The following is a 230,686-nucleotide window of genomic DNA, read 5'->3' as shown; positions in this document are numbered from 1 at the left end:
GTGTACGAGTAAAGGAACTGATAATTCAGCTTCTACGAAAAATGAAGCAAGGACAAGTAAAGTAATTAAAATTGCTTCTGAATCCCCTCTTTCTGGTGGATCAGCTGCGTTTGGAGAAGCCCTTAAGCTTGGAACGCAGCTTGCAGTAGATAAACAAAAAGAAGAGTTTAAAAAACTAGGTTTTGAATTACAATTTGTTCCGCAAGATGATCAAGGTGACCCGAAAAAAGGGGTTGCTAATGCTCAGTCTGTCGCAGCTGATAAAGATGTATTAGGTGTTGTCGGACATTTAATGTCAGGTGTATCTATTGCCGCTTCTGAAACATACGAGAAAGCAAATCTTGTTATGGTATCGCCATCGAGTACGGCAGTTGAATTAACAGAACGTGGATTAAAGACTGTTGCACGCCTTGTTGCAAGAGATGATTTCCAAGGTCCAGCGGCAGCAAAATATGCGCTTGAAACAGTAAAGGCAAAAAATGTTTTTGTAATTCAAGATAAAACAGCATACGGTACAGGATTAGCCGATGCATTTAAAAAAGAAGCAGAAAAGCTAGGAGCAAAAATTGTCGGTTATGAAGGGATTACAGTTGGTGAGAAAGATTTTAGTGGTGTGCTAAACCAAGTTGTCGCGAAAAAGCCAGATCTTGTGTATTTTGGCGGTATGTATTCAGAAGGATCTGTTTTAGTAAAACAAGCACGTGAAAAAGGGGTTACAGCACCAATTATGGGCGGTGACGGTATTGATTCTCCGACGATGGCAGAAGTTGCAAAAGATGGGTTAAAAGATACGTATTATACAACAGTAGCGACAGCACCAACAGCAACAGATAAAGGGAAAGTATTTGTAACAGAATATAAAGAGAAGTTTAAAAAAGATGTGGAAGCATATTCTGCATATGGATATGATTCAGCTGGCGTTATTTTACAAGGAATTAAAGATGCTATTAAGAAAAATGATGGAAAGTATCCAACACGTGAACAAGTACGTGATGCAGTTCGTGCTATTAAAGAATACGATGGTGTTATTACGAAAGTAGCTTTCGATGAAAAAGGTGATAACAAATTTGCGAAGGTTTACATTTATAAGTATGAAGGTGCGAAATATCCAGGAACGCAAGAAGGAGAGGTAAGTAAATAAGGAAAAAACCCGGCCGAGGCCGGGTTTTTAGTTTGGATTAGAAAGTCCATAGAAAAACATTGTGAGGATTTCTTTTGTTTGCTGTTCGCGATGTTCACCAACTAAGTGTGCAACGAATTGATCACTCATTTTAGAAAACGTATTGATATATAACAAAATCATTTCTTTTGAAAGATCTGGATTAATTTCTTTTTTCTGCTGTGCTTCTTCAATAAAGTGAAGAAAAAGGGGAAGCGCTTTTTCCATTTGATATGTAAATAGAAAATTACGCAATTCTTCATCTGTTTGCATTGCTTGTTCAATCATTTCAGGATGTAAACGAGTCACACTTTGTAATTTTCGAGTCATAATACGATGTATTTTTTCTTGAAAAGATAAGTCGCTCGTGAACAGTTCTTCATAATAATGAACTTCTTGAATGGTAAACTCTTGAATGAGTTCACGAAATAAAGCATCTTTACTTCCAAAATGATTATATATTGTAACTTGTGAAACCTTCGCTTGTTTTGCAATATCTTCAATTTTTACTTCTTTATATCCATATTTAAAAAACAATTCTAATGCAGCTGCTTTAATAGCCTGCTTTTTCTTTTTTTTCACCTTTTCAAAACCGTTCATATGAATCACCTCCACTTAAATATACAAGATGATAAGAAAGGAAACAATATTTTTGAAATATAGACTTTATTAAATTTCAAAAAATATTGATTCTCTTATAACGGAGGAGTATAATAATTTTGAAATATAAAATGTTTAATATTTCAAAAAATGAGGTGGAATCATGTTAATCGTTCAAAATGTCACGAAAAAATTTTCAAATGGAAAAGGCTTATTCGATATTTCATTTCAAGTAAAAGAAGGCGAAGTATTTGGTTATTTAGGACCAAACGGATCAGGAAAATCAACAACAATTCGTAATTTAATGGGATTTATACAACCTACTTCTGGAGCAGCGACGATGTTCGGATTGGATTGCTGGAAGGATGCGGCTGAAATTCAAAAAAGGGTTGGATATTTACCAGGAGAGATTTCTTTTATAGAAGGAATGAATGGATTGGGATTTCTGCAACTTATGCAAGGAATGCGTGGTATGAAAAGTAATGGTCGACGTGATGAATTAATTGAGCGCTTCCAGTTTGACGTGAAAACGCCCATTCGAAAAATGTCTAAAGGAATGAAGCAAAAAGTAGGGATTGTAGCAGCCTTTATGCATGATCCGGAAGTACTCATTTTAGATGAACCGACTTCAGGATTAGATCCGCTTATGCAACAGTTATTTGTTGATCTTATATTAGAAGAGAAACAAAAAGGAAAAACAATTTTTATGTCGTCTCATATTTTTACAGAAATCGAACGGACATGTGATCGGGTAGGGATTATTAAAGACGGGAAGTTACTGACAGTAGAAAATATTCATGATTTGAGAGCGAAACAAAGGCAAGTTATTGATGTGACAGTATCTTCACAAGAACAATTGCAAGCATTACAGAAAACGATACTACAAATTGATAGTGTGCAAGGGAATACAGCCTCGATTATTGTACAGGGAAATTATAATGAGCTTCTTCAAACATTAGCGCAGCACGATGTAATTGGTTTTCAGATGAGAACAATGGATTTAGAAAATATCTTTATGCATTACTATGATGAGGAAGGAGCGAATCGGTTATGAGTAAAGCGTTACTTGTTGCTAGTTTAAAAGCAAATGCCAAAATGATTTTGAACTATGCTGTCGGTTCAGTTCTTTATTTATGGTTACTAATTTGGATCTTTCCATCATTCTCATCTGTAAAGGGATTAGATGAAATACTGAAAGCGATGCCTCAAGGGGTATTAAAAGCAGTGGGATTCGAAAAAGGGATTGAACAATTGAATGATTTTTTAGCTGGAGAATATTATGGTTTAATCTTTGTTTTATTGTTGATGATATATAGTATTTTAGCATCAACACAACTAGTTGCTCATCTAGTTGATAGAGGATCAATGGCTTATTTATTATCTACTTCTGTTTCACGTACAAAGGTAATTTTGACACAAGCATCTGTCTTAATCATAGGGTTATTTACGATCGTTATAGCTACTTATCTTGGCGGTTTAGTCGGGGCAGAATGGCTAATTGAAAAGGTATCTCTTGATCAAGTATTATTTTTTAAACTCAATCTTCTTGGTGGACTTGTATTTCTTGTAATTTGTGCATATTCATTTTTCTTTTCCTGTTTATTTGATGATGAAAAGAAAGCACTAAGCATTTCTACAGGTATAACAGTATTGTTTTATGGACTTGATATGTTAGGGAAATTGAGTGATAAATTGGACTGGATGAGAAAGTTATCTATATTTAACTTGTATCGACCGCAAGAAATTGTTGATGGAAGCTATAATATATGGCCGTCAAGTATTGGTTTACTTGCAGCATCTTTTCTTCTTTTTATAGCGGCTATTATGCTGTTTAAGAGAAGAGACTTGCCTTTATAAAGATGCAATACACTTTATGTAAACATTATAAAAAATACAAACAACCTTATTTCACTATTTAACTGAGATAAGGTTGTTTTTTGATCTTTTCTTCTTGTAATAATTACTTAATTTTCAAGAAAATATTTGATTCTGAAAAAGATTAATTAAAATAATATATTCACGTGGAAAAACCGTCATAAATTTAGGTGGGAGAGAGTATGTGGCTATGTATAGCGACAGCTTACATATTGAAACATCAAAATAGGTTTATTTAGTGTAAGAAAGAATAAGAAGATTGCTATTGTTGTGAGTAGTAAAGATGAATTTGTCTGATAAAACATGAGAAAGTTTTTTCGGCAATACGAAAGGAATATAGGAAAGTGCTAAATAGAAGATATATAAAAAAATACAACAGCACTCAAATGATTGTCTTATATTAGTTTAACAAAGTAGTAATAAATAAAAGAGTTATAGTATTCCGTATCTTGAAGGGGGAGGGGATGCCATTTTCTTAGTTTATTTCATAGAATGATTAAAAATATTACTGTATTAAAATAATTTTTTATTTTCTAAATAATAGCACTTTAAAAAATTCAGAAAATTAGTAGAATATTAATTGGTAGTAATTTTCTGATAAATATATAGAAACATAGAGTTATCGGAAAATTTTTTTAGTTAGTATTGTACATAAAAATTAGGGAGGGTATAAAATGAAAAAGATGAAAAAAATCACAGCTGTAGTAGCACCAGTATTAGCGATGAGTATGGCACTAACAGCATGTTCTGGGGCAGGGGACAAAAAAGCAAGTACAGAACCAAAAAATGGGGACAAACAAACAGAAGGTAAGTTAGCGGCAAAACAAGTATTAAACTTAGTGGAAGCAAATGAAATTCCTACAATGGATGTTTCAAAATCATCAAATACAGTTTCTTCCCTTATGTTAGGGAATACGATGGAAGGTTTATATCGTCTGGATAAAGATAATAAGCCTACTCCAGGTGTCGCAGAATCTTATAAAAAGAGTGATGATGGTAAAAAATATACATTTAAACTTCGTAAAGACGCAAAATGGTCAAATGGTGATCCTGTAACAGCGAAAGATTTCGTATTTGCGTGGCAACGTCTGTTAGACCCAAAATCGGCTGCTGAATATGCATTCATTATGTATGATGTAAAAAATGCAAAAGCGATTAACGAAGGGAAATCACCAGTTGACTCTTTAGGTGTAAAAGCAGTAGATGATTACACATTAGAAGTAGAATTAGATAATCCTGTTCCGTATTTTCTTGGCTTAACAGCATTTACATCTTTCTTACCATTAAATGAGAAAGTTGTAAAAGAAAATGGAGATAAATATGGTCTAGAGGCTGATAAGATGGTCTATAATGGACCATTTAAAATGACAGAATGGAAGCATGAGCAAGGCTGGAAAGTAGTGAAAAACGATCACTACTGGGATAAAGCAAATGTTAAGTTAGATGAAATCAATTGGAGTGTTGTAAAAGAACAATCTACTCGTGTGAACTTATATGAAAGCGGCCAACTTGATCGCGTCGATTTAACAGCTGAATATGTTGATAAATATAAAGCAAAAAAAGATGAATTTGGAACGCAGTTAGAACCAGCAACATTCTTCTTACGTTTAAATCAAAAGCGTAACGGTCAAGATACAGTACTTAAGAATAAGAAAGCTCGTGAAGCAATTGCAATGGCCTTTGATAAAAAAGCATTAACAAATGTTATCTTAAATGATGGTTCTAAACCAGTAGACGCTCTTATTCCAGAAAAGTTTGCTGCTGGCCCAGATGGAAAAGATTACCGTGAAACATTTAAATCTACAGGTGTAAAAACTGATGTAAAGAAAGCGAAACAGCTTTGGGAAGAAGCGAAAAAAGAATTGGGTAAAGAAGAAGTAGCAATTGAGTTCTTAAACTATGATACGGATAGTGCAAAGAAAATTGGTGAGTACATAAAAGAACAGCTTGAGAAAAACTTACCAGGTTTAAAAGTCAATATTAAACTTCAGCCGTTCAAGCAAAAATTAAAATTAGAAACAGCACAAGATTATGATATGTCTTATGCGGGCTGGAACCCAGATTATGCGGATCCAATGACATTCTTAGATATGTTCCAAACAGGAAATCCACAAAACGAAATGAGCTATTCAAATGCGAACTATGACGACATCATTAAGAAATCTCAAGGTGAATGGCTAACAGATCCGAAAAAACGTTGGGAAGAAATGGCGAAAGCTGAAAAAATCCTACTTGAGGATGAAACAGCAATCGTACCGATGTTTCAAAGCTCAAAGGCATTTTTACAACGTCCAACTGTACACAATATTTATAAGCACAATGTTGGTAGCAGATTCAGCTACAAATGGGCATATATCACTGAAAAAGAAGGTAAATAATTATTTGAAAAGAGGAGGTGCGATATCGTATCCTCTTTTCGCTGTGCACATTTTGAAGCGTGATGAATACATACGCAGTACACTAAATGGAAGTTCTACTTTATTTCATAGAATGATCATATATTACTGTAATGAAATGATTTTAAGACTTTTAATAATGAGAAAGTTTTGTTAGAAATACAAGAGTACAAAATGAAAATATCACAAAGAGGATATGTATAAGAATTCGATATTTTGTAAATAATTGGTTTGTGTGTTTTTTTTAAAATAGTAATAAAATAAAAGAACCTAAGCATCCATATAGTAAAGGGATGCCTTTTTTCTTGAGTTGTTTTACAGAATGATTATAAATATTACTGTAAAAAAATAATTTTTTAAATTTTTTTAATAATAACACTTTACAAAATCTAAAAAATTAGTAGAATATTAATTAATAGAAATTTTCTGATAACTATATAGAAACATAAAATTATCAAAAAGTTTCTCACAAGTAGTATCGTACATAAAATTAGGGAGGGTACAAAATGAAAAAGATTAAAAAAATCACAGCTGTAGTAGCGCCAGTGCTGGCGATGAGCATGGCTTTAACAGCGTGTTCAGGGTCAGGGGACAAAAAAGCAAGCACAGAGCCAAAAAATGATGAGAAACAAACAGAAGGTAAGTTAGCATCCAAACAAGTGTTAAACTTACTAGAAACGCAAGAAATTCCGTCTATGGACTCTTCTAAAGCAACAGACCAAGTATCTTTCCTTGCGTTAAACAACGTAATGGAAGGATTATATCGCCTGGATAAAGACCAAAAACCAACTCCAGGTATGGCTGAATCATTTAAAAAGAGCGATGACGGTAAAACATATACATTCAAGCTTCGTAAAGATGCGAAGTGGTCAAATGGCGATCCTGTAACAGCGAAAGATTTCGTATTTGCATGGCAACGTTTATTAGATCCAAAAACGGCTGCTGAATACGCATTTATTATGTATGATGTGAAAAATGCACAGGCAATCAACGAAGGGAAAGCACCAGTTGATTCTTTAGGTGTAAAGGCTGTTGATGATTATACATTAGAAGTACAATTAGACAACCCAGTTCCATACTTCGTTGAATTAACAACATTTGGTTCTTTCTATCCATTAAATGAAAAAGTTGTAAAAGAAAAAGGCGATAAGTACGGCCTAGAAGCAGACAGCATAGTATACAATGGTCCATTCGCTATGACAGAATGGAAACACGAACAAGGTTGGAAGCTGAAGAAAAACGATCAATATTGGGATAAGAAATCAGTTAAGTTAGAAGAAATCAACTTTAGTGTTGTAAAAGAGTTATCTACTCGTGTTAACTTATATGAAAGTGGTCAAGCTGATCGTGTTACTTTGGCTGCTGAATATGTTGATAAATATAAATCGAAGAAAGATGAATTTGGAAGCTATTTAGAGCCGTCTACATTCTTCTTGCGCCTAAATGAAAAACGTCTGAAGCAACAAGATACACCGCTTCAGAACAAAAAACTTCGTCAAGCAATTGCAAAAGCATACGATAAGAAAGCGTTGGCGAATGTAATCTTAAATGATGGTTCCCAACCAGCTGACTATCTTGTACCAGCTAATTTCGTAAAAGGTCCAGATGATAAAGATTTCCGTAAAATGAATGGAGATGTAAAAGCTGTAACGTATGATGCGAAAGAAGCGAAAAAACTTTGGGATGAAGCGAAGAAAGAGTTAGGTAAAGACGAAGTAACACTTGAATTATTGAACTACGATACTGATAATGCGAAGAAAATTGGTGAGTACTTAAAAGAGCAATTAGAGAAAAACTTACCAGGCTTAAAAATCAACTTGAAAAATCAACCATTTAAGCAAAAATTAAAACTAGAAACAGATCAAGACTTTGATATCTCTTACGCTGGTTGGGGTCCTGACTATGCAGATCCAATGACATACATTGATATGTTTGAAACAACAAACTCTCATAACCAAATGAGCTACTCAAATAAAGAGTATGATGACATTGTTCAAAAAGGTAAAACAACATTGTTAACGCAAGAGAAAACTCGTTGGGAACAACTTGGAAAAGCTGAGAAGATGTTACTTGATGATGCTGCAATTGCACCGCTGTACCAACGCGGAACTTCTTACTTACAACGTCCAACTGTACACAACATTATCAAGCATAATGTTGGTGGTGATTTCAGCTACAAATGGGCATATATCACTGAAAAAGACAGTAAATAATTATTTGAAAAGAGGATGCGGTGACGTATCCTCTTTCTTTATGTGCACATTTTGAAGTGTGATGAATACATATGCAGTACGAAATAAAGTGCAACATTCATGAATAAATGTTGCACTTTATGATAGTTAACCCCACGAATTGGGTCTTTACGGGCAAGAATCTTCTATCGATAGCTCTTTTTTTAATATGCCCGTTACATGTGAGATAGAAGGAGATGGATATGAAACAATATTCTTATTTAGATTTCCTAGCAGCGTTTGGTATTGGCAGTGCACATCCAGGAGGTTTTGCGCTTACAAAGCAATTGTTAGCGCAGCTTTCATTAGACCAGCATACAAAATTATTAGAGATTGGATGTGGAACGGGTAAGACAGCTTCTTATATTGTGAAACAATATGGCTCAATTGTAAGTGCAGTTGAAATGGATCAAACGATGGTTGAAAAAGCAAAGAAGAGATGGAATAAGGATGGAGTGAATATTGAACTCATTGCAGGAAAAGCAGAGAAACTGCCGTTTCATGATGAACTGTTTCATATTGTATTAGGAGAATCCGTTCTTGCGTTTACAAATAAAAGAAAAGCGATAAATGAATGTTATCGTGTATTACAATATGGCGGGGCGCTGCTTGTTATTGAATTGGTAATTGAGCATCATTTACCAGTACATGAGGAAAAAAATATAGTAACTTTATATGGAATGGAGGAGTTATTAACAGAGCAAGAATGGGTTATACTCTTTAAACAAGCAAATTTTAAAACGGTACGTGTACTTGGAGGCGGAACCATTGCAGCAACAATTTCTGCACCTGTAGAAGAACAAGAATGGGATATATCAGATTTTATTTCACAAGATCTGTATTACGCATGGATTGCGCATGAACAAATTGTACATCAATACAAGCATATATTAGGACACCGGATTTTTATTTGCCAAAAATAAAGTGGAATTTTTGATTAATGTTGAAGTTCATTCCCCGTAAAAGTCCGATTAAGCGGGCTTTTACGAGGAATGAAAAAACGCTGATAGAAATTTCACTTTATTAAAAAAAGCCAACGATAACGTTGGCTTTTCTTTAAATGAAAAATAAAGCAGCTAATGAAATACCGAAAATAAATCCAAGACCAAGTTCAACGGCTCCAAATCCACCAAATCCTCCACCAAATCCACATCTACAGTCATCAAATCCACATCTATCACATCCACGAGATCTACGAGATCTACCAGATCTACAGTCATCAAATCCACATCCACAATGGTTACATCCACCTAAACCACCACAGAAATCACAGCCGAAGCCACCAAATCCGAACCCGTGGTCAAATCGCTTGCGATGAACGGGTTCAATCCATACTGATTCACCTGTTAGATCAACAATTCTTCCAATATGGATCTTGCCTTTATGATCTTCAATACGTACGACTCGTCCATAATATCGCCGGCATGTATGATAATGTTTATGAGAACTCATATAATTTTGCTCCTTTCTCTTTCCAATATTACGATATGATAAAGGGACAGGAGTGGCTTGTACGTTTGTCTATTCCATCATAATTGCCGTGAAAAACGGGAATGATAAGGAAGGACTGTTTTCTAGTAATGAAAAATGTTACTCCCTGTTAGGGTGAGATAAAAAGGAGCGGAAAAAATGAATCATTCAGATACATTTCAAACGTATGAAATGTCATGGGATGCATTAACGGATGCACTTCGAAAAGAGATGACACGTCAAGTAGGAGCTGATATTATTGATACCATTGTATGTGATTTACAAGATGGATTCGAAGTGTATACATACATACAAGGAGATCTTGCATTTGAGTATAAGGAAGCACTTGAACGAAAATATGGCACAGATAGCAAATTTCCAAACATATTAACAGTATTACTATTGGCGGATATCTACAATGTAAAAGAAAGTAACATTCGTCTTCATGCTGATCACAAAGAAAATCCAGTTGTAGAAGTATACGTAAAACAATGAGAGTGCTTGTAGATTGCACTCTCATTTTTGTTATAATAAAAGATAGAAAATTAAGAAAAAGGTGAAAGTATGAAGCGAGTGCGGTTACGTGAACTAGGAGTCAAAATTGGAAAATATGATGTAGGAAAATGGAATGCCATTACTGATGTTGAAAGTGTCTTAGTGTGTCATGTTACTTTGAAGGAAGAAATGCATATTCGTACAGGTGTCACGGCGATTTTACCGCATGATGGAAATATATTTCGTGAAAAAGTATTTGCTAGTTCTTATGTTATTAATGGCTTTGGAAAAACGATTGGAACGATTCAAATACAAGAACTAGGTGTACTTGAAAGTCCGATTATGTTGACCAATACATTTGGAGTTGCTCCGGTATTAGAAGGAACATTACGATATATGCTAGAGCAGAATGAAGAAATTGGTGATACAACTGGAACTGTAAATATTGTTGTTGGAGAGTGTAATGATGGATATTTACATGACATTCGAAAGCTTTATGTAAGACCAAAGCACGCAATTGAGGCCATTACAAATGCAAAAAATGGTCTAGTAGAAGAAGGGTGTGTGGGAGCCGGTACAGGAATGGCTTGTTTTGGATATAAAGGCGGAATTGGTACAAGTTCACGCAAAATAACCTTTACAAAAGAAACGTATACAGTGGGGGGGTTAGTTGTTACGAATTTTGGGAGAAAAGAAGATTTATATATTCGAAATGAGAGCGAGGAAACTATGCCAGATGGCTCTATCATGATTGTTATCGCAACTGATGCACCATTAAGTGATAGACAATTACAGCGCATAGCAAAGCGAGCGACTTTTGGACTTGCAAAGGCAGGTTCTTACGGAGCACATGGGAGTGGAGATATCGTTATTGCCTTTTCAACAGCAAATCGTATTTCTCATACGTCTACTACTGAATTATTACAATATCAATTTTTACGTGAAGATGGAGAAGAAATTTCTCACATATTTGCGATGGCAATTGAAGCTGTAGAAGAGGCAATATGGAATGCTTTATGTATGGCGGAAACGATGGAAGGGAGAGAGAAAAGAAAATTAGAGGCTATATTCTATGAAAATCTAAAAGATATATTTTAGTTTAAAATAATTTAATTATGTAAACTAAAATGAGTTATAGAGTGGAGCTCTATTTATTACTATTACATATAAACTCCAAAGTATAGATGTCAGTTTTTTCATTAATATATAGAAACAAATATAAATTAAACCGAAAAGTGACATATTGTAATAGCATAGGAAGTTGAAGTGTACTTCAATGAGAAGTGGCAGAAATATAGGATGAGAAAGAAATTTATGATGGAATTTAAAAGAAAATAAAAAACTGCATAGTATCGTTTTTTATTAAATTAAGTTTACATAATAATATTATATACCTGTTCGTTTTTCGAAATACAAGTCATATCTTGTATTTCTTCTCATAAGTTTAAACATAGGAATTTGTCTACAAAGGTGGCGAAGCTTCAACATGTATATTCGAATCATAGCCACATCTATTTTGTTTTTACTACTCATATGTATTAGTCCTTGTTCTAGTTTAGCGAAAGGAGAAGAAGCGAGACAGCGCGTTGTTTCACTTGTATATGATGATTCTGGTAGTATGCGTAATAATGATCGTTGGAAATATGCAAATTATGCATTGCAAAGTTTGATTGCATTGTTAGATGAAAAAGATACGTTTTCCTATGTTCCAATGAGTCATCCATCGCAAGATATAGCAGTTTCGTTGGAGAATAGTAAGCGGCAAGGGGAGATTGAAAAAATTCAAGCATGGAATGAGAGTGCTAATACACCTTTTCAATCGGTGGAAACAGCTATCCAATCTATTAAGAGGCAAGTTCAAGTGAATGCGAATCGTGAATTTTGGCTTATTATTCTAACAGATGGAGCGTTTAATGAGCTAGAAAAACAAGATGATAGTGGAAAAAAAAGGATTTCAGAAACGCTCAGTACTTTTAAAAAAGAAATGGAAGCAAAAAACATTTCGTTACATGCAGTATTAATTACAATGGAAGAAAATTTAGGGGTGCAAGAATATGCGCAAATGAACGTCTTTAAAGATATTTGGAAACAACAGATGAATGGAATCGTGTTCCCTACAAGTGGAGAAGATGGTGTTGTCCACAGTGTCAACCAAGCGGCTGCCTTAATAGCAAATCGTGATCCGTTTTCAACAGTAGAAGAAGCGGTGAAAACAAATATAATAAAAAACAAGATTGAAATTACAACACCATTTCCGTTAAAACGAATTACACTTGTTAGTCAATCTTCTCAGAACATACCGTATCATGTCCAAAATATACAAGGGTTGCTTAATTTACAATCGAGATTTTCGATTCAAGCACCAGCGGGAATCGGATTATATGGTGGAATTACACATATAATACCTAAAAATAATGCTGTAATGGAACCGGGGAAATATATAGTAGAAATTGATCAAGCAGTGACAAAGGAAAATATGAAAGCACTGGTAGAACCAGCATTAGATTATACCGTTTCTGTATATGAAAAAGGAAAGGAGCAGAAAAAAGAGACAGAACAAATCTATGAAGATCAAACAGCAATTATAGAAGCAAAACCAACAAATGTACCGGTGGATGCCTCATATTTTACTGCTCAAATAGAAATAAATAATCAAATGCATTCGATGCAATGGGATGGGAAACGAAAAGCCTTCTACTACGAAACAAAGATAGGGAAAGATGCGGTACATGGAAATGTGTACATGAATATAAAAGGTTTTTATCGCCAAACGAAAGAATTTCGTATTCAATCTGTTCCAAAACCAAAACTATCATTAAAAGTAGTTACAACGAATTATAAAGAAAAAGTTACAAATTTAGAACATAGCGCACCATTTATTATACAGCCACTGTTAAATGAAGAATCAATGCCAGAAGCAGAAGTAAGGGAATTGTTGAAAACAGCTACTATTACATTTCATAAATCTATCAACTATGAGTTAAAGCAAAATAGAAATCAAATATATGTATATCCTCGTCCTTATTACTCCAACACATTTAATTTTACAGATACCGGCATCATAGAAGCTACCATCACATTACGAGATTCACAATCGCAAAAAGTTAGTAAACAAATTTCGTTGTCTATTATTGACGTTCCTTTTTTAGAGCGTTATGCGACCATTTTTCAGTTCGTTTTACCATTTAGTATCATCTTATTCATTATTGTAACTCTTATCATTGGGTGGATAGTTCGTCCTCGTTTTCATAGAAAAGCGCTTATGTATTATGAATGGGATCAATCTATTGCGGAAGATTGGTTATATAAATCTGAACCAGAATCACTGCGAACGAAATGGTGGAATCATTATTTTGGTATTCCATTTCGAGCGGAGCGGAAAACAGTGCAGTCTGTTACGTTAATTGCAAAAAAAGGATCAAAATCTATATTTGTTACGAAAGATTCTCAAGTACCAGGCATGGTAATTGATGGTATGTTTCTAACAGATGAAGAAGTAGGACGCGAGCATAAAACGTTATATCCGAACGAAATGGTTGTTATTGATCGCGGCTATGGAAAAGAAGTATACAGATATGAATGTGAATAAATAGGAAGGTGGTTCACATGGATTTTCAAGTACCAACAATTTTAATTGGACTTGGCGGAATTGGAAGTACAGTTACACATGATATTTACCGGAAACTTCCGAAGGAACGGCGTAAAAAAGTAGCGATGCACGTATTTGATACAGATATTAATACGTTAAGTCACTTTCAGCATATTCGTAAATTTGTGACACAAACGAGCTCCAGTAAAACACCGCGGGAATATATGGCAGAAGATCCAACGATTCCAGATTGGTTTCCGATTGACCCGACTGTACTAGATAAACCATTAACGGAAGGCGCTGGTCAACTTCGGGTTATTTCTCGATTGGCACTTCGCGCAGCGATGAAGGAAGATAAATTAACAACTTTTTGGCAAGAAATTGAGAAGATTTTCCCCGTAACAAGTGATACAACGGAATATGGTGTGCGCGTTATTATTGTTACGTCATTAGCTGGTGGCACAGGTTCTGGTATGTTTCTACAAATTGCTCTATATTTACGAGAAATGCTTCGAAAAAAGTTGCAACATCATAACATTTTAATTCGCGGTGCTTTTTTACTTCCTGATGTTCTCGTTAAAACGCGTACAATAAGCGGCAAAGAATTTGAATCAGTGCAGGCAAACGGATATGCATCATTAAAAGAATTACATGCAATTACTTTAGGATCTACAGGAGAATTATCACGTCGTGGGGGCGTTACAATTGAGCTAGAATATCGTCCTGATCAAGTGGATGAAGATGGACGCACAAATCATACCATTATGCAGCATCATTTACCATATAATTATTGCTTCTTATATGATTATGAAAATTTACATGGTCATCATTTGCATAGTTTGTCTGATTATATGGAACAAATGACAAATACAATTTATTTACAATTATTTAGTCCGATGTCAACGAGTCATTTTGCACAAGAAGATAATCAAATTCAACAACTTGCTGATTCAAATGGTAAAGCTCGTTATTGCGGAGCAGGAGCTGCAAAACTTATTTATCCATACGAAAATGTTCTTCGTTATTGCGCTTTAAAGTGGGCGGTACAAGGATTAGATGAATCATGGCTTCATTTAGATCGACTTTTTCAAGATAAGAAAAATCGGTATGAACAAGACGTTCGCCGCGGCATGCAGCGTGAAAAGCCTGAGCGGGGGAAAAGTTTTTTAGAAGATTTAGAGCATTTGGCGACTCGTCCAGAACAGGCACATGTATTTTATAAGCAAATGTATTATGAAACGCGTGAAGGAGCAGAAGGCGGAAAGATTGGTGTATCAAAATCAAAATTATTTTTAGAAGCAGTAGAAAATTATGTGCAGCGTACGGTACAAAAGGATGAAGAGTTAAATCGATTGCAGCGAGAGTGTAAAATTTCAGCTGCAAAGCTGAAAATTGCTGAACAAATGAAAGGTGAAGTGGCACGAGTAGACCATGCTGTGCGTTTATATGCGTATGCGATACCAAGTCGTGTGCATGAGCATGTAACAACGTTGATATATGATATGATTGAAGCTGATCGATTTACACCGAGCGGCTCAGAGGGACAGTCATATCAGTTGAATACATGGTTTTTAAAGAAAACAGATCCTGTTCACCCTGTGGCTGCACGCTACATGTTATACGAAATTCGTAAATTGTTAACCGAAAAAATGAATCGCCTACATGAAAATAATGAACAAAAGCGCAGTCTTATCCAAAATTATGATAAAAAGTTTAATGTAAGTAATATTGAAGGAACGGTAACAGCCGTTAGACGTGTTGAATTGGCGCAGCAGCAAAATTGGTTTGGAAAAATATTTCATAATGACCAGCGGACATTTCGAAAAGAATTTCAAGATATTATAACTCAATATATACACAAATTAAATGAATATCGAAAAGAAATGTTACTAGAGCTTGTATATCAATCTTTATATCAAGCTGTAGAGAAAATGATTCAATATTGGCAGCGTTTCTTTGATAATTTACAAGAAACTCGTGAAAATTTATTATTAGACATTCAAAAACGTAGTAAAGAATTTGAAGGGAAAACAAATCCAACAAATGTATATGTATTAGCAGATGAGCGAATGCAGGAAGAGATGTGGAAGGATATTCATCACCATGTAAACAATGGTGTGCTGCCAAAAGAGATATCTGCTGAAATTTATATGAGTTTATATCGTGAATATTGCAGAGGAGCACAAGCAGAGGAAGGGCAATCACAAAAAGTAGAAGATTTTTATCGGAAACATATTTTGACATATTGTGAGCAGGAATTACAAGATCGCTACCGAGATAAATTAGAATTAAATATTATTGATGCATTGCGGAAAGAAGCGGCTATTCAAAAGCGTGATATGACAGAGTATGTAAGTGAAAAAATTGAAGATTTGCTGCATCTAGCAAGCCCATTTATACCGAAAGTTGCGCATCATCGTGAATTGCAATATTGGGGTATTCATCCGCTCGTTCATCAAGGATTAAATGAAGAAACGTTACAAGAGATGTTCCAGGAAAAGGAAACGGTTGATGCAGCCTTTTCACCGTATGAAATTGTATGTTACCGTGCGCATTATGGATTGTCGCTGCAAGATTTTCCGAAATTATCGTCTGGACATATTGCAAATGGTTATGTGAATGAGAAGGGAGATTACTTTCAGTCTTATTATCGCCGCGTAAATAAATTAAACGTTCGTAAATCGAATTTAACACCGCATCTTGATAAGTATTGGCACTTACCTGCTTTTATGCCTGACTTAAATGCTACACAAACAAAACTGGATTATGATAAGTGTAATCGTGCTTTATTGTACGCATATATATATCGTTGGATTAGTCTTGCCGCTGTGGACGGTCAGTTTGTTTACCAATATAACGGAGTAGGGCGAAGTTCTCTTATTCAATCCATGGGGAAAAATGTAACAAATGAAGGATATAAATTGCATCGTGCACTGCTTCATAACCCATTTATATATGAAAATATCATTTCTCGTTTTGAAGAGGAACAAGAAAAAGCATTGCAGCACGGAGGACATTTATATACACATTCCTTTCTGTTAGGTGCGCAAGATATAAAATGGCTCCGAAAAGAACATGTTCACAATATTTTAGATGTTATCTTGATGTACGATAAGGAAGCAAAATATGATCCGACATTAGAAGAAACATCTGACGAATTGTTACGATTACTTGTTAATGAAATTGAACAATATTTTAAAGCTTATTACGGGACCGGAGCGGAAACAGCAGCAAAAAAAGAAGCGACTTTATTTGTAAAGCAACTATGGAATCGCTCATATGCAAAAGAATTTGTGGATCCAAACAGTGCACCGTATAAGAAATGGTTACATCTTCTTAACGTTCAAATAGAAGAGGAAGATACTAATGCGAATGTTTAGGAAAAGATAGGGAATCCTTAACTTTGGAATTTATTATTTGGAAAAGAGGGATTCTCATGCCATTTCTTGGAAGTGTATATCAAGTGTTTGGCTTATATTCAGAAATTTATCATGCGATGATTTGTATGGAGGGAAAAGATAGTCAACCTATTGATGAATGTATGAATCGAGATGAAAAAGAAACTGTAGAAAAACGATAAAGAACATGCAGTAAATTACTGCATGTTCTTTTCGTTTTCTTATAGTTTTACAACATTCTTAGATTTTGACCTCTGTTAACTTGTTTGAATGCAAATTACTGTAACATTACTATCATTTGGTACTTCTTACATTCAAATCCTTTTTCACTATTAAACCATTTTCCTGTCTTGATTGTTTTCATATAAAAACCTTTTAAAATATTACTAAAGATGTGTTTCCTATTTATATGAACCGAGCAAATATAAGCATATATTTAAATCTGTTATCATTTTTACGTTAAAATGGAAGATAAGAACAGTAAATGTTCATTATCGTTTTTGAAACCTCAAAACAACGAAAGCCCTACCTCTCTTTCGTCCTTACGGCTCCGATGACCGTGCCAGTATGAATCGGGATATCCAAAAACAATGCTTGGATAAATGAATCTCATCGTATACTTAGAAGTATGAGAATAAAAAGTGGTGAGAATAATTCATTTAGAGGAAAAAGAATTTTTTCTTAGAGGGTAATGTTTCTATAATCAAATCGTATTTGTAATCATATCATATTGAGGTACATAAAGCAAAAAAAAACAAAATAGATGTTAGGCTATTTTGTCGTTTTAGGTATTTTATATAATTTAAAATCAAGTTCAAAACGGTTTTAGAAGGATTTCTTTACCTAACCGACTTTCGTATTTAACAAATCAATTGCCTGATTTTCAGTAATTCCTTTAATTAAACTTAATTCACTAATTAAAATTTTTTGTGCGTTGTCTAACATTTGTTTTTCACTTGCATTAAGCGCCCTTACTTTATTTCTACGTATTAAGTCGCGAACTACTTCAGCACCTTCTTGTATTTCACCCGTCTTCATTTTCTCCATATTTTGGGTATATCTTTGCTTCCATGAGAGTGAATCATCTGATTCACCGTACTGAAAAATAAGTAATACATTTTCTAATGTAAGCATATCAGCAATTAATCGTATACGTGATTGTATCATTTTTTTCATCGGAATCATTACTTCCATATTACTAATAGGTATTCTTATTACATAATATTTTTGTTTTTCTCCTAGGATTTCTTTTTCTTCTATGGCTTTAATCACACCTGCTCCGTGCATTGGATAAACAATTTTATCGCCAATTTGAAACAAATAATCCACCTCCATATGGTAACCTTTTTAAGTTTATCATATATAAGATGATAAGTAAAATTATTTATATTATCACAAAAATATTATCATAGTCAATATTTTTTGTTTGATTAGGTAAAATCATTGTTACATATGTATAAAACTAAAAAATTAAATGAGTGTATAATAAATTGAGCCTCCTATCAGTGGGGGCTTACTGCCCGTTAATGCAGGATAAATAATTGATTGAAAAAATGTATGAAAGAGGTTTAATAATATGCTGAAATGGGGTTATTTTGTAATTATTAATGTTCTCGCTTTTATGATGATGGGACTAGATAAAAGAAAAGCAAAGAAGAAACAGTGGCGCACGCCGGAGAGTACGTTGTTTTTGGTTGCTGCAGCAGGGGGAGGAATTGGAGCTTGGATTGGGATGTATGTGTTTCATCATAAAACACATAAAAATAAGTTTGTGTTTGGTATTCCATTTCTTGCGGCTGCGGGGGTGTATATCTTTTGGATATTATAGTTAGGCGGTCCGTGTAAAAAAGTTATGTAGCGGAAAATTGTAAAAAGGTAGAAGGACAATTTATAATGAAGAAAAAAGAAAAGAGGGGAGTCAAATGGAAGCGCAAAAAAAGGGAATCATATATGCAACAAGTGCATATATGATGTGGGGAATTCTGCCGCTTTATTGGAAATTGGTAGATGAGGTTCGTGCAGAAGAAATTTTAGCTCATCGGATCGTTTGGGCATTCGCTTTTATGTTACTTGTTTTAGTGATTTGCAAACGTTTTGGTCAATTTATGAATGAGCTTGTGCAATTTTTTAAACGTCCTAAATTATTCATGTCATTAACTGCTGCTTCTATATTAATTAGCGGGAACTGGTTTGTGTACATATGGGCTGTTAATCATAATCATGTCATCGAAGCAAGTCTAGGTTATTATATTAATCCGCTTGTTAGCATTTTACTTGGCACGCTCGTTTTAAAAGAAAAACTCAATTTTTGGCAATATGTTGCCGTAGGGTTAGCGGCATTTGGGGTTGCAATTTTAACAGTTCGCTATGGATCCATTCCGTGGATTGCGATTTCGTTGGCATGTACATTTGGCTTATATGGTTTATCAAAGAAATTATTAGATTATGATTCAATGATTGGGCTCACGATGGAAACGATGATTGTAATGCCGATTGCTCTTATATATTTAGGGATGTTAGGTGTTCAAGGAATTGGTTCGTTTGGATCAGTTTCAATTACGTCGACGTTACTTTTAGCTGGTGCTGGTATTGTTACTGCATTACCGCTTTTATATTTTGCAAAAGGTACAAAGCTTATTCCGTTATCAATGGTCGGATTTTTGCAATATATTGCACCCACAATTAGTCTTGTATTAGGAATTTTCGTCTTTCATGAACATTTTACAGGGACTCATATGATAGCATTTTTCTTTATTTGGATTGCGTTATTTACATTTTCGATAGCGAAAACGAAATTTATGTTAAATAAGCAGCCAAAATTTATAAAAAATAAATCTGCAAAAGTTTCGTAAAACGGCATAGTATTATGTATGCCGTTTTCTTTATAATGTAAGTAAGGATATTCCATTATAAGCGGTGAGGTGCAAATTATGGAAACAATTTTACATAACAATCCATTAATGTCTGCAGTGATTGCTTGGTTTTTAGCACAACTTACAAAAGTTATAATCACTTTAGTAAAAAAGAGAGAATTTGATTTTGCACAGTTTTTTGCTTCTGGTGGAATGCCGAGTTCTCACTCTTCTACTGTGACAGCATTAGCAATAGCAATTGGGATTGAAGAAGGAATTACGAGCTCTGTATTTGCAATCGCGACGATTTTTGCGATTATTGTCATGTATGACGCATCCGGAGTGAGGCTTGCTGTAAGTAAACAAGCCAAAATTTTAAATGACTTTTTTCATGGGAGACAAACGGAGTATAAAAAATTGAATGAACTTGTCGGTCATACGCCATATCAAGTCGTTGTCGGGGCAATTTTAGGAATTGTTGTTGCGATTTGGTATTGTTCGTAAGCAAAGTGAAGAATGAACTTCACTTTGCTTTTTTGTTTTACACATATTTACGTATGTTATTGAATATTGTATATGGATTCAATAAAGAGGGGGGACATCTATGCTGCTGTATGAAAAAGTAAAACAGGAAATGGAGAGACAAGTTACAGCATTACGTACGATGCAGCAAAGAGATGGAACATGGCGTTTTTGTTTTGAAGGATCCCCGTTAACCGATTGTCATATGATTCTATTATTACGTATGTTGCGAAGAGAAAAAGAAATAGAGCCATTTGTGACAAGACTTATTTCTTTACAAGCAAATGAAGGGACATGGAAATTGTATGAAGATGAGCTGAATGGAAATCTTTCTGCTACAATTCAAGTGTATGCTGCATTGTTAGCTTCTAAGAAATTTAAGAAAGAAGATCATATGATGCGTCGTGCAGAACAATTTATTCTTGAACAAGGTGGCATTACAAGCGCTCACTTTATGACGAAGTTTATGTTAGCCTTACATGGGCAATACGGTTACCCTGCATTGTTTCATTTTCCCATGCCTTTTTTCTTTTTACCAGATCATTCCCCGTTTAGTATGTATGAATTGAGTAATACTGCACGTATTCATTTCGTTCCTACGCTCATTTGTATGAATAAGAAATTTGTAATAGAAGAAAATATGATTCCTAATCTTAATTACATAGCGGGTGCGAATAAATCAAGTTGGTTTCATAATAAACGCTCTTCTGTTCTGCAAACAATTTTATCAGAAGGGAAAAAGCTCATTTCTTATCCTTATTCTCTTCATCAAAAAGGATATAAAGCAGCGGAACGTTTTATGCTAGAACGTATAGAAGGAAATGGAACACTTTACACATACGCTAGCGCTAGTTTTTATATGATTTACGCTCTCCTTGCTCTCGGTCATTCTATACATTCTCCTATTATTGAGAAAGCTGTATCAGGGATACAGTCGTACATATGGAATACAAAAAATGGTGCCCATTTGCAAAACACACCTTCAACAGTGTGGGATACTGCTCTTTTAAGTTATGCTTTGCAAGAAGCAAATGTGTCAGAAGATGATGCGATGATTGAACGTGCAAATCGTTATTTATTAAAGAAGCAGCATACTTCTTATGGGGATTGGCATGTTCATGCACCTTCTTTACCTCCTGGCGGATGGGGATTTACTGATACGAATACCATTGTGCCAGATTGTGATGATACAACAGCGGCGCTACGTTCACTTACTTACATTGCGAAGAAAGATAGGAAAGTAGAACAAGCTTGGAATAAAGGGATACAGTGGATTCTTGGAATGCAGAATAAAGATGGAGGATGGGGAGCGTTTGAGAAGGATGTTGATAAGCATATGTTTGCGCATGTTCCTCTCGATAGTGCAGAAGATATGATTCTTGATCCGTCTACAGCAGATTTAACAGGGAGGATACTTGAGTTTTTTGGAACTTATGCGCCAAATAAAATAAGTGCAAATGATTTACACCGGGCAATGCAATGGCTCCTCCGTACTCAAGAGCAAAATGGTTCTTGGTATGGAAAATGGGGAGTTTGTTACATATATGGTACATGGGCTGCTGTAACAGGTCTGCGTGCAAACGGATTGCCAGCAAATCATCCAACGTTAGAAAAAGCAGCGCGGTGGTTAGAAACGATTCAACATCGTGATGGAGGCTGGGGAGAATCGTGTAGGAGTAGTAAAGAAAAGCGGTTTATTTCAATACCTTTTAGTACACCTTCTCAAACGGCATGGGCTTTAGATGCCCTAATCGCTGTACATGATACAGAAACAGCATGTATTCAAAAGGGAATCAATTATTTGTTAGAGCATTCTTTAGAACATATTGAATATCCGACTGGAGCAGGATTGCCTGGGGAATTTTATATTCGTTATCATAGTTATCATCGCTTATTTCCCTTACTTACCTTTGCGCATTATGTGAAAAAATATAAAAAATAAACCGAGAATATGTCCTCGGTTTATTTTTTGTTTGGTTGGTGTTTTTGACGTGCATCTGCAGCATCTGCACGAGCTTGAGCTTCTAAGTCATCTTGGTCAGCGAGTTCTTGAGAAAACTCAACATCAATGCCATCAGATACTTTGTTTTGCTGTAAATTCTTATTTTTCATCTCACACAATCTCCTTGTGTTTTGCTAAGTTGCAATTATAGTGTGACACAAATAGACTTTTTTATGCAAAAAAGGAGAATGAAATATATAAGACGAAATATATAGAAAATACATAGAAAAAGTGAGGGAGAAAGATGAATTTTTTAGAGGGGAAAACAGCTGTTGTTACAGGTGCAGCACAAGGGATTGGAAAAGAAATTGCACGTGTATTTGGCGCGTTAGGAGCGAAAGTATTACTTAGCGATATGAATCAAGAAGCTTTAAACGGTGCGACAACACAATTGTTACAAGAAGGATATGATGTAAGGGCGTATGTTTGTGATGTAAGCAGCCATACGGATGCAAAATCGCTAATTGAGTATGCGATTCAAACATACGGTGCATTGCATATTTTAGTAAATAATGCTGGAATTACACGAGATGCAATGTTGCATAAAATGGAAAAAACAGCATGGGAGCAAGTATTGCAAGTAAATGTAACGGGTGTATTTAACTGTATGCAACCAGCACTTTTGTATATGCGTAAACAACAATATGGACGTATTATTAATATTTCTTCAATTAGCTGGCAAGGAAATATCGGCCAAGCAAACTATGCGGCTGCTAAAGCAGGTGTAATTGGGCTTACAAAAACAGCATCAAAAGAAGCAGCTGGATTTGGTGTTACATGTAATGCAATTTGTCCTGGATTTATGGATACCGATATGACGCAAGCCATACCGGATAAAGTAAAGGAAAAGATGATTGCAGCCATTCCAGCGGGGCGAATCGGGGCACCGCAAGATATTGCACATGCAGCTGCCTTTCTAGCATCAGATTTTGCTTCTTACATTACTGGAGAAGTACTAAATGTAAGTGGTGGGTTACAAGTATAAAAAGGAGTAAGGCATAGAGCAGGGAAAATGTCTTGCTACCCTTTTAGCTTAATTGTTGCTTTGAAATAAAGTTTGATCAAAAGTATCTCGTAAACACGTATTTTACAGTAAATGAAAAGGGTTCATTTTGGATATAGTTTGGTCAAAATGAATCCTTTCTTTTAAATAATCTTTCAGTTTTGTAAAAAAGTTTAATCAAAACTCATTTCGATTTCTTTGAGTTAAGAGATAAAGCATCTTATCTTTTTTATACATGTCGTAACTTTATTCAAAACTTTGCGTCTTTTTCACAAACATCGTAACTCTATTTCAAATTCATAGTTATGAAAAAGGAAAAAAGTCCTTTACTAAGTAATAAAGATTTTTACTGAAAAAGAACACTATTCCTTTATCAAAATTTTATCAATTTAATAACAATGTTAAATAAAAAATAAACCTTATGAACTTTATGTGGATACTGAAGGTATTTTCTCTTGAAAAGCTTCTCTATAAATGAGGGCATTTGTGGTACAAAAAAGGATAGAACATACAGAATTATTCTGCTTGTATCTATCCTCTTCTTTTTTTCATATATAATGTGTAACATTATATATTTGCTCTTGGTGAAACAAAGATTGATTCAAATTTCTTGAATCTAAATAGAACAATTGGTAAGACCTTTTTTAGTTTAAGTTAATCCAAACGCTTTTTACTTCTGTATAGTTATTTAACGCATAAGAACCCATTTCACGCCCAAGACCTGACTGTTTATAACCTCCAAACGGAGAGGCCGCATCAAAGACGTTATAACAGTTTACCCACACTGTTCCAGCTCTTAATTTACTTGCAACATAATGCGCATTCTTCAAATTTTCTGTCCACAAACCAGCAGCTAATCCATATGCTGATTTGTTAGCACGTTCAATAACTTCATCAATGTCATCAAATGGCATTGCAGCAACGACAGGACCAAAAATTTCTTCTTTCGCAATTGTCATTTCATCTTGTACAGCTGCGAAAATTGTTGGAGCAACATAATAACCTTGTTCGTAAGGTTTAGTTCCACCAACTAATATTTCTGCTCCCTCATTTTTTCCTTTTTCAATATAGCCCATTACTCGATTTTGTTGTTCTTCTGATACAAGGGGACCAATATTTGTTTGTGGATCTAATCCAGATCCTTGCGTTAAGCTCTTTGAGTATAAGGCAAGATCTGCAACAACATTATCATACATTTTCTTTGGAATGAACAAGCGAGATCCAGCACAACATACTTGTCCTTGGTTAAACATAACGCCAGAAAGTGCTGCTGGAATTGCACGTGATAAATCAGCATCGGGTAAAATAATATTTGGTGATTTACCACCAAGCTCTAATGTTACGCGTTTTAATGATTGGGATGCTTCTTTCATAATGTGTTTTCCAACTTCAGTTGAGCCTGTAAAAGCAATTTTATCAATGAGAGGATGACTAACAAGAGCTTGACCAGCTGTTTCACCATATCCTGGTACAATGTTAATAACACCTTTTGGGAATTCAGCTTCTTCTATCAGTTCAGCTAAATATAATGCGGAAAGAGGAGTTTGTTCTGCTGGTTTTAGTACGACGGTACATCCAGTTGCTAGTGCTGCACCCAACTTCCACATCGCCATTAAAAGCGGGAAGTTCCATGGGATAATTTGACCCACAACACCAACGGGTTCATGGCGTGTATAATTAAAATAATCTCCTGAAACAGGAATTGTTTGACCGACTAATTTTGTTGCCCATCCGGCATAATAACGCATATGTTCAATTGCAAGAGGAATATCTGCAGTTGTTGTTTCTTGAATTGGTTTTCCGTTATCAAGTGTTTCAAGCTGTGCAAGCTCATCTTTATGTTTTTCCATTAAATCAGCAAGCTTGTACATGCAGCGGCTGCGCTCGGCTCCGCTCATACGTGACCATGGTCCTTCATCAAATGCTTGGCGTGCCGCTATGACTGCTTTATGGATATCTTCACGACCGCCTTCATATACAACAGCTAACGTATCGCCAGTTGCTGGATTTGGTGTTTTAAATGTCTTTCCGGAAGCGCTTTCAATGAAAGCTCCATTTACATATAGTTTCTTTGTTCCTTGTAAAAATTTCTCTACTTTTTCATGGAGATTCACAGCTAGTTGACTCATTGTATAACCCCCTTAAGAATATATAATGTAAATGCAGCAAAATACTGCATTTATTCCAAAGAAAAGAGGAGTTGCGGGATAAAATGAAACTTCCATCAATGTTTTTTCTTCATTTCCCACTGATGGTTAGTCCAATCAATTGAGCTCTTACGGACAGTTATCTCCCATCTATCTTTTTTGCTCTCTCAAAATCCCGAGAGAGCAGTTTTACTGACCGTTAGTGCGGGATAAACTAGGTGAAGGACATCCAATTTCAATCGTAACTTAAAAAATCAGAAATTTCAATCTTATTTATATTAAAATTGTTAAAAATATGTAATTTTGTAATGTAAGTCTAATATGATTCACAAGAGATATTCATTTTGCTTTTTTTTTATAGGAAAAACGATACAAACAATGGTACAATAATACATCGTGAAAGGAGGAGAAAGAAATGAATCAACATCATGATGATCCGCGTTTTCGCATCGCACATCGTGAAGCGTGGATCGGAGTTGGACTTGCTGTTATCAACTTTCTAATATGGTACGGTTTCGCATATGGATTAGGTAGTGGCAATCCCAAAGAATATACATATATACTAGGGTTTCCGGCCTGGTTCTTTTATAGTTGTATAGTAGGGTTTATTGTAATGGTTTTACTTATTGTATTTGTTGTCCGTTTCGTATTTCAAGATGTTTCGTTTGATGAGGAAGAAAAGAGTGAGGAATGAAAATGAACTGGTATGTAATTATTCCAATGATGTTATCTTTTGTTGTTGTGTTTTTAATTGGTGTATATGCGGCGAGACGTGTTCAAACGACCGCGCATAACAAATTTTTGCAAGAGTATTTTCTAGGCGGGCGCGAACTTGGTGGATTGTTATTAGCAATGACGATGATTGCGACGTATGGTAGCGCAAGTAGCTTTATCGGCGGGCCTGGAATTGCATACAATATGGGGCTTGGCTGGGTATTGTTGTCGGCTATTCAAGTTGTAACGGGTTACATTGTACTAACTGTACTTGGAAAGAAATTTGCGATTACTGCAAGAAAAATGGAAGCTATTACGTTAATTGATTACTTGAAAGGAAGATACAACAATAAAGCTGTTGTTATTTTATCAGCATTATGTATTATTATTTTCTTGTTTTCGGCAACTGTTGCACAGTGGGTTGGCGGCGGAAGATTAATTGAATCGTTAACAGGTCTTTCTTATACAACGTCTTTATTTCTTTTTACATTTTTTGTACTTGTTTATGTTTTGATTGGCGGATTTCGTGCTGTTGCGCTTTCAGATACAATATTAGGTCTTATTATGCTGCTCGGTACAACAATTATTTTAATTGGTACAATTATTGCGGGCGGTGGTATTTCGAATATTATGCACGAGCTTGTACAGATTAATCCCAATTTAGTTACGCCATTTGGCGCAGATGGGAGTTTAACAAAGGTATATGTGTCTTCGTTTTGGATTTTGATTGGTGTTGGAGTGGTAGGTTTGCCGCAAATTAGTGTACGTGCCATGTCTTATAAAAATTCAAAAGCGATGCATCAAGCTTTAATTATTGGGACTGTTGTCGTCGGTACAATTATGATTGGTATGCATCTAACGGGTGTATTTGCCCGTGTTGTTTTACCAGGAGTGAGTGTGCCTGATAAAGTAATGCCATTGCTTGCGATGAAAGTATTGCCCCCTTGGCTTGCTGGTATTTTCTTAGCAGCTCCAATGGCGGCTATTATGTCGACAGTTAACTCATTGTTATTGCTTGTGAGTTCTTCCATTATTAAAGATATTTATGTAAATTACATAAACGAAAATGCTGCTGCTCAAACAGTAAAAAGAGGAACGCTATGGATTACAGCAATTGTTGGATTACTTGTTTATGCTGCAGCGATTAAACCGCCTGATTTCTTAATTTGGTTAAATTTATTTTCCTTTGGTGGTTTAGAGGCAGCGTTCCTTTGGCCGCTTGTGCTTGGGTTGTATTGGAGAAGGGGAAATGCTGCCGGAGCCCTTGCTTCTATTGTTGTTGGAGTTGGCTCTTATATGGGATTTCATTTGCTGCTTCCTAATCCTCTTGGTGTTCATACGGTTGTATTTCCGGTTTGTTTAGCATTTATTGCTTATATTATAGGAAGCACGTTGTTTTCACGTAAGTTGCAGCAACAAATTTAAAGTCTTTATATAAAAAGAGCAAGAGTTGTCTCTTATCAAGAACTAAATTAAAAAAATCTCGATTCATAAAGGACAATACATATTTTATATAACTAATATGTATTGTCCTTTTTATTAAATTAAAGCATCCGCTAGCTGAATAATAAATTCAGAAATTATCCTTTGATTTCAATTACAGTAACCCCTTCAATTTTTACATCAAAAGTTATAGTAACAAGACCTACTGATGGATTATGTGGAACCGTATAAGTGTCATATTAGATTTTCACTATAAAATCAAATTGAGAAAATCCATCTGTTATTCGTGTAACCTCAAATATTTCTGCATTTCATAATCCATTACTACGATTTGGATATTTTTTATTAATCACTTCTCGGGCATAAGGATCTAACATTATTAAAAAAGTATCATAAAAATCAGTATGTTTTTTTGTTTAAGATCTTTTTCGTATCGGATAAAAAATCGTTTGCTTTTTACTTCTGTACATTTTTTTTCGTTCATATAGTAATAGCAGTTGATAGGATGGAGTTGAATGCTTTGAAAAAAGTACTGTTTCTTGGAGATCCTGGTATTGATGATTCGTTAGCAATCATGTATGGGTTATTACACCCTGATATTGATATTGTTGGTGTTGTAACAGGATATGGCAACGTTACTCAAGAGCAGGCGACAAATAATGCTGCTTATTTATTGCACATAGCTGGAAGAGAAGATATTCCAGTTATTAATGGGGCAAAAATTCCTTTATCAGGAGAATTTATAACATACTATCCAGAAATACATGGACAGGAGGGATTAGGACCTATTCGTCCACCAGAAACGATTAAAGCGAATGTGGAACCATTTTGTGAAATATTTGAGATTATTAAAAGATACAAGGGAGAACTTATTATTGTTGATGCGGGGCGTTCAACAAGCTTAGCAACGGCTTTTATTTTAGAGAAAGAATTGATGAAAAGCGTAAAAGAGTATTACATAATGGGCGGGGCATTTCTTGTTCCAGGTAATGTTACCTCTGTTGCAGAAGCAAATTTTCACGGAGATGCGATTGCTTCAAATTTAGTAATGCAATATGCTAAGAATGTTTCGTTAATTCCGCTGAACGTAACAAATGAAGCAGTCATTACTCCTGATACTGTTACATATATTACAAAGAATGCAAAAACAAATTTTAATAAATTAATCGAACCAATTTTTAATTATTACTATAAAGCCTATAAAAAATTAAATCCGCACATAGCTGGAAGTCCAATTCATGATGTTGTAACAATGATGGCTGTTGTTAATCCTTCCTTGATAGAATATGTATATCGTCGTGTTCAAGTTGATGTTGATGGTCTTGCAAAAGGTGAAAGTATTGCCGACTTTAGACCGCAGCCAAAAGCAGAAGCGATGAATAAATGGGTCAGAATTGGCTGGGAATTACATTATAAAAAATTTCTTGAAGATTTTATTCGAGTTATGACGTAGACAGTATACAAGTTATAATAGAGGCGATCTGTTAATAGATTGCCTCTATTGTTTTGCATATGAATAATATATTATAATAGATTACAAGACGAAATTTAGGAGAGGAATTCCATTTGAGGACAATTGGGTTATGTATAGGAATACTTTGTTTATTCGTATTTATTATCTCGGGTAATTTTTTTGTGAAAAAAGCATGGAGTTCAAATAATGATGATGCACAATATGTTGCATCATTTGTAGAAGAAAATAAAAATCAAAAAAACAGCGCATTGCTAGTGAAGCGAAATGATAAATTGGTGTATTCTATAAACCCTAATGTTGTATTACCTGTAGCGAGTACGATGAAGCTCATTGTAGCGTTGGAGTTTACAAAACAAGTAGGGGAAGGGAAAATTGATCCAAATGAGCTTGTGTCGATAGACGATATAAATCGTTATTACGTTCCAAATACGGATGGCGGTGCTCATGAGAAATGGCAAAATGTTTTAATGAAAAAAGGGCTTTTAGAAGAAAATGTAGTTACTTTAGAACAAGTAGCAAGAGGAATGATGAAATTTAGCTCAAATGCAAATACAGAGTATTTAATGGATCGCCTTGGTATAGAGAATATTAATGGAAATATAAATAAGTTGAGATTACCATCACATCAGCCATTATTCCCAATTGTTTCATCCTTGTATATTCCGGGCTATTTATACAAGGAATTACATGTTCCAAAGCAACAATTAGCACATACTTTAAGAACGATGCCGCAAGAAGAATATTGTCGTTATGCGATGCTAATACATGAGCGTTTAAAACAAAAAGGTCCGCAGCTGCAAAATGAAATTCCGCTTTTCTTAGGAGAAAAGTACGAGAAAATTTGGTCAGATAGACTTCCGGCTGCTTCTGCAAATGACTATATGATTTTATTAGAGAAAGTAAACCATCAAAAAGGTTTTACAAAAGAGGAAGAAAAAGAATGGTCACAACTTGTAGAGTCAGATATGGAAGGGAAAAAGTATCGTCAACATTTTCGACATGCAGGTCAAAAAAATGGGTATACACCATGGTCTTTATCTAAAGCTGTATATGCAACAGACAAACGTGGAAACTGCACAGAAATTGTCTTTTTGGCAAATAATATAAATGAGGAAGACAGTGCTGAATTACGTAAGCATTTATCAAATTTACATTTTCAGATATTACAAAACGATAAATATAAAGCAACTGTTATTAAGTAAAACCGATGTATATACATCGGTTTTTTCCTTTGGATAAACACATTTTTTTAGTAGCTGGGTATGATGATTAATAATCAATAAGCGAGGGGAGTTATTTAAAATGCGGGAGGGAAGCGAGGAGTTTTTACAGCGAGAAGGTGTAGTCTTTCCAGGGAGAACATATGCTGATTGTATACTACAACATATATTCTGTTTTCAAAAGAATTATTTATTGGATGACATGTTTCATATTCATCATGCACATGTCATTATGTTGCTAGAAGAAGGATTGCTAAAAAAACAAAATGCTAAGCAAATTGTAGCAGCGGTAGAAAAAGTAAAAACTGTCCCATTAGACGAGCTAGTATACAGAAAGGAGTATGAAGATCTCTTTTTTCTAGTTGAGCATTTGATTCAACAAGAAGCAGACAGTGATGTGGTTAGCAATATGCACATTGGGCGAAGTCGAAATGATATGGGAGTAGCGATGTATCGTATGAGTTTACGACGTTATCTTCTGCAATACATCGAGCATTTTATGCTACTGCAAGAGAGTATGCTAGAGCGAGCTAAGGAACATATGGAAACGATTATGCCGGCATATACACATACACAACCAGCTCAGCCAACAACGTTTGGTCATTATCTGCTTGCTATTTATGATGTGATGCAACGTGATACGGAGCGTTTATGGACCGCTTATCATGCTGTAAATCAATCTCCCTTAGGAGCGGCAGCGCTTGCGACCACAAGTTTTCCAATTAATCGAAAGCGTGTTGCGGATCTTCTAGGTTTTTCGAAGGTAATTGAAAATTCATACGACGCAATTGCAAGTACAGATTATTTATTAGAAGCAAGCAGCGCGCTTATGATGACGATGACAAATACAAGCAGATGGCTCCAAGATTTTTTATTATTAGCTACGAAAGAGTATAACGGTATTACAGTTGCAAATCCTTATGTACAAATTAGTAGTATTATGCCGCAAAAACGCAATCCAGTATCAATTGAGCATGCAAGGTCTCTTGCAAGTAGTGCTTGGGGAGAAGCATTTACTGTTTTTCAAATGATTCATAATACACCGTTTGGAGATATTGTCGATACAGAAGATGATTTACAGCCCCATTTATATGAAGGATTTGAGAAAGCGATTCGAGTTATTTGTGTAATGAATGCGGTAGTGCGCACGATGACAATTGAAAAGGAAATATTACAAGGTCGTGCAAAAAAGCATGCGATTACCATAACTGAGTTAGCTGATACACTAACCCGGCAGTATGATATTCCATTTCGCCGTGCTCATTATACAGCAAGTTATATAGCTAAACTTTCGGAAGAACAGAAAAAAGATTTACACGAACTAAATATTGTCGATGTTAATATGCATTTACAAAAGGAATTACAGGTTGTATTAACAAAAGAAGAGTGGAATGAAATCATTTCACCGCATTCGTTTGTTGCAAAGCGAACTGTATACGGTGGACCGAGTTTACAACAAATGCAGCGAATGATTAAAGAGAGAAAAGAGAATCGTTCAAAGCAGGAAGAGCGGCTAGAGAACGTGAAGAAACAACTTGCTGAAGCTGAAGAACAAGTTAATAAACTTGTTGCAACTATCCTTCATTTATAAAATAAAAGAAGGATTTAACTTGTAAATCGCCAATATATCACTATAGATTAGGAAAGAAAGAAGAGATTATAGTGATACAACTAAATGTATATACGAATTTTGTACAATTTAAAAATGATATTCTTCCTTTTTTAGAAGCATATGAACAAGAGAATAATTTAATATTGGGTGTGTTACGGTCTTCGCAGCTTCCCTTATTTATGGCAACGGCTACAAAAGGGGAAGAGCTTGTATTCGTTATGCTTCAAACGCATCATCAGCAAGCCATTGTAGCAAAGTCTGCGCCTTTAGAAAAGGATGAAATAAGAGAAATTGCACAGCAACTAGCAATTGCATATGCTGATGTGCCCGGATTAATTGGAGAAAAACAGATGGTAGAATGTTTAGCAGAACAACTCGCGGATTTTCAAAATAAATCGATTCAAATCAAAATGAAGCAAGGGGTATACGGGTTAAAGCAGGTAATGAAAAAAGCCGAAAATAATGGGGTTTTCCGTCGAATAGAATTAAAAGAACAAGATCTAATTGAAGATTGGGTATACTGCTTTTGTGAAGAAGTAAATTTATCAATTACAAAGGAAGAAGCAGTGCATACTGCCGCTGAATTAATTGAAAGTCAGCGTTTATTCGGGTGGGAAGTAGAAGGACAATTAGTTTCAATGGCAGCTGTTACAAGACCAACAAAGCATAATATCACAATAAATTTTGTATATACTCCAAAGGCAGAACGTAAAAAAGGTTATGCTTTAAACTGTGTATCAGTACTCAGTCAATATATGTTAGACAATGGGTATGCAACGACTTCATTATATACTGATCTAGCTAATCCTACATCTAACAAAATCTATCAAGAAATTGGTTATGAACTAATTATGGAGTCAATTCTATTATTTTTAAAATCTAAACAATAGAAAAACTCGCTATTAGCGAGTTTTTTATTGTTCATCAATGCGTACAACGCCACCTTGTTGAAAATTATCTGTTTCTAATAAGTTAATAACGGCTTTTGCTACATAATTTGGTGAAAGTAAATGGTCATCTTCTTTCAAAGCTAAGAAACGGTCTACATGAATAAAGTCTTCTTTTGATGTTTCTCTTATTTCGGTTTGCATCTCTGTATCTACAACACCTGGCGCAAAAGAAATAATTTTTACAGGATAGCCCTTATCAGTTTCTTCTGCTGCAACACATTTTGTAAACATATTAATACCAGCTTTGGCGGTGCAGTATGCTCCCCAGCCAAAGTATGGTTTTTGTCCGGCGCCAGAAGAGATGTTAATGATTCGTTTGTCCACATTCCAGTCTTTCGTATGCTTCATAAAGGCTGAAGAAAGTAACATAGGAGCTACTAAATTTACATGGACATTTGCAATTAATTGTTCACTTTCTGACCGCTCAACTGGTTTCATTGGTGCTAACATACCAGCGTTATTAATAAGGTGAATAGAAGATGCCGTTTTTACATCGATGTTTGAAAAAATATTTTCCATCAATGCTTCAATTTGATGAACCTCTTGTAGATCAAACGAATAAAAATCAAATGGAATATGAAGGTATTTTGCTTTTTCGATAAGTTGTTCGTTTTGTTTACGTGATATAGAAATGAGTTTCGTTCCTTGTTGTAATAATTGTGTAGCAATTGCTTCACCTAATCCCCGAGAAGTTCCTGTTAATATTACATAACGCATATATTTAAAGCTCCTTTCACTATATATGTAATAGTATAAGATATTCCTTTTTAATAAGCGAAACTAAACTGAACGAAATGAATGCGTCTACATACAATAAAGTAATGCATGATTTCGAGGAGGAGTAGGTATGTACTATGTAATCCCTAATTCGTATAATCAACTATACCGGGTATATGAGGGAATGTATAACCAAGTGTCACAAGCTATTTTAGAAGCTATTAAAGGCGAAGCTGCTGCGATTGATTTTTATAGTCGGCTTGTAAACGAAGCACCAAATGCGAGACATAAAAAAGATATTTTACATGCATTGGAAGACGAAAAAGTACATTTACAACAATTTATACAATTGTATACAACACTAACTGGACAGCAACCAACGTATCAAGTAGTGCAAACTCAATATTCTTCTTATAAAGAAGGGTTAGAACGTGCTTATGAAGATGAACTGGAAGCGTATGAAGATTACCGAAATGCTTATTTATTAACGCAAAACTTAGCAGTTCGAGATGTTTTCTTTCGGGCGATGACAGACGAAATAGAGCATGCTATACGCTTTGGTTTTTTATTATCTTCTCTATCCTAACTTAAGGATACTAGACAATTTTGTCTAGTTTTTTTATGATCAATGAATGACATTTCTGGAAGAAACAAAAATACATAAAATGGGTTTATCCCGCTATCTGCAAGCAGTAAGCCTCCCATCTCAAGATTGGGAGAGAAGCGAGGAAGATAGGTGGAGGGTGAAAAAATCACTGATGAACGTTTCACTTCATACGATCAAGTATTTGAGATGATCCAATCTAGTAAGAAAATGTTAGTTATATGGAGGTGCTATAAGGATGCGAGACCGAAGTGCAGCAATTATTGTAGAAGAAGGAAAATTAGCTCTTATAAAACGCATTTGGGATGAAGAGGTATATTACGTCTTTCCTGGAGGCGGAATTGAGGAAGGAGAAACTACTGAAGAAGCGATAATTAGGGAAGTGTATGAAGAACTTGGCTTACATGTACAGCTCCAAAAACTTGCAACAACAGTTAAGTACAACGGAACACAATATTTTTACGAAGCAATAATTGTTGGTGGTACATTTGGCAACGGACAAGGTGAGGAATATGTGAAAAATGATAGGAAACGAGGCGAATATATTCCGATATGGGTCTCGGTAAAGGACTTATTAAACATAAATATTAAACCGTTAGAAGTAGGGGAATATGTGTATGAACTATATGAAGATTCGCAATTAATAGATATTAATAAAAAGGATTGACAGTGCCTTCTGATTTCAGTATTGTATTCAAGTATGTGTTTAAATCAGGAGGTTTTTATGGAAAAGCAAACTACACATCATGTGAAAATGACAACAGCAGATCCGTCTGCACTTGGATTATTTGGACTTGCAATGGTTACACTTGTTGCGTCCTCGCAAAAACTTGGCTTTACAAGTGGTGTTTCATTTGTATTGCCATGGGCAATCTTTTTAGGAGGTTTTGCTCAATTATTTGCATGCATTAACGATGCAAAGCACAATAATACATTTGGTACAACAGCGTTTGGTGGATTTGCATTGTTCTGGTTTGGTGTTGGTACTTCATGGTTAATTCAACTTGGAGTATTTGGCGAAAAACTAGCAGCAACTGTGGATCCAAAGCAACTTGGAGTAGCATTTGTTGGTTACTTAATTTTTAGCTTATTTATGACAATTGGCGCAATGGAAACACATAAAGTATTATTTATGATTTTTGTACTTATTGATTTCTTATTTATTGGTCTTTCATTTAGTACTTTAGGTGTTATGCCACATGCGATGCATAAATTAGCAGCAATTTCTGAAATGCTTATTTCACTGTTTTCATTCTATGGATCAGCAGCTGCAGTATTAAATACGCACTTCGGAAAAGTTGTATTACCTGTTGGTAAGCCATTTGGTATCTTCAAAAAATAAACCACAACAGTATAAATGAAACAGAAAAAAGCAACTAAGTATCTGTAAGATACTTAGTTGCTTTTTGTTTCGCTAGAAGCAACAGTAGATGTTCCCATAATTTGTGCAATTTTTGTATTGTCTGCTGCGTGACCGTCAATTGTTACATCCACTTTTTGATTTTCATTGGCAGTTACAACCCAACAGTTTGGGAGATAACGAGACTTATGAGATAAAGTGGAAGGAATGTTTAATATATCTCCTAGAGCATACATAGTTGCAGAAGAACCACCATCCATAGCCATCGCATTTACAGCTCCCTTGTCATATAAAAGGTCCTGACAATCTTTTAAAGAAGCGCCAATGCTGTGAGGTTGTCTACCATCTACGATAAGAAACATGATCGTGCCATCTTTCTTTTGAGCCATAATGCTTCGCGGACCATATCCCCAGCCTCCGTCATTTGTAAGCATTTTTTCGCCATTTACGATAAGTTGGGGCATAAAACCAGCTGCAGAAACAACATTTTTATTCTGTAATTGCTGTGCAGAGTAATTACCTGTTATCATTTGCCCATATTTTGTTAAACCAGTAATAAGAGTCGGTGAACTTATATCTTTTGGTGTATGGATAACTTGTCCGTTCGCGATAACAATACCTAGGCCGACTTTACCGCCCCCATGTCCCGTTTCATCTGCAAATCCGCTAGCATTTACTGCAGCAAGTGCGTGATTTCGCTTTGCCATCACGTAAATTTTTTCACCAACATCTTTACCTTCTGTACCTTGTTGCGTTACAAGTTTTACATTAAAAGGATTACTAATTGTCATAAGCTTACCTTCGAAATAGTGATCCGCATACTTTTCTTGAACGGTTTCGATTTTCACATGAAGCGGCATATGTTTTTTCTCTTCCAATTGTTTTTTTGAAAGCTTCTGCAAACCAAGAGATTCGCTATTTAGCCATTTTGGATTATTAATGGAATTTGAAATATCATCCAGTTCTTGTTGTGATAAGAAAGTGAACTTTGCTAAATCACGGTGTTGTGAGGTTAGAATACTTTCCGCAGCAATTACACGTAATTTATGTCCATAGGGAGTACCAAACAAAATACCAGCACCAATTAAAATGAAAGCAAGTAATAAAATGGAGGATATTTTTATTGCTCTTTTGAGATATTTTTTCATTTCGTGAACTCCTCTTATATAATTCATTATTTAGTCTTATGTGTAGCAAGCCGTTTTTTATTTGATTTGTAGACTAATATACAATATTATGATACGAGTAATTTGACAAGAGGTAAATATGAATGTAAATCGCTAAATCATGATGAAAACAGTCAGATAAATAATGAATGAATGAGTGAATGAAAAAAGTGAACGTTGAAGCTTTAGTAACAAGAATGCACATTATGTGGTGGGAGGGCAAGAGAAAAGAAATCCAAGCTAATTCAATAGAAAAAATAAAGAAATGAAAGATGTTAGTCAACCAACTACTGAGGTTATAAAAAAACATGGAATAAAAGTTTGCTTTTATTCTAATAAAGGTGTATAGTGGTGTTAAACCATTTTACTTTTAATACCATAGAGATTTAAATAAGCTGTAACTTAAGAGGGGATAGCAATGTTAAATCTTCTCTGGGTTGCAGTTTTTTTAATGTCTAATTATTATTTGTAAAGTGGTTGAAAATGGACATGTACATGAAGGTACATAATTTAGGAGGATTTTTTCATGCAAAACGGTAAAGTAAAATGGTTTAACGCTGACAAAGGTTTCGGTTTCATCGAAGTTGAAGGTGGAGAAGACGTATTCGTTCACTTCTCAGCTATCCAAGGCGAAGGCTTCAAGACTTTAGAAGAAGGCCAAGAAGTTACTTTCGAAGTTGAACAAGGTAACCGTGGACCACAAGCTACTAACGTAGTAAAAAAATAATTGAATTAAAATGAAAGAGAAGGGAACTCCCTTCTCTTTTTTTGTATCTTAAAATAGAATAGCTGCAATATTGTTTTTTAATACATATTAGAGATTGGGGATATAATGTTAAGAAGAGATAAGGAAGAGGTATGTAGTATGTATGAACCAAAATATTATATTGTATTTGATATTGAGCGGAATTTTAGACCTTACCAATCAGATGCTCCAACGGAAATTGTTGATATTGGAGCTATCAAGATTGAAGCAAGTACAATGAGCATTATCGAGTTTTTCTCTTCGTTAGTGAAACCATCGGCATCTCTATCTCGTCATACAACCAAATTAACAGGAATTACAAAGCAAGATGTAAAAGGTGTAGAAAAATTCCCTAAGGTAATTGAGCGATTTCGGGAGTTTGTTGGAGAAGATTATATGTTTGTAACGTGGGGGAAAGAGGATTATGGATTTCTCACGGAAGATTGTGTACGACACAATGTGGAATGTCCTGATCTTGAGAAAGAAAGAAGATTTGATTTACAGAGGTTTGTCTTTCATGCATATGAAGGATTATTTCTAAATCCACCAAGTTTGAAACTTGCAGTGGAACAATTGGCTTTAGAATGGGAAGGAAAACAACACCGTGCCTTTTCGGATGCTAAGAACACCGCGAATATATTTCTCACCGCAGCTAAACAAAAGGATATTCATAAACAATATAAGAAAAGCTTAGAACTCATACTCGTAAAAAATGGCTCTTTAACAGATAAGGGTAAAAAGAAAATGAAGAGATGGGTATTTAAAGAAGTAAAGAAAAATGGATATTCCCACCTTACATGGGATACATTCATAAATAGCAAGACATGGGAGAATGTATCTGATCAATATTATTTCGATCATACGACCTTACGGCTGTTACAAAATTACTTTCATACTGCTTTGAGGAAAGCTAAACAGCAACTTCAAGTATTGGCTGCAATGAATAATAATGATCAAGGGAATAAAACACACTAAAAATTATAAGAAGAACGTGGATTCTGAAATAGTATTCCTGTGAAGGGGACAGCAAAAAGAAATGATATTATGGTTTGTTATGAAAGGAATTGTTTATCCCGTAAATGCGGGATAAACATACACATTAAGACAAAAACTCTAATTCTATATATTCAAATAATACTTATTTTTTTATATCGATACAAAGGAATAGAAACGTGGATTTGTGAAGATAACAATTCCTATTTTTAGATTCAATAATGAAAAGTTGCTTCTTATTGAATCTAAAAATAACCCACAAACGATAAGTTGTAAACTTCCTATTTTCTTAATATGAATGATCCTTTTCATTTGTTACTTTATTGTTTTTTAATATATTTTAGGATTTTAAAATAATATCTACTAAAAAATATATGAATTGAATTAATTTATAAAAATATATATTAGTTTAGGTTACATATGTAAGGGATAAATCATAGAATGTGAGATGATATATAATTTTTCAAAATTATAATGAAGGGGCAATAAAATGAAATCATACTTTAAAAAAAGAAGAATAAGTAGAGGGGATGTGGAAAAATGTAAGCTCATTGGGAATGGGAGAGATGGAGAAGTATATGAATTAACCTATGATAAATGCGTGAAAATGTTTTATCAGGAAGAAACTCAAAAAAAAGAGTTGAAAGCTTTGATAATTGGACAATCATCACCTATTATTCCACGGCTTTATGAGTATGGAGAAAACTATATTGTTATGGAGTATATACATGGTATTTCTCTTGCCGGTTACTTAAAAAAAGAACAAAAAATGACAGAAGAATTAACTAAGAAAATCTTAATGATGCTGAATGAGTTAAAAAAGATAGGATTTACTAGATGGGATGCAGAGGTGAGACATGTTTTAATAAATGAAAAGGGTCAACTAAAAGTCATTGACCATAAAAGGGCTTTTACTGCAAATATTCAGGTTCCAGTTAAGTTATTAAAAGGGCTTGAAAAATTTGGACTAGCACAGGATTTTTTGAATCATGTGAAGAATATGCAGCCTTCTCTTTATGATAAATGGATGTAATATCGATAAAAAACGAGGCGTCTTGGAAGTAATACTTTTTAATGTTAAAACCACTGAACGCTTGTTTTTCAGAATTTATAGGCAATAAGGCTTCTTCCCTCAAGATCGAGAGGAAAATGGCAGGATTTCTATATCATGTAAGACGGAAATACACATGTAAACCTCAATAGATTATACAGCTGGAGTATTTATTATTAGTAATAAATAAAAGCAGGTTTTCCGCTAATGACGGTTTCTTTTTGCGGTATCAATCATAAATTAAGAAGTACAAGGAGTGAGAATACTAATGAAAGAACGTATTTTAGTCATTGGCGCACATCCTGACGATGAGTTATTAGGATCTGGCGGAACTTTAAAAAGATTAGTAGATGAAGGGCATCACGTAGTTTCAATTATTACTGCTCTAGGAAGAAAAGAGGAAGCTCATCACATACAGCAACTAGGCCGATGTGCAAATAAAGCGATAGGTATTGAAGAAGTGATATTTCTCCAGAATGCTAATTTAGAATTAGAGTTAATTCCATTACATCAATTAACGAAAGAAATAGAAAAACTTATACAGGTTTATAAACCAAACAAAATCTTCACTCATCATTATGGAGACCTCAATATTGATCATCATATTACTTTTCAAGCGGTTTTGACTGCGACTCGACCTTTACCAAACCAACAACCGATAGAATTGATTACATTTGAAACCGTTTCCTCTAGTGAGTGGAATATCCACACGAATGATAAATCTTTCAAGCCTAATTATTTTGTCAACATTACAGATCAAATAGATTCAAAGATTGCTGCGCTTAAACACTATGATGTAGAAATGAGAGATTTTCCTCATCCACGTTCATACGAAGGAATTCAATACTTAGGAAGAGTTAGGGGAATGACAATTGGTGTACCATACGCCGAAGCGTTCGAAGTGATAAGGAGGGTTTGGAAATGAAAATGAAGCTTGAGTTTCCATATCCATATGTAGTCAAAACAATGGATGAATATTTTGGGATTCGTTCATACTCATCACAAAAAAAGAAGAGTACAAAGCAAGAACGTTATAAAAATACAGAAGCAAAGATGTCTAAAAAGAAAAATCTATCTATATTAATCGCTACGTTTTGGGACTATCCTCATACCGGTGGATTATCTAATTATATTACAGCACTAAGTGAAGGTTTAAGAAAACAGGGCCATCACGTCGACATTGTCTCACCTAACCAATTTTCCCAAAGCCGAGTAGAAAACGTGCGTGAAGCAGTTGTTCCACAATTAAAAAAGTTTTTAAAAACTCGTTATGAAAATTATAATAGTACAATTGTCAGGAACCTCAAAAATATGTATACCTTCGAAAAAATGCTGCTTGAAAATATCAAAATTAAAAAATATGATATCCTCCATGCGCAAGACTTGTTTACAGCAAATATATTAGGAAGAATTAATGAATATTACGGAAAAAAATTACTATTTACACCTCATGGGATGTTTACTTTTAACCGACTTAAATTTGGCTTATTTCAAAAAGGTTCGCTAGAAGAAGCCTATCATACAGTATTGGAAAGAAAGGCGATTGAATTTGCTAATCACCTTATTATTCTCAGTGATTCATTTCGTGAGCCATTAATGAAGTTGGGGGCAAAACAAGAGAACATGACAACTGTACTGACAGGTATTGATTATCCTGATAAGTATCGTGCAAAAAATACATCAGAGCATAAAAAACTCGTTATTACATGTGTGGCTAGATTAGGTCCAAGAAAAGGGCATGATGTATTACTTGACGCTCTTTCGCAGATGGGAAGTAAATATACTAATAACGTTAAATTGCTCATTGTCGGAGATGGTGAGATGAGAGATAAGTTAGAAGAGAAAGTTGATGATTTGAATCTTTCCATGGTGGAATTTTTAGGACAAAGGAATGATGTGTCAGACATTTTAAGTAAAAGCGATATTTTTGTACTTCCAACTTTAAATGATAGCCTACCTATTTCTATTATTGAGGCCATGCATAGTGGAGTTTGTGTCATTTCGACGCCATCGGGAGGTATACCTGAACTGGTTAAACATTCTAAGACGGGCATCCTTGTCGATGCAGGAGATGCAAAAAAATTGGCACGCGCATTAAAATTCGTTATTGAAAATGAGCAAGCACGAGAGCAGCTTGGTAAAAATGCAAGAACGTTCGCTAAGAAGCATTTAACTAGAGAGACAATGGTAGCAAATATCGAAAAAATCTACAAAAGTATTTAGGTGGGGAAGGATTCTATGAATCATGAACATGCAGCAGTTGTACTGGATTTAAGTGCCAACGGAATCGGAATTATTAGAAGCTTAGCGAGAAAAGGAATTAGCGTGTATGCATTTGATGTAGAGAAACCTTATAAAATAGGAAAGTCACGCCTCGCTTCATGTGGAATATGCCCAAGCCCTTTATATGAAGAAAAGAAATTGCTCATTTTTTTAATTAACTTGGCTAAAGAATTTAAACTGAAACCCGTTTTGTATACAGGTGCAGATGATTATGTGGTATTCATTTCAAAATATCGAATGGAGCTGTCTAAATACTATTTATTTTTGTTTCCTGAGCATTCATTGATTGAAGAAACGCTAAATAAATATAAAATGTATGAACTCGCAGTCAAACATAATATTCCATGCCCGAAAACGTATGTGATTGAGAAGGGAGAACAATTGGAAGAAGCGATACTGAGCCTCGATTTCCCTTGTATATTAAAGCCGATTTTAGGACATGAATTTCGAAAAAAGATAAACAAGAAGGCTATTCTCATACAAAATCCAGACCAACTTAGAAATGAGTATAAATCGTATCGACAGTATGGAAAACTCATTCTGCAGGAAATTATTCCTGGCGATAATCAATGTTTTTATAAAGTTGCCACATTTTATGACGATAACATGGAGTTACTAGCGTTATTTTCTTTACAAAAGAATCATCAATTCCCAGCAGAATTTGGAACAGGGGCTCACATCGTTAGTAAACAAGTCCCAGAATTAGTGGATATATGCTTACCTTTTTTCGAAAGTATTAACCTTAAAGGGATCGCTATGGCAGAGTTTAAAAAGGACCCTCGCGATGGTGTTTATAAGTTTATCGAAATAAACCCTCGTTTTTGGTTAACGCATAGTTTAACAGGACCTGCTGGCATCGATTTTGTTTACATGTATTATTTATATTTAACTAAGCAAAATCCAGCGCCAAGACTCCAACAAATAGACGGTATCAAATGGATCTATCTTGTACGGTATTATTTAACATTCCGCCATAAGAAAAAAAGAGATGAAATGACGTTGAAGGACTTTTATAAAGGATTGCGAGGCAAAAAAGAGTTTGCTTTGTTTGCGTGGGATGATCCAATGCCATTCATTAGAAGTACATGGTCGCATTTGAAAAACGCCTGGAAACGAAAGCGAAAGGAATGAAAACATTTGTACGAGGCAAAAACATTATCTTATCATTTTGAAAAAATGAAAGTTGCAGAAAAACTCTCTTATTCAATGGATAAGAGAGTTGTAATCGATCCTGATAAAATGGAGTGTCTAAAATCAACAAGAAGAAGCAGTATATACAAATTATCTCTTCAAACAAAAGTTGGTTACTATCCTATCATTTTAAAAATATATAATTCAGCAGATTACAAAAATGAAGTAGAGATTAATATATATGATAGAGCTTATCCTATATTAAAAGAATTTCTTCCTGAAATATATCTCATTGAACAAAATGGAAATGAAACATGGATATTCATGGAATTTGTGCGCCAAGTACGCGGTCAGATCACCTTCTCCCCGAAACATTTTGACTACATTATCCCCACTGTTGCCAAGCTTCATGCACACACATTTGAAGACAAGGTTAAAAAACATAAAGATGTTTGGGAATCTTGGCTCCCTATTTATGAATCAAGCCGCATGAGGAGCGATCGAGCTAAATACATTAGAAAGACAATTGATTTTCTCGATGATGCGATGAAAGACGACCGGTTAAGGGAGGTTATTAAACCTCATTATAAATCGCTAATAAAACTATGTAATAAGGGACCAGATTTTTTTCCGGAACTATTTGAAAATGGTTCATCGATAACACATGGTGATCTTCATATGCAAAATATATGCAGTAACAATATGACATTAAATGCACCATGGAATATCCAGTTTATCGATTGGGAATCAACTAAATATGCTCCAGTCTGGTTTGATATGGTTGTTCTAGTTGAAATATTATTAGGTTTCAGAAAAGATTGGCAGAGCAATGCAGAAGAAATTCGCACACATTGTGTGGAATTTTATGCAAAAGAAATGAAAAAGTATGGTATTACATTTAAAAATGCTCCAATTGATCTTTATAAAATGGCATATTTGCAGAGAACATTAGAAAAGGGACTGCATACCCAGCTACGAAGAATATTCGATAACCGCGGCGGTGAGTTATTGCCGTATCACCTTGAAAAAATTTCAACCTGGGGAAAAGAATTAGGTTTATAGCATATATAAAACTTTCACCATCAGCTGAGTTAGGAGGAGATACTTCTGAATACAACAAAGGAAGAGCGAAATGAACTTATTTATCCTTTCCATGCGAGTCTGCTAAAAATCATGGATGAATACTATCAAATAGATAGTAAAAAAAATTATAGAATCAAACCGTTTCAGACATTTGGGGTCAAAAAAGATAGTATACCAAGTAAAATAAAAAAATTAAAAATTCTTTATGTAACATTTTTTAGATATCCAAATACAGGGGGATTATCAAACTATATTACTTCCTTGAAAACAGGTTTTGAAAAATATGGTCATGACGTAGATGTTATCTCTCCTACTCAAATGACATCAGTTCATCTAGAACAAGATATTCCGCAAGCTGCTGAACATGCAAGGGATTTTATGTTACAACGATATGGTACATCTAATGAAAAAATTATAAAAAACACGAGCTTTTTGAACGTGTTTAAGTCTTTTTTAAGAGAAAGAAGTCTAGAACAATATGATGTGTTTCATGCAGAAGATTTATTCGCTGTCTTTTTATTAGGACAACTAAATTTAGAATATAAAAAACCTCTTTTTTTTACACCACATGGGCATTTTACAAGAAGTCGATTAAAATTCGATAAAATAACAAAAGGATCAATTGAAGAAGCGTATTTTAGTGAAATTGAAAAACAGGGAATAAGAGCCTCAGATCAAATTATAACGATCAGTAATTCCTTTCATTCTCCTTTAGAAGAATATGGGGCAAAGACAGAACAATTGATTACTGTTCATACAGGTATACATTTTCATCTACCTTCTATATCTAAAGAGAAGTGTAATGATAATGTTGTAATTTCCTGTGTTTCCCGTCTTTCTCCTCGAAAAGGTCATGATATTTTTTTGAAAGCGCTCTCGCGAATTCGACAAGATTTGTCTAATGTAGAGGTGTGGATTGTTGGTGATGGTGTTATGAGAGAAAGATTAGAAAACCAAGTGCTACAACTTGGTCTCGACAATATTAAGTTCTTTGGCAGAAGAACAGATATACCAGAAATTCTTTCTTCTTCTGAAATCTATGTTTTACCTACCATTAACGACAATTTTCCAATTTCAGTTATTGAAGCTATGCTTTCTCGTCAAGCTATTATCACAACAAATTGTGGTGGTATACCAGAAATGATCCAAAACGGAAAAACAGGGATCATTTGTGACCCAGGAAATGTGCAACAACTTTCCAATGCTCTTAAATTGCTTTTAACGAATAAGAGTCTTCGTGAAACTTTAGGAAGAGAGGCTCAGGCCTATTCACAACAACATCTTACGCAAGATGTGATGGTCTCAAAGATAGAAAAAATCTATCAATCATTTATGAGTGATATGTAAAACCTGTATACAATGTCTTCGTGCAAGGAATGGTGAGTCTATGTATACCCTAAATGAAAAAACGAAAGTATACATTAATATTAAGTGTACACTTTACTTCCCTATAAGAGCCTAGTATCATTAAAGGCGGAAAATAATGATTATTCAAATTATAAGAAGAGGGATATTAATTAATATTTTTAGGGGGACGTAGCCCATGCCCGTCAAGCTAAGATTTTTAATTACCCCCATAACAAAAATTTTATGCCACTGATAATGGGACTTATGTAAATTAAACGAAAAGGTTCGGAAAAATTCCGTACCTTTTTATTTTTTCTTCCTCCAGTTGTTATTTAATCCTTGACTTAGAGTTGAGTCGAAGTAGTAGCATGTAAAGAAAGGAGGAAATGAAAATGTATAGTATATCAGAAGTGGCTACAAAAACAGGATTCACGGCTCATACTTTGCGCTATTATGAAAAGATTGGTCTATTGTCTTCTCCATTAAGAAAGGGTGGGAAAAGAAGATATACAGAAGGTGAAATTAGATTACTTAAATTCATGAAAATGTTAAAGCAAACAGGAATGTCTTTAGAAGATATCCAAGAATTTCTAAAGGATGGATGTCTTCTAGAAAATATTGATTCTAATGACATCCAGTTAAAAAAGATTCAAATCCGAGTAGATATTTTAAAGAAACACCTACTCCTTTTAGAAGAGCAGAAACAAGAGATTGAAACGGTTATGAATGTGGCGAAGGTGAAATTAGAGACATATGAAACGATGATTGGAGGCTTAAAAGGTGAAGAGTAAGATATATCTTATGTTAATAGGTTTTGCTGTATTTACAGGGGCTACTTTCAACCTGGCTAAGTATTCTGTTCACTATTTCTCAGCTGTGAGTGCTGCAGCATGGCGATTTGGTATAGCTGCATTAGTTATGGTACTTATCTTGGGATTTCAAAAACAAATAAAGATAAGAATCATTAAGACCCATTGGAAAATGTATACCTTACTTGGTATTATAGGCATCTTTGGATTCAACACTTTTTTCTTTTTAGGGATGAAGTATACTTCGCCTTTAAATGGGGCATTGATTATGGGAACTAATCCTTTAGTAACTGCACTTTTTGCATATTTTATTTTAAAAAATCCGATTACAAAACAGCAAATGCTTGGCATGGCTTTTGCTTTAGTAGGTGTTATTTTGGTGCTCACTCAAGGTTCATTAGAAATTATTCGAACTTTATCTTTTTCTAAAGGTGATTTACTGATCTTAGCAGGGAATATATGTTGGGCTTTATACGGTGTATTAGGAAGAAAATATTTAAATGGTAGTTCTTCAATGGAGACAACCACCTATACGATGGTAATTGGGTCTCTTTGTCTTACGATACTAACGGTCTTTTTACCAAGTCCTCACCCTTTATCTTACGTTACGTTTTCAGCTTGGGGTGCTATTTTATTCATGGCCCTATTTACGAGCGTATTAGGCTACCTTTGGTGGAATAAAGGTATGGCCACTATTGGTGCAAGTAACACGTCTTTATTTTTCAACTTAGTTCCAGTAGTCACGATGATTCTTTCTGTTATAACTGGTGCTACTATTTCATTACCTCAAATAGTAGGTACATATTTAGTTATTTTAGGAGTTCTAACAGCTTCTGGATTCTTACGTTTGAAAAGAAAACAAAAAGTTTCAGCTTCATTATAAGAATAAATTTGATAAAGACTATATATGGGTAGCACCACATCACTATCAGGCTAAGGTTTTACACTACCCATAAAGCAAAAAAGACGTTATCCTTTCCTATGATTCTATAGAAAGAATAGCGTATTTTTTCATTTTAAGGGAATTTTGTTTTGTTAGCTTTATAGCGACGCCTCGTATTTTTCCATGAAATTAATTTTATGGCATGGAAGTTATCCATCGTTTTATATCATTTAACACATAAAAGGGGACGTGCTTGGGTTGCATATAGTCTTGAACGGTTTTGTTTTCTCCCGCTATTGTATATCCGTGATTAAGGTCTGGATACAGTTTAAATGTTGCATTTGTAGTATTTTGCAACGCTGACCGCCATTTTTCTAAGTGAGAACTAGGAACTTGAAAATCTGCTCCTCCTTGCATGACAAGCAAGGGTATATTTAGGGTTCTTACAACTGAACTTGGCCTATAATCTTTTATACTATACCACCAATGGGCATTTGGAGGTAAAACGAATTGCTCCGGTGGGTGGCTTGGATCAAAATCTGGTTGGTTAAGCAATTGTAACTGACTTCGGTAAAATTCCATTTCTCCCTCTGATATCATTCCTCCTGAATCTTCTTCAAAATAGGACTCGATCTCCGTAATAGAAGGGTTAGGGGACGAAAGAATGATTCCACCTGCAAAACTACCGGGGGGAGCTTTACTTATAATTTGTGGAACCATCAATCCTCCTCTACTGTGTCCCGCAACAAATATGCTATTTTTATTAATAAATGGCATGGATTTTAGAAGTTGCAAAGATGCTAAAGCATCCTCTACAAATTCTTCTTGCACTGAGTATGTTCGGTAAGTATGTATATAATGTTCGCGTGTCTTTTTCTCGTATCGAAGAACAGCTACCCTTTGACTAGCTAAACCTAGGGCTATATCTTTAAATGGTTTTAAGGCGAATATAGAGGAGTCTCTATCTAATTCTCCATCTCCTTGAACAAGTATGACAACAGGGAAGGGACCTTTTCCTTTTGGAATTGTTAGTGTTCCAGGTACAGCGTCCTTTTCGCTTCCAATCGTCACTTCCTTTTCAACGTAGACATCAGGATTTACATAACTAGGTAACTGGTACTCTTGCTTAGAATATAGGAAATTAACATAAAAGTCATCGACCTTCCCTCTCTTATCAAATTTCACTTCTATTGGTATGGTAGACTGTTGATTTTGAAATGTTAAAGTGACTGTACAATGCACGTTATTACGAGAAAAATTTGATTGTACGATCTGATAAGAAGATAGGTTCTTCATGAACGAAATGATGGAATTAGGAATATCTTTTTCAGTGAATGTATTATTTGTGTATTGTAGGGCTTTTTCTAAATTTCCCGTCTGTAATAGATATACAAACTTCTTGGCATTCTCCTTCAAGAGTGTGTCGTTTACGGTAACTACTTCTCCAATCTTTAGAGTAGGCTCTGCGTATACACTATCAATAGTCCAAGGTACTATTGATAGCATTACAGTTGTAGCAGTTGTAACACGTAATAATGTCTTCATATACTTTCATTCCTCCTTATACATTATTCAATTGAACTGTAGTGTTTGTTGTACTAGATCGTATATTATTTTAGAAGAATATGGTTAAAGAAAACATGTACTTGTCTTACAAATTAAGCTTGTATTCTTACAAAATTGTCACCTTCCATAAGGGGTACTACTCCATCGCCAACAAGCTGAAAAGAACAAGTTACCTCAAAATGAAAAAATAAGCCAAATTCTCATAAATAATTGTAAAAAGGTAAAATTTTCGTTATGGAGGGTTCTCAAAATCTTAGCTTGATGGGCATGGGGTCCCGTCCATATTTTAACGAAAACATATGTTAAGTAAATTTCGACACGAAAAAACGTTGATTTTACTACTCTAAGGGGTCCTGACGTCAAAACGCTGATATCGTACGCTAATACATTTTTTTGAATATAAAAACCCGATTTTCCTATCCTAAGGAGAATCGGGTCCAATTACTAATAGGTATTTGCCATGATGTACAACAGCAACAAATTTTATTATGGTTTTTGTACTAGACGGAGCATCTTATTATTGTATTTGTAAGTTTAGATTGATTTTTATATAACCAAAGAAACATAGCTTTGTTAATCTCAAATATGGTCGGATAGTTAACAAAATAAGCCATAAATATAGTTTGTATAGCCAGCATTATTTTTGGTATGGATTGGATCTCAAGTTCATTTAAAGGGTTTAATTTGTTATAAAAACACTGTAAATAAACAGGTTATGGATACATACTACTAGTTCTCATAAAACCACTTATCGATATTCCATATATCTCGAAATCTATAAAGTTGGATTACCTGTAGTAATTCTCTTATTGTTTCCAAATACAAGAAGTGTAATAATGGGAACATGTAATAATAAAGGAGAGAAATTTATGCTCGATATTCAACAAATTAAAGAGATTATTCCGCATCGTTATCCTTTTTTACTGATAGATCATATTATTGAAGTAGAAGAAGGAAAACGCGCAGTTGGAATCAAAAATGTTACAACTAACGAAGAATTTTTTAACGGTCACTTTCCTGACTATCCAGTTATGCCAGGTGTCTTAATTGTAGAAGCTTTAGCACAAGTAAGTGCAGTTATTATGCTCATAAAAGAAGAAAACCGTGGAAAGATTGGTCTTTTTGCTGGTATTGATAATTGCCGATTCAAAAAACAAGTTCGGCCTGGTGATCAGCTACGTTTAGAAGTAGTGATGACACGTGTTCGTGGTTTAATTGCCAAAGCACATGCTATTGCTACAATAGATGATGAAATTGTTTGTGAAGCAGACGTGACATTTGCTCTTTTCGATAATAAAAAAGCCTAGAGACTTGTTAGGGGTCACACGACCGAAAAAAGAAAATTGTACGTTAAGGAATATTTTTACATATTGTTAAGAAATAAAAAACACAGGGATAATGATTTTCCCTGTGTTTTTTATTTCTTCTTTATTCCATTTTTTCGTAATGGATGTAAGTTTTCAAAATTCACTTTTTGATTTAAATTCCAAATATAATCACCAGTAAGTGCAATATGTTCCCAGCCTAATGGAGAGATGTGTTGAATATATTCCTCTGGAATATGAATGCCATTATTCCGCAATGTTTCAATTGCACGAGAGATATAAGGGGGCTCAGGTGTTTTTTCCACCGAGCTCCTAATGGGGTTATATGGTAATAAAATATAATACATCAATAAATTTCGAATATTTTTTTTGAAATTTACAGGCTTGTAGGATATATCATTGATATATATATATGCGATAGAATAAAAGGCTTATTGAAACTTACATTTCCTCATGAATTCTACATGAAAGAACTTTTAAAAAAATATTTATAACTTGAATTCTTTAGTATTATTCTCACTAGGATGTTATAAGAATAGCTATTCCCTTTCTTTATTACCCTTTTTTGAAGTTTAATTGATTGATTTTTTGGAAAAAATTCTTAAAATTCCCATTTATAAATTGACTGTATACCTTTTTAGGATTAGAATCATTTATGGATAATTATTATCCATAAATGATTCTGTTTTAAGGATGGTTAATTTATGCGCATAAAATCTGGAATGGAACAAGCTGTTTATACTTTACTTTTGTTAACAAGAGTACCTGACCGTAATACTCTAACTTCCGAAGCAATAAGTGAACGTTTAGATGTATCCCCATCTTATTTGAAGAAGTTAATGAGATTACTGGTACAGGCCGGGTTAGTAGAATCAATAACAGGAACGAAAGGAGGATTTTCATTAGCAAGATCTCCAAAAGAGATTACTTTGTATGATATTTTCCAAGCAGTCGAAGGAAGAGGCGCTTTTTTTCAGGGAAAAGGCATGGCTCTGTCTGTTTTTGATTCAAAAGAAACTCATCCTCAAGAAGACTGTGTTTTAGCAAGGGTTATGAAAAAAGTAGAGGATAAGTGGGCTCAAGCTATGAGTGAAGAAACATTAACAACATTAATGGAGCAGATCGAAGAATTTTATGATGTAGAAAAAGTAGACGAGTGGATACGTGAGAAGACGTTGATGAACTAAAGTTTTCATAACACCGAATTATCACTTATTTCTACAGGTATACCATAATTTCTTTTAAAGGATTGTGAATTCTAATGCAATCCAAACGAAGCAAGAATAACAATTCTATTGAATTTATGTTATAAGCATTAGGATTATTATATTAAATTAAAAATTCCAAAATGTATCACTGCTTTATCGTGTAAATCTCTTAATAGAATGGGTTATGTACATACATAATCCATTCTATTCCCCTTACACTTTAATTGACCTTGTGTAATAAAATTTTTATAACTGAAAGAACGTAACTGAATGGAGGGTTTGATTAGAAATGAAATTACAACGTGCTGACAATATAAACATGGAAGCATCTAAGGTTGAAGTGCAACCATCCACTAGCATTTGGAAACTTGTTATCCTGGCAATGGGATTCGTAATGGCAACCCTTGATACAACGGTAGTAAATGTCGCAATTGCAGATATTCAAAGCTCTCTTGAAATTAACCTTACTGGAATTACGTGGGTTGTAGATGGCTACATTCTAACATTTGCTTCTTTTTTACTTGCGGGAGGTTCACTAGCCAATCGCTATGGTGCAAAAAATATTTATATACTTGGTTTAGGTTTCTTTGTATTTGCATCACTATTATGTGCTACAGCACAGACCGCAAATATTCTTATAGCAGCTCGCCTTCTTCAAGGTGCTGGAGCAGCATTATTTATGCCAAGTTCTCTTAGTCTACTTGCACTTTCTTATACAGATGAGAAACAAAGAGTCAAAATGTTTGGTATCTGGGCAGCCATAGTCTCTACATCTGCCGGCATAGGTCCTTTTGTTGGTGGGGTTCTAGTAAATTTGGCTGGATGGCAGAGTATCTTTATTATTAATCTTCCGATTGGTATTATTGCCCTATTTTTTACTTACAAGATTATTTCTCAGTCACCTCGCGTACAGAGTGAACTAAACCTTATTAGTCATGTTTTAGGCATTATTACATTAGCTGGTTTGTGTTTTACCCTAATTGAAGGTCCTTCAATGGGTTGGTTCTCTCTTCCAATTGTTAGTTCAGTCATTATAGCACTTTTAACTGCAATTCTTTTTGTTGTAAGAGAACGTAAGACAAAAAACCAAATAATTCCAAGTCAGTTATTTAAGAATCCCCCTTTCTCTGCGGCAAATATGGTAGGTTTTTTGCTTAACTTCTCTCTTTTTGGTGGCGTCTTTATGCTGAGTCTATTCTTACAAGAAGCTCGTGGTTCAAGTCCTTTTATAGCAGGATTACAGTTATTACCTATGATGGCGGTTTTCGTGGTAGGTAACCTTTTATTTGCTAAAGTAGCTACCCGTTTAGGTTCAAGACTACCTATGCTCGTGGCTTTATTTACAGCAGGAATTGGCTCATTGTTATTGGTGATCTTTATTTCGCCATCTATGCCATATTGGTTATTAGCAGTAATTTTCTCAATAATCAATTTAGGAGTAGGTGTAACCGTTCCAGCAATGACTGCAACGGTTATGCAAGCAGCAGGACCATCTCATGCAAATATGGCTGGAGCTACATTAAATGCAAATCGACAAATTGGTGCCTTAGTTGGTGTAGCAGTTATGGGAGTTATCATTCACTTATCAAGAGGCTGGTATAGTAGTGCAAGTAATACATTCATAACTATGACTATCGCTTATTTAACAGCAGCATTTTTAGTGTGGCGTTTCATTCGATCAGAAACTAAATCATAATTCAATAACCGTATCATAGTACATGTGTTAATTATTACTGACTAAAATTTTAAATTATAGAGATAGACAAAAACAGTATAAAGAGTCGAAATATTATCAATGTAAATAAAAAACTAAATTTTTATTTACATTTTTCTTCTAATTAAGCCAAATAAGGTTTAATTAGGGGTCACACGACCGAAAAAAGAAAATTGTATGTTAAGGAATATTTTTATATAAAAAGACGATTCTTTTCTATATTAAAGAGTCGTCTTTTCATCTTTTTTCAATTCTCTTAATTTCCGATATAAAGCAGCTTGACTTACACCTGTGATGGCACAAATTTCTTTAATTGTTTTCTTTGTTTGTTGGCGTAATTCAATCGCATGGTTCATACCAGCATGTTGTTCTGTATATTTTTTTACTCTACCTCGATACACTCTTTTTTGTTTTGCAAGTTTGATTCCAGCAATTTGTTTTTCCTTAATCATTTCTCGATCTAATTCACGAAATGCTGACAGGGGTACCGTCAGCATTTCGTAAAAAACCCACGCTAAGCAAAAAAACTAGCCTCTACAAAAGAAGCTAGTTGACGTAAAATTCGTTCTCGGAAGTTAGTTAATGAAGAGCGAAATTGTAAAGAATATGTTAAGGTCTGTTCTTTTCTCTTGTTATATAAGTATTTGATTATATACTTATAAATGAGAAAGAAGACGTATCTATATTGGCGTAATAACGTTTATCTGATCTGAAGATGAAGTTGATCTGTAATCAGTAGTAGATATAAGACCTTTCGTTGAATATATAAGTAAATAATTATGTAATTACACAAGGAGGTGCTTATATGCAAAAAACATTTGTAGATATGGAGCGAACGGCACAAGTGTTGAAATTGCTTGGAGATAAAACACGTTTAACCATCGTTGCGATTTTAAAACAACGAGAGTGTTGTGTATGTGAATTTCTTGAAGTATTTGACATGAGTCAGCCTTCTATTAGTCAGCATCTTCGTAAATTAAAGGATGCGGGATTAGTGAAAGAAAGACGGAAAGGCCAATGGATTTATTATTCCCTAAACTCACAAAGTGATTTGTATGCACTGATTGAAGATATTTTAGAACATGTACCAGATCAGCATGATAAGATACAGGTCATGCAGAATTGCGCTTCAAATACATGTTGTAATGAATAGATAGTGTGAATACGGGGGAGCTCATGCATGAAGAAGAAACTAACCGCAGAATTTTTAGGAACATACTTTTTAGTTTTTGCTGGAACCGGAGCCATTGTGATCAATCAAATCACACAGAGTTTAACACATGTTGGAATTGCGTTAACCTTCGGACTTGTCGTGACTGCACTTATTTACACATTTGGACATATCTCGGGTGCGCATTTTAACCCAGCTGTCACGATTGGATTTTTCTTACTTGGGGATACAAGCAAGCGGGATGCTATATCGTATATTATTGTTCAACTGTTGGGTGCGATACTGGCAAGTATGACGATGCTCTTGTTATTTGGAAATGTCGCCAAGTTAGGCGCAACATTACCAAGAGGAACAGAGATTCAATCGTTTGGTTTGGAATTTATTCTTACCTTCTTTCTAATGATGATCATTTTAGGATCGGCTGTTCATGGAAAAGCGATTCAGTCATTCGCCGGACTTGCAATTGGCTCTACGGTTGGACTGGAAGCCATGTTTGGTGGACCGATAAGCGGTGTATCCATGAATCCTGCACGTTCCATTGGACCGGCAATCATATCAGGTCACATGGAACATCTTTGGATTTATATTGTTGCTACCATATTAGGTGCGATTGCAGCGACTTTCGTTTATAAGTTTATGCATGAGGAACAATAATACATTACGTACTAAAGGAGACATGACAGATGGAAAAGCAAACAATCTACTTTTTATGCACAGGAAACTCTTGCCGTAGTCAAATGGCAGAAGGGTGGGCGAAGAAGCATTTAGGTGACAAGTGGAATGTATATTCTGCAGGTATCGAAGCACATGGTGTAAATCCTAATGCGATTAAATCCATGGAGGAAGTTGATATTGATATTACAAACCAAACTTCTGATGTCATCAATCGTGACATTTTAAATAATGCAGACTTGGTGGTAACTCTTTGCGGTCATGCAAATGATGTTTGCCCAACAACACCTTCGCATGTAAACCGTGTTCATTGGGGCTTTGATGACCCGGCAGGGAAAGAGTGGTCTGAATTACAACGTGTTCGTGATGAAATTGGGGCACGTATTAAAGAATTTGCTGAAACAGGTAAATAAGCGATAGAAAAGGACTTTTCGTACGTTGAAAGGTCTTTTTCTTTTGCATACCGTATACATTATAAGTTTACATAACCTATCATTATCATCAGTAACCAAATCTCAGAAAGCCATTCATACCAAGATTTTGCCACCTTTCTGTTCCCTTCTCTGTATGCAAGGTATCATACATTACTGTCACAATAGCCGCGCAATCTGCATGAAATCCTGCATACCTTTAGCGTATACTTTCGTTAAAATGTTGGTGGTACGCCTTTTAGAATTTATTTACTCAACTTTCTCACCAATAAAATAAGTGCTAATCGTTGATTGTATTGAATTTTAAGTAAATCTATTATGTTGCTTGACATGGTTAAATGCTATAATAGTAAATTATGGATAAAGGATATGCCTTATATATTTATAGAGGTGATGAATTATGCTTAATAAGCCGAGTGATTATATTGAAGCTGGTTTGAAGCTGGAGTTGGAAGAAGATTTAAAATACTTATTTAATTCAACAGCTGATATAAAGATGGTACCAAAGGGTACAATTGTTTTAAGGCAGGGGCAAAGAGTTTCTTCACTGTATTATATTCATAAAGGAATTATGAGAGGCTATTATATAGATGCTGCAGGGAATGATGTGACAAAATGTTTTGCAGCTGAAACGGAATTTGCCTGTGCAGAGGGTTTATTAAGAGTTGAAGAAGCTAGATTTAGTGTAGAAAGCCTGCAAGACAGCATTTGTGTAGTTATTCCGTATAATGCCATAGACCAAGGTATGAAGAAAACTAATCAAATGAAGGTTATATTCGCTAATTATATACAGAAGATTCTTGTTGGTATGCTAAATCGAGAACAGGCGTTACTTATGAAAGATGCACTGGAAAGGTACATGGAGTTTAAAAGAGAGTATTCTTCTTTAGAAAGTAGAATAAATCAATCATATATTGCTTCTTATATTGGAATTAGAGCAAGCTCACTTAGTAGAATTAAGAGAAGTATGAAAATAGAATAAATGTTTTTAGGAAACATCAAATAAAAGTATTTGGTGTTTTTTTATTGCAATTTACATATGTCAATTACAACAGGCTATTATCGCATTATGATAACTGGTGTAATCACTGATTTAGGAGGATTTATTTATGAAGAAAATTTCCTTGGTAACAGGTGCAAATGGTCATTTGGGTAACAACTTGGTAAGGGAATTAATAAAAAGAGGAGAAACTGTTAGAGCAAGTGTACGAGATTTAAATGACAAAGAACCATTTATAGGCCTTGATTGTGAGATCGTCTACGCCGATTTGAGGGATAAAGACTCACTTCATAAAGCACTTGATGGAGTGAATACCTTATATCAAGTAGCTGCTGTATTTAAACATTGGGCACAAGATCCTGAAAAAGAGATAATTATTCCTAATGTTGAGGCAACTCAAAATATAATGGAGGCTGCTAAAGAAGCAAATGTAAGAAAAATAGTATATGTAAGCTCCGTAGCAGCATTGTCATTGGACAAGACAAACTTAAAGGGTAAAATTGATGAAACTACATGGCTTGAAAACAGTCATGGAAATGCATACTTTGATTCAAAAGCACGAGCTGAAAGAACAGCTTGGGAGCTGGCAGAAAAATATGATTTGGATATGGTTAGCGTTCTTCCTGGTGCAATGATTGGTGGAGAGTTTTTAAAGAAAACTCCAACCATACTGGGCTTCGATAGTATTCTTTTAGGAAAGATGAAAGTTAACTATATAAGTGAAATGACGCCAATAGATGTAACTGATGTTGTGAAAGGTATGATTGCTGCAGCGGAAAAAGGTGTAAGGGGTACAAGATATATCTTGGCGAATGAAGAGCCTGTAACTTCAGATGATATCATTAAAATTGCAAAAAAATTTATTCCTAATCTTGAGATACCACAAAAATATACTAAAGAACAGTTGTTAAATTTAGCTGATAAATTTGAATTTGAAGCAAAGGAAAAGAATACTCAGCCATCACTACTTAGAAGTCAAGTAGAATTATATTATGGTGGAATAAATAGACACTATGACCTTACTACATCAAGACAGGATTTGAATTTTAAGCCTAAGTTGGGTGAAGTGGCATTAGAAGAGTATTTTAAACGGGTTTTTGCTAGCCTAAGAAAAAAATCCTTATAAGGGTGTTTTTCCGGGTCTGGTGTAACTTTTGAAATTATTAAGCAACTGTTAATGAACATATAGCAAATTGAAAAGGGAATGTGGAGGTAATCTACGTTCTCTTTTTTCGTTTTTGAGGTGTTTACTTTTCTTAAGTTGATAGGCATGTATGGCGATACCTAATATCATATGATTGAAGTTATGTTACAATAATATATGGATAAATATGGTAAATTATGTGAAAATAAGTTATAATTACTTTTGTATGTATTAATCCTCATATAAAAAATAAGTGAATTTATGATTAAAAAACAAGCAATTGCACAACAGATAAAAATCAATGGTTTGTTCTTCGAAATCTACCGCACCACAGGGATACATCCATTGCGATTTTACCTTGATATACGTTCCATTGACTCTCCAGGAGTCATTTGTTTACTTGAGATGACCACGTATTCATTTTCCGAATTCAGGATCATACAAGTGAGAGTTCAAATAAAAAGGGGAATTGAAATGAAAAAATTCATGATAGCTCTGACATCTTTGTTCACTGCTTCAGCATTCTCAGTGTCTATAGCTTCAGCCGCATCAGATGTATACGATAACTTTGAAGAATTGTCGACGCATTACCAAAAAGGTATAGATTATACCATCGAAACCCAAGATATACCAAGTTCTGATGCAATCATTCTAGCAATTCACGGTGGAGCGATCGAATCTGGAACTGACCAAATAGCAAAAAAAGTTGCTCTAGGTGATTACAGTTACTACATATTTAATGCTAAAAAATATGTAGACTCTAATTACGATGGGCGAAATGATTTGCATCTAACTTCTACCCATTATGACGACCCAATAGCTTTGAAAATGGTAGCACAAAAGAACAAAGTTGTTTCTATTCATGGTGCGGAAGGAACAGAAAAACTAGTTTACATGGGCGGACTTGATGAAGAATTAAAGACGAAGATTTCGAATAAATTATCCAGCGCAGGTTTCAGTATTGGAACTACACCTGACAATCTCGCGGGGACCAACCCGGAGAATATCGTAAATAAGGGTAAAACTTTAAAAGGTGCACAATTGGAGCTCACCACTGCTTTGCGTACCGAACTTAAGAATGATAATTCTAAGATGGAGAAATTTAGTAATGCTATTCGATCAGCAATAGCCGAGTAAAAGTGATAGTGATTTCCGTACAATTTAAGCTTTTGTAATTTCGTAGAAATGATGGAAGAGCAGGGACAATCTATCCCTCATAGGATCATTATACGATGGATACATCAGTATAGTTCTGAATTGGACAAGCGGATACGTCGTCAATTAAAGAAAGTTAATGATTCTTGGTGAGTTGATGAAACATATATCAAGGTAAAATCGCAATGGTTGTATTTCTATCGTACGATAAATTCCAAAGGTAATATAATTGATTTGGTTCTGGTGCAAAAATGTTAGTTAGAAACATAGAGTAACAACTTTCTCTTCATTTCGGGGTACTTTAAAATCTTAAGTTGATGGGTATGTGACGTGATCTCATTGCTATCAAGCTAATATTTTGAAGTATCCCTAAAATGAAAATTTCCTTTTTCTACAGTTAGTTATTTGGAGAGTCAGCTCTTTTTTCGTTTTTGGGGTGTTTACTTTTCTTAATTTGATGGGCATAGAGTACCGCCACATCGCCATCAAATTAGCAGGGGACGATACCTGGATTAAAGCATAGATATACTGTTTTATCACTCCATTCCCGTTGTTCTCCACCAATTAGAAGTGGCCGTCTGCGATGCTTCTTTCGTTTTCCTTTTTCACACGGAAACAGTCTTTCTCCTTATGAAACGTCTGTCTGCCAAATAAACGACGAACAGAGACAACAAGCCGACACTGATCGGTATGCCGAACGCTTCGTACGAAAATGGCGCTCCTTCAAGCTTAAGCTGGCTTGTGGCACGGTACTCGAGCCGCTTGGCGGCGAATTTCGCCGTCCAGATATCTTCCTGCTTCGCCAAATCTTCAAACGCAGGCTCCATCGCGAAACGCTCCGGCGCATCGCTGTTCAGGTAAAGCTGCTCAGCCTTTCCGCCGTTCTCTTTCCAGTTTCGGATATCGCCCGCAGCGCGCGTCTTAACGTCCGGCCCCACAAAAATCATTTTGTCGAGTTTCGGAGCATCCGCTATTTGATATCGGGCGATCAGATTCAGACCGTGCCGGGTAACGACCGCCTCGCGTTTGCTAGATATCGTCAATGTTGTCGTCGTGCCAGAAGCCCCGTACGTGTCAAAAGCCGAGGATAACATCAGCTCGTCGGCTCCGTCATACAGCAGGACCCCGTTCTTTTTCTTGCTCCATTGAAATGCATTGTTCAAAACATAGACGATATCACTCAATCCAGCCGTGAAAGGCTCCATTTGCGGATGTTGAACAAAATCATAGGAAGGATAATTCATTTCCTTTGCGACTTTCTCCGCTGCCGGCTCTCCCATTTGCCGGGATATGACGTACAGCGTGGCATCGATGCCCGAAGTCAGGCCGGCCGAGGAGACTATGTTGCCGTCAGGCACGTAACGCTGCCCCCTTTTCCAGGTAATCTCGGTATATTTCTTTTCCAATCTGTCGATATCTCCCCAATGCGTTGCCGCAGATTTCCCGTTCAGCAGGTCGGTATCCGCCAAATTTTCCGCGCCATTGCAGATGGACAACAAGGTCGTTTCCTTGCCGGAGTGTTTCCTTATCCAATCGCGGACAGGCTTGTATTTCGCCTTATCCAAAATCGGCATGAAAGGGATCACGATTATATCCGGACCTTTGCCCGTCAATTTGTCCAACTCGTCGAAAGTGTAATGCGGTAAGACATCAAGGCCGCCCGTCAACGATTTGATATTTTTATTGGGAGCTGCCGCAAACACATTGTACGAGTTCGTCATGGAGAACATTTCGTATGGTACGAGAAAATCGAACACCTCGGTCACTTCATTTGCCAAAATAACGGCCACTGTCGGCTTTTTCGAATCATAGGCAGGAGCTCGGATGCTTTGTAAAGAAGCAGGAACCGGCTTATCGTAAACCGACATAACCTCCTGCATCGTGCTCATGAAACCGATTGCTCCGGTTCCTCCCACAAACAGAACGAAGACGCACATATACACGATGAAACGCCATACTTTTTTCAATTGCCTTCTCTCCCTTGATTTTTTCTAGTTAAGTATTAATTATTATTTAACTTCTTAATGCAAGTATAATGAGAGAAGGTAAATTAATACAATCGTCCGAAGACTATATTTTTCTCGGGCTAAGGTCCAGGTAAAGGACTTTTTTCGCGAACAGCAGTCGAATGCTTCTTTTATAATCATATAGAACGGCTTCCACCTGTTGAATCCCAACCGGATGTCGACGAAACTATTGATAATAGACTTGGATCTGGAAGTGTATCTTCAGGGTTTAGACTCAGAAACCAGTTGTAAGCAAGATTCACCTGAGCTTTTTCAATAATCCGTTCGTCTGATAGATTGTAGAGTGTTTGGAGAAATAAGGGCCAAAAGAAAGGTTCCGGTTCTTTTGCGGGTGTTCCAAAATGTTTACAGTAGCTCTCTGCCAACAGTTCATTTAAAAAGTCAAAACTGATAGAATGCTTCATACAACATCGTACAGGGAACTGTACATAGATAATTCGCTCTGTCTTTCCACTAACACCATACCCTCTCCCTATCTTCTTGTTGGTTTCAGTTTAGACAAAAATAGGGAGTGCCCTCATCTAAAGATGGGGCTACTTTTCTAATCCCATTTTTTAAGTGGGTTTCCTTGGTAAAAGACGGCTTTATGGTTATGCCTATAGGGGTCACCATACATGCCCATCAACTTAAGAAAACAAATCCACCCCAAAACGAAAAAATGAGCTTTTTTATTACAAGTTAGGACAAAATCTCGTTCTGGGGGAGTTGTATTTTCTTAGCTTGATAGCGATGTGGTAAGATCCCGTTTACGGCAAATAAAAATTACTGATAACATCAATTGGTATTTTTAGGTACATGCCATTAGTTAAAATTTACATTTTTTAAAGATATTAATAATTTTACTATGATTTGCATTTTCAATAAGCATTCAACCCCTTTTAAGAATTTGATATTATGAAATTGAGCAATCTCGATCATCCTTTTCGTCCTCTCATATGAAGTAAGTTTAGTTACTATCATAAGATGAGATTAATAGGATTGGAAATCAGGTGACTCCTTTTTTGTGTAATCAAATCGTATAAAAATGGCTCAAAACTAACTTATCAAAAAAATCGGGATTTTGAGATATTTATAGTAAGTATTGGTCAATTGGGAAAGGGAGCTGTAAATGCAGAATAATGTTAGCCGTAGTAGGAAACTCTCGTTTAAAATATCTAGTATGTATATGTTATTTAGTATTTTCTGGATTTGTATAACTGATTGGACATTAATAAAGTTTAATACGTATGGTGTTGTTTGGATAAGTATTGGAAAAGGATGTCTTTTTGTTATTGCAACGGGATTTTTATTATATAAATTAATTCAAAGAAATATTAAAGATATTGAGGATCGGGAGCAGCAGTTAAATAGCCTTATTAAAAATAATATGGATGCAATAATACGTTTGGATTTAAATGGAAATTTTATATCTGTTAATGATGTAACCGAGAAAATAACGGGATATGGTGAAGAAGAGCTAACAAAAATGTCTTTTAAAGATCTTATAAACAAAGAAGATTTGTATAAAGTTCAAGAGCACTTTTTAGAAATAGGAAAAGGTAAGTCTTCAATGATAGAGTGTAGGTGTATGATCAAAAGCGGACATTGTATACTAGTAAGTATGAAGAGTGTACCTATCTTAATAGAGGATAAAATGGTAGGCATTTTTGTAATTATTAGAGATATTACAGAATTAAAAGATAAAGAGGAACTTATAAGGAAATCTGAAAAGCTTTCGATTGTAGGTGAATTAGCTGCAGCTGTAGCACATGAAATTCGAAACCCCTTAACATCTATAAAAGGCTTTCTCCAATTACTTCAATATAAGGATTCAGAAGATAAAGAGAAACATTATTATAACATTATGTTATCAGAAATCGAGCGTATCAATTTCATTGTTAGTGAATTTTTAGTACTTTCCAAGCCTCAAGTTACTACCTATCAGAATGAAAATATCACATCTTTATTATTAGATGTAATAACTTTGCTTGAGACAATCGCCAATGTTAAAAATATAGAGGTCATGAAAGAGTTTGAACCGAACATTATTTTGGTCAAATGTGAAAGAAATCAAATAAAGCAAGTTTTTATAAATATTTTTAAAAATGCAATAGAAGCTGTTCCGAATAATGGTAAAGTCTATATTAAGGTTATACAATTAAAAAAAGATAGCGTACGTATTCGTTTTATTGATAATGGGCCTGGCATCCCAAATAACTTAATATCTAAGTTGGGTGAACCCTTTTATACAACAAAGGAAAATGGGACCGGTTTGGGTTTAATGGTTAGTTATAAGATTATCAAAGATCATCGAGGAAGTATAAATATAAAAAGTGAAATGAATAAGGGAACAACAGTTGATATTATACTTCCAGTTTCCATAGGTGAATGAATTTTCTCAGATTAGTTCTAGAATACGCTGAGAGATGTAGAAAAAATTGATTCTAGAGTCAAAAAATATAAAATAGCTATCAATTAGATTAAAGTGAACCTTATTAGTGGGACATGAAAAAACACTGAAGTGACCCAATGAAATAAGACAAGGAAAAAACACTTCCGTATATTCGTATTTAATTTAAATGCGAATATACGGAGGTGTTTCTTTTGTGGGAACGAGAAAATCTTATTCAGAAGAAATTAAATGGAAAACAATCGAGCTGAAAAAACAAGGGTACACAAACAAAGAAATTATGGATCAATTAGGAATTAAAAATAAAGCACAAATTAAAACTTGGATGAACTGGTAGTGTAAAAACCAGACGTACCGTTTTCAACAGCCAGTAGGAAAACAATATTCTTATGGGAAGGGATTTCAAGAATTAAGTGAAATAGTACAACTACAGTTGAATAATAAATAATTGAAACCCAAATTACTTGTATAGGGAAAGTATCTGGAAATCTAAAGGCGTTGAAACCCATTCTAGTCGTTCAGCTATGGAATGAAGTGAAACATAAAATGAAAGCAAAAGAATTGTGTAAAGTGTTAGAATTACCGCGCTTGATATTTTACCGTTAGATAAGAATGGTACAGGGCTCTAAAAATAAAATTGAGGAGATAATTAAGAGAGTTTGTCTACGTCATAAGCTCTGTTATGGATATCGAAGAATTACAGCCACCCTTAGAAAAATGAGGATTTGTATCAATCATAAAAAGGTATTACGCATTATGAAACACTATCGCTTATTATCAAGGGGGTTTATTATTCTGTATTAATGATCCCGACTGGATTCGAACCAGCGACCTCCACTCTGTCAAGGTGGCGCTCAATTGGTATTTAATCCTAGGAATAAAAGAATATTGAAGGGATAGCCAAAATCTATACGAATCATTCCTTGTTTGCCTTTAAATTTTCTGCTGCCAGAAAAAATTTCTCGTTGCGTGTAGTTAGTTTATCAATCGTAGCTAAATATTGGGCTAAGGATAGGATGATGAGAACTATACTAAGTAGAGCCTGTAGTATGTGTGTAATACTCCAAATCAAAGTAGGATAAGAGGTAAACGAAAAGTTAAAGTTTGAAATTGAGATGCTATATAATACAAAAGTTTGCTTATGCTATGGTAATTGGAAGACGTACGTATGTATTTCCCTTGTAAATAAAAAAGACTACGAATAATAAATTTATCCATAGTCTTTTATTATTTTTATATTATTGCAAAATAGTATGAGTATCTGAATATCAATGATTAATTGAATGGAAACCTTATAGTACAAACAATAGGGTCGTATTATTTAATTCTTTTTGGTCACAAACGTACTCAAATCACAACTTCCTCGCAATCCGCTCTACAACTTTCTCCAACTCATCAGGTTTCAAAAACTCAACAGGGGAGAACCCTTTTTCAAACGTAAGCGAATCCGCCTCAATCATCAGTACATATTTATCATTAACTTTCGCAATATGAATCTGGTCTCCAAAATCTGCAAGTAATGCTTTCACAGAAATATGGTCTGCTTTTAGCTTTAATTCTATCTCAGGGGTATGCTCTACAATTTGTGCGGTTGCTTCCATTACTTCTTCTGTTGTGAAATGCTCCATAATTTCACGCTTTGGACTCGCTGCCCATACTTCCATTGCTTGGTCGAATTGTTCCCGTTCTTCTGTACCTTCTTCAAAGACGTCTTCAATTTGGTCGTATACCATATCCATAACTTGTGTTTTCATAATTTCTGGCATGGAACGCTCGTATTCGACGAATTTTAAGAAGTCTTCGAAGTAGCGGGCGTGTGATGCTTGGTGGATTTTTAGTTCGCCATCTTCCACGATGCCTTCTTCTGGCATGTATGGGTATTGAATCGACTTCATGTTTTTCGTTGTGATTGCCATTTCGACGTTTCGGATTAGTGTTGCTTCATCAGAGATAGAAGCGACTTTTGGCTCGAAGTCACATTTCATCACAAAGACGAACGGATCGTCGAAGTATTTGCGAAGCTTTGCTTGAGCAACGAGAAATACACCGCCCCGTACAGCGCTTGTATCAATATATGTATAAACGAGCGGTTCGTTTACATCCTTGAATGTTTCTTTCGTTTCTGCAAAGCGGATGCGGTTAAATAGGTTGTAGTTCGGATTTGAATCTAGTTCATGTCCAACTTCAACGATAAAGCGGCCGATTTTTGTTGGTACTTGTTCGCTTTTGGGATGACGGTCTACTTTTCGTTTTGAGATTTTTAATAATTCACCGTCTAGAAAGTCTTTTAGCGGACTGTCTTCGTATTCTTCTGTATCTAACGTTTGAAAATGCTTATAGCGTTTATCTGCCTGTTCACCTTGTCCGTCTACTTGTACGACGTAAAAGGAGAGAAAATTGATTTCAAAATCCATGATTATCACCTTGTTTCGTTTCGTTAACTCTTTTCAGTATAGAGATGGAGAAAACATTCGTCAATTTAAGAAGGAGAGGGGAGGTCCTTTCTTTCTTAGTTTTTTGTTTTACATGTTAAAATTCATTTTCGTATGCTGTAAATGGAAGGTTTAATTTGTTTTCAACAACGCGTAGACGTTGAATTAGTCTATGTAAGCGGCGTGATTGACGTTCTATAACTTGTTGAAGTTGGTTTACTTCTCTAGCGCATTTACACGGCCGCCACTACCTGGAAATAAGGTGGAGGGCTTACTGTCTGCGAATAGCGGGATAAATTAGTTGAACCCATCATACTGTATATACGGGAGAGGATGGTCGACATGGCGGAAACCCATTATGACAGGGTACCTTTTCCCTCCGTATGGCTATTATAACGTTTTTCCTTAAAATGAGTCGTTATTCATTAGAAATATACGTACTATTAATATAGTAAAATATTGATGGATAAAAATTGTCTCCAATGCGTTCATTGGTATATAATGGATAGAAAAGGTGGATAAAATTTTTAACAAAGTTAAAGATTTTTTTAGTAAATATATGTAGACATTTAAGAAAGAAAAGAGTAATTTAAAGTATGACAGAAATGTAATGATAATGTAATAAAAGTAATATTGTGAAATAATGTGATCATACATAGACTTGTTTGAATTGGAAATAGAAAAAGATAGAGAATAAAAGGAGAGAGTAGATTGTTACATAAGGTTCGAGGTTTGATGTTAGGAGCACTATGTATAAGTGTAGTTAGTGGGTGTAGTCCGAAGGCTAGCGAGGTTACATTAGTGAGTGGTGCAAGTGGGAATGTTGCACAAGCTAAAGAAGAAGTAAATAAAAGTATAAGTTTAGTAGATGGAAGAAGTGGAAAAGAAGTAAAAAAAATCGATTTAGCAAGTTTAGGCTATTTTGAAGATGAGAAGAAATTTAAAAAGGAAGTTACTAAGGTTGTTAGCGAAATTGGAAAGAGTATTGATACAAAGATGGTTCCTTCTCGTATGACAAGTGATGGTAAATGGATAGAGGGAAAACCCTCTTATGAATTAATGGAAAAAGAATTAATCGATCAATTGACGAATGTAGGGTTGTGGGATTCTTCTTATCAGCTGCCGATTGTAGAGAAAAAGCCTGTAGCAACACCAGAAGATGGAAGTGGCAACGGAGCAGTTTTAGGGAGATATGAAACGAATTTAGGAGGTTCTACGGGAGGTAGAATAGAAAATATTCGTTTGTCTGCAAGCACTGTCAATGGAGTTGTATTAGGAAAGGGAGATAGATTTTCCTTTAATGCTTTAGTAGGTGATACAACACCTGATAAAGGGTACCAATTAGGAAAAGAGATTGTAGATGGTAAATTAGTAGATGGATATGGCGGTGGTGTATGTCAAACTTCTTCTACGCTGTTTAATGCTGCAGATCAAGCAGGATTAACAATGGTAGAGAGATCAACACATTCCAAACAAGTAGGCTATGTACCTAAAGGCAGAGATGCAACGATTGCGTATCCTTATTTAGATTTAGTATTTGAAAATCAAAATGATACCCCAGTTAAGCTTGTGATGTATATAGAAGGTCAAAAATTGATCGCAGAGATACGTGCTGTAAGATAAAGTGAAACTTCCCTCAGTGGGGGGCATCCTTCACTAACTAATGGAAAGTTCTCACCAATCGGGCGCATGCCAGCAGTTATCCGACACCTATCTTCTTCGGATTCCTCACAATCTTGAGGTGGGGAGGGGCTTATTGCCCGCGAATAGCGGGATAAATGTAGTACTTCATTCCTTTAAAAGGTGTGAGTCGAAGGGATTGGAATAAAGAAAAATAGCGGATTGTAATGAATAACCAAAAAAGGTGCTTCTTATGTAAGCACCTTTTTTGGTTATGTAATTTATTGATGTTTTGTATAGTGTAATAGGTTCTTTAGAAATGAGAATATCAACAAAACGTTTATGGTTCACACTCGCAGAATCACATAGGTGGCCTAATATTTCCTTTTTAGACCATTTAGATGGATTAGGTTTATCATCCACATGAGAAAGAGAGTCAAACTTAGTAGGTACACTACAAACAATACTCTCTAATTCAGACGCTAATGTAGGCATGGGAGTTCCTCCTGTTTAAAGATTTTCATATGAATATATCGTTACTTCATATGTTATAGTTCAATCCAATATCTTTTTATAACATTCCCATCTTCTTCGATATAGTTTGAATCAGGTATGCCGCCATTTTTAATAATGGTTTTTTCAGAACCGACATTACTCTCATCACAGACAACAAGAGCTTTTTGAATGCCTAATCCTTTCGTTTTTTCTAATGCTAAAGCTAACAGAGTAGTAGCGTATCCTTTTTGTCTTTCAGAAGGGCGAATACCATAACCAATATGTCCGCCACAATTCAATAATTTTTCTGTTAATTGGTGGCGGATATTCACAGCACCAACAATTTTTTTATTTTCTGTAACCAACCAATAAGTGGAATCGGGTACCCAGCCCTCGGGGATATTTTCACCTTTCTCTGAATCTAGTAGAAACTGAATCATTCCATGAAAGTCTGAAGGGTCTTTACTAATGACCCATGGTACCATATCCTCGCCGCTATCTTTCCATTCTTGATAGAAATCTAAGTATTCGTTTTGTAATGTAAGTGTAGGTTTTACTAATGTAACATTCATTTTCATACCCCTTTTATAAAGAATATTTACAATATTAACATAAATATATTACTATTTATATTATGAATTTTTAAGGATGCCAGTTTCCTTTTTGTTTTTTTTTACATATTTAGATAATTATTTTTTACTGCAATGAATAGTGAGAGAATTATAGAGTATATCAAAAACGGAGAATCGAAAGAGGTATATGATCAATTTTGCAGTATATCATTACTAGGTTGGTCTATATTGCACATATGTTGAATCCAGAATTCATTATTATTGGAGGCAGAATGACTGAATTAGGTGAGACGTTTTTAAACAAATTCAAGAGCGATACCACCAAGCAGTGATGAGCATATTCTAAGGAAAAACTTACGGAGTTACATAACGATACTGGGGTGTATGGAGCTTGTTAATTGACATTGGAGCGATGGAAGAAAAAATAAATGTGAAATCAAAGTAATAATTGAAAAAGGTTTTCATAGAAAACAGAATACTCCTTTCACAAAAACAGCCGTCTTCATTAAAAAATGATGATGGCTGTTTTTGTTTGTTAAATTTTATCCCTCACTAATGGGGAGTAAGACCGTGATTGGTTTAACTGACCATCAGTGGGGGATCAAGAAAACCTTATTGATGGAAGTTTCACTTTATCGAAATGATCCTTTGAGATAGGTAATTTTGTATTTTTTGATTTTGTAATTTAAATTTTGTCTTGGAATTCCTAATTGTTCACTTGCTTTGGTAATATTTCCTTGAGATTCATGTATTGCCTGTTCAATCATGATCCGTTCAAGATGCTCAATTTGTTCGGGCAGGCTTTTGAAAAGAATTGAATGCTCTTGAACGGATGGTTGATTGACTTGTTGAATCATTTTGTTTTTAAAAGTAGGAGAAAGATGTTCAAATGAAATGGCGTTTTCATCGTAAATCAAGTTTAAAGCTCCCTCCAGCGAATGCTCCAATTGTCTAACATTACCTGGCCATTGATAGTTCATGAAAAATTGATAAACATCTTCATCGACCTCTGTGACGTTAACGCCTAAGGAAGTAGAATGTTTGTTGATGAAATACTCTATTAAAGTAGGTATATCTTCTTTTCTATTTCGTAAGGGAGGAATTACAATATTTACTACCGCTAACCGATAATAAAGATCTTCTCGCAGCTTCCCATTGGCTATAGCCTCAAGAGGATCTTCATTAATTGTAGTAATAACTCGTACATCGATATCTAAAACCTTAGATGAACCTAAGCGTTGAAGTTTTCTTTCTTGTAAAACACGAAGTAACTTTGCTTGAAGGTTCGTTCCCATAGAATTAATTTCATCAAGCAATAAAGTTCCTCCGTGAGCTTCTTCAAATAGTCCTGCTCTATCTGTTGCTCCGGTAAAGCTCCCTACACTTGTTCCAAATAACAATCCTTCAAGCAATGACTCAGGTAATGCTGCGCAATTTTGGGCTATAAAGGGCTTGTTTTTCCGGGGGCTTTCATTATGAATGCTTTGAGCAAATAATTCTTTTCCCGTACCAGTTTCACCGAAGATCAAGACGTTTGAATTAGACCGTGCAGCTCTTCTTGCTTGTTCAACCGTCTGTCTCAATTGTTTGCTAGAAAATATAATGTTATCAAATTGGAATCTTGTATTGTTTTTTCGAGCTAACATAGAATCGGAAGGAGCAGAACTTCCTTTTGTTTGTTGTTGTAATTGAAAAATGGTTTCAGTTAATTGTTTTTGCTTTGTAATATCAGTTGCAATTTCTAAAGCTCCCACTTTTTTATTCCCTAGAAATAAAGGAACGGTTTTTGAAAGAGTTGTGACCGATTTTCCATTGGTAGTAAAATGATTTTCTCGATGGCTGAGTGTCTTCCCTGTGTTCAAAGCCGTAAGAAGAGTACTGGAATTTTCCTCCATTGGCCATATATCTAATATTCTTTTATTTCGTACCGATGCAGGTTCAACCGTATCAATTTCTCCCATTTTTCGATTGTAAAATATAATTTTTCCTTGTTGATCAATTGCCGTGATTCCTTCTTCAAGTTGATCTAATATTACTTCGTATAAATGCCTTGTTTCATTCATTTGTTGAAGTTGATATTGCAATTGCTGAATCTGGGTATTGTCTTTGAGATTAAGAAGGTAGTAGACAGTTTCAGAATCGATTTGGATAACTGAAGTATTTACAATTAACTGCCGGGTACCAAGAGAAAGTGTGATGCCTGTTTTATCTTTTTTGAATTGAAAACTTTTTTTCAATTCCTCAGAAGGGAATATTTCATGGATAGAAGTTCCGATTATGTTACTTGGACTTGATGAAAATAAACGTGCGGCAGATCGGTTTAAAGAATGGATTTCCCCTTGTTCACCAGTGAGAATCATACAATCAAAACTGGAATTCCAAACCTTATGTAAGGGAAGAAAGGAAAAATCAGTCATTGCGTTCACCACCTTTATAAATATTCAATAGAATAGAGAAATTATAAATAATCCGAATATTTATAATTATACCAAAAAGTGATAATCTGATTCTTATAAATTTTTTGTTGGTGGTCATAGAAAAATATTTTTCTATGAATATTTTTCATTTGGAGAATATTTTTCATATTTTTATTTTAAAAATTCTGATAAATATTGATATAATTAGTATCTTTTATTTGGCATGAATGTTGCATAGAGAATAATTAAAAAATTAGAGGAGGTTATTTATGAATAAAGTATCTTTACAACATATTCATGCTATTGATGTACATGCGCATCCTTTTGTCGCTAATCAAGAACCTTACACAGTAGAGGAGTTCGTTAGGAAACTATCTTTATCTGTTATACCTACCCGTGCGACAAACAACTATATGCAAAATAAGAATCAACCTTTTCCGGGAATTAATATGTGGGTTCAGATTTTGATTCAACGACTTGCAAAATATTTTTCATGTGAGCCTAACCTGGTGGAAGTAGTAAATAACAGAAATAAATATGCTGGTGATTTTAGGAGATATACAAGGAATTTGTTTCAGGACGCTAAGATTACTGGAGTTGTAACTGATTTTGGATATCCAATGCCAATGTTAAATAAAGATGAGTTTGCAGATCTGTGTGGGTCAAAAATATGGGAAATTCATAGAATTGAACCTGTTATGGTTCATTTATGCAAAGAATGTGATCGTTTTGAGGAATTTAGTGAAAGGTACCGTCTAGATTTAAGACAAGCTTTACAGAAATCTGATGTTATTGGTTTAAAATCGATTATTGCGTATAGAAGTGGACTGGAAATTTCAGAGATGAATGAACAGATGGCTCGGGATCAATACGGAGAATTTCAAATGAACGACCGAGCAGAAGTGAAAGCTTTTCGTGACTATTGCCTTCATATTGCGATGGAAGAATGTACAACTGCAGATAAGGTTATGCATATCCATACTGGTATTGGAGATGGAGAAGTTGTTTTGCCGAAAGCGAGTCCGAGTTTTTTAATAAACATGCTTAGGGATAAAAAATACATCGATACGAAGGTTCACCTTGTTCATGGGGGATATCCCTGGGTAGAGGAAGCGGCTTTTATTGTAAGTATTCTCCCAAATGTTTATATGGATATTTCGCTGCAAAATCCTTTCGCAGGTCATGGAGTTGAACGAATCCTTTCTCAAGTGTTTGAATTTGCTCCTTTCGATAAGGTCATGTATGGGTCAGATGCTTTTACTGTGCCTGAAATGAATTGGTTTGGAGTGCATTTATTTAAGGAATGTTTTGAGAACGTTTTAAATAATTGGGTTGATTCTGATTATATGAATGTAGAGACAGCCCAATGGATTGGCGAAATGGTTTTGTTTAGAAATTTTGAAAGGGTTTATAAAAAGAATCTGCAATTGAATATTTGATAGAAGGAGGAGCTAGAGATGTCAATCGAACAATTCGGTTATAAACAGGAATTGAAAAGGACATTAACGTTTTGGGATCTTGTATTTTATGGGCTGATTTTTTTGGTTCCTATTGCTCCATTTGGTGTGTTTGGCTATATCTCTGACACTTCGAAGGGGATGGTGGCCTTAACTTATATCATTGGTATGATTGGAATGGTTTTTACGGCCCTGAGCTATGCTAAAATGTCCCAAGCTTTTCCGATGGCAGGTTCCGTTTACACCTATGCACAAAGAGGGATTAATGAGTATGTTGGTTTTCTTGCTGGTTGGGGAATCTTGCTAGATTACATTCTTGTACCTGCTTTAACTTATGTTGTCAGCGCAGTTTCATTAGCGGGAATGGTTCCAGAAGTGCCGGTTTGGTTTTGGTTGGTTCTCTTTATTTCCTTTAATACCTTCATTAATATTCGCGGGGTAGAATTTACCGCAAAAGCAAATAAAATTATTTTGGTTTTACAATTTATGGTTTTAACTATTTTTCTAATATTCGGGCTGGTTGCTTTATATAAAGGAGTAGGCGGTACTAGTCTAACAATCAAGCCTATATATGATTCCAGCAAGTTTAATCTACACATGGTTATGGGGGCAGTTTCAATAGCAGTGCTATCCTTTTTAGGTTTCGATGCTATTTCCACACTTTCCGAAGAAGTAAAAGGGGGTAACAAAATTGTAGGTAGAGCTACAGTACTTACTTTGTTGATTGCAGGCGTATTGTTTATATCTCAAACATGGGTCGCAAGTGATCTTATCCGCGGATTAAAAATTGAAAATTTAGATACAGCTTTCTATCAAGCAGCTGAATTGGCTGGGGGGAGCTGGCTGAAAAATTTGACACTCATTGCGACAGTGTTTTCTTGGGGAATTGCCAGCGCACTTGCATCTCAGGCAGCCATCTCCCGACTTCTTTATTCCATGGGGCGTGACCGTAAACTACCTTCTGTATTCGCAAAAGTTCATCCGAAATTTCAAACACCATATATTAGTACTTTTCTAGTCGCTATTGTTTCTTTTTCTGTAGGAATGGCGTTTGAAAATAGCATTGGGATGTTAACGAATATTGTTAATTTTGGAGCGTTGATCGGTTTTCTTATATTGCATATTTCAGTAATTAATCATTATATCATTCGCCAAAAATCAAAAAAATTTATTCAACACCTTGTATTTCCTCTTTTTGGGTTAATTATCATTGGTTATGTAGTGTATGGAATGGATCGGCTTGCGATTGAAATCGGATCTGTTTGGCTTCTTATAGGGGCCGTATATATGTTTGTGCTTCAAAAAGTGAAAGCAGGGAAGATAGAAATTAAAAAAGGGGGTTCTGAACACATTGAAAACCATTGAAAAACAAGACATAGAATTGAGTGAGGAAATAACGGAACAATTGACTTGTATTCGAAGACATATCCACCAGTATCCGGAACTTTCCTTTCAGGAATACGCTACGTGCGAGTATATCATTTCATGCTTGCAAGAATGGAAGATTCCGTACAAAAAAGTTGGAGAAACAGGGATTGTCGTTGATATTATCGGAGAAATGGGAGAGGGATTGCACATTGGGGTACGAGCAGATATTGATGCGTTGCCGATTGAAGAAAAAACGGGCCTTTCCTTTTCTTCTCAAAATTATGGAGTCATGCATGCTTGCGGGCATGATGGTCACACCGCTATTTTATTAGGAACAGTCTATCAGTTATTTCAATTCAAACATAGATTTAGTGGACGAGTACGTTGTATTTTTCAACCTGGTGAAGAAGCAGATGGCGCAGCAGAAGAAATGATACAAAAAGGAGTATTGGAAAATCCTGCGATCGATGAAATGATTGCTCTTCATTTATGGCCCCATTTACCATTTGGAACGGTCGGTATCAAGGACGGTGCTATTACAGCTTCCTGTGATAATTTCGTGATTGAAATAGTGGGAAAAGGAGGGCATAGCGCACGTCCGCACCAAGGTATTGACGCTATTGCCATTAGCGCTAATGTTCTTCAGGCTCTTTCTCTTCTTGTTACGAAAAGCCATAATCCTATCGAGCCTGTAGTGATTCATGTCGGGAAAATTCAAGGCGGGACGGCAAGTAATGTAGTTGCGGATCAGGTAGTCCTAGAAGGAACAACAAGAACCATAACTATGGAAACGAGACAGAAGATAAAATCACAAATTATTCAACTGGTTAAAGGTATAGTGAATTCATATGGAGCCAAAGCCAATGTTACATATACATATAGCCATCCGCCGGTGATAAATGACGAAGTATTAACTCATAGCATCGAAGAAGGAATAAAGGAATTATTAGGTGCGAATTCAGTTTATGTATTGAAAGATCCCTCAATGGGTGCAGATGACTTTGGTGCATTTGCTGTAAAGGTTCCGAGTACCTATTTCCGATTAGGTATTAGACAAACAGATCAGCCCTGTTATGATTTACATCATCCTGAGTTTCAATTTGATGATCAGATTATTTCGGTGGGCGTTAAGATCTTTACTTATAGTGTACTAAGAAGATTACTAAAAGGGGGGCAATCAACATGTTAACAAAAGAAAATGTTTTAAAAATCGTCGAACAAGAAAATATTGAATTTATTCGAGTGGAATTTTTAGACTATGCTGGCATGACGAGAGGAAGAACAATCCGTGCTTCTCAGCTTAACAGCGCAATGGAAAAAGGAATTAACTTTAGTACAGCAATTATGAGTTTCGATTGTTTTGATGAATATATTCCCAACCCTACGTATGGAGCAAACGATGGAGATTTCTTTGCGGTACCTGATCCAAGTACTTTCGCTATCCTTCCTTATCGGAAAAATACAGCAAGAATGCTTTGTGATTTAGTTGATGAAAACGGAGAACCATGGGAGGGATGTCCGAGAAGCGCATTGAAACGTCTGCTTTCGGAAGCAGAAACACTCTTAGGCGGAAACATGTACATGGCATTTGAACAGGAAGCCTATTTACTGAAAGAAGTAGATGGAAAACTAGAGCCAGCAGATAAAAGCCATTGTTTTTCTACAGATGGTATAGACATTCAAGAAGATTTTGTTCAAGATTTTGTTTATTCCTTGGAAAAGATGGGTGTTCAAACAGAACAAGTTTCCAGCGAGTATGGTCCTGGGCAATTAGAGATAAATTTGAAATACGCTCCTGCTTTGAAAGCGGCGGATGATCAAGTAACATTTATGCATTTATTTAAACAGATTGCTAGGGATAAGGGGATGATAGGCACATTAATGCCTAAACCGTTCCAACACTTACCGGGAAATGGACTGCATGTTCATATTAGTATATTTGATAAAATTGGTGAGAACATCTTCCAAGATACCACAGATTCAAGAGGGTTAGATATGTCTGAAAAAGCCTATCATTTTATAGGTGGACTTTTAAAACATGGAGCATCTCTAATTGCAATCGGCGCCCCTAGCATTAATTCGTATAAACGGATGCAGTCCGGATCTTGGGCACCAGCCCACATCTGTTACGGAGCCAGAAATCGCTCAGTACTAGTAAGAATTCCTGACAAAGCAAGAGCAAGAAGATTTGAATTTCGGGGTGCTGATGGAACGTGCAATCCATATTTGCTTGCGGCTTGTTTAGTAGCTTCGGGTCTTCATGGGATTCAAAACAGAATGGATCCAGGTGAACCGATGGATGTAGATATAAGTAAATTAGATGATATTGAATTAAAAGAAAGAGGAATTTCTTGGGGTCCGAGAAACTTAAATCAAGCAGTAGACTATTTAGCAGAAGACACAATCTTGGCCGAAACTATTGGAAGGTCAATCTGGGAGGAATTTATTAAAATAAAAAGATCAGAATGGGATAAATATATTAGACAAGTAAGTGATTGGGAATTAAGACTATTCTCTTCCAGGTTCTAAATAAAAGGATGCGGTTGAGAAGGGAATCTGTAAATACTTGAATCATTATAAAAAAGTTGTTCTTATATTGATTCTCACAATCTCAAAAGTGCGGGCGTATCCTCAAAAAATAGTAAATATACTATGAGATAAGGTTTCTACCTTATCTTTTTTTATCCCGCTATTCGCGGGCAGTAAGACCCCCACCTCAGGATTGAGAGAGAAGCGAGGAAGATAAGTGGGAGCTAAACTGTCTGTAAAAGCCCGATTGGGATGAAGAAAACCCCCACTGATTAAAGTTTCACTTTATGTGTTAAAGAGTGGATTATTTACAAAAAGAGGGATAATAGGATATCTTGTCGAATGAATTTTCGTAAAATAATGAATTAATAAAAGATGGTGTAGTTGGCTGGTGGTTAAAAATATTTTTGGTTAAAACAAATGAGTTACGTTATATATGAAAAGGGGGAATGATGAATTGGTTCATCAGATGGAAATAGAAGAAGTGAAAAGAATTGACGAAGATATTGAGGGGCTTTCAGAGCTTTTGAGAGTAGTAGTAGATGACGGGGCATCAATAGGCTTTTTACCGCCAATGAAACAAGATGAGGCGATAAAGTATTGGGAAACCGTGTTAAGTCCTGAAGTTATACTATTTATTGCAAGGATCAACAATGAAGTAGCAGGCAGCGTACAATTGCATTTAAGTACGAAGCAAAATGGGAGTCACCGAGCTGAAATTGGAAAGTTAATGACACATCCTACATTCAGACGCAATGGAATTGGACGTGCCCTTATGCAAAAAGTAGAAGAAAGGGCAAATCAAGAAAATAGATCTTTGTTAGTATTAGATACAAGAGAAGGAGATCCTTCCAATAAACTATATGTATCATTAGGATTTGTTGAAGCGGGGAAGATTCCATGCTATGCCGAATCGGCAAACGGAGAATTACATACAACGGTTTTTTATTATAAATGTATTTAGTAACTTTTAAAGCAGACTATTAAGCTAATTGATGTACTAGTTGAAGTAGGAACGCAAACCGTTCAAACCTTTTTATAAAACAACTATCCAATTTAACATGGAAAGAGCTTGTTGTTGATTTGGAAAAAATTTGATGATTTATTTACACAGAAAGGAACATTGGGTATGAAAAAGTCAAGAGGCGCTAAAGATTTAATAGATAGTTTAATACCAATGGGAATGATTTTTGGTTGTGCTATCGGTGTAATTTTTGGCATGTTTTTCAAACCAAACTTTCTAGTATTTACAGTTAGTTTAGGAACTGGAATAGGCTATTTATTTGGAGTTATTGCTTCTGGAATTTATAGTAAGAAAGGGAAATCATAGTTTGAGAATATGAATACCGGTGTAATTATTGCGGGGATAAGGTCTGTTATCATTATTGGTAGAAAAATTTCTGAGCTGGAAAAAGGGAAGTAAGGGGCTTAAAAAACAATTGTTTACGGTATAAAAATAGTGCTATTACTAAGAGGGATTTTTTACTTTCCCTTAGGATAGCACTACACTACATTCGTTAAACTTTTGGTGCAATCTTTAACAAAACTTTTTAAATGTAGTGTAGTGCTTTGAGAAAAAAGAAAAATCTTTAAACAAAAGAAATTCCTACTTTTGAAAATAGTGGGGATTTTTTGCATTTATACAGACTTAGGGAAATGAATAAAAAATCATTGTTAATTCTAGGAAAGCTAGTACAAGTAGAAATGGTCACCATGTTGACATGTTTTGTGAGATATAGTATTTTATATTTGTAAACATGGTGACTAATATGAGGGGGAGCTAAATATGAATATTAACTTTTTAATGAAAGAACTACATTTTATGCAGCAAAGTTACGCGACTTTGTTTTCGGTTGTCAATAAGGTTCAAACGCGGGGGGACGAATATATGGAGATATTAACTGCCCGACAACATATGGCTCTGATTGCTATTGCACATTTGCCAATTGAAAGAACTACACTTATTAATATCGCTAAAAAGCTAGGTACAACAAAACAGACCACTAACAAGTTGATTACAAGCCTTGTGAAAAAAGGTTATGTTAAAACTGTGCCGAGTAAAATAGATAAACGCTCTATCAATATTGAGATTACTCCCGAAGGAAAAAAAGCTTTAATTGTTTGTTCGGAAAAGTCCACCTATTTTTTAGCGGATATGTTTCACGATTTCACGACTGACGAAATTGAAACATTTTGGAGATTATTACAAAAGCTCTATCGATTCGACGGCGAAGAACAAGACGGTTTTGAAGAAAATGCAAATTTCAAAGTTGATGAGCAGAAACAGTTGAACTCCTATCAAGAAAAAATCTTGGCTGAGTTTTCAAAACGCCGATATGGGGGTGCGGATTGTGAATGAATCTTATATTAGTAATACGCTTCATCAGAAAGCAAAAGATATTAAGAATAAGGTTAAAGAAAAGATCTATTATGTTAAGAATACAGTCCAGCAATCTATTTCTCAGGCCAACTATAAATTTCACCGCAATAAGAAACGAAACTGGATTGGCAATTGTGTATCAATTTCCATTGCGCTACTTATCATAGCTGTTTCTTGGCTAACCGCAACAAATTGGCTATTTTGGATAGGTGTAGTAAGCATTTTAAGTAATGCCTTATTGCTCATTATTAGCCTTATCAAAAAATAATCTAAGAAAGCAATACATATTATAAATACTATTATTTCAACTTATCATGAATAATAGATTTTGAAATATTTCCTGTATTATATAAAAATATTGAGAAAATCTTACTTTCATTAGGTTTATAGAAATTAGAAAGGTAAAATATTATCTCCTATAGAATTATTCGTACGTTCGAAATAATTTTAAAATTGGAGAGTGATAGTTTTGTTGAAAAAAGTTGTCGCGGTTGCAACGGCAATTCCGTTGGTTTTTGGTATTATGTCCACTGCTTCTGCGGTAGAGGAAACACAAGTAAAGGTACAGGCAGTTTCGCCTCAAGTACAGGCAACCGAATATTTAAAAGCGAACGCTGCTCAATATTCTTTAAAGGCAGATTTATCAGATTTGCAATATGTTTCTACGACAGATACACAGGTGGCATCTTATGTTAGATTTCAACAAACAGTAAATGGATCTCCTGTGTTTTCTAGACAAGTAACAGTCACACTCAACAAAGGAGGACAAGGTGTACTGGCAGTTTCAGATTACCTTCCTGTACAGAGTGTTAAGCAAATTTAGCAAAAGCTGAGTGAAAAGGAAGCAGAAGGTAAATCTACTCAGTATATTGAAGCTGATGATACAAATGTATGGGCTCCGACTACACGTGAGTTTGGGTATTTAATCGAAGAAGGTGTGGCAATTCCGGTGTACCGGATTGTTATCCACTCTCATAAGCCGTTCGGTGCGTGGGAAACATTTATTGATGCGGAAAACGGAAAGCTGCTTAAGAAAAAAGACTTAAACCGAAAAGTAGATGGACAAGGAAAAGTGTTCCTGCCAAATCCTGTAGTAACGAGCGGAAGTTTGGCTGGATTAGCTGATAATAATGATGCAGACTCGGCTGCTTTGAATAATCAACTCAAAACAGTTACTTTAAAAGGCCTCAATGGATCAGGATATTTAATTGGTGATTATGTAACAATTGCGTCGAAAGTAAAAACGTATTCCGCTTCTCTTCAATATAATTACACACGTTCAAATGATAGATTTGAAGATGTTATGGCATATTATCACATTGATACTCTGCAGCGATATATACAACAACTGGGCTTTAATAATATTAACAACCGTTCTATTAAAGCAAATGTAAATACATCTACAGCCGATAACTCTTTTTATTCTCCTACGACTAAGGCGCTGACATTCGGTTCCGGCGGAGTTGATGATGCGGAAGATGCAGGAGTCATTGCTCATGAATACGGTCATTCCATTCAAGATAATCAAGTTGCTGGATTTGGGAATTCTTCGGAAGGCGGAGCCATGGGAGAAGGCTTTGGAGATTTCTTGGGAGCTACTTATGAAGATGCTGTATCAAATACAGATTACGGAAAAGCGTGCATCGGAGAATGGGATTCAACTTCTTATTCAAATACGAACCCGACTTGCCTTCGTAGATTGGACAATAATAAAGTGTATCCGAAAGATATTGTAAATGAAGTTCATGCAGACGGCGAAATTTGGTCGCAAGGTGAGTATGATATGGCGCAAGCTTTTGGACGCGATATTGCGACAAAAATCATTTTGCAATCGCATTGGTCCCTTACTCCTAACGCTACGTTCCGTGATGGCGCGAGAGCAATTAAACAAGCGGATGCTCTTCTTTACGGAGGCCAGCACGGTGCGGAAATTGATCGTATTTGGACGGCGCGAGGCATCAGTACGAATTAGGAATTGTCAGGAGTGTTTTGTCTAATTCGGTAATATTGTTTTCAGTGAAGCAAAATATTTGTAATTAATATAGGGCACATTCGAAGAGAAGATGAGACAACGATGTATACTTGTCATAGTGATACGTATGAGCAGCTGCTGACAAATATAAAGGGAATTTGACTGAAATTCTAGAAGATAAAAGGATATCGACATTTGTTGATATCTTTTTTAATTTTGTTGAATTGGAAAAATATCGGATAAATGTATTGACAAAAAACAAAAGTGTAACTAGTATAGTTACATCTTGTTTGTTATTCTATATTCTTATTTAGTAGAGTAAATAAAAAGGAGGTTATATGATTGCAAACAGAATTACAAATGAAAGTACAAGTCGCAAAAGATAAACGAATCATTTTAGCGATCATTCTTGGAAGTCTATCTGCGATTGGTCCACTTTCTATTGATATGTATCTTCCAGCTTTTCCAGCTTTAACAGACGATTTGCACGCAACAAGCGCACTTACGCAGTTAAGTTTAACGGCATGTTTGTTAGGAATTGCGTTAGGCCAATTGTGGGTTGGTGCATGGAGTGACCGGCAAGGGAGGAAAAAACCGATTGTAATTGGTCTTGTTATTTATGCGGTTGCATCCTTCTTATGTGCGTTGACACCGTCTGTATGGTTGCTCATTGTATTACGCTTTATTCAAGGTGCAGCCGGTTCAGCAGGAATTGTACTTTCTCGTGCTATTGTGAGGGATTTGTACACGGGATCTGAGCTCACAAAATTCTTTTCTGCTTTAATGCTGGTAAACGGAGCGGCTCCAATTTTCGCGCCTATTATGGGCGGACAAATTTTAAACTTTGCTTCTTGGCACTGGGTGTTTATTGTATTAGGTGTATTAAGTGGACTTATGTTATTAAGTGTTATTTTTATCTTGCCAGAAACGTTACATGAAGAGAAAAGAACAGCAGGCGGATGGGGAGAGAGTTTATCTCATTATAAACGATTATTAAAAGATCGCGTCTTTATGGGATACGCACTTTCTCAGGGGTTTATCACAGCTGCAATGTTTGCTTATATTTCAGGATCACCATTTGTTATTCAAAATATTTTTGGTGCTTCGCCGCAATTATATAGTTTATTTTTTGCGATTAACGGGTTTGGTATTATTATTGCATCCCAAGTTACAGGGCGTTTGGCAGGGAAAATGAAAGAACGTACTTTATTGGTAGCTGGACTTCTTTTTGCATTGCTAGGAGGCATCACTCTTCTTCTTATTATTTTGCTGGTACCTTCTTTAATAGGAGTGTTAATCTGCTTCTTTATTATTGTTTCTAGCGTAGGGATTGTTGGGACAACTGGATTTACGTTAGCGATGCAGAATCAGCAGAAAGCAGCAGGAAGCGCCGCAGCTTTATTAGGACTTTTACCTTTTATATCCGGCGCTGTAGTAGCACCTTTAGTTGGTATTCAAGGAGAACAGACAGCTGTACCGATGGGAATTACAGTTGTTTGTTGTCATATCGGTGCGATGCTTAGCTTTATTCTTTTAACAAAACGAACAAATAATTAAAAAGTTCATTTCGATATTATTATGCATCGTAATGTTTACGTTATAAAGCAGCACAGTTTCTGTGTTGCTTTTGTTTTAATGCTAGCGTAAGAACATGGATAAATAGCAGTTAATTCCCTTCTCATGAGAACTAAGGTAAAATATAAGAAGGAGGATTTTATATAGAATCCTCCTTTATACATAGATAGAGGTGAAAAAAGATGATGCTGCAAGAGATGGCACTTCGTATATTGGTAGCTATATTGGCAGGAGCACTGATTGGAACAGAACGCCAGTGGCTTCATCGTATGGCAGGGCTAAGAACGAATGCTTTAGTTTCATTAGGAGCATGCTTGTTTGTTTTATTGTCAGTTATTGTGACAGGGGAATCTAGTCCAACACGGATTGCAGCTCAAGTTGTTAGTGGAATTGGTTTTTTAGGCGGAGGCGTGATTATTCGGGATGGCTTTAGTATTCGTGGTCTGAATACTGCTGCAACATTATGGTGTTCTGCAGCTGTTGGGACTCTTGTCGGAGCAGGCTTTCTAAAAGTAGCTATACTAGGAGCGTTTGGAGTTTTATTAGCTAATATTTTCCTTCGTCCAGTTGCGTTATTTATGAATAAAAAATCAACTGATCAAATGCCAGAGAAAATGAATTATGTGTTATCTGCAACGTGCTCTTATAAAGACGAAGTGCATATTAGGTTGTTGCTAATACAAATGCTAAATACAGAAGCAATAGAATTAAGAGAACTACATAGTGAAGAGATTGAAGAAGGTAAAAAAATCATGATTCGAGCAGCTTTACATTGCGATGCTAAGAAAACAGCTGTAATTGAAAAAGTGGTGAATGGTCTTAGCTTAGAATTGGGTGTTACAGCTGCTGGATGGAAATCTATTTCTGGACAAGAGGTTGATTAATAGCTTTTTTTATAAAATGAAAAAATAAATTTGGTACATGTCAAAGGTCAAATATTTAAAATGGAAACGCAATCATGAAAGGATGAATCAACATAGGTACTATGTTGATTCATTTTTTATTTAAACTTCATTTGAAATATTTAGATTATTCTGTATAATGTAAAACAAAACTTTTTAAATTCTACAGTGAGGCGGTCAAAGATATGAAGAATGTGAAAGAAATGATTAAAATTGAAGATATTCTCGTTGCGTATAATACGTTAAAAGATGTGATTCGAAATACATCTTTAGAGCGAGATCCTATTTTATCAGAGAAATATCAATGTAACGTATATTTAAAACGAGAGGACTTACAAGTTGTTCGTTCTTTTAAAATACGCGGTGCCTATAACTGTATTAGCAATTTACCGATGGAAGAGTTAAAAAAAGGCGTTGTATGCGCTAGTGCGGGTAATCATGCACAAGGTGTAGCTTATACATGTCATAAATTACAAATTCCAGCAAAAATTTTTATGCCAAATACAACACCAAGTCAAAAAGTATCACAAGTGCGCTTTTTTGGCGGAGATTACGTAGAGGTGATGCTGCAAGGGGATACGTTTGATAGCTCTTATGGAGAAGCTGTGAAATATTGTGAAGAGCAGGGATTAACGTTTATTCATCCGTTTGATGATCCAAATGTGATTGCAGGACAAGGGACGATTGGTGTAGAAATTCTACATGATACGGATTGTACGATTGATTACATGTTTATGGGAATTGGCGGAGGAGGCTTAGCAGCTGGAGTTGGAACATACATAAAAGGGATTAGTCCTTTAACGAAAATTATTGGGGTTGAACCAGAAGGTGCTGCCTCTATGAAAGAGGCGTTTGCACAAGGAGAGGTTGTTACGCTGCCGCATATTGATTCGTTTGTAGATGGAACAGCAGTTAAACAAGTTGGTCATCTTACATATGAGATTTGTAAACGTATATTAGATGATATTGTTGCTGTACCAGAAGGGAAAGTATGTACGACATTGCTTGAACTTTATAATAAAAATGCGATTGTTGCAGAGCCGTCTGGTGCCTTGCCGATTGCCGCGCTTGATTTATATAAAGATGAAATTCGTGGAAAGACAGTTGTTTGTATTGTGAGCGGTGGTAATAACGATATTGGTCGGATGCAGGAAACGAAAGAGAGATCGTTAATTTATGAAGGACTAAAGCACTATTTTATTATTAATTTTCCGCAGCGTCCCCGTGCCTTGCGTGAGTTTTTAGATAACATTCTCGGGCCTAATGATGATATCACTCGTTTTGAGTATACGAAGAAGAACAATAAAGATAATGGTCCAGCTCTAGTTGGAATCGAACTACAACAAAAAGAAGATTATGAGCCTCTTATTAGACGAATGGAGGAACAGGGAGTACGTTATATGGAAATCAATCACAATCCAACATTATTCAATTTATTGATTTAAAAGGGGTATTGAAAATGAATTTAGAAAAAAAGAAGTCAGCTGAAGAGGAAATAGGAGAATTGAAAGAACTTGTGAAAGAATTGCATGGCTCCATCCATCAACTGCAAGCAGAAGTGCAGCAACTGCGGCATGAAAGACCAGTTGTACAAATGAAAAAGGGAATTGAATGGACACCAACAATGATTGGTCAAGTTGGAGGTATAATTATAGGGGCTCTTGCAGTTATAGGTATCTTTTGGTGAAAAAGAAAGGTTTGCAGCTTATGCTGCAAACCTTTCTACATTAAATAGCGTAAATAAATATATGCGTGTGATAAAAGCAGTGCAACAATGGTTAATGGCAACCCGATTTTTAAGAATTCCATGTAAGAGAAGCCGTATCCTTCACGCTTTGCAATTCCTGCTACAACGACATTGGCAGAGGCACCAATTAGCGTACCGTTTCCTCCTAAGCAAGCTCCAAGAGATAACGCCCACCAAAGTACCTCAATTTGCGGAGAATCCGCTGAAAGTCCAAGTCCGCTTGCTAAGTTTTGAATAAGCGGAATCATTGTTGCTACAAACGGAATGTTATCAATTGTGGCAGAAGCAGCACCAGATACCCATAAAATTAAGATGGATGCATAGCCAATATCTCCGTTTGTTACATCCAATACTTTCTTTGCAAGTGAGGAAATAAGTCCAATATCAACAAGTGCACCGACAAGAACGAATAAACCTGCAAAGAAGAAAATTGTTACCCATTCAATATGAGCAAATACATTTTCTATTTCGTGTTCTTTTACACCGATTAGCATTAAAAGGACAGCACCAGTCATCGCAATTACAGCAGCATCAACATGAATAATAGAATGAAGGATGAATCCAAGTATTGTTAATCCTAAAATAGATAAGGACTTAACAAGCAAGCTGCGATCACGAATGTAGTCTTTTTCATTTAAAGACATTAGTTTCTGAATTTGTTCGTCTGTTGTTTTTAATTTGTTGCGATACATAACATATAAAATAAGTAATGTAACGACAGCAATAATAGCAACAATCGGTGCTAAATTCAGTAAAAACGCATTAAAATCAAGATGCTTATTTGCAGATCCAATCATAATGTTTGGAGGATCTCCAATAAGTGTCGCTGTTCCGCCGATGTTAGAGAATAATACTTCTGAAATTAAATACGGAACAGGAGGTACCTTTAAAATACGTGTAATCGATAATGTAACAGGTACAACTAATAAAACAGTTGTTACATTATCTAAAAAGGCAGAACCAACTGCGGTTAAAAGGGATAGGAGCAGTAAAATTTGAATTGGTTTTCCGCCGGCTGCTTTTGCGGCTTTAATAGCCACATATTCAAAGACACCGGATTGACTTGTAATATGTACAAGAATCATCATCCCAATTAATAGAGTAATGGTTTCCCATTGAATATGTGTAGTAAAGGCAGTATGTAGATCTACAATTCCCATAATCACCATAATGGCAGCACCAAGCAAAGCAATGACAGCACGGTTAATTTTTTCTGAGATAATAAAGCCATATGTTACTAAAAATACAGCAATGGCAAAGTAATATTGCCAGTTTGCAACTTCATGTGCTGAATGTTCCAATGTGTTCACCTTCTTTATTAAGTATCTATACATGTTGGTGTATAAAATTGTCGAAATATATCCCTCTGCATAAATTTTATTGTAGCAAATTCGCATACAGAAAGAAATGGATATACAGAATAGATCAAATATATATAATTTCACATACCATATTGAATTTAAAAAATAAAAAAGCAAAAAAGTAGGCAAAGTAACCATTGTCCTCTATTATAAGAGATAGCAATTTACATTGTTTTTTCGTAAACTGATTAAAAGAGGTGAAATCCGATGGAAATAATTACAGATACTTCTGTCGTGCAAAACGAAATTGAACGTTTTCTAAATAACGATGTATACCTTCATTTAGAAACGACGAACGGCGCATATGCTTCGCATATAAATGAAAAAGCGATGACAGTTGGGGCATTTGTGCGTAATGCAGTAATTCGTTTTGAACGCGGTAAAATCACGGGAACGAATCCATACCGTATTGGTTTGAAAATGGAGCATGGCTGGGTATATGCAGAAGGTGTGACGCATTGGGAAAAAGATGAAAAAAATCGTCTTTTATTAGCAGGTCATGATGAAAAAGGGCGTCTAGCAGTTGCGCTGCAATTAAGTTTAACGCCATTTGCATAAGGAGTGGAGATTATGGAAAGACACGTACTTGTAGTATTTCCGCATCCAGATGATGAATCATTTGCAGCGGGAGGAACAATTCGTCAATATCGAAATAATGGAGTACCTGTTACGTATGCTTGCGGAACACTTGGGCAAATGGGACGTAATATGGGGAAAAATGTATTTGCAAATCGTGAAACGATTCCAAGCATTCGAAAGCAGGAATTAGAAGAAGCTTGCCAGGCAATGGGCATCGAAGACTTACGTTTACTTGGTTTCCATGATAAAACATTAGAATTTGAAGATGTTGACTTTGTAGCGGATAAAATTGAAGAAGTGATTCGTGATGTGAATCCTTCTCTAATCATTACATTCTACCCAGAGCACGGTGTACATCCAGATCATAATGCATTTGGACGCGCGGCTGTTCGTGCGGTAGAACGTATGCCAAAAGAAAAACGTCCAGTTATTCATGCAGTGGCGATTACGAAAAATCGTGAAGAAGTATTAGGTAAGCCAGATGTAATTAACGATATAAGCGACGTATTAGAGCAAAAATTAGCGGCGCTTCGTGCACATCGTTCACAAACAGAAGCGATGTTGGAAGAAATGGAAGCAAAGCTAAAAAAACAAGATCCAGCGACATTAAAGTGGTTACAGAGTGAACAATTTTGGACGTATAAATGGGAATCGTAAGCTAGAAAAGTAAATTTTTCAGCTTATGAAACAAAAACGAGATGCCATAATTATGGCATCTCGTTTTTGTTAGATAGGCACATCTATCTAATCCCTTTCATACAATACAAGCGAATTGTAGAAAGAGGAGGTAATAATTATGGATGATTATTCATATGAAGATGTGCATGGAGATTTTCGAAATGGTTATGAGTTGAGCGGAGAAGTGGTTTCTAGTGTTGATCCGTATGTTGTGCAAACGTTACAAATGATTGTTGGAAAAAATGTTGTTGTGGATACAATGCGTGGTAGCGTACATGGCATATTAAGAGCTGTTAAACCAGATCATATTGTAATTGAAGAAAAGGAGACACCTTTCTTTATTCGGATGCAGCAAATTGTTTGGGTAATGCCGGAATGATCATGTGCATGAAACAACCTTAATCCCTCATACATCAGTAATGATGGCAATGATGAAGATAAGGGGGATTCATGCTGATGTTTAAACGAATTGATAAATTAATTATTCCACTCCCCGATCCGAAGTATGCTGATGCAAATGCAGCAGCTGCGGTGCAAGAATTGCTAGGTGGTCGCTTTGGTGAGATGTCCACACTAAATAACTATATGTTTCAATCTTTTAACTTTCGCGGGAAGAAGAAATTAAAGCCATTTTATGATTTAATTTCCAATATAACAACGGAAGAATTTGCACATGTTGAATTGATTTCAATTGCAATTAACCTTTGTTTAACTGGAACAACGCATGCCGGAGATCCTGATATTGGATCAATGAAAGCTGCGAAAGATAAACGTAATGTACAGCACTTTATTTCAACAGCACAAACAACTCTTGTTGGTGACTCGATGGGAAAAGCATGGAATGGAGATTATGTATTTAATAGTGGGAATTTAATACTAGACTTATTGCATAACTTTTTCCTAGAATGCGGAGCACGGACAAACAAAATGCGTGTTTATGAAATGACAGATCATCCAACAGCGAAAGAAGCCATTGGATATTTACTTGTCCGCGGCGGCGTTCATGTTTTGGCAAATGCTAAAGCGTTAGAAGTAGCAACAGGTGTGGATGTGACAAAAATGCTCCCAATTCCAAACTTATCTAACAAAGCATACGATGCGGCAAAACGCTTTGAAGATCAAGGTGCCCACTTAAGACTGTACCGTTTTAGTGATAATGATTACACAGATTTAAATAAAATTTGGAAAGGAAAGCATCCGGAAGATGGGCAACCGCTTCAAGTTGTTGATGGTCCTCCTCAAGGTGCGCCAATGCTAGACTTAGATGAATTACCAGAAGAATTTGCTCCAGGGATATCGCAGGAAGATTTCTTTGAAATTGCGAGAAGGTTACAGAGGTCAGCTGGGTTATAGGGGGGGAGGATTTGGAAAGGGATAAAAATACTCGTTACTAGTAGAGGGGAAATTAATATGCTTTATTTTGAATGAAAAAGCTGATGCGAATTGGTTTTTTCATTTTTTTGTATTTGTTGATTTTTACCGAATTAAAAATATCTATGAAGTCATTTGAGAAGTGAAAATTATGAGTGTATCGGAAGACGGTGTATACCGGAAAGTGAGGTTCATCACATTTTAAGATTAAACATGTAACAAACTATAGACATACATCCTCATGCTGCATCATATAAATTTGATAGCGTCTATACAAATCATAGAAGTTATTTCAAAGTAAGTTTATATAACGAGAGGGGACAATAAATGAATAAAACGCTTTCTACAAAACTAGTTGTTGCAATTGGAATCGGTTCAGCAATATACGGTGTATTAGGATTATGGGGATTTTCCATTGCGCCGAATACTTTTATTAAACCAGCGCTTGCTTTATTAACGATTTTCGGTGCTATCTTTGGACCAATTGCAGCTTTATTAATTGGACTAATTGGTCATACAATCACAGATGCCATTGCTGGCTGGGGCATTTGGTGGGGCTGGGTGTTAAGCTCAGGAATTATAGGTTTATTTATGGGATTTGTCCAAAAGCGCGCTACATTTAGTGTGAAAAATGGGACGTACAGTAAAGGAGATATTATCTACCTTTCTAGTACAGGTGTAATTGGTATTCTTTTAGGGATCATATTTGCGGGTGCATTTGACATTTTCATTATGGGTGAACCGTTCGATAAAATTGCTATTCAAGTAGGCGGTGCGATTATCGCAGATGTTCTCGTATTTTTCATCCTCGGCTTACCAATTGTGTTAGGACTTGTGAAAGCGAATAAAAAGAATACACAATTAAAGATTGAGAAGTAGGGATATACATATGAAACCGATTATTTCTTTTGAAGAATTCACATTTCAATATAAAAGCGTAGCTGAACCAACGATACAGGACATTACGTTTCAGATTTATCCTGGTGAAAAAGTGTTAATCGCTGGTCGAAGCGGATCAGGAAAATCTACATTAGCTCATTGTATTAATGGGCTCATTCCTTTTTCTTATGAAGGGACAAGTACAGGAGAGCTTTCAGTGTGTGGTATAGACCCTAGGCATACGAGTATATTCGAGTTAAGTCAACGTGTTGGAACGATTCTGCAAGACCAAGATTCCCAATTTATCGGATTAACAGTTGAAGAAGACGTTGCGTTTGCAATGGAAAATGATTGTACGGAGCAAGAGGAAATAAAACAAATTGTGAAACGTTCACTTAAAGAAGTAGACATGATCAAGTTCCATTCACATAGCCCTCACGATTTATCAGGGGGACAAAAACAATCCGTTTCGCTAGCAGGCATACTAGCTACAAATGCTGAGATCTTGCTATTTGATGAACCTTTAGCGAATTTAGATTCTGTAAGCAGTCAAAAAGCAATCCAACTTATGAAGAAGATTCATAGACAAACGAATAAAACGATCATCATTATTGAGCATCGCATTGAAGAAATGCTCGATCTCGATTTAGATAAAATTATTCTTTTGGAAAATGGCCGTATCATCGCAATCGAAGCACCGAGTAATCTATTACATACAAATGTTTTACAAAAAGCGGGGCTGAGGGAGCCTGTATATATAGAAGCATTAAAAACATTGAAATATCCATTCTCGAATGAAGAGATTTATCCAATAGAAAATATTAATTCTCATACATTACATGAAACGTTATCAAAATGGATGTTACAAAACTCAATACATACAGCAATATCTAAAAAAGAATGTATATGTAAAATAGAAAATGTAACGTTTACATATCCAAATAGAAATTTTTCATTGAAGGATGTATCTATGTCTATATACAAAGGAGAAGTACTCGCTCTTTTAGGAAATAACGGTGCTGGAAAATCAACATTTGCTCATATCATGACGGGAATGAAAAAAAACCATCAAGGTAAGATTTTTATAGAAGGAACTAATATTACAACATGGTCAATCCGAAAGCGGGGAGAGGTCATCGCTTATGTGATGCAAAATCCTAATCACATGATTACACAAGCAACTGTTTGGGAAGAAGCTGCATTTGCCGTAAAACTGAAGAATGCTTCAGAAGAAATGCAGAAAAAAGTAAAAAATGCATTACAAATTTGTGGTTTATATCCATTTCGAAATTGGCCGGTACAAGCATTAAGTTATGGACAAAAAAAGCGTTTAACGATAGCCTCGATTCTTGTTACAAATCCCAAACTTATTATTTTAGACGAACCAACTGCAGGACAAGATTATTTTCATTACAAAGAGTTTATGATGTTTATACGAAAATTAGCAAAACGTGGAATGGCTTTTTTATTCATTACACATGACATGAATTTAGCGCTAGAATACGCAAATCGAGCGATTGTACTGCATAACGGAGAAATCATTGCTGATGATGCAGTAACTACCGTGTTGGCAAACGAGCGTATTTTAAAGCAGGCAAACCTCCGTGAGAGCTCACTTACTAGCTTAGCGAAACATGGGAATATGCCAATTCCGCAGCTATTTGTTCAATCTTATATGGAAGCGAGGAGGAGGGATCATTCATGAGTAAGATGGGAACAATATATACAGAAGGCAAATCGTGTTTCCATCGTATGGATGGTGCTGTAAAACTAATTTTATTTATTATATGGATGATTCTCACATTCTTATTTTTTGATTTTCGTATTTTATTATGCTTATTTCTAATCGGCTGCATATTGCTAGGCATCGCAAAAATTCCAATGCGCAGCATATTGATTATTTTTAGTGTTATTTTCACATTTAGTATTCTGAATTCCGTCATGATTTTACTCATTACTCCAACACATGGATCGGAGCTAACCGGTACATATACTTCATTTCTCCATATTGGCTATGCGACTATTACACTGGAAACTCTTTTTTATGCAATAACACTATCATTAAAATATTTTACCTTATTGCCGTTTACACTTATTTTTATTTACACAACACATCCGAGTCAATTTGCAAGCAGCTTAAACAAAATTGGACTGCCTTATAAAATTGCCTATGCGATTAATATTGCACTGCGCTACATTCCGAATATACAAACGGAATACGAACTCATTAAACATGCACAGGAAGCAAAGGGAATTCCATTTCATAAAGGAGAAGCATCCCTTTTTCAACGCATTAATAATCGAATGACGATTTTTTGGCCGCTTGTAATACATTCATTGGATCGAATTGATACTGTTTCGAATGCTATGGATTTACGCGGTTTTGGAAAAAAGGAGAAGCGGACTTGGTACTATAGGACGGAAATGCAGCCTCTTGATTATATGGCACTTCTTATTGGGATATGCACTCTGATTATTGCTATCTATTTGAAACTCACAATTTTTAATTCGTTTTGGTATCCTTTATGAACATTAAATGAATATTTGATGGCTTGCTCCTTTTAAGTTTCCCTTTTTAAAGAATGAATCGAGTCTATTCATGCATTCTTTACTTTGCTTTTAGTATAATTGATATAGCTATCAGTAGGAGGAATTTCAAAAGGGGGAGTTGTTTTTGAAAAGAGTTAACGTGGTTTCTGCCTTCATTCAGGATGACGATGGTAATATATTAATAGTTAAAAACATAAAGGGTGATTCTTTTTATTGGAGTCTTCCAGGCGGGGCAGTAGAAGGGGAAGAAACTTTAGAACAGGCTGTAATCCGTGAAGTAAAAGAAGAAACAGGATTTAATATTGTTGTTACTGGATTGAGTTCCGTTAGAGAAGTGTTCTTCGAAGAACGAGGTCATCATGCTTTAATCATTACTTTTCATACAAAAATCATTGATGGAGAAATAAACATCAATGACCCTGATCATGATATTGTTGAAGTAAGATGGGCAAATAGTGAAACAGTAAAGGAAATAATGCCTTCCTTATTTGAGAGGCTAAAAATAAATTCTGATTCTAATAAAACATTAGCTTTTTATGCATTTGAAGGTACCCAATAAAATCGAGAAAAGGTTAGCATACATAGGGACTTTGTGATAAACACAAGAGAATCGTTCCTTTTGATTGGTTTGGCTGTGGTGACTTGATTATATCAGAAAAATACGATTTATATACAAAGAAAGAGGCTGACAAAAAGTTTCACTTTTGGAACAGCCTCTTTAACTATATAAAGGGGAGTGGAACCTATTTTACACCAACTGCATCATAAGACTGCTTCACAGCCGTCACTTCTGCAGAGTTTGCGCCGTATAAATCAGCTGCTGCTTGTACTAAGGCAGCGCGTGCTTGACTAAAAGTTGCAGATTGAGTTAAGTATAGTGTATTTGCACGATAGTAAATTGCGCCTACTTTATCTTTACCAATACCATTCACCGTTACACCATAGTGTGTACCGCCATTTGCTAATAAGTAAGCAGCTTTATTGATAATACTACTATTTGTATGAACGCCGCCATTATCGCTTGTTCCTGTATAACGTTTAGAATAATGATCTGGGTCACCATATTTTGTTGGATCGCTCATAGAACGAAGCGCATCTCCAGCTTTACCAGGCGTATAAATATCCTCTCCAACTTCCCAATCTGGGTTACGGTTATCATAGTATTCTATTAATGTTCCAAAAATATCGGAGATTGCTTCATTTAACGCACCAGACTCATTTTGATAAATAAGGTTTGAACTATATTCTGTAACGGCATGTGTTAACTCATGACCGACAACATCGATTCCTCCAGAAAATGCAATAAATGTAGTTCCATCTCCATCACCATACACCATTTGTGATCCATTCCAGAAGGCATTGTTATAATTTTTTCCATAGTGAACCGTAGATTTTAATGCTGCACCAGCATCGTTATAAGAATTGCGGTTAAACGTTTTTTTATAATAATCATATGTTACACCAGCATAGTAGTGCGCATCTACTGCCGCTGCATCACGAGTAGCATTAAAGAGGTTATCTGTATCTGCCCATAACGTTCCTGGAAGAGTCGTACGATTTTTTCCATCGTATGTGTAAATCGCCGCACCGCGTGTATTATCTTGTAAATAATAGCTAGATCCAGATAATGTTGTATTAATAGACTTTGTATCACCTAATACCCCTTTACCCGTGCCAATTTTATTTGTTCCCGTTACAGGTTTAGCGGTAGCCCCAGCTGCAGGTTCAACTGGTGCCTTACTTTCATTCGCTGCAGTATGGATTGTATTATATTTATTTAAAACTTTACCGCTATCAGCTTCAATGAAATAATAATAGTTTCCTGGCTCTGGATCTAAGAAATTCAATTTTACAACATATGCATATGTTGTTTCCGCACCATTTTGATATACATGTAAGTCCGCAGATGGCTCTACTTCATACTTTGGAGTGAATCCTAGGTCTTGTTGTGCAATTGCAATCGCCTTTTTTTCTTCAATTTTATTTTTGTTTTTCAACTTCTCTTTCTTATCTAAATCAGGCATAACTGTGCCTGATACAACCTTTAATACACCATCTTTTCCAACGTGAGCTACTTGAGTAGATCCCCATACTGGTACACCTTCATACATTTGCTGTAAACGGACAACTGTTGCTTCTCCAACAGGATCTTTTATAACCTTTTGTACTTTAAAAGATTCTTCTGCACTTTTCTCGCCTAGTTTATAATCTTTTTTAGAAGCATTTAAATAATCAAATACAACAGATTCTGCCTTCTTTCCTGATGCACTTGTTAGATTACCTGATACAAACTCTGGGGATTGTACTGTCTCGTTGTATTTCTTTGTGGAAAGTACGTTCTTTGAATCCGCAAATACAGAGCTTGTCCCTCCAAACGTTGTCACTGCCATTCCAGCCGCTAACACAAACGCTAGACTTTTTTTCTTCATTATTTTTTTCCCCCTAACCAAAATTTTGAAAAAAGAGAACAGATTAATAGTAGCATTAAGTTTTTGGTAATAAAATAACGAAAATTCAAATAATTTATTTCTCAAGTTTTCTAGAATTTTGATGAACAATTTAAAAAAAGAAAAGCCGACTCGAAAAGTCGTTTTTCAACAACATTTGATTCAGCTTCTTTACTGTTTAAGTATCTATTAAGCTGGACTGGCTATCTGAAACTCTTACAACAGTACATTTATTCAAAGTTTCAAAAGTTTTTAAAAATTGTTTTTTGATTTGTTCTGTAAAGGAGCCATTTGAAGTTAATAATAATTTACTCATTGTAAATCCTCTCATCTTTCCAAGCTATTTTTTACCTCATAATGTTTTTGAAACCGAAAGTGATGGGAAACCTGCACGACTCCACAACCATAAGGGTGTATGAACGTCGATGGGAGCGAGCCCACTGCCAGTTAGTGCTTTTTCCCATGCTTTTGCTACAGTTTGACGATCTTCATTTGTCCCGTTTAAAACTTCTGAAGAACATAATCCCAATTTTACGCTAGCTTTTAAGATGTGTGTATCTGGAGCTACTGTGATAAGTTCACGAGATTTTCATTCAATTGCTGCATAAGTCTCCAGGATATATAGCCAGTAATTGAAGATTTTTGGACCAGAGAGATAGGGGAATTCTGATTTTCGTGTTTTTTGTATGATGTTTTTTAAGGGCAAAATATCAAATTGAACAGATTTAATTAATCCTAAGACATCACCTTTAGGAGACGACTGAACGATTCCTCTAGAGACGCGCTTCCAAATTTCTGGGTGACGATTAGGTTGTAAAGCAACTCGGTAATGAAGCAACACATGACGTAAATCTTCTAAGTCTTTATTGGATACAACGTGCGGATTAAAAATCCATCGAGAATTATCATCAAGATAAGCCTGTGCAATTGATTGCCATAACGTATATGAATTCCTTTGATAATTTAAAGACATTCCAAGCGTCAATACGTTTGGTAATTCGTCTTCAGGAACAATGCCAATGAGGGCATCTTCAGGCATTACTTCACCTCCAAGAAGTCCTTCGGCATGCATTTGTATGAGTAAATTCACATTTTGTAAAAAAGATTTATGTATCATTATTTTCCTCCGTCCAAGGGGTTAAAACTAGTTTTCTCTTTGCTTTTCGGATTAATTGAACATTAGAATACTATATAGTGTGTTAAATGGGAATATTCGACAGTACCTATAATGTTCCTTCATTGAATAGAAAAATTTTGTCGAATTTGACAAGAGAATGGAAGAAATGAGTAAGGACTAAGTGGGAATCTTTGGATGCTGTGTAGAATATTCCAAAATGATCTTACCTTTTTAGTTGAAGGAGATGTTCAAATGGAAGTAACAATTCGTCCTATTCAGATACAAGATGCTAGTGCAATTCATCGGATTTGTATACAAGATGAGGTTTTACCATATATGGTTTTTATGCCAAGTATGCGAGTAGATGCTATGGAAAATAGAATTCGTAATTTAGGGCCCAATCAATTTGAATTTGTTGCGGAGCTCGATGGTAATGTCGTTGGATTTGTAGGTTTAACACAAGGACAAGGCCGAAGATCACATTCGGGAGATATATTTATTGGTGTAGATAGCGAATATCATAAGAAGGGAATTGGGAAAGCATTACTTACAAAAATTCTCGATCTTACAGATAATTGGCTAATGCTTGAAAGAGTGGAACTTGGCGTTCTTACAACAAATCCTGGCGCACAAGCGCTGTATGAAAAGTTTGGGTTTATGGAAGAGGGGCTAAAGAAGGGGAATTTAAAAGCAAACGGTAAATTTATTGATGAAATTATGATGAGTCGTCTTCGTCCAAATGGTCTACTAATACAAGCTTGATTATTGTAATAAAAAATAATTTCAATGGTTTCAAATCATTTTCATGAACATATGATATGAATTGTTAACGAATGGTAAAAGATTTTCTAATGGTAATCAGAGAGATTTTTTGTAAAATTATTTCTTGATAATTATACAGAATTATTATAAAGTATTGATAATTAAATTATATTGTCTGAAAGTGTTGAAAGGAATTAGTAACAGGTGTTTTTCTTTTAGAGAGTCGGTGGTTGGTGTAAACCGATAGAAAAAGCTTGTGAATCCGTCCTTGAGCGAAATGTGGAACGCTTCAAATGTGAAGTTAGTAATCGTTTCCGGCTAAAAGTCGTTAATGTTTTAAGTGGAAAGTATATATTTTCTATGCTTTCAACTAGGGTGGCAACGCGGGTTAACTCTCGTCCCTTTTATAGGGACGGGAGTTTTTTGTGTTTTACTTAGTAAAAATTCCTTACTTTAAAATTTAACGGGAATGAAGAGGATGACAGTTAGGATGGATCTTTATTAAAGGAGAGATAAAACATGTTAGATGTAAAAGTATTACGTGCAAATTTTGAAGAAGTAAAGAAAAAATTAATCACTCGCGGCGGAGAGTTTCTTGAATTAGATAAGTTTGAGGAATTAGATCATAAGCGCCGCGAATTGTTAGTAGAAGTAGAAGAATTAAAAAGTAAACGTAATGAAGTGTCTGAGCTTATTTCTAAGTTAAAGCGTGAAAAGCAAAATGCTAATGAACTTATTATTAAGATGCGTGAAGTAGGCGATAAGATTAAAACATTAGATGATGAGTTACGTAATGTCGAAGAAGCGTTGAATTCTATATTATTGGCATTACCAAATATTCCGAATGAAACAGTACCTGTGGGAGCATCAGAGGATGATAATGTTGAAATGCGTAAGTGGGGAGAAATAAAAGAATTTTCATTTGAAGCAAAACCGCATTGGGAAGTTGCTGATAAATTAGGGCTATTAGATTTTGAGCGAGCAGCAAAAGTAACAGGTAGCCGCTTTGTATATTACAACGGGTTAGGGGCTCGTTTAGAACGAGCGGTAGCTAACTTTATGTTAGATTTACATGTTGAAGAACATGGATATACGGAAGTGATTCCTCCGTTTATCGTAAATAGCGATAGTTTATTAGGTACAGGACAATTTCCAAAGTTTAAGGAAGATGTATTCACATTAGAAGATACAGATTACTCTTTAATTCCAACCGCAGAAGTGCCGTTAGCTAACTATTATCGTGATGAGATTTTAAACGGCGAAGAATTACCAATTAACTTTACTGCTCATACTCCATGTTTCCGTTCTGAGGCTGGTAGTGCAGGACGTGATACAAGAGGATTGATTCGCCAGCATCAATTCAGCAAAGTTGAAATGGTCAAATATACAAAGCCAGAAGAATCATACGATGAGTTAGAAAATTTAACAGCAAATGCTGAAAAAGTACTACAATTGTTACAATTACCTTATCGAGTAATCACATTATGTACAGCTGATATGGCATTTCCAGCTGCAAAAACATATGACATTGAAGTATGGTTACCAAGCTACGAGACATATCGTGAAATTTCTTCTTGCTCAAACTGTGAAGATTTCCAAGCTCGTCGTGCAGGTATTCGTTTTCGCCGTACACAAGGTGCAAAACCAGAGTTTGTGCATACGTTAAATGGTTCTGGATTAGCGGTAGGGCGCACAGTAGCAGCTATTTTAGAGAATTACCAACAAGAAGATGGATCAGTTGTGATTCCGGAAGTATTACGTTCATACATGGGTGGAAAAGAAGTTATTAAATAAGAAGGAGTAAGCTTCGGATGAAAATAACAGAAACAAGCCTCAATAGGCTTGTTTCTTATTTTGAACAGATATATCTGTTCGATCCATGATTAAATTATATGTGAGTCCCATTAATACTAATAGACCTCCAACGATTTTACCAATCGATAGTTCATGTGAATTGAAAAAGTCAATGACAATTCCCATACCTAATTGACCAATAAAAATGAGTAATGTCAAATAAAAGGAAGATATTTTAGGGATAATATAGTTTGATAATCCAATTACTACAACACCTACTAAACCACCTAAATAAGCGATAAAGGGTATGGATTGCAATGTTGTGTAGGACATGTTAAAAGATTCATTACTAAAAATTAAAAATAATAAAGAAAAAGCGAGGCCAGTAATATAGTTGAAAAAAGTCCCTTGGAAAATTCCGATTTGTGTTGCTAAGTTTGCGTTAATTACCCTTGCGATTACAACGGAACATCCAGCTAAAATGGCAATACATATATATAACATCATTTCTCCTCCATTAAAAAATATTCATGACAACAATTCCAGAAGCAATAAGTAGTAAGCCGACCATTTTCTTTTTTTCAAACTTCGCAATTTTCATTCCTAATAACCCAAAATGATCGATGACAATAGAAGTAATCGATTGACCGAGTAAGCCTAAAGCGATTGTTAAGGATACACCGAGTGCTGAAAAGCTAATATTGGTAAATAGTACAGTGAATACCCCGATAGCTCCTGCGCTATATAAGTAGAGCGGAATTCCTTTATGAATCTTAATTTTAAATTTACCCACTAGTAAAATAATAATAACCGCAATTAATCCAACAGTATGAATAAGAACACTGGCGTTATAATTTCCTATAACTTCTGCTAAGATGCCGTTTAGTGGAATCATAAGTGCGATGAATGCACCAATAAGTGCAGAAAGCAATTTGTACATAGCATTTCCCCCTTGCATTTTTAAGTTTAATTTAACATGATTGGATTATCGGGTATTATGACATATGTCATAGTGAAGAGGGGATTTGGGAATTTATGAAAAAAATATATGATCCGAAGAAGTTAGAAGAGTATATTCAAAAGAATAATATTGAAGATTTTTTTAGTCATGATATAAAATCTGTGATGGAACTGTTGTTATTTAAAAAGAATGAATACATATGTAGAGAAAATGAACCGCTTCATTACCTTTACTTCTTTGTAGAAGGAAAAGCAAAGGTATATACGACTTTAAGTAACGGTAAATCTTTATTATTAACTTTTTATAATGGGTTTGAAGTAATGGGAGATGTAGAATTGGTTCGTTCTCAAAAAACCTTTTCAAATGTTCAAGTAATAGAGGACTCATATTGCATTGGAATTCCACTGGGGAAAATTAGAACGCGCTTGCTTCATGATGCAACTTTTTTAAGTTTTATTTGTGATTCTTTAGCCCATAAACTTGCTAGACTTGCTCAAAATAGCTCCATTAATTTACTTTATCCACTGGAGAGTCGATTAGCGAGTTACATTCTTGCGACAGGTGAAAGGGTTAGGGATGAAGAAAAAACAATGATATTTCAAGGGAATTTAACGGAAATATCAGAGTTGTTAGGAACAAGTTATCGACATTTACTACGGACATTAAATATTCTTTGTGATAAAGGTGCGTTAGAAAAGAAAGGGAGTTATTTTGAAGTAATAGACGAGTCTTTACTGCAAGAATTGGCGGCGGATGTTTATAAACAACATTAAATATATGTTTGTAAGGAAAGCAGTGAGTAGAGTAAGGTGATTTTACTAATGGTGAAAATACGATAAAAAATGAAATAAGCTCGATCTTCCTTAACGTACGGGAGATTGGCTTTTTTCTTGTCAAAATATGCTTAGCGTACAGTGGTCATGTAATTTTAAGAATAATGGAAGAATATATAGAAAATGCTATATAAATGGGAAGTTTGATCAACTTAGGGGGGACAACCTTGTTCAATCGGATAGTAAAAGCTGTACCTAATTTATTTACGCTCGGAAATTTATTGTGCGGTGTTTTTTCAATTACCTTGAATATGAGTGGCTTTTGGGAAATAGCCTCCATTTTTATTTTCTTTTCGGCTGTATTAGATCTTCTTGATGGAAGGATAGCAAGAAAATTAAAAGTGAATAGTGAGTTTGGCGTAGAATTGGATTCCTTAGCGGATATTGTTAGTTTCGGAGTTGCTCCTGCACTTCTATTTCACTCGATAGCAGCACCATCTATTTTAACTTCTTTGGCATTTATCCTTTTCCCAACGATGGGTGCCTTAAGATTAGCTAAATTTAGTGTGAAACCAACCATTGGATATTTTAAGGGATTACCTATTCCAGCTGCTGGATTACCATTGGCTGGTATGGGATTTTTTTCATATAGTAATGCATGGATTACCTTAATCCTCGCTCTTTTAATGGTAAGTCCAATTAGGTTTAAAAAACTTTAATTTTGGTTTTGCCCCATTACCATCAAGACTTTATGGAATATCGTTTATCATATCTGGCGATTTATCCCCCAGCTCAAGCGCAAAGCGGAGGTGGGGGATGAATCGCTTTTTTGTTTTTTAAAGTGTATAAATAGAAACGTATGTTCTTTTCGGTATGCAAAATAAGAAAAGAGTGTGTCCAATGAAAAAAAGCATACTTTTCAATTCGTATCTATAGTTATTTACTCAATTCCTCTTCCTCTAAGTACCTTGAGAATGTAATCTTCCAGATACATCGGTTCCAAAGCAGAGTGAACTCGATTTTACTCTCCATAAAACTACTCTGTTTTAGCTACATACTTTCTTCCAGATTATAATACATTGATTAAAGGTGTACTATACGACATAAAGGTTAAGCATATCCTGCATGAATGATTTGACATTAGCTTGACAACCTTATTACAATTTTTTGTTCTTTTAAGAAATTTGAGCACCAGAAAATTCTTAAATGATAAGGACGTGATAGGGATGAGCGGAGAAAAGAAATCGAATCGATGGGAAAGGGAACCCGAACTGACTGGACGTATCGTTATACCAGGTGATTCGGAATATAATGCGGCCCGACAGGAATTCAACACCTTTTTCAATAAGTTTCCTCTGGTTATCGTCTTTGCCCAAAATACTCAGGACGTGTCCAATGCTGTAAGTTGGGCACGTTATCGAGATGTACCAATCCGTGTACGCTCCGGCCGTCATAGTTACGAGGGTTTGTCGGTCGTTGACGCCGGTATAGTGATCGATGTTAGTGAGATGAACCGGGTAGATATTGATTGCAAGCGCGGTACTGTTACTGTGCAGACTGGATTACGGGATTTTGCTTTATATGAGACTCTCGGAGACGAGGGGCTAATGGTACCGGGGGGACTCTGTGCTACCACAGGTATTGCAGGTCTCACTTTGGGCGGCGGTCAGAGCATCGTAGCACGGTCGCTCGGCCTAACTTGTGACAATTTGCTTGAGCTGGAGATGGTCAACGCCAACGGCCGAGTGCTCCGCGCTAATGCCGATCACAACTCCGATCTGTTCTGGGCCTCGCGCGGAGGCGGTGGCGGAAATTTTGGTATCTGCACTTCCTTTCGCTTTCGCACACATCGAATTGATAAGGTCGCCTACGCTAACATCAGCTGGGATCTACGATACCTAGAGCCGGTGCTGCGAACCTGGCAAGACTATACAGCTTCTGACGCTGACGAAAGACTCACTCCTCTTCTCACGATAGCTTCAGGCTTGCAGTCGATTCTACTCATGCAAGGGGTGTTTCTCGGTTCGGTTAAAAGGCTTCGCAAATTGCTGCAACCACTTCTTCAAGTTGGCTCACCACAAGAGGTGTTCATCGAAGAGATTCCTTGGCTTGAAGCGGTGGAACGAATAGCAGTTACCCAGCCGGTATCTCCTGAGCCATTCAAGAGTGTAGGTCCTTTCGTCGAACGTTTGCTTCCAGATGAAGCGATCGACATAATTCGGCGCTTTATTAGCGATCCTCCCACTTCTTCGGTAGCCGTCTTGTTCCACGGCCTGGGTGGAGCTGTAGCCAAGGTGCCGAGCAAGAACACAGCATATTTCTATCGCAAAGCACTATCAAACATGTCAATATATTCCACATGGGATACACCTGATGGGGCTGCTGCAGGCATCCGATGGGTAGAAGACTTCCGTAAGGCGATGCTTCCATTTACTCGAGGGGTGTACGTCAATACACCGGACCTCTCAATTGAGAAATGGCCCGAAGCTTACTACGGCAGCAACTTCAAACAGTTGACTCAAGTGAAGGCCAAATACGATCCGGAAAATATTTTCAAATTTCCTCAGAGCATTCCGCCAGCTAATAAATAGAGTACTAGAGAAGAGCTCCTCCTAATTTTAAAAACATTCGTGTTGAAAGAGAGGATGAGGTTATAGACCTGTACTAAAGTATTTCAATTGAATTTATTCGAAATGTTTACCTATACTTTTATCCCGTATTAACAGGCAGTAAGACCCCGTCTCAAAATAAAGATAGGTAGGGGATAACTGCCAGTAAAAGCCCGATTGGACGGGCTTTTCATCGGTGTGCGATGAGAAAAATCCCCCTTGATGGAAGTTTTACTTTATACATTGTCACAAATGAACGTTATGACAATGCATTGATAGTTTTGGTGGTAGTGAGTTTCCTAAATGGAACTAGTATGGTTGGTTAATAAGAGATAAAAGAAGGATTCTATATTTTATTTATAGAACGGCTGTGAGAGAATGTAAGAGCTGAAAGTTAACATAATATAATTATGTTAATAAATAAACCGATAAACATTTAAACAGGGAGAATGACAATTGAAGTATATTGAGTTTGGAATCGGGAATAAGTGGCTTGTTAGGACAGAAATAGAATATGAGGATGGAACTGAGACAGAGCAGCGTGGTATTGTGAAGCCGATTCATTTTGAATCTGCGTATATGAGGTGTTGGATAGGAAAAAGTTGTTTCATTGTAGATACAAAAGAAGGTTTTAAGAAATTAAGAAAGAACCGTAATGAATTCAAATTCATTTTTGGAATTGTAAGTAGGAGATAAGTAGAAAATAAGAGGCATCAAAAGTGTATGGTATGTAACCTTTTGATGCCTCTTATTTTATCTGTGTCCTTGTTTTCTTGCTTCTGAAAATCCATAGTATGCACAAGCGCCATTTTGAGAAAGATCTTTTACTTCAAATCCACATTTTTTATAAAAATCAAAGTTATTTGCTGAAGTATTTGCAAACCAATCACCGTGAGGTAATTTTTGTAAGCATAACTCTATGAGCTTTTTTCCGATACCTTGTCCTCTATAGTCACTTTTTACGACTACGTCCATAATCATAGCAGCCATAATTTGGTCTGAGATGACTCGTATCATCGCAATCATTTCCTCATGATCCCATACTGTAAAAGCCCAAGTAGAGTTTTCGAATATTAAAGTGAAACGTTCATCTTGCCATGTAGGGGGATGATTTCCAACCCAGCCAGCATCCTGAAACAAACTCTTCACAGCAGAAGCTGGTATTCCTTTCGTTCCTTCGCGAATAATGAGTCCGTTATGATAAATGTACATATATACTGCCTCCTTTTATCGTTTATTTCGTTATGAATCAGCAACTTCCTGCATGGTTGATTAATGAAAAGGGCTGCTGATGACAAAAAGATACAATCGAAAATTAAGGTAGAACAATAAAAAGTTAGCTTATGTGAGATTGCTAGGCTTTCGAATCAGTACAAATAACATTTCGCTTATCACACCTATTCCAATGCCTATCGTATAAGCTAATAAGTCGCTCCATAAAAAGCCATAACCTAATATCAATCCGCCTAAAGTTGTTTCTCGAATATGATCGATCCAACTAGCATGGTATAGTTGGCTGAATTCAATGGTATAGCAAAATGATAAAGCCAGTAACGCAATGGTTTTTGTATTAGCCCTTTTAAAAAGAAAACCAAAACCAACAAAAATCATTAACGCCCACAGTGCATCGCCTAAGTATGTATTTAAAATATGTGGTAGCACATGAGCAATTTTTCTTGAGCATAGTCCTAATACAATTACAATGATGGTCATCATTGCGTACAGTAATCGATTGCGTTTATATGTCATATGTAAATTTCTCCTAAAAGTATTTTTCGGAAATTAATAGATTAATGATTTATATTTTTTGCTTATACATTAACATGGTGTTACGTGTTGCAGATAATGAATAGAGTGCCATGTAACTATTCAATTGTAGTTTATATCATTCCTGTAACGAGAGGGATTTTTATATATTATATAGAAAGATTATTGAAGAATGTGTATCAGCTATAGCAATAAGTTAATAAATTAATTGGCTTTTACGAATATTATGTCAGGGGATGAATCAATTGAATACAGTAAAAGTTTATCATTACGATGCATTTAGCAATAAACCAAATAAGGGAAATCCAGCAGGAGTTGTTTTACATGCTGACAAACTAACAGATGATGAGATGCAAAATATCGCTTATAAAGTTGGATTTAATGAGACTGCGTTTTTAATGAAGTCCAATGTGGCGGACTGGAGAATCCGTTACTTTACGCCAGGATATGAAATGGATCTTTGTGGTCACGGAACTGTAGCTGCTGTTTACGCATTACAAACTAGAGATTTAATAGAAAAGACAGGAAAATTCACAATTGAAACGAAAGCAGGAGTTTTACCAATACAAGTAGAGATGGATTTAAATAGCAGACCATACATAACGATGAAACAAGCAAATCCACAGTTTCAAAAATTCCATGGCACAAGGGAAGAATTAGCGGCTTCCATAGGTCTGCATGAGAATGATTTAGAAGATAAGTTGCCAATTGTATACGGAAGTACAGGGAATTGGACTTTATTAGTTCCAGTGAAAAAGCTTGCGTCGTTTAAAAAGATGAAACCAAACAACAAGTTATTTCCATCTATTTTAAAAGAAATGCCTCGAGCTTCGATTCATCCTTTCTGTTTAGAAGCATATGATTCAAATGCTCATATGCACGCACGTCATTTTTCATCACCATATGCTGGTACTATTGAAGATCCGGTAACTGGTACAGCTTCTGGAGTTATGGGAGCATACTATATTACATTCATTGATGATGAATTCAAAGATAGAAGAGAATTTTTAGTAGAGCAAGGGCATGAAATAGGGAAAGATGGACAGGTGAGAGTAATAGTAAGTAAAGAACGTAATGATACTTTAGAGATTGAGATTTCAGGAAGTGCAGTGTATGTGGGTGAGTTTGAAGTTGTTTTATAAAAATGAATTTATCATATTTTGTCGTTTTTAATGAAATAACAAAGGGGACTTCCGATTAAAAGGAGGTGCCCTTATTTTTATTTAATGCTTCAAGTATTTGCAGTAATAGTAACTTTTATATTTTATCAGGTTAATTATCAGTTTCTAAGCCTGATGGCTTATTTATATTAGTTCTTTTTTCAAATGAAAGTATTGCTCTAAATTTATTTCATAAATATTTGCTAATCCAATAATTTAGTTCTTCTTCAATTCTCTCTGTTATAATACCTTGTTATTCCAATTCTAATAATTTATAATGTTAAGTGTATATAGTGTGTATGTTGTGTATCTTGAACCATAACAGTTATGAACAAAGAGGGTGTCTAATGAAAATTATCTTAAATAACGTATCAGATCAGCCTTTATATCAGCAGATAAAAGATCAGATTAAAACCTCAATTTTTAATAATGAATTAAAAGAAGGGGCGCAACTACCTTCAATCCGCTCATTGGCCAACGATCTACATGTAAGCGTCCTAACAACCAAAAGAGTCTATGCCGAACTGGAAGCAGAAGGATTTATTATAACCAGAGTTGGCAAAGGATCCTATGTGGCACCAGAAAACTTAGAGATGTTAATGGAATCCAAGCGTCATATGGTGGAAGTAAAGCTAGCGGAGGTCTGTCGAATGGCCCGAGGTTTAGGGATTAATACAGATGATCTTCATTTAATGCTGGATTTAATTTTAGAGGAGGAGAATGAAAAATGAACCCTGTTTTAGAGGTGAAGAATCTAAATAAAGCTTATAATAGTTTTTCTTTAAAAGATGTTACTTTTGCACTAAATAAAGACTGCATTACGGGCTTTATCGGTACTAACGGTTCAGGGAAAACTACGACAATCAAAGCAATCCTAGGTCTCATTTTGAAGGATTCCGGAAAAATAAATTTTTTAGGCAAGGATATGGGTGATAATGAGAGAAAGTCGAAAAATAAAATCGGTATCGTGTTAGATGAAGGGTATTTTTATGAAGAATTAACATTGAAAGAAATGAAAAATGTGATTGCTCCTTGCTATACTGACTGGGACGAAGCGGTTTTTTCAGATTACATAAACCAGTTTGATTTAAAGTTAGATCAGAAAATTGCCACTTTATCAAAAGGTATGCGAATGAAGTATGCGGTCGCTTTAGCGCTCTCTCATCATGCAGATCTATTAATTATGGATGAACCAACAAGCGGTCTAGATCCATTGGTGCGAAGTGAATTGATGGATATTCTCCTTGACTTTATGAAAGAGCCAGGGAAAAGTGTCTTTTTTTCCACTCATATCACCTCTGATTTAGATAAAATTGCTGACATGGTCATCTTAATTGATGATGGTAGGATTTTACTTAATGAAGAGAAAGATGAGTTGCTGGATACACATGCATTGGTAAAAGGGGATAATTGCTTTATTAATGAACAAACGCAAAAACTTTTTTTAACTTTGCATCAATCACCATATGGATTTAAGGGGATTACCAATAAAAAAGAAGAAGTACGTCGACTCATACCTGATGTTTTGATGGAAAGACCAACGATAGAGGATATTATGCTTACTTATATCGGGGGTGATAAAAATGTTAATTAATCTAGTAATAAAAGATTTGATGCTAGTCAAAAAGTATTTGTTAGTTTTACTTGTTTTTGCTGTCATCGCCCCTATTTACATTTCTTCACAATTAGAATTAAGCGACGATGGTCTTGTCAGTTTTCTCTTAACAGTGCTTTTATTGGAGTATATTTTGTTCGGTACGGTATCCAAATCTGAGGATAAGTACAAGGGGGCCGCTTATCTTTGTGCGACCCCATATACACGAAATGCATTTGTAAAAGCAAAATATCTCTTTATTTTTGTTATTTTCATTTGTAGTGTCATCATCCATATTATTACATCAGTTATCGTGCCATCGGCCATAGAAAAATTAAACATCAATGCCCTTGGAATAACATGTTTAATTCTTAGTATAATATTTGGGGTACTAATTCCTGTTCAATTTAAATTTGGCTATGACAAAACAAAACTTATTTCGTTTTTTATTATCTTTTTAACACCTTTTGTTTTTCCTACCCTTATAAAATGGTTTCAATCAAGTCATATTAGTTTTACAATCACATTTCCATTTTCACAAACTATTCAGGCATGGATTCCTTGTTTCATTTCGCTAGTCATTGGTTTTATTTCAATGATTATATCTCTAAAGATATATGCAAAAAAGGATCTATAACTAGGTTTTAAACATAATGGGGGTAGCATGAAGAAATATGCTTAGCGTTGTAAATTCGCAATTATTTTATGCTATCCTAACAAAGAGTGGAAATGGTATTCCTTTAGATCCATTTATAAATCTCTGTATAAGCTACTTACATACTTCATTACCAAAACTACAAATTTCCCACCTAAAAACATAAGATCATAAATTAAACATATTAAACTAGAATTTTTAAGTATAATTTATTATTCCAATAATCATGGCACAGTTAATATAAAAAGTTTAATCAAAATTTTGTTACGATAATAATGAATTTTTTAAAGGCATCTTTACTTAAATATCGAAATAATAGGTAAAATTAGAATTCGAGGAGAGAGGAAAATGAATGAAGGATATTTTAGTAAACATTTTAGCCTTGAAAAAGTTAATGGAGGGATATACGTTGCAATAGCAAGAGAAGGTGGTGGAGCTGTAGCAAATGCAGGTTTTATTGATTTGGGGGATAAAACAATAGTTTTTGATACATGTAACACACAACAAGCTGCGGAAGATTTAAAGTATATTGCAGAAAAAATAACGAATCGACCAGTTACATGGGTTGTAAATAGTCATTGGCACGGAGATCATATTCGAGGTAACCAAACATTTAAAGAAAGTAATATTATTTCAAGTCAAATTACATACGAAAAAATGAAGGATATTCATCCATCGAGAATCAATAAGCAAAAAAATGATATACAAGGTCTAAGAAATTATATTCATTCCTTACAACATCAAGTAAGTCAAACCAATAATATAAAGTTAGAACACCAAATAAACTTTTTAAGTGAATTGGAAGTTTCATTGCCAACTCTTGAATTGGTATTACCGCATCAAACATTTATAGATAAAATAACTTTTTATGGGAGTAAGCGTAGTGCAAAGCTTTTCACATTAGGCGGAGGACATTCGTTATGTGATTCAATTCTTTATATTCCAGAAGAGAAAGTGATATTCATGGGTGACTTATTATTTGTTGATTGCCACCCAACATTTTTTGAAGAATCGAATCTAGAGAATTGGATTCATATTTTGAAAAAAGTTGGGGAGATGGATATTGACATAGCGGTTCCAGGACATGGTTCAATTGGAACAAAAACAAATCTTTCAAAAGTAATAGACTATATAGTCGATTTAACTGTAATTGCACGAGAGAACAATGACATCGAAAATATTAAATTACCTCATGACTACAAAAAGTGGGATTCGCCAGAGATTTATCAACAAAATTTTAAAATGTTAAAAGAAATATTGAATTGTTGAATCAAAAAAAGATTTTCTGAATAATTTCACTTGGACAACCTCTTTTAAGTATTTAAATATCTAATTTAAATTACATTCTAGTTTTTTTGCGGTTACTTATGGAATGGGATGAAGTATACAAGTTAGAAGAACGACATGAACCTGTGCTATTAAACGAAAGGTACAGGATATTTCAACAATACCTATAAAGAGAAGTTGCTCAATAGAAACGGGAGTTTGAGGTGAATAGCAATGAGAAGTGAAAAAGAAATGTTTGATTTAATATTAGGCGTAGCTAAAAAAGATGAACGAATTCGAGCAGTCTATATGAACGGTTCAAGAACAAATGCTAATGCTCCGAAAGATATTTTTCAGGATTACGATATTGTTTACGTAGTGACGGAAACAGCATCTTTTATAAAAGATAAGACATGGATTCATACTTTTGGAGATTTACTTATGATACAAGAGCCTGATAAAAATAATGAATCAGTTGGTATGAATATGGATTTTGATAAGACTTATGGGTATTTAATGCTATTTACAGATGGGAATCGGATAGACCTTCATGTTGAAACGAAAGATACAATGATTGAGGGATATGTCAGTGATAAACTTACAGTTCCATTATTAGATAAGGACAACATTTTACCACTTATTCCTGCTCCCACAGATATTGATTATCATGTAAAAGAGCCAGCAGAACCAATGTTTATGAGTTGCTGTAGTGATTTTTGGTGGTGCCTGCAAAACGTTGCAAAAGGAATTTGGCGTGATGAATTGCCGTATGCAAAGCAAATGTTTGAACATGTAATACGGGTTAGATTGGATGAGATGGTTTCTTGGTGGATTGGTCTAAAACATGACTTCCATGTTTCAACGGGAAAAATGGGTAAGTATTTCAAAAAGTATCTTCCTGAATCATATTGGAAGACGTATGAAAAAACGTATTCTGATAATGATTATGAGAATTTTTGGAATTCTATATTTGTCACTTGTGAATTGTTTAGAACTTTAGCAGAAGATGTGGCAGATCACTTATTGTTTACATATCCAATTGATGACGATACAAATATGACGAAATATGTTAAACATGTGAGGAATTTACCTTCTGATGCAAAGGAAATACTTTAAGTAATCTATATGTAAGTTATGAATTTTTCCGAAAAACTATTTAACTAGTGGGGGGCTTTAATGGAATAACGAAAACAGCCGTTCCTCAATGGAATAGCTGTTTTTTTATACTTCACGCAGAAAATTCACCGTAATATTGTATAATGCTCGATAGGTTCTCTGAAGGGTTTCTCAATTAATTATAATTCATCTGACCTTACTTTAAATGATCGTATAGTCGGATATCATTTTTGTGAGTTATGTATCTTTTAAAATAGCTTGTTGCTTCCTATAAATTTACAACAATTATGATCTATCATAGCGGTGGTGATGTTAAATACATTGATAAACTTGAGAAACTGTGATAAATTAGTATAGAAACACAATTTTAAACTTAAAAAATATAAACTATCCCAATTATTATTATAACAAAAAATATCTTATTTAGTCAACCTTCATTTTTAATTTTTTTAAGGAGTGCATGATATGAACACAGAACTTCGTCAGGAGCAAGAACGATTGGACAGCGTAATGGAGACAATCACGGAGCAAATCAGCAAGATAGAAGACGAAACCAGCCAGCGCCGAAAAGAAGTAATCAATATCCGTAAACACTTTTGGGATGACGTCAAGGTTAACATAGATACTTTTGACGATTATCTTGAGACGATCATCGGCTTAAGACAACAGGCTCAAGCCCTGTCCGTAAGCCAAAGTACCCACAGGCACGCCTTCAATCGGCTGTCCGTACTGAACCGAATGAAGGGAGTACCTTATTTTGGTCGAATTGATTTCATCGAAAAAGGAACTTCCGAAGTGGAAAGTATCTATATCGGAGTCTCTACACTTACGGATACAACAGGAGAGAATTTCCTAATCTACGACTGGCGGGCACCGATATCGAGCGTCTACTACGATTACGCGCCCGGTCCAGCTGAGTACGTTACACCAGAAGGAGTAGTTCATGGATTGTTAGATCAAAAGTGGCAATATATCATCCGCGGCGGCGTTATTAAATCAATGTTCGATACGAGTCTCACCATTGGAGATGAGATTTTACAGCAGGTGCTTGGCGAAGGCACAGACAAACATATGCACAGCATAGTAGCCACCATCCAAAGGGAGCAAAACCGGATCATTCGGCACGATCGCGGGCGACTGCTCATTGTTCAAGGTGCTGCTGGCAGCGGCAAGACATCGGCCGCCCTGCAGCGGATCGCTTACTTGCTCTATAAGTATCGAGATAGACTGAAAGCCGATCAAATCATTTTATTTTCGCCTAACTCGATGTTTAATAGCTACGTATCCAATGTGTTACCTGAACTCGGGGAAGAGAATATGCAGCAGGCCACATTCCAGGAATATTTGAACCATCGGCTGAGCAACGCATTTCAAGTTGAGGGTCCTTATGAGCAATTGGAATATGTGTTGACTGCATCGGATGATTCCTCCTACCGGACTAGGACTGCGAGCATCCGATTTAAGGCATCGACCCGTTTTTTCGAGACGATCAAAACATACAGGCAGTCGCTAGAATTATCGGGCATGTTATTCAAAGGAATTAAATTCAGAGGAAAACCGGTCGTCTCTGCCAAACAAATCGCGGAAAGGTTTTATAGCAGTGATACCTCGCTTCGCTTTCACAACAGGATTGAGAAGCTGATAGAATGGCTAAGCGAGCAAATAGATGCAATTGAAAAACTCGAGTTGAACAAGTCATGGGTACAGGAAGAAATCGAGTTGCTTAGCAAAGATGAGTATCAAAAGGCTTATACCTACTTACAGAAAAAACGAGGCTTTACAGAAGACTCGCTTGACGATTATGAGAGAGAAATCAAAGTGCTCGGACGTATGATCGTTCGCAAGAAGTTGAAGCCGCTGCGCAAATGGATCCGAACGCTTCGTTTCGTCGATTTTACGGGAATATACAAGCAGCTTTTCGCCGATCCAGCACGGATTAAACTGTGGATTGCCGGGGAAACACCTGAAGAGTGGGAGGATATTTGCCTGTTGACGCTGAAAATGCTGAGTGAAGGAAAACTGTTTTACGAAGATGCTACTCCATTTTTACTTTTAAAAGAACTGATTCAAGGGTTTCAGACAAACGTCTCAATCAAACATGTGCTTGTAGACGAAGCACAAGATTATTCTCCGTTTCAATTTGAGTTTTTGAAACGTTTATTTCCTTCGGCAAAGATGACTGTACTTGGAGACTTTAACCAGGCGATATTCGCCCATGCCAGCGAAATGGTCGATTTCTACACACTTACTGGCTTATATGGACCGGATGAAACGGATGCAATCAACTTGACCCGCAGCTACAGATCCACAAGACCGATCACCGAATTTACACGCGGACTCATACCTGGCGGCGAACGGATTGCCGCTTTTGAACGCGACGGCGAGAAGCCTGTGCTGACGCAATTATCTGATCGTGCCGAACTGCACCGCTGCATCGCTGCCAAAGTCACAGACTTGCGGAAGCGGCAGTATAATACGATTGCGATTATATGTAAATCCGCTGCGGAAAGCATCGCTGCATACGAGGCCCTTAGCGACGTTGATAAAATTAAACTCGTGAAGAGCGGCTCGATTGAATATGAACAAGGCGTTGTTGTCATACCAGCGTATTTGGCCAAAGGCATCGAATTCGACGCCGTCATCATTTATGATGCATCGGCACAAGTATACGGTGATGAGAGCCTGCGCAGATTGTTCTACACCGCCTGCACCCGGGCTATGCATCACTTACAAATTTACAGTGTAGGCGAACCGAGCCCCTTTTTGCTCAACGTGACGCCGGAAAGTTTACTTCTAAGCTTGAATTAACAAGGGACTGGTCGCGGATTCTTACTTTCATGTAACACTGTAAACAAAAATAGAAATGTAGTTTTGTCATTATTAAATTGAATAATTCCAATTTCTTATTTATATCACTGAGAGATTGGGATTTTAATACAGAAATATCCTTACCGTTGTAAGTCCGCGTTTTGCTGGTGGTACCCTATGCCCATCAAGCTAACCAAGTAAATTACTAGATATGAAACGATCCTTGTTTCAAAACTAGCAATTTATAGAAAAGTAGGCATGCTAAAGAAGCCTATTAAAACGTGATTTTTTCGCTAGGCAGCTTGTCTATGCTTCACCGTCGTTTTATACACAATCCCTAGAATATCAAAGACAGTCATCTTCTTATATCTATGACATTTACGACCGTTCTTTTTAAGCAGCTGATAAAGGCTATGCAGAATTTTTAAAAGTTCTTCTGTTCCAACAGCCATCGCTTGAAAGAGTAACGGAAAGTAATCTTTAATCATATAAATCGCTTTGTATTCACTCAGCTCCTGCTTTTTCTTTTCAAGCAGAAACTGACGCATTTGAAACATCGTAGAAGAACAGAGGAGGATGCCGATGAGTTGTCCATATAAATGGCACTCTAGGCGTTCTCTTTTTAAATTTTTACATTCATCAATTTCAAAGAATGACTTCCACGTTTTAAACAACATTTCAATCTGCCAACGAAGTGAATATAATGAATGCACGTAGTTCGTCGGTACTTCTTCTAGCGATGTGTTCGTGATATATACATTCATGCCCATTAAACGTTTACTTTTATCCTTCATGACAATGCCTTTCTTCTTTTCGCGTATTGCTTGGTTTTTCAAACGTGTTTGCGTTTGATCATCGGTTAAACGATGAATAATGACACGTGCTGGAAGCTTTTGATTTTGGCCAATATATGCCTCAGGGATTTCCATCGTTTCACCAGGGATTAGACCAGACATCATTTGTGTCATATCAAGCTGGATGTATTCTGTTTGTTTTTTTAACGTACCATTGTTGAAGTATTGTGGTTCAGGGTTCCTGATATAAATGCGTGTATTCAACTTCAACCGTGAGATATAGTAAGCCTCTTTATCATGAATGGTTTGTAAGTCTCCTAAATCGAAGTAACCAAGATCACGTAAACACAAATCGCCCACTTCTACGGTTTCAAGGCAGATGGTACCGTATGTTTTATCATTATTCTTTCCTGGTCCAAGCTGCACGTTAAGGAATTGACCACTAAGTAAATCATATTCCAATTGGATTTTCACGCCTGCCGTATTACTACTCCCACCTGAACCTTGATAGTCAGTGGCAAAATGGTCAGGCAGTTGAAACACTGTTGCATCTAAAATACGGATACGATTGAAAGTAGAGATTACGTGTGCAGAAAGTGAGTGATTTGAACAGAGTTTTTGTGTGAGAAGAGAAGTAAAGACTTCTCGAAGAAATGCGACAGCTGCTGGATTATAGCGTTGATTAAGTCTTTCTGGACTCATGAGTGTAGCTGTATTTGCATAAAGCTGACTACATAATCGAGTGAGAGAATCACTTGCTATATGTTGACTGATCCAAATACATAAAGCAGCTAAATTTCGTGCGCCATACTTGCTTTTACGTTTTACAAATCCTGTCTCCTGTGCGAGTTGTTGAAGAACATGTGGAGATAGGTGTTGCTGTAGTTCTTCAGCGAATAAATAAAACTCATTTTGAATCGATAGATTCATAAAAAACGCCATCCTTTCTGTATATTTCTACAAAAAGAATAGCGTTTTTTTCGTTTTATGGATACAATTTTTTAGCTTGATGGCGCTGGTGGGATACTCGGTTATTAAAAAAATTTAAACCTCGCTACCGCCACTTGAAATTGTTATAATTAAAATGTTTTTAATATTTAAACAACGGAGGGCTAGAGAATGAAAATTGCAATAATCTGTTTCGATAACTTTACTGATATAGATGTTTTTTTACCATGGGATTTATTAAATCGTGTACGTTTAGTTGGCGGTATTTCTGATTGGAATGTCCAACTATTAGGAACGGAAAAAACTCATATATCCATGTCAGGCTTACGTATTCCCATGACTGGAAGCATATCTGATATTCCTTCTGCTGACGCTGTAATATTTGGAAGTGGTAAGGGTGTACAAGATTTATATAAAAATCAAGAATATCTTAATAGTATTCATGTAGATCCTCAAAGACAATTAATAGGCTCTATGTGTTCTGGTTCTCTACTACTAGGAGCTAAAAAATTGTTAACTGGCAAAAAAGCAACTACATATCCATCCGTAGTAGAACAGCTAAAAGAATTTGATGTAGATGTTATTGAACAAAGTTTCGTAAACGAAGGAAATATCTCGACTGCTGCAGGTTGTTTTGCTGCTCAAGATCTCTCAGTTTGGATTATAAGAACCCTAATTAATGAAGACATGGTTGACACTGTGTTAGAAACTGTTCAGCCAGTAGGCAAAGGTTTATATTTTTAATTTCAAATCAAGAAATTGGTTGTTCCCCAATACGAAAAAAAATGAGTTAAATTCTCATAAAAAACTGTAAAATAATAAAATTTTCGTTTTGGGGATACTTCAAAATCTTAGCTTGATGGGCATGGGGTCACCATATCAAAAAAAGAAAATTGTACGTTTAGACACATTTTAGACACAAAATAACCGATTCCCTGTACGTTAAGCAACTGGTTATTTGTTACTGCCGTTTGGTGGAGTTTTTGTCTCGTAATGGTCTTAAATTATCGAAATTTTATAGATTCATTGCAATTGCCCTGAAGTTTTTGTATCAGAACCATTTGTAATAATCTACGAAGATTTAGGGATAGGATCATTTATTCAGTGATATTGAGGTATTTTTCTTTTGATGTTTACACAAGATATATGTATAATTTAAATCGTAATTATTACGATTTAAATTAAGGAGTGTTATTAATGAAGATTTTATTTGTAAAGAGGGTAGGCATATTAACTATTAGTTCACTACTAGTATTAGTAGGCTGTCAGACTTCAAGTTCATCCGAAGGCGAGTCTAATAAAACATCTGAAAGTCACACACATGAAAGCAAACACGATCACGGCCATGAGCACGATCATAGTCATGTACATGATGAAGAAACAAAAAAAATTTATGAAGGATATTTTGAAGACAGCCAAGTGAAAGAACGATCACTCTCCGATTGGGAAGGAGACTGGCAATCTGTATATCCATATTTACAAGATGGAACGCTTGATGAGGTATTTGCTTATAAAGCGAAACATACAGGTAAAATGACAGCTAAAGAATATAAGGAGTATTATAATGAAGGGTATCAAACCGATGTTAACCGTATTGTGATTCAAGGGAATATTGTAACGTTTTTCAAAAATGGAGAAGAATATTCTGGTAAGTATATCTATGATGGGTACGAAATTCTGACATATGATTCGGGAAATAGAGGTGTAAGATACATATTTAAACTAGCAGAAAAAGCTGAAGGAGTTCCTCAGTATATTCAATTTAGTGATCATAGTATCTATCCCAATAAAGCTAGTCATTACCATCTTTATTGGGGAGACGATCGTAAAGCTTTATTGGATGAAGTCATACACTGGCCTACCTACTACCCATCAAAAATGGATGGACATGATATTGTCCATGAGATGATGGAGCATTAAATTAGGAGTTACGATGAATATTTCTTTCACAAATATGTAAGACTCAAAGGTTATCAATCCAGAATCACACTGTGTAATACTCAAAAAGTTAACCATAAAAAATATTCTCTTAGATTAACAAATGCTTTAATGGAATCAGGAGCGCAAAAATAATTAAACATTTACCAATATTAGGAGCGTATTCTGATTAATCTTATTTCAAAACACGCTTTTTTTATTTGGGGTCCCACCCACATTTTAACGAAAATATACTCTAAGCAAATTTCGACGTAAAATGAGCTGAATTTTCTACTCTAAGAAAAATCCGGCTCTTATTTTTAGTGTAGCTTTGCAATAAAGTTTGATTAAAAAATGTGTTTTAATCTTTATTTAAAAGCAAATATAAAAACTTCATTTTGAAAAAAGATTGATTAAAATGGAGTTTCTCTTTTTAACTAATAATGAAATTTTTATAAAAAAGTTTCATTATTTTAATACTCCTTATTCCACTAACGCACCTGTTTACGGGAATGGAATATTTTGTTTTAAATTATCGAACTTTATTTTAAAACCACATTTAGGGCTATCCAATTTTAGTTAGAGTATAGCTTTAATAGTTCTTGTATTGGTAAACTAGTTGTATTGTTCATCCCAACAAAATATTCTAATTGCCATTTCTGTGTTTCGATAGCTTGTTTGCTAGTGGGATTTTCCCAACTAGGGTAAACTCTAATTGCCATTTTTCCTTTTGTGGTGGCTGTTTTAAGGATATTTTGTTTTACAAGTACTTCTTTTGGAAAAACGAATTGTCCAAAATTATTATTTCTAGTAAAAGTATTGATAACCAATAAATCAGTAGCTTTTTCATATGAAAAGGCTTGGTTTTTATTATCCCCATCTTTTTCCCAAAAAGCAACAAACTGTCCTATCTTGGTAGGTGTTATTTTTGCGACTCTAAATCTAATCGATTTTGAATTTAGCTGAAATATACCAGCCCCATAATCTGAATTTTGAGCTTCTTCTTGGACAGCTTTTATGGTTAAGTGATTGGGTTCGTAAAACATTTTATTTACATATATTAACGCGTTATAAAATTCATTCACTGTTTTGCATCTCCTATTTTTTATACTACTAATTCTAACGCCTTTCAAATCAATATTATCTTAATTTGAACGCAATGCCCAAATAAAGCTATTAAACTAACCGTTTGTGGAAGAAGGAAAACTGAAATAATAACATTTCGGTTCGACCTTTTTATAAACGGTATAACTTTTTTCAAAACAGTACATCTTTTTTACAAACGGTACGACTTTATTTCAAATCTACATAATACTAAATTGATCTATACAATTTCATTCATGAAAAAGATAATAAAGTTGTTTAATTTTTACCGAGCAAACGCCCCTGTTAGTTAATAAGTAGGAAACTCTACAACGGATATAAGTAAATCAAAATCATAAAATGGTGAAGGAGCATTAAAGACCTAAATTTTCAACAATTAGATACCAATTTCACTTCATCTATAATTAAATTACTATCTAACCATTCTTCTAACATCTTATTGAATAGTTTTGGATCTGCTAAAGGTATCCCATGACCAATCTTAGGAATGATAACTCCTTGACAATTGGGATTTTTAGCCATAATTTCCTTCATTGAATCCTTCATTATTTTTTTCTCTTTTTCACCAACAGTAACTAATATATTGTGTGGGTATTCCCTGAATGTTTTAGGTATTTTAAATGAAGAATTTTCATTCATAACCCTTAAAAAAGCGTCTTTGTTTACTTGTAGACTTTCTTGATAATAAAGATTAAAATACTCCTCGCCTATATATAGGGTTTTTGCTTGAACTTTAGAAAATGTTTTATTCTTTACCAGTGGTAATGCTATTGTCATTATCTTATTTAATATTTTTGCAAAAGGAATCGGTTTAACCAAAGCACTGTTAATCATTGCAAAATCAATTAAATCTTTTTTCTTACTAATCATTGAAAGGAGTACTTGGGAACCTAAAGAGAAACCTATTGCCACAACAGACTTACCTTCTCTTTTTTCTTCTATTAATTTAATTATTTGCTCTGCTGCATGATCAATTGAAAAAAATTGTTCATCTTTTCTGCTATATCCATGTTCAGGTAGGTCAAGAACTAAACAATGAAAATTTTGAGAGAAGTAATCAACTTGTTTATCCCACATCCAACTACTTACTCCGCCACCATGTATATAAACCATCATTCTTTCATGTTCTACTCCAAATTCTTTATAATACAAGTAATTCCCCCCAGCTATGAATTTCGTCCCTTACCAAGATTATACAGTACTTTTCACTTGAACTATATTTATTCTTGCATTGCAAGTACTTTTCTTACACTAGCCTGCTGCTTTAGTTCAATAAGAATTAAACAACTTTATTATTTTTTAAAGAACTTTATTGTAAGTTAAACAACTTTATTGTCACTAAACACAAGTACTCATTATTTACTCGACATTCACTTGATTGATTAAGACAGCTTTAAACCTTATAAAAATAAAGCCGATGATTCCTTAGCGTAGGAAAAATCGGCTTCTTTCATGTCGAATTTGCTTAGCGTATATTTTCGTTAAAATGTGGGCATGGGCTATGTTAATGAATTAACCATTTCTAGCCCTCACAACCAACGAAAGCTATTCTAGACCAATTCTCAATAAGTTCAATGACGTTGTTTGCGATCTTTTCGAAGGAGAACTTTCAAAAATGTCTCAGTTTCTCGATATGATAAAGAAAACTAAATATGAATACGACTATCTTTTTCCTCATCTAAAAAGGAAAAGAAGGGAAGTAACATACCGAATAAAGAAGGAATCATAATAAAGTTACCAATCATGATATACAAAAGACGGATGCCAGAGACTTCAACAATTTGTCCCGCAAATAAAATACCTAAAGGCATAGTAGCCCGAATTAGAAAGAGACGAACAGAAAACACTTGTCCCATAAGATGAGAAGGAACGTTTTTTTGAAGGAGACTTGTTTGGTGAATATTGAAAAATGGAAAACAAATACCTCCTAGAAATTCGCACAAAAGGGCAAAGGGAAAGGATGTTACTAAGCCAAGTAAGAAAAAGGATAGTCCGCCCATGAATAGACCTGAAAGCATGATATATCTAAGCGACCACTTATTTCTCCATTTACCTACTAAGAAAGAGCCGCCCACATACCCTAAAGGAAAGCTGCCCATAAAAAGGCCGTATGAAAAAGATGTTCCTTTGAATTCTTCTATTATATAAGGAGCATTGATTACCATCGTTACCCCGACGCTAAATTGCACTAAAGAAGTAAAAAATCCAAGCCATATGAGCGGACGTTGTTTGAAAAAGTATTGATATCCGGCAATGATTTGTTTTAACCAAGTAGTCTTTTTATTATCGTGTATAACCGAAGGCTCATGGAGATAAGAAAGGCTACCGGCACTTATAAGAAATAAAATTCCTACTACTATGTAAGTAGACAAAGTTCCTATGTAAGCGATTATGAGTCCCCCTAACGTAGGAGCTAAGAAACTCATGATACGCATTGTTCCATCAATCCAGGCGTTGGCTTGTGTTAATCTGTCCTGTTGTACAATCGTAGGAAGCAGGGCTGATGCAGCTGGAACATAAAGAGGCTGCAGAATCCCAAGTACCACTTGAATAACAAATAAACTCCATATCTCAATCTGCCCCAAGAACATAAGAAGAGCGGGTAAGAAGAACACAATTCCTCTTAAAGTTTGAGAACACAGCATAATATATTTACGGCTTATCCGGTCAAGGAAAGGGCCGATAAAGAGCTGAAGAATTAAAGACGGGATAAAATATGTTAACCATAGCGTTCCCATAGCTGATTTTGATCCAGTCAGTTCGTACAATAACAGCGAATTACATAGAGCTCCTATCGCTCCTCCAAGTTCAGAGATGGTTTCCCCAAGCCATAAACATAAAAAGGAACGATTGGTAAATACAGATTGATGTTGCTCCATCTCTTCACCCCTTTCCTAGAAAGCGTTGTAATTTTTCTTGAAGGGAAGTTAAGTGGTCAAGCTGTACATAATACCGAGAACCTTTGCCATTAATAATCCGAGCTGCCCGAAGTAAAGACAAATGATGATGAAGCGTAGTTTTTGGAGTTTTGAGCTTCTCGGTTAACTCTTGAAGTGAATGATCTCTTTCAGTTAGCAATTTAATAATTTTTAATCGTGTTTCATCTCCAAGTGCTTTATAACTATGAACTAATGTAGACGGAGGGGAATAAGGATCCTCTACTAAACTCACATTATCGTCTGAAATGGGATAATAAAATACTTTAATCCCTGGTAAAGTCGTTTCTACGTTCCAAGGCCGGTACACATATTGCGGGATAAGTATGACTTGATGAATAGAAGGTTCAGGTTGATATGTACTACCTGTTATATATTTGACAAGTTCTTCCGGGTGATAAGTTGATTGAAGGGCACGTTTTTGCTGGGCATCACGCTCAAGCATGTTAGTAAACTCTATGCAGTTAGGCTGTATCACTGTTTCATGCCAGCCTTTAGAGATGATTTTCAAGTGTCGTTTAAGTAGGGAAGTATCGACAGATGAAATATGTTTGATATATACCGGGAAAAATTTGTGATGTTGACAAGCTTTTATGAGGGAAGCTATAGCTGTTTCTTCTTTACGTGATGCTTTTCTTCGATTGTCTTCATGCTGTAACCCGATATAAGGTAGAGAGTGCCAACGTAATTCCTCTTCAGTTAGTTCATCAAGAAAATGAAAAAAGCTTTCAAGAGAATCAAAAGAATGGGAGTGAAGTAGCTGCAGTAAAGCGAACCATGTATTGTGTTTATGCGTGTATTGTAGTTCTTCTTGAACGGTAACGGGTATTTTTTTCTCAATGGCCCTCCAATAATCTATCGGCTTTTCAAAAGTATGGTGAAAATCATAATAGGTACAAGCCGCAATACCTAGTCCCATTTCGAATAAAATCGAATGTTTAATTTGAACAGAATACGTTTCTCTTGTCGCGTTTAAATTCATAACTTTCATTGTTCATCCTCCTTTTTCATTTATTCTGTATTTTTAGAATTTTATTTTCAATATTTTTCGAATGATTTTAATAATATATATAACATGAGAACTACAGGAAGGTTTTTCAAAAACAGTGAAGAATTTGTATAGGGTTAAAATACATTAAAAGTATAGGGATGAGAAAAATATGAACATACAACAATTCAAGCAAAACATTGAAGAAATATTTGGAGAACATTTACATAAGTACGGAGATCAGTTTGGACTAACAAACGTGAGTAATGAAGAGTTTAGTAGAATAGGTTATGCAACAAATTTAACGCTCGAAACAATTGAGGAAGCAAAGAAAGAGAATGTAGATATGATGATTACGCATCACGCTGCATGGGAGTTCTTGTATGGAATGGAAGAAGCTTGTATAAGAAAACTGAAAGAATATAACATCAATCACTTTTGGATACACTCACCGTTAGATTTCGTTGAATTTGGAACGTGTACGTCGTTGTTTCATGTAATCGAAATTGATAAAATTGTAAGTTATTCTTCTTGTGATGATGAAGAATTACCTGGCATTGGCGAATATACAGATCCAATTCCATTTTCGCAGCTAGTCGAGAGAATAGAGAATAAGCTAGGTGAAAAGGTGAAAGCATGGAAAAATAATGATAAGGAAGTAAAACGAGTTGGTATTTTAACAGGAGCAGGACATTCAACTGATCATATTCAAGCTGCGTTAGACAGTGACTGTGATACATACATCACAGGAGAAAAGACGTTATATACAGTTCAGTATGCACAGTTTAAAAATATTAATCTTATCGTAGGTAGTCATACATTTACAGAAATATTTGGTGTGAAAAGTTTCGTAAAAAGGCTGCAGGAGTTGGATAACTCTATGGAGATTATTCAATTGTATGAAGGGCATATAGAGTAATAGATTAATATATTTTTGTATAAAATCACCAAAAAAGGCTTAACCCTTGAAGAATAAGGTGCAAGCCTCTTTATTTGCTATGGATATATCTTAGATGAACTAGATCTGTATGAAATATATGTCACTTTCTACATCTATAACATAATAAAATGGGGAAGGGGATAAATAGATTGAAGATCAAAACATATATGTTAAATGCCTTCACTAAAGATGAAGAAGGTGGGAATCCAGCTGGGGTTGTTTTAGATACAAAAGGTCTTACAACAGAAGCTATGCAAGCTATTGCAAACAAACTAAATTTCTCTGAAACCGCCTTTGTACTTCCTTCTGCAAATTCAGATTACGAAATTAGATACTTTACACCTAATGAAGAAGTTGCTGTATGTGGACATGCTACAATTGCTGCTTTCTCCTTATTAGCTCAGATTAAAGCAATCACGAAAAAGATATACACAATAAAAACGAAAGCGGGGATACTAAGTGTACAGGTGTATAACAATAGAATGATATCTTTACAGCAAAATCCTCCTGATTTTCTTAAAATACTTCCCTGCGAAGAGATTACTAAATCTTTAAATTTAGATGAGGAAAAACTAATACCTGACATGCCCATTCAAATTGTATCTACAGGCTTACGCGACATTATTATACCTGTAAGAAGGCTTTCAAACCTGCTAGAGATTACTCCTGATATGAAAAGAATTGCTGAAATAAGTAAAAAATATAATGTAACTGGCTATCATGTATTTACGCTGGAAACACTACGTAATTCTACAGCTCATTGCAGAAACTTTGCACCTCTGTTTGATATTCCAGAAGAAAGCGCTACTGGTACATCAAATGCAGCATTAGCATGTTATTTAATACGGCAAAATAACAATTTTAAAAAATATAGTACCTTTACCTTTGAGCAAGGGTATGTAATGAATAAACCTTCAGAGGTTGTTGTAAATGTATCTACTAACCTTGGTAATCTTACAGATGTTCAAGTAGGAGGCTTTGCTTCTCATTTTCAAGAACAATATATTTCTATTAACAGAAATAAAGGGGGAGAGAATTGAATAAATATAGTTTACTCTTATTCGATTTGGACGATACACTTCTTGATTCCACTTGGTTTAATGTTGGGCTAATTAAGACTCTTGAAATGCATCCTATAACAAGAAACCTTGACGCATCAGTATTCCTTGAGAAAAAATTACATGTCCCAAAATCCTTATTGGAGCGTTTTAAGAATCGTAAACTAACTCCAGGGGAATTTAGAAGGGCTAGGTGGAAGCATGCTTTTTCTCATTTTAACGTGTTACCTGATGTAGAACTTATTGATGAGCTTGATGCACTGTTTTTTAAAACAGGTATGGCTTGTATTGGTATAAATAATTCAATTAAAAGCTTGTTACATGAATTAAAAATACATTATGACCTTGGAATAGTCAGCAATGGATTATATGATCCGCGATTAAAAATTCTCCAAATGGGACTGTCGGAAGTATTTAGCAACGACACAATATTCCATGCTGAGCAACTAGGTTATAGAAAGCCAGATCCAGAAATTTATATGGTGGCATTGGACCACTTTGGTAAAAAGCCGGAGGAAACTCTTTTCATTGGTGATTCTTGGACTCATGACGTAGTTGGACCAATAAAAGCTGGGATGGACGCCATTTGGGTTAATGCAAAGAACCTTTCCAAAACTACTACACATATTCCAATTGCAGTTGTATCAGATGTCACAGAAATACGGCATATATTGTTCAACAATAACTAATGTAACGGAATTTAAAATTAATCAATTTAACTGATAATGAGACTTATGTAAAGATAGAAGGTGTGATTTTATGTTTTTTCTTCAAATGTCTGGTTTTCCGGGATCGGGTAAGTCAACTTTGTCTAGGGTAATATCAAAAATGACAGGTGCGATTGTAATAGACCATGATATTGTGAAATCGGCACTTCTAGAATCTTTTGGGGTAGATCATATCGATACAAGGGTTGCTGGTAAAATTTCATATGACATCGAATGGGCTTTAATAGATTTTCATTTGTCACAAGGACATGATGTGATACTTGATAGTCCTTGTTTGTATGTAGCAATGGTGGAAAAGGGGACAGCTTTGTCTAAGAAACATCATGCAAAATACAAATATGTTGAATGTTATCTGAATGATATGCAGGAAATTGATAATCGGCTAAAGAATCGGAAGCGAATGATTAGTCAAATTCAGCATGTAGAATCTGAAGAATTATTTAAGAAATGGGTTGAAAATAGTAAAAAACCATCTGATTATCATTATTTAATTGTTGATTCTGGACAACCTTTAGACAGTTACATAAATGAAGTGATTCATTATCTTGATAATTAAAATAAAGGGGATTCTTCATGTTTGGCTTCTCTACGCACTTTCTCCTCAATCATATAAAATAAATCCATCATAATAATACTGAATTTTTTTAAAATATGTAAATTTTTGATGTATGGAAATTGACAATTACAAAAAATAGATATAGAGGAAAAGAAGAAATCAATGTAAATAGATTGGTAAAGACGAGGCATTGAATATTTGCTTTGTACTTTATGTTGTAATGATAGTGTTTTTAATATATGAAACGAAAGGGAAGAGAGTGGAGACGTTATGTTAAAAGGGATATGGAAGTTATTGTGTGTAATTCTTTTATCTTTCATGGTAGTAGGTTGTGCTGCTACTACACAAAAGGAAGAGCAAGCGGCGGTAAATGTAAAGTGGCCGTTTTATAAAGTTGAAAAAAACGGAAATCATTTGTATATATTAGGCACGGTTCACATAGGAGAAAAAGGGATGTATCCATTCCCAAGTAAAATAAAAGAAGCAATGAAAAGTTCGAAATATCTTGTAACTGAGATTGATATGAATAATGTTATGAGCAGAGAAAGTCAAGAGCAATTATTGAATGCGCCTAAGTTAGGCGATAATAAGAAGTTGGATAGTTTATTATCACCAGAGGCAAAAACGCATTTAAATGAAGTTGTACAAGATTATGGTATTCCATATGAATCGTTACAAGATTATCGACCTTGGTATGTTTCTAATAGTTTGTCACTGGCTGCTTTAGAAGGAAGTGGATTTGATGCAACGCTTGGTGTTGACAATCAGCTAGTTCAACTAGGAAAAGAATTAAATTTAGAAAATAAATCACTTGAAAGTATCGCGATGCAGTTTGAATTTTTACAAAAAGCATATCCCGATGAGGATGCTGATCAGTTAATTAAAGAGCTTCCCAAAAAAGAAGCTGCAAAAGAACAATTCATAAAGTTGATGGAAGCTTATAAAAAAGGAGATGTACAGAAGGAATTCAAAAAGCAAAGTAATGAAAAGATTGATGAATATTTAGTGAAAGAAAGAAATACGATGTGGGTACCGCAGCTTGAAGCGTTTATAATAAGCGGAGATGTTCATTTTGTCGCTGTTGGTGCAGGACATTTAGAAGGGGAAAATGGTGTATTAACTTTGCTGAAAAAGAAAGGTTATACAATTACAAAATAATTTATAGTGCATCATATACACGAAAACGTGAGAAAGCTGCAATGATTTTTGGGCTTTCTCACGTTTTCCTTTATGTTATAAACTTTTATGTTGAATTTCGTGTTGAATGTTTACAAGGAATTCATCAAATGGTGCAGCTGAAGATTGTTGTTCCCCGAATTTTCGGATATTTACTTCGTTACGCTCAGCTTCTTGATCGCCAACAACAAGAACATATGGGATTTTTTGAACTTGTGCTTCTCGCATTTTATAACCGAGTTTTTCATTGCGAAGATCAAGTTCTACTCGTACACCAGCATCCTTTAACTTTTCTTCTATTTCTTTTGCGTATTGTTCATGCACCTCAACTGATACAGGAATAATTTTTGCTTGTACGGGAGCTAACCATGTTGGGAATGCTCCGGCGAAATGTTCAATTAAGATTCCAAAGAATCGGTCAAGTGAACCGAATACAGCACGGTGAATGACAACAGGACGTTGTTTTTCATTTTTCTCATTAATGTAGCTTAAATTGAATTTTTCTGGCATTTGGAAGTCGAGTTGTACAGTTGCACATTGATGACTTCTGTTTAAAGCATCTTTAATGTGGAAGTCAATCTTCGGACCGTAAAATGCTCCGTCACCTTCATTAATTTTATAGCGGAAATTTAGTTGTTCTAGTACATTTTGCAGGGAACCTTCTGCCTTATTCCATAACTCGTCGTCGCCCATTGAATTTTCCGGTCTTGTAGAGAGCTCAACTTCATATTGGAAACCGAATGTACGATATACGTAATCGATTAAATCAATGACTTCTTTTATTTCATTTTCAATTTGTTCAGGTGTTACAAAAATATGAGCATCATCCTGACAGAATGTACGAACTCTGAGAAGTCCATTTAGAGCACCGCTAAATTCATGGCGATGGACTTGGCCGAATTCAGCTATTCGAACTGGTAAATCACGATAAGAGTGCAATTTATTTCTAAACATCAGCATATGGCCAGGGCAGTTCATCGGCTTTAAGGCAAATTTTCCATGATCAACTTCTGTGAAATACATGTTCTCTTTATAATGGTCCCAATGACCAGAGTTTTCCCATAGTTTTTGATTCATGATAAAAGGAGTACGGACTTCTTGATAATTACGCTTTTGTTGAATCCCTCTTAAAAAAGCTTCCATTTCATTTCGGATGATTTGTCCTTTTGGTAAATAAAATGGCATTCCTGGAGCTTCTTCAGAGAACATAAACAATTCTAATTCATTTCCTAATTTGCGATGGTTTCGTTTTGCAGCTTCTTCTAAAAAGATTACATACTCATCTAGTTCTTTTTTAGAAGGGAAGGCAACCCCATATATTCTTTGAAGGACTTTGTTATTACTGTCACCGCGCCAATATGCTCCTGAAACGTTTGTTAATTTAAAAGCTTTCATAAAGCCAGTAGATGGTAAATGTGGTCCACGGCATAAGTCGAGAAATTCACCTTGTTTGTAAAGAGTTATGTTTTGATCAGCAGGAATATCTTGTAATAACTCTAGTTTTAAATGGTCACCGAGCTCTTCAAATATTTGCTTTGCTTCATCACGGCTCACTTCGATTCGTTGAATTTCCAAATCTTCATTAATAATTTTTTGCATTTCTTGTTCAATTTGAACTAACTCTTCAACCGCAACACTATTAGGAAAATCCATATCATAATAAAATCCATTTTCAATAACAGGACCGACTCCTAAGTTGATGTGACCATGTATTCTTTTGACAGCTTGTGCTAATATATGGGCTGCAGTATGTCGCAGCACGTCTAAGCCTTCTTTTGATTCTAAAGTTAAAATCTCAATTTCTGCATCTTCCTGTATGCCTCTGTGTAAATCAAATAGTTGATGATTCACTTTGCCTGCAATAGCTTTCTTTCTTAGCCCAGGGCTAATAGATTCTGCAATTGCTTCTAATGTAATTCCTTTCACGTAATCCTGTTCACGACCATTTGGAAAACGAATTTGAATCATTTTTTCATTCATCATTATCACTCCATTTTATGAATATAAAAAAACGCACTCATCCCTAAAACAGGGACGAGTGCGTTAATACCCGTGGTTCCACCCAGATTCCCATCGTACTTTATAAAAAGCACTGATGGCTCCATGCGCTGTAACGTAGCGTCTACGGCATTGGATACTATAATTCCCCAATACAGCTCCAAGGTGGTAAGTTATTCTCCTGTGTTAGGAAGATCTCAGCAATTCTTCCTTCTCTGTAAAACCGTAAGAATACCTCATGTCCTTTTCGTTGCCAATTGTTGTATGGAATTAAGAAAATAAAAAACGCACTCATCCCTAAAACAGGGACGAGTGCGTTAATACCCGTGGTTCCACCCAGATTCCCATCGTACTTTATAAAAAGCACTGATGGCTCCATGCGCTGTAACGTAGCGTCTACGGCATTGGATACTATAATTCCCCAATACAGCTCCAAGGTGGTAAGTTATTCTCCTGCGTTAGGAAGATCTCAGCAATTCTTCCTTCTCTGTAAAACCGTAAAGAATACCTCGTGTCCTTTTCATTGCTTTTTTATAACATTTGTATGTTGACTCATAATATACAATATTTAAATTATTTTTGCAAACCTGTTTTTAAATAAATTGTGACTCTTTTAGGGAATTTTTTGATTATACGATTGATATAGCTGACTAAGAAATACAACAAGTATTGTTCCTATATCATATGTAAAAAGAAAACTTATTTTACAAAAATTCTCAAAAAATAAACAGTAAATATATGGGTTTTGATATACTACAAATAAACATCTAAAAATATCAGAAAAAACAGAAAACAAAAGCGGAGAGAAGGGATGAAGAGGGTATGTCAATTTTAGAAAGAATTCGGGAAAATGTCTCGCAAGTGATTGTAGGAAATGTAGAGGTTATTGATTTAGCTATGATTGCATTGGTAGCAAACGGACATGTCTTACTAGAAGATGTCCCAGGAACAGGGAAGACGTCATTAGCGAAAAGTCTTGCAAAAAGTATAGATGGGAAGTTCCAACGTGTACAATTTACATCAGATACATTGCCGGGCGATGTAGTAGGTTTAGAGTATTTTGATATGAAAGAATCGGATTTTAAAACGAGAATGGGGCCAATTTTCGCTAATATTGTGCTGGTCGATGAAATTAATCGTGCCGTTCCGCGTACGCAGTCTGCTTTATTAGAAGTAATGGAGGAGCGTACTGTCACAATTGCTGGAGAAACGCATGTGCTGCCGCAGCCGTTTATTGTACTTGCTACGCAAAACCCATTAGAATCTGCGGGTACTTTTCCGCTTCCAGATGCTCAGTTAGATCGCTTTCTATTAACGATTCGTCAAGGGTATCCAAATCGAATACATGAAAAGGAAATGTTACGTCGTTTTCGCCAGCAAGATCCGCTCCGCAGCTTACAAAGTGTTGTGTCTCTTGCAGACATTCTTTCTTTGCAAGAAAAAGCGAAGCAGGTTGAAATTCATGAAGAAGTGGAAGATTACTTACTTGATATTGTGGAAAAGACACGTCAACATGAACTCATTGAAATTGGGGTGAGCCCGCGCGGCTCGTTAGCTTTCATGCGAGCAGCACAAGCTCGTGCGTTATTAAAAGGGAGAGAATTTTGTACACCTGATGATTTTTATACATTGGCAGAGCCTGTTTGTTCTCACCGTTTAACACTTAGCATTGAGGGGGATATGAAAACAACGAAAGCACATGTAATGAAAGAAATTTTGGAACAAGTAGCTGTTCCAGTGGAGAACGTATGAAAGAGAAATTAACAATTAAACGTCCGTTTGTGGAAACGTATGTTGCAGTGATAGTTGCCTTTGTTACAGTACTAATGTGGTTATTTGTACAAAATTTCTTTCTGTTTGTACTTGCTTTTTTTTATTTGCTTATGGTTAGTTTTGTTCATTGGTATGTTCGCAAGGCTTCACAAATATATTGTGAAATAACGCAACAACATGAACGTCTCTTTATTGATGAGACTGGGCATTGCCGTTTACGCATTGTAAATGCAACAAAACTGCCGATTTTTGAAGTTGCCTTTCGGTTCCGCTCAGATGAACATATGAAATGGATATGGTCAGAAGGAGAATTAGAACAATCGGTTCATTCTTATCGCATTCCTTTGCAGCTGAAAAAACAGGAAACGTTAGAAATAGATTTACATGTATCAGCACAGCAAAGAGGATTACATAGCTGGCAAGAAGCAGAACTTATTTTGTCCGATCCATTTCGGTTTATTACAATTCACATACCGATAAGTAGACAACATCTTCCGTGTTTCCGTATATATCCTCGCATTGCTAAGGTAAATATTCCAGAAACAAACAGCTGGAAGCATGGATTTCGAACTGCGGCTGTATCTCCTCTTTATGATGAAACGAAAATCATTGGAGTAAAAGCATATGAACACGAATCATTTCGTTCTATACATTGGGGAGCAACGGCAAAAACAGGTGTATTAAGTGCAAAAAAATATGAATATACGCAAGGTGATCGGTACGCAGTCTATTTAAATGTATTAGGTTCAACGGGTTATACACTGCGTCCAGATATAGAGTATTTAATTGAAGTAACAGCGGGCGTTTGCCGGCAACTAATAGCACAAGATTGTTCATTTGAGCTATGGGTGAATAGTATGTGCGAAAATGGAATTGTCCATATAACGTCTGGTAAATACCGAAAACAATTACATAAAACATTACAATTATTGTCGTCCTTAACAGATCGAGATGTTCCGCTGTCCTCGTCTTATTTCTATCAAACTGGCTTCCGTCTGAAAGAAGTTGGAGCTATTCCGATTATTATTGGGAATCCACCTGAAAAACATGGGGGATGGTTGCAAGTGGTGAAATAAATTAAATAAACGTATTGAAAACAGGGAGGTTACATGACGTTTGGGAAAGAATCGTATTTTTATTGTTCGTACTATGATTTGTCTTTGCTTACTGGTCATAGCAACTGCTTTATCGCAAGGAGCGATGATTACACAAGAAAAGTTTCAGCAGTTTATTCATCCAAAGAAAGATATGGAGGTCGACTGGGAAGGAAGACCTCCATTTTTTCCTGGAAGTGAAATGGGAAAAGAGATTGAAAATGATGAAACGAATGGAAAAAAAGTAAAAGTATTTACAAATTGGAAGTTAAGAAAAAATGGTTTGGAAGGTTTATTTCAGAAAAATACAGCTGTATATACTACAATCGGTGGACTTGTTCTAGGAAGTGTTATTATCACCTATTTTGTACGTCGTAAAAAGAAAAAAGTTGTAAACCCTTTGATGAAAAAGGATATAAAGGTTATAGAAAGTGAAAGAGAAAATCATGAAAATGCGGGAGAGTTTACGTTTCTTCCAGAAGAGGAAATACGAGTGGCTCTAATTGAGTGGGAGAAGACGTTGCCGCAATATGAGAAGAGGCGTCCGTTTGAAACGATTCAGCGATGGTTATCTCGTATAAAGAGAAGTGATGAAATTATATCTATTTACGAGCAGGTACGTTATGGACGAAAAATAGGTTTTAGCGAAGAAATACACCGATTGAAAAAATGGACAGAAAAAAATTAAAAGCAAAAAACATCCTAAACTTAACAAGTTTAGGATGTTTTTTTACGTGCAAGATCATGAGAAGTATCCACATTAGGATTATTCTTCACTCGTAATAGACTAATTCCATAGCCTAATAAAGCTCCGATGAGTGCTGGAACGATCCATCCTAATCCAGCATCATATAAAGGTAAGATGCGAGAGAATAAGGAATTTATTGCATCAACTTTCAAATTTGCCGCATTCAGTCCATCAAAGATACTTACAATAAAAGTGAATAGTAAACTTACTTGATATACTTCTGATCTTCCTTTAAACAATCGATGTAAAAACGTTAAGAAAATTAGCATAATCGCCAAAGGATATATCGCTGTTAATACAGGTACAGATATGGTAATCAGTTCTGTTAAGCCAAGATTAGCAATAAGAGCACTGAAAGCAGCTAAAATAACAGCAAATGTTTTATATGATATTTGTGGAAATACTTTATGGAAGTAGGATGAACATGCTGTTGTAAGTCCAACACTTGTTGTTAAACAAGCTACAGAGATCATCAATCCTAATAGTAAATTTCCTAAAGAACCGAAGTAGTAATTTGCTACTTTTGATAAAACTTCGCCGCCATTTTCTAAATGACCTAATTTAGAAACACTAGAAGCACCCATATATGAAAGTGAAGTGTAAACAGTAATTAATACGACAGCTGCAATAATCGCCGCTTTTATACAAACATTTATAATCTCTTTTTTGTCACTTACGCCTTTCGATTTGATGGCATTAATAATGATAATACCAAATACGAAAGCTGCGAGAGTGTCCATTGTTAAATAGCCTTGCTGAAAGCCTTTGAAGAAAGAATTTGTTACAAATTCTTGTGTTGGTGCTTGAAATTCACCAATTGGCTTTATTACTGCGGTAATAACTAAAATTCCAATAAATGTTAATTTAATTGGAGTTAAAAATTTCCCGACAACATCAACGATCTTTGTAGGGTTTAAAGAGAGTACACAAGTAATCGTGAAAAACAGAATAGTGAAAATAATTAAAGGTAAATGACCACTATTTTCTCCTACAAATGGCTTTACTCCTATTTCAAAGGATACGCTTCCTGCTCTAGGTAAAGCAAAAAGAGGACCAATTGCTAAATAAAGGATAAAAGTGTATACACTCGCAAACCATGGGTGTACACGACTTGCCATTGCTTGTAGGTCATCACTACCTGAAACACCAAATGCTAATACACCAAGTAGTGGTACGCCAACACCTGTAATTAAAAATCCTGCGGTTGCAACCCATACGTTACTTCCGGCTGTTTGTCCTAACATAGCAGGGAAAATTAAATTACCTGCTCCAAAGAAGAGAGCAAAAAGCATAAGCCCAATCACAAAAATATGTGAAGTTTGCACTTTTTTTGTCACGAAAAAACCTCCAAATTAAAATATTTTGAATTTTTACACAAAAGAATTCGATGTAAGGTCGCTTTTTGTCGAACCATTAACGATAATAACAAAAATAAATTATTATGCAAGACAAAAATGAATTTTTCGTAAATTTATTTTGTCTATCATTTTCATTATATAGAAAATTTAATCAATTACAATTGATAAGCGCTTTCTTTTAGTGGTTTATCATATGATATTTTATGGCAATTATTATTTTTATATAACAAACAAAATAATAAATTAAATATTCAATAAAATTAAGAGTTTGTTTTCAGAAAATATAGAACAAAAAAGGAAAATTTGTGATATCATGGATATAAATGAGAGTTTGGAGAGGGATTTTGTTACTCAAACGTTAAGTTATTGAACTGTGGAAGTTTAATTTCACGTATTGTTCGTAATATTTTGGATTAATTTGTATTCATTGTAATGAGAAAGGAAGAAATAGTATGCAGCATTATGTTTGTACAACGTGTGGTGTCCAGTATCCACTTTATAAAGAACCGCCTGTAAACTGTATAATTTGTAATGAAGAACGCCAATATGTAAATCCAATGGGACAATCATGGACAACTTTAGAAAACTTACAGCAAAGTAAGACATATAACAATGAGATTTTAATGGAAGAAGAACATTTACATAGTATTACAACGAAACCTGAATTTGCAATTGGCCAAACTGCTTATTTAGTTCAAACAGATAAGTTTAATTTGTTATGGGATTGTATCGCTTATATTGATGAGGAGACAGTAGAAAAAGTGAATGAGTTAGGAGGAATTCACGCGATTGCTTTATCGCATCCGCATTATTATTCTACACAGGTAGAATGGGCGGAACGATTTGATGTTCCTATATACATTCATGAAGATGATAAAGAATGGGTGATGCGCCCAAGTAATCGTATTATATTCTGGTCTGGAGAATCTTTAAATCTTTCCGAGGATATTACAGTGCATCGTTTAGGCGGACATTTTAGTGGTGGTTCGGTTTTACATTGGGGAACTGGAGATGAAGGAAGAGGAATATTATTAACTGGGGATATTATTCAGGTTGTTGCTGATCAAAGCTGGGTAAGCTTCATGTATAGTTATCCAAATCTAATTCCATTGCCAGCAAGTAAGGTGAAAGAGATGGCTGAAAGAGTAAAAAAATTAAAGTTTAATCGTTTGTATAATGCATTCCATCGAATTGTGAAGGAAAAAGCAAATGAAGCTGTTCAAAAATCAGCGAAAAGGTATATTGAGGCGCTTGAAGGGAAATTAATACATAAATAAAAAGACCCTTTTTAGAGAGAGTGTGGATTTAAAAATTTAGCAGAAGTCATCATTAGAAAAAATAAAAGAAATCAAGTGTTGAAAAAACAAAAGTAAAAGCGCAAAGTCTTATAGATTTTGCGCTTTTACTTTGTGGAAGAGAAATCTTTATTTCTTTCTTTTGGGTCTCCTTACTAATTCGCCACCGCAATTTGGACAGACATGATGTGTGTTCTCTGTACAAGGTGGACAAAAAGTACATTCATACACACATATGTATGCTTCTGAATCTTCTCGAAGAGTGGTGTTACAAGTTTGACAATTTGCTTTCATTTCTAGTGCCACGGGGTTTCCTCCTTACATAGAGAAATAATTTTTTATAATTATATGATAATATAGAATGGAGCTATTTTCCTTTCTGTTAATAATGCATTCTAAGACTTTTCTTTGTGTTTAAAACGAATTTATGAGAGGAACATTACAAATGAAAATAGATGTAATTGACGCACAAATCTTACAATGTTTAAATCAAAATTCTCGTCTTTCTATTCGTGAACTATCTAAAAAAGTTAATTTGTCTGCGCCTTCCGTGGCTGAAAGAGTACGGAAGTTAGAGGACGAGGGGATTATTGAAGGGTATACGACAAAAATTAATTATGATAAGTTAGGTTTTAATATTCATGCTGTATTAGAAGTGAAAACAAAAAATGGACAGTGTGAAAGGTTTAGAGCATACATGAAAGCTTATCCGAGAGCTGTTTTTTGTTATCGCGTAGCAGGGCCTGCTAACTATATAGCGAAAATTTCTGTTCGAAGCTTTCAAGAAGTAGAAGCGTTTATCGATGATGTTTCAAAATTTTCTGAAACAGTTACACATGTTATTTTTTCAAAAGTAGGAATAGGTAATAATGTGTTAGATTATTATAGTCCAGATGAGATGTAACGAATAAAATAAACTATGAAAAAAACAAGGATGGCATTTACACCACCCTTGTTTTCTTTATTTATCATTGGTATATAGAATTGTATATTTATTATGTGAAGAGGTCTCTCTTTTATCAATTGTAACGATAAGAACACTCACTACAATGAGAAAAGCCCCAATAAAAAATGTAGTTTTTAGCTCTTCATCCAGTAGTAACCATCCAAGAAATGATCCAACAAGCGGTTGGAAAAAGAAAAAGAGTGAGCCAATTCCTGCATCCATTAATTCCATACCTTTGTTCCAAAGAAAAAATGCACCCGCAGTTGAAATGATACCAAGGTAGAAAACTCCTAAGATCACCAATACGTTAAGGTTCTGTATGCGGTATGTTTGTAATTCCCATATCATACACGGTGTAATAAATAAAATCGCAAAAAATATCCCATATGTTGTAATGATTAAGGACGAAAAACGTTGCGAGGCGATTTTGACGTAAATAGATAATAATGCCCACGTAATAGCAGCCCCGACTAAGATGAGTGTTCCGGTGAAATACGATCCGATTTCTATATCCCATCCGATGACAATGACAACACCTATAGTTGCTAGGAGTACGGAAATGAACTTGCGAATGGTAATCCGTTCTTTCACTATTATTCTTGCAAAAATGATCATAAAGGCTGGTGTTGCTGATGTTACTAAAGAACCTGTATGTGCATCAGACAATTTTGTTCCAATGAATTGAAATGTAATAGAAACGAAATAACCGATAAAACCAATCCAGACAAATAATAACCAATCTTTTTTTTCGATTGGAATCTTTGTTTTCTGTTTTCGCTGCGTTATTTGTAAAATCATAAACAAAATTGTAAAGGCAATAACGAAACGTAACCAAACAAGCGTAAGCGGGGGAACAAAGTCTAGTACGTACTTACTAACAACATACATACCTCCCCAAATGCTTGCAGCAAGCGATAAACAAAATGCACCAAGTAATGAATGTCTCATATCATATGACCTCCGTCTATTTTTAGGATTAGAAATAGATATCCTTAAGACGAAGCATTTTATGCCCGTCTTAGAGACGGATTACTGGCTGATCATTTTCGAATAAGTTGTTGTAATACATCGCTATTCTCCTTTCTATCTTTAGTAAGTTTATTTTACTTGGTGAATTGACAAGTTTAAACGATAGTTGCCAAAGATTAAAATTTCATTTAATAAATTATGTAAATTTTCTTGGGAGTCCATTTGTACTTTAAGTAAATAACATCCTTCACCACTTATTTTATGGGCTTTTATAATGGAATCTTTATTTGTGATAAAGGAAGTGAATTTTGCGTGCTCATTTGTCTTCATGAAAACAGTAATAAAAGCTGTATACTGCACACCTAATTTTAGGTGATCTACTAAAATAGTATATGCTTTTATCTATCCCTCATCTTCCATTTTTCTAATACGGTTTCCAACAGCTTGACCTGTCATATGAATGCTTTTTCCAATATCCTTCCACTGTATACGTGAATTTCTCTTTAGTAAATCAAGTATTTGTAAATCTGTTGAATCAATCATGGTTTCAAACCCTTTCATGGCGAAATCATATGACTTTAAAGTCTTTCATGAGAATGTTATCGCAAATTCAATAAAGTTTTATAATAACATTATAACTTAATTTTCAAAATATTGGAGGGCTAATAATGAAGGTAGGTCTTTTATTAATTGATATTCAGAATGATTATTTTTCAGGTGGAAGATGTGAATTACATGAACCATTAAAAGCAGCAGAAAATGCAAAGAAAGTGTTAGATTTCTTTAGAAAAATGAATTTGCCTGTATTTCATGTGCAGCATATTTCAGTAAAAGAAGGGGCTACTTTTTTTCTTCCGAATACAGAAGGTGTAAAAATTCATCCTGATGTAGCGCCTTTTGACAATGAATATGTTGTACAAAAAAATTATCCAAACAGTTTTCGAAAAACAAATTTACTAGAGTTACTTCAGCGAGAAGGGATTGAACACTTGGTTATATGCGGAATGATGACGCATATGTGTATTGATACAACGGTTAGAGCTGCTAGTGATTTAGAGTTTGGATGCACAGTAATTGAAGATGCTTGTACGACAAAGGAGCTCATATTTCACAATGAAACGATTCAGGCCAAACATGTGCATGCGGCATTTATGGGTGCTTTAGATAATATGTTTGCGAAAGTAATAGAAACAGAAGAGTTTTTATTAAGTAGAATGTAATTGGAAAAAGAGGTCACTATACGGTATGTATAGTAGCTTCTTTTTTATTTTTGTTTGAGTGAAGATAAATCTTAATATTTTTATAAACCATTCCTTTTAACCATAACGTTTGACTGTACAGTTTATGTATTGTATGATGTTTTTAACATATGTAGGGAGGGAAGGTCGTTGGGAAGGTGTACCGAATCGGACAGTTGGCTCACATGGCTCATGTTTCGAAACGAACGATTGATTATTATACGAATCTAGGTATTTTGAAAGCGGAGCGATCTCAATCTAATTATCGCTACTACGACGAAACAGCAATTGAAACTTTACGTTTTATTGAGAGATGTAAAGAAATGCATATACCGCTTTCTGAAATTAAGGATAGGATCGAGGAGAAAAAGCTGCTCGGTGTTAATGAAAACGTTTCGGAACAAGTAAATAACGTAACAGAGCGTATCCACCGTTTGGAGACGGAATTAGTAGAATTAAAACCGTTATTAGAGGGGTTAACAGATTCACAGCGCGAAAAACTAACGAAACATTTATCAACTCAAACGACAGCTTTAATACAATCTCTTATCTTACTTTTATAGTAGGTAGAGCTATCCACCCTTTTAATTTCTGTATAGCGTTTTATTTTCTAGATTTAGAGAGTAAAAAAAGCAATTATTCATACAGGAGGTGGACACCTTAGTTTTCGAACTAAGGGGGATTCTTTGGAAATATTTAATTTAGTTATGATTGCGATTTTAATCGCATTTACTGGATTTTTCGTGGCAACAGAGTTTGCTATGGTTAAGGTGCGTTCAAGCCGTATTGATCAACTTGTTGCAGAAGGAAAACGAGGCGCGTTAGCAGCCAAAAAGGTAACAACAAATTTAGATGAGTATTTATCGGCGTGTCAGTTAGGAATTACCATTACAGCTCTTGCACTCGGATCGCTTGGAGAGCCTACGGTTCATCGTTTATTACAGCCGTTATTTCAAGATCTACATTTTTCAGAAACGGTTGCGAATTCAGTATCGTACATTCTTGCATTTGCAGCAGTTACCTTTTTACATGTTGTCGTTGGTGAGCTAGCACCGAAAACGGTAGCAATTCAAAAAGCAGAGACAATTACAATGTTGTTTGCAGCACCGCTTATTATATTTTACAAAATCATGTTCCCGTTTATCTGGATGTTAAATACATCAGCACGTCTTGTAACTGGTTTATTCGGATTAAAACCAGCTTCTGAACATGAAGTAGCACACTCGGAAGAAGAATTACGTTTAATTCTTTCAGAGAGCTACGAAAACGGTGAAATTAACCAAGCGGAGTATAAGTATGTAAACAATATTTTTGAATTTGATAATCGTCTTGCGAAAGAGATTATGGTGCCACGTACAGAAATCGTTGGTTTCTATCTTGAAGATTCAGTAGAAGATCATATGAAAATTATCCGAAGTGAAAAGTATACACGTTATCCAATCTTTGGAGAAGATAAAGATGATATTATCGGTATGGTGAATGTAAAAGATTTCTTTATTCGTTATATGAAAAATGATAAAGAAGATCTACCATCTATCCGAACGTTTATGCGTCCTATCATTGAAGTAATGGAAACTATTCCAATTCATGATTTACTTCTGCAAATGCAGAAAAAGCGAATTCCAATGGCTGTTTTGTATGATGAATACGGCGGTACAGCGGGAATTGTAACGCTTGAAGATATATTGGAAGAAATCGTTGGAGAAATTCGTGATGAATATGATGAAGATGAGCATCCTCCGATTCATCATGTTGATGAGCATCATAAAATTGTCGACGGAAAAGTATTAATTAGTGAGATTCAAGATTTATTTGGATTACACATTGATGAAGTAGAAGTTGATACAATTGGCGGCTGGGTGATGACACAAAATCACGAAATTCAAGAAGGACAATTTGTTGAAGCAGAAGGATATGAATTTAAAGTTTTAGAAAAAGATGCACATCAAATTAAGCGTATTGAAATTCGTAAAATAGATTTACAAGAAGAAGCAGCAACTGTATAGTTGCTGCTTCTTCTTGTGTCTCAAAGTGTGAGAGATTAATTGATTTTTATTTAGATAATTTAATATTCTTAATTATTTGGATATGTGATAAAATGAAAATTACGTCTTTTGAAGTTAGAGGAGGATGGATATGAATAAACAACAAATTATTGACGCGTATGACATACTTGCCGGCCATTATGAACATAGCGTCGATTATGAAAGTCCGTATAATACAGATTACGAACGTCCAGCTATGATGAATCAGTTTCCTGATAATCTGAGAGGAATGAAGGTACTTGATGCTGGCTGTGCGGCAGGGTGGTATACAGAACAGTTTCTTAATCGGGGAGCAGATGTAACTGCGATTGATGTAAGTTCAGAGATGATTGCTGCTACGAAGCGAAGAGTAGGAGAAAAAGCTGAGGTTTATCAATTAGATTTTGAAAATACGTTACCTTTTGCAGATTGTACATATGATAGCATTATTAGCTCTTTAGCTCTTCACTATATTGCAGATTGGGAACGAACATTTGCTGAATTTATGAGAATATTAAAGCCAAATGGAACATTTTTGTTCTCCGTTCATCATCCAGCAATGGACATACATTTATCAGAGGAAAAGGAATATTTTAAGCGCGAATTGCTTCATGATAAATGGAAGAAAAGCGGTAAATATGTTGATATGTATTTTTATCGCCGGCCATTGCAAGACATTATAAATAACACACTTCTTCATTTTGAAATTGAAAAAATGATAGAACCAACTCCTACAGAAGAATTGAAAAGAAATTATCCATCATCTTATGAAAAATTAATGAAACAGCCAAGTTTTTTAATTATAAAAGCGAAGAAAAAGAAAATCTAATAACGTGAGAATCTGGAAAAAACCTATTGTCTTGTAAGCTTTCTTCAAGTTAAATCTTAGGTCATATAGTCATAGAGTAATAGTCTTACAACACAGCAAGGTATAGCGGATACTAGTTGTTATATAAAGTCATAGTAATCTATTATTTGTAAGTATTTTCAGGGGAGGAATTATGTATACATATATTTACATGGTTAGACATGGCGAATCACCTAAAATAGAAGGGGACGAAAGAACACGTGGATTAACTGAAAAGGGGAGGCTTGATGCGCATAGAGTAACTGAATTATTGAAAGATGAAGGAGTAGAAACGTTTATTTCAAGTCCATATAGCCGAGCTGTGTTGACGATTGAGAATTTAGCTCATTTTTATGGTAAAGAAATATTAATATACGAAAACCTTAGAGAATGTATGTTTTCAAATGAAGATAAGATAATATCAGATAAGGAATTGTATCCAGTTGTAAAGAAGATGTTTTCCAATCCAGATTTTTCATTACTCGGAGGAGAATCAAATACAGATTGTCAGAGCCGATCTGTAGCAGTATTGAAAGATATATTAAAAAATTTTAAAGGTCATAAAATTGTAATTGGTACTCATGGACTTGTCATGACTTTAATGATGGGATATTTTGATAGTCAATATGGATTTGAATTTTTAATGCAGACATCAAAACCGGATGTATACAAGATGGAATTTAATGACGAACAATTAATTGATATAAAGAGATTGTGGACAGAATGATTTTGAATATTAACTGAGGAAGGTTGAAACCTCATATAACACCAATATCATGTTGACGATCATTGTCAGGTGTGTTAGTAACAGTACAACACAATGTTTTTATGTGGAATGCCTTGCATCTGTGCGGTGTGATAGCAAATTGAGTTGAGTACCAGTTTACGTACATACGATCTCAATGCAGTGCTGTAGCACTTTTTCGGTTCTACAAACTATAGATCCAAACAAATCTACAGCAATCCTTGCAATACATGTGAATGGCAGGTGCACGCAAATACACCTGTACCAGGGAGGATGCGTGTTTTTTATGCATTTTGGGGTACTGATACATGCCCATCAAGTTAAGAAATCCATTCTTCCCCAAAACGAAAAAAATGAATTGAATGCTCATAAATAACCGTAGGGATATAAAATTTTCGTTTTGGAGACATTTAAAAATCTTAGGTTGATGGATATGAGATATCGCCAGCATTTTTGGAAAAAACAGGCTAAGCAATAAATACAATAAGCCCCCCATATGGACAGCACATATACATAATTCTCGTTATGGGAAGTGACAAAAACTCTTGTTGTTTTTGTCACTTCCCATTCGTACAATCAGCTTTCCCTTCTTCATTCAAATAGTATGAAGAAGGGTAGTTGAACGAAAACTAAGCGGACTCCATAATTTCTGCACATTTTTGTTTTACTATACTTGTGACAAAGTGCAGAGGAGGAGAATTTTTGATAATGAAGCGTATTACGTTATTACTTATTAGTCTTGTTACTGCTTTTTCCTTAGCAGCATGTTCTACAGCTACTAAGGAGAACGATCAATCCAGCATGGGAAATATGAAACATGGGACTATGAGTGACATGAATCATTCAAGCTCTGACGAAATTCCAAAAGGCCTAAAAGAAGAAAAAAATTCAACCTATAAAGTAGATAGTCAAGTTATTGTAAAGGCAGACCATATGGAAGGCATGAACGGTACGAAAGCAACGGTTGTGGGGGCTTACGATACGACAGCTTATACGGTCTCTTATACTCCAACCACTGGTGGAGCGAAGGTAACCAATCATAAATGGGTCATTCAAGAGGAAATTAAAAACGCAGGTGATGAAACCTTGAAACCTGGTACTGAAGTCACTTTAGAGGCAGACCATATGAAAGGTATGATGGGTGCAAAGGGAACAATTGATTCAGCGGAAAAGACTACTGTTTATATGATTGATTATACTCCAACTACTGGTGGAGAAAAGATAACCAATCATAAATGGGTAACAGAAAATGAACTTTCAACAAAATAAATAATTTATATTTTGAAGCCGATTTCTAACTTGAAATCGGTTTTTGATTTCCTTAAAGGGTTATCAATGCAGAGACGTCGATTTACCAAAGTAACTAAATCCCAGAAGTCCATTCATACCAAGAGTTTGCCAGCCTTCCGTTCCCTCCACTGTATGTAGGATTTCATACATCCCTGTCACAACGGCATTTGGCAGTTCAAATCGTTCTCGTATCCTGCATGAAATCCTGCATATCCTTAGGGTTTAAAATCCGCATTTTCCCGACGATACCCCATGCCCGTCAAGCTAAGAAATCAAGTTGCCCCTAAAACAAGAAATCTCACTTTTTATCTGAAAAAAGATAAGAAGTGAGATTTTTTTGGATACTACCAATAATGTTACGTTATGTTGACCAAGCATGAATACTATATTCATAAGGTAACTAATTCCAATTGATTATATAATTAAGAGATAAGATTAAGTAAGAAAGGAGTAAAGATATGATAATTGGAGAACTAAAAGAAATTATAAGACATCCAATAAAGTCATTTCGCGGAGAAAATGTTCAACAAACTTACATTGCGTCCTATGGCTTATATGGAGATAGAAGCCATGCCTTTTTAGATGAAACAAGACCAGGAAAGTATTTAACCGCAACACAACTTCCTGAAATGATTGGTTATACAGCGAGTTTTATAGGAGAAGAATCTTTGGATACATATCCACCAATCAAAATCGTTTCTCCTGAAGGAAAAATATACAAGTGGGGAAATCAAGAATTACTTAGAGAATTAGAACAAAAATCAAATCGTAAAATTAAAGGTATACAATACTCACCTCAACAAGTACCCCTAGGTGCAATTGAAGAAGAACATGTATTAATTGTGACTGATACGTCATTACAAGAAATGGGTACAATGTGGGGACAAGATGTGAATCATAGGAGATTTCGTCCAAACTTGATATTCTCATTATATGAAAATATTCCTTTCGTAGAAGATACATGGTTTGGAAAATGTATACGTATAGGGGAAGCGGAATTAGAAATAGTAAGACACTGTGAACGCTGCATGATTATTACCATTGATCCCAACACATTAACATTGGAAAAGACTCTCTTAAAAACTGTTGTACAAAAAAGAAATAATCATTTTGGAGTCTATGCATCAGTTATAAAACCAGGAAAAATAAATGTTGGAGATTCTATCATATTAGAATAATCTTCAATAACACTGATTCTGTATGCTAGGAATGATATAGATCGCTAATCCGTAGCACGAATTGTGATTTTTGAAATTTTTGAATTGTAATAGAAAGAAAATAAAGAAAATTCATAGCTTTCTTACAACTGTGTATGTTATTATGACAACAGACTTTTAGGAAGAGGTGGATACATATGTTACAAGCGTTACTTATTTTCTTACTGCAAATTATTTACGTGCCAATTTTAACAATCCGTACTATTCTGCTTGTAAAGAATCAAACAAAGTCCGCTGCTGGTGTTGGGTTGCTAGAAGGAGTCATCTATATTGTTAGTTTAGGAATTGTATTTCAAGATTTATCAAACATGATGAATATTGTAGCTTATGTCCTTGGTTTTAGTGCTGGCTTGTTACTTGGCGGTTATATTGAAAACAAATTAGCTATTGGATATATTACGTATAATGTTAGTTTACTAGAGCGTTGCGAAGAACTTGTGATCGCACTAAGACATGCAGGATTTGGTGTGACAGTCTTCATCGGAGAAGGAATTAATTCTGAGCGCTATCGTTTAGATATTGTAGCAAAACGTTCGCGTGAAAAAGAGTTGTTAGAGATTATTAATGAAATCGCACCGAAAGCATTTATGGCTTCTTATGAAATTCGCTCTTTCAAGGGCGATATTTAACAAAAGCGATGAAAAAACGTGCGTTAATGAAGAATAAAGATGATCAGGCATCATGAGAGAAAAGGCGAAGCTGAGTGGCTTGGCCTTTTCTCTTATTAATTTTATGTTAGAAGGAACATTCTCTTCTGTTGAACACCTTAGGGTCTGACTTGCTAGTTTAATAGGAGAGGGACTATCAACAAATTCAGTTTCAAACATCAATAAAGGGCCCTAACGTATTAGTCATATATAATATGCTAGGGCCTTTTATATTTTAAGCTTTTTTGAATTTGGGTCTTTATAAGATATTTACATACTCTGTTTTATATTCAATGAATTTTCGTTTATTTTAATATTTCGTTTCGAAAAATGAAGAATTGAAAATCCAACCACGCCTAAAAGACCAAAAATAATCCAAGGAAAACTCATGTCTTGCCAATACTTCGTAAAGAAAGTCCCTGTATAGTTTCCAATAGTAAATCCTAGGGCAAGTGATAATTGAAAGAAACCAAAATAGGTTGCTGTGTATTGTTCGTTACTAAAGTTTGCTACAGCAATATCCGCATTAGGTAGTACAAGTGTTTCTCCGATAGTAAATAAAATAACACACACCAATAGCCAATATGGATGAAAAGAGATGGGAATGAGAAGGAAGGAGATTCCCATTAGTAATACACCATGCTTTACAAGAGAAATTGGATGATATGTTTTGAAAAGATGTTTAAAAACAATCATAAATAAAAAGCCTGAAATAGCGTTTATCGTAATAACGAGTCCTACTAAATTTTGATCGTGGCTTATGTTATTCATATGAAGTGGTAATGCAACCGTAAGTTGTGTAAACATCGTATAAAAAAACACCATAATGAGTGAAAAAGATAAAAAGTGCTTGTTTTGCGCAGCAACTTTTATTCCTGTTAATAGTTGTGTTTCATGCACAGTGACATGAAAGTGAGATCTAAGAGGAAAAAATAGGAATGCTAGAACGAACATGAGTGATCCTGTAAATAAAAATGGATACAGCGGATTACAATGAAGCAATACACTACCTGCAATCGGCCCGATGATTGCTCCGCCATTTAGAAAGAGATTTAAGTATGTAAACGTATCCTTTCTTATATGAGCAGGTTGAGAACCAAAAATAGCACGTGCAGATGGTTCATAAAAAGCAGTTCCAAATCCGATGAATATTGTTGCAAGCATAATAGTGTAAAATCCAGAAAATATTCCTAGAGAAAGAAAGCCAATACCTCGTAAAATGGTTCCAGTTATCATCATGATGATATAACCAACCCGATCTGCAAGTATTCCTGTAAATAACGGAAAGATTCGAGAGGTAATTGTAAGCGCTGTTAAAATTGTGCCAACTTGCATAGCAGAAAAATGTAAAGAATTAGATAAATAGAGAGCTAGAAAAGCCATTACCGCAAAATGACCAAGCGTCATAAAAAAAGTAGAAAATAATACAAACCGAATAGGTAATGAAAAAGATTTCAAAATATCCACTCCTTTTTGTTAACCTCCTATTATTTTTAGTGGTTAACAATTTTATGTTATGATTATACTGAAAATAAGAAAAAAAGTAAACGATGGAAAGTCGGTGGTGATTTTGAGTAACAACCAAACTGCACCAGAGATGTTAGAAAGTATAAGAGCGTTTTTAAATACATGGAGAATCCCAAATGAAACGAGAAAACCGGTTGATTTTTTTGAAACAGAAGAAAATGTATATTTGTTTATGAATGAACAATGGAATGAAGAGTTATCATTTGGTTCGGTTGAGGAAATAAAAAGTTTCCGCGCTACCATTCGAGAGGCGGTTGAACAGCAGAAATCATTAAAGCCGTTGTTCGAGAAGTATCCATTACAAGTAAGCCTTGAGGATGGAGAAAATGAGATTACATATCAAGCAATTGGTGAGGAAAATTTATATACATTTTTGTTACGGATTATTGTTTCTGCGATTGTAAATAAACAGTGGGGAAGATTGAAAGCTTGTCCGGATTGTCAGTGGGTGTTTTATGATCAATCTCGTAACGGTAGTAAACGCTGGTGCGGTATGTATGCTGAAGGAGAAGGGGGAAGAGCTTGCGGAACAATTGCAAAAGTGAAGAGGCATCGCGCGAAGAGAAAAGCAAGTTCAAGTTATATCAAATAGTAAAATAGCCGAGGCTTGCAGTTCTGCAAAGTTTCGGCTATTCTCTTGCTTTTTAGCAATAAAATGTTTATTTAAAACAAATTATTTTATGATTTTTTTAATTGTACAAGAACCAGACCATCTGGTAATGTAATTTCTTTTGTTTCTATAAAATTATGTTTCTTATATAAAGCAACGGCAGGCGTATTATTCTTACCAGTTTGTACAATATAAGGTGTTGTTTCTTCATGTAGTTGAAATAGATGTTGCAATAGTGCCGTTGCAATTCCTCTATGAAAATATGTAGGGGAAACAACGAGGCGATGAATATCAACAACATCATCCTCATATAGAAATGAAATAAACCCAGCTAAAGTATCATCAATGAAGTATCCATAAAAGATTTCATTACAATTTTGGATATCAAAAATTGTGTCATACAATCGAGGAATTGTATTGTTTTGAATATGCTGTGCTTCAATTTTATATGCGGGAATTTGAACTTCTAAAATTCCAGCAGCTTCTTCAATAGAAGAAGGAGATAATTTTCGAATCAAGTAGAGGCCTCCTTTATGAAAAAGTGAGAATATAGGATTCTCACTTTACCGTATAACCAGTTTTAATTTTTTACAAGTAATTCATTAGCATATTGACGTGCCCATCGGTCAGTTGCTAATACCTCTTCTAATGAAGGATTAGCAATATTATGATGAGCTTCTAATGTAGAATAGATTGTTCTTTCGATGTCAAAAAATGAAATCTTGTCTTGTAAATATAAAGCATTTGCAATTTCATTCGCAGCATTTAGTACAGCTGGTTTTGTGCCACCAACTTTCCCAGCCTCATAAGCGTAGTGGAGACAAGGGAATTTCTCTAAATCAGGTTTTTCAAAATGCAAGCTGCCAACTTCTAATAAATTTAATTTTTTGAAGGCAGATGGTAAACGCGATGGATAGTGGAATGCATATTGAATAGGCATTCGCATATCAGGTGCTCCGAGCTGAGCCATAATAGAGCCATCTACAAATTCTACAAGGGAATGAATAATGCTTTCTTTATGAATCATAACATCGATTTTTTCGTAGGGAACATCAAATAGCCAGCGCGCTTCCATTACTTCAAACCCTTTATTTAGTAATGTTGCAGAATCAATTGTTAATTTTGCTCCCATTAGCCAATTTGGATGTTTCAACGCATCTTTCGCTTTGAGCAGTGCCATTTCTTCGCGTGTTTTACCCCTGAATGCACCGCCAGACGCTGTTACAATTAACTTTTCAATTTCTTTATAATTTTCACCATTTAAGCACTGGAAAATAGCAGAATGCTCACTATCTACAGGAATAAGGCGACAATGATTTTTCTTTGCTAATTCTGTAACAATGTGTCCAGCTGCAACTAACGTTTCTTTATTAGCGATTGCAATGTCTTTTTTTGCTTTTAGTGCTTCGATTGTTGGAAGTAGTCCTGCTATACCAACGACAGAAGTTAAAACAAGATTACTATCAGGATGCGTAGCAACTTCAATTAATCCTTCATCTCCATATACCACTTTTGTTTGAGTAGAAATTCGTGAGCGCAGTGTATGTGCTAATTCTTTTGTACTCACACTTACAATGCGCGGCTGAAATGTTTGTATTTGTTGTTCTAGCATATCAATATTTTGATTTGCGCTTAGCCCTATAATTTGAAAGTGTTCTGGGTGAGCAGCGACTACATCTAGTGCTGATGTCCCAATAGAGCCAGTTGATCCAAGAATTGAAATGTATTTTACCATAATAAATCCTCCATAGTTGTATGAATCCTTTCCGTAAACCTTTATCTAATTAGATAAAAAAAAGAAAATTCCTGCATAATAAGACAGAAAGTTCTCTTTTATATGAAAAATAACTATGGTATAATAAGGAAAATTCAAAAGAAAAAGTGATGATGGGGAAGAGTACATATTTGGAACTTTACAGAGAGCTGATGTTTGGTGGGAATCAGTAAGAGAAAAATATGGAATGGACTCTGGAGCTTCATGCTGAACTGAGTAGGCTATGACGGTTATTTCGACGTTATTCGAATTGTAAAGAGAGCTATGTATTTGTAGCTAATAAAGGTGGTACCGCGGGAGTCCCTCGTCCTTTTTAGGATTGAGGGACTTTTTTGCGTGATAAAGGAGGGGTAGTTGTGAATAAAAATGTTATGTTAACAGGAATTAAACCAACTGGACATCCGCATCTTGGAAATTATATTGGAGCAATTAAACCAGCCTTACAGCTTTCTAAACAGAGAGAAGGAGAGGCATTATATTTTATTGCTGATTATCATGCATTAAATGCAGTGCAAGATCCAATGAAATTTCGTGAATATACGAAGGAAGTAGCAGCAACATGGTTATCATTAGGTTTAGATGAGCATGTAATTTTTTATCGTCAATCAGATGTACCAGAAATTTTAGAATTGTATTGGATTTTAGCTTGTCTTACTCCAAAAGGTTTAATGAACCGAGCGCATGCTTATAAGGCAAAGGTTGATCAAAATATAGAAGCAGGGATAGATGCAGATACTGGTGTAAACATGGGATTATATACGTATCCAATTTTAATGGCTGCTGATATTTTATTATTTCAATCAAACTATGTTCCAGTTGGAAAAGATCAAATTCAGCATGTAGAAATTGCGAGAGATATCGCAACGTATTTTAATAATGCATTCGGTGAAATTTTTATATTGCCAGAGTATATCATTCAAGAAGAAGGGGCAATTGTACCAGGTCTTGACGGACGGAAAATGAGTAAAAGCTATGGAAATGTTATTCCGCTATTTGAGGAGCCAGAAAAGTTGAAAAAGCTTATTTTCAAGATTAAAACGGATTCATCTTTACCAAGTGAACCGAAGGAACTTGAAACATTATTTATGTTGTATAAAGAGTTTGCGACAGCTGAGGAAGTTACAATTATGAAAGAACAATACGCAACAGGCATCGGCTGGGGGGATGTAAAAAAAGAGCTACTTCGAGTTATTAATCGTGAATTAGAGGAGCCAAGAAAGAAATATGAAATGTATATGAGTGAACCGCAGTTGCTTCAGGAAGCACTCAAAAAAGGAGCAGAACGCGCAAGGGAAATTGCTAAGGAGAATTTAGTGGAAATAAAAAAACGGATTGGGTGTTAGTGTTAAAAGGAAAAGATTTCGTCCCTTTTGTCTTATTAAAAAATAGTTGTAGATTGAAAAGGTGTTTTCTGTACATGAAAGCACCTTTTGTTAACATAAAATCAAAGTATCGCAAAACCTTTAAAAGTCCCTTCAGAAGAACTGAAGGGACTTTTTATTCACATAATTAGTGTTATCGGAAGTCAATGAGTATATTTTTCAAGTGATTTATTCAATAAAACTCATTCTTAAGTGGTCTCATAAATAAGTCATTTAATGTATTTAAAGGATCCACTCTATGAATGATAATATCATTCAGTGACTCAATGATTGGGAGCTCTATTTTGGGGATATACATATTGTTTAGGGATTGCAAAGTTGAAAGACCTTCAGCGAGATAATCAAACTGTTTATTTGTTACGAATGATTCTCCGAAAGTTCTATTATGACTGTGTTTTGAGAATATTGTCGCTTCATAATCCCCTAAATGAGCCAATCCATATGCACTTAGTTCATTACCTCCAAGATATTTTATTAGTCTTGAAGCTTCAAAGGGGCCGCGTGCTATTAATGGTCCTTTTAGACTTGTCAGGTTTAAACCATCAAGCATTCCAGCTGCGATACCAAATACATTTTTCAATGCAGCTCCAATCTCAGTACCAATTAAATCTGGATTTGAGTAAAATCTTATCAGTTTACTTGAAAAAGCACTTATAACAAAATCAGTTATAGCCGGTGAATCTGATGATACTACCATACAATTTGGAACTCCATTAATAAAGTCTTGTACATGTCCGGGTCCAACCCAAGCTGCAACTTTTAAATTTACACCTAATTCTTCCTTAGCTATTTGAGTAAGTCTTTTACCTGTATCAATTTCAAGTCCCTTCATATTTAGTGTGAAAATCTTATCGTAAAAATTTGTTGTAGATACTTTTTTTAACAAGCCCCTTAAATATTGGGAATTGATTGATATGATAACAATATCTGAATGAGATATTGCTTCGTTAAGAGAAGTTGTAAATTTAATTTCTGGTTGTAAAGTTAGATATTGATTCTTTCTGGTTTTAATTAAATTATGGAAATTTCTTGAATCTTCTCTTCCCCATATCAAAACATCATGACCTATTTTTGAAGAATACCATGCTAAAAAACTACCCCATCTACCGTTTCCTAAAACACTAATTTTCATATAGACTCCTTAGAAAATAATTATATAATTCCCTATTACTTTTGTACTCAGGAAGGGGAATTCCTTTTGCATACTCTATACATATGAAGTTTACATAACATATCATTATACGTAGTAAACAAAGAGACTAATCCCATTTTTTACAGGGATTAAGTCTTTTTCTCTTTTGAGAGCTTTATATAAAAATATATACATACCTTTCATTTATATACTTATTAAAAAAGTGTCTAAAATTAATTTATGTAATGATCCTAAATTTGTAGGAAGATCATGAATAGGGAAGAATCGCAAATCTTTTGATTCATTGTGATCGATACGTAATGTTCCTTCAAAATCACGACAAATATATGTGGCGAGAACTCCATATACTTGATCTCCATTTGGGTAAACATTGAAGAATTCTTTCCCAGAAAAATTTTGAAATAGTTCTAAATGCTTAACAAGTAAACCTGTTTCTTCATAAACTTCTCGTTTAGCGGCTTCTTCTAGCGTCTCACCGCATTCAAGTGCACCACCAATTATGCCCCAACAATTGAAATCACTGCGAAGCTGAAGGAGTACTTCATTGTTTTCATTTAGTATAATTACATGTGAACCTATTAAAATGAGTGGACGATTTCCAACTAGGCTGCGCATTTCTTCAATATATCCCATATATACACCTTTTCCTTTGTTTATATTACATACGTGCAAATTGTAAGTATGTTTCGTATGTAGTAAATCCTAACTTTTCTAAAATTGGAACAGAATGACCTGATCTTGCCTGACATGTTGCTAAAATAATGCCTTTTTCCTCCGTATTTTAATAAAATGTTGGTAGTTCTTTTAACATCACCTCTGCTTGTGATGTTATATAAGTAAATTGAAGATTATTTACTGTTCTAAAATATAAACTACGCAAGAAAGTTTTTACATTTGAACATAAATTGCAATATTCATTGATTGGAAGTCTCGATTTAAATAGTGGCAGCAAGTTTAGTTTGACGCGAATTGTATCGAATAGCTGCTTTTGCGAGAAACCGAGAGATATCATAGAAAGAAGAGGGGTAATAATACGCTCATCCTCATCAAAATGATATACAATGGAATAAACGAATATTTTATTTAAAAGGCAATGTGTTAGTTCGTCATAATATTGTGATGATAATTTTTGATTATGAATAAGGGCATCGAAAGCATCTGATGCATGGGCGATGCTATGTGCCCACCCGTAAGGTTGTATGTATCCTCGTAAATCAATTTCCTGGTTCATATAGTCTACTAATTTTTCTTTTACGGTAATAATAGTTTCTTCTGTTAAAAAGTTTGTTCTATTATCTGCGCATATTATTAATGCAATTAATAATGTTGTAAAAGAACGTGTAAACACACTATTTGTGTTATCTGAAGTGATGCCATAAAATAAATAGTTTTCTTCTAAAGTTAGTATCAGTAATTTTTCTAACTGAGCTTCATGAAAATAATCACGTGAAATAAAATGAGAAAATGTAGAATAAATCAGTTGATCACGTAAGTTGCCGTCTAATGTTCCGATATGCTCTAGCATATGTAAGCTTAATTGATTTAAATCTATATTTTGAGGTAGTAAATATCCGTTTTTTTGAATGGTTTCTAGTAATTGCTGCAACATAATGGTATTCAATGGTGCTCCCCCTCGTTATAGCTTTATCGATAAGACACTCTAGTGTCTATCCCGCATTAACGGGCAGTAAGCCCCCACCTCAAGATTATAAAGAGACGAGAAAGATAGATGGGAGATAACTGCTGGTATGTGCCCGACTGAGTGGGCTTTCCATTAGTCGGGGATGAAAAAAACTACTGATAGAAGTTTCACTTTATAAAAGCCTAATTGTTCAGGTTAATTATTGATGAAGGATGAAGAAATTTTTTATTAGTAGAATTTTTACGTTATAAACATTAAATGTCTAATATTCTACATATTCATAAAAACTCCTGCTCATGCAATAGAAAATATGTTATTTTAAAAATTTTACAGAAAGAGGTTAAAGAATGAATCAATTCGTTAATATGGAACGAGATTTTAAAGTATTGGTAGGAGAACCGCAGTATATTACAATTGAAGAAAATAATATAGTTTCCTATACAAAGGAACAAGTTACAGAGATTGTACAATATTGGATTGAAAAAGCAATGGGTAAAGAGGTTTTACATTTACATTTCGTTATTTCATCAAAAAGTCCAAATTATACACATTATGAAGAGGTGTTTCAGAGTTTGCAATTCCAGCATCAAAAAAGTTGTGTTACGGTGCTGAAAGATTTATCCGATGTTACAGATGTGGAAGTACGGTTAACGCTGAAAACAATAGATGAAGTAGGAGAAGACGTATTTAAAACAATTTGGCTGGAGTCTATGCAATTTTCTTTAAATACGAAAGAAACATTATCTATAGATCAATTATTATATGCTTTTCAAACAGAAATTGGCGGCAGATGGAATGAACATTGTTTAGTCGCTTTTCAAGAAGACGATCCAGTAGGAGTTATTCTTCCACATATAGAGCCAGGTACGATAGAAGAAGGACGATTGTTTTACCTTGGTATTGTTCCGAATATGCGTGGTAAACGATACGGGACAATGCTGCATGAAAAAGCACTGTACATTTTAAAGAATGAACTGCACCCCAATTGTTAGACACAGTCTAACAATTGGAGGTGCAGTTTTTTTATGACAAGATACTCTTTAGAAACCAAGTTATCTGCCGTTACCGATTATCTTAACAGCGTAGAATCCTTTAAAGATATAGCTCAAAAACATTGTGTAGATATGACGATGTTAAAAAAATGGGTAGCTAAGTTTAAAAAACATGGATTGGCAGGTCTTCAAAAGACATATACAAATTACTCTGTTGAGTTTAAAATGGACGTACTTAAATTTATAAGCGAGATGGGAGCGTCCATCGCAGAAGCTACTACGGTATTTAATATTCCTACTTCTAGCACTGTGTGGAAGTGGAAACATTTATTTGAAACACAAGGGATTGACGCTCTTCAACCAAAGGAAAAGGGGCGTCCACCTATGAAAAAGAAGCCAGAGAACAATCAACAAGTAGAAGGATCAGAAGAAGCATTAAAAGCGGAAATTGAGAGATTACGTATGGAGAATGCGTATTTAAAAAAGTTACATGCCTTAATTCAAGAAAAGGAAAAGTCACAGAACAAGACAAAGCGCAAATAATTTATGAGTTGAGGCACGAATTTAAAATCATTGACTTAGTAAAAGTCGCTGATATTCCGCGCAGTACCTATTATTACTGGGTGAAACGAATGGATTGCCCAGATAAATATCACGAAGTGAAAGAAATGATCCAACAGATTTTTCATAAGCACCAAGGTCGATATGGCTATCGTCGTATTACATGGACATTACGCAATCAAGGTATCATATTAAATCACAAAACAGTTCGTCGCTTAATGAGCGAAATGAATTTAAAATCTCTTGTCCGTATGAAGAAGTATCGCTCATATCGTGGGAAAGTTGGTAATATTGCACCAAACATACTAAAACGTGATTTTGGAGCAACGAAACCAAATGAGAAATGGGTTACAGATGTGACAGAATTCCACATACATGGTGAGAAGTTGTATTTATCCCCGATACTTGATTTATATAATGGTGAAATTATTGCGTATAACATAGAGAAACGTCCTGTTTACCCATTAGTCTCAAAGATGTTGAATAAGGCTTTTCAACAATTAAAAAATGGTGAATTTCCTATCCTCCACTCGGATCAAGGATGGCACTATCAAATGAAGGAATACCAACATGTATTGAAAGAAAAAGGAATTACACAAAGTATGTCTCGTAAAGGGAATTGTTTAGATAACGCAGTCATCGAAAATTTCTTTGGCTTATTAAAGTCTGAATTACTCTACTTACAAGAGTTCGAAAGTATGGAACATTTTAAATTAGAATTAGAAAAATATATTCACTACTACAATCATGACCGAATTAAAACAAAATTAAAAGGAATGAGTCCTGTACAATACAGAACGCATTCCTCATTAGTTGCTTAAAATATGTGTCTAACTTTTTGGGTTCACTTCAGAAATAGGTGCTTCTTATTACATTGGTAGCACAGATGAGATGAACGATACTATGAAACGAGTGTTTTCAAACAACAACTGTATACAGTTAGGGAAGATGGAGAAATATACAAGGGTGATTGGACAAGGATAAATAGAGCTCCCCTTCGAAGTATTTAAAGAAATAAAGTGAAACTTCCGTGAGTGGAGAGGCTTCATCTCCCGCTCATGGAAAGTTCATCAAATCGAATTGGGTCTTTACGGGATAAATCAAGGGGGGAATTGTGTGTTAAAACAAACATTTAAAAGAATAATTCCGTTATATCCCGAATTTTTACTTCCAGGCTGGCATGTGGAACACATATCACAACGCCAGGAGGGAAAAGAGTGGGAAACGTATTGGTTTCAGGTGATAACACCTACAGGAATGTTTCGTGTGAAACAGTTTTTTCTGGATATTATGGAACCGACTTTTCCTGATAGTTGTTTGTATCAGGGGCAGGGCGAGTGTTTTCGATATAACACACTAACATATTGGCGTGGTATAAATTATAAAGGGAACGATAGTTACGTCACTTCTAAGTGGAAAATGCAAATTGAAATTTCTATTGATGATGGAGCTATAGAACAACATCAGATGGAGGGATTTTTGTATGGATTACAACCATTTGAATTAGAGACAGCAAAACAACAAATAAAATTACCCTTTCATCGTTTGAGTTTTCAAGCTCATACAGAAGATGGCATGGGAGAAATTAACCGTTGTTCTATATGGTGTCCTCCAGAAGAAAAAGACTTTGCACCATTACCGCTTTTAGTACCATGTACATGGGAGCTAGAGTCTGTTGGTTTTGGTAATCATGAAACACAGTATATATACTGGGATACAAAAGAGCAGCTATATGCTCTATGGGCATGTCGGCATACAAATTATAGCTATCGTCCTGTATCTTCATGGATCAGAAACTATAGTTCCCCGCAAAAGATTGGAAACTGTGAATACTATGTGCATCCCCAAAGAGGTACAGTTGTATATCAAGATTTTGGGGATGAACAAATTGCGTATGTATTTCGAGGGGCGCCGTGCACGTCCTTTACAAATATACAAGAAATCTTTTCTTTTTAAGTGCGATGTTTGAGCTTAGAGTGGAATATTTACAAGCAGCAGTTGATGAAATTAGCAATGTGTATGGTTCTGTGGAGCAATATACTGAAAAAGGGATTGGTTTTACGAAAGAACAGTTAGAAGCTTAACGTGATCTATTGTTAGAAGAAAGATAAGATATAAGGGAGAGAGAGGGGCTAAAAAGCGATGAAATCGATTTTTAGCCCTTCTCTTTTTTATCCTACTAGTTTTCATGTAGTAAAATTACAACTTTATATATATATAAAAATACATATTACGCGTATTGGTTATTTATGGTAAAATTATTGTGGGAATTAAGAAGTTAGGAGGGGTTATGGTAGCTACTTTGGGAAGAAGAGTTGGGTTATTATGTATACAGCTTTTACTTACTTGTATCGGTATGATTTTAATTAGTGCATTGCCAAGTTTATTTGTTGGTATGAAGATTCATATTCCATCATACATAGAAGAGATTCGTTTTCTTTGTAACAAATTGCTTCACTTTAGTGATCTTACATATGTAACAAAAAATATCTCGCGTCCATTGTTTCCGCAAATTTTACTTCAGTATAAACAGACAGTTGTTATTTTATTATTAGCACTTTGTATAGCATCTTTCGGTTCATTTCTTCTTACAGTGATCATCTTACGTTTACCTCATTCTATTTCTCGTAAAATAGTAGCTTTGTTTATATTTTTAGAGTCGTTACCAGATATATTGATCATTATTTCTTTCCAATTCATAGTAGTTTGGACTTTTCAGCAAACAAATATAATGATTTTTCAAATTGCTTCCATTGGAGAAACGAAAAGCATTTTCTTACCTGTAGTTTGTCTTTCCATACCTGTCACTTTTTTGTTTGTGAAAATCTTATTACAACTTATTAGGGAAGAGATAGAGAAAGAATACGTGAAGTATGCGAAGGCAAAAGGATTTGGAGAGATGTATATTTTATTTCATCATATTTTACGTAACATTTTTCTTCATCTTATGGCGTATGGAAAAACGATTGTATGGTTCATGTTATCGAATTTAATCTTAATAGAATATGTATTTAATGTGAATGGCTTATTATCATTTCTATTACAATATCCTACATCTGAAGTCTTTTTTGTTGGGTTCTTTTTATTGTACATTCCATTCCTTATACTATTTACCTTCTATAAATGGTTTGTACCAACAGTTATGACGGAGGGAAAATAAATGTGGATGAATGTATGGAAAGATAAGGGGTTTATAATTGGTTTTAGTTTCTTATTCCTCTTGCTAAGCGCAAGTGTTGCAAATACGATTTGGAATGGTGGAGAAGTAAGGTATATTACAGCTCTATATAATAATGAAAGAGAATTAATTGGTGCAGCTCCTTTCGCACCTTCTTGGACGATACCTCTTGGTACTGATAAAAGTGGCAGAGATGTGTTGCATATGGTGATTCAAGGAGCAAAATTTACGATTAGTATTGCATGTATCGTTTCTATATTACGAATGATGATCTCTATGATTTTTGGAATAGTTTTCGGACTATGGTTTAAAAAAGGAATACAGTTATTAGAAAGTTTATTTGATGGCTTACATGTCGTTCCACTCACAATTATTGCATATTTTTTACTTGTGAATGTACTAAAGATGCCAATTGACGGATTCCCAAATCCTTTTTGGAAGCGGGCCATGTTTGAAATTATAATTTTAACAGTTTTAGCACTGCCACCGTTAACCATTTTTATTGCAAAAGACGTTCAAAACATGTGGAATAAAGAATTCATGGAAGCAGCAAAAATTTTAGGTGGAAGTAAGTTTCATATGTTGTGTACTCATATCTTGCCACATATTTTTCCGAGATTGATTTTGCAATGCGTACAACAAGTTATTCAAGTGCTTCTTATGTTAATCCATCTAGGTTTATTGCAGCTTTTTTTTGGTGGAACTTGGATTGATTATAGTCCAATGCAAGAACCTGTCAAAACGCTGTCTTATGAATGGGCTGGGATAATTGGACAGCAATATAAATTATTCTTTGTTACACCGTGGGTTGTTGGTGGACCTATTCTCTTTCTAACATTTACGATTTTTGCATTGCAGCTTATCGCGGGAGCAATTGAACGCGTACAAACAAAACCGATTGTTATGAAAAAAGATGCTAAATGAATTAAGAGAATAGCATTTATAGTTATTTTGTTAATGATCAAAATATTCACAAATATATCCGCGTTGTTAACACTATAAATAGTATAAAATCCGTAACTAAGGGAGGGGATAGGGATATGCTAAAATGGATATTAGTAATGATGATAATAGTAGGATTAACGGTTATTGGAACGATAATGGTTGGGAAAAGTGAGCAAGAAGATTATGGGACTTCGACAAAAGGGAATATAGCGAGACTTTCTATCATTTATCTTTTTCTAGGGGTCATTTTGGTAGTTGGATTAGCTTTGTATATATTTTTTTATGGATAAAAAATAAGGTGTAGTAGAAAAAGAAAGAGAGTGCAACATATTAGCACTCTCTTTCTTTTGTTATTGATTTTTTAGAAATAATTCACTTCGATTTTTATCATTTTTAATAAAGTATGTAAGTTGAAAATGATAAATCCTAAGATATTAATCATTAATGAATCTGAAAAGTTATAAAAATAAAAAAATATTATGCTATAATTAAGTCGTAGATTTTTGGTAAACAAAGGAAGGAATGGATATTAATGATTGAAATTATTAATGTATCAAAGAGTTATAATGGTAGTACATTCGCAGTTAAAGATATGAATTTAACAGTACCAAGCGGAGAGATATTTGGTTTTTTAGGTCCAAACGGTGCAGGGAAGTCAACGACAATTAAGATGATAACGGGTATTCACTCTCTTGATAGCGGGACGATTTCTGTAAATGGAAAAGACATTACAAAAGAGCCGCTTGAAGCGAAAAAGTTATTTGGGTATGTTCCTGACAGTCCCGATATGTTTTTACGCTTAAAAGGGATTGAATATTTAAATTTTATGGCGGATATGTACGATGTTCCGAAAGACGTGCGCCAGGAAAAGATTCGAACATTAGCAGAGCGTTTTGATTTGTACAGTGCATTGTCTGACCAAATTCAAAGTTATTCACATGGAATGCGCCAAAAAATTATTATTATTGGAGTTCTTTTGCATGATCCAGATGTTTGGATTTTAGATGAGCCAATGACAGGATTGGATCCAAAGTCGGCATTTATATTAAAACAAATGATGCGTGAACACGCTGATAAAGGGAAAACGGTGTTTTTTTCAACACACGTGCTAGAAGTAGCTGAAAAATTATGTGATCAAGTTGCGATTATTAATAAAGGAACACTTCAATTTCAAGGAAATTTAGCAGAAATACGAGAGCACTTTGAATCTAATGAATCTCTTGAAAAAATGTTCTTGGAGATGACGGGAAATGAATAAAATTTGGATGTTAACAAAAATATTATTAAAAATGAATTATGCTGACATGTTAACCGATAAGAAGAAGCGTGCTGTATATTTATTTTCATTTTTTGGTCTTATGTGTGTTGGATTTCTGTTTATCGGTCCGCTTGCAAATGGAATGTACGTGGGATTAAAACAAGTTGGTCAAGAAAACTTACTTATTGGTATGGGGTTAGCTATCGCTAGTATATGGATATTTGTAGTTAGTATTACGACAATTTTAACGGTATTTTATTATAGTGATGATGTTGAAATGTTATTACCATTACCACTTCAGCCAGCCCATATTATTACTGCGAAATTTATTACAGTTTTAATTACACAATATGTGATGGCTTCGTTTGTTTTATTTCCAGTCTTCATTGTGTATGGATTGCAAAGTGGTGCTTTTATTACATATTATGTTTACGTTTTAATTGTTTACATATTTTTCCCGATTATTCCGTTAGTTCTTGCTTCGCTTCTCATGACAGTCATTATGCGTTATACAAATATCGCAAAAAATAAAGATCGAAGCAACATGTTGATGGGCTTATTTACGTTGTTGATGGTTGTTGGCATCAATATATTTATGCAATGGAAGAATAGAAGTGCTGCGTCTGGACAAATGACTGCAGATTATTTTGCAAACAATCAATCTTCGTTTCTAGTAGAAATGACAAATTATTTTCCGACAACATATTTTGGTGCAATGGCGTTAATAGAAAGTACTTCGTGGAAAGGAATTTTATATTTACTTCTTTTCGCTGCCATTTCATTGGCATTTTATGCATTGTTTTTCTATATTGCGGAGCGTACATATTTAAAAGGAGTTATTGGACTTTCGAATAGTACTGCAAAAAAAGAAGTGATTTCTTCTGAGAATTTTAATAAAGCTACTGTGCAAAATTCACATTGGAAAGCATATGTGAAAAAAGAGTTTCGTATTTTGATTCGCACGCCACAATTCTTTATTAACTGTATTGTGCAAACATTTGTAATGCCAATTATGTTTTTCTTTATTGTTTTTGTGCAAGATGGTAACTTAGCTTGGTTAAATAAATTCGCAAAAGATAGTGAAACAGCAAGTCTTGCGCTTGGTCTTGCTTTTTGTGCAGGCATGTTTTTAATGGGATCAAACGTTATTGCGACAACTTCTTTTTCAAGAGAAGGTCGCACTTGGTTTATCAATCGCTATTTACCAGTCAAGGCAGAAGGAATTTTCTTTGCGAAAGTATTTACAGCTTGGCTCATTAATACCACTATTTTAGCTATCTTTGGTCTTGTGCTTATCTTTATAGGCGGTGTGTCACCAGTATTTATCTTACTTTGGTTCTTGCTTTGTGCAAATGGGTTATGGTTAAACAATTTAATTGGTACACGCTGGGATGCGCAAACAGCTGATATTCACTGGGATACCGAACAAAAAATGTTTAAAGGTCGTTATACTACGCTTTGGAATTTTCTTGTTAATATATTATTAGTTGGTCTTACTGTAGGTGGAGTATGTGCGTTATTCTTCTTATTAGGAATTGGAATGTGGGGTATGTTTTTAAGTATCCTAGTTGTTTTTACCATTGTAAATGTTATTGTGTCTCGTAGTTTACAACTCGGTGCTGAACGCATTCTAGCAAATATTAAATAAATCGTAAATCCTCTGTTACTATACAGAGGATTTATTATGTGAGAGGAGAAGTCGCTATGAGAAAAATTGCAATTGTCACAGGTGCAACGCGGTTACATGGTATTGGAGCAGCTGTGTGCAAAGAATTGGCTCAGAAAGGGATAGATATCTTTTTTACTTATTGGCCTCGCTATGATAAGGCGATGCCTTGGGGGATGGAAAGAGATGAACCGTTTTTATTAAAAGAAGAAGTTGAAAGTTTTGGTGTACGTTGTAATATGACTGAGATTAATTTGGCACAGTCTTATGCGCCGAACCGTTTTTTATATATGGTATCTGAACGTTTGGGAGAGCCGACAATTTTAGTAAATAATGCTACGTATTCTGTAAATACAAATTATGAGTCAATCGATGTAGAAAAGTTAGATTCACATTATACAGTGAATGTAAGAGCACCAATTTTATTAAGTTCACTATTTATAAAGCATTTTACAAAAGAAAAAGGCGGGAGAATTATTAACCTTACGTCTGGACAATCCTTAGGACCGATGCCAGATGAGCTTGCATATGCTGTAACAAAGGGGGCTATTGAAACATTTACAGCTTCAGTTGCACCTGCTGCTGCGAAAAAGGGGATTACAGTAAATGCGGTTAATCCAGGACCAACGAATACAGGGTGGATGAATGAAGAAATGAAACAATATCTTGCAACAAGATTTCCGACAGGAAGGGTTGGAGAGCCGAAGGATGCAGCGCAGTTGATTGCTTTTTTAGCAAGTGAAGAAGCAGCGTGGGTGACGGGGCAGGTTATTCATTCGACGGGAGGATTTTATCCCGCATGAACGGGCAGTAAGACCCCACCTCAAGATTGAGAAAAAAGCGAAGAAGATAGATGGGGGATAACTGCCCGTAAAAGCCCGATTGATTCAACTAACAATCAGTGCGGGATGAAGAAAACTCCACTGATGGAAGCTTCACTTTATTGAGAAACTTGTATTTTTAATTAATAATAAAAAGGAGTTTTTGGAAGTATATAGAAAACTATTTGGGAGGTGAAATTGTAATTTTAGGAGGCTTATTATGAATTTGAAAAAAATATCGATTGCTTCATTAGCAGTTGGAGCTATGCTCTCCATTACAGCTTGTGGTACCTCAACAGAGAAAGATCAAGCAAACCAAAGTAAAAAGGAACAAACAAACGCTCAGGAAGAAGCGAAAACAACAAGCGCAGAACAAAAAAATACGAGTAAAAATGAAGAGAAGGACTCAAAAACAACAAGTGCAGAACAAGCAACAAATGAGAAAACTGAAACGAAATCAACGAATACAGAACAAACGAAAAATGACAAGAACGGAACAAAAGAAACAAAATCAACAAATGCAAAGCAAAATGCTAGTATGAAAAGTGGAGTAAAAGAAGTTGTACAGTTAATAGAAGAAGTGGACAAGCAATTGAAAGCAAATCCTAAGCAAGAAACTGTAAATAATTTAGGAAAGCAGCTGACTGATAAATGGGATGTAGTGGAGAAAGAAGTTGAAACAAAGCATGCATCCGATTATAAATCAATTGAGCTAAATTTATACCCACTAATTGTTGAAATGGGCAAACAAAAACAAGATTTAAAGAAAATAAAAACGCTAACTACGAAAACAAAGCAAGATTTAAATCAACTTTTGAATAAGCTTTAATTGGCAATGAAGGCGAAAATAAATCTTCTCTTATATATAATCCGTGTTATAAAAGGAGAAACGTAGCAGATTTGTACGTTTCTTCTTTTATTTTTAGTTAAGATTCGTTGTAAAATACATAATACAATTTTTTAATAAAGTATATGGGTGAAGTAGATATGGGATGGGTTTAACTAATAAGAAGCGGGGCGATTTTTACCCACTTCTTGTTCTCTAGAACTACTCGTTAACGATATAAAAATTGCTTTAAAGTTCCATTTTCAATACAAGCTAGCGGGATAGTTTGTTCAGTCCCTTTCTCCATATTTCGTAAAACAGCGACATTTGCATTTATTTCGTCTTCACCAATAATAAGCACATATGGAATATTTTCTTTGTTTGCATAGTTAAGAGCTCGTTTTAGTTTACGATCTGTGAGTTCAAGCTCTATTTTTAAATTTTCATTTGTTCGCAGTGTGTGTGCAATTTTTAAACATTCTGCTTGTGTTCTAAGTGGAATGATAAAGACATCGACAGAAGGGGATGCAAGTTCTTTTTGTAAGAGAGCAGTATATATGACATCTAAACCAAATGAAATTCCAACTGTTGGATAAGATTTATTATCGCCTCGAAATGCACCGATAATATTATCATAACGACCACCGCTGCCAATACTAGAGGTAATACTGCCATCAGTTAAAAAGATTTCATAAATCGTTCCTGTATACATTGTGAGACCTCTTGCAAGAAAAGGAGAAAATACTGTATTAGATTCAATTCCAAGTGCAATTAAGTATTGTTTAAGTTCTTGAAGTTCAGTAACTCCTTCCTTTACAAGTGAATTAGAGAATGCCTTTTCAAACTCAGAGAGCTGCATAGACATACATGTTTCCAACGTTTTACATAATGTATCAATAGTTTCGCTTTGTATTCCTCGATTTATTAAATCATTTCTTACACCTTCAATACCGATTTTCTCAAATTTATCTACAGATAAAATAACACCTTGTATTTGTGATTCAGGTATCTGTATGGCTTGTAATATTCCTGTTAATAGCTTGCGGTTGTTATATTGAATGGTTACATCTAGGCTTAACTTTTTAAATATGTCTAGAGCCATTACTATTAATTCCGCTTCTGCTATAACGGATTCAACTCCAACAATATCTACATCGCACTGTATAAACTCTCGAAATCTTCCTTGTTTAATTGGGCCATTACGAAATACTTTCCCAATTTCATAACGTTTAAACGGAAGACGAATTTCTGGATTCATAGCTATAGCTTTTGCGAAAGGAATTGTTAAATCGTAACGCAGTGCAAGTTCACGATCTCCTTGGTCACGCAGGGTATACATTTCCTTTAAAATTTCAGCACCTCCTCCATATTTATAAGCCATTAAATCGTACATATTCAAAATCGGAGTTTCTAATGGTTTACAGCCGTAAGCTTCAAATGTTTCTTCACAAGTTCGTTTAATTGTATTTCGTAGCACTTGTTCTTCTGGTAAATAGTCTTTTGTTCCTTTTACATTTTGTAGATTCATGTTTATTCCTCCTTTTGGAAATAAAAAAAGCTATGCAGGTATAAAAATACCCACATAGCTTTATAGTCGCTTCGTGGGTAACAGGAATAGCCCTGTACCCACGAAGAAAAAATTCTTCGGATACAAGGCGTTATGTATGATGATGAAGTTGGAAAGAAGTATTACGATTTAACATAAGCAATCTCTCCTTAAATTTTTTAATATCATATCAAATTTAATTTGAATTATCAAATAATTTTTTATTTCGCTGCTGCCAGGCAGTAAGCTTTTCACATATGGAAGTTTCACTTTATAAAAAAATGTAGTAAGAGTAAAAAATCTGCCTCATGTATGAGACAGATTTTTTATGAAGTAATAGATGCAAGTGTGCCATTGCTTATTTTAATAAAGTCTGTACCATTAATAAAGATTTGCAAGCCTCTTTTCCCGGCGCTAATGCTAATTGGGTTTAAAATTGCAGCAGATTCGTCAATAAAGAGTGGATAATTTTTTTTCACGCCAAGAGGTGAAACACCGCCGCGTATGTATCCTGTTAATCCTAGTATTTCCTTCATTGGAACCATTTCTACTTTTTTGTTTTTACTTGCAGACGCTAATGCTTTTAAATTGAGTTCTTTATGTGAAGGTATACAAGCCATTATTACCCCAGTTTTATCTCCGCGAAGGACGAGGGTTTTGAAGACTTGTTCTAATTGTAAATCTACTTGTTTAGCAACATGTTTTGCATCTAAGTTTTCCTCATCCCACTCATATTCATGTATTGTATATGGAGTTTTATGCTTATCTAATAAACGACAAGCGTTTGTTTTAGTACTCATTCTACACACTTCCTTTTTTATTTCTTCTTTTTAGTATACAAAATTTCGCAAAATAAGACAGGGAAAATGAGAAAGGACAAGAATATGTAACATATATTTTGAAAAGAAAAGAGGGAAAAAGATGTGGAGAACGACTGATCTTTATGATGAATATGAAACTGAAGTGCAAGTATGTAAGCCTCTGTTTCAATCATACGGAAAGAAAAAGCAGTTTCACGGAAAAATTGAAACAGTGAAAGTAAAGGATGATAATGTACTTGTAAAGCAAGCGCTAGAAACGTTACCTAAGGGTACAGTGTTAGTTGTGGACGGAGATGGCTCAATAAATTGTGCGCTGCTTGGTGATAATTTAGCAAACATTGCAAGGGAAAGAGAATTAGCAGGCATTATTGTATATGGCTGTGTTCGTGATTGTATAGAACTTAGTAAAATTGAACTCGGTATTCTAGCGATTGCAACAATGCCAAAACGTAGTGTGAAAGAAGGGAAAGGAGAGACAAATATTCCTGTTTCCTTTGGGGGAGTTTCTTGGATTCCAGGAGATTATGTCTATGTTGATGAAGATGGTGTGATTGTATGTAAAAAAGCGATTCATCATGAGTCATGATGTGAAGAAAAGGAAATTTGAATGTAAATAATGATAGAAATATTTTCAGATACAAATGTACATCAATATAAGACTTTAAAAAGGGAGTTCCAAGAATATTAGTATGCTTAAAAAGTAAATATGAGAAATGATAGACAAAAAAATATAAAAATAGTAAAATAGTACAGAATTTTGTAATATTGTGAATTATATAGGGCTATAGTATTTCACTATGTAAAAGAGGGATTTTGGCGGAATTTCTATATTATTTCGCTACTATAAATGAGAAGACTTTTTACATTTTTCATCGGAGGATGCAAAAAGTTATTGTTTCATAAGCTGGGTACCCTACCTATGCAAATGCAACAACCTACTGAGATAGAGGTGCTGTGCATCCATTGAACCCTTGTTTGAAGAGAGTTTATGCGCGCCCTTTGTGGGTATTTTTTTATGCGATTTTTAGGAAAGGGAGGAATAAATAGTATGGCAAACATGAAAAAATGGTTATTCATGTCATTTATGACGATTGCATTCGTTTTCTCGTCATTTGCAAATACCGTACATATTGTCTTTGCTGAAGGTAAAACAGCAACGTTAGCAATTGTTGGGGATTCACAAAAAGGAATTATGCTATGTCCAAAAGAAGTTGCAATTCAAGACGGAGAAACGGCCTATAGTTTACTGCAAAAAGAAATGGGGAGTAAAGTAACGGCAGAAAACACGAAGTATGGCGTATACGTTAAAGGTATTGATGGATTAATGGCTGGTGAAACGAGCGGCTGGTCTTATGAAGTGAATAACAAATCTCCGATGGTTGGGGCAGATAGCTATAAACTAGAAGCTGGAGATGTTGTAGCTTATCGTTTTGTTTTAGACTGGAACAATATGAGTCAGCAAACTTTGCAGCAAGTGTTAGATGAGCTTGGTACATGTAAGAAACAGCCTGATACAAACAAACCAGGTACAGACAAACCTGATACACCAAAACCACAGGAACCTACAAAAGGTGATCTAACGAAGCAAGTTGATGAAGCAATTGTAAAAACTGCACAAAAGATGATGAAAGATGGTATAGATAGTGACTGGGTAGTGATTAGTCTAGCTCAGTCAGGTCAAGAGGTTTCTAAAGAGATAAAATCAAACTATTTAAAATCATTAGCAGAGCGTATTAAAGAGAAAGAAAACAGCTTTTCTTCCACTGAGTTAGCACGTACAATTTTAGCAGTTTCAGCAGTAGAAGGTGATCCAACAAATATTGCTGGTAATAACTTAATTTCAAAATTATATAACTTTGAGAAAATAGATTCTATTACAGGGTATACTTTTAGTCTACTTGCATTAGATACAAAAAAATATGACGTGCCAGCTGACGCGAAATGGAACCGCGATACATTAGTAAATGCAATTTTAAAATCACAGCATACAGATGGCGGATGGGCGTATATGGGGAAATTAGAGGAACCAAGTGATGCTGATGTAACTGGCATGGTTTTCTCAGCATTAGCACCATATCAAGATCAAGCGACAGTAAAGCAAGCATTAGAAAAAGCGAAGAAATATTTAGCGAGTACACAGACAGATAAAGGTGGATTTACATCCGGTGGTGTAGAAAATGCTAACAGTGTAGCAGAAGTTGTTCTTGGACTTGCAGCAGCTGACATAGATCCAACAAGTACTACATATACAAAAAATAATTATAATACGGTTCAAAATTTACTATCTTATCAACTAGAGAATGGTGGATTTAAATGGTTGCCAACTGATACTGAGGAAGATAGTATGGCAACTGAGCAAGCGATGTTAGCGCTTGTTCAGTATAAGAACTATTTAAATGGTAAAGGTTCTATTTTCGATTGGACAAAAGCTTCAACACCAACTAATGAAGGGAATAACTCAACGGAAGAGCCGAAACAACCAACTAGTAATAATCAATCTGTAACAGAGGAGCAGCAAAAACAAGCGGATAAACAGCCTGTTGTGACCGCAGAAGATCAAGTTGTACAAAAGGAAGCGAAAGTAGAAAAACATAGTTTACCAGAAACAGGTATGTCTGGATTAAATACTGCTATGCCAGCTGCATTTGGCGTACTGTGCATTGGCGCTGCATATGTAATCTGGAGAAGAAAAGCAGCTTGACGAAATTAGGAGCAAATATTTGCTCCTAATTTTATTACGAAAGGTGTGAGAAATGATGAAAATGCTGAAATGGCTTGTGTTATTTGTTTTCTCACTTAGTTTTATTACTGGGTGTAGTCAAAATGAGGTAAAGACAGATAAAAAGACAGCTACAAAACAAACAGAGCAAAAAGATGAAAAGAAACAGGAACAGAAACAAGAACAGCAATCTTCAGAAGAACAGAAGTCACAAGAAGAAAAAGCTGTAGATTCAAAATCTATCGAACAGAATCAAGCGCAAAAACAAAACGTAGAACAATCACAAAATCAAGAGCAAAAAGCACAATCTCAAGAAAAATCTAAAGTTGTAAATGAGCCGAAAGAAACCCCGAAGCAGGAAAATGTGCAACAACCAGCTGAAAACCAACAGTCTGCACAGGGCCATTCTGAAGGGACACCTTCACCAGTACAACCTGCCCCAGAGCCAAAACCAGAACCTAAACCGGAACCAAAACCAGAGGTAAAGACGGTTACTATATCAGTACGTGATGATCAAAGCACGGTCTTAGGGGGGACGGAAGTAGAACTTCAAGAGGGAGATACTGTTTTTAAAGTATTAGCTCGTACAATGAAGCAAAAGGGTATTCAAATGGAATATACTGGTTCAGGGAATGGTGTATATGTTCAAGGGATTAATAATTTATATGAGAAAGATAAAGGAAGCGGAAGTGGTTGGAAATATAGTATAAATGGTGTTGTTGCTAATATGGGTGCAGGTAAGTATAAAGTGAAGCAAGGAGACAAAATTGAATGGTTTTACACGTTAGATTATAGGAAAGAAGATCGGTAAGGGTCAATGAAACTAGCATTTTCTTCTATGCATCCGCTCGTCAACTTTCTGTATTATGTAGGGGTGATTATACTATGTATGGTATGTCTTCACCCTGTTTTTTTAATTGGTGCAATTTGTATGATTCTTATATTAAATATCATACAAGGTAATGGAGAAAAAATGAAAAAAATGTTACCAAGTTCACTTTTTTTCGCTCTTATAATTACAATTATAAATCCGTTATTAACACACCGGGGCAGTACAATTTTATTTTATATAGATTATAATCCGATTACATTAGAAGCAGTGATTTATGGATGCACAATGGCGTTATCATTGTTGGTGATTTTATTTACGTTTGCTTCTTATAATGAAATGATATCAAGTCATAAGTTCTTATATTTATTTTCCCGTATTTCTCCGAAAGTAGCATTGCTTACAATGATTACCGTTCGTTTCGTCCCTTTATTTATGAGACGTCTCACTCATATTACACTTGTGCAAAAGTCAAAAGGAGTTCAAGTGGATGCGGGTTCTCTGAAAGAAAGGGCACAAAATGGCATGAAGCTGTTGCAAGTATTGTTAGTTTGTTCATTAGAAGAGGCCCTTCAAACCGCTGATTCTATGCAAGCACGCGGATTTGGAGTGACAAAACGAAGTACATATATTCGATACCGTATGGAACATAGGGATTGGTTTGTCCTTACTTGGTTAGTAATTTTATTTGTATGTTGTCTTTTTGGAATAAGTATGGGATATGGTGTTTTACTAATTTATCCAAAAGTAGAATCACTCCTTTTACAACAAAATGATCTATTTTTCTTTATTCTATTTCTTATGTATATAAGTCTACCAATTCTAGTAGAAGGAAGGGAGTGGTTATGGTGGCGCATGCAGAAATAAAAGATTTGTCGTTTACATATGCAGACGAGGAGTCTGCGGCTTTATGTAATGTGTCTTTATCAGTTTCTCACGGAGAATTTGTTGTGTTGGCAGGATGCTCTGGTTGTGGCAAGACGACGTTATTAAAACATTTCAAAAAAGAGCTTCTCCCGATTGGAATGAGAGAAGGCAGCATGTATTATGATGGGGAATGTTTACATTCAATACCAGATTTATTATCGGCTCAAGAAATCGGGATGGTATTTCAAAACCCCGAGAATCAGCTTGTGATGGATACAGTGATTCAAGAACTTGCATTTTCCCTTGAGAATGTCGGCTATGAAACAACGGTCATTCAAAAAAGAATTGCTGAATTAATTAGTTTTTTAGGGTTTCAAGATATGTTGCATCAATCTGTACATACGTTATCTGGTGGACAAAAGCAGCTCGTTAATCTAGCTGCTGTACTTGTTTTACAGCCTAAATTGTTGCTATTAGATGAACCGACCGCACAGCTAGATCCAATTGCAGCAAAAGACTTTTTAGGACTATTGAAACGAATTCATGAAGAACTAGGAATTACAATTATTATGAGTGAGCATCGTTTAGACGAAGTGGTTCCTCTCGCCGACCGAATTGTTTTTATGGATAAAGGTACCATTGTCTATGATGGAAAACCAAATGAAGTGATTCCGGAAATGTGGAAAGTAAAATCATTTCGCCCATATATTCCGCAAATTCCACGTTTGTTTTTAGAATGGAAGGCTGAAAATGTTCCGTTTACAGTTCGTGATGCACAAAAACAAATTCATTCGATTTTAAATGAATTTCAGTATGATACCCCTCCGCATCATACAGAAAAGGGGGATGTACTGCTACAAGCAAAACATGTTTCATTTCAATATGAAAAACATGGACCGTTCATTTTGCAGGATTTGATGCTGACGGTTAAACAGGGACAATGGACAGCGCTTGTTGGAAAAAATGGTACCGGAAAATCAACGTTATTAACGCTTTTAGCAGGGCTGCAAAAATGTCGCAGAGGAAAAGTGATTTGGGAAGGTAAGTTAATTCATAAAACAGAAGTAACAGAGCGCTTTAAAAAAATTGGCTATGTATCGCAGCATCCTTACTATCATTTTACACATGATACTGTTTGGGACGAGCTTTTTAGCCGTGCGCAACAATTGTATAAAAAAGAAGCGAATGAAAAAGTAGAAGAAATGCTTCGGAAGTTTTCAATCTTGCCTATTCGTAATCGCCATCCACATGATTGTAGCGGCGGGGAACAGCAATTAATCGCTCTTTGTACAGTGTTATTGTCAAAGCCAAATCTATTATTATTAGATGAACCGACAAAGGGATTAGATCCAGGCAAGAAAGAACAGGTTGGCGAGTTGTTTCAGCAATTACAAAAAGAAGGAACGACGATTGTTATGGCGACGCATGATATTGAGTTTGCAGCAAAATATGTGGATAGCTGTATCATGTTATTTGATGGGAAAATTATTATGGAAGAAACACCGGCCCGCTTTTTTAGTGAGAACTTTTTTTATACAACATCTGTTAATCGTTTTATTCGTAAACAACTGCCGTATGCTTTAACATGGGAGGATGTGTTTGAGGCGTGTCCAAAAGATATGCTGGTATAGTTGTAGTCGTTTTTTTAGTGTTGATTATTACACTTTTATTTACGTCTTTTGTGACGGATCAATATTATATATGGTGCAGTCTTTTCTTTTTAATTGTGATTATGTTGCCATTTTATGTGCGTTTTGAGAAAAAAGCTTTTGTTTCGCGTGAAATAGTACTTGTAGCTGTCCTAGCGGCAATTGCTGCGATTAGTCGCGTTCCATTTTCTTTTATTCCAAGTGTACAACCGACTTCGTTTGTTATTATTGTATCAGCAATTGTATTTGGTAGTGAGACCGGTTTTCTTATCGGTGCAACAGCTGCGTTAGTTTCTAATATATTCCTAGGGCAAGGACCTTGGACCCCGTGGCAAATGTTTTGCTGGGGTATGATGGGTTTTTCAGCAGGACTGCTACGTCATACGTGGATGATGAAAACATTATGGGGAAGAGTTCTCTTTGGATTTATTGCAGGATTTGCTTTTAACTGGGTTATGAATTTATGGTTTCTTATTGGTTTTTTGAAAGAACTAACATGGGATACTTTTATAAAGGCGTATATTACAAGTTTTTATTTTGATCTTGCACATGCACTCTCCAATGTATTTTTTCTTTGGGTGTTCAGCACATCCTGGATTAAAATATTGGCACGCTTTAAGAAGAAGTACGGTATATTAGAATGAGGAAATGCAACGCATGTTTTCTCAAGTAAATAGGGAATAAGTTTTTCTTATAAGACATAAACATATACAGTAGGATCGCGACTTACATATTCGTTTGCCTTTTGAGACACTACTTACCTTGTGTAGGAGGTGTCTTTTTTATCGTACATTTCTAATAAAAAACTTAGGGGAATGGATCCTATATATTCATACTATGGTATTACATTTATAGATAGAAGAATCATACAACAGATGGATGTTGCGGAAATTATATTTTTATATACTAATGGTATATAAAAGACTGATATTTTACATGGTCTCTTTTGTTTATTCGAAGAAACTATTATTGATAGCAGTTGTAACACATTACATCTTATCAAGAAAGGATGTAAAACATGATAAAGAATATATACGAAACACATTTATATGTAGGGGATCTAGAGAGAGCGGTTGAGTTTTACCAAAATAAACTGGGACTAAAGCTAGCGAGAAAATCACCTGAAAGGAAAGTGGCCTTTTTTGGGGTAGGAGAAGATAAACAGCAAATGCTGGGGGTATGGGAAGTGCCAAATGACACTTCTATTCAGCTCAATCATTTTGCTTTTGAGGTAGAATTGAATTTCCTAAAGCAGTCCAAAACATGGCTGGAAGAGAGAGGAATAGAAGTAATCGGAAGCCAAGGAAAAGGGAATCAAGAACCCATTGTCCAAAGCTGGATGCCGGCAGCGAGTGTTTACTTTCTCGATTATGATGGAAATAAGCTGGAGTTTATTTCTTTATTATCTGATGAACCAAATGACCATGGATATGTACCATACTTAAGTGAATGGGAAAAAGAGAATCGAGAAAAAAGAAATTATGATTAGATAGAATAAGTGAAAAATATAGAAGGGAAATTCTAATGGTTCTGAGCGTTTAGAGAGGATAATAAATCGTAAGAGATCGGCTTGACGAGAGCTTCCATCAGCGGGAGATGAAGAAGAAAAATCACCACTGATGGAAGTTTTACTTTATATCATTCTTGGGATAAAATTTCTGCCGTACTATCGCACTGTTGCAGCGCATGCTGGACAGCTTGTAAAGATTGTTCAATACGTTGACGATTATCTGATTTCTCGACTGTTTGCAAGGCACTTTGTAAACAGTCTTTTGCTTCATGTAATGCTTGGCAAGAATCTTGAACATGACCGCGTGCATTTTTTTGCATGATTGCACCTCCTTTGGTCTATACATTTGTAGTATGAGCACAACGAAACAAAATATAATAGTTTTCTAAAAAAATAAATCCTGATAATTCTTATAAGAATTGACTTTTTTAGTTATATTGATTATAGTAAAGGATAAAGTGAATATTTTCTTATCCAGAGAGGTGGAGGGACTGGCCCGATGAAACCCAGCAACCGCAATGCAGGTGCTAATTCCAGCAGAACAGTTTTGTTCTGAAAGATAAGAAGGAAGAGATATGTTCCGCTTCTTCTTATCGAAGAGGTTTTTTTTATTGCAAAAAAACCGATAATGAAAGATGGACAACGAGAAGAAAGGAGTGGACATAGTTGTGAAGATCGAGAAATATATTACATTGCGAAGTGCAATTTACGAATATATGGAAGAACAAGAAGAGCCGATTACGTTATTGGATATTCAAGAGTATATTGCTTCTGAGCATAAAGGGAAATTCGCGAAAAAGATGCTGCAGCAATTTTATTTACTGCGGTTACTCGATGAACTAAAGCTGGATGGGAAAATTACTTTAGCAGAGCCGCACCAATATATAGATGATAAGAGGATTTACTACATAGTAAAAGAGAAAAGAGGGAGTTGATCTCTCTTTTACTATGTTATAATTTATTTGAAAATTCACTTATCTTTGAGGTATGTAGATAAAAAGACTGTACTATGCAGTCTTTTTACAAGGAAATGGTGTTGAGTGTGTAGTGTTCGAAAATTAAATGTGCCCCGAAAGATGGGCGTTCTCGGCTAATAAATAAAAAAGACACCATCGCCGAATAGGTGTCGTCGCTTTTGTCGAAGGGACTTGCCCTTTGACATGTATTAGAATAGCATGTGGGCCCGCGAAAAGTCAAAAGGGAATTGATGGAAAATACGTTATTTGCAATGAATATATTGATTGTATACGCACATCCAAACCCATCAAGTTTCAACGCTGCTATTTTGAAATATATGGAACAAGGATTACACAAAACAAATCACTCTGTAACTGTGTCAACTCCGCTCGTGTTAAGTATCCTTTGAAGGTGATACACGAGAAACCTCCACTTCAAGATCCAAAGGAGATAAGTGGCGGGAGTTTTCATATCGATTAGCTGAATGGGTTGTGACGAAGAAAGGAATATTGTCCTTTTGTGGGATACGTAACATAAAGTGTTCTGTATTTCAATTTGTGAAAAGTAGTAAACAAGAAAAAAGAGAGAAATGGCTGTAAAAGATATATGAGAAGGCGGCAAAATTATGAAAAATAAGGAACAGATTTATAAAATTATGAGTGTATGTAAAAGAGAAGATGACTTGTTTTATTCTTATCTTTTTTGTTTATTAGGGATAAAAGAGAATAGCAAGCAATTTTCTAAAGTCAAACAAGAAGTGCGGGAAGAATATCTTATAATGGGGATTTGTGAGAGAGAAGTAGACATTTTAGTAGAACAAAATAAACAGGTTGCAGATTTGTATATACCTAAGTTGCTTCGGTGGGAATTTTTACAAGAAAACGTTCGTTATATAGAAGATTTGTGCTCAATGTTATTTCAGTTAAAACCTTTATGCTTTTCAGAAGAACAATGGAAAAATGTAATTATGATTATAGAGAAAGAGCTGCCGTAAGACAGCTCTTTTCGTGACAAAAATTTTGAGAATTTCAGTCTAATTTTAGTGTTTTTGCTGTAAATACTTAGCGATTTGTAAATACATATCTCCATATACGGATTGTATTTCTCCGTTATGATTAGCATTTGATGAAAAGTGAACGATAACCATATTTGCAGTTGGATCGATATATAATCGTTGTCCATAACTGCCAAGTACTTCGAATGCGCCATCTACATTATGCGGGATCCACCATTGATTATGGTAAGAATATGCTTCACCATCTCCAACTGGAAGTTTGTCTTTTTTAATATTCTTAATTTCATCAATGATAGAAGAAGAAATAATTTGCTTTCCATCATATACGCCATTGTCCGCAATCATTTTTCCGAACCTTGCCATATCCCGAGCGGTTGCATTTAAGCCCGCGCTTGCTTGTTCCACCCCGGTTTCATCAACAACATAATAAGCATCCTCTTCTGCTCCAATTTGTGACCAAAAGCGTTCACTTACCATGTCTGCTAGGGATTTTCCTGTCACAGTACGAATTACCCATCCAAGTGTTTCGGCGGAACCGTTATTATATGAGAAATTCTCTCCAGGAGCAGCAGTTTCGTTTGCTTCTAGCAACATGTCATAAATTTTTAACGGTCCATCATAGTTTTTGCCGCGAGGAAGAAGATTACTCGCTAAATATAATTGTGCATCTTGATTAGATAATCCAGCTTGTTTAAAGCTGTGAGTTGGATATTTTACAGAAACTTGCATATCTAGTAGTTGTTGAATTGTTGCCTTTCCAAATGGTGTTCCTTGTAATTCTTTTACATAAGTTTCTGCAGTTATATCGGGTTGCAACTTTCCTTCTTCAATGAGTGTGCTAATGAGAAGCCCTGTAAATACTTTTGATAACGAAGCCATACCGTGTGGTTCATTTTCTTTATATCCATGAAAATATCGTTCATATACAACCTTATCATCGTGCAAGACAATGAAAGCATCTGTTTTGTATTTTTCTAATAATTGAAGAACGGTCGTATCATTGTTATTTTCATCTGTAATTTGTAAATCATCCAAATTTTGCGAGTTAGTTGGAAGGGAAGATATATAATTTGGATTTTTAGCGACAACTTTTGTTGAAGCAAATTCTCGCATATGTGAATAAGACCAACGAAGATATGGGTCTTGTAACCAATTTTTTTTCGTTACTGTTTGTTTTGAGGAATAAACTTTATTTTGTTTGAATAATGTAAAGCTCATACCAGTTAATATAAATAAAAAAATCAAAACGATTAAAATTAGAGGGTATTTTTTAAATCTCATAACAAGCCTCCTTATGCATTCATTATAAGGTATAAGTATCTTTATGAGCAAAAAAAGGAGAGTAAACATAGAAGTTTACTCTCTCTTATATCATTAAGCAGATAATTTTGTTTGGGTTGTTTGCTTTTTGAACTTTTGTTTTCGTCCGTGAAGGAAATAATAAATAAGTAATGTAAATGCAACGATAATAGAAGAAATAAAATACATATTATGATAGCTTGAATGTGCTGCGATAATACCTAGTACGAAAGATCCAATACCAATACCTGTATCAAAAAATGAGAAATAAGTAGCTGTTGCAGTTCCGCGTCGATGGTGTGGTGCGACACTAACCGCAATCGTTTGGAAACTTGGAATCAAGGTTCCGTATCCAAATCCGATAAGTACACCAGCAGCAAGTAACCAAAATGGCGTTTGCGCCTGACTTAAAGTGAACATTCCAATCATAAATATTATAATAGAGGGATAAATGAGAACATTTTCTCCGAATCGATCAAATATTTTACCTGAAAATGGACGAGAACTAACAACTACAATTGCATATACGACAAAGAAATAACTTGCGATATCGGCCATGCCAAGTTCCTTTGCATAAATCGGAATAAATGAAAGGATACCGCTATAGGCAAAGGAGAGTACGCAGCCTGTGACAGCAATTGGAATTGTTGAAGGCTCGATTAAATCTTTCCACTGCATACGTTTCGTTTCTTTTTTCACAGTTGTTTTTTCTTCAGGAATGTTTACTAATAGTCCGCATAGAAAAGCAAGAATAGAAAATATAGAACAAACGATAAATAAAACTGTAAATGAGAATTTAGAAATGATAGTTAATCCTAAAAAAGGACCAATAACCATTGGTAAACTCATAAATACTCCATAATAGCCGAGCGCTTCACCGCGTCGATGGTGTGGTGCTACATCTGTTACAATTGTACCAGTAGCCGTCGTTGCCATTCCAAATCCGATGCCATGGAAGAAGCGAAGGGTAAGCAGTAAAAATAAGCTTTGCGCACCGAAATACATCACCGTTGCAGCTAAAAAGAGTGAGAGTGAGATAAATAAAATTTTCTTTCTTCCTAAATCATCAAGCCATTTACCTGTAAATGGTCGACAAAGTACAGAAGAAATTAGAAACACTGTTGCAACTAGACCTATTTCTCCAGGTTTTCCTTTTAGTCCGTCGATGACATATATAGGTAAGGTTGTCATGAGCATATAAAATGTTAAAAAGAGAAATAGACTACTCAAACATGTTCCGATGAAGTCTTTCGTCCAAAGTCTTTGACTTTCCATAGTCATCCCTCCAATTTCTAATCAAGATTACGAATTACTTTTTGTAGTACGTCAAAAGCACGAAGAAGTTCTTCATCGTTAATATCTTGCAGTGCTTTTTCCTCAAATGAGTCTACTTCTTCCTGCCACATTGGAATCATTTCCTGTGCTGTTTCTGATAAAGAAATGAGCTTTTCGCGTCGATCCCTTCCTTCTTTTCTAATAATCCAACCTATCGATTCCATGCGGGTTAGAGTCCGAGTCATTGTTGGAGATTCGACGTTTAAATATTGACACAATTCCGTTTGTGTGCAAGGTCCAGTTTGATGCAATCTGAAGATTACAGCCCACTGTGCACTGTATAAACCAGTTGGAGAAACACGCTCATTAAACTTCTTGGAAAATTTTCGAGAAGTTTGGCTGACGACGTGAAAAAAGTGTTGTTTTTCGTCCATATTTTTATTCCTTCCTAATTAGTTACCTAGCTAACTATAGCCTCTTTTTTCTGAATTGTCTAGTAGTCTGTTCGCCATGCTTATGTTAAAAGTACGTTAATTTTTAGATTGAGAACATATATTCTATATGGTATTATTATATTTAGAATTTTCTGTATTTTATTTAGGTGTTATTAATAATTTTGAGGGGGGCAAAGAGAATGATTAAACCTGCAAGTATGAAGTCAGTAGCATTATCAAATGGAGAAACAATTGCCTATCAAGAAGTGGGAAGTGGAACAGAAATATTAGTGCTTATTCATGGGAATATGACATCTTCGCAACATTGGGATTTAGTTATAGAACAGTTACAAGACTCTTATCATATTTATGCTCTTGATTTACGTGGTTTTGGTTTTTCAACTTACCATCAGCCTATAGATTCTTTAAACGATTTTGCGCAAGATGTAAAGCTGTTTGTGAATGAATTGCAATTGAAAGATTTTTCATTGGTAGGATGGTCAATGGGTGGAGGAGTTGCTATGCAGTTTGCAGCTTCTTATCCAATGGATGTGAAAAAACTCATACTAGTTGAATCGGTAGGGATGAAAGGATATCCGATTTTTAAGAAGGATATAAACGGTCAGCCAATTGTTTCAAATTTATTAAAAACAAAAGAAGAAATTTCTCAGGATCCTGTTCAAATTATACCTGTTGTGGAAGCTTTAAAACAAATGAATAAGCAATATTATCGCACTATATGGAATTTGCTTATCTACACCAAGCATCAACCTGATCCAGAGCGGTATGAAAAGTATCTTGATGATATGTTAACACAGCGTAATTTTGTTGATGTAAATTATGCGCTTGTAACATTCAATATATCAGATCAACATAACGGAGTTGTAGCTGGAAATGGGAATATTAATCGCATTCAAGTACCAACATTAGTTCTTCAAGGTGATCGTGATTATGTTGTTCCCAAAGCAGTTGGTGAAGAGCTAGCAAAGCATCTGCCAAATGCAAAATTAGTCGTACTAGAGGATTGTGGACATTCTCCATTTATCGATTGTTTAGAAGTGTTTATAAATGAATTGATTGCGTTTTTGAAAAAGTAGTAAAGGATTCCTATCTATTTCCTTTTGGAAATGGCTCTTTTCGTAAAGTTTGTTGCTTTTAAAATAGACGAGAAATAATTTGCTTTTTATAGTGTTATTTATACAAAAGCTTATTCGGTTAAAGAGGAGGTGAGAAAATGGGTGATTTACAATATAAATTGGAATTTAAAGATTTGTGTCAAACATCTCAACTTGGTGAATTATTGAATGTCCCCGAATCCATTTCTGGTGGGCTTTTACATAGAATGTATGCTGTAGAAACCACGAAAGGAAAGTATGCAATCAAACTTTTAAATCCTCAAATAATGCTTAGACCAACGGCAATGCGAAACTATATCAATTCAGAAAAAATAGCCAATTTCTTGTCTAATAACATTCCAACTCTCCCAGCAAAAAAAATTAATGGAGATGTCATACAAAAAGTAGACAATCAGTTTTATCTTGTATTTGATTGGATGGAAGGTGAAAGTCTGAAACCTTATGAAATCAATAATATTCATTGCGAAAAAATAGGTACAATTCTTGCAGAAATACATAAAGCCGATTTTTCAGAGTTAAGCATAACAAATGCTGGATTTGATAATGGGCAATCGACTAATTGGAATTATTATTTGCAAAAAGGTAAAGAAAATAGTTCAGAATGGGTTAAGTTACTCCTTGAAAATCTCGATAACCTTAGTAATTGGAACTCGAAGGCAATTTGTGCATCTGAATCTCTTTCATCAAATATGGTTATTAGCCATAGGGATTTAGATCCTAAGAATGTTATGTGGAACCAATACAATCCAGTCCTTATTGATTGGGAATCAGCTGGTTATATACATCCAATGCAAGACTTAATCGAAACGGCAATCTATTGGTCTGAAAATAAAAAAGGGGACATTGATAAACAAAGATTCTTCTCTTTTATAAACGGATATAAAAGGAGATACGGTGAACTACAAGCAGACTGGAGAATAGTATTAGTGAATGGCTTTTTAGGCAAATTAGGGTGGCTTGAATACAATTTAAAACGTTCTTTATGGATTGAATGTACAGACGAAGAAGAACAGCAGATGGGAACGATCCAAGTAACAGAAACAATAAATGAGATTAGGCACTATGCAGATACAATTCTTAAATTATTGAATTGGTTAAATAATGAGTTGTAGACTAAGTTTCTTTAACTAAAGGGTTATTCACTGGATTAAAGAATACAGCCATATGTAAAAGCTCAAATAGGGAAAGGATGAAAGCTAGAAGTTTAGACTTCTAGCTTTATTTTGTGAAAATTGAGAGTATACGATTTATGGATAAAACAGCTATAATAAAGGATGTGAGTTCAAAGAGGGAGCGTAATAAAATGGGGAGAAGGTATACATTTTGGATTATGATTGGAATTGTTGCAATATCTGGACTTTCACAAGGTATGTTGTTGCCAGCAATTGCAATGATTTTTGAAAAGGAAGGGATTAGCTCAAGCTTTAATGGCATTCATGCTTCGGCATTATATATTGGTATTCTTGTTATTTCACCTTGGCTTGAGAAACCGATGCAAAAATTTGGGATGAAGCCGATTATAGTAATTGGAGGCTTTATTGTTGTTGGAGCACTATTTTTATTTACACAAACATTTTCTTTTTGGGTGTGGTTTGTTCTTCGTTTTTTAGTTGGAGTTGGAGATCATATGCTTCATGTTGGGACGCAAACATGGATTACAACGACTGCAAGCCCGCATAAAGTAGGAAAACAAGTTTCCATTTACGGAGCATTTTTCGGTATCGGTTTTGCAATCGGTCCGTACCTAGCAAGTACAGTACAATATGGTATTGCAACCCCATTTATTGTATCAACAGTTCTTTGTTTAATAGGCTGGTTATTACTGATTCCGACGCAAAATACATTTCCGGATCAAGGAGAAGTGAATCGAGAAAGTGAATCTTCTTTGCAGCGCTATAAACAAGTGTTGGTGATTGGTTGGATTGCACTGCTTGCGCCATTAGCTTATGGAGCATTGGAAGCGATGCTTAATAGTAATTTGCCTGTATATGTAATGCGGAAAGGTTGGTCAGTTGAACAAATTTCACTTTTATTGCCAGCGTTTTCTATTGGTGGAATTATTACGCAAATTCCACTTGGTATGCTTAGCGATCGGTATGGAAGGGAGCGCATTCTAACATGGTCGTTTAGCATTAGTACATTAATTTTTCTGTTAGCAGCCGTATTTGATGAATATTATGGATTTGTATTTGCGTTTATGTTAATTGGGGGTATGGTCATTGGATCATGTTTTTCACTTGGGCTCGGTTATATGACAGATTTATTACCAAAGCACTTACTACCAGCAGGAAACATTTTGTGCGGAATTGCCTTTAGTATCGGAAGTATTTCGGGTCCTGTATTAGGTGGATTATTTATAGAGAAAATACAGTATACAAGCTTCTTTCTTGCTGTTATGATCGTCATGGCAGTTATATCGATTATTTATATGACGTATATGAGAATTCAATCAGTCGTGAGGAAAGTAGAAAGTAGGTAAAATAATGACAAAACAATTAAAAAAGAAAAAATTTGAAGTATTACCAGATGAAACAATTGCGCAGTGTCTAGAAAGAATGGAAAAAGAAGGATATACACCTTCTCGTCGAATGGAAGAGCCTATCTTTCATGAGGTAAAAAGAGAGGGGAAAACTGTTGTAGAGCCGTGTGGACGAAAAATAATATTTGAGGGAAAGGTAAAATAAAGAGATCTTGCGAAGGAGTTTCTATTTCTGTTTTAATGTTTAGAAATGTTTTTAGAAAAAATGTGCAAATTTAAGAATATACCACATATAATATAGCGAAAGGCCTTTCACCATTTTTCACCGAGGGGGCAATCATAATGAAATTTTTGTCTTACCTTACAGCAATTCTGGTGATTATTGGCGGTTTGAATTGGTTATTTGTGGCGTTAGATTTTAATCTAGTAGAAAAACTTTTTGGTTCTATGCCAGCACTTGTTGACACCGTTTATTGGCTTATTGGTCTTTCTGCACTGTATCAAATCTACGACCGCTTTTTTGCAAGTAATTAGCAATTATACAATTATTATTTAAAGTGTTAAGCAGACGTGCTTAACACTTTTTTGTATTTTGATTTACTTGCCTCAATATTTAGAAGGTAGGGCTAGCACAGCAGTATGTCAAAGGTTTAGAGATTCATTACAATTATCTTGAAATTTTTATTCAAAAATAACTTTTCTGATATTTAAAAATTTTTTGTGAAACAATGTACTTGTTGGTGAGATTCTGTAGTGTTAATTATAAATTAATGAAGGTTCTAGTGCAAAAATTTGAAGATAAGTAAAGGAGAGTAGATCTAATAATTGGACGAGTTCCCTAACAATGAGAGATGAAGAAACAAAACCAATGGAAGTTTTACTTTTTGACAAATTACTTGTGAGAACGGTTCCAATACGTCTTAGAATAAAATAAGAAAAACGGTTTGACCAAGTAATTTATATAAGTTATAATTCAGAAAGTTTAAAAACTTATAAAAATATAGGAAAGAGGAGAATGAGATGCATCGAGTATACAATTTTTCAGCTGGACCATCTATACTTCCAATACCCGTTTTAGAGCAAGTACAAAAAGAATTATTAAACTATCATGAAACAGGTATGTCTATAATGGAAATGAGTCATAGATTTACAGCATTTCAGGACATTATAGATGAAACGAAAAATCTGCTTTGTGAATTAATGAATATCCCTGAAAATTATGAAGTGCTTTTTATACAGGGAGGCGCATCTTTACAATTCTCCATGATTCCACTAAATTTAATGCAACAAAATAAGCATGCAGCATATGTACATACAGGTTCTTGGTCAAAAAAGGCGATTCAAGAAGCGGAAAAAATCGGAACTGTTTCGGTTATTGCATCTTCAGAAAATGACCGATTTACATCCATTCCAGAGATAAGTAGCACACTTTTCTCTCGAGAAATAGATTATGTGCATATTACAACAAATAATACAATTGAAGGTACACGTTATGTCAATATTCCCGAAACAGGAGAAATCCCACTCGTTGCCGATATGTCTTCAAATATTTTATCCGAAGAGTATGATATAACAAAATTTGGCCTTATTTATGCCGGGGCACAGAAAAACCTAGGACCTGCGGGGTTAACGGTTGTTATCGTTCGTAAAGATTTAATTGGTTTTGCGAATTCGTCTTGTCCAACCATGTTAAACTATGAAACTTACAGTAAACATAATTCACTTTATAATACTCCACCATCTTTTAGTATTTATGTAACAAAATTAGTTTTACAATGGCTGAAAGCGCAAGGCGGCGTGGAGGAAATAGAGAAAAGAAATTATGAAAAAGCAGCAATTTTATACAATTTTTTAGATGAATCAAGTTTATTCACTTCACCAGTAAATACTGCGTATCGATCTTTAATGAATATTCCATTTACAACATCTTCAAATGAAAAGAATGCATTGTTTATCCAAGAAGCAAAAAAACATGGCTTTGAAACATTAAAAGGGCATCGTTCCGTTGGCGGCATGCGTGCTAGTATTTATAACGCAATGCCAATAGAGGGCGTACAAGCGCTTGTGGATTTTATGCATATATTTGAAAAGAAACACAAATAAGGGGATGAAGAAATGTTTCATATTAAAACGTTAAATCAAATTGCTGAAAGAGGAATTTCTACTTTTTCAACAGATACATATAGAGTAGGAGAAACAATTGAGCAGCCTGATGGTATTTTGCTGCGAAGCTATTCATTGCATCATGAAGAATTTTCAGAGCAGTTAAAGGCCATTGCCAGAGCGGGAGCAGGTGTAAATAACATACCAGTTGAGCGCTGTACAGAGAAAGGCATTGTTGTTTTTAATACACCAGGGGCTAACGCGAATGCGGTAAAAGAACTTGTACTTGCGAGTTTAATTATGTCATCTCGTAATATTGTAGATGGGGTTGTATGGACAAAAGACTTGCAAGGGGAAGAGGTACCGCAGCTTGTCGAGAAAGGAAAAAAACAATATGTTGGTTCAGAAATTGCAGGAAAGCGACTTGGCATTATTGGACTAGGAGCAATTGGAGCTCTTGTTGCAAATGATGCCCTTTCTTTAGGGATGGATGTTGTTGGTTATGATCCATATGTTTCTGTTGAAACAGCTTGGCGGTTATCCAGACAAGTGCAGCGAGCATTCAGTTTAGATGAAATTTTTGCAACATGTGACTATATTACTTTGCACGTTCCATTAGTCGAACAAACGCGAGGCATAATTAATGAATCTGCACTTCAAGTAATGAAAAAGGGAGTTCGTATTTTAAACTTTTCTCGTGGAGAGCTTGTTGATGAAACGGCATTAGAGCAAGCACTTGAGGCGGGCATTGTGAAGCATTATATAACAGATTTTCCTAATGAACGTGTGCTACAAATGAAAAATGTTATTGCAACGCCACATCTCGGAGCATCTACTTATGAGTCAGAAGAAAATTGTGCGGTTATGGCATCTCGGCAGCTGCGCGACTTTTTAGAAACTGGAAATATTCGTAATTCGGTTAATTATCCCAATGTAGAACTGCCTTACATTGGAAAGAAACGGATTACAGTTGCGCATCAAAATATTCCGAACATGGTGGGTCAAATTACAGCGTGTTTGGCAGATCATCATATTAATATTGCTGATATGATCAACCGTAGTAAAGGCTCTTTTGCATATACAATGATTGATATTGATAATGGGATAGATGAGTTTGTTAAAGAAGATGTTGTTGCAACAATTAGAAACATTACAGGTGTCGTAGCAGTTCGGATGATTGTATAAAGTGTAGCTTCTAGCAGTGGGGGAGTTCCTCATCCCCCACTGCTGGAAAGCCTAACTAATCGGGCTTTTACGGGCAGTTATCTTCCACCTATCTTCCTCGTTTCTCTTGAGTTATGAGGTGGGGGTCTTACTGACCGCCAATAGCGGGATAAAGGAGAGATTTCATTGGCAACAATTAAACCATTTCGGGCAATTCGCCCTGTACAAGAGCATGTAAATGAAGTGGCTGCTCTTCCATATGATGTACTCAATAGTAATGAAGCACGAGAAATTGCAACAAATAACCCTTATTCGTTTTTACATATTGATAAGGCTGAAATTGATTTAAATCCATCTATTTCACCTTATGATAACGCTGTGTATGAGAAAGCAAAGAGCAATTTGCAACATATGATTGAAACAGGTGTGTTTATACAAGAAGAGAAATCATGTTTTTATATTTACGAGCTTACAATGAGCGGTCGTTCTCAAACTGGACTCGTTGTTTGTACATCAATTGATGAATATATGAACAACACCATTAAGAAACATGAGAAGACAAGACCTGAAAAAGAAAAAGATCGTATTCGTCATGTTGACGTTTGTAATGCTCATACAGGCCCCATCTTTGTAACATATCGCGGGAAAAGTGAAATTGCAAATGTCATTGCGAATTGGAAAGCAACGCATAACCCAGTTTATGAATTTACGGCAGATGATGCAATTAGGCATAAAGCGTGGATCATTCATGAAGAAAGAGTCATTGCTACATTAATAGAACAGTTTGAGGAAATCCCTTCTTTATATATTGCTGATGGTCATCATCGCTCAGCATCTGCTGTAAAAGTTGGAATGATGCGCCGTGAGGCATGCTCTAATTATACAGGTAAAGAAGAATTTAATTACTTTTTATCTGTATTATTCCCGAAAGATGAATTATCGATTTGGGATTATAATCGCATTGTAAAGGATTTAAACGGGTTATCAGAAGAACAATTTTTACAAGAAATTTCTCAAACTTTTTATGTAGAAAAAGCAAATTTAGTACCATATAAACCAGCAGAGCGTCATACATTTGGGATGTATTTGAATAAAGTATGGTATAAGCTGACTGCAAAAGCAAATATGTATGATGCAGAGAATGTTGTAAAAAGATTAGATGTATCCATTTTACAAGAACAGTTGTTACATGCGATTTTACATATTGATGATCCTCGTACAAATGACAGAATTGATTTTGTAGGGGGAATACGCGGGCTGAAAGAGCTAGAAAGAATGGTTGATGAGGAAGGATGGGCTGTTGCTTTCTCCATGTATCCAACAACAATGGAAGATTTACTGGATATTGCGGATGCAGGAGAAATTATGCCGCCAAAATCAACGTGGTTTGAACCGAAGCTTCGCAGCGGTTTATTTATTCATTCGTTAGAGTAGAAGAGGGAGCAGATTGCTTTCTCTTTTTTTCTTGCATATTTTGTATCAATCTTATAATGTAAAGTCGTACTAACTGAAGGAAAGGACTCGAGATACATGATACATATTTTATTAGCTGATGATGATTTACATATAAGAGAACTTCTACGTTATCACCTTCAAAAAGAAGGTTATACAGTGTGGGAAGCTGAAGATGGAAAAGTAGCACAGTCTATATTAGAGAAAGAAACAATTCATTTGGCAATTGTAGACATTATGATGCCGCATATGGATGGTTATACACTTTGTGAAGAAATTAGAAAATATTATGATATACCAGTTATAATGTTAACGGCAAAAGATCAGTTAATAGATAAGGAAAAGGGCTTTTCTGTTGGAACGGATGATTATATTGTAAAACCGTTTGAACCAGCGGAAGTATTATTTCGAATGAAAGCATTGTTACGTCGTTATCAAATGTTAAATGCAGATATTATTCAATTACATGGAACGACAATCGATCGAAAAAGCTACGAAGTACGTTGTCAAGAACAAACCATTTTATTACCGCTAAAAGAATTTGAGTTACTATCACAGCTTGCAAGTTATCCAGGACGAATTTTTTCCCGAGAAGAATTGATTGAACTTGTATGGGGAGTTGATTTTGCGGGAGATGAACGCACTGTAGATGTACATATTAAGCGATTGCGAGATCGTTTTTCTAAGCGAACAGATGATTTTCAAATTAAGACGGTGCGTGGTCTTGGATATAAAATGGAGTTGAAATAAAATGCGATCATTGTATTCACGATTTGTTATGATTTCTATCGTTATTATGTTAGCCAGTAGTATGATTGGTTTTTTATTATCGAATGTGTATTATCATATTTATTTGAAACCATATAACAGTGAAAAGATTTTAAAATATGCTCAAGAAGTTAAACATTTATATGAAAAGTCCGATGAAAAAAGTCGAGAGGAGTATTTACAATCTATTTCTAAGCTTGGTTTTGAAATTTATGTTGTAGATGATCAAAAACAAGGGAAGCGATATGGGAATGCATTTCGAAAAATTAATGTGAGTGAAAAAACAATAGAGAGTGTATTAAAAGGACACACATACAATGGTATTTCAACGTACCCTGCACGGTTATTTATAACAGGGTTTTTTGATAATGAGCTTTTAAATAGTATTGGAATTCCAATTCAACATGATGGGGAAAACTATGCGCTCTTTATTCGTCCTGATATTCAACAGCAATTTGGAGAAATGCGCATTTTCTTTGCTGTATTAATATGCTTAACTGTTGGATTAAGTATTATTTGTATTGCAATTGCAGCTCGGTTTATTGTACGTCCTATTCAACTTTTTACAGGTGCAACTAAGAAAATTGCAAATGGAGAGTATGAAATAGCCCTGCCGGAATATCGAAAAGATGAAATTGGAACACTGGCTGTCAGCTTTCGTAAAATGGCAAAAAGCTTAAAGGATTTAGAGCGAATGCGGCAAGAATTTGTTTCAAACGTTTCGCATGAATTTCAATCACCTCTTGCGTCAATTCAAGGGTTTTCGAAGACGTTACAAACAAATGATATGAGTGAATTAGAACGTAAGCGTTATTTGAAAATTATTGAATCTGAAAGTAGACGTATGTCTAGTTTGTGTAAACAATTATTAACGCTTGCGTCCCTAGATAAAGAGGAACAAGTTTTAGATAAGAAAATGTTTGATGCCGGAAAGCAAATAAGAGATGTTATTTTTATGTTAGAGTGGCAATGGCGTGAAAAAGATGTCGCGATTGAATTGGATGTTCCAAGTATACAAGTGTATGGAGATGAAAATTTGCTCCATCAAGTGTGGACAAATTTATTGACGAATAGCATTAAATTCACAGAAAGTGGCGGGACCATTTCATTTTACGGAGAAGAGAAAGAAACGGAATTGCATTTTACTATCTCTGACACAGGGCTAGGTATGAGTGAAGAGGAGATAGAAAAGATTTTTGAGCGGTTCTACAAAGCTGACGAAGCGCGAAATAGAACAATTGAAGGAAGTGGGTTAGGCCTTTCGATTGTGAAAAAAATTGTTGATCTTCATGAAGGCACTATTACTGTGCATAGTATAAAAAGAGAAGGTACCACATTTACAATTCAGCTTCCAAAAGCGTAAAAGATTCTCTGAATTATGTTATGGCATTGCTTTGGAGATACAAAATAATAACTGTACCATTTAGCGGTTCATTATACACTTAGTAAATAATAAAAAAGGAGCAAGTTATACTGCCTCCAAAAGTTAGACTTTTTTCGGAGTGGAGATTTCCACTCCGATTTTCATTATTTGACGTCGTTAAGAATAGTGTTGAATATTTCTTTTTGCGTCATATCATCTGTGAAGATTCTTTCTCTTTTAACCTTAATTATATCATGTGGAGTATACCATTGACGCAATAAATCTTCTCCAAATTCATTTCTTTTATCCCTAGAATTATGTCGTCTAATTGTTTCTTCGAGTGATAAATCGAAATAATATGCATATGCGTTACCATCAAAATAATCCGCTAATTCTCTCAACATATCACCATACTTTCGATTGCTTAGTATTCCTTCTAAAATGACAAATCCACATTTTCCATTTCCATATTCAGTGATTTGACGAATTAAATCATGAGATAGATTGCCTATTGTGTCATGAACTTTCAACATTTCTCTGCGAACCACATCTTGAGAAACCAAAAGTGTCCCTTGACCGAAATATTCTTGTAGTTTCTTCGCAATTGTTGTCTTACCGCTTGCGGAGTTTCCTCGAAGAATAATTAATGTCGATTTCAAATTTTCATCTCCTATATAGCTTTCATCAGACGATATTCAACAGGACTACACCCATTCAATTTTGGTTTGATTCGTTCATGATTATAGTAGTGAATATACTCGTCTACAGCTTGTTTTAGTTCTTTAAAACTTCGATAAGTCATTTGTTTTCGTATGTATTCTTATTTAATGACAATAGTGAAAATTCTGGATTTTAATTAGAAATATTGGAATAAAAGTATTATGTAATATTAGTTCTAGATACAGAGGATATGAAAAATCATGATATTATATTTTTTTATAAACGAATTCACGATATAAATCAAATCCATTTTTTGCGTAAAATTGTTTAGCAGTAGTATTAGCCAGCCAATAATCAAGTTCTATCATGTTTATGTTTTCGTTTTTTGCAATTTTGTAAATGTAATCTAGTAATTGTGTGCCATAGCCTTTATTTCTATATGTTTCTAGGACACTAATTTGATGTATGTATATAGATGTATATGTTTTTTTGAAAGCATTGCCTGGATAACTTTTAAGCTCTAACCATGCATATCCGACAGATTGATTAGACTCTTCTAACAGTAAAAAAATAAAACTAGGACTATCAATCATATTTTGAAAAAAAACTTTTACAGCATCGTAGCGATAAGGGTGAAAATGTTCAGGATATAATGATGCATGTAAGTTTTGTACAGGTTCATTTAGCTTTGCAATTATTTCATAATTATTTGTTTCACGAATTCTCATAATATCACCTTTTTTATTAAGATAGATTTTGAGGATTTCTAGTAGTTTTTTTATTATATCTTATTTAAAGGTATGAGATAAAGCTGCTAATGAAACAGCGATAGGGATAAGCTATGATTTGTGGTATAGTGAGAAAGTATGTTTTTAAGGTAGAGGAAGGAGACATAGACATGATTACACCTGCGCAAACTCCTTCATTAACAGAGACGATGAAAGAGTGGCATCAAGCGTTAGTATATGAAATTAAACATTGGAAAACGGTTGGTGGAAGTAAACTATCAATTATAAATGGACGTTTTCTATATACAGACTATGAAAGTAGTGTATATATATTCCAGCTTATTTCTGAAGTAAGTTTACCGGATGGAACACCAATTCGGATTGAATTTGACGGTGACGAAGCAACAGGGGAAGTGCTATCTGTTCAAGGGCTAGAGATTGAAGTGAAACTTAATTGTTACATGCAGCAGCATATTAATGAAGCAGCGTTATATAGTGAACCGTGGCAACTGTTAGAGCAATTGCAAGAGCGTTTAAAAGAAGTGAGAAAAGATAAACAAAGACGCCAGCGCGTGAAACGGTTATTACAAGGTGATAGTACACCAAAACATATTATGAAAATGAAAAAAGCGAAAAATGAACTTGCATACCGTGCTTTTTATAATGCAACAACGTACATTTGGGGACCGCCAGGAACAGGAAAATCATACAATTTATCACGAATTATTGCAGCTCATTATCAAAGTGGAAAATCTGTTCTTGTATTAGCTCATAGTAATGCAGCAGTTGATGTATTAATGAGCGAAGTAACAAAGCAAATTGAGAAAAAAGAAAAATGGGTACCAGGAGACGTTATTCGCTATGGTTTTAGTCAAAATGAACAAATTCGCGATCATGAAACGTTACTTACCACGCGATTAGTTGAATCGACAAATGCAGAATGGGAAGAAGAACGGCTGTATTTAGAAGAATTAAGACAAGAATTAAGACAAAAAATCCTTTCTTACAAAGCAACTTCTTCTGAAAAGAAAAGAATGCAGGAAATAGAAGGAGAACTTCGAAAGCAAAAAGCAAAAGTGAAAGAAGTTGAAAAAGAGTATATTGAAAATGCAAAAGTCATTGGGGCAACATTATCAAAATGTGCAATCGATTCGCTTGTTTACGAAAGAACGTTTGACCTTGTAGTCGTAGATGAAGTGAGTATGGCATATGTTCCGCAAATAGCATTGGCAGCCTCGTTAGGAAAGCGAATTGTCGTTTGCGGCGACTTTCTACAATTACCACCGATTGCTTTATCAAATCATGAACTTGTGAACAAATGGTTAAAAGAAGATGTGTTTTATCATGCAGGTATAGTAGAATCTGTAAACGATCATAAAAAGCATCCGAATTTATACATGTTGCAAGAGCAGCGTCGTATGCATCCGCATATTTCAAGTTTTACAAATGAATTTATTTATAAAAATGAAGTGTTCGACCATTCATCAGTCACATCCCGTAACGATATTGCAAACTTACAGCCTTTCATGAGGGAGGCAGCAGTCTTACTAGATACAAGTAATATCGGAGCTTATTCATTAAAAGATGTTGTCTCTAGCTCACGTTATAATATTTTTTCAGGTCTAATAGCGATGCAACTTATGTTAATTGGCTTGATGGATGGAATACCGTCAATTGGTATCGTTACACCATATCGTGCTCAGGCCCGTTTTTTATCAACATGTATCCGTGAATTTCTTCAAAAAACAAAGTTCAAAAATACACCAGTGCTAGCAGCGACCGTTCATAAATTTCAAGGATCTGAACGTGATATGATTTTATTCGATACAGTTGATAGTTATCCGCAAGAACGCCCAGGTGTGCTGTTTTTTGATCAAAAAAACCATCGACTTGTTAATGTTGCAGTAACAAGAGCAAGAGGGAAGTTTATTCAGTTATCAGATTGTCAATATATGAAGCAAAACCTTTCGCGAAAACAAGCCTTATCTCATTTAACACAGCACCTACAAAGGCAAGGAAATGTATATGATCGTACAACATCAAGAACGTTTCTAGAGCGGAAAATTACAAAGAGATTGCGATGGTTTGTACAAACAAGCGCTGAAGAAACGAAAGTATTATTAAAAGATATTATTTCAGCAAAAAAGAAAATTATTGTGTCCATCCCGAATTCAAGCCGTATGGATAAGAGGATTTGGCAAGCGTTAGTACGTGCAGAAGCACCTGTTATTATATATACAGAAGGTGCAATTCCAATAAAAAACGTACAAGCACGTCGCCAAAATAAAGTGATGCCATTTGTTATCATTGATGATGAAATAATGTGGGTAGGTGCTCCATTAACAGCTCATATGATATTTGATGGCAGTCCGGAGTTTCCATATATTGTAGCGAGACTACAAGCTCCGCAAACAATTGGAGTATTAAAAGGATTTTTAGATATAAAAATATAGAATTTTCTTTTTTATATGTAAAAACATAACGAAGGCTAAGAACCCTTTATTTATAAGGTTTTTTAGCCTTTTTATTTTTCTTTTTTTAAGTTAAGGAAAAGTTAAGAAACATGTCCGATAATTCTACTTGTAACATCATTACGTATTTTAGGAGGAATTTCAAATGAAACTAAGATCAAGTTTGATTGCACCTATTTTAGCAGCAACTATATTGACTCCAGCAGCAGGAAGTGCAGTAGTGAATCATTCCAATACATCTAACAAATCAGTTACACATGAAACAGCAGAGCATCACCATAAAGGTAACCATGAGAAGGAGCTTACGAATATCATGAATCAATACGCTTCTTCTGATTTGAAAACGAAACTTACACAAGATTTAGCAACACATAAAAATTTAGAGCAACAATTGCACAAAACAGCTGGTTTCCAAAAACAAGAGGCACAAGAGAAAACACAACGAAAAGCTTTTTACGAAGCTCATAAACAAGAAATTGATTCTATTAAACAACAAGTAAAAGATGGGAAATTAACAAAAGAACAAGCGCATAAGCAATTAGAAGCAATCTTTGGAAAACACGAAGATAAAGATCATGATAAAGATAAAGGTAAAGAACAAGGCGAACGTGGTATTCAAAAAGAATTGAAAGCGGCTGTTCAAAAGAAAGACAAAACAGCTATTAATGCTGCATTAGACAAATTTGATCAACAATTACAAAAATCTAATCAGAAATTACAGCAAGAAATTAACACTAATAAATAAGATGAATTTGAACAGAAAGGCAGCTGATCTCAGCTGTCTTTTTTGTACTTCTGATGAGTGAGGTCATGTAAACTTCAATGATATATGGTATACAAGGGGAAGGTGGAGGAAATTATGAATTGAGAACAGCTATTCCAATACTAAAAAGTGCTCTTATGAATCTACGTTTTTCTTTTTCTTTGACTTGAATGTTTCAATCTCTTCATTTATCTCGCTATTCGCAGGCGCTAAGGCCCCCATTTCAAGATTTAGAGAGAAGCGATAGGTGGGGGGCAACTGCCCGTAAAGGCCTGATTGATGAGAGCTTTCCATAAGTGGGGGATGAAAAAACCCCCACTTATGGAAGTTTCACCTTATTATGTTTTGAATGTATACTTTCGTCAGCGATTTTGGAGAAAACGGATGAATCGATATAAACTTATTAAAATCAAAGGAATGAAAGTAAACTAATATTTAAAAGTTTACATTTGAAAAGAAAAAGAGTCCTAATTTAATAGGACTCTTTTTCTTTTATAAGTATTAAGAAATAAATAATTGTTTTAGTCAAATCACTTAGTTCTATCGATTCAAACAACCCGCTTTTTTATATTAAGTTACGTTAAGGTGGATTTTTCTGGTAGAATATGGATGGCGCAATTGATACATAGTGAAAGGTTGGGGCGTTTTAATGATAAATAATATAAAAGATGCTTTTAGTTTTTTAATTGATATTTTTAAAGGAGAGTTACCTGTACACGATTTATATTTGATTGCTCTAATTATGATTATTATGCCTATTGGAGAATCTATAAGGGAAGCAAGACAAAAGGTTTATACAAAACCAATTTTTTTATTTTGTAAATGGGTTCCTATTTCATTTTTAGCTGTTTCAATTTATTTAACTGGATTTTATTATATTGCTAATTTGATTACTGAAATCGTTTCTTCTCCAAACGTGTTTCAAGATAAACAAAGTTTGTGTTCAATTGCTATTATGTCTTTAACTATGGCTAGTACTTCTGCTTTAATTATTTCTGTTGGTAAATTGGATAAGTTTTTTATAAATAATAAAATTATTTTTACTTTTATTGTTAACTCTTTATTAATAATGATCGGGATTTATTTTATAAATTTAATTTGGTATGAAACTATTAAAGCACCTTTATGGAGTTATGGATTAATAGGTGTAATTAATACTGTTTTTATTTGTTTTTTGTTGAGGGAACAGAATAAAGAAAGTAGAGAATTGATACAGGAGCAACAAAAAGTTAATTAGGGGTAGCACCCCATGCCCATCAACTTAAGAGATTTTAATACCTCCAAAACGGAAATTTTGTATGTTTTTCTCTTTTTTATTGTTTTGAGGTAACTAGCTCTTTTAGCTTGATAGGCATGGCGTGCTACCCCAAAAAGGGGAAGATGGGACGCTGTATGCGATGAAAGTAGCACGTACAGTGTTAAGTGGGGGAAAAGATGGAGATAACTTCAAAGTCTTACCTATCGCAACTATTCTACTTTTCCACTTGGAAAACATTTACAATGTCATCTGTATTTACTGCACAAGGAAGGTACAATTCATCAACACATTCAAAAAACATAATAAATTTATCTTTATTCAAATGATCAAGTATTGTACTGAAATTTTCTTGACTAAACAATATTACTTGATCATCAATACTTTTAAGTGAAACATATAAATTATTGTACTTACTCAACTATTCCATCTCGCTTTCTTATCAAACAACTATTAATTAGGACCTGAGGTACGCTACAGGTCCTAACAGAGAAATATGGAAACCCTAAGAAATATCTTTATATTACCAGAAAACAAGATATTATATGTTAATTATTATAAAAATTAGAATTTATTAACAAATACTTCATTTAGTCACAGGGGAGAAATTGAATATGGGATGGATAGCATTATGGGTCGTTGTATCTAATCCGTTCCTAGTACTTGGTATTTTAATAGGCTGGATTATTTGAGGCTGAAACTAAACAAAAATTTCATTTTTTATGAAAAAGTCAAAACTCCCTAACTTCGACTAGCTAGGGAGATGGTATAACAGCCATATGAAGGTTTATTTGTAAGATATCAAATTTTCGAAAAAAATGTATCTATGTAAATATTGGTAAAACAAAAAGCAGCTAGCAAAAGTTAACTGCTCATCCCAAAGGAGAAACAGGCTGTGGTCTAGCCTGTTTGTAATATGTGTAGATAGTGGAATATTATGCGAAGGGATGAAGAATAAAAAGATTTGAACTAAAGATAATTGATAACAAGCTAGTTATTTTGTACCAGAACCTGAGAAATTAAGTTGAACTGATATATTTCTATATTGTAAGGATGTTAATTTGGTAAAATATCTTATGATATGAATTAAAATTTCCGGAGGATACAGGTGAAGAACATAAAATTGGATAAGGATTGGATTTTATTAATTGAGGAATTACAGAAGGCTGGTATTTCGAAAGAAGAATTTAAAGCGTTTTTGGAGTTAAAAAAAACTGAAAAAGAAAACAAATAATAAGTATTTTCTACATCCGTTTAAGTATTTTCATGAAATTGCTTATAATAGAAAAATAGTTTTTTTTTCCTGTTTTTCTATTGTGCATAAGTTTAGGTTCTTTATATAATATCAATAAGTAGCTACATAAAGATAAACAGAAGGTATATGATCGATAAAGGCAAACTTATCGAAAGATAAGGACGCAAAGCTCCAGATCTAAGGTGATAAACATGATATTTTCATTATGATGGCTGGGCTACCGGTGCAAACGGGGGATTAGATGGAAAATCAGGTTGAAAAAAAGTTAAAGATCAGGAGCAAGAACCAGATTTTATTGATTTAGAATGGCAAGAATTAATTCTCGATGCCAAGAGAATGGGCTTGACTGTTAATGAAGTACGTAATTTTTTTTTCAGCGAACAGAACAAGATATGCGGTAATTAACACTTAAAGAGGTTATGTTCGTAAAAGTGGCTTGATTATCTTATTAGGATAGAAAAAAAGCTCTGCCATTTAGTGAAGTGAACCCTGAAAATGGGACACGCATTAAAATACCTAAACTACCTGTTCCTTATATTCCTTAGGGGATAGGTAGTTTAATTTTTCCTGAATTCGCACACAATTGTAGTAATGGATGTATCCTAATACAGTTTTTCGCACAGTTGTGTTGAATACTTTTGTTAGATTTTGTGAGTAGAAATCTTCGCTTTTCAAATGTCCGAAGAAGCTTTCCATCACGGCATTATCATGGCAGTTTCTTTTCTGAGACATGCTTGTGATAATGCCTTTTTCTTGGCTGTGGTGCAAAAACTCTAGAGTTTTTGCACCACAGCCACTTTTATTTGTAAGAACAACTAGGGATCCCGCCCACATTTTAACGAAAATGTACGCTAAACAAACTCAACATAAAAAGAGCCGATTTTGAGTTTAGAAGTCTATTCGTTAAAGAGAGTATATACAAGATATTGCCCTATGTAGCCTGCTCACGCCTTCTTTTATCTCTTCATTTGTTAAATGTCCATAACCCAAAATAATTCGGTTATGATGTTTTCCTTTTTCAATGGCGTGGTCTTCCACAGGATATACTTTCACTCCAAGTTGTTGGATTTCCGCAAGTGATTCTTTTGTGGATTGAAAATGATTGAATTCAACAATCAGATGTAACCCTGTAGAATAACCGAAAATATTGATCTTATTCGAGAATGCTGATTTTAATTGATGGATAAGGAAGTCTCTTCGGTTTTTATAGATTTTCTTCATCTTTATAATATGCCGTTCCAAATAACCTTCGGCAATAAATTTAGCAAGGACAAGCTGATCTAAAGAAGGGGTATGTAGATCCGAAAACCATTTTAACCTGCGACATTTTTCAATAAGGTGTGAGGGAAGAACTAAATATCCCATTCTAAGGGCCGGTGATAAGATTTTACTAAATGAACCTATGTATAACACACGCTCCGGATCCAATCCCTGTAATGAACTTACAGGTGAGCCTTCATATCGAAACTCACTATCATAATCATCCTCAACAAGATAACAATTTATTTTTCTCGAGTAGTTAATCAATTGAACCCGTCGTTGAATCGGTAACGTTCCACCTAAAGGAAACTGATGAGAAGGAGTAATAAAGATGAACTTTGGATTTTTATTTAAAGGCAGCAAAGATGTATCCATCCCATTATCATCAACTGGTATAGGATAAAGGAGGGCTCCTGAAGTTTTAAAAATCGTTTGAATGTCATTGGTGATAGGATCTTCCACTAGCACTTCGTCACCCGTTGACAAAAGTAACTTAGAAACAAGTGTTAAAGCTTGGGTTGCACCGGAAGTAATCACCAATTGTTCTGGATGACAAAAAACCCCTCTTGTTTTCAGTAAATAGCGTGATAAAACCTCTCTTAATTCCGGACGCCCTTCGGGAATATCGTATCCAAACGTAGAAGGAGATGTTTCATTCCATATAGTGTGAGACAACTTCGCCCATGCCTTACGTGGAAATAAGTCCAATGCTGGTATCCCTGAACGAAAATTAATGATGTTACTGTCTTGATTTGTTTTTTCGCACCAAGATAAAGAATCAAATAGAGGTGATTTTTTATGTTGTTCTAAATACGTTCCTTCGGCAATAAATGTCCCTGAACCCTGTCGAGCAACCAAAAAACCTTCGGAAAATAATTGATCATAAGCTTCTAAAATTACATTCCTAGACACGTTTAACTCAGAAGATAGTTCCCGTGTTGATGGTAGTTTTTCTCCGGATTGTAGCTCTCCATTTAATATTCGTTCCCGTATTTGGTGATAAACCTGTCGAATTAAAGGTATATCTAACGACCGATCAATAGATATCCAAAGCATATAAATGTTCCCTTCATCAAAAATGGTACCATAAAAGTTTGTATGAAATGGTACTAATACAAACCATTGTAGCATGCTATAGTTGGATCAAACAGTTCTAAAGGAGATGAAATGTGATGACTACACCAGAATTTCGAGTAGCTCAGGCACTTAAATCGATTGCACGAAATGAACATATAAAATCCTATGTACAACAATCCACTGAACTCTATGCGTTATTATTACAAGCTGCGAAACGGTTTGTCACCGGAGAAACGAGACATGAGGGGATTGCAACAGCAAAAGAACTGCTCACAAAAGGTTATCTTACTTCACTAGAATTTATAGGGGAAAATACAAAAGATTTAGAGGAATGTTGTAAAGCAAAAAATGAGTTTTTGAATCTTATTGAGGACATGGGTGCTCTGTCTATGAAACAAACGGTATCACTCGATTTATCGCATATCGGGTTGTCTATAAATCCGGAAACAGCTTATATCCATTTAATGGAGTTAGCAGAGAGGGCAAAAACGTATGAAATTATAATCATGATAAGTATGGAAGAATCATCTAAAACAGCTGACATTCTTACCATCTATAAAAAAACAACTGAGCAATACCCTAATGTAGGGATAACGATCCAGGCACATTTATATCGTTCAAATAATGATATTCAAGAACTCATTCATTATCCAGGAAAAATACGAGTTGTAAAAGGTGCCTATCAAGAAGTTTCGGATATTGCTATGCCTAGGTCAACTGATTTAAATCAACGGTATCTTCAACTTGTAGAACAATTAGTTGAAACCAACCATCCTGTGTCCATAGCTACACATGATGAAATTCTTATTAAAGAAATGGAACAACGTCAATATCTTAGTCAACCTAATGTAGAAATAGAAATGCTATATGGAATTCGTCCAGATATGTTAAGTAATTTAAAAAATAAAGGGTATAACTCTAGAGTATATTTGACTTACGGGAAAGAGTGGTACTTGTATTTATGTCATCGGATAGCTGAATATCCGGAAAATTTATATCATACAGTGACGGATATGATACATTCATCTTCAGCAAAGCGGAGTAGGGAATATTGAATAAACATTTAATCCCCAATGTAAAAATTATTTTGGCTATGGTTATTGTGGGGAGTTCAGTCGTAGCAGGTAAGTTAATTGTTCAAAGTTTTCCTGTATTCGTAGCATCCGAACTAAGATTTCTTGTCGCAACCCTTATTCTGATTCCCTTGTTGATAAAATTTGAGGGGATTCCTTCTATTAGTAAAAGAGATTTTTTTATCCTTTTTTTACAGGCATTATTTGGTGTGTTTTTATTTAATATTTTTATGTTATATGGACTGAAATTAACCACAGCCATTGAAGGTGGAATTATTACAAGTATAATTCCAGCTGTCACTGGGGGGATTGCCTTCCTTCTCCTTAAGGAAAAATTGACAAAAAACATCGGTATAGGAATTATGTTAGCCATTTTAGGGACATTAGCAATTAATGTTTTCGGATCATCTTCAAATGTGGCACGTGGGTCCTCTCACGTATTAGGGAATTTGCTCATTTTCGGTGCTGTTATTGGCGAAGCATTATTTATCATATTAGGGAAACTTGTAGCACAACAAGTGAGTTCTCTTGCTATTTCAACGATTGTCAGTGCTTTTGGTGCTGTGTTATTTTTACCGTTTTCTCTCTACGAGGGCAGTCGGTTTCATTTTGAAAAAGTATCCATTTCAGAGTGGGGACTGATATTCTATTTTGGTATCGTTGTAACGGTTATTGCTTTTATTCTTATGTACCAAGGCGTCTCAAAAGTTCCTGCAAGTAAGGCTGGAGTATTAACAGGTGTTTTGCCAATTAGCAGTATTATTCTTTCTATACTCATATTAGGTGAAGAAATCTCTTTGTTCCACTTTGTAGGAATAGGGTTGATATTAATGGCCATTCATTTGATTTCAAAACAACCGTCAGAGAATACACAAACTCAAAGCTTAGGAAAAGAAGTCGAGGAAAAGATAAGGAAAGAGTATTGAGGTGAACATATTAAGTCGCGTTATTCGATCTCAAAAATCTCCGTTTTTGAGATTTTTTTATGGGTACCGTCACATCGCTATCAAGCTAAGAAATACAAATACCTCCAAAACAAGAAAATTGACATCTTCATGTGAAAATGTACAATTTTTTTTGTTTTGGGGTGTTATAAAATTCTTAAGTTGATAGGCATGGGGTAGCGCTAACAAAACGCGAATTTCGTACGTTAAGGAAACTTCCAGTCAAAAATGAATTAGAACAATAAAGCTATCTCACCTTTAATAAAAAAAGTAATAAACCCCTATCACAATAATTGATAGGGGTTTATTAAAGTCATTTATTCAATCTTTGTAATTTTTCAGGGACATTAAATCTTCTCATTTCCTCTTCTGCAAATGGATACTGGGAGTTTTCGTCTGCTAACCAAGAATAAGTCATTTTGTTAACTACGATAAAAGCGGTAAGGATCATATAGACAATTCCAACTATCCAATCCCATCCAGTTACGATTCCATTAGAATGGATATAGTAAATATAATAAATTGCTAAAGGAATATGTCCTAAAACAACAGCACCTAATCCAGGATTATAAAATTGCCCCAGTTTTTTTGGTGTCATAATTCCATGAACCATAAATTGCATCATACCAAACAACATTGGAGCCAACCCTAACCAGATTACATCAGAAAAAAATACTGGTACTAAATACATGATATAAACTATAACCACATTCGTAATCATAGCTGAATTTTGATTTAATGGATAACGATTAGGTGTTGTACTAGGTTGTAATGCTATATTCATAATAGCTGGTTCACCACCAGGGAAACCGTACTCTTCAAATTGATGAAGTAATAGAACGATAAAGTTCATAAACAAGATCCTTTGAAGAACCTCCATATCTCCCCAAACAAAGATTAAATATATACTAGATACAATAGCAACAACTAATCCAACATTGTACCAATGTCTTCTTAAAAAGTTCATAATAATAGCCCTCCCTCTATTCTGTTGTATAATGCGACATGTTGTCGTATTATATTATTAATTATAATTCGTTCTATATTTTCATCAACCAACAGATTGACCAACTATGTCGTATTGATTTAGAAAAGGGGAGGTTTTCATGAAAAAAAAGCCTGAATTAACAGCATTAACAAGAAAAAAGCTAATGGATTCTTTTTGGGATTTGTATTGCCAAAAGAAAATAGAAAAAATCAGTATAAAAGAAATAACTGATAATGCAGGCTATTACCGTAGCACTTTTTATGAATATTTTACGGATATATATGACATTCTTGAGCAACTAGAAACAGAACTCATCTTTTACATAACTGAGAGTATACAGGAGAGCTTACAGAGTCCTCGTAATGAAGATATTATCCAAAAAATCGCAACCTTATACGAGGATAAAGGGGAATACTTAAGTGTTCTACTTGGTAATAATGGAGATCCTAACTTTATACAGAAATTCAAAAAGGCACTTCGCCCCGCTTTATTCAAAAGCTTCCATTTATCAGAAAACAATGAATACACCAAGTTAATTTTCGAGTTCTCTATTTCTGGAATTTTGTCTTCGATAAAATACTGGTATGATAACAAAAAAACAATCCCAGCTGATGAAATTGTAATCATGATTCGTTCAATTTTACTAAATGGAACTACAAAACAAATACAAAAGTATAATAATGATAAACTTGGAAATTTTCCTTTTACTACCTAACACAAAAAGATCGTGTAAACCAAAAATAAAAGCTCCTAACATATTAGTCATATACAATATGTTAGGAGCTTTTATTTTTAGTGTTTTTTGAATTTAGGTCTTGATAACGTACGAAATTCGCGTTTTGTTAGTACTACCCCATTAATCAATTTATTTATTGAAAGTAAACTTTTATTCAAAAGTTTACTTTTCAAGGTGTGAAAAGCGTCGCAAAACCATTTTTGAGAAATTGTATGTTTAGGCATAAATTGATTTGTTAGCTATAAGTTAAGAGATATGTGTTCAGAGAACATATAGTGATGAGCACTTGGTAAACGAGAAATATTTTTCTAGAAAACTGATATGTATTCAGCTCAACGATGCTATATAACGTATAACGCAGTGTTATTTCCTTTTTATACTATTTAGGGATCAATGTAGAATTAAATGGAATTATTTCCGAGTTAGTTGGCCTCGGATATTCCGTATTTTTCCTGTTGTGGTATTATCAAGAATAGAGGTGGAAATCATTTTGGGAGGGATAACACTTGGAGGAATATCACACGAAGATTTTTCATGCTGCTGCTTCTAAGTTTGGAATCCGGTCTGAGGGTACTCAAATAACACATTTTTCAGAGCATAGTTTAGTTAGATCCTTCGAGCGAGATGGCGCCAAATATTTTCTGCGTGTAACGAATAGTTCTCATAAACAATTTGAAAAAATCATTGGGGAAGTTCAATGAGTTAATTTCCTTAGTGACAAGAGATTACGTATATCTAGGGCTGTACATTCCTTAGATGGGGATTCTATTTATCTTTTTGATTTTGATGCTTGTAGGTATTCATGGTTTATTGATGATATTGCGGGAGCATTATTTTAAGCATCTCCTATTGTGAGTTCGAGTTCATATGCGAATACATTTCTCACATCGTTTATAGAAGGATATCGTGCTAAAAACTGTTTGGATGAGGTATGGCTTAAAGAAATTCCATATTTTATAAAATTAAGAGAGATTGGGTGATATATAAAGCTTTTTCATGCTTGGGGAGGGAAAATTGAAGAACTTCATCCATGGGGAAGAGATTTCATGAAAAATCGTAAAGAGAGTATAATTCGAGATTTTCCAGTGATGTAAGTTCTCGATAGTTTGTTAAAGTGTATTGTAAATTATAAGTTTATTGTTTTGAAAATTTACACAATTAATATTATTATATAATTGAGATGAAAAGAAATGAGGACTGTCCTGTGGAAATTGTATATGATCGAGCAAAGTTGCAATTATTATCTATAAATGATGCATGTTCATTGTACTCCATTATTGAAAAATATCCAGATATTTGGACATATTTAATAACAAAAATGGATTGCTTTGAAGATATGGAAAGATTAGTTGAAGAATCAGTAGAAAAGTATAAAAGGGGAGTTGACCTTCCGTTTATTGTGATTGATCAAACGACAAATGAGATTGTAGGAACAACACGGTTATACAACATATCAAAGAAACACAAAACAACAGAACTCGGACATACTTGGTATAGTCCAAGCGTGCAAAGAACAAGTGTAAATACAGAGTGTAAATATATGATGCTTCGATATGCATTCGAAGAGTTAGGCATGCTACGTGTACAAATTAAAACAGATGCTCGGAATGAAAAGGCACAGCGCGCTATTGAAAGATTAGGTGCAGTAAAAGAAGGGATCCTTCGAAATGAACGATTACTTCCAAATGGATATGTGAGAGATGCTGTTGTGTATAGTATTATTTCAGAAGATTGGTCAAGTGTAAAAGAACAATTAGAAAATAAATTAATGAGTGTAAAATATAAGTAGGAGGAAAAAGATGCCATATATAGAAACAGAACGTTTAAAAATGATTTCTTTCACACTAGAACTAGTGGAAGCTACAATAAAAGGAACTGAGGAACTTTCGAAAATAATACCTTACCAAGTTGCTAATCAATGGCCTATGCCTGATTATGCAGAAATCTTACCGTGGCAAGCAGAGCGATTACGTGAAAGACCAGATAATAGTCAATGGAGTGGTCTTATTATTCATAAAGAAGACAATACAATTATTGGTGATATGGGGTGCAAGGGCGCTCCAGATGTAAATGGTATTGTTGAGATTGGCTATAGTATTGTTCCAGATTACCAAGGAAAAGGCTATGCTACAGAAATGACAAAAGGCCTTGTACAATGGTTATTAAACCAGCAAAATGTGACAACGGTTAAAGCGGAATGTTTAATAAGTAACACTGCTTCTGCAAGAGTGTTAGAGAAATCAGGTTTTTGTTGCGTATTACAGGAAGATCATATGAAATATTGGATTTTGAAATAGTAGATTGAGAGAAATGCCTTCTAACATGTAAGAAACCTTTCCAGTTCGAATCTATGTATTCATCCGTAAAGAGTGCTGGAGTTACTAGACAGCAATGCTCGCAATCTGGGATGGAAAGAGTAGCGAACGAACCGAAAAAATAGTGAAATAAAATTAAAAAAGCAATGGAATTCGTTCTTCCATTGCTTTTTCTATTGTTACTTTTATCTCGAAGCATCTGCTGGTTGTTTTGCATCTTGTTCAGGCTGCTTCGGTTGTTTTTCTGGTTTATCAGGTTTCATATATGCTCCTTGCCCTTTTCGGACATCATTCCTCTCTTTGTACCCTTTTCCGTCTCCGTGCTTTCCTTGGGTGAAATGTTTGTTATGTTCGTTCCATTCCTCATGTTTGCCGTGATGAGATCCTTCATGATGCTCTTCGACATGACCAGTCGCAAAACCAAGACCGAATCCTACCACCAACGTAGCACAAGCGCAGCCAATCATTTTCCATTTTTTCTTACTTTTGTACGTACCGTGATGAAGCTCGGCCATAAGTTCTTCTTTTAATTCCTGCTTCAGTTCTTTTTTCATTTCTTCATTTGCTTCCACCTGCTCATGATCGTTTGTTTCGTTCTTGAATTCTTCTGACATACCCCTCACCATCCTTTCTTAATGTATATATGCGAAATTTATAAGGCATTCATTAGAATTTTCTCATGTCCCTCTCATATTTTTTTCATTGAGAGGCTGTATGTGAAGAATTTTAGGAGAAACATATAAATTGAATTTGTGATGTATACTGCGCATGCAATGCAAATCAAAGATAGGAGTGATTATAATGAAACAACTTACAAACATATTAGCAATTCGCAGTGATGCAAAAGGGCATTTTTTCTTACAAAATGATTACGTATTTTATATACTTTTGTTTCAACGTTCCATTCTTTAAAAAAATTCGTTACAATATAGAAGTGTTAGAATTTGAGAGAAATATAAGTTGTTATTACTATAAATAGACCACGAATGTAAGTGTGAAATATAAAAACCTCTTTTTATTGAAAACTCTTTTATAGAACTGCTATGAGGGAAAACATCTTCTTTCAAATCAATTCAAAAAATAAATTGAACGTACATTCGATTAAACGAATTTTATATAAAGTATGTAGGAAATACGGAGGCTGTAATTTTATGAAGAAAAAAAGAAGTATAAAAATAAGGGTGGTACAGGCACTCTTATTTATACTTGGTTCAATTATTGTATTTGTGAGCTATGCGGCGTATGATATTTGGCATTATCGTTCTAAGACAGATCGAGTTGATACGGATGCTGCGATTGTATTAGGAGCCGCGTCGTGGAATGGAAAACCGTCTCCAGTACTTCGCGAGAGAATTAATCATGCCATTTCTCTTTATAAGAATGGGCACGTTAAAAAAATTATTTTTACAGGTGGTACGAAATTTGAAACGGAATTAGAAGAAGCGCGTACTTCAAAAATATATGCATTAAAGCATAATGTAAAAGAGGAAGATATTTTAATTGAAACGGAATCACGTTATACAGAAGAGAATTTAAAAAATGCTCTTCAGATTGGAAAAGAACATGGTTTACAAACGTATACAATTGTAAGTGATCCACTTCATATGAAACGAGCGATGCAAATTGCAAAGCATCTCGGTATGGATGCATATTCTTCACCAACGCCAACGTCTGCTTATCGTAGTTTAGACACAGAGTTACCGTTCTTTTTCAAAGAACTATGTTCTTATATCGGTTATGTTGCATCCTTGCCTGTTCGTTTTTTTAAAGGTGATTAAAAGAAAAGATTTCCTAATGTTTTTAGGAGATCTTTTTTATATTTAAAACATTGTTTTTTCATCGGAATAGTGTAACAATTAAAAGATAGATTATATGTTTAAAGGAAATAATGTATATAACGAAACATCCATCAGTATGATCTTGATAGTTTATTAGTATGAGATAACAAAGGTAGCTAAAGAGAACAGTGTGCATATAATAATTTTAGCATGAAATGGAAAGGACTGATGAAATGGAGTTTGTAAGATCGAGAGAGCAACAAAAGCGATTAAGTAAATTACAACCATATATCACTCTATTCTCAAATAGAGAACCGCAGTTAGACGAATTGTATTCATTTCCTTTTGAAAATATAGAAGATTTAAAAGAAATTGGGTATACAGCATGGACTGTTCCACAGGACGAAGGTGGGGCGGGAATATCTCTATATGATTTTCTGTTATTTCAGGAATGTATTGCACAAGGTGATGGAGCAACAGCATTATGCATGGGTTGGCACCTTGGAATTATACAAGAACTTTCGGAAAATCGCTCATGGGATAAAAAAGTGTTTTCTTGGCTTTGTGAGAAAGTGAAACGCGGAGCACTTGTAAACCGTGCAGCAACGGAACGAAATACGGGCAGTCCAACACGAGGAGGAAAACCGGAGACAACAGCTATTCAAAAGGGGAATACTTGGATTATTTCTGGCAGAAAAACATTTACAACAATGGCACCGGTACTAGATTACTTTCTCGTTTCAGCATCTATAGAAGGGACAAAGGAAGTAGGGGAATTTCTTGTCCCGCGTAATACAGAAGGTGTTTCAATTGAAGAAACGTGGGATTGTGTAGCTATGCGCGGCACAGCAAGTCATGATTTAGTTTTAGAACAAGTAGTGATTCCGCGTAAATATTTTGTAGAGATTATTTCTCCGCGTAAGAGGGAAAAGAGAAGAGGATGGCAGTTGCATATTCCAGCTTGTTATCTTGGCATTGCACAAGCTGCACGTCGGTATGCCTTGCAATTTGCAGCAACGTATCAACCAAATAGTATACAAGCACCTATAGCAACGTTACCAAATGTTCAAAGATTAATAGGAGAAATAGAATTAGAAATGATGCAAGCCCGTTCTTTTTTGTATAGTGTTGCAAAGCAGTATGAAGAAGAAAGTAAACGAAGCTTGCAAGCAGAGATGGCCGCGGTGAAGTATACTGTGACAAATGCGGCAATTTCAATTGTAGATAAGGCGATGCGTATTGTTGGGGCAAGAAGTTTATCTGAGAAAAATCCGTTACATCGCTATTACTTACACGTACGTGCTGGACTTCATAATCCTCCGATGGATGATGCGACAATTTCACTATTAGCGCATCATGCATTGCAAGATTTTGAAACTGAAAAATAGGAAATGTTTTTCCTTTTCGTATATAATAAAGGCAAGTGGTGTATGAAAAGGAGAATACATATGTTAGAAGTTATTGCAACATGCTTAGAAGATGCAAAACGGATTGAACGTGGTGGTGGGGAACGGATAGAATTAATTACAGCATTTACAGAAGGCGGGCTTACACCAAGTTATGCATTAATAAAAAGTGTAATAGAAGCCGTTACCATTCCTGTACATGTAATGATTCGTCCACATGCCAAATCTTTCTTATATTCTAAAGAAGAAATTGAGTTAATGAAAGAGGATATCCGCATCGCAAAACAACTTGGAGCAACTGGTGTTGTCTTAGGTGTTTTGAATGAAAATCATAAAATTGATGGAGAAAAGTTAGGGAAGTTGTTAGAAGTAGTTGATGAAATGAATGTGACATTTCACCGAGCAATTGATGAACTGACAGATTTAGTAGAAGGCGTAAAAATATTGCGGAAGTTTAATAAGATTACACATATTTTAACATCTGGTGGAAAAGGAAAAATAGAAGATAACATTGCTGTTTTACGCAGTATGAATCAAGCAAGTGCTGGACAAATACAAATCGTTGTTGGTAGTGGTGTCACGAATGAAAATGTGCAGCAATTGTTACGCGATACTGGAAGTACACAAGCCCACGTTGGTACAGCAGTGAGAGAAGGAAAATCGTGCTTTTGTGACGTTGTCGTTCAAAATGTACGAGAAATTGTAAAACTGATTAGTTGTTAAAGGAGATATCTAGATGAAAAAAAGTGAGATTATGTCATGGGTTAAAAGTATAGCTCTAGCTTTAATTATTGCAATTGTTTGTCGTGCATTTTTATTTACACCGTCGCTTGTGCAAGGGGAATCTATGATGCCAACGCTAAAAGATAATGAGAGAATGGTTGTGAATAAAATTGGATATAGTCTACAAGGGTTAAATCGTTTTACTATCATTGTCTTTCATGGGAATGAAGGGCATGATTTAGTAAAAAGAGTGATTGGTTTACCTGGAGACACAATTGAGTATAAAAATGATGTTTTATATGTAAATGGTAAAGCAGTTGCTGAACCATATTTAGATGAATATAAAAAGCAACTATCTGGAGGGCAGTTGACTCCTGACTTTACGTTAGAAGAGATAACTGGAAAGAAAACAGTTCCTGAAGGCTATGTATTTGTATTAGGAGATAATCGTCAAGTATCTAAAGATAGCCGAGCATTTGGTTTTGTTTCTGAAAAACAAATTGTTGGGAAAGGTTCAATGGTATTTTGGCCACTGCAGCATGCTAGAGCGTTATAATAGTTTGAAAAAAGCAATTAAACTCATTTAGAGTTTGATTGCTTTTTTTATTTTTATTCAAGCTAAGGGTAAAAAAACGTTGTCTGAATTGAAAGAATATTTTATAATTTAAAACAGATATTCTGTTTCGAAAATTGGGATTAATGTTCCGAAATATGGAACAAAGGAGGGCTTCATGAGTTATAACAAAACAGCAGTGAAAACAATGAGCATTTTAGAATTATTTTATCAGCATGATACGTTAACGTTAGCCGAGATGGTGAAATTGACTGATATGCCTAAAACATCCGTACACCGTCTTATTAAATCTCTAGAAGAAATGGGTTTGTTGCAAAAAACAATAGATGGTGCATACAGGTTAGGATTTGTTTTTTTACGATTTGGTCAGCTTGTTTCAGAGAGGTTATCTTTACGGAAAATTGCGAAGCCTTATATGAAAAAGTTACAGAAAGAAGTTGGACAAGCAGTTAATTTAATTATTCAGGATGGTAATGAAGCCATTTATATTGAAAAGATTGACGGTGATCAACCTGTACGTGTCTATACAGCTATTGGACGGCGAGCTCCGTTGTATGCCGGAGCGTGTCCACGTATTTTGCTTACATACTTCTCAAAAGAAGAGCAAGAAAATTATATAAATAATACAACTTTTGTTCCATTTGCAAAGGGCACGGTTACAGATGAAAATGAACTACGTAATATGTTGCAAACTGCAAAGGATAACGGTTATACCATTAGTTATTCAGAGCTTGAAAATCATACAGCGGCTATAGCTGCTCCGATTTTTGGAAGTGATGATATGGTTGTTGGGGGCATGAGTATTTCGGGACTAGAAGCTGAGTATAATGAAACAGCAATTATAAAATGGATTGAAAGTCTTACCCAAACAACGAAGCAAGTATCAATAGAATTAGGATGGAAAGAAAAGAAGGTAGGAGAATAATGAAGTTTTCAGCATTAGGTGATCAAGCAATTGTCGTGACATTTGGACAGAAAATCAATATGGAAATTTATAAGCAAGTACAATCTTTATTTGAGGCGTTACAAAATGAACCGTTTGCTGGGATGATAGAATGTGTTCCTTCTTATACATCTGTGACTATTTATTATGATTCCTACACATTGTATAGGGAAAAAAAGATGAATGTGTCACCATATGATTATGTTTGTTATCATGTGCAGTCCCTTTTAAAAGCTGAGAATCATAAGGAAATGAAAGAATATGAATATATATCTATTCCAGTTTGTTACGGCGGAGAATACGGCCCTGATTTGGAAGAAGTAGCAAAGTATCATGGGTTAACAATAGAAGATGTAATTCGTATTCATAGTGAATCCACTTATTTTGTTTATATGCTCGGTTTTACACCAGGATTTCCTTATTTAGGAGGTATGTCGCAACGGATTGCAACTCCCCGAAAACATACTCCTCGATTAAAGATTCCAGCAGGGTCTGTTGGAATCGGTGGAAGTCAAACGGGTATATATCCACTTGAAACACCAGGTGGATGGAATATTATCGGACGCACACCGATCTCTTTATTTCGTCCTCAAAAAGTACCGCCTACTTATATGCAAAGTGGTATGTATTTACGTTTCATCCCCATAACAGAAACAGAATTTCAGCAATGGGAGGATGAGAATGTATGAATATAGAGGTGTTACAACAAGGAATGTTGACGACTGTACAAGATTTAGGTAGACATACATATCAACAATACGGTGTACCAGTTGGCGGAGCGATGGACACAGTTGCACTTAGAATTGCAAATATGTTAGTTGGGAATGAAGAAGGAGAAGCTGGATTAGAAGTTACAATTATTGGGCCAAAGCTGTTAATTAAGCAGACGACATTAATTGCAATTGGCGGTGCGAATATGGAACCGCTTTTAAATGGAAAACGAGTTCCATTGTGGCGCCCGGTATTAGCTAAAGAGGGAAGTATGCTTTGTTTTAAGAAAATTCAGTCAGGATGCAGAGCATATGTAGCATTTGCTGGTGGAATTCATGTTCCAGCTGTAATGAAGAGCAAAAGTACATATATGCGAGCAAGTTTAGGCGGATTGCACGGTCGTGCTTTACAAAAAGGGGATCAATTGCAAATAGGTACACCTTCCCTTTGGGCAAAGCGTCTTATACAGCAGCTTGTAAATGAAAGACGAGATACAACGATGTGGGGAATAAATTCTAATTGTTTACCAAACTATCATCATTGTCCAGAGATTCGTGTCGTGGAAGGGTTAGAGTTTGAAAGATTTACGGGAGAGAGTCTTCGTTCTTTTTTTACAAAGCAATTTAAAATTTCCAATCATGCAGATCGAATGGGCTATCGTATAGACGGGGAGCAGGTAATGGTAGAGGGGAAATTAGAATTGTTATCAGATACTGTGACGCACGGGACAATCCAAGTACCACCTGAAGGACAACCTATTATATTAATGGCAGATCGTCAAACGACAGGTGGATATCCACGAATTGCTAATGTAATTTCAATTGATATACCGCTGCTTGCACAATTAAAGCCAGGAGATTATCTATCGTTTTCAAAAATTTCAGCAATAGAAGCACAGAAGCTATATATAAAACAAGAACAAACAATAAATCTTTTAAAAATGTTCATTAAGCTAAAAGGAGAGAAATCATGAAGGTAGTAGATTTAAATTGTGATTTAGGAGAAAGTTTTGGAGCCTATAACATAGGAAATGATGATGCGATTCTACCTTATGTTTCATCAGTAAACATTGCATGTGGATTTCACGCAGGTGATCCTTCAGTTATGCATAGCACAGTTGCAAAAGCGCTAGAACATCGTGTTTCAATAGGTGCGCATCCAGGCTTACCAGACCTTATAGGTTTTGGAAGAAGAATGATGCATGTTTCACCAGATGAAGTGTATGATTATATGATTTATCAAATCGGGGCATTAGACGGGTTTATTCGTGCATTGGGTGGAAAAATGAACCATGTTAAACCGCACGGTGCACTCTATAATCTAGCAGCAGTAAATTCAGAAATCGCAGATGCTATTGCAAAAGCTATTTATAAAGTAAATCCAGAACTTCTCTTATTCGGATTAGCAAGTAGCGAATTTGTGCGTGCAGGAGAAAAATATAATCTTCGTGTTGTGCAAGAAGTATTTGCAGATCGAACATATCAAAGTAACGGAACTTTAACAAATCGTACAGAATCGAATGCATTGATTACAAATGAAGAAGATGCGATAAGACAAGTATTGCAAATGGTGCAAAAAGGGAATGTTCCAACTGTTGATGGGACTATCGTTTCAATTGCAGCACATACAATTTGTATTCATGGGGATGGCTTGCATGCCGTGGATTATGCGAAAAGCATTTGCAATGCACTGCAGCAAGCACAAATTAAAATTTGTGCACCTTAACACGTAGAAAAGACAGGGGGATTACATATGGTGAAATTGATTGGAATTTTACTTGTAGCAATTGGTTTTTTATTCCGACTTAATACATTGTTAGTTGTTATGGTAGCTGGAATTGTAACAGGAATGGTATCTGGTATGTCATTTCATGAAGTGATAAGTTTATTTGGGAAATTCTTTATAGAAAATCGATATATGTCCATGCCAATTCTATTAACACTTCCGGTTATTGGGATTTTAGAGCGTTACGGATTGAAAGAACGAGCGGAAACACTGATTACAAAATCAAAAGGAGCAACGACTGGGCGCGTTCTTCTATCGTATTTTACCATTCGTGAAGCAACTGCAGCGATCGGGCTTAACATTGGAGGACATGCGCAAACAGTAAGACCACTTGTTGCACCAATGGCGGAAGGGGCGGCGCATGCTCGTTATGGAAAACTTCCGGAGAAATTAAGAGAAAAAATTAAAGCATACGCAGCGGCTGCAGAAAATACAGCATGGTTTTTTGGCGAAGATATTTTTATTGCAACGGGAGCTATTTTATTAATGAAAGGATTTTTTGATTCTGTCGGTATGCATGTTGGTGTGTGGGATATGGCACTTTGGGGGATTCCGACAGCAATTTCTGCATTTATTGTAAGTTGGATTCGTTTTCGTCAAATTGATAGACATATAGACGACGTCATGAAACAAGAAACGAATCAAGATAAGGAGGCGATGTAGCATGAAATTAATTACACTCGATACAATTTATTATCTGCTTGGTATTATTGTTGCATTTATTGCAATCCGTGTTGCTTTTGATGGTCAACATCCGAATCGTTTTGGTTCTAGTTTGTTTTGGGCGTTGTTTGCCATTACATTTTTATTTGGAAATATCATACCTTCGTTTTATGTCGGTTGTATCGTTTTAGTTATGGTTATTTTAGCATCATTAAACAAAGTAACAAAATCAAATGAACAAGAAGCACCAGTAGAAAATCGTGTAAAACATGCAGCAAAATTAGGCAATAAAATTTTTATGCCAGCTATATTAATCCCTTTGTTTACTATTATCGGAACGCTCACTCTTGGGAAACTGAAGATTGGAAATATATTTATTGTGGATCCTGAAAAAGTAACACTAATTGCACTCGCATTAGGTGCATTAGTTGCCTTTGCATTTGCGATGGCCATTACAAAAGCAAAAGTGACAGAACCAGTTCAAGAAGGAAGCCGTTTACTGCAAGCAGTAGGATGGGCCGTTATTTTACCACAAATGCTTGCTGCTCTTGGCGGTATATTTGCTAAATCTGGAGTTGGACAAGTAGTGGCGGATTTAGTTGGACAAGTATTGCCGACTGAATATCCACTCGTGGCTGTCATGGCATATTGCTTAGGAATGATGTTATTTACAATGGTAATGGGAAATGCCTTCGCTGCTTTTGCTGTAATTACAGGTGGGATTGGATTACCGCTTATCGTTCAAATGCACGGCGGAAATCCGGCAATTATGGCAGCGCTTGGTATGTTTGCTGGCTATTGCGGAACATTGTTAACGCCGATGGCTGCTAACTTTAATATTGTTCCAGCAATGTTATTAGAGCTTAAAGATAAAAATGCTGTTATTAAAGCGCAAGCGCCAGTTGCCATTGCTATTTTCATCATTAATATGCTTGTTATGTACGCACTTGTATATCGATTTTAAAGGGGGTGGGATTGATGAAAAAAATTTTATTAACAGGATTTGAACCATTTGGAGGAGAAAAAATTAATCCTGCTTGGGAAGTTGCTAAACAACTTGATCAAAAAAGCATAGGAGAATATACAATTGTTAGTAAACAAATTCCTACGGTTTTTCATACATCCTTACAAATGCTAGAATCTTATATTGATGAAGTAGATCCAGCTCTTGTCGTGTGTATTGGACAAGCAGGAGGGCGTTCCGACATTACAGTTGAGCGCGTTGCAATTAACGTAGATGATGCAAGAATTCCTGATAATAAAGGAAATCAGCCGATTGATATACCAGTGATTGAGGATGGCCCAGTGGCGTATTGGTCAACACTTCCTATAAAAGCGATTGTGAAGCAACTTCGTGAAGGGGGAATTCCAGCATCTGTTTCCCAAACAGCAGGGACGTTTGTATGTAATCATCTTTTTTATGGACTAATGCACATATTAGCAAAACAGGAAGATTCTATTTCTGGTGGTTTTGTACATATTCCGTTTTTACCAGAACAGGCGAGTGCATATTCTGGGCAACCGAGCATGTCGCTTTCTAACATTACAAAAGGAATAGAGCTTTTAATACAAACAGCTTTGGAAGTAGAAATAGATATAGTAGTAGCAGAAGGTACAACACACTAAGGGGAATTTTCCAAATTGCTGCATATGCCTGTTATAATGAAAGAAGAAATATACAAGAGGTGAATGTTGTGCAGCATTATGAAGAAGTGCGTTCTATTATTGACAATGCTAAGAAAATTACAGTGTTAACTGGAGCAGGTGCAAGTACAGAGAGTGGGATTCCAGACTTTCGATCAGCAAACGGTTTGTATGCAGATGCAAATGTAGAAATGTATTTATCAAGAGGATATTATAATCGAAACCCGAAAGATTTTTGGAAACATTATAAGGCAATCTTTCAAATTGAAACATTTCATCAATATAAACCGAATAGAGGACATGTATTTATTGCGCAGTTAGAGGAGAGCGGGAAAGATCTTGTTGTTTTAACACAAAATATTGATGGACTTCATCAATTGGGCGGAAGTAAACATGTCATTGATTTACATGGTACATTACAATCTGCTCATTGTCCAAAGTGTCGTACGAAATATAACTTACAATATATGATTGCACATGAAGTGCCGCGCTGTGAGAAATGTAATTTCATTTTAAATTCTGACGTTGTGTTATATGGAGACACATTGCCTCAATTTCAAACAGCCATTGAACGCTTGTATGAAACAGATGTATTGCTTGTAATGGGAACGTCGTTAAAAGTACAGCCTGTAGCGTCATTCCCGCAAATAGCAAAACGAGAGATAGGGGCAACGACAATCCTTATTAATGACGAGCGAACGGGGCAAGAATCGTATTTTGATTATGCGTTTCATGAAACAATTGGACAGTTTGTGGATGGATTTTTAGCAGGTGAGTAGACGAGACAGAGTAAATGAAACTAAGTGACAAAAGGTTCATGCTGGGCATACGGCAGGACCCAAAAATAAAGTTTACAATTACAATAAGCTTAAAAAATTTGCCCATAAAAGCGCGTTATCCTTTTTATATTAATTATAGAAAGGATGACGCGCTTTTTTATGAATGATCGAAAAAAACTATGATTTCTTTTTATTTGCTAAAGAATTACGTCGATACATGTCGCCTGCTGCTCTTAACCAGATTGTTATTAGAACAGGAAGTATGAGAAAAAACGAAGGTAATAGGGCCATCATTTTTTATGTGTACAGTTAAATTAAAAAGCAGCCACAATTTTTCTTACTCAGCTTTGTAGTCAATTCGAGGCGGCAACGCAAATCACAACTAAACCTAGAGGCCAATTCCTTATCTTCTTATCCTATTCTCATTCAGTTCTAATTGTTTAGAAATTTCATTCCCAGCCCGTATGACCATTTGTATAAGATTAGGAATGGTAGTAGTGGATGATGGCTGTGGATTCAGTATAAGACAAGAACGATGAGTAGTTCTTTGGTTGCGTTACAATTCTATAAAATAGTTTCAATTGTTCCATATAGAAGAATTTCAATCTTATATTCAGAATGAAAACTAGTTAATATTTATCTTATTAATATTGGTAATATTTTGACTATTATCAACTTGCCGATCATGGGAAAATTTGAAGTTCAACGAGAAGCAATCTATTCGGAAAATAACGGAAATCAGGAAATCCAGGATGAGTTTATTCTTTTATTGCCAAAGTTAAGTAGGAAGCAGCCTTTGGTTGCTCTTATTTTAAGTTGCTTTGGCACTACTTACAAGTTGAAACTCACTCTTATATTCTTAATATGTTTGGCTTACTTAAGCTGTTGAGGAGGAAGGAATATATGGAAAAGGAAGCAGTGTATCGAATTCATGAAAATGAAGTCGATTTAGCACGGTATCAGCTGCAGAAATTAAATCAGCTTCTGGTTTTTGCATCCCAGTGCAATGGGTTCTACAAAGAGAAGTTAATAGATGTATCCTTACCCATACGAACCTTGGAAGACATGTATAAAATCCCATTAACGACAAAAAAAGAGCTGGCTAAAGATCAAATCCAGAACGCTCCTTTTGGTCGCAATCATTCTTATCCGGAATCCAGTTATATTCGTTATCACCAGACGTCAGGCACATCCGGTAGGCCCCTTAAAGTATTGGATACAAAGGGAAGCTGGGATTGGTGGCAGGATTGCTGGCTGGAGGTATTAAAATCGTCCGGGGTAACGAGTCTCGATCGATTGTTTCTGGCATTCTCCTTTGGACCATTTATCGGTTTCTGGGCGGCCTATGAGGCGGCTAAAAAAGCAGGAACCTTGGTGATTCCGGGCGGAGGCCAATCGTCTATAGAGAGGCTGTACAGCATTTTGGAAAATAAGGCTAACATACTGTTGTGCACACCAAGCTATGCCCTTCATCTTGCAGAGGTAGCTGAGCAGCACGGCTTTGATATTAAAAACTCTCATGTTCATACGATCATTACAGCCGGTGAACCGGGTGGATCGATCCCATCCGTTCGTAGCCAGATTGAAAGTCTATGGAATGCCAAGCTATATGACCATGTGGGAATGACGGAAATGGGTGCTTATGGATATTCGTGCTCACAGCAAAACGGAATCCATGTAAATGAATCGCAATTTTTGGTAGAAGTCATCAATCCCGATACTTTGGAACCGGTTGAGGACGGGGAGAGTGGCGAACTGGTTCTGACGAATCTAGGTCGCTATGGTTTTCCGTTAATCCGCTATCGGACAGGGGATATGGTAAGAAAGAATAATAAGTCATGTACTTGTGGGAACCCCTACCGTTTTTTAGAAGGTGGGATCATCGGGCGTGCGGATGATATGATGATTGTCAGGGGCGTCAACATCTTCCCACAATCTATTGAAGCGATCGTCCGCGAGTTCCCGCAGGTTTCCGAATTTCGTATTGTTTACTATACGTTGGAAGAAATGAATCAGGTGAAGGTGCAGATCGAGGCGATAGAAGATGTTGTTAGCGATTTAAAAGTTCGTTTGCGGGAGAGAATCGGACTTCGAATCGAGGTTGAATCGGTTGAATATGGCACACTTCCCCGTTTTGAGATGAAGTCGAGAAGAGTATTGGATCAAAGGGACAGTAAAATAAGCAAAAATACCTTAAGTTAGGAAATGAAAAAATACGCTATTCTTTCTGTAGAATTATAGGAAAGGATGGCGTTTTTGATATGAACTTATCGATTTTTGATGAACTAGAATTGTTTTCTAAAGAGTTGCAACGATATATGTCACCTGATGCTTTAGAGCAATTAGTTAAAAATGTAGGATTTGTTAAACGAAAAAAGGAACGAATGTTCCTTTTTTCGTTTTTTCTTTATAAAGGGACCTTCTTGCATGCTAGATCATCTTGAAAAGCGATAGCTCCATCGACCATCGTTAATACTACCCGAACGTCTTGTATTTCCTCAACTGGTATTTCGAAGAGATTTTTGTCTAATACAACAATGTCTGCTAGTTTTCCCACTTCAAGTGTGCCTAATTCCTTTTCTCTGAATGATCCATAGGCAGGGGATAACGTATAATTTCTCAACACTTCGGATAGTGACAGACGCTCCTGCGGATTCCATCCTTCTGCCGGTGATCCATCATATCCAATTCTTGTTAGCGCACGGTAAATGCCTAGCATCGGATTTAATTGCACAATCGGATAATCAGTACCAAAAGCTAACATTGCACCTGAATCTTTTAGCGTTTTCATTGCAAAAACAAGGGGCTCACGTTCTTTTCCAATACGTGAAACATACGTTATCCGTTGCTCCTTACTAAGACCCAAATGTTCTGGTTGCATTGATGCGATCACGCCAAGCTTTTGGAAACGAGTGATTTCATCCGGATGAATGACCTCCACATGTTCCACACAATGCCTAGCATCTCGCTTGCCATTCTTTTTCCGGGCTTCCTCAAAACCATCCAAAGTTAGGCGAATTCCACCGTCACCAATCGCATGAATACGGATTTGAAAGCCTTCTTGATCAGCCTCTACTATCCATTTTTTCATCGTATCTGGAGAAACAGCTGTTTCCCCACAGGTTTCTGGTTTATCTGAATAGGGTTCAACTAAATACGCGGTATAACCAGTTAGTACTCCATCAACAAACTGTTTCAATCCCGAGACTCGAAGCTTGTCTGATGCATAAGTATCACGCAATTGTTTCGCACGCTCTATATCCCCGTTTAAGGGAGGGGAAAGGTGAATCCTCACAGTTAATTCTCCGTTTTTATCTAGGTCACTAAACAATTCATAATCCTGTAACTTTTCCATAGCAGGCGATCCATACAAATCGTTAACCGACGTCACACCCAGCGCAGCCGCTTGTCCGAGAAATCTTTTCATCATTCTCATACGGCGTTCCCTTGAAAAATTAAATGCATGATTCGACACTAGTGCAATCGCTGTCTCATACAAAATACCCGTCGGTTCTCCGTTTTCATCTTTTGCAATAATTCCGTAGGGCGGATTATCTGTATTTCGATTAATACCCGCAATCTCAAGCGCTTTGCTGTTTACCCAGACATAGTGCCCTTCCATATGAAAGAGTATAACAGGACGATCGGGGAGTACGCGATCGAGTGCAGCGCGATTGGGAAGCCCCTTGTTGTCCCAATTGTTTGAATCCCAACAAAAACCAATAATCCATGAATCTTCCGGCCTTGAATCAGCAAAATCAGTTACCATTTTTATCGCTTCTTCTTCTGAGCGTGCATCGGCTAGAAAAACACTGTCTTCTGCAAGACTTCCAAATAACATATGCAAGTGAAAATCATGAAAGCCAGCCATAATCAGTTGATCGGAATAATGATGTACTTTCGTGTTCGGTCCAATAAAAGGATTTATTTCTATTTCAGAACCAATGGCTACAATCTTATTATTAACAATGGCGATATAAGCAGGAATGGGCTTATCCGTAAGACCTGTAAAAACAGCATTACTTGAGATAACAATGTCAGCTTTTTGATTCATATTCATTAGTGACCTCCTAAGTTTATTAATATTCTGAATTTTATTTCCGTAAAATAAGCAACAATCGCATATTTTGTAATAGGATACTTTTCTCCATTAACAGTAATAAACACCTCACCGTCTATCACATAAAAAACTTCCCGCTCTTCTACATGCCAAGTTCCTTTACTAGGTTTGCCTATCCATGGGTGCTAAGTTTCTACACTTTATCTTTGCACTTCTTCAGCTGTAAGTTTTTTCGCAAAAAACATGATCATCATTTCTCTTTTTCCTAGGTAATTTTGAAGGAATAGGTTCTATAAATGTACTGCCTTAACATTTGTATCTTTTAAACGTTTGAACTCTTTTTTCATAAAGTATATGGCAATGAGAACGCCTGGAATTTCTGCAGCAGGACCTGCATACCATATACCTTCTACTCCCCAGAATTTCGGGAAAATAAATAGAAACGGGAACAAGAACAGCAGCGTCTTACTTAGATTTATAAATGTTGCCGTCCAGTTTCTCTCTTGGGCTTCGAAATAGCCGGCGATAAGTAAGCTAACAGCATTTAACGTGAACAGGAAATTAAATACAGTTGTTGCCCAGATGCCAAGTTTCTGCAATTCAGGATTACCGCCGGAGAAAAATGACATAATCGGATCTGCAAAATAGATTAGGATTGCAGTCAATATCACGAATAAAGTAACCGTGAAGATGATTGCTATTGTAATCGCTTGTTTAACGCGGTCAAAGTTGCCTGCACCGCAATTATAACTAATAATCGGTTGAAGTCCTATCACCCCCCCGAGCGCTACAAGCGCAAGCAGATTTGTGATATAGCCGTTTTGAATCGTGAAAGCGGCAACGTGCAACCCACCACCGTAGCTTTGCAGTAAGTTGTTGAAGAAAATAATGAGAAAAAATATCATGAACACACTGGAGAAAGATGCAAAACCCGTCCAGGTCACTTCACTGACTGTCTTTCGTTTTATTTTCATGTCTTTCCACTTTGGCTTAAGATTTGTTTTGCCTAGCAAGAAATAAAAAATTAGCAAAACAGGGATTGATTGCACAACGATGTTCGCCCAAGAAGAACCCATCATTCCCATATGAAACTTCACTACTAAAACCCATTCTAAAATTGATGCAACAACTGCTGCAACTAACCAACTGCTCATCGATAAGATAGGTTTTTCATCGATATTGGTTAAAATACTTAATACAACGGCTAATATCGTTAATGGCAATGAAATCCAGAGAGGATGGCTGTATTGCACTGCATATGGAAGCGATGCATCACTTGCTCCAAACAAGGTCATAATTTGATTTTCAAAGACCAATCCAATGAAAGCTAGCAGAGTAGAGACAAAGAGTGTAAACCACAAAGTTTGACCCATTATGCTTCTAGCTTCAGTAATTTTGCCTTTTCCAAGCCGAAGTGAAATGACCGCACCGGCTCCCACACCAAAAAGAACGCCAAGCATACGAGTAATGACCATGACCGTATAGCCAATACCAATCCCTTCGATTTCTACAACCTGAAATCCACTGACGAAATAGCCATCGATAACCGCAAACATTCCTGAAATAGCATTTGCCATAATTCCAGCCAAAGCAAACCGTAAATATAGTAACGGAATACTTTTCGTTCCAAGTGCTGAATCATATACTGGCTTATTCATCATTTCTGCTTTTTCTTTCTTCGATGAGGGACGGTTTCCTGCTAATTCCATGCGCATACCCTCCTAAAAAATAATTTATACAGCTTGATTTACAGGAATGTCTCTATTAGAAATCAAGTGCTTAACCCATTTAACTGTAAAGGTTATCATAGTTACACGCTGTTTATACTGAACACAATGAATTATCAAACATTTTTTAATAAATATGTTTGGGATCTTAGATCTGATTCTTTATGTCGCTACAGTTACGATTACAGTTCGCACAATATTACTGATTAAGGGTATTTTTATCTATATCCTCGTTTCCTCTTACAACACCTAATTCTTTTTGTCTCAGTGATAGGATGACCGCACAAGCAAAAATCGCTAATGTACCAATCACGAACATCCCGTTTGAAATGGCTAATTGTCCGAAGATCATTGGACCGAAAAATCCTCCTAAACTCGCAAATGCATTAACCGTTGCAATGCCGGCTGGTGCGGTAGATTCCGTGAAAAACAGGGTCATAAATGAGAAAAAGGCGCCTACAAATCCATACAGTCCAATCGCTGCGAAAGCAATCAACATGATCATCGTCAATGCGCTATGAGCAAACCCACACATAATAAAACCTGAAGCTGCAATGAGAAAGCTTGCAATTAAATGTTTCTTATGCTCATTTCTTTTATCAGAACTCCATCCAAAGAGTAACATGGAAGGGATCCCGATTAGTGCAGGTATAATCGTTAACCAGCCAATTTCCATATTATTTGAACTAGTGGCAAATGATTTAATGATACTCGGAAGCCAAAAACCAAGACCGTACATTGCTGTATAATTTGCAAAATAAATAAAAGCCAATTTCCACACCTTTGAGTCTTTAAACATTTCTAATTTCGATGCTTTATTTACTGCAAGGCTTTGACGTCTTTCTCTATCCAGTTCATTTTCTAGCCATTTTTTTTCTTCCTCTTTTAACCATTTAGCATCTTTCGGGCGATTATTTAAGTAAAACAGCGTGACAACTCCTAAAATAACGGCTGGGATTCCTTCGAGAATAAACATCCATCTCCAACCAGCTATCCCATACCATGCAATGTTATCCATAATCCAGGTAGATAATGGGGCCCCTATAATCGTACCAATCGGCAAAGCCATAACGAGAGATGCGGAAGCGCGCCCTCTTTCTTTATTTCGAAACCAATATGTAAAATATAGAATAATTCCTGGGAAAAAGCCTGCCTCAGCAATTCCGAGTGAAAAACGAGCGATGTACAAATGTGTGGCCGATTGTACAAATGCTGTTAAAGCTACTATGATGCCCCATGAAATCATAATTCTAGCAATCCAAACTTTTGCGCCAATTTTGTGCATGATCATATTGCTCGGTATTTCAAATAGGAAATACCCAAGAAAGAAAATCCCTGATAATAATCCAAAAACTTCTGCAGATAACCCCAGATTTGCATTCATTTCCAAAGCTGCAAAACCTAAATTCACACGATCCAAATAAGCAATGACATAACATATAAACGTAAATGGTAAAATGCGTATCATTGTTTTTTTGATTGTTGTACTTTCAATTGATTGATTCAATGAATTCATATTATACATTCCTCCTAAAATAACGAATCATCATTAGGCTCTACAATATTTAGCAAATTGCTTTGGTGGATATACTCATAGATTTGACAGCTTTTCTCGAATCACAATTAGAGAGCATTTTCAGTTAGTTTCGCCTTCATTTTAAATATAGGATCCCATCAAGAACTAACAAAACTTCTGCTGTGAGAGATGATTTTGTTAGTAGGAAGACATATTTTGGCTTTTACGTAATTATTTTTGGTGTAAACGTTAACATTTTTAGGCCTGCTAAATATTTAATATCTAATCAACGGGTTCCTTGTTTAGAAGATTACTATTTATAAAAGTTGGATTTTTTAAAAACATAATCCATCTGCTTAATAAACTCCTCATTACGCTCTTTTTGGTTTTTCGCTTCAACTTTCCCTTTGTAAGTTCAAATTAATTCCTCCTTTTTAATGATTGGATTGATAGTAACACGTGATTTTGTCGTATATGAATAACGAAATTCTGCTATATGACAATTGTGCTTATTTTTTAAAAAATTAAGAAAATACTGTATATTAAAAACGAACTACTAATATCAGTTAAAACATTTCTTTTTGAGCAGGGAATTTTTATCGGCAATAAGAGGCTTATCTATCTAAACAATGAACTAGAGCCTGATTAGACGGATAGGGTAAAAAAATACATTTGAGCTATCCTTTTTGTTATTCTATTGATAGAAGGCTTTTGAGAAAGGAAAAAAATTTCTTATTACATTTAACAATTGCTAAAATCGGATATAAAGAAAGCAATATGTATTACAAAGTAGTAGAGAATTTAAAGGGGTGAATGACATTAATAGAGATTATACAATCCAGACTGTGCAAAACGCTATGCAAATCTTGCGTTTGTTCACAGTAGAAAAACGGGAATGGACATTGTCAGAGATTGCTAGAAAAAAATCCATGAGTATCAGTACTACAAAGCGCCTTTTGAATGTATTGGAAAACTATGGGTATTTGGAGAGGGGGGCAGGAACTAAAAAATATAGGCTTAGTCTGTCGATTTTAAAATTATCCGGTATTGTCAAAACAACAATGGAAATTCACAGAGAAGCTCGTCCGATTTTAAAAAAACTAGTCAACGATTTTGGTGAAGCTGTTCATATTGGAGTTTTAGAAGGAACAGAAACGATTTATTTGGACAAAATGGAAGGGTTACATCCAGTCCGTTTATCTTCCCACATTGGAAAGAATAATCCAGTATATTGCACTGGATGCGGAAAAGTTATTCTTGCTTTTAAAGAACAAACAGAACAGGAAAAAATCATTAAAACGATTGAACTGCAACGATTTCATCAGTTTAGTTCAAAAACGGTTAGAAATGCAAGAGAATTAGAGAGTCATCTTAGTCAAATCAAAAAGCAAGGATATGCAGTTTGTATAGATGAATTTAGTGAAGGCATAACCAGTATAGCAGCTCCTATCTACGATTATAATGAATCTGTCGTCGCTTCAATCAGTATTACTGGACCTAGTAACCGGATAGATATTCCACAAATTGTAGAAGGTACGGTGAAAGCAGGAAAAGACATTTCGAAAAGCCTTGGATATATTTATTAATATGAATATGGAATAAGAAAGAAGGGAAGGTAATGAAACAAAGAAGCTTTTCATCACTTGAAAATGCATTACGTATACTGGAGGTATTTAGCGTTGAAGAACCAGATTTTAGTGTGAAAGAGATTGCAGATCGGCTTTCGATTGCTGACAGTACAGCTCATCGATTGCTGTCCACGCTTAAAAAAGAAGGATTCATTGCAAAAGATACTATAAATAATAAATATCGTCTCGGTATTTCTATACGCGCATTAGAATCCGTTTTAATAAAAGATTTGGCCTTATATAATGCATCTACGTCAATTTTGTATTCACTGGCTAAAAAAGTGAATGAGGCATCCTCACTCTGCATTTTATATAATAATCAAACTTTTTATGTTAATACAGTGGATTCTGATCGTCCTATTTATGACGGATTGACGTACGTAGGAAAATCTCAGCCTGTCTTAAGTACAAGCGCAGGAAAGGTGTTAATTTCCACTAAATCGGAAGAAAAAATAGAGGAAATTATTTCTATGGAAGCAACATTTAATAAAACAGATAAGCTTCAGTATGATTTAACAGAGTTACTGCACGTTCAAGAAAAGGGTTATGCAATTAGTTATAACAATTTTTCCTCTGGATTAACATCAATTGCTGCACCAGTAAAAAATGAGAGCGGAGACATTATAGCAGCTATTGAATTAATTGGTCCTGAGCAACGTATTCGGCCTTCCTATGTTAATACATATGTAAAAATGGTGATAGAAGCCACGAGAGAATTGGAAAAATCCTTATACAGGAATAATTAATAAAAAAGAAGTATCGAAAGAGTTTTCCGACTGTTCTGACATGCGGAAAACTCTTTTTTATGTCATGCACCTTTAACCATTCACCTTGTTAATTTGTAGCAATACAAAGCGACGAAGAAAGGTTAGGTCATGAAAATTGTTTTATACAAGGAAATATCCTTTTTAGAAGAAAAAAGATACCTTTTCGTTATAAGTAGGAAAGCGCTAGAAAGTGTATTTAATTGAATATTCTAAAAATAAAAATACAAATTGCCACATAGAAGAATGTTCGTTTTATAAATGACAAAATATTGTGATAACATTCAAAATAGTAATCATGAAAGCAATTATATTAAAGGGAGAACGATAATGATGATTTCTGAAAAGAGAAAAGAAATGTTTATGGAGCCTGGCATTCACGTAGAGGATATTCAATCTCAAAAACTTCAAAAACAACTGGATTATATTTTTGGGAATTCGAAATTCTATCAGAACAAGTTTAAAGAATTAGGTATTGAAAGAAGCGATATTAAAGAGTTAACTGATTTAGCAAAACTGCCGTTTACCTATAAGCATGAAATCAGGGAAAGCCAAAATATATTGCCGCCACTAGGTTCGCATGCGATTGTCGATATGAAAGAAGTTATTCGTGTGCATTCATCGTCCGGTACGACTGGCCGACCGACTTATGTTGGAATTACTAGACATGACTATGATGTTTGGACAGAAATGCTAGCAAGAGCTGCATATACTCATGGGATTAGAAAAGAAAGCAAAGTTGTTTTCGCAATGGGTCTTTCCTTCTTTGTTGGAAGTTCCTTCAAGGATGGAATAGAAAGGTTAGGCGCTACTTTTATTCCGATTGGTACAGGTGCCTCGGATCGAGTCATCAGAAGTATCATCGACTTCGAGGCTGACGCTTTGTTCTGTACGCCATCTTATGCATCTCATTTAGCTGAATTTGTCAGGAAAAATTACAACATGGAGCCTTCCGAGTTAAGCATTAAACTCATGTCTGTCGGTGGAGAGCCAGGTGGGGGATTACCTGAGGTTCGTAAAAAAATTGAACAGGATTGGGGTTGCAAAGTCGTGGAAGCGATGGGAAATGCCGATATGGCTCCCGTGATGTTCAGTGAATGCCAAGAGCAGAAAGGTATGCACTTCATCGGATCGGATTATGTCATTTGCGAAATTATTGATCCTGAAACAGGAGAAGTTGTTCCACATAGCGATCGTATGGAGGGTGAACTTGTTTATACAGCTATTGACCGTGAATGTGTCCCACTTGTTCGGTTCAGAACAAGAGATTTAGTTCAAGTCGATACAACACCATGTAAGTGTGGACGACGCAGTTTCCGTCTGCGCTGTGTTGGAAGAACCGACGATATGTTAATCGTTCGCGGAGTGAATGTTTTCCCATCAGCGATCAAGGATGTAGTAAATAGTTTTAGGCCGAAAACAACAGGTGAAATTCGGATTCTACTGAAAGAGAAGCCACCTTTAGCGGAGTCACCACTTCCAATTAAAGTGGAGTATTCAAAAGGCTTAAATGAAAATGAAAAAGGCGCATTGAAGAAAGAAATCGAATCTGTGTTACGAGCTAAACTATTTTTCACAGCTGATGTTCAACTCGTTCTAGAAGAATCGTTACCGCGTTTTGAAATGAAAGCAAAATTAACTGAAGATTTATATGAAAAGTAAAAAAATAGTTTGAAATGAAAATGTTTAAATGAAGAGGAGATGGATAGAGTGAGCAATATCGTACTGATAGATGGAGCACGCACTGCATTCACAGAAATTTCAGGTACGTTTAGAGAGATTTCCGCAACAGATTTAGGAGCAGAAGCAGCTCGAGAAGCGATTCGTAAAGCGAAAATTGACCCAGAGGAAATAGATCAAGTCGTATTTGGAAATGTTCAGCAGTCGAGTAAAGATGCACATTATCTTGCTCGTCATGTAGGTTTAAAGGCAGGGCTTCCCGTTCATGTACCCGCATTAACGATTAATCGCTTATGCGGAACTGGTTTAGAAGCTATTTTAACGGCCGCACGCTATATTATGAACGGCGAAGCAAAAGTGGTGTTGGCCGGAGGAACGGAAAGTATGAGTCAAGTCCCGCACGTGATTCCTGGAATGAGATGGGGGAGCCCGTTGGGAGGGCCTACTATAGAAGATTGGGTGTGGGATGGATTATATGATACGTATGGTGGATGTAGTATGGCTGTTACTGCGGAAAATTTAGCAGAAAAATATAGAATCACTCGTGAAGAGATTGACAGTCATGCATTATTAAGTCATGAGCGGGCGCTGGCAGCGATGGAAAAAGGATATTTGAAGGAAGAAATTGTTCCGATAACGGTTCCGGACAGAAAAGGAAGCAGAGTGGTTGAAGATGATGAACATGTTCGGAAAACAAGCATGGAAAAGCTCGGTAAACTAAAAGCTCGCTTTATCGAAAATGGCGTTGTAACACCTGGAAACGCGAGTGGAATGGTTGATGGCGCTGCGGCTGTTATTGTCACTTCAAGTGAATATGCTGAAGAAAAAGGCCTGAAGCCTATTGCGAGACTGGTTTCCTGGGATGTGGTTGGTGTTGATCCAAAATACATGGGTATTGGACCAGTACCTGCAATTCAAAATGCTTTACAAAAAGCGGGATTAAGAATGGAAGATTTAGACTTAATTGAAATCAATGAAGCTTTCTCTGCACAGTATTTAGCATGTCAGAAAGAGCTAGGCTTTGACCCAGAGAAAGGAAATGTGAATGGCGGTGCGATTGCGCTAGGACATCCACTTGCAGCTAGTGGCACAAGAATTACTCTTTCTCTTGCTTATGAATTAAAAAGGTGTAACAAAAGGTATGGAGCTTCTGCTGTCTGTATAGGCGGGGGACAAGGGATAGCATCAATTTGGGAACGATTGTAATAGAGCGATAAATTAGTTGACAGAAACACAAGTATGTATTCCCGTCAATAATTTTGTGAAATCTTGCAGAAATAGAATGTTGGGATTTTTTATTATTAACTTTTTGAATATTATAAATATATAGATGCTTAACAATAAAAGTATAAAGGAGTTGGTAAAAATGATTGTAGATTACAAGTTTAGAGTAAGATGGGGAGATACCGACGCCGCGGGAATTGTATTTTATCCGAACTTTTATAAATGGATGGACGAAGCCACGCATGAGTTTTTAGCTGCTATAGGGTCTCCATCATCTACCTTGTACGTTGAGCAGCAAATCAGTGTTCCGCTTCTTGAAGCGAATTGTCAGTTTAAGAGGCCGCTATTTTTTGAGGATCATGTGACCGTTCGCAGTTCAGTCGCGGAAATGCACCAAAAAGTATTCAAAATAAGCCACATGTTTCTCAAAGATGAAACGATGGTAGCAGAAGGATATGAAATTCGGGCTTGGACATCGTTTAAAGAAAAGCCGAAAGCTCATCCGATTCCGAACCATATCCGAGAAAAAATGATGCCTGAAAATGTAGGGGTCGTGAAGAACTGAAGCAATTGTTGACGGATAAGAAAGAAGAGAATCACTTTTTTACCATTTAATTCAGATGATACTTCTAAAACAATAATAGATTATAGCAAATTCATCATTCATAGTTATAACTTTATATATTCTATAAAACTTAGAAATGGGGCGTAATTTCATGAAAAGTGTAAACAAATGTGATGTGATTGTGGTTGGAGCAGGACCAGTTGGGTTGACAGCTGTGTTGGCGCTACAAAAAAAGGGAATCTCATGCGTGATTATCGAAGCGGAACCAAAAGACCGTCCGCGTCCAGGTAGCCGTGCAATCTATCTACACAGCGCGACATTAAAACTACTGGAAGAAACATCAAAAGGACTAGGCTTTGAATTAGCCAAAAACGGAATTATCTGGCCAGTAAAGCGAACGCTCTATAAAGGAAAAGAAGTATATGTGAAAAATTATGGGGTCACCAACAATCAGGATCCAAATAAATTGCCGCATTTTACTGCGCTTCACCAAGACCATATTGAAAAACATATTTATAACGCCTGTATTGAAGCCGGAGTGAAGTTTGTATGGGGAGCACCTGTCGCTAAACTAAACATTCAGGACAATGGGGTAACATTAATTACTGAATCAGGAGATGTTAGGGAAGCAAAGTATATTATTGGAGCAGATGGCGCCCGTTCAGTGGTTCGTGAACAGGCGGGCCTTAAGCTGGAAGGGCCACGCACAAACGATACATTCCTCGTTGTGGATGTCAAGGAGGACGAAGAAAATCCCCTTCCTCTTGAACGAATTTTCCATTATCATCACCCAGCAATGGGTCGCCGTAACGTGATGCTCGTTCCTTTTAAAGGTGGATGGCGCGTTGATCTTCAATTACTTGAAGACGACGACGTTGAAGAATTTACAAATATTGAAGGTGTGAAAAAGTGGTTGTCTAAAGTAATGGATCCGAAATATGCAGAGCGCATTACCTGGATATCTTCTTATCGTTTCCATCAAGTAGTCGCTAATTCATTTACGGATGAAAAGCACCGGGTTCTTTTGGCTGGAGAAGCGGCTCATTTGTTTGCACCATTTGGTGCCCGCGGACTGAATTCGGGTGTGCCGGATGCGATTATTGCGGTACGCGGGATCGAAAAAGCCCTTAGGACAGATACGGAGGAAATGCGTCGTGAAGCGATCGGAGCTTCAGCAACAGAGCGTAGAATTGCTGCCCAGTGGAATCGTGATGGATCTACTACCGCACTCCACCATTTGCAGGGAGAGGCAAAAGAAATTGATATGAAACGAGCAGTCGCTGCTTCACTCACATCCATTGTCCCAAGGCTTGGTCGCTGGCTTGATGAAGGTCCGTACGGTCCGAAATTTGGTCCGCCTGAACTGACGACGAAATATTAATGCAAAGAGAGAAGCTAATTCTCGCAAAAAAGCGGATCTGATCATCAGGACAAAGGTAAAAGGAGAGGAACTTAATGGTAGTTATGCTGAGTGAGGAAAAACATGGGACGGGTGCTCGTACAGTGAATGATTGGATAGAACGTTTACTAGCTATTGATTGGTATAAACAGGTAGGTCAACAGCAAGAAGGTGCAGTGGAGAAGATAAATCAATTTATGCGAACACTGGGTGTAAATGAATATGAAATAAAATGGTTATCCAAAGATCAAGTGTCCGATGCCATCCAACGTCTTACCTTTGAGGGAAGTAGCCTTTGGAGAATTTTAGAAAAAGTACCAGATCAACTGAAAGTTAAAATAAATGAAACCGGTAATGAGTCATTGCTTGAAAAGGTAGTGGATATCGTACCAGAAGCAGTATTTCATAATGCTTTTGCAAGAGCTTTTCGTACGTTTGGTGAAGAAAAAACGGTGCAGTTTCTTGTGGGGCATGCGATGTATGTCAGTACACTGATTTGCACAGCTGTACTGGCTGAAGAACCGAATCTTTTTTTACCTATAGTAGAACTGCTTGAAGCAGGTTACCTGCCACTTGGACCAGAAGGGAATACATTTTATCTTGTTTAAGACACATGAAGAAGCTTTATAGAATAAGAGAATCGTTGTTTGGAAGAGCCTGCCATATATGTTGCTAGCTATATAGATACCTTAAAGTAATTTATTATCTTTCACGGGATTAGAGGATATCTCCTAGCGACTAAAGGGAATTGTTAATAATGAAGAATGATATGAATGGAGGATATGGAAATGAAGTTAGTTACATTTAGCCGCGAAGGTATAACACAACGTGTTGGAGCAATCGTTAACGAAGAAGTCATCGATCTGCATGTTGCCTATAAGTCTTTACTTGCATCAGAAGGAAAAATTCGTGCCCAACAAATTGCCGATGCATTTGTTCCGGCAGACATGACTGGATTTTTACAAGGTGGAAGAGAAAGTATAGAGCTTGCCCAAAATGCAATTGGTTATGCACTAGAAAATAAAGCCGACAATGGATACAGACTTGTATATGATTTAAATGAAGTAAAAGTTGAAGCGCCAGTTCCGGTACCTGGAAAAATAATCTGTGTTGGTCACAATTATCGCGAGCATATTTTAGAAATGAAACGCGAGCTTCCATCATACCCGGTTGTATTCGCTAAATTTGCTAATACGGTCATTGGTCCACAAGATGACATTCCATTTTATCCAATTTCAGAACAGCTTGACTATGAGGCAGAATTTGCTTTTGTAATTGGAAAACGTGCAAGAAACGTATCACAAGAAGAGGCTCTTGAGTACGTAGCTGGATACACTATTGCTAATGATGTAACGTACCGCGATCTTCAAAGACGCACTCTCCAATGGCTGCAAGGTAAAACTGTTGAAGGAAGCGCACCAATGGGGCCATGGTTAGTAACATCTGATGAACTTCAAGATCCTGCTGGTTTAGAAGTTGTTTTAAATGTTAATGGTGAAGAACGTCAGCGTTCTAATACTGCTAATCTAGTATTCTCTGTTCAGTACTTAGTTGAATTTTTATCAAGCTTAATAACGCTTGAGCCCGGAGATGTCATTTTAACAGGTACTCCAGGAGGAGTAGGAGTTGCACGTGATCCACAAGTCTTCTTGAAAGATGGGGATGTTGTCAAAATTGAGATTGATAAAATTGGTGCTC

General features: G+C 35.4%; 211 protein-coding genes, 14 pseudogenes, 2 riboswitches and 3 other annotated features (2 of these 230 only partly in view). Of the genes and pseudogenes, 166 read left to right on the top strand and 59 right to left on the bottom strand.

The window, feature by feature from the left end:
* Nucleotides 1–1,141 carry the 3' portion of a branched-chain amino acid ABC transporter substrate-binding protein gene (locus tag AB1284_RS12510; protein ID WP_429754274.1) on the top strand. 11 nt of this gene lie to the left of the window's left edge, so 1,141 of the gene's 1,152 nt are visible here — the last part of the coding sequence; the start codon falls outside the window, past its left edge; it ends in the stop codon at nt 1,139–1,141.
* 27 nt (nt 1,142–1,168) lie between these two features.
* Here AB1284_RS12510 and AB1284_RS12505 read toward each other — a convergent pair whose 3' ends face one another.
* The gene (locus tag AB1284_RS12505) at nt 1,169–1,759 is read right to left on the bottom strand and encodes a TetR/AcrR family transcriptional regulator (protein ID WP_429748989.1); all 591 of its coding nucleotides are present in this window, start codon (nt 1,757–1,759) and stop codon (nt 1,169–1,171) included.
* A 163-nt stretch (nt 1,760–1,922) separates the two neighbouring features.
* On the opposite strand from AB1284_RS12505, the gene AB1284_RS12500 reads away from it, so the two are divergent.
* The 5 genes from AB1284_RS12500 (at nt 1,923) to AB1284_RS12480 (ending at nt 9,184) form a co-directional block, all read left to right on the top strand.
* Complete coding sequence (locus AB1284_RS12500; RefSeq protein ID WP_429748991.1) at nt 1,923–2,813, top strand: ABC transporter ATP-binding protein; 891 nt, start codon at nt 1,923–1,925, stop codon at nt 2,811–2,813.
* Nucleotides 2,810–3,616: an ABC transporter permease subunit gene (locus tag AB1284_RS12495; protein WP_429748993.1), complete on the top strand. Its 807-nt coding sequence runs from the start codon at nt 2,810–2,812 to the stop codon at nt 3,614–3,616. Before AB1284_RS12500 ends, AB1284_RS12495 begins: the two co-directional genes overlap by 4 nt.
* A 692-nt stretch (nt 3,617–4,308) precedes the next feature.
* A complete protein-coding gene (locus AB1284_RS12490; RefSeq protein WP_429748994.1) occupies nt 4,309–6,012 on the top strand; it encodes a peptide ABC transporter substrate-binding protein in 1,704 nt (567 codons plus the stop codon).
* Nucleotides 6,013–6,536: 524 nt separating this feature from the next.
* Nucleotides 6,537–8,243, top strand: a complete 1,707-nt coding sequence (locus AB1284_RS12485; protein WP_429748996.1) for a peptide ABC transporter substrate-binding protein — start codon at nt 6,537–6,539, stop codon at nt 8,241–8,243.
* A gap of 221 nt (nt 8,244–8,464) precedes the next feature.
* A complete protein-coding gene (locus tag AB1284_RS12480; RefSeq protein WP_429748998.1) occupies nt 8,465–9,184 on the top strand; it encodes a class I SAM-dependent methyltransferase in 720 nt (239 codons plus the stop codon).
* Nucleotides 9,185–9,317: 133 nt separating this feature from the next.
* On the opposite strand, the gene AB1284_RS12475 is transcribed toward AB1284_RS12480, so the two are convergent.
* Nucleotides 9,318–9,713: a hypothetical protein gene (locus AB1284_RS12475; protein WP_429749000.1), complete on the bottom strand. Its 396-nt coding sequence runs from the start codon at nt 9,711–9,713 to the stop codon at nt 9,318–9,320.
* Between the two features lie 177 nt (nt 9,714–9,890).
* On the opposite strand from AB1284_RS12475, the gene AB1284_RS12470 reads away from it, so the two are divergent.
* From AB1284_RS12470 to AB1284_RS12450, 5 genes are all read left to right on the top strand, one after another.
* On the top strand, nt 9,891–10,226 hold the full coding sequence (locus AB1284_RS12470) for a hypothetical protein (protein ID WP_429749001.1): 336 nt from the start codon (nt 9,891–9,893) through the stop codon (nt 10,224–10,226).
* A gap of 69 nt (nt 10,227–10,295) precedes the next feature.
* A complete protein-coding gene (locus AB1284_RS12465; protein ID WP_429749003.1) occupies nt 10,296–11,324 on the top strand; it encodes a P1 family peptidase in 1,029 nt (342 codons plus the stop codon).
* Between the two features lie 388 nt (nt 11,325–11,712).
* The gene (locus tag AB1284_RS12460; RefSeq protein ID WP_429749005.1) at nt 11,713–13,815 is read left to right on the top strand and encodes a vWA domain-containing protein; all 2,103 of its coding nucleotides are present in this window, start codon (nt 11,713–11,715) and stop codon (nt 13,813–13,815) included.
* Nucleotides 13,816–13,832: 17 nt separating this feature from the next.
* Nucleotides 13,833–17,195 carry a tubulin-like doman-containing protein gene (locus AB1284_RS12455; protein ID WP_429749007.1) on the top strand — a complete coding sequence of 1,121 codons (3,363 nt, stop codon included), beginning with the start codon at nt 13,833–13,835 and terminating at the stop codon, nt 17,193–17,195.
* A 56-nt stretch (nt 17,196–17,251) separates the two neighbouring features.
* Nucleotides 17,252–17,395, top strand: coding sequence for a phosphonate ABC transporter permease (locus tag AB1284_RS12450; protein ID WP_429749009.1), 144 nt, complete (start codon nt 17,252–17,254; stop codon nt 17,393–17,395).
* Nucleotides 17,396–18,056: 661 nt separating this feature from the next.
* On the opposite strand, the gene AB1284_RS12445 is transcribed toward AB1284_RS12450, so the two are convergent.
* Nucleotides 18,057–18,548 (bottom strand): CarD family transcriptional regulator, encoded by a 492-nt coding sequence (locus AB1284_RS12445; RefSeq protein WP_429749011.1) that lies wholly within the window; start codon nt 18,546–18,548, stop codon nt 18,057–18,059.
* A 244-nt stretch (nt 18,549–18,792) separates the two neighbouring features.
* Here AB1284_RS12445 and AB1284_RS12440 point away from each other — a divergent pair, with 244 nt between their 5' ends.
* From AB1284_RS12440 to shc, 4 genes are all read left to right on the top strand, one after another.
* On the top strand, nt 18,793–19,041 hold the full coding sequence (locus AB1284_RS12440) for a DUF1294 domain-containing protein (protein WP_429754275.1): 249 nt from the start codon (nt 18,793–18,795) through the stop codon (nt 19,039–19,041).
* A 94-nt stretch (nt 19,042–19,135) separates the two neighbouring features.
* Nucleotides 19,136–20,065 carry an EamA family transporter RarD gene (gene rarD / locus AB1284_RS12435; protein ID WP_429749013.1) on the top strand — a complete coding sequence of 310 codons (930 nt, stop codon included), beginning with the start codon at nt 19,136–19,138 and terminating at the stop codon, nt 20,063–20,065.
* A gap of 78 nt (nt 20,066–20,143) precedes the next feature.
* Complete coding sequence (locus tag AB1284_RS12430) at nt 20,144–20,569, top strand: divergent PAP2 family protein (RefSeq protein ID WP_429749015.1); 426 nt, start codon at nt 20,144–20,146, stop codon at nt 20,567–20,569.
* 100 nt (nt 20,570–20,669) lie between these two features.
* Nucleotides 20,670–22,529, top strand: a complete 1,860-nt coding sequence (gene shc / locus AB1284_RS12425; protein ID WP_429749017.1) for a squalene--hopene cyclase — start codon at nt 20,670–20,672, stop codon at nt 22,527–22,529.
* A 20-nt stretch (nt 22,530–22,549) separates the two neighbouring features.
* On the opposite strand, the gene AB1284_RS12420 is transcribed toward shc, so the two are convergent.
* Nucleotides 22,550–22,699: a YfhD family protein gene (locus tag AB1284_RS12420; protein ID WP_336481061.1), complete on the bottom strand. Its 150-nt coding sequence runs from the start codon at nt 22,697–22,699 to the stop codon at nt 22,550–22,552.
* Between the two features lie 134 nt (nt 22,700–22,833).
* Here AB1284_RS12420 and fabG point away from each other — a divergent pair, with 134 nt between their 5' ends.
* The gene (gene fabG, locus AB1284_RS12415; protein ID WP_429749019.1) at nt 22,834–23,574 is read left to right on the top strand and encodes a 3-oxoacyl-ACP reductase FabG; all 741 of its coding nucleotides are present in this window, start codon (nt 22,834–22,836) and stop codon (nt 23,572–23,574) included.
* A 662-nt stretch (nt 23,575–24,236) separates the two neighbouring features.
* Here the strand turns inward: fabG and AB1284_RS12410 are convergent.
* Nucleotides 24,237–25,721: an aldehyde dehydrogenase family protein gene (locus tag AB1284_RS12410; protein WP_429749020.1), complete on the bottom strand. Its 1,485-nt coding sequence runs from the start codon at nt 25,719–25,721 to the stop codon at nt 24,237–24,239.
* Between the two features lie 433 nt (nt 25,722–26,154).
* On the opposite strand from AB1284_RS12410, the gene AB1284_RS12405 reads away from it, so the two are divergent.
* The 6 genes from AB1284_RS12405 (at nt 26,155) to AB1284_RS12380 (ending at nt 33,092) form a co-directional block, all read left to right on the top strand.
* On the top strand, nt 26,155–26,433 hold the full coding sequence (locus tag AB1284_RS12405; RefSeq protein ID WP_429749022.1) for a YhdT family protein: 279 nt from the start codon (nt 26,155–26,157) through the stop codon (nt 26,431–26,433).
* A gap of 2 nt (nt 26,434–26,435) precedes the next feature.
* Nucleotides 26,436–27,878, top strand: coding sequence for a sodium/pantothenate symporter (gene panF, locus AB1284_RS12400; RefSeq protein ID WP_429749023.1), 1,443 nt, complete (start codon nt 26,436–26,438; stop codon nt 27,876–27,878).
* Between the two features lie 523 nt (nt 27,879–28,401).
* Nucleotides 28,402–29,349: a nucleoside hydrolase gene (locus tag AB1284_RS12395; RefSeq protein ID WP_429749025.1), complete on the top strand. Its 948-nt coding sequence runs from the start codon at nt 28,402–28,404 to the stop codon at nt 29,347–29,349.
* A gap of 122 nt (nt 29,350–29,471) precedes the next feature.
* Complete coding sequence (locus AB1284_RS12390; RefSeq protein WP_429754276.1) at nt 29,472–30,572, top strand: serine hydrolase; 1,101 nt, start codon at nt 29,472–29,474, stop codon at nt 30,570–30,572.
* A gap of 100 nt (nt 30,573–30,672) precedes the next feature.
* Entirely contained in the window at nt 30,673–32,181 is a 1,509-nt protein-coding gene (argH, locus tag AB1284_RS12385; RefSeq protein WP_429749026.1) for an argininosuccinate lyase, read from the top strand.
* Between the two features lie 71 nt (nt 32,182–32,252).
* Nucleotides 32,253–33,092, top strand: coding sequence for a GNAT family N-acetyltransferase (locus AB1284_RS12380; RefSeq protein WP_429749028.1), 840 nt, complete (start codon nt 32,253–32,255; stop codon nt 33,090–33,092).
* A gap of 24 nt (nt 33,093–33,116) precedes the next feature.
* On the opposite strand, the gene AB1284_RS12375 is transcribed toward AB1284_RS12380, so the two are convergent.
* Nucleotides 33,117–33,869 carry a (S)-benzoin forming benzil reductase gene (locus AB1284_RS12375; RefSeq protein WP_429749029.1) on the bottom strand — a complete coding sequence of 251 codons (753 nt, stop codon included), beginning with the start codon at nt 33,867–33,869 and terminating at the stop codon, nt 33,117–33,119.
* Between the two features lie 130 nt (nt 33,870–33,999).
* On the opposite strand from AB1284_RS12375, the gene AB1284_RS12370 reads away from it, so the two are divergent.
* From AB1284_RS12370 to AB1284_RS12360, 3 genes are all read left to right on the top strand, one after another.
* Nucleotides 34,000–34,455 (top strand): ferritin family protein, encoded by a 456-nt coding sequence (locus tag AB1284_RS12370; protein ID WP_429761854.1) that lies wholly within the window; start codon nt 34,000–34,002, stop codon nt 34,453–34,455.
* Nucleotides 34,456–34,711: 256 nt separating this feature from the next.
* Nucleotides 34,712–35,140, top strand: coding sequence for an NUDIX domain-containing protein (locus AB1284_RS12365; protein WP_429749033.1), 429 nt, complete (start codon nt 34,712–34,714; stop codon nt 35,138–35,140).
* A 57-nt stretch (nt 35,141–35,197) separates the two neighbouring features.
* Nucleotides 35,198–35,815, top strand: a complete 618-nt coding sequence (locus AB1284_RS12360) for an acetate uptake transporter (RefSeq protein ID WP_429749035.1) — start codon at nt 35,198–35,200, stop codon at nt 35,813–35,815.
* 53 nt (nt 35,816–35,868) lie between these two features.
* Here the strand turns inward: AB1284_RS12360 and AB1284_RS12355 are convergent, their stop codons facing one another.
* A complete protein-coding gene (locus tag AB1284_RS12355) occupies nt 35,869–36,981 on the bottom strand; it encodes a phosphodiester glycosidase family protein (protein WP_429749036.1) in 1,113 nt (370 codons plus the stop codon).
* 544 nt (nt 36,982–37,525) lie between these two features.
* On the opposite strand from AB1284_RS12355, the gene cspB reads away from it, so the two are divergent.
* The 10 genes from cspB to AB1284_RS12305 all read left to right on the top strand — a co-directional run bounded on the left by cspB (nt 37,526) and on the right by AB1284_RS12305 (nt 47,324).
* Nucleotides 37,526–37,726: a cold shock-like protein CspB gene (cspB, locus tag AB1284_RS12350; protein WP_429749038.1), complete on the top strand. Its 201-nt coding sequence runs from the start codon at nt 37,526–37,528 to the stop codon at nt 37,724–37,726.
* A gap of 138 nt (nt 37,727–37,864) precedes the next feature.
* Entirely contained in the window at nt 37,865–38,719 is an 855-nt protein-coding gene (locus tag AB1284_RS12345) for an exonuclease (protein WP_429749040.1), read from the top strand.
* Nucleotides 38,720–39,227: 508 nt separating this feature from the next.
* Nucleotides 39,228–39,770 (top strand): AarF/UbiB family protein, encoded by a 543-nt coding sequence (locus AB1284_RS12340; RefSeq protein WP_429749041.1) that lies wholly within the window; start codon nt 39,228–39,230, stop codon nt 39,768–39,770.
* 286 nt (nt 39,771–40,056) lie between these two features.
* Complete coding sequence (locus AB1284_RS12335; protein WP_429749043.1) at nt 40,057–40,713, top strand: PIG-L deacetylase family protein; 657 nt, start codon at nt 40,057–40,059, stop codon at nt 40,711–40,713.
* Entirely contained in the window at nt 40,710–42,011 is a 1,302-nt protein-coding gene (locus AB1284_RS12330; protein WP_429749045.1) for a glycosyltransferase family 4 protein, read from the top strand. Before AB1284_RS12335 ends, AB1284_RS12330 begins: the two co-directional genes overlap by 4 nt.
* Before the next feature lie 15 nt (nt 42,012–42,026).
* A complete protein-coding gene (locus tag AB1284_RS12325; RefSeq protein WP_429749047.1) occupies nt 42,027–43,202 on the top strand; it encodes a carbamoyl-phosphate synthase in 1,176 nt (391 codons plus the stop codon).
* A 6-nt stretch (nt 43,203–43,208) separates the two neighbouring features.
* Nucleotides 43,209–44,264, top strand: a complete 1,056-nt coding sequence (locus tag AB1284_RS12320; protein WP_429749048.1) for a phosphotransferase — start codon at nt 43,209–43,211, stop codon at nt 44,262–44,264.
* 39 nt (nt 44,265–44,303) lie between these two features.
* On the top strand, nt 44,304–45,632 hold the full coding sequence (locus AB1284_RS12315; protein ID WP_429754277.1) for a glycosyltransferase family 4 protein: 1,329 nt from the start codon (nt 44,304–44,306) through the stop codon (nt 45,630–45,632).
* A gap of 392 nt (nt 45,633–46,024) precedes the next feature.
* The gene (locus AB1284_RS12310; RefSeq protein WP_429749050.1) at nt 46,025–46,423 is read left to right on the top strand and encodes a MerR family transcriptional regulator; all 399 of its coding nucleotides are present in this window, start codon (nt 46,025–46,027) and stop codon (nt 46,421–46,423) included.
* The gene (locus tag AB1284_RS12305; RefSeq protein ID WP_429749052.1) at nt 46,413–47,324 is read left to right on the top strand and encodes a DMT family transporter; all 912 of its coding nucleotides are present in this window, start codon (nt 46,413–46,415) and stop codon (nt 47,322–47,324) included. The genes AB1284_RS12310 and AB1284_RS12305 overlap by 11 nt, the downstream gene beginning before the upstream one ends.
* 195 nt (nt 47,325–47,519) lie before the next feature.
* Here AB1284_RS12305 and AB1284_RS12300 read toward each other — a convergent pair whose 3' ends face one another.
* The gene (locus AB1284_RS12300; protein WP_429749054.1) at nt 47,520–48,869 is read right to left on the bottom strand and encodes an alpha/beta hydrolase family protein; all 1,350 of its coding nucleotides are present in this window, start codon (nt 48,867–48,869) and stop codon (nt 47,520–47,522) included.
* A gap of 890 nt (nt 48,870–49,759) precedes the next feature.
* Here AB1284_RS12300 and fabZ point away from each other — a divergent pair.
* Nucleotides 49,760–50,197, top strand: a complete 438-nt coding sequence (fabZ, locus tag AB1284_RS12295; protein WP_429749056.1) for a 3-hydroxyacyl-ACP dehydratase FabZ — start codon at nt 49,760–49,762, stop codon at nt 50,195–50,197.
* A gap of 110 nt (nt 50,198–50,307) precedes the next feature.
* On the opposite strand, the pseudogene AB1284_RS12290 reads toward fabZ, so the two are convergent.
* A pseudogene (locus AB1284_RS12290) lies at nt 50,308–50,496 on the bottom strand (Tn3 family transposase); the annotation flags it as partial.
* 423 nt (nt 50,497–50,919) lie between these two features.
* Between AB1284_RS12290 and AB1284_RS12285 the strand changes: the two are divergent.
* Together AB1284_RS12285 and AB1284_RS12280 are read left to right on the top strand one after the other, a co-directional pair.
* Nucleotides 50,920–51,402, top strand: a complete 483-nt coding sequence (locus AB1284_RS12285; RefSeq protein ID WP_429749058.1) for an Rrf2 family transcriptional regulator — start codon at nt 50,920–50,922, stop codon at nt 51,400–51,402.
* A gap of 334 nt (nt 51,403–51,736) precedes the next feature.
* Nucleotides 51,737–53,119 carry an MFS transporter gene (locus AB1284_RS12280; RefSeq protein ID WP_429754278.1) on the top strand — a complete coding sequence of 461 codons (1,383 nt, stop codon included), beginning with the start codon at nt 51,737–51,739 and terminating at the stop codon, nt 53,117–53,119.
* 239 nt (nt 53,120–53,358) lie between these two features.
* On the opposite strand, the pseudogene AB1284_RS12275 reads toward AB1284_RS12280, so the two are convergent.
* Nucleotides 53,359–53,631, bottom strand: a pseudogene (locus AB1284_RS12275) (helix-turn-helix domain-containing protein); the annotation flags it as partial.
* 311 nt (nt 53,632–53,942) lie between these two features.
* On the opposite strand from AB1284_RS12275, the gene AB1284_RS12270 reads away from it, so the two are divergent.
* The 5 genes from AB1284_RS12270 to AB1284_RS12250 all read left to right on the top strand — a co-directional run bounded on the left by AB1284_RS12270 (nt 53,943) and on the right by AB1284_RS12250 (nt 57,537).
* Nucleotides 53,943–54,290 carry an ArsR/SmtB family transcription factor gene (locus tag AB1284_RS12270; RefSeq protein WP_429749059.1) on the top strand — a complete coding sequence of 116 codons (348 nt, stop codon included), beginning with the start codon at nt 53,943–53,945 and terminating at the stop codon, nt 54,288–54,290.
* A 27-nt stretch (nt 54,291–54,317) separates the two neighbouring features.
* Nucleotides 54,318–54,962, top strand: coding sequence for an MIP/aquaporin family protein (locus tag AB1284_RS12265; protein WP_429749061.1), 645 nt, complete (start codon nt 54,318–54,320; stop codon nt 54,960–54,962).
* 29 nt (nt 54,963–54,991) lie between these two features.
* Entirely contained in the window at nt 54,992–55,393 is a 402-nt protein-coding gene (gene arsC / locus AB1284_RS12260) for an arsenate reductase (thioredoxin) (protein WP_429749063.1), read from the top strand.
* A 418-nt stretch (nt 55,394–55,811) separates the two neighbouring features.
* Nucleotides 55,812–56,393, top strand: coding sequence for a Crp/Fnr family transcriptional regulator (locus tag AB1284_RS12255; RefSeq protein ID WP_336480460.1), 582 nt, complete (start codon nt 55,812–55,814; stop codon nt 56,391–56,393).
* Between the two features lie 127 nt (nt 56,394–56,520).
* Nucleotides 56,521–57,537 carry an NAD-dependent epimerase/dehydratase family protein gene (locus tag AB1284_RS12250; protein WP_429749065.1) on the top strand — a complete coding sequence of 339 codons (1,017 nt, stop codon included), beginning with the start codon at nt 56,521–56,523 and terminating at the stop codon, nt 57,535–57,537.
* 306 nt (nt 57,538–57,843) lie between these two features.
* On the opposite strand, the pseudogene AB1284_RS12245 reads toward AB1284_RS12250, so the two are convergent.
* Nucleotides 57,844–57,951: pseudogene (locus tag AB1284_RS12245) on the bottom strand (DDE-type integrase/transposase/recombinase); the annotation flags it as partial.
* A 9-nt stretch (nt 57,952–57,960) separates the two neighbouring features.
* Between AB1284_RS12245 and AB1284_RS12240 the strand changes: the two are divergent.
* Nucleotides 57,961–58,692, top strand: a complete 732-nt coding sequence (locus AB1284_RS12240) for a poly-gamma-glutamate hydrolase family protein (protein WP_429761873.1) — start codon at nt 57,961–57,963, stop codon at nt 58,690–58,692.
* An 18-nt stretch (nt 58,693–58,710) separates the two neighbouring features.
* Nucleotides 58,711–58,953: pseudogene (locus AB1284_RS12235) on the top strand (DDE-type integrase/transposase/recombinase); the annotation flags it as partial.
* Nucleotides 58,954–59,315: 362 nt separating this feature from the next.
* Here AB1284_RS12235 and AB1284_RS12230 read toward each other — a convergent pair.
* Nucleotides 59,316–60,677, bottom strand: a complete 1,362-nt coding sequence (locus tag AB1284_RS12230; RefSeq protein ID WP_429749067.1) for a DJ-1/PfpI family protein — start codon at nt 60,675–60,677, stop codon at nt 59,316–59,318.
* 230 nt (nt 60,678–60,907) lie between these two features.
* Nucleotides 60,908–61,129 (bottom strand): annotated as a pseudogene (locus AB1284_RS12225) (transposase); the annotation flags it as partial.
* Nucleotides 61,130–61,845: 716 nt separating this feature from the next.
* Between AB1284_RS12225 and AB1284_RS12220 the strand changes: the two are divergent.
* Nucleotides 61,846–63,108, top strand: a complete 1,263-nt coding sequence (locus tag AB1284_RS12220) for an ATP-binding protein (protein WP_429749068.1) — start codon at nt 61,846–61,848, stop codon at nt 63,106–63,108.
* A gap of 187 nt (nt 63,109–63,295) precedes the next feature.
* Nucleotides 63,296–63,909 (top strand): annotated as a pseudogene (locus AB1284_RS12215) (IS3 family transposase); the annotation flags it as partial.
* A gap of 569 nt (nt 63,910–64,478) precedes the next feature.
* Here AB1284_RS12215 and AB1284_RS12210 read toward each other — a convergent pair.
* Together AB1284_RS12210 and AB1284_RS12205 are read right to left on the bottom strand one after the other, a co-directional pair.
* Nucleotides 64,479–65,540, bottom strand: coding sequence for a DUF3900 domain-containing protein (locus AB1284_RS12210; protein WP_429749070.1), 1,062 nt, complete (start codon nt 65,538–65,540; stop codon nt 64,479–64,481).
* 115 nt (nt 65,541–65,655) lie between these two features.
* Nucleotides 65,656–65,793, bottom strand: a pseudogene (locus AB1284_RS12205) (hypothetical protein); the annotation flags it as partial.
* A 476-nt stretch (nt 65,794–66,269) separates the two neighbouring features.
* On the opposite strand from AB1284_RS12205, the gene AB1284_RS12200 reads away from it, so the two are divergent.
* Entirely contained in the window at nt 66,270–67,181 is a 912-nt protein-coding gene (locus AB1284_RS12200; protein WP_429749072.1) for a VanW family protein, read from the top strand.
* Nucleotides 67,182–67,346: 165 nt separating this feature from the next.
* On the opposite strand, the gene AB1284_RS12195 is transcribed toward AB1284_RS12200, so the two are convergent.
* The 3 genes from AB1284_RS12195 to AB1284_RS12185 form a co-directional block, all read right to left on the bottom strand.
* A complete protein-coding gene (locus AB1284_RS12195) occupies nt 67,347–67,673 on the bottom strand; it encodes a hypothetical protein (RefSeq protein WP_429749074.1) in 327 nt (108 codons plus the stop codon).
* A 53-nt stretch (nt 67,674–67,726) separates the two neighbouring features.
* On the bottom strand, nt 67,727–68,245 hold the full coding sequence (locus AB1284_RS12190) for a GNAT family N-acetyltransferase (protein WP_429749075.1): 519 nt from the start codon (nt 68,243–68,245) through the stop codon (nt 67,727–67,729).
* 632 nt (nt 68,246–68,877) lie between these two features.
* Nucleotides 68,878–70,662, bottom strand: a complete 1,785-nt coding sequence (locus AB1284_RS12185) for a sigma 54-interacting transcriptional regulator (RefSeq protein WP_429749077.1) — start codon at nt 70,660–70,662, stop codon at nt 68,878–68,880.
* A 269-nt stretch (nt 70,663–70,931) separates the two neighbouring features.
* Between AB1284_RS12185 and AB1284_RS12180 the strand changes: the two genes are divergently transcribed.
* From AB1284_RS12180 to AB1284_RS12120, 13 genes and pseudogenes are all read left to right on the top strand, one after another.
* Nucleotides 70,932–72,101 (top strand): amidohydrolase family protein, encoded by a 1,170-nt coding sequence (locus AB1284_RS12180; RefSeq protein WP_429749079.1) that lies wholly within the window; start codon nt 70,932–70,934, stop codon nt 72,099–72,101.
* A gap of 18 nt (nt 72,102–72,119) precedes the next feature.
* Complete coding sequence (locus tag AB1284_RS12175) at nt 72,120–73,484, top strand: APC family permease (RefSeq protein WP_429749081.1); 1,365 nt, start codon at nt 72,120–72,122, stop codon at nt 73,482–73,484.
* Nucleotides 73,471–74,676, top strand: coding sequence for a M20 metallopeptidase family protein (locus AB1284_RS12170; RefSeq protein WP_429749083.1), 1,206 nt, complete (start codon nt 73,471–73,473; stop codon nt 74,674–74,676). The genes AB1284_RS12175 and AB1284_RS12170 overlap by 14 nt, the downstream gene beginning before the upstream one ends.
* Nucleotides 74,670–76,016, top strand: coding sequence for a glutamine synthetase family protein (locus tag AB1284_RS12165; RefSeq protein ID WP_429749085.1), 1,347 nt, complete (start codon nt 74,670–74,672; stop codon nt 76,014–76,016). The genes AB1284_RS12170 and AB1284_RS12165 overlap by 7 nt, the downstream gene beginning before the upstream one ends.
* A gap of 469 nt (nt 76,017–76,485) precedes the next feature.
* On the top strand, nt 76,486–76,980 hold the full coding sequence (locus AB1284_RS12160) for an N-acetyltransferase family protein (RefSeq protein WP_429754280.1): 495 nt from the start codon (nt 76,486–76,488) through the stop codon (nt 76,978–76,980).
* Between the two features lie 165 nt (nt 76,981–77,145).
* Nucleotides 77,146–77,346 (top strand): hypothetical protein, encoded by a 201-nt coding sequence (locus AB1284_RS12155; RefSeq protein ID WP_429754281.1) that lies wholly within the window; start codon nt 77,146–77,148, stop codon nt 77,344–77,346.
* A 456-nt stretch (nt 77,347–77,802) separates the two neighbouring features.
* Complete coding sequence (locus AB1284_RS12150) at nt 77,803–78,375, top strand: MarR family winged helix-turn-helix transcriptional regulator (RefSeq protein ID WP_429749087.1); 573 nt, start codon at nt 77,803–77,805, stop codon at nt 78,373–78,375.
* Nucleotides 78,368–78,664, top strand: coding sequence for a hypothetical protein (locus tag AB1284_RS12145; protein WP_429749089.1), 297 nt, complete (start codon nt 78,368–78,370; stop codon nt 78,662–78,664). The genes AB1284_RS12150 and AB1284_RS12145 overlap by 8 nt, the downstream gene beginning before the upstream one ends.
* A gap of 255 nt (nt 78,665–78,919) precedes the next feature.
* Nucleotides 78,920–80,368 (top strand): annotated as a pseudogene (locus AB1284_RS12140) (M36 family metallopeptidase).
* Nucleotides 80,369–80,728: 360 nt separating this feature from the next.
* Complete coding sequence (locus tag AB1284_RS12135; protein ID WP_429754282.1) at nt 80,729–81,925, top strand: multidrug effflux MFS transporter; 1,197 nt, start codon at nt 80,729–80,731, stop codon at nt 81,923–81,925.
* Between the two features lie 200 nt (nt 81,926–82,125).
* A complete protein-coding gene (locus AB1284_RS12130) occupies nt 82,126–82,827 on the top strand; it encodes an MgtC/SapB family protein (RefSeq protein WP_429749091.1) in 702 nt (233 codons plus the stop codon).
* 203 nt (nt 82,828–83,030) lie between these two features.
* A complete protein-coding gene (gene ilvA / locus AB1284_RS12125) occupies nt 83,031–84,290 on the top strand; it encodes a threonine ammonia-lyase IlvA (protein ID WP_429749092.1) in 1,260 nt (419 codons plus the stop codon).
* A gap of 14 nt (nt 84,291–84,304) precedes the next feature.
* Nucleotides 84,305–84,532 carry a hypothetical protein gene (locus AB1284_RS12120; RefSeq protein ID WP_336481010.1) on the top strand — a complete coding sequence of 76 codons (228 nt, stop codon included), beginning with the start codon at nt 84,305–84,307 and terminating at the stop codon, nt 84,530–84,532.
* 35 nt (nt 84,533–84,567) lie between these two features.
* Here the strand turns inward: AB1284_RS12120 and AB1284_RS12115 are convergent, their stop codons facing one another.
* A complete protein-coding gene (locus AB1284_RS12115; RefSeq protein WP_429749094.1) occupies nt 84,568–85,893 on the bottom strand; it encodes an ArsB/NhaD family transporter in 1,326 nt (441 codons plus the stop codon).
* Nucleotides 85,894–86,160: 267 nt separating this feature from the next.
* Here AB1284_RS12115 and AB1284_RS12110 point away from each other — a divergent pair, with 267 nt between their 5' ends.
* The 8 genes from AB1284_RS12110 to AB1284_RS12075 all read left to right on the top strand — a co-directional run bounded on the left by AB1284_RS12110 (nt 86,161) and on the right by AB1284_RS12075 (nt 92,569).
* Nucleotides 86,161–86,511, top strand: coding sequence for a YojF family protein (locus AB1284_RS12110; protein ID WP_154710509.1), 351 nt, complete (start codon nt 86,161–86,163; stop codon nt 86,509–86,511).
* 12 nt (nt 86,512–86,523) lie between these two features.
* A complete protein-coding gene (gene bshB2 / locus AB1284_RS12105) occupies nt 86,524–87,189 on the top strand; it encodes a bacillithiol biosynthesis deacetylase BshB2 (RefSeq protein ID WP_429749096.1) in 666 nt (221 codons plus the stop codon).
* 139 nt (nt 87,190–87,328) lie between these two features.
* Nucleotides 87,329–87,589 carry a YuzF family protein gene (locus AB1284_RS12100; protein WP_429749098.1) on the top strand — a complete coding sequence of 87 codons (261 nt, stop codon included), beginning with the start codon at nt 87,329–87,331 and terminating at the stop codon, nt 87,587–87,589.
* A gap of 77 nt (nt 87,590–87,666) precedes the next feature.
* The gene (locus AB1284_RS12095; protein ID WP_429749100.1) at nt 87,667–88,563 is read left to right on the top strand and encodes a manganese catalase family protein; all 897 of its coding nucleotides are present in this window, start codon (nt 87,667–87,669) and stop codon (nt 88,561–88,563) included.
* Nucleotides 88,564–88,908: 345 nt separating this feature from the next.
* Entirely contained in the window at nt 88,909–89,460 is a 552-nt protein-coding gene (locus tag AB1284_RS12090) for an ECF-type riboflavin transporter substrate-binding protein (protein WP_336481005.1), read from the top strand.
* Nucleotides 89,461–89,470: 10 nt separating this feature from the next.
* Entirely contained in the window at nt 89,471–91,165 is a 1,695-nt protein-coding gene (locus tag AB1284_RS12085) for a DUF3744 domain-containing protein (RefSeq protein WP_429749102.1), read from the top strand.
* A gap of 5 nt (nt 91,166–91,170) precedes the next feature.
* Complete coding sequence (locus AB1284_RS12080; RefSeq protein WP_429754283.1) at nt 91,171–91,989, top strand: energy-coupling factor transporter transmembrane component T family protein; 819 nt, start codon at nt 91,171–91,173, stop codon at nt 91,987–91,989.
* 145 nt (nt 91,990–92,134) lie between these two features.
* Nucleotides 92,135–92,569: an NUDIX hydrolase gene (locus AB1284_RS12075; protein WP_429749103.1), complete on the top strand. Its 435-nt coding sequence runs from the start codon at nt 92,135–92,137 to the stop codon at nt 92,567–92,569.
* 184 nt (nt 92,570–92,753) lie between these two features.
* On the opposite strand, the gene AB1284_RS12070 is transcribed toward AB1284_RS12075, so the two are convergent.
* The 3 genes from AB1284_RS12070 to AB1284_RS12060 all read right to left on the bottom strand — a co-directional run bounded on the left by AB1284_RS12070 (nt 92,754) and on the right by AB1284_RS12060 (nt 95,574).
* A complete protein-coding gene (locus tag AB1284_RS12070; RefSeq protein ID WP_429749105.1) occupies nt 92,754–94,439 on the bottom strand; it encodes a M4 family metallopeptidase in 1,686 nt (561 codons plus the stop codon).
* Nucleotides 94,440–94,635: 196 nt separating this feature from the next.
* Nucleotides 94,636–94,773, bottom strand: coding sequence for a hypothetical protein (locus AB1284_RS12065; protein ID WP_429749106.1), 138 nt, complete (start codon nt 94,771–94,773; stop codon nt 94,636–94,638).
* A gap of 273 nt (nt 94,774–95,046) precedes the next feature.
* Nucleotides 95,047–95,574, bottom strand: coding sequence for a hypothetical protein (locus AB1284_RS12060; protein WP_429749107.1), 528 nt, complete (start codon nt 95,572–95,574; stop codon nt 95,047–95,049).
* Between the two features lie 252 nt (nt 95,575–95,826).
* Here AB1284_RS12060 and AB1284_RS12055 point away from each other — a divergent pair, with 252 nt between their 5' ends.
* The gene (locus AB1284_RS12055; RefSeq protein WP_429749109.1) at nt 95,827–96,336 is read left to right on the top strand and encodes a GNAT family N-acetyltransferase; all 510 of its coding nucleotides are present in this window, start codon (nt 95,827–95,829) and stop codon (nt 96,334–96,336) included.
* 175 nt (nt 96,337–96,511) lie between these two features.
* Nucleotides 96,512–96,742: a binding site (T-box leader), on the top strand.
* A gap of 113 nt (nt 96,743–96,855) precedes the next feature.
* Nucleotides 96,856–98,130 carry a serine--tRNA ligase gene (gene serS, locus AB1284_RS12050; protein WP_429749111.1) on the top strand — a complete coding sequence of 425 codons (1,275 nt, stop codon included), beginning with the start codon at nt 96,856–96,858 and terminating at the stop codon, nt 98,128–98,130.
* Between the two features lie 39 nt (nt 98,131–98,169).
* Here the strand turns inward: serS and AB1284_RS12045 are convergent, their stop codons facing one another.
* Both AB1284_RS12045 and AB1284_RS12040 read right to left on the bottom strand, forming a co-directional pair.
* Nucleotides 98,170–98,634, bottom strand: coding sequence for a DMT family transporter (locus AB1284_RS12045; protein ID WP_429749113.1), 465 nt, complete (start codon nt 98,632–98,634; stop codon nt 98,170–98,172).
* A gap of 13 nt (nt 98,635–98,647) precedes the next feature.
* A complete protein-coding gene (locus AB1284_RS12040; protein WP_336480996.1) occupies nt 98,648–99,070 on the bottom strand; it encodes a DMT family transporter in 423 nt (140 codons plus the stop codon).
* 95 nt (nt 99,071–99,165) lie between these two features.
* On the opposite strand from AB1284_RS12040, the gene yeiL reads away from it, so the two are divergent.
* The 4 genes from yeiL to AB1284_RS12020 all read left to right on the top strand — a co-directional run bounded on the left by yeiL (nt 99,166) and on the right by AB1284_RS12020 (nt 103,169).
* The gene (yeiL, locus tag AB1284_RS12035; protein ID WP_429749115.1) at nt 99,166–99,864 is read left to right on the top strand and encodes a transcriptional regulator YeiL; all 699 of its coding nucleotides are present in this window, start codon (nt 99,166–99,168) and stop codon (nt 99,862–99,864) included.
* Nucleotides 99,865–100,091: 227 nt separating this feature from the next.
* Entirely contained in the window at nt 100,092–100,583 is a 492-nt protein-coding gene (gene pssA / locus AB1284_RS12030; protein ID WP_429749117.1) for a CDP-diacylglycerol--serine O-phosphatidyltransferase, read from the top strand.
* A 507-nt stretch (nt 100,584–101,090) separates the two neighbouring features.
* On the top strand, nt 101,091–102,455 hold the full coding sequence (locus AB1284_RS12025) for an FAD-binding oxidoreductase (protein WP_429749119.1): 1,365 nt from the start codon (nt 101,091–101,093) through the stop codon (nt 102,453–102,455).
* A gap of 474 nt (nt 102,456–102,929) precedes the next feature.
* Nucleotides 102,930–103,169, top strand: coding sequence for a DUF3977 family protein (locus AB1284_RS12020; protein WP_429749121.1), 240 nt, complete (start codon nt 102,930–102,932; stop codon nt 103,167–103,169).
* A gap of 57 nt (nt 103,170–103,226) precedes the next feature.
* On the opposite strand, the gene AB1284_RS12015 is transcribed toward AB1284_RS12020, so the two are convergent.
* The gene (locus AB1284_RS12015) at nt 103,227–103,685 is read right to left on the bottom strand and encodes a GNAT family N-acetyltransferase (protein WP_429749123.1); all 459 of its coding nucleotides are present in this window, start codon (nt 103,683–103,685) and stop codon (nt 103,227–103,229) included.
* A 129-nt stretch (nt 103,686–103,814) separates the two neighbouring features.
* Nucleotides 103,815–104,222, bottom strand: a complete 408-nt coding sequence (locus AB1284_RS12010) for a DUF2809 domain-containing protein (RefSeq protein WP_429749125.1) — start codon at nt 104,220–104,222, stop codon at nt 103,815–103,817.
* A gap of 263 nt (nt 104,223–104,485) precedes the next feature.
* On the opposite strand from AB1284_RS12010, the gene AB1284_RS12005 reads away from it, so the two are divergent.
* From AB1284_RS12005 to helD, 7 genes are all read left to right on the top strand, one after another.
* Nucleotides 104,486–105,382 (top strand): PhzF family phenazine biosynthesis protein, encoded by an 897-nt coding sequence (locus AB1284_RS12005; RefSeq protein WP_429749127.1) that lies wholly within the window; start codon nt 104,486–104,488, stop codon nt 105,380–105,382.
* Nucleotides 105,383–105,747: 365 nt separating this feature from the next.
* Nucleotides 105,748–106,131, top strand: a complete 384-nt coding sequence (locus AB1284_RS12000; protein ID WP_429749129.1) for a GntR family transcriptional regulator — start codon at nt 105,748–105,750, stop codon at nt 106,129–106,131.
* Complete coding sequence (locus AB1284_RS11995) at nt 106,128–106,994, top strand: ABC transporter ATP-binding protein (RefSeq protein WP_429749131.1); 867 nt, start codon at nt 106,128–106,130, stop codon at nt 106,992–106,994. The genes AB1284_RS12000 and AB1284_RS11995 overlap by 4 nt, the downstream gene beginning before the upstream one ends.
* Complete coding sequence (locus AB1284_RS11990) at nt 106,984–107,631, top strand: ABC-2 transporter permease (RefSeq protein ID WP_429749133.1); 648 nt, start codon at nt 106,984–106,986, stop codon at nt 107,629–107,631. The genes AB1284_RS11995 and AB1284_RS11990 overlap by 11 nt, the downstream gene beginning before the upstream one ends.
* 366 nt (nt 107,632–107,997) lie before the next feature.
* A complete protein-coding gene (locus AB1284_RS11985) occupies nt 107,998–108,918 on the top strand; it encodes an MBL fold metallo-hydrolase (RefSeq protein WP_429749135.1) in 921 nt (306 codons plus the stop codon).
* A gap of 231 nt (nt 108,919–109,149) precedes the next feature.
* Complete coding sequence (locus tag AB1284_RS11980; protein ID WP_429749137.1) at nt 109,150–110,031, top strand: aminoglycoside 6-adenylyltransferase; 882 nt, start codon at nt 109,150–109,152, stop codon at nt 110,029–110,031.
* A gap of 465 nt (nt 110,032–110,496) precedes the next feature.
* Nucleotides 110,497–112,839: an RNA polymerase recycling motor HelD gene (helD, locus tag AB1284_RS11975; protein WP_429749139.1), complete on the top strand. Its 2,343-nt coding sequence runs from the start codon at nt 110,497–110,499 to the stop codon at nt 112,837–112,839.
* Between the two features lie 293 nt (nt 112,840–113,132).
* Here the strand turns inward: helD and AB1284_RS11970 are convergent, their stop codons facing one another.
* Nucleotides 113,133–114,563 carry an IS4 family transposase gene (locus AB1284_RS11970; protein ID WP_429749141.1) on the bottom strand — a complete coding sequence of 477 codons (1,431 nt, stop codon included), beginning with the start codon at nt 114,561–114,563 and terminating at the stop codon, nt 113,133–113,135.
* Between the two features lie 189 nt (nt 114,564–114,752).
* On the opposite strand from AB1284_RS11970, the gene AB1284_RS11965 reads away from it, so the two are divergent.
* Both AB1284_RS11965 and AB1284_RS11960 read left to right on the top strand, forming a co-directional pair.
* Nucleotides 114,753–115,325, top strand: a complete 573-nt coding sequence (locus AB1284_RS11965) for a DJ-1/PfpI family protein (protein WP_429749143.1) — start codon at nt 114,753–114,755, stop codon at nt 115,323–115,325.
* Between the two features lie 453 nt (nt 115,326–115,778).
* A complete protein-coding gene (locus tag AB1284_RS11960; protein ID WP_429749145.1) occupies nt 115,779–116,501 on the top strand; it encodes a ZinT/AdcA family metal-binding protein in 723 nt (240 codons plus the stop codon).
* A gap of 572 nt (nt 116,502–117,073) precedes the next feature.
* Here AB1284_RS11960 and AB1284_RS11955 read toward each other — a convergent pair.
* The 4 genes from AB1284_RS11955 to AB1284_RS11940 form a co-directional block, all read right to left on the bottom strand.
* Nucleotides 117,074–117,583, bottom strand: coding sequence for a MepB family protein (locus AB1284_RS11955; protein WP_429749147.1), 510 nt, complete (start codon nt 117,581–117,583; stop codon nt 117,074–117,076).
* A 388-nt stretch (nt 117,584–117,971) separates the two neighbouring features.
* Entirely contained in the window at nt 117,972–118,754 is a 783-nt protein-coding gene (cesH, locus tag AB1284_RS11950; protein ID WP_429749149.1) for a cereulide biosynthesis alpha/beta hydrolase CesH, read from the bottom strand.
* 494 nt (nt 118,755–119,248) lie between these two features.
* A complete protein-coding gene (locus tag AB1284_RS11945; protein WP_429749150.1) occupies nt 119,249–120,481 on the bottom strand; it encodes an MFS transporter in 1,233 nt (410 codons plus the stop codon).
* A 4-nt stretch (nt 120,482–120,485) separates the two neighbouring features.
* Nucleotides 120,486–121,529, bottom strand: a complete 1,044-nt coding sequence (locus tag AB1284_RS11940; RefSeq protein ID WP_429749152.1) for an ArsR/SmtB family transcription factor — start codon at nt 121,527–121,529, stop codon at nt 120,486–120,488.
* A gap of 169 nt (nt 121,530–121,698) precedes the next feature.
* On the opposite strand from AB1284_RS11940, the gene AB1284_RS11935 reads away from it, so the two are divergent.
* The 5 genes from AB1284_RS11935 (at nt 121,699) to AB1284_RS11915 (ending at nt 125,966) form a co-directional block, all read left to right on the top strand.
* On the top strand, nt 121,699–122,445 hold the full coding sequence (locus tag AB1284_RS11935) for a Nif3-like dinuclear metal center hexameric protein (RefSeq protein WP_429749154.1): 747 nt from the start codon (nt 121,699–121,701) through the stop codon (nt 122,443–122,445).
* A gap of 170 nt (nt 122,446–122,615) precedes the next feature.
* On the top strand, nt 122,616–123,506 hold the full coding sequence (locus tag AB1284_RS11930) for a PhzF family phenazine biosynthesis protein (protein ID WP_429749156.1): 891 nt from the start codon (nt 122,616–122,618) through the stop codon (nt 123,504–123,506).
* Nucleotides 123,503–124,213 (top strand): HAD family hydrolase, encoded by a 711-nt coding sequence (locus tag AB1284_RS11925; RefSeq protein ID WP_429749158.1) that lies wholly within the window; start codon nt 123,503–123,505, stop codon nt 124,211–124,213. The genes AB1284_RS11930 and AB1284_RS11925 overlap by 4 nt, the downstream gene beginning before the upstream one ends.
* A gap of 70 nt (nt 124,214–124,283) precedes the next feature.
* Nucleotides 124,284–124,808: an AAA family ATPase gene (locus tag AB1284_RS11920; protein WP_429749160.1), complete on the top strand. Its 525-nt coding sequence runs from the start codon at nt 124,284–124,286 to the stop codon at nt 124,806–124,808.
* A 270-nt stretch (nt 124,809–125,078) separates the two neighbouring features.
* The gene (locus AB1284_RS11915; protein ID WP_429749162.1) at nt 125,079–125,966 is read left to right on the top strand and encodes a TraB/GumN family protein; all 888 of its coding nucleotides are present in this window, start codon (nt 125,079–125,081) and stop codon (nt 125,964–125,966) included.
* Between the two features lie 75 nt (nt 125,967–126,041).
* Here the strand turns inward: AB1284_RS11915 and thrS are convergent, their stop codons facing one another.
* On the bottom strand, nt 126,042–127,964 hold the full coding sequence (thrS, locus tag AB1284_RS11910; RefSeq protein WP_429749163.1) for a threonine--tRNA ligase: 1,923 nt from the start codon (nt 127,962–127,964) through the stop codon (nt 126,042–126,044).
* A gap of 319 nt (nt 127,965–128,283) precedes the next feature.
* Nucleotides 128,284–128,515 (bottom strand) — a binding site (T-box leader).
* 289 nt (nt 128,516–128,804) lie between these two features.
* On the opposite strand from thrS, the gene AB1284_RS11905 reads away from it, so the two are divergent.
* The 3 genes from AB1284_RS11905 to AB1284_RS11895 are packed head-to-tail and all read left to right on the top strand — an operon-like array spanning nt 128,805 to nt 131,537.
* Nucleotides 128,805–129,734 (top strand): AAA family ATPase, encoded by a 930-nt coding sequence (locus AB1284_RS11905; protein ID WP_429749165.1) that lies wholly within the window; start codon nt 128,805–128,807, stop codon nt 129,732–129,734.
* A complete protein-coding gene (locus tag AB1284_RS11900; protein WP_429749167.1) occupies nt 129,731–130,831 on the top strand; it encodes a DUF58 domain-containing protein in 1,101 nt (366 codons plus the stop codon). Before AB1284_RS11905 ends, AB1284_RS11900 begins: the two co-directional genes overlap by 4 nt.
* Before the next feature lie 40 nt (nt 130,832–130,871).
* On the top strand, nt 130,872–131,537 hold the full coding sequence (locus AB1284_RS11895; RefSeq protein ID WP_429749169.1) for a hypothetical protein: 666 nt from the start codon (nt 130,872–130,874) through the stop codon (nt 131,535–131,537).
* A gap of 29 nt (nt 131,538–131,566) precedes the next feature.
* Here the strand turns inward: AB1284_RS11895 and brnQ are convergent, their stop codons facing one another.
* Nucleotides 131,567–132,934 carry a branched-chain amino acid transport system II carrier protein gene (gene brnQ, locus AB1284_RS11890; protein ID WP_429749171.1) on the bottom strand — a complete coding sequence of 456 codons (1,368 nt, stop codon included), beginning with the start codon at nt 132,932–132,934 and terminating at the stop codon, nt 131,567–131,569.
* Between the two features lie 473 nt (nt 132,935–133,407).
* Between brnQ and AB1284_RS11885 the strand changes: the two genes are divergently transcribed.
* Nucleotides 133,408–134,232, top strand: coding sequence for an MBL fold metallo-hydrolase (locus AB1284_RS11885; RefSeq protein WP_429749173.1), 825 nt, complete (start codon nt 133,408–133,410; stop codon nt 134,230–134,232).
* A gap of 147 nt (nt 134,233–134,379) precedes the next feature.
* Here the strand turns inward: AB1284_RS11885 and AB1284_RS11880 are convergent, their stop codons facing one another.
* On the bottom strand, nt 134,380–134,556 hold the full coding sequence (locus tag AB1284_RS11880) for a DUF1272 domain-containing protein (protein WP_429749175.1): 177 nt from the start codon (nt 134,554–134,556) through the stop codon (nt 134,380–134,382).
* Between the two features lie 139 nt (nt 134,557–134,695).
* Here AB1284_RS11880 and AB1284_RS11875 point away from each other — a divergent pair, with 139 nt between their 5' ends.
* Nucleotides 134,696–135,154, top strand: coding sequence for an Lrp/AsnC family transcriptional regulator (locus AB1284_RS11875; protein ID WP_429749177.1), 459 nt, complete (start codon nt 134,696–134,698; stop codon nt 135,152–135,154).
* Between the two features lie 57 nt (nt 135,155–135,211).
* On the opposite strand, the gene AB1284_RS11870 is transcribed toward AB1284_RS11875, so the two are convergent.
* Both AB1284_RS11870 and AB1284_RS11865 read right to left on the bottom strand, forming a co-directional pair.
* On the bottom strand, nt 135,212–136,144 hold the full coding sequence (locus tag AB1284_RS11870) for a DMT family transporter (protein WP_429749178.1): 933 nt from the start codon (nt 136,142–136,144) through the stop codon (nt 135,212–135,214).
* A 150-nt stretch (nt 136,145–136,294) separates the two neighbouring features.
* Nucleotides 136,295–136,726, bottom strand: a pseudogene (locus AB1284_RS11865) (Lrp/AsnC family transcriptional regulator).
* 107 nt (nt 136,727–136,833) lie between these two features.
* Between AB1284_RS11865 and AB1284_RS11860 the strand changes: the two are divergent.
* The 8 genes and pseudogenes from AB1284_RS11860 (at nt 136,834) to AB1284_RS11825 (ending at nt 144,211) form a co-directional block, all read left to right on the top strand.
* Entirely contained in the window at nt 136,834–137,385 is a 552-nt protein-coding gene (locus AB1284_RS11860; protein WP_429749179.1) for a cysteine hydrolase family protein, read from the top strand.
* A 176-nt stretch (nt 137,386–137,561) separates the two neighbouring features.
* Complete coding sequence (locus tag AB1284_RS11855; protein ID WP_429749180.1) at nt 137,562–137,966, top strand: MerR family transcriptional regulator; 405 nt, start codon at nt 137,562–137,564, stop codon at nt 137,964–137,966.
* Between the two features lie 123 nt (nt 137,967–138,089).
* Nucleotides 138,090–139,409: a hemolysin family protein gene (locus tag AB1284_RS11850; RefSeq protein WP_429749181.1), complete on the top strand. Its 1,320-nt coding sequence runs from the start codon at nt 138,090–138,092 to the stop codon at nt 139,407–139,409.
* 130 nt (nt 139,410–139,539) lie between these two features.
* Complete coding sequence (locus AB1284_RS11845) at nt 139,540–140,256, top strand: class I SAM-dependent methyltransferase (RefSeq protein ID WP_429749182.1); 717 nt, start codon at nt 139,540–139,542, stop codon at nt 140,254–140,256.
* Nucleotides 140,257–140,428: 172 nt separating this feature from the next.
* Nucleotides 140,429–141,001 carry a histidine phosphatase family protein gene (locus AB1284_RS11840; RefSeq protein ID WP_429749183.1) on the top strand — a complete coding sequence of 191 codons (573 nt, stop codon included), beginning with the start codon at nt 140,429–140,431 and terminating at the stop codon, nt 140,999–141,001.
* A 726-nt stretch (nt 141,002–141,727) separates the two neighbouring features.
* Nucleotides 141,728–142,288, top strand: a complete 561-nt coding sequence (locus tag AB1284_RS11835) for a DUF1541 domain-containing protein (protein ID WP_429754284.1) — start codon at nt 141,728–141,730, stop codon at nt 142,286–142,288.
* A 479-nt stretch (nt 142,289–142,767) separates the two neighbouring features.
* Nucleotides 142,768–143,487 carry an MOSC domain-containing protein gene (locus AB1284_RS11830; RefSeq protein ID WP_429749185.1) on the top strand — a complete coding sequence of 240 codons (720 nt, stop codon included), beginning with the start codon at nt 142,768–142,770 and terminating at the stop codon, nt 143,485–143,487.
* Between the two features lie 176 nt (nt 143,488–143,663).
* Nucleotides 143,664–144,211: pseudogene (locus tag AB1284_RS11825) on the top strand (DUF2179 domain-containing protein).
* A 232-nt stretch (nt 144,212–144,443) separates the two neighbouring features.
* Here AB1284_RS11825 and AB1284_RS11820 read toward each other — a convergent pair.
* Complete coding sequence (locus tag AB1284_RS11820; protein WP_429749187.1) at nt 144,444–145,631, bottom strand: MDR family MFS transporter; 1,188 nt, start codon at nt 145,629–145,631, stop codon at nt 144,444–144,446.
* Between the two features lie 139 nt (nt 145,632–145,770).
* Here AB1284_RS11820 and AB1284_RS11815 point away from each other — a divergent pair, with 139 nt between their 5' ends.
* A complete protein-coding gene (locus AB1284_RS11815) occupies nt 145,771–146,292 on the top strand; it encodes a CGNR zinc finger domain-containing protein (RefSeq protein WP_429754285.1) in 522 nt (173 codons plus the stop codon).
* An 86-nt stretch (nt 146,293–146,378) separates the two neighbouring features.
* On the opposite strand, the gene AB1284_RS11810 is transcribed toward AB1284_RS11815, so the two are convergent.
* Both AB1284_RS11810 and AB1284_RS11805 read right to left on the bottom strand, forming a co-directional pair.
* Nucleotides 146,379–146,828: a GNAT family N-acetyltransferase gene (locus AB1284_RS11810; RefSeq protein ID WP_429749188.1), complete on the bottom strand. Its 450-nt coding sequence runs from the start codon at nt 146,826–146,828 to the stop codon at nt 146,379–146,381.
* 62 nt (nt 146,829–146,890) lie between these two features.
* A complete protein-coding gene (locus AB1284_RS11805) occupies nt 146,891–148,045 on the bottom strand; it encodes a 1-deoxy-D-xylulose-5-phosphate reductoisomerase (protein ID WP_429749190.1) in 1,155 nt (384 codons plus the stop codon).
* A gap of 140 nt (nt 148,046–148,185) precedes the next feature.
* Nucleotides 148,186–148,399 (top strand) — a binding site (T-box leader).
* Nucleotides 148,400–148,455: 56 nt separating this feature from the next.
* Here AB1284_RS11805 and AB1284_RS11800 point away from each other — a divergent pair.
* Nucleotides 148,456–149,427 carry a tryptophan--tRNA ligase gene (locus AB1284_RS11800; protein ID WP_429754286.1) on the top strand — a complete coding sequence of 324 codons (972 nt, stop codon included), beginning with the start codon at nt 148,456–148,458 and terminating at the stop codon, nt 149,425–149,427.
* A gap of 211 nt (nt 149,428–149,638) precedes the next feature.
* On the opposite strand, the gene AB1284_RS11795 is transcribed toward AB1284_RS11800, so the two are convergent.
* The 3 genes from AB1284_RS11795 to AB1284_RS11785 all read right to left on the bottom strand — a co-directional run bounded on the left by AB1284_RS11795 (nt 149,639) and on the right by AB1284_RS11785 (nt 152,240).
* Entirely contained in the window at nt 149,639–150,598 is a 960-nt protein-coding gene (locus AB1284_RS11795) for an NAD(P)H-dependent glycerol-3-phosphate dehydrogenase (RefSeq protein ID WP_429749192.1), read from the bottom strand.
* A 204-nt stretch (nt 150,599–150,802) separates the two neighbouring features.
* The gene (locus tag AB1284_RS11790; RefSeq protein WP_429749193.1) at nt 150,803–151,252 is read right to left on the bottom strand and encodes an NUDIX hydrolase; all 450 of its coding nucleotides are present in this window, start codon (nt 151,250–151,252) and stop codon (nt 150,803–150,805) included.
* Between the two features lie 148 nt (nt 151,253–151,400).
* A complete protein-coding gene (locus AB1284_RS11785; protein ID WP_429749195.1) occupies nt 151,401–152,240 on the bottom strand; it encodes a DUF2785 domain-containing protein in 840 nt (279 codons plus the stop codon).
* Between the two features lie 368 nt (nt 152,241–152,608).
* Between AB1284_RS11785 and AB1284_RS11780 the strand changes: the two genes are divergently transcribed.
* From AB1284_RS11780 to AB1284_RS11730, 11 genes and pseudogenes are all read left to right on the top strand, one after another.
* Nucleotides 152,609–153,253, top strand: coding sequence for a GNAT family N-acetyltransferase (locus AB1284_RS11780; protein ID WP_429749197.1), 645 nt, complete (start codon nt 152,609–152,611; stop codon nt 153,251–153,253).
* A 33-nt stretch (nt 153,254–153,286) separates the two neighbouring features.
* Nucleotides 153,287–154,635 (top strand): IS3 family transposase gene (locus tag AB1284_RS11775; protein ID WP_429749199.1). Its coding sequence is split into 2 segments (ribosomal slippage): nt 153,287–153,743 and nt 153,743–154,635, totalling 1,350 coding nucleotides; the frame shifts between segments, so codons are not numbered across the junction.
* 295 nt (nt 154,636–154,930) lie between these two features.
* On the top strand, nt 154,931–155,770 hold the full coding sequence (locus AB1284_RS11770) for a hypothetical protein (RefSeq protein ID WP_429749200.1): 840 nt from the start codon (nt 154,931–154,933) through the stop codon (nt 155,768–155,770).
* Nucleotides 155,767–155,898, top strand: a pseudogene (locus AB1284_RS11765) (tyrosine-protein phosphatase); the annotation flags it as partial. The gene AB1284_RS11770 and the pseudogene AB1284_RS11765, both read left to right, overlap by 4 nt.
* Before the next feature lie 206 nt (nt 155,899–156,104).
* Nucleotides 156,105–156,974, top strand: coding sequence for an ABC transporter permease subunit (locus tag AB1284_RS11760; RefSeq protein WP_429749202.1), 870 nt, complete (start codon nt 156,105–156,107; stop codon nt 156,972–156,974).
* A complete protein-coding gene (locus tag AB1284_RS11755; protein WP_429749204.1) occupies nt 156,975–157,916 on the top strand; it encodes an ABC transporter permease subunit in 942 nt (313 codons plus the stop codon).
* Between the two features lie 116 nt (nt 157,917–158,032).
* Entirely contained in the window at nt 158,033–158,227 is a 195-nt protein-coding gene (locus AB1284_RS11750; RefSeq protein WP_429749206.1) for a hypothetical protein, read from the top strand.
* A gap of 242 nt (nt 158,228–158,469) precedes the next feature.
* Entirely contained in the window at nt 158,470–159,195 is a 726-nt protein-coding gene (locus AB1284_RS11745) for an ABC transporter ATP-binding protein (RefSeq protein WP_429749207.1), read from the top strand.
* Nucleotides 159,188–160,843 carry a putative ABC transporter permease subunit gene (locus AB1284_RS11740; RefSeq protein WP_429749209.1) on the top strand — a complete coding sequence of 552 codons (1,656 nt, stop codon included), beginning with the start codon at nt 159,188–159,190 and terminating at the stop codon, nt 160,841–160,843. Before AB1284_RS11745 ends, AB1284_RS11740 begins: the two co-directional genes overlap by 8 nt.
* 56 nt (nt 160,844–160,899) lie before the next feature.
* Complete coding sequence (locus tag AB1284_RS11735) at nt 160,900–161,664, top strand: SDR family oxidoreductase (RefSeq protein WP_429749211.1); 765 nt, start codon at nt 160,900–160,902, stop codon at nt 161,662–161,664.
* Nucleotides 161,665–161,902: 238 nt separating this feature from the next.
* Complete coding sequence (locus tag AB1284_RS11730) at nt 161,903–162,511, top strand: hypothetical protein (RefSeq protein ID WP_429749213.1); 609 nt, start codon at nt 161,903–161,905, stop codon at nt 162,509–162,511.
* 226 nt (nt 162,512–162,737) lie between these two features.
* Here AB1284_RS11730 and AB1284_RS11725 read toward each other — a convergent pair whose 3' ends face one another.
* Both AB1284_RS11725 and ybaK read right to left on the bottom strand, forming a co-directional pair.
* On the bottom strand, nt 162,738–164,036 hold the full coding sequence (locus tag AB1284_RS11725; RefSeq protein ID WP_429749215.1) for a histidine--tRNA ligase: 1,299 nt from the start codon (nt 164,034–164,036) through the stop codon (nt 162,738–162,740).
* 344 nt (nt 164,037–164,380) lie between these two features.
* On the bottom strand, nt 164,381–164,854 hold the full coding sequence (gene ybaK / locus AB1284_RS11720; protein ID WP_429749216.1) for a Cys-tRNA(Pro) deacylase: 474 nt from the start codon (nt 164,852–164,854) through the stop codon (nt 164,381–164,383).
* A 121-nt stretch (nt 164,855–164,975) separates the two neighbouring features.
* Between ybaK and rraA the strand changes: the two genes are divergently transcribed.
* The 7 genes from rraA (at nt 164,976) to AB1284_RS11685 (ending at nt 172,428) form a co-directional block, all read left to right on the top strand.
* Entirely contained in the window at nt 164,976–165,461 is a 486-nt protein-coding gene (rraA, locus tag AB1284_RS11715) for a ribonuclease E activity regulator RraA (protein ID WP_429749217.1), read from the top strand.
* 462 nt (nt 165,462–165,923) lie between these two features.
* Complete coding sequence (locus AB1284_RS11710) at nt 165,924–167,576, top strand: DUF4430 domain-containing protein (RefSeq protein WP_429749219.1); 1,653 nt, start codon at nt 165,924–165,926, stop codon at nt 167,574–167,576.
* Between the two features lie 52 nt (nt 167,577–167,628).
* Nucleotides 167,629–168,405, top strand: a complete 777-nt coding sequence (locus AB1284_RS11705; protein WP_429761853.1) for a DUF4430 domain-containing protein — start codon at nt 167,629–167,631, stop codon at nt 168,403–168,405.
* A 6-nt stretch (nt 168,406–168,411) separates the two neighbouring features.
* On the top strand, nt 168,412–169,290 hold the full coding sequence (locus AB1284_RS11700; protein WP_429749222.1) for an energy-coupling factor transporter transmembrane component T: 879 nt from the start codon (nt 168,412–168,414) through the stop codon (nt 169,288–169,290).
* Nucleotides 169,269–170,921 (top strand): ABC transporter ATP-binding protein, encoded by a 1,653-nt coding sequence (locus AB1284_RS11695; protein ID WP_429754287.1) that lies wholly within the window; start codon nt 169,269–169,271, stop codon nt 170,919–170,921. The genes AB1284_RS11700 and AB1284_RS11695 overlap by 22 nt, the downstream gene beginning before the upstream one ends.
* Nucleotides 170,897–171,583: an ECF transporter S component gene (locus AB1284_RS11690; RefSeq protein WP_336480935.1), complete on the top strand. Its 687-nt coding sequence runs from the start codon at nt 170,897–170,899 to the stop codon at nt 171,581–171,583. The genes AB1284_RS11695 and AB1284_RS11690 overlap by 25 nt, the downstream gene beginning before the upstream one ends.
* 374 nt (nt 171,584–171,957) lie before the next feature.
* Entirely contained in the window at nt 171,958–172,428 is a 471-nt protein-coding gene (locus AB1284_RS11685) for a VOC family protein (RefSeq protein WP_429749224.1), read from the top strand.
* A 149-nt stretch (nt 172,429–172,577) separates the two neighbouring features.
* On the opposite strand, the gene AB1284_RS11680 is transcribed toward AB1284_RS11685, so the two are convergent.
* Complete coding sequence (locus AB1284_RS11680; protein ID WP_429749226.1) at nt 172,578–172,769, bottom strand: hypothetical protein; 192 nt, start codon at nt 172,767–172,769, stop codon at nt 172,578–172,580.
* Between the two features lie 147 nt (nt 172,770–172,916).
* A riboswitch (SAM riboswitch) is annotated at nt 172,917–173,015 on the top strand.
* Between the two features lie 69 nt (nt 173,016–173,084).
* On the opposite strand from AB1284_RS11680, the gene AB1284_RS11675 reads away from it, so the two are divergent.
* The 3 genes and pseudogenes from AB1284_RS11675 (at nt 173,085) to AB1284_RS11665 (ending at nt 174,400) form a co-directional block, all read left to right on the top strand.
* Nucleotides 173,085–173,384: a hypothetical protein gene (locus tag AB1284_RS11675; RefSeq protein ID WP_429749228.1), complete on the top strand. Its 300-nt coding sequence runs from the start codon at nt 173,085–173,087 to the stop codon at nt 173,382–173,384.
* A 293-nt stretch (nt 173,385–173,677) separates the two neighbouring features.
* A pseudogene (locus AB1284_RS11670) lies at nt 173,678–174,005 on the top strand (hypothetical protein).
* A 26-nt stretch (nt 174,006–174,031) separates the two neighbouring features.
* Nucleotides 174,032–174,400, top strand: coding sequence for a hypothetical protein (locus AB1284_RS11665; RefSeq protein ID WP_429749230.1), 369 nt, complete (start codon nt 174,032–174,034; stop codon nt 174,398–174,400).
* A 45-nt stretch (nt 174,401–174,445) separates the two neighbouring features.
* Here AB1284_RS11665 and AB1284_RS11660 read toward each other — a convergent pair whose 3' ends face one another.
* From AB1284_RS11660 to AB1284_RS11650, 3 genes are all read right to left on the bottom strand, one after another.
* Nucleotides 174,446–175,702 (bottom strand): serine hydrolase domain-containing protein, encoded by a 1,257-nt coding sequence (locus AB1284_RS11660; RefSeq protein WP_429749232.1) that lies wholly within the window; start codon nt 175,700–175,702, stop codon nt 174,446–174,448.
* A gap of 93 nt (nt 175,703–175,795) precedes the next feature.
* Nucleotides 175,796–176,995 (bottom strand): MFS transporter, encoded by a 1,200-nt coding sequence (locus tag AB1284_RS11655; RefSeq protein WP_429749234.1) that lies wholly within the window; start codon nt 176,993–176,995, stop codon nt 175,796–175,798.
* 17 nt (nt 176,996–177,012) lie between these two features.
* On the bottom strand, nt 177,013–177,429 hold the full coding sequence (locus tag AB1284_RS11650; RefSeq protein ID WP_429749235.1) for a MarR family winged helix-turn-helix transcriptional regulator: 417 nt from the start codon (nt 177,427–177,429) through the stop codon (nt 177,013–177,015).
* 200 nt (nt 177,430–177,629) lie between these two features.
* Between AB1284_RS11650 and phaZ the strand changes: the two genes are divergently transcribed.
* The 10 genes from phaZ to AB1284_RS11600 all read left to right on the top strand — a co-directional run bounded on the left by phaZ (nt 177,630) and on the right by AB1284_RS11600 (nt 187,894).
* Entirely contained in the window at nt 177,630–178,526 is an 897-nt protein-coding gene (gene phaZ / locus AB1284_RS11645) for an intracellular short-chain-length polyhydroxyalkanoate depolymerase (RefSeq protein ID WP_429749236.1), read from the top strand.
* Between the two features lie 137 nt (nt 178,527–178,663).
* Nucleotides 178,664–179,677 (top strand): phosphotransferase, encoded by a 1,014-nt coding sequence (locus AB1284_RS11640; RefSeq protein ID WP_429749238.1) that lies wholly within the window; start codon nt 178,664–178,666, stop codon nt 179,675–179,677.
* A 191-nt stretch (nt 179,678–179,868) separates the two neighbouring features.
* A complete protein-coding gene (locus AB1284_RS11635) occupies nt 179,869–181,044 on the top strand; it encodes an MFS transporter (protein ID WP_429749240.1) in 1,176 nt (391 codons plus the stop codon).
* A 4-nt stretch (nt 181,045–181,048) separates the two neighbouring features.
* Nucleotides 181,049–181,249, top strand: a complete 201-nt coding sequence (locus tag AB1284_RS11630; protein WP_336480923.1) for an NETI motif-containing protein — start codon at nt 181,049–181,051, stop codon at nt 181,247–181,249.
* A gap of 137 nt (nt 181,250–181,386) precedes the next feature.
* Nucleotides 181,387–181,578: a DUF378 domain-containing protein gene (locus AB1284_RS11625; RefSeq protein ID WP_429749242.1), complete on the top strand. Its 192-nt coding sequence runs from the start codon at nt 181,387–181,389 to the stop codon at nt 181,576–181,578.
* Between the two features lie 486 nt (nt 181,579–182,064).
* On the top strand, nt 182,065–183,147 hold the full coding sequence (serC, locus tag AB1284_RS11620) for a 3-phosphoserine/phosphohydroxythreonine transaminase (protein WP_429749244.1): 1,083 nt from the start codon (nt 182,065–182,067) through the stop codon (nt 183,145–183,147).
* Nucleotides 183,148–183,159: 12 nt separating this feature from the next.
* On the top strand, nt 183,160–184,332 hold the full coding sequence (locus AB1284_RS11615; RefSeq protein WP_336480920.1) for a phosphoglycerate dehydrogenase: 1,173 nt from the start codon (nt 183,160–183,162) through the stop codon (nt 184,330–184,332).
* 165 nt (nt 184,333–184,497) lie between these two features.
* Entirely contained in the window at nt 184,498–185,745 is a 1,248-nt protein-coding gene (locus AB1284_RS11610; RefSeq protein WP_429749246.1) for a DUF1015 domain-containing protein, read from the top strand.
* A gap of 96 nt (nt 185,746–185,841) precedes the next feature.
* Complete coding sequence (locus tag AB1284_RS11605) at nt 185,842–186,513, top strand: response regulator transcription factor (RefSeq protein WP_429749247.1); 672 nt, start codon at nt 185,842–185,844, stop codon at nt 186,511–186,513.
* Nucleotide 186,514: 1 nt separating this feature from the next.
* A complete protein-coding gene (locus AB1284_RS11600) occupies nt 186,515–187,894 on the top strand; it encodes a sensor histidine kinase (RefSeq protein ID WP_429749249.1) in 1,380 nt (459 codons plus the stop codon).
* Between the two features lie 164 nt (nt 187,895–188,058).
* Here AB1284_RS11600 and AB1284_RS11595 read toward each other — a convergent pair whose 3' ends face one another.
* The 3 genes from AB1284_RS11595 to AB1284_RS11585 all read right to left on the bottom strand — a co-directional run bounded on the left by AB1284_RS11595 (nt 188,059) and on the right by AB1284_RS11585 (nt 189,282).
* Complete coding sequence (locus AB1284_RS11595) at nt 188,059–188,553, bottom strand: kinase (protein ID WP_429749251.1); 495 nt, start codon at nt 188,551–188,553, stop codon at nt 188,059–188,061.
* 11 nt (nt 188,554–188,564) lie between these two features.
* Entirely contained in the window at nt 188,565–188,708 is a 144-nt protein-coding gene (locus AB1284_RS11590) for an IS3 family transposase (protein WP_429754288.1), read from the bottom strand.
* Between the two features lie 112 nt (nt 188,709–188,820).
* A complete protein-coding gene (locus tag AB1284_RS11585; RefSeq protein WP_429749253.1) occupies nt 188,821–189,282 on the bottom strand; it encodes a GNAT family N-acetyltransferase in 462 nt (153 codons plus the stop codon).
* A gap of 170 nt (nt 189,283–189,452) precedes the next feature.
* On the opposite strand from AB1284_RS11585, the gene AB1284_RS11580 reads away from it, so the two are divergent.
* From AB1284_RS11580 to AB1284_RS11560, 5 genes are all read left to right on the top strand, one after another.
* Nucleotides 189,453–191,735 (top strand): AAA domain-containing protein, encoded by a 2,283-nt coding sequence (locus AB1284_RS11580; protein WP_429749255.1) that lies wholly within the window; start codon nt 189,453–189,455, stop codon nt 191,733–191,735.
* A gap of 163 nt (nt 191,736–191,898) precedes the next feature.
* Entirely contained in the window at nt 191,899–192,498 is a 600-nt protein-coding gene (locus AB1284_RS11575) for a hypothetical protein (RefSeq protein WP_429749257.1), read from the top strand.
* A 667-nt stretch (nt 192,499–193,165) separates the two neighbouring features.
* Nucleotides 193,166–193,753, top strand: a complete 588-nt coding sequence (locus AB1284_RS11570) for a hypothetical protein (protein WP_429749258.1) — start codon at nt 193,166–193,168, stop codon at nt 193,751–193,753.
* A gap of 1,126 nt (nt 193,754–194,879) precedes the next feature.
* On the top strand, nt 194,880–195,005 hold the full coding sequence (locus tag AB1284_RS11565) for a hypothetical protein (protein WP_429749260.1): 126 nt from the start codon (nt 194,880–194,882) through the stop codon (nt 195,003–195,005).
* Nucleotides 195,006–195,154: 149 nt separating this feature from the next.
* Nucleotides 195,155–195,251, top strand: a riboswitch (cyclic di-GMP riboswitch).
* 69 nt (nt 195,252–195,320) lie between these two features.
* Nucleotides 195,321–195,431: an anti-repressor SinI family protein gene (locus AB1284_RS11560; protein ID WP_429754289.1), complete on the top strand. Its 111-nt coding sequence runs from the start codon at nt 195,321–195,323 to the stop codon at nt 195,429–195,431.
* Between the two features lie 111 nt (nt 195,432–195,542).
* On the opposite strand, the pseudogene AB1284_RS11555 reads toward AB1284_RS11560, so the two are convergent.
* Nucleotides 195,543–195,779: pseudogene (locus tag AB1284_RS11555) on the bottom strand (IS3 family transposase); the annotation flags it as partial.
* 150 nt (nt 195,780–195,929) lie between these two features.
* On the bottom strand, nt 195,930–197,342 hold the full coding sequence (locus AB1284_RS11550; RefSeq protein ID WP_429749262.1) for a PLP-dependent aminotransferase family protein: 1,413 nt from the start codon (nt 197,340–197,342) through the stop codon (nt 195,930–195,932).
* 116 nt (nt 197,343–197,458) lie between these two features.
* Between AB1284_RS11550 and AB1284_RS11545 the strand changes: the two genes are divergently transcribed.
* Together AB1284_RS11545 and AB1284_RS11540 are read left to right on the top strand one after the other, a co-directional pair.
* A complete protein-coding gene (locus tag AB1284_RS11545; RefSeq protein ID WP_429749263.1) occupies nt 197,459–198,418 on the top strand; it encodes a proline dehydrogenase family protein in 960 nt (319 codons plus the stop codon).
* Nucleotides 198,415–199,362: a DMT family transporter gene (locus AB1284_RS11540; protein WP_429749264.1), complete on the top strand. Its 948-nt coding sequence runs from the start codon at nt 198,415–198,417 to the stop codon at nt 199,360–199,362. The genes AB1284_RS11545 and AB1284_RS11540 overlap by 4 nt, the downstream gene beginning before the upstream one ends.
* 331 nt (nt 199,363–199,693) lie before the next feature.
* Here the strand turns inward: AB1284_RS11540 and AB1284_RS11535 are convergent, their stop codons facing one another.
* Nucleotides 199,694–200,347: an HXXEE domain-containing protein gene (locus AB1284_RS11535; protein ID WP_429749265.1), complete on the bottom strand. Its 654-nt coding sequence runs from the start codon at nt 200,345–200,347 to the stop codon at nt 199,694–199,696.
* 139 nt (nt 200,348–200,486) lie between these two features.
* On the opposite strand from AB1284_RS11535, the gene AB1284_RS11530 reads away from it, so the two are divergent.
* The 3 genes from AB1284_RS11530 to AB1284_RS11520 all read left to right on the top strand — a co-directional run bounded on the left by AB1284_RS11530 (nt 200,487) and on the right by AB1284_RS11520 (nt 203,401).
* Nucleotides 200,487–201,083, top strand: a complete 597-nt coding sequence (locus AB1284_RS11530; protein ID WP_429749266.1) for a TetR/AcrR family transcriptional regulator — start codon at nt 200,487–200,489, stop codon at nt 201,081–201,083.
* Between the two features lie 1,225 nt (nt 201,084–202,308).
* Nucleotides 202,309–202,893, top strand: a complete 585-nt coding sequence (locus tag AB1284_RS11525; RefSeq protein ID WP_429749268.1) for a GNAT family N-acetyltransferase — start codon at nt 202,309–202,311, stop codon at nt 202,891–202,893.
* A gap of 10 nt (nt 202,894–202,903) precedes the next feature.
* Nucleotides 202,904–203,401 (top strand): GNAT family N-acetyltransferase, encoded by a 498-nt coding sequence (locus AB1284_RS11520; protein ID WP_429749270.1) that lies wholly within the window; start codon nt 202,904–202,906, stop codon nt 203,399–203,401.
* 203 nt (nt 203,402–203,604) lie between these two features.
* On the opposite strand, the gene AB1284_RS11515 is transcribed toward AB1284_RS11520, so the two are convergent.
* Nucleotides 203,605–204,033 carry a hypothetical protein gene (locus AB1284_RS11515; protein ID WP_429749272.1) on the bottom strand — a complete coding sequence of 143 codons (429 nt, stop codon included), beginning with the start codon at nt 204,031–204,033 and terminating at the stop codon, nt 203,605–203,607.
* 537 nt (nt 204,034–204,570) lie between these two features.
* Between AB1284_RS11515 and AB1284_RS11510 the strand changes: the two genes are divergently transcribed.
* The 13 genes from AB1284_RS11510 to AB1284_RS11450 all read left to right on the top strand — a co-directional run bounded on the left by AB1284_RS11510 (nt 204,571) and on the right by AB1284_RS11450 (nt 216,627).
* Nucleotides 204,571–205,197 (top strand): YdcF family protein, encoded by a 627-nt coding sequence (locus AB1284_RS11510; protein ID WP_429749273.1) that lies wholly within the window; start codon nt 204,571–204,573, stop codon nt 205,195–205,197.
* Nucleotides 205,198–205,430: 233 nt separating this feature from the next.
* A complete protein-coding gene (locus AB1284_RS11505) occupies nt 205,431–206,585 on the top strand; it encodes an acyl-CoA dehydrogenase family protein (RefSeq protein ID WP_429749274.1) in 1,155 nt (384 codons plus the stop codon).
* Between the two features lie 60 nt (nt 206,586–206,645).
* A complete protein-coding gene (locus AB1284_RS11500; protein WP_429749276.1) occupies nt 206,646–207,326 on the top strand; it encodes a copper homeostasis protein CutC in 681 nt (226 codons plus the stop codon).
* Between the two features lie 13 nt (nt 207,327–207,339).
* A complete protein-coding gene (lepB, locus tag AB1284_RS11495; RefSeq protein ID WP_429749278.1) occupies nt 207,340–207,882 on the top strand; it encodes a signal peptidase I in 543 nt (180 codons plus the stop codon).
* A 175-nt stretch (nt 207,883–208,057) separates the two neighbouring features.
* Nucleotides 208,058–208,825, top strand: coding sequence for an IclR family transcriptional regulator (locus AB1284_RS11490; protein WP_429749279.1), 768 nt, complete (start codon nt 208,058–208,060; stop codon nt 208,823–208,825).
* On the top strand, nt 208,825–209,532 hold the full coding sequence (gene pxpB, locus AB1284_RS11485) for a 5-oxoprolinase subunit PxpB (protein ID WP_429749280.1): 708 nt from the start codon (nt 208,825–208,827) through the stop codon (nt 209,530–209,532). Before AB1284_RS11490 ends, pxpB begins: the two co-directional genes overlap by 1 nt.
* Complete coding sequence (locus tag AB1284_RS11480) at nt 209,529–210,527, top strand: biotin-dependent carboxyltransferase family protein (RefSeq protein WP_429749282.1); 999 nt, start codon at nt 209,529–209,531, stop codon at nt 210,525–210,527. The genes pxpB and AB1284_RS11480 overlap by 4 nt, the downstream gene beginning before the upstream one ends.
* A complete protein-coding gene (gene pxpA, locus AB1284_RS11475; RefSeq protein WP_429749283.1) occupies nt 210,524–211,279 on the top strand; it encodes a 5-oxoprolinase subunit PxpA in 756 nt (251 codons plus the stop codon). The genes AB1284_RS11480 and pxpA overlap by 4 nt, the downstream gene beginning before the upstream one ends.
* A gap of 27 nt (nt 211,280–211,306) precedes the next feature.
* The gene (locus AB1284_RS11470; protein ID WP_429749285.1) at nt 211,307–212,002 is read left to right on the top strand and encodes a DUF969 domain-containing protein; all 696 of its coding nucleotides are present in this window, start codon (nt 211,307–211,309) and stop codon (nt 212,000–212,002) included.
* A gap of 1 nt (nt 212,003) precedes the next feature.
* A complete protein-coding gene (locus AB1284_RS11465; protein ID WP_429749286.1) occupies nt 212,004–212,966 on the top strand; it encodes a DUF979 domain-containing protein in 963 nt (320 codons plus the stop codon).
* A gap of 14 nt (nt 212,967–212,980) precedes the next feature.
* Complete coding sequence (pcp, locus tag AB1284_RS11460; protein ID WP_429749288.1) at nt 212,981–213,628, top strand: pyroglutamyl-peptidase I; 648 nt, start codon at nt 212,981–212,983, stop codon at nt 213,626–213,628.
* A gap of 68 nt (nt 213,629–213,696) precedes the next feature.
* Nucleotides 213,697–214,425 (top strand): NAD-dependent protein deacylase, encoded by a 729-nt coding sequence (locus tag AB1284_RS11455; protein WP_429749290.1) that lies wholly within the window; start codon nt 213,697–213,699, stop codon nt 214,423–214,425.
* 903 nt (nt 214,426–215,328) lie between these two features.
* Nucleotides 215,329–216,627 (top strand): phenylacetate--CoA ligase family protein, encoded by a 1,299-nt coding sequence (locus tag AB1284_RS11450; protein ID WP_429749292.1) that lies wholly within the window; start codon nt 215,329–215,331, stop codon nt 216,625–216,627.
* 205 nt (nt 216,628–216,832) lie between these two features.
* Here the strand turns inward: AB1284_RS11450 and AB1284_RS11445 are convergent, their stop codons facing one another.
* From AB1284_RS11445 to AB1284_RS11430, 4 genes and pseudogenes are all read right to left on the bottom strand, one after another.
* On the bottom strand, nt 216,833–218,485 hold the full coding sequence (locus tag AB1284_RS11445) for an amidohydrolase (RefSeq protein ID WP_429749294.1): 1,653 nt from the start codon (nt 218,483–218,485) through the stop codon (nt 216,833–216,835).
* 50 nt (nt 218,486–218,535) lie between these two features.
* Nucleotides 218,536–218,730: pseudogene (locus AB1284_RS11440) on the bottom strand (cupin domain-containing protein); the annotation flags it as partial.
* 45 nt (nt 218,731–218,775) lie between these two features.
* Complete coding sequence (locus tag AB1284_RS11435) at nt 218,776–220,194, bottom strand: MATE family efflux transporter (RefSeq protein WP_429749296.1); 1,419 nt, start codon at nt 220,192–220,194, stop codon at nt 218,776–218,778.
* A gap of 217 nt (nt 220,195–220,411) precedes the next feature.
* Nucleotides 220,412–221,728: an MFS transporter gene (locus AB1284_RS11430; RefSeq protein WP_429749297.1), complete on the bottom strand. Its 1,317-nt coding sequence runs from the start codon at nt 221,726–221,728 to the stop codon at nt 220,412–220,414.
* An 809-nt stretch (nt 221,729–222,537) separates the two neighbouring features.
* Here AB1284_RS11430 and AB1284_RS11425 point away from each other — a divergent pair.
* The 8 genes from AB1284_RS11425 to AB1284_RS11390 all read left to right on the top strand — a co-directional run.
* A complete protein-coding gene (locus tag AB1284_RS11425) occupies nt 222,538–223,314 on the top strand; it encodes an IclR family transcriptional regulator (protein ID WP_429749299.1) in 777 nt (258 codons plus the stop codon).
* Nucleotides 223,315–223,346: 32 nt separating this feature from the next.
* The gene (locus AB1284_RS11420; protein ID WP_429749301.1) at nt 223,347–224,102 is read left to right on the top strand and encodes an IclR family transcriptional regulator; all 756 of its coding nucleotides are present in this window, start codon (nt 223,347–223,349) and stop codon (nt 224,100–224,102) included.
* A 279-nt stretch (nt 224,103–224,381) separates the two neighbouring features.
* Nucleotides 224,382–225,782, top strand: coding sequence for a phenylacetate--CoA ligase family protein (locus AB1284_RS11415; RefSeq protein ID WP_429749303.1), 1,401 nt, complete (start codon nt 224,382–224,384; stop codon nt 225,780–225,782).
* Nucleotides 225,783–225,830: 48 nt separating this feature from the next.
* Nucleotides 225,831–227,006, top strand: coding sequence for an acetyl-CoA C-acetyltransferase (locus tag AB1284_RS11410; RefSeq protein ID WP_429749305.1), 1,176 nt, complete (start codon nt 225,831–225,833; stop codon nt 227,004–227,006).
* A 160-nt stretch (nt 227,007–227,166) separates the two neighbouring features.
* Nucleotides 227,167–227,589 carry an acyl-CoA thioesterase gene (locus tag AB1284_RS11405; protein ID WP_429749306.1) on the top strand — a complete coding sequence of 141 codons (423 nt, stop codon included), beginning with the start codon at nt 227,167–227,169 and terminating at the stop codon, nt 227,587–227,589.
* A 151-nt stretch (nt 227,590–227,740) separates the two neighbouring features.
* Nucleotides 227,741–228,970 carry an FAD-dependent oxidoreductase gene (locus tag AB1284_RS11400; protein WP_429749308.1) on the top strand — a complete coding sequence of 410 codons (1,230 nt, stop codon included), beginning with the start codon at nt 227,741–227,743 and terminating at the stop codon, nt 228,968–228,970.
* Nucleotides 228,971–229,044: 74 nt separating this feature from the next.
* Complete coding sequence (locus AB1284_RS11395) at nt 229,045–229,596, top strand: hypothetical protein (protein WP_429749310.1); 552 nt, start codon at nt 229,045–229,047, stop codon at nt 229,594–229,596.
* A gap of 180 nt (nt 229,597–229,776) precedes the next feature.
* Nucleotides 229,777–230,686, top strand: the 5' portion of a protein-coding gene (locus tag AB1284_RS11390; RefSeq protein ID WP_429749312.1) for a fumarylacetoacetate hydrolase family protein. The gene runs 50 nt beyond the window's last position; only the first 910 of its 960 coding nucleotides appear in the window; it begins with the start codon at nt 229,777–229,779; the stop codon falls past the right edge of the window.

Origin of the sequence: Bacillus sp. S2(2024), assembly GCF_050474045.1 — a bacterium.
Classification (GTDB): Bacteria; Bacillota; Bacilli; order Bacillales; family Bacillaceae_G; genus Bacillus_A; species Bacillus_A yunxiaonensis.
This window is presented reverse-complemented; position numbering and strand designations above follow the sequence as displayed.

Excerpts from the sequence above, each read along its gene's own strand:
- AB1284_RS11615 (WP_336480920.1), top strand. The coding sequence starts at position 183,160 with ATGTTTCATATTAAAACGTTAAATCAAATTGCTGAAAGAGGAATTTCT.
- AB1284_RS12335 (WP_429749043.1), top strand. The coding sequence starts at position 40,057 with ATGAAAGAACGTATTTTAGTCATTGGCGCACATCCTGACGATGAGTTA.
- AB1284_RS11490 (WP_429749279.1), top strand. The coding sequence starts at position 208,058 with ATGAGTTATAACAAAACAGCAGTGAAAACAATGAGCATTTTAGAATTA.
- AB1284_RS11945 (WP_429749150.1), bottom strand. The coding sequence starts at position 120,481 with ATGGAGCAACATCAATCTGTATTTACCAATCGTTCCTTTTTATGTTTA.
- AB1284_RS11435 (WP_429749296.1), bottom strand. The coding sequence starts at position 220,194 with ATGGAATTAGCAGGAAACCGTCCCTCATCGAAGAAAGAAAAAGCAGAA.
- AB1284_RS12210 (WP_429749070.1), bottom strand. The coding sequence starts at position 65,540 with ATGGATTTTGAAATCAATTTTCTCTCCTTTTACGTCGTACAAGTAGAC.
- AB1284_RS11405 (WP_429749306.1), top strand. The coding sequence starts at position 227,167 with ATGATTGTAGATTACAAGTTTAGAGTAAGATGGGGAGATACCGACGCC.
- AB1284_RS11655 (WP_429749234.1), bottom strand. The coding sequence starts at position 176,995 with ATGGAAAGTCAAAGACTTTGGACGAAAGACTTCATCGGAACATGTTTG.
- AB1284_RS11935 (WP_429749154.1), top strand. The coding sequence starts at position 121,699 with ATGAACATACAACAATTCAAGCAAAACATTGAAGAAATATTTGGAGAA.
- AB1284_RS11415 (WP_429749303.1), top strand. The coding sequence starts at position 224,382 with ATGACAAAATATTGTGATAACATTCAAAATAGTAATCATGAAAGCAAT.
- arsC (WP_429749063.1), top strand. The coding sequence starts at position 54,992 with ATGGAAAAGCAAACAATCTACTTTTTATGCACAGGAAACTCTTGCCGT.
- AB1284_RS11695 (WP_429754287.1), top strand. The coding sequence starts at position 169,269 with ATGGTGGCGCATGCAGAAATAAAAGATTTGTCGTTTACATATGCAGAC.
- AB1284_RS11965 (WP_429749143.1), top strand. The coding sequence starts at position 114,753 with ATGAAAATTGCAATAATCTGTTTCGATAACTTTACTGATATAGATGTT.
- AB1284_RS11970 (WP_429749141.1), bottom strand. The coding sequence starts at position 114,563 with ATGAATCTATCGATTCAAAATGAGTTTTATTTATTCGCTGAAGAACTA.
- AB1284_RS11845 (WP_429749182.1), top strand. The coding sequence starts at position 139,540 with ATGAATAAACAACAAATTATTGACGCGTATGACATACTTGCCGGCCAT.
- AB1284_RS12175 (WP_429749081.1), top strand. The coding sequence starts at position 72,120 with ATGTCAATCGAACAATTCGGTTATAAACAGGAATTGAAAAGGACATTA.
- AB1284_RS12285 (WP_429749058.1), top strand. The coding sequence starts at position 50,920 with ATGCGCATAAAATCTGGAATGGAACAAGCTGTTTATACTTTACTTTTG.
- AB1284_RS11920 (WP_429749160.1), top strand. The coding sequence starts at position 124,284 with ATGTTTTTTCTTCAAATGTCTGGTTTTCCGGGATCGGGTAAGTCAACT.
- AB1284_RS12365 (WP_429749033.1), top strand. The coding sequence starts at position 34,712 with ATGCGAGACCGAAGTGCAGCAATTATTGTAGAAGAAGGAAAATTAGCT.
- AB1284_RS11585 (WP_429749253.1), bottom strand. The coding sequence starts at position 189,282 with ATGAGAATTCGTGAAACAAATAATTATGAAATAATTGCAAAGCTAAAT.
- AB1284_RS12195 (WP_429749074.1), bottom strand. The coding sequence starts at position 67,673 with ATGCCTACATTAGCGTCTGAATTAGAGAGTATTGTTTGTAGTGTACCT.
- AB1284_RS12220 (WP_429749068.1), top strand. The coding sequence starts at position 61,846 with ATGCAGAATAATGTTAGCCGTAGTAGGAAACTCTCGTTTAAAATATCT.
- AB1284_RS11520 (WP_429749270.1), top strand. The coding sequence starts at position 202,904 with ATGCCATATATAGAAACAGAACGTTTAAAAATGATTTCTTTCACACTA.
- AB1284_RS11660 (WP_429749232.1), bottom strand. The coding sequence starts at position 175,702 with ATGAGATTTAAAAAATACCCTCTAATTTTAATCGTTTTGATTTTTTTA.
- AB1284_RS12185 (WP_429749077.1), bottom strand. The coding sequence starts at position 70,662 with ATGACTGATTTTTCCTTTCTTCCCTTACATAAGGTTTGGAATTCCAGT.
- AB1284_RS11465 (WP_429749286.1), top strand. The coding sequence starts at position 212,004 with ATGAAATTAATTACACTCGATACAATTTATTATCTGCTTGGTATTATT.
- AB1284_RS11730 (WP_429749213.1), top strand. The coding sequence starts at position 161,903 with ATGAATTTGAAAAAAATATCGATTGCTTCATTAGCAGTTGGAGCTATG.
- rraA (WP_429749217.1), top strand. The coding sequence starts at position 164,976 with ATGTGGAGAACGACTGATCTTTATGATGAATATGAAACTGAAGTGCAA.
- AB1284_RS11470 (WP_429749285.1), top strand. The coding sequence starts at position 211,307 with ATGGTGAAATTGATTGGAATTTTACTTGTAGCAATTGGTTTTTTATTC.
- AB1284_RS12165 (WP_429749085.1), top strand. The coding sequence starts at position 74,670 with ATGTTAACAAAAGAAAATGTTTTAAAAATCGTCGAACAAGAAAATATT.
- AB1284_RS12085 (WP_429749102.1), top strand. The coding sequence starts at position 89,471 with ATGAAACCGATTATTTCTTTTGAAGAATTCACATTTCAATATAAAAGC.
- AB1284_RS12055 (WP_429749109.1), top strand. The coding sequence starts at position 95,827 with ATGGAAGTAACAATTCGTCCTATTCAGATACAAGATGCTAGTGCAATT.
- AB1284_RS12040 (WP_336480996.1), bottom strand. The coding sequence starts at position 99,070 with ATGTACAAATTGCTTTCTGCACTTATTGGTGCATTCATCGCACTTATG.
- shc (WP_429749017.1), top strand. The coding sequence starts at position 20,670 with ATGCTGCTGTATGAAAAAGTAAAACAGGAAATGGAGAGACAAGTTACA.
- AB1284_RS12150 (WP_429749087.1), top strand. The coding sequence starts at position 77,803 with ATGAATATTAACTTTTTAATGAAAGAACTACATTTTATGCAGCAAAGT.
- AB1284_RS11445 (WP_429749294.1), bottom strand. The coding sequence starts at position 218,485 with ATGAATATGAATCAAAAAGCTGACATTGTTATCTCAAGTAATGCTGTT.
- AB1284_RS12060 (WP_429749107.1), bottom strand. The coding sequence starts at position 95,574 with ATGATACATAAATCTTTTTTACAAAATGTGAATTTACTCATACAAATG.
- AB1284_RS11515 (WP_429749272.1), bottom strand. The coding sequence starts at position 204,033 with ATGTCAGAAGAATTCAAGAACGAAACAAACGATCATGAGCAGGTGGAA.
- AB1284_RS11420 (WP_429749301.1), top strand. The coding sequence starts at position 223,347 with ATGAAACAAAGAAGCTTTTCATCACTTGAAAATGCATTACGTATACTG.
- AB1284_RS12100 (WP_429749098.1), top strand. The coding sequence starts at position 87,329 with ATGGATGATTATTCATATGAAGATGTGCATGGAGATTTTCGAAATGGT.
- AB1284_RS11625 (WP_429749242.1), top strand. The coding sequence starts at position 181,387 with ATGAAATTTTTGTCTTACCTTACAGCAATTCTGGTGATTATTGGCGGT.
- pcp (WP_429749288.1), top strand. The coding sequence starts at position 212,981 with ATGAAAAAAATTTTATTAACAGGATTTGAACCATTTGGAGGAGAAAAA.
- AB1284_RS11780 (WP_429749197.1), top strand. The coding sequence starts at position 152,609 with ATGAATCAATTCGTTAATATGGAACGAGATTTTAAAGTATTGGTAGGA.
- panF (WP_429749023.1), top strand. The coding sequence starts at position 26,436 with ATGAACTGGTATGTAATTATTCCAATGATGTTATCTTTTGTTGTTGTG.
- ybaK (WP_429749216.1), bottom strand. The coding sequence starts at position 164,854 with ATGAGTACTAAAACAAACGCTTGTCGTTTATTAGATAAGCATAAAACT.
- AB1284_RS12015 (WP_429749123.1), bottom strand. The coding sequence starts at position 103,685 with ATGTACATTTATCATAACGGACTCATTATTCGCGAAGGAACGAAAGGA.
- ilvA (WP_429749092.1), top strand. The coding sequence starts at position 83,031 with ATGAAGAATGTGAAAGAAATGATTAAAATTGAAGATATTCTCGTTGCG.
- AB1284_RS12430 (WP_429749015.1), top strand. The coding sequence starts at position 20,144 with ATGGAAACAATTTTACATAACAATCCATTAATGTCTGCAGTGATTGCT.
- AB1284_RS12130 (WP_429749091.1), top strand. The coding sequence starts at position 82,126 with ATGATGCTGCAAGAGATGGCACTTCGTATATTGGTAGCTATATTGGCA.
- AB1284_RS11395 (WP_429749310.1), top strand. The coding sequence starts at position 229,045 with ATGGTAGTTATGCTGAGTGAGGAAAAACATGGGACGGGTGCTCGTACA.
- AB1284_RS12345 (WP_429749040.1), top strand. The coding sequence starts at position 37,865 with ATGTATGAACCAAAATATTATATTGTATTTGATATTGAGCGGAATTTT.
- AB1284_RS12070 (WP_429749105.1), bottom strand. The coding sequence starts at position 94,439 with ATGAAGAAAAAAAGTCTAGCGTTTGTGTTAGCGGCTGGAATGGCAGTG.
- AB1284_RS11760 (WP_429749202.1), top strand. The coding sequence starts at position 156,105 with ATGGTAGCTACTTTGGGAAGAAGAGTTGGGTTATTATGTATACAGCTT.
- AB1284_RS12270 (WP_429749059.1), top strand. The coding sequence starts at position 53,943 with ATGCAAAAAACATTTGTAGATATGGAGCGAACGGCACAAGTGTTGAAA.
- AB1284_RS11580 (WP_429749255.1), top strand. The coding sequence starts at position 189,453 with ATGATTACACCTGCGCAAACTCCTTCATTAACAGAGACGATGAAAGAG.
- AB1284_RS11605 (WP_429749247.1), top strand. The coding sequence starts at position 185,842 with ATGATACATATTTTATTAGCTGATGATGATTTACATATAAGAGAACTT.
- AB1284_RS11860 (WP_429749179.1), top strand. The coding sequence starts at position 136,834 with ATGAAGGTAGGTCTTTTATTAATTGATATTCAGAATGATTATTTTTCA.
- AB1284_RS12445 (WP_429749011.1), bottom strand. The coding sequence starts at position 18,548 with ATGGAGGTGGATTATTTGTTTCAAATTGGCGATAAAATTGTTTATCCA.
- AB1284_RS12460 (WP_429749005.1), top strand. The coding sequence starts at position 11,713 with ATGTATATTCGAATCATAGCCACATCTATTTTGTTTTTACTACTCATA.
- AB1284_RS11570 (WP_429749258.1), top strand. The coding sequence starts at position 193,166 with ATGATAAATAATATAAAAGATGCTTTTAGTTTTTTAATTGATATTTTT.
- AB1284_RS12465 (WP_429749003.1), top strand. The coding sequence starts at position 10,296 with ATGAAGCGAGTGCGGTTACGTGAACTAGGAGTCAAAATTGGAAAATAT.
- AB1284_RS11450 (WP_429749292.1), top strand. The coding sequence starts at position 215,329 with ATGGAAAAGGAAGCAGTGTATCGAATTCATGAAAATGAAGTCGATTTA.
- AB1284_RS12360 (WP_429749035.1), top strand. The coding sequence starts at position 35,198 with ATGGAAAAGCAAACTACACATCATGTGAAAATGACAACAGCAGATCCG.
- AB1284_RS11805 (WP_429749190.1), bottom strand. The coding sequence starts at position 148,045 with ATGGTAAAATACATTTCAATTCTTGGATCAACTGGCTCTATTGGGACA.
- AB1284_RS11985 (WP_429749135.1), top strand. The coding sequence starts at position 107,998 with ATGAATGAAGGATATTTTAGTAAACATTTTAGCCTTGAAAAAGTTAAT.
- AB1284_RS12505 (WP_429748989.1), bottom strand. The coding sequence starts at position 1,759 with ATGAACGGTTTTGAAAAGGTGAAAAAAAAGAAAAAGCAGGCTATTAAA.
- AB1284_RS11750 (WP_429749206.1), top strand. The coding sequence starts at position 158,033 with ATGCTAAAATGGATATTAGTAATGATGATAATAGTAGGATTAACGGTT.
- AB1284_RS11900 (WP_429749167.1), top strand. The coding sequence starts at position 129,731 with ATGAAAGAGAAATTAACAATTAAACGTCCGTTTGTGGAAACGTATGTT.
- AB1284_RS12110 (WP_154710509.1), top strand. The coding sequence starts at position 86,161 with ATGGAAATAATTACAGATACTTCTGTCGTGCAAAACGAAATTGAACGT.
- yeiL (WP_429749115.1), top strand. The coding sequence starts at position 99,166 with ATGAAAAAAATATATGATCCGAAGAAGTTAGAAGAGTATATTCAAAAG.
- AB1284_RS12240 (WP_429761873.1), top strand. The coding sequence starts at position 57,961 with ATGACCACGTATTCATTTTCCGAATTCAGGATCATACAAGTGAGAGTT.
- AB1284_RS12375 (WP_429749029.1), bottom strand. The coding sequence starts at position 33,869 with ATGCGTTATGTAATATTAACAGGAACTTCTCGGGGATTAGGTGAAGCA.
- AB1284_RS12480 (WP_429748998.1), top strand. The coding sequence starts at position 8,465 with ATGAAACAATATTCTTATTTAGATTTCCTAGCAGCGTTTGGTATTGGC.
- AB1284_RS12000 (WP_429749129.1), top strand. The coding sequence starts at position 105,748 with ATGAAAATTATCTTAAATAACGTATCAGATCAGCCTTTATATCAGCAG.
- AB1284_RS11995 (WP_429749131.1), top strand. The coding sequence starts at position 106,128 with ATGAACCCTGTTTTAGAGGTGAAGAATCTAAATAAAGCTTATAATAGT.
- argH (WP_429749026.1), top strand. The coding sequence starts at position 30,673 with ATGCGGGAGGGAAGCGAGGAGTTTTTACAGCGAGAAGGTGTAGTCTTT.
- AB1284_RS11980 (WP_429749137.1), top strand. The coding sequence starts at position 109,150 with ATGAGAAGTGAAAAAGAAATGTTTGATTTAATATTAGGCGTAGCTAAA.
- helD (WP_429749139.1), top strand. The coding sequence starts at position 110,497 with ATGAACACAGAACTTCGTCAGGAGCAAGAACGATTGGACAGCGTAATG.
- pxpA (WP_429749283.1), top strand. The coding sequence starts at position 210,524 with ATGAAGGTAGTAGATTTAAATTGTGATTTAGGAGAAAGTTTTGGAGCC.
- AB1284_RS11505 (WP_429749274.1), top strand. The coding sequence starts at position 205,431 with ATGGAGTTTGTAAGATCGAGAGAGCAACAAAAGCGATTAAGTAAATTA.
- AB1284_RS12010 (WP_429749125.1), bottom strand. The coding sequence starts at position 104,222 with ATGACATATAAACGCAATCGATTACTGTACGCAATGATGACCATCATT.
- AB1284_RS11915 (WP_429749162.1), top strand. The coding sequence starts at position 125,079 with ATGTTAAAAGGGATATGGAAGTTATTGTGTGTAATTCTTTTATCTTTC.
- AB1284_RS11795 (WP_429749192.1), bottom strand. The coding sequence starts at position 150,598 with ATGAAAATTAGTGTTTTAGGAAACGGTAGATGGGGTAGTTTTTTAGCA.
- AB1284_RS11650 (WP_429749235.1), bottom strand. The coding sequence starts at position 177,429 with ATGGACGAAAAACAACACTTTTTTCACGTCGTCAGCCAAACTTCTCGA.
- AB1284_RS12325 (WP_429749047.1), top strand. The coding sequence starts at position 42,027 with ATGAATCATGAACATGCAGCAGTTGTACTGGATTTAAGTGCCAACGGA.
- AB1284_RS11840 (WP_429749183.1), top strand. The coding sequence starts at position 140,429 with ATGTATACATATATTTACATGGTTAGACATGGCGAATCACCTAAAATA.
- AB1284_RS12475 (WP_429749000.1), bottom strand. The coding sequence starts at position 9,713 with ATGAGTTCTCATAAACATTATCATACATGCCGGCGATATTATGGACGA.
- AB1284_RS12395 (WP_429749025.1), top strand. The coding sequence starts at position 28,402 with ATGGAGTTGAATGCTTTGAAAAAAGTACTGTTTCTTGGAGATCCTGGT.
- AB1284_RS11815 (WP_429754285.1), top strand. The coding sequence starts at position 145,771 with ATGTTAGAAAGTATAAGAGCGTTTTTAAATACATGGAGAATCCCAAAT.
- AB1284_RS12190 (WP_429749075.1), bottom strand. The coding sequence starts at position 68,245 with ATGAATGTTACATTAGTAAAACCTACACTTACATTACAAAACGAATAC.
- AB1284_RS12025 (WP_429749119.1), top strand. The coding sequence starts at position 101,091 with ATGAGCGGAGAAAAGAAATCGAATCGATGGGAAAGGGAACCCGAACTG.
- AB1284_RS11675 (WP_429749228.1), top strand. The coding sequence starts at position 173,085 with ATGGACAACGAGAAGAAAGGAGTGGACATAGTTGTGAAGATCGAGAAA.
- AB1284_RS11535 (WP_429749265.1), bottom strand. The coding sequence starts at position 200,347 with ATGAACTTTTTAAGAAGACATTGGTACAATGTTGGATTAGTTGTTGCT.
- AB1284_RS11800 (WP_429754286.1), top strand. The coding sequence starts at position 148,456 with ATGTTAACAGGAATTAAACCAACTGGACATCCGCATCTTGGAAATTAT.
- AB1284_RS12495 (WP_429748993.1), top strand. The coding sequence starts at position 2,810 with ATGAGTAAAGCGTTACTTGTTGCTAGTTTAAAAGCAAATGCCAAAATG.
- AB1284_RS11830 (WP_429749185.1), top strand. The coding sequence starts at position 142,768 with ATGATAATTGGAGAACTAAAAGAAATTATAAGACATCCAATAAAGTCA.
- AB1284_RS11510 (WP_429749273.1), top strand. The coding sequence starts at position 204,571 with ATGAAGAAAAAAAGAAGTATAAAAATAAGGGTGGTACAGGCACTCTTA.
- AB1284_RS12155 (WP_429754281.1), top strand. The coding sequence starts at position 77,146 with ATGAAAAAGTCAAGAGGCGCTAAAGATTTAATAGATAGTTTAATACCA.
- AB1284_RS12330 (WP_429749045.1), top strand. The coding sequence starts at position 40,710 with ATGAAAATGAAGCTTGAGTTTCCATATCCATATGTAGTCAAAACAATG.
- AB1284_RS11940 (WP_429749152.1), bottom strand. The coding sequence starts at position 121,529 with ATGAAAGTTATGAATTTAAACGCGACAAGAGAAACGTATTCTGTTCAA.
- AB1284_RS11550 (WP_429749262.1), bottom strand. The coding sequence starts at position 197,342 with ATGCTTTGGATATCTATTGATCGGTCGTTAGATATACCTTTAATTCGA.
- AB1284_RS12250 (WP_429749065.1), top strand. The coding sequence starts at position 56,521 with ATGAAGAAAATTTCCTTGGTAACAGGTGCAAATGGTCATTTGGGTAAC.
- rarD (WP_429749013.1), top strand. The coding sequence starts at position 19,136 with ATGGAAGCGCAAAAAAAGGGAATCATATATGCAACAAGTGCATATATG.
- AB1284_RS11740 (WP_429749209.1), top strand. The coding sequence starts at position 159,188 with ATGAATAAAATTTGGATGTTAACAAAAATATTATTAAAAATGAATTAT.
- AB1284_RS11790 (WP_429749193.1), bottom strand. The coding sequence starts at position 151,252 with ATGGGATATATTGAAGAAATGCGCAGCCTAGTTGGAAATCGTCCACTC.
- AB1284_RS12410 (WP_429749020.1), bottom strand. The coding sequence starts at position 25,721 with ATGAGTCAACTAGCTGTGAATCTCCATGAAAAAGTAGAGAAATTTTTA.
- AB1284_RS11875 (WP_429749177.1), top strand. The coding sequence starts at position 134,696 with ATGAAAATAGATGTAATTGACGCACAAATCTTACAATGTTTAAATCAA.
- AB1284_RS11500 (WP_429749276.1), top strand. The coding sequence starts at position 206,646 with ATGTTAGAAGTTATTGCAACATGCTTAGAAGATGCAAAACGGATTGAA.
- AB1284_RS12405 (WP_429749022.1), top strand. The coding sequence starts at position 26,155 with ATGAATCAACATCATGATGATCCGCGTTTTCGCATCGCACATCGTGAA.
- AB1284_RS11755 (WP_429749204.1), top strand. The coding sequence starts at position 156,975 with ATGTGGATGAATGTATGGAAAGATAAGGGGTTTATAATTGGTTTTAGT.
- AB1284_RS12095 (WP_429749100.1), top strand. The coding sequence starts at position 87,667 with ATGTTTAAACGAATTGATAAATTAATTATTCCACTCCCCGATCCGAAG.
- AB1284_RS12420 (WP_336481061.1), bottom strand. The coding sequence starts at position 22,699 with ATGAAAAATAAGAATTTACAGCAAAACAAAGTATCTGATGGCATTGAT.
- cspB (WP_429749038.1), top strand. The coding sequence starts at position 37,526 with ATGCAAAACGGTAAAGTAAAATGGTTTAACGCTGACAAAGGTTTCGGT.
- AB1284_RS12455 (WP_429749007.1), top strand. The coding sequence starts at position 13,833 with ATGGATTTTCAAGTACCAACAATTTTAATTGGACTTGGCGGAATTGGA.
- AB1284_RS12135 (WP_429754282.1), top strand. The coding sequence starts at position 80,729 with ATGAAAGTACAAGTCGCAAAAGATAAACGAATCATTTTAGCGATCATT.
- AB1284_RS11745 (WP_429749207.1), top strand. The coding sequence starts at position 158,470 with ATGATTGAAATTATTAATGTATCAAAGAGTTATAATGGTAGTACATTC.
- serS (WP_429749111.1), top strand. The coding sequence starts at position 96,856 with ATGTTAGATGTAAAAGTATTACGTGCAAATTTTGAAGAAGTAAAGAAA.
- AB1284_RS11430 (WP_429749297.1), bottom strand. The coding sequence starts at position 221,728 with ATGAATTCATTGAATCAATCAATTGAAAGTACAACAATCAAAAAAACA.
- AB1284_RS11640 (WP_429749238.1), top strand. The coding sequence starts at position 178,664 with ATGGGTGATTTACAATATAAATTGGAATTTAAAGATTTGTGTCAAACA.
- AB1284_RS11990 (WP_429749133.1), top strand. The coding sequence starts at position 106,984 with ATGTTAATTAATCTAGTAATAAAAGATTTGATGCTAGTCAAAAAGTAT.
- AB1284_RS12120 (WP_336481010.1), top strand. The coding sequence starts at position 84,305 with ATGAATTTAGAAAAAAAGAAGTCAGCTGAAGAGGAAATAGGAGAATTG.
- AB1284_RS11400 (WP_429749308.1), top strand. The coding sequence starts at position 227,741 with ATGAAAAGTGTAAACAAATGTGATGTGATTGTGGTTGGAGCAGGACCA.
- thrS (WP_429749163.1), bottom strand. The coding sequence starts at position 127,964 with ATGAATGAAAAAATGATTCAAATTCGTTTTCCAAATGGTCGTGAACAG.
- fabZ (WP_429749056.1), top strand. The coding sequence starts at position 49,760 with ATGCTCGATATTCAACAAATTAAAGAGATTATTCCGCATCGTTATCCT.
- AB1284_RS11630 (WP_336480923.1), top strand. The coding sequence starts at position 181,049 with ATGACAAAACAATTAAAAAAGAAAAAATTTGAAGTATTACCAGATGAA.
- AB1284_RS11600 (WP_429749249.1), top strand. The coding sequence starts at position 186,515 with ATGCGATCATTGTATTCACGATTTGTTATGATTTCTATCGTTATTATG.
- lepB (WP_429749278.1), top strand. The coding sequence starts at position 207,340 with ATGAAAAAAAGTGAGATTATGTCATGGGTTAAAAGTATAGCTCTAGCT.
- AB1284_RS11710 (WP_429749219.1), top strand. The coding sequence starts at position 165,924 with ATGGCAAACATGAAAAAATGGTTATTCATGTCATTTATGACGATTGCA.
- serC (WP_429749244.1), top strand. The coding sequence starts at position 182,065 with ATGCATCGAGTATACAATTTTTCAGCTGGACCATCTATACTTCCAATA.
- AB1284_RS12090 (WP_336481005.1), top strand. The coding sequence starts at position 88,909 with ATGAATAAAACGCTTTCTACAAAACTAGTTGTTGCAATTGGAATCGGT.
- AB1284_RS12045 (WP_429749113.1), bottom strand. The coding sequence starts at position 98,634 with ATGTTATATATATGTATTGCCATTTTAGCTGGATGTTCCGTTGTAATC.
- AB1284_RS12450 (WP_429749009.1), top strand. The coding sequence starts at position 17,252 with ATGCCATTTCTTGGAAGTGTATATCAAGTGTTTGGCTTATATTCAGAA.
- AB1284_RS12485 (WP_429748996.1), top strand. The coding sequence starts at position 6,537 with ATGAAAAAGATTAAAAAAATCACAGCTGTAGTAGCGCCAGTGCTGGCG.
- AB1284_RS12500 (WP_429748991.1), top strand. The coding sequence starts at position 1,923 with ATGTTAATCGTTCAAAATGTCACGAAAAAATTTTCAAATGGAAAAGGC.
- AB1284_RS12080 (WP_429754283.1), top strand. The coding sequence starts at position 91,171 with ATGGGAACAATATATACAGAAGGCAAATCGTGTTTCCATCGTATGGAT.
- AB1284_RS12255 (WP_336480460.1), top strand. The coding sequence starts at position 55,812 with ATGCTTAATAAGCCGAGTGATTATATTGAAGCTGGTTTGAAGCTGGAG.
- AB1284_RS11870 (WP_429749178.1), bottom strand. The coding sequence starts at position 136,144 with ATGAGACATTCATTACTTGGTGCATTTTGTTTATCGCTTGCTGCAAGC.
- AB1284_RS12370 (WP_429761854.1), top strand. The coding sequence starts at position 34,000 with ATGTACTATGTAATCCCTAATTCGTATAATCAACTATACCGGGTATAT.
- AB1284_RS11530 (WP_429749266.1), top strand. The coding sequence starts at position 200,487 with ATGAAAAAAAAGCCTGAATTAACAGCATTAACAAGAAAAAAGCTAATG.
- AB1284_RS11960 (WP_429749145.1), top strand. The coding sequence starts at position 115,779 with ATGAAGATTTTATTTGTAAAGAGGGTAGGCATATTAACTATTAGTTCA.
- fabG (WP_429749019.1), top strand. The coding sequence starts at position 22,834 with ATGAATTTTTTAGAGGGGAAAACAGCTGTTGTTACAGGTGCAGCACAA.
- AB1284_RS11680 (WP_429749226.1), bottom strand. The coding sequence starts at position 172,769 with ATGCAAAAAAATGCACGCGGTCATGTTCAAGATTCTTGCCAAGCATTA.
- bshB2 (WP_429749096.1), top strand. The coding sequence starts at position 86,524 with ATGGAAAGACACGTACTTGTAGTATTTCCGCATCCAGATGATGAATCA.
- pxpB (WP_429749280.1), top strand. The coding sequence starts at position 208,825 with ATGAAGTTTTCAGCATTAGGTGATCAAGCAATTGTCGTGACATTTGGA.
- AB1284_RS12065 (WP_429749106.1), bottom strand. The coding sequence starts at position 94,773 with ATGAGTAAATTATTATTAACTTCAAATGGCTCCTTTACAGAACAAATC.
- AB1284_RS11835 (WP_429754284.1), top strand. The coding sequence starts at position 141,728 with ATGAAGCGTATTACGTTATTACTTATTAGTCTTGTTACTGCTTTTTCC.
- AB1284_RS11635 (WP_429749240.1), top strand. The coding sequence starts at position 179,869 with ATGGGGAGAAGGTATACATTTTGGATTATGATTGGAATTGTTGCAATA.
- AB1284_RS12300 (WP_429749054.1), bottom strand. The coding sequence starts at position 48,869 with ATGAAGACATTATTACGTGTTACAACTGCTACAACTGTAATGCTATCA.
- AB1284_RS12340 (WP_429749041.1), top strand. The coding sequence starts at position 39,228 with ATGAAATCATACTTTAAAAAAAGAAGAATAAGTAGAGGGGATGTGGAA.
- AB1284_RS11575 (WP_429749257.1), top strand. The coding sequence starts at position 191,899 with ATGAAACTAAGATCAAGTTTGATTGCACCTATTTTAGCAGCAACTATA.
- AB1284_RS12265 (WP_429749061.1), top strand. The coding sequence starts at position 54,318 with ATGAAGAAGAAACTAACCGCAGAATTTTTAGGAACATACTTTTTAGTT.
- AB1284_RS11665 (WP_429749230.1), top strand. The coding sequence starts at position 174,032 with ATGAAAAATAAGGAACAGATTTATAAAATTATGAGTGTATGTAAAAGA.
- AB1284_RS11905 (WP_429749165.1), top strand. The coding sequence starts at position 128,805 with ATGTCAATTTTAGAAAGAATTCGGGAAAATGTCTCGCAAGTGATTGTA.
- AB1284_RS11885 (WP_429749173.1), top strand. The coding sequence starts at position 133,408 with ATGCAGCATTATGTTTGTACAACGTGTGGTGTCCAGTATCCACTTTAT.
- phaZ (WP_429749236.1), top strand. The coding sequence starts at position 177,630 with ATGATTAAACCTGCAAGTATGAAGTCAGTAGCATTATCAAATGGAGAA.
- AB1284_RS12180 (WP_429749079.1), top strand. The coding sequence starts at position 70,932 with ATGAATAAAGTATCTTTACAACATATTCATGCTATTGATGTACATGCG.
- AB1284_RS12470 (WP_429749001.1), top strand. The coding sequence starts at position 9,891 with ATGAATCATTCAGATACATTTCAAACGTATGAAATGTCATGGGATGCA.
- AB1284_RS12355 (WP_429749036.1), bottom strand. The coding sequence starts at position 36,981 with ATGAAAAAATATCTCAAAAGAGCAATAAAAATATCCTCCATTTTATTA.
- AB1284_RS12310 (WP_429749050.1), top strand. The coding sequence starts at position 46,025 with ATGTATAGTATATCAGAAGTGGCTACAAAAACAGGATTCACGGCTCAT.
- AB1284_RS11735 (WP_429749211.1), top strand. The coding sequence starts at position 160,900 with ATGAGAAAAATTGCAATTGTCACAGGTGCAACGCGGTTACATGGTATT.
- AB1284_RS11480 (WP_429749282.1), top strand. The coding sequence starts at position 209,529 with ATGAATATAGAGGTGTTACAACAAGGAATGTTGACGACTGTACAAGAT.
- AB1284_RS12490 (WP_429748994.1), top strand. The coding sequence starts at position 4,309 with ATGAAAAAGATGAAAAAAATCACAGCTGTAGTAGCACCAGTATTAGCG.
- AB1284_RS11545 (WP_429749263.1), top strand. The coding sequence starts at position 197,459 with ATGACTACACCAGAATTTCGAGTAGCTCAGGCACTTAAATCGATTGCA.
- AB1284_RS11705 (WP_429761853.1), top strand. The coding sequence starts at position 167,629 with ATGATGAAAATGCTGAAATGGCTTGTGTTATTTGTTTTCTCACTTAGT.
- AB1284_RS11685 (WP_429749224.1), top strand. The coding sequence starts at position 171,958 with ATGATAAAGAATATATACGAAACACATTTATATGTAGGGGATCTAGAG.
- AB1284_RS11700 (WP_429749222.1), top strand. The coding sequence starts at position 168,412 with ATGAAACTAGCATTTTCTTCTATGCATCCGCTCGTCAACTTTCTGTAT.
- AB1284_RS11725 (WP_429749215.1), bottom strand. The coding sequence starts at position 164,036 with ATGAATCTACAAAATGTAAAAGGAACAAAAGACTATTTACCAGAAGAA.
- AB1284_RS12160 (WP_429754280.1), top strand. The coding sequence starts at position 76,486 with ATGGAAATAGAAGAAGTGAAAAGAATTGACGAAGATATTGAGGGGCTT.